The following is a 230686-nucleotide window of genomic DNA, read 5'->3' as shown; positions in this document are numbered from 1 at the left end:
GGATTTGCTAAATAAAATGGGCTCTAAATGTAAACCACCATAGGCACCAACTAAGTCTCTATTATTAACAAAAGGTCCTGGTAGGTTTACATCAGAATAAAATCCTACGCCTACAAACCCAACTTCAAATTGTTGATTTGCTACATAGGCTACTTTAAAACTTGTTGAATAGGTATCTACTTTATTAATTTTTCCATAATGAAATGCTAAACCCATATAAACACCATGTACAGTGTTTTTTCTATCGTTAAACTCAATATAATCATCATCAGATTCTTGTGCATTTAAATTGTATACAGCACATAAAAAGAGAGCAATAAAAGCAAGTTTGATTTGATTCATAGTTTTTTGTTTGATGAAGTTACTATATCATAGACAACCAAAAATTATATAGGTTGCATATTCTATTGATTTTTTTTAAATCTATTATTCTTTTAAAGTTATTATACCTTTTTTTCCTGTAAATGTAAATACTCCAAGATTCATTTTGCCATAGGTAGCATTAACTTTTCGTATTCTTTTACCTTTATCTATCATTGTTGTATTAATGTTAGAAAATGTTTTTGGCAAGCGTAATAAACCTTGTTCTAATGTGGCATCAAGTTTAAACTCTAAATCGGATATGTTTAAGTTTATATCTGAAGATTCCTGATTAATTGTTACCACTGCATCGGGTTGATTGACTTTAGATACTCTAAGTTCGGCAACCCTCATAATTAAATCAATATTACTATTTACTTTACTAATTTGTGCGTTAGAAAACATAAGCTCCCCATGTATTACACCAACTTGCTCAATTAAAATCTCATCTTTACTGGAAACTAATTCTAAATCTGCTACGTTGCCAATTTCTATAGTGCTTCCGCTAGTTTTCAGTAATAAATCTTTTGATTCTTCAATGCTAGCATTTCCATTTTTTAAACTAATTGAACCATAGGTAATAGACTTAGCTCTAAGTTTACCAAACTTAATATCAATGTTAGCATTAGTGATTGCTTCATTAATCCAAAGGTCACCATGTTGTAAATTTGCTTTTAATTTCCCTGTCCAATTTTCTAAAATTACGTCTCCAAATTTATTAGTAAGCTCTATCTCTGCATTAATAGGCATATAAATAGTATAATTTATTTCAACATTACTTTTATCCAAATCAAAAGGGTTCACTTTGTTAAAATATCTAGAAAAGAGACTTTTGTTTTTATCTGAAATTTCAGAAGCTATGCTTATAAAGTTTCCTGCCTCTTTAATATCTGTATCTATTCTATCTAAAATATCTTTTGCTTTATCTTTTTTCTTGTTAGTTACCTTTATATTTATAGTTAATTTCATACTGTTTTGTTCCCAGCCATTAACTATTATGTTGCCATATTTATTATTTAAATGTAGCTCTCCAGCATTAGTCATTTCGAATGTTTTTTCAATCTTTTTAGTTAGGGTTTCCTGCGAATACATAGAAAAACCAACCATTAAGAAAACAAGTAACACTATTTTTTTATAACATGTATACATCATCACTTTCCATTTTTTTAGAACTATTAATTTGATTTAATAAATTCTCTATTAATTCAATTCGTTTCTTATAATTAATTACAATAGCTTCCAATACACGCTCGGAGTCTAAGTCTTTTTGCAATTCTTCTTTTAATACTTCGTACTCATCATCTAATTCATCCATAAAAAGTAAAAATGCTTCTTTCTCTTCAAATGATAATTGAGTATTGTTTTTAACAAGCTTTACTTGGTACGCCACTAATGCTTTATAATGCATATCTATATCGCTTAATTCTTGAGATGCAAAGTTGTTTTGCTCACTATTATTATTGAGCCTTGTATTGATTAGTGTGAACACCCCCAAAGCAATAATAATAGTAGCGGCTACTTTAAATACGGGAGTATTCCATAATCTTATAGTTTTTACCTTTTGTTTTGGCGATTCTAATCTAGGTTCAATATTTGCCCAAAGTTTACTTTTATCAGCTTTGTGTACATCAAAAAGGGCTTTGTTATCTCTTATGTTTTTTTCGAAATTATCCATTACAATGTCTTTACAATTTCAATTAATTTTTTCTTAGCTCTGTGATATTGTGATTTAGAAGTTGATGATGAAATATTTAAAATCTCGCCAATTTCTATATGATCATAACCTTCAATTAAATAAAGATTAATAATTTGTTGGTAACCTGCTGGCAATAAACGTATACCTTTAATAACTTTTTTTATTTCCATTTGAGGCGCTTCTTCTTCATTTTCTTCTGCTTTTATACGATACATTTGATCTTCAATAGGAGTTGCTAGTATTTTTCGTTTTTTTAAGTGATTAATGCTTTTGTTTATTATGATTCTTTTTAACCAAGACCCAAATGTGCTTTCGTATTTAAAAGAATCTAGCTTATTAAAGGCTTCAACAAAACTATCTTGTACAATATCTTCGGCATCTTCTTTTATTCGAACCATTCTCAGACTTACATTGTACATAGCATCAACATATAGCTCATAAAGCTTATACTGCGAATTTCTATCTCCTAACTTGCTTTGCTCTACAAGTTCTTTGTGAGTATATAATATGTTGGTTTCCAATTGGGTTTTAGTGGCTCAAATTCGTTCTAAAAATACCTCTATTTTTTAAGCTATTATTATAGACAATACAAAAATTAAAAGGTTGCATTTATAATTAAAATATATTTACATGTTTTTTATAAAGTTTTGACAACTCTATGGTTATTTGTAGTTTTGACAACTATTAAAATAGACTTCCTCTAGAATCAAATTTATGAAAGTACCAAATAGTATAAATGTATACAGAAGAAAGATTATGCATTTTATTACCAAAAATATTGGTAGTTCTCAAACTGAACCAGAATTTGATGCGAATACAAAAATTGAAATAAATAAAGTATTGATAATAAGGCCTAATCACAGATTAGGTAATCAGCTACTATTAACACCAATAGTTCAAGAAGTTATTGATACATTCCCAAATTGTAAAGTCGATTTATTTGTAAAAGGAGGTGTAGCATATCCAGTTTTTGAAAATTTTAAAGAAATAGATAATATTTTTCAGCTGCCTAAAAAACCATTCAATCACTTATTTAAGTACGTTAAATGTTGGATCTCGATAAAAAGAAAGCATTATGATTTGGTTATAAATGGTGATAAAAACTCATCATCTGGACGATTACTTACACAAATCTCAAATGCTAACTACAAAGTTTTTGGAGATGTTAATGAATCCATTCAACTAAAATATGGAGATTATGAACATATTGCTAAATACCCTGTTTATAATCTACGCTATTATTTAACTAAAATAGGTTATAAAGAGAATGATACTGATGTTCCGGTTTTAAATATTAAGCTGAATGATTCTGAAGTTTTACAAGGAAAAAAAATATTAAAGGATATTGTTAAAAATGATAAAAAAACCATTTGCATTTATACTAATGCAACTGGAAACAAATGTTATTCTGAAGAATGGTGGAATACGTTTTATTTGAGATTAAAAAATGAATATGAGAATAAGTTTAATATCATTGAAATGTTACCTATTGAAAACATTTCAAAAATAAACTTTAAAGCAACACATTTTTATAGTAAAGATATTCGCGAAATGGGAGCAATTATAAGAAATGCGTCAGTATTTATTGCTGCCGACAATGGTGTTATGCACCTTGCCAGCGCTTCACTAACACCAACAATTGGTTTCTTTTCTGTTACTAATGAAAATATTTATGCACCTTACGGAAATAAAAGTATAGCTTTAAATACTAACGAAAGCAATATTGATGATTGGTTTGTGTCCATACAAAATATTCTTAACTAGTAAGATAAGTTTTGTAAAGTAAACGGTGTTATTTTTCTAAAAAGTATATTCTAAAATTAGCTTTTGACCAACTCTTATTGGAGTTGTTCTTTTTATATAATTGCTTTTACAAATTGAAGCTATAGATAAATTGTTTTTTGATGAAATTTCAGAAAGTGTATCACCACGCCTTACTATATATATCTGTTTGCGCTTTTCTAAGCTAGCAATGGCTTCTTCTTTTGTACTTAAAACAGTTATTTTTGTTTGCCTTTTTGAGCTGTGTAATCCAGGTTGTACCCAGTTATTAGTTACCCATATATTTTTAGAACGCACCAAGTTGTTTTTACCAAAATCAAATAAATACTCTGGATTAATGGAGACTCCTTTATAGTTTATAACTAGATGCAAATGACTTCCTCTTGCATTTCCAGACACACCGCCTTTACCAAGGAGTTGTCCCTCTGTTACAGTATCATTTGCCTTAACCGAATATTTAGATAAATGAGCATATACAGTTTCTAACCCATTATAATGTCTTACTATTACTGTTCTTCCATGCCCTGAATTGTATTTCGCAAAACGAACTATACCATCAAACATAGCTACAACACTATCACCTGTTACAAGATCAATATCAATTCCCCTATGTGCTCTTCCTCTTCTCCAACCATACCGAGATGTAATTACTTTTTTAAAAGCAATTGGTGAGGTGTAATTACTATCTGTAAATTTAATTTCTATCGGAAAATTAATTTTTACTTTCTTATACGGATTATAAACATTAGTATTCCAATATTCTTTTTTAATATCAATTATTGGCTTGACGTTTATTGAATCTTCAATACTATCAACTGTTTTACTATGTGGAAAATTTGATAGATCTAATAAGTTTGGTGAATTTGGTTTATTTTGACCAAAGCTAGAAAAGGTTAGTATTAACAGGGCTAGGGTTGTTAATAATTTCATACTTATAAAATTTCAATAATGCAAAACAGTAGATTGCATCATGAACAATGTTAGGGTTAATTTTTCGACTTACGAATTTAAATTAAAATAACGTAAAATATGTTAATGTATTGTTAGATTTTTTATTTTACTTATTTTCTATGATTTAAAAAACAATGTTCTTTCATCGATGTTTTTTACCAACTAAATCATTTCATCGTTAAATTTTGGAGTTAATAAGGTTTTTAGTTTTTTATAAAGCTAATGGTTTAATTTTAAGCAAATTATAAATTTCAGCCCCATGAAAAATCTAATTACTCTTTTTTGCTTAGTTTGTTTTATATCAACTTTTCAAACTATCAATGCTCAAGAAGCTTCAGATAAAATTCCTACAAATTATAAGAAACGTAGCCCTATTTACGATTACTCGGAAAAACAATTAAATAGTGTTGATACAATTCCAGATTTTGCATCTAGATCTAATAAACTTAAAATTACTGGAACCATTTATGAAAATGATGGTGTAACTCCTGCAAAAAATGTACTTCTATTTATAAATCAGGCAGATGAGGATGGTAATTTTGAATTGAAAAGGCATAACAAAAAACGCTATGTAAAACATAGGGGATGGGTGAGAACCGATGCTGATGGACGTTATACGTTCTATACTTTCGTTCCAGGAAAATACATATTTGGTAATGAGTTGACTCAAATTCACCCAATTATTAAAGAACCTAGCAAACCTGAATACAAAATTGAATCTTTTGTTTTTGATAACGATCCTTTATTAACCAAATCTTGTCGTACAAAGATAGAAGAAACAAATCCTAACAGAATTCTTAAACTTGATAAAAAAGAAGGTTTGTTTGTAGCAAAAAGAGATATTATTTTAGGTAAAGAATTAGAGATATATAAATAGATATCTTTTCCTTACTCTATAATTTCTCCCTTTTCATCAGCTACAGTTTTCCCCCATTGGGCAATGGCAGTTAAAACGGGTACTAAACTTTCTCCAAAAGGTGTTAAAGCATAATCTACTTTTAAAGGCGGTTTTTTGGTATAAACCTTTCTTTTTATCAACCCATCTTTTTCTAATTGTTTTAATTGTAGACTTAAGGTTCTTTCCGTAATTGTTGATATTAATTTGTAAAGCTCATTATAGCGCTTTTTACCATCAATCAGATAAATTAAAATAACACTTTTCCATTTACCACCTATAAGTTCCATAGCAATACTTGTGGTGCATGAAAACAGTTTGTCGTTATATTTTATAAGCCGTTTTTTAAGCTCTATTTCCATTTTGTTTTTTTGTATTGCAAAGCTACAACACTATAATTAATTATACAACTATACTTTTTATAGTTTATTTTTTTTATTATATATGATTGATAATCAATTATATGAAAAATATATTATAAAATAATGTAGACTATCATTTTTGACCGTTATTGTGAGAAACATAAACTATATATACTTTTGTCACTATACTTTTGATAGTATAATTGTATAATGAATAAAAACTAATATTAAAGTAAAATGAATACACCAAACATTTCAAAAGAAGAGATTCTAAACGCATTTCAATACAGACATGCTACCAAAGAATTTGATGATACTAAAAAGGTATCAGATAAAGACATTAATTTTATTATGAAAACAGCAAATTTATCACCAAGCTCTTTTGGTTTTGAACCTTGGCATTTTGTGGTAGTTCAAGATAAAGAATTGAGAGAGTTATTAAAGCCAGTTGCTTGGGGAGCTCCTTTAAAGTTAGATACAGCAAGCCATTTTATATTGGGGTTAAGCATGAAAACACCTATGACAAAATGGGATTCTGAATATATAATGCATATAATGAAAGATGTAAAACAATTGCCAAAAGATGCTATAGAAATATATTCAAAATTTTATCGAGAATTTCAAGAAAGTGATTTTAATTTAGATACTGATAAAAAACTATTCGATTGGGCATCAAAACAGACTTATATTGCATTAGCAAACATGATGACTTCTGCTGCATTGATAGGCATTGATAGCTGCCCTATTGAAGGTTTTCATGAAGAAAAAACAGAATCCTTATTAAAGGAACGGTTCGGGATTGATACAGATAAATATGGCTTATCATATATGGTAGCTTTCGGATATAGAAAAGCAGAACCGCCACATGCTAAATCTAGACGAAAATTTGATGAGATTGTTACTTGGAAATAGATATATCGTTATTTTAAAAATTATGTACAAACTACTCTTAATTATGTAATGATTATTTATCTGAGGTTTTAACTATAATAAGGATATATATTTTATATTTGTCATGTTATCTAATTACATGACAAATATAAAATGGAATCATTTTTAGACAATTCTGCTGGGTATTTAATCAACATGACGGCGTTATTATTAAAGAGGGAATTTAGTTCAGCTATAAAGAATAATAAAATAGATGTAACACCTGAACAATGGGCAATTCTTAACAGATTAAATGAAAATTCTAATTTGACACAAAAAGAAGTAGCAAAATTAACTTTTAAAGACAACGCAAATATTACAAGGATGGTTGATAAACTTGAAAAAAAGGGGCTAGTTATTAGGCAGTCAGATTCTAATGACCGTCGCAGCTGGAATCTGTCTATAACAAAAAAAGGAATTGAAATACGTGATTTAGTAGAGCCTCTTGCAATAAATATTTTAAATAATATATCTAAAGGTATTAGTAAAAAGGAAATGGATTCATACAATAAAATATCAAAAAAAATAATTAATAATCTAATTGAATAATTTTTTATTTATATGTTTGTTATGACAAATATTGTTACAACAAATTAATATAATACCTTTTGTAAAAAAGGATATATCATCATTCAAATTGTATTCAGTAGATGTGTTTTGGTTAGGAGATGATAATAAATAATTTATAGTATCATGTTTAAAGTTGAAATAAAAAATGATTTAACTCAAAAATATAGCAAGGGAAACATTGCTATACATTGGTTTACTGCAATTCTGATTTTAACTTTATTTCCTTTAGGAAAATATATGAGTGAACTTTCTGTGTCAGAAAAAATGGGATTTATAAAACTTCATGCCATATTGGGGATCATTGTTTTTTTATTAACGATAGTTCGAAGCTATATATATTTTAAATCTAAACGACCAGAAGATTTGAAAACAGGATCTAAATTCAATGATAAATTTGCTGTTTGGATTCATAATACTTTTTACTTTTTATTGATAGGGATTTCAATCGCTGGATTAACAACAATGATTTTTGGTGGTTATGTTGATGCATTAAAATCTGGAACTTCTGATCTTATATTATCAAAAGAGAACATTATGCCTCTTAAAGCTCATGGATTATTAGCCAATTTTATGATGATATTATTAGTCTTACATATTTTGGGTGTGATAAAACATTATGCATTAACAAAAGAAAATACTTTAAAAAGAATGTCTTAAAAATTTAACAATGAATACAATAAGAATTTCAAAACTAGCTTTTATAACATTTATAATAATCAATATTATTTCTTGTAATAATAAAGAAGAAAATGAAAAAAAATCAAATATGAAAACTAACAAAACAGAGCACATTACTCTTATAAATCCATTCGAAGTACCAGAAGGTAAATTAGAAGAATCAATAATTTATTGGGAAGCTTGTAGAGATTTTCTTAAAAAAGAACCTGGTTATATTTCTACCAAATTACACAAATCAATAAAGGAAGGTTCAAAATTTGAATTAATAAATGTAGCTGTTTGGGAAAGCCCAAAAGCATTTACAGAAGCAAGTCAAAAAATGTCAAAAGAACTTGGGGTTCCACCTACAGAAGGACTTAAAGCAAATCCGTCACTTTATACTGTAATTAGTGAATAAATAAATGAAAAAAATAGCTTTAATAATTCAAGTTGTAAGTATTATATGCCTTGGTACTTTTACTGGTGCTATGATTATGTTGTACACAGCTATACTTTCTTTTTGGAAAAAAGCTGAACCTTTAGATTTTCTAGATTGGTATGTTGAATATGCATCAGGAATAATGGGCGCTACTGGACCACTTGTAATGTCAAGCCTTATTTTGCCTCTTGTTTGCTTTTTCTTGGTGATTAGAATTAAACAGAGTAGGATCTATTGGGCTATATCATTTTTATTAAGTGTTATTATAATGGCTATTACTCTAAGCTATTTTGTAGATGTCAACACCTCTTTTGCCAATCAATCCATCGAGTTGAATCATGTCAAGGAAACCTTGGATACTTGGGGAGCAAATCACCTTATTAGAATATTATTAGCGTTTACTTCAGCAACTTTTGCAGGATTTGGCTTAGTAAAATATTTATCTAAAAACTGAATAAACTAACAATATAAACAGATGAAAAAACTAGGAGACCTAATTTTAGTAGGAACATGTCTAATTTTGGCAGGTATAACAATAATTATAGCAGAAAGTGTAGGCGTTAATAAAGCAAAAATATTTGTTCCTATATTATTTTTTATATCTGGAATTTATACTTTAAAGCATTCTAGATCAAATAAAGATATAGAAATTACCTCAAAGTTTGAATTTTTAAAAGGGGTAGGGTTAATAATTTTTGCTACGGTAATTTTTTTTTCAGATAGTTTAATAAACTTTTTAATGTACGTTGCATACTTTATTTTAATGTACGGTTTACTTGAAATTATATTCCCTTTTACAGTACTTAATTCAAAAAATAAGATTACTAGAAAAACCCTCGTCTTTAGAATTGTAGCAGGTTTTGCAGTGTCGATTGGCGCAATAATTTTACTGGTTACGACATACTCAAGCGAATATAAAGGTTTAATGATAGCTGGTTTTTTAACAATATTAATCGGTATCTCTAACATTATTTATGCTACAAGGCTAAAGAGTCAGACTGCCAATTAAAGAGTTCTTAAAGACTAATAAATGCATACAAGTAAATTGTTAAGATTCACACAAATTGCAATTACTCTATCCTTAATAATTGTTGGTTTAATGTATGGTAAAAGTATTCTTTTACCATTAATTTTCGCTCTTATATTTTGGGTGTTAATTCGAAAACTTAAATCTACAGTAAATAAAGTTTCTTTTTTTCGTAAGTATATGCCTAATTGGATAAAAAATCTCACAATCTCATTTGTACTTATTGGTACTCTATATTTTATAAGTTCTATTATTTCGTCAAATATTGAGACTATTGTTAGTGAATATGATACTTACGAAAAAAACTTTAAAATAATAATTGCTTCAATTAATGATTACCTAAAAATAGATATAAAAAACAGCGTTATTGGAGAAAAAGATATCAGTGCTATAATTGCTAGTTTAGTTGAAACTGTAGCTTCGTCTCTCTCCAATATGATTAGCAATATTTTTATGATTCTTTTGTATATACTATTTATATTTTTAGAGGAAAATAATTTCAATGAAAAATTAAAATTAATTTTTGCCACAGACAAGAAATACCAAAACGTTTCTTCAATGCTAATAGAATTAGAAAGCTCAGTTTCTAACTATTTGGGTATAAAAACTTTTGTGAGCCTAATTACAGCAACTCTAAGTGCAATTGCACTGATATTAATTGGTGTTGATGCACCAGTATTTTGGGCATTAATTATTTTTATATTGAATTATATACCTACTATTGGCTCTTTAATTGGCACACTATTTCCAACCATTTTTTGCTTATTTCAATTTGTTGAAATTACACCTTTTGCTTTAACACTTGTTGTTGTAGGCTGCATACAATTAATAATAGGAAATGTATTAGAGCCAAAACTAGTTGGGAGTTCTATGAATATTAGTGCTTTAGTAGCAATTATAGCCCTCTCTCTTTGGGGAATGATTTGGGGTATAACAGGGATGATTCTTAGTGTACCAATAACAGTCATAATGGTTATAGTCTTTTCAAAATTTGAGCAAACAAAATCTCTCGCAATTTTATTATCAGATAAAGGTAAAGTTTAATCAAGTAGAGCTTTTATTCAAATCCAAAACGTATTCAATTGTTCAAAACCATTATAAAATATATAATCCATTTAAATTTTGTAATAGCTACTTCAGCAGGACTACTTATTGCAGGAATCTGCAATGTCTTTCTTATAGAGAACGATTTGTACTATGGCTTTTTGGTTTTTTCTCTACATTATTCGTGTATAATAGTCAGAGATTGTTTAAAGCTAATATCGAAACAAAAACTGCTTGGTTGAAATGGGTTTATCAACATAGAAAAATAATTTTTTTTTTGAGTATTTCTAGCGGAATAATTTCTGGTTATTTATTCTTTAAGTTATTAAATAAGGTAACACCTATAGTTGTTTTGCTATTTATTTTGGCCATTATGATCTCGCTTTTTTATGTCATAAAAATAAAAGGAAGAAGCTTACGTGAATTGCCATATGTTAAAATTCATTCTATTGCTTTGACATGGACATTAGTAATAGTATCATTTCCAATACTTAATGAAAACATATATGATTTGGATATTTTACTGATTTTTATTCCTGCTAACTACATTTATTTTGTAGCTGTAGCAATCCCATTTGATATTCGAGATTTGAAGCATGATTCACTAACACAACGAACTATTCCACAAGTTGTCGGCATTAGAAACTCAAAATTAATTTCAATTTTACTGTTGATTTCAACAGCACTAGGAATTGGAATTGTCTTTCCAAATATATTGAATACACTAACATTTGTAATAGCTCTTTCAACACAAATAACCTTAATTGTGCTTACTACAGTTAATCGCCAAGAAATATATTATTCTTTACTAATAGATGGGGCAATAGCATTATTAGGAATAAGCTATTTAACTATTAATAATTAAAATTTTTATGACCCTTCATAAAAATTTGGTAACAAACAATAGATATTCATTGTTTGTTACCAAAGTCAAGAGCCTAAAGTTCAATGCGCTAATTACAGAAGTTTGTCGTACCTAAAGGGCTTTACAGGATATTTCACATAATAAGGAATTATAGCTATCAAATGGACTCCTCTTATAAAGGTACTAATGATAATATTTATGCTATAATGTTCAGCGTTATGTAACTTAAGCTTTGGTTAAAAGAGAAAGCTGCTACTAAATTCTATTTAAAAAAAATATTCTATAAAGCTTCTTCTACAATATTAATGAAATACTTTTTATGCGACGACGTAGGAGGGAAGCGCAATATGAGTGGAATGGAATGCGCTATTGTAATTTATAAAAAGAGCCTATCAAAATAATTACTTTCAATAGACCCTAATTTATATTGCTTAATGATCATGACCCGAATGATCATCACCTTTAGCTTCACCAGACTGATTCATTGCCATTTCGTGGTCGTATTGACAACAACCCGGTAAACCCTTGTAAGCCTCTTCGCTACCCGCTACTTTTTCGGTATCATAACCAGATGCCGCTATGGCCTTATGAATTGCCATTGCATCCGTTTTTGTATCATCAAAAGAAACATCAATCTTCTTTTTATCTACATCCCAATTTGCACTTGCTACACCATCAACACCATTGGCTGCTTTTTCAATGGTATTTTTACACATACCACAATTACCCCTAACGCCAAAAGACAGATCTGTCATAGCCATGTCTTTGGACATTTCAGTAGTAGTTGCTTCCATTTCTTTTTTGGTTTCGTTTTTACAACCAGTTAAACCCAATGCTGCTAGTACAGCTACACTTAAAATTACTTTCTTCATTGTTTTAAAATTTAATTAATCTATTACTTGTTTTACTTCTCCACAGGTAAGCATTGCATCACCAAAATATGGATTGATTACTTTTTCTTCTTTGCTCAACCAATACGCACCGTTGTTGTTATCTGCCATTGGGCAAAATTCTACATACACTTTTTCGTTAACACCAAACAGTTGTACCGCATTTATTAAATGAGATGAAAGGTGCTTAAAATGACCCCTTTGTACTTTTATATCAGACGTTTTAAAAATAGAGGTTGCAGAAGATTTTATGTCGCCTGTCAATGCCATCCAATGCGTATGAGCGTTCGTGTCTGATAATAATTTCATGTCTATTTCACTCAATTTGTTCAGTAAACTTGTTGCGCTAATTGAAGTGTTTTTTGAATCCTCTTTTACCAAAGCATCCTTTAAACGGATGTATTCATTAAAAACTACCCTTAATTGCTCTCGAAATTCCTCTGGCACTTCCAATCGTTCATTCCTATGCGTATGGCCGCTTTCTTCATTTGAAACATTAGTATCCATTCCTAAATGCCCTTCATGACCCGTCATGGTTTTACCACCATCCTTATTCATCATAGACTTTTTACCCTGCAATTGTGCCGCTGCATCTACCGTAAAAGTTCCGTTAGTTACTACTTCATTACCAGTAGATAGGCCTTCCAAAACTTCATATTCATTACCCATTTGGTTGCCCAAAACAACTTCACGCATTTCAAAAACGGTTTGGTTGGGGTTGGTTTTTAAATAGACTACAGAGCGTTCACCCGTCCAAAGTACAGCAGAAGCGGGGATGGTCAATACCTCTTTACTTTCATTCTTCATACCATCCATATTTGCAGTAACAAACATGCCAGGTTTAAATATATCTTCCTTGTTATTGAGTACCACACGCAAGGTTACCGTTCTTGTTTTGGTATTTAATACAGGATCAATAAAATCTACTTTCCCTTTAAATTGTTTGTTGGCATAAGCATTTGTAGTTACCAAAACCTCTTGTCCCTTTTTAAATACCTCTATTTGGTTTTCGTACACATCAAAATTGGCCCAAACCGTGTTTAGATTGGCTATTTTTAGTAGGGGTTGGCCTTGCTTTATATAATCGCCTTGTTCAACCAATTTTTCGGTAACCGTCCCAGAAACGGTTGCATACACTGGGAAGTTTTCTTTTACCTTTTGGGTTTTTTCAATCTGATTGATTTGATTATCAGAAAGTTTCCACAATTTCAATTTATTACGAACCGCTTTGTATAATGCTGGTTGCGATTCCTTTAAAGCTGCTGCTGTGATCAATTCTTGCTGTGCTGCATACAATTCTGGCGAATATATGCTTGCTAATAGCTGCCCTTTACGAACGGCTTCTCCTGTAAAGCTGACATTTAAACGTTCAATTCTTCCCGAAAAGTAACTTACCTGTACCGCATTGGCTTCTTCATTTACGGCAATTTTACCAGATAGTTTAATAGTATTGTCTTCAGCATTTCCTTTGCCTACTACGGTTGTTTGAATGTTGGCCAGTGCCATCGCGTTTTCAGTGAGTTTAAACTGATCTGCCAATAAGCCATCACTACCACTTGCAGCAGGAATTAAATCCATACCACAAATGGGGCAATCACCTGGTTCTGGCTGCATAATTTGCGGATGCATGGAGCACGTCCACATCTGATTGGTTTCTGTAACCGCATCATGATTGTGGCCAGATTCTACCTTTGATGAGCCACCAAAGAGCAACCACCCCAATAGTAGCCCTACTACTAATATGCCTGTATAAATTATATATTTTTTCATTTTAAAAGATGTTTAATAACATTAGTATTGCCATTACAATCATAATAGCGTTCTCTATAAAAGTGGCTTCTGTCATTGGTAGTTTAAGGGCTGTACCCAAACAGGCACATCGAATAGCTTTCTTATCTAAAAGTGTTTTGGTAACACCAATTGTGGTAATTCCTAAAACAACAAGTGTAATAATGAGGGCAATGTTTATTTGAAAGCGCATTAGGAACATTATGCCTAAAGCAGTTTCAATAAAAGGGTATATTTTACCGTAAATAGGAAGGCGTTTTGCTAAAGGGTCGTACATACTAAAGGATTCTGGAAAGCCTTTTAAGTCCAACATCTTAAAGAAACTAAATACAATGTAGAATAAGCCCATAAAATCTAGCATAAAGGCACTCCAAGACCAATTTTTATAGTGAAGTAAAATACTCGCTGAAGCGATATAAAAAATAATAAGCAATAGAGGTTTTAATTGCTGCAATTTGCTTTTTTCTTCTTCCATTGGCATTGCCGACATATTTGAAGAAGTAAACACATTCTTCGCTTTCTTTTCAGATAAGGTATACTTTTCTGGTAATGCTTTTTGTAATATATCAGTCGAAATGTGCTTATCCATTTTCAATTCTGCTTCACCTTTTTCAAGATTAACAGAGACCTCTGATATGTTATCTATTTCACTTAAATATTTTTCTACGGAAGCTTTACAATTATTGCAAGTCATTCCTGTAATTTTATATGTGTGTTTCATTATTGCTGTGTTAAATAATTAATAATTGTGGTCTGTACATAATAGGTTTTTACAGACTCTATTTGGTTTATTTGAAATTTGAGTTGCAGTTCCTGAATATCTAAAACGTCATTAAAATCAATCGTTCCAGTTTCGTAGCTTTTTATTAAGATGCTCTCTGCATCTTTGGCTTGCTTTAAGTTTTTAGATTGTGTGCTATAACTTATCCTGGAAGAGATACGCTCATTAATGGCCTTATCTAAAAGTGTTTTCAATGCATTAAGCCGCTCTTGTTTTTGGTAATTAATTTCTTGTTGTTGCAGCTTGTTTTGTTTGGTAACGGATTTGTGTTTTTTATTGAAAATGGGGATGGATACCGAAACCATTGGCATTACAATATCTTTACCGTTGTCAGAAAAGTTCATATTGGGCCGCTCGTCAACATTAATATAGTCCAAACCAAAGCCAATCATAGGGCTGCTTTCTTTTTGGTTCAATAATTCAGATTGTGCTATGGATTGGTATAGTTTATCATATTTCAGCAATTCTGGATGCAATGCCAAACTTTCAGTTTTTATTTCAAAGTCTTCTGAAGGCATCATTAAACGATCTACCACAGTAAGAGCAACATCATTTTCCCTGTTTAAAAGATTGTTAAGATTGGTTTGTTGGGCCAAAAACTGTTGGCTTAAAACATCTTTTAGTTGTTGCATTTCATTTTGACGCATTTGCAGGCGCAATACATCTACCGCAGATGCTTTACCCACCTCAACAGAGGTTAGTGCCAGTGTTTCATAGGTTTTAAGCAGTTCTATATTTTGGGCGAGTACTTTTTGCTTCGCTTTGTTGGCATATAAATTATAATAGGATTGCGATACCGATGCCATTAATTTTCGTTTGGCAATTACAATGTCTTCATATTTTGCATCTGCCAATGAACCTATGTAGTTTTCCCGCGAAGTAATGGTGCCAAACCACGGCAGCATTTGTTTTGCCGATACTTTAAAACGTTGTGCTCCCGTACGTGTTTCTGGTTCGCTCACAAAATAACCTACGCCAAATTCGGTATTGGGAATGGTATTGACTTCGTTTACTTTTTCGGAAGCTCTTTTGTATTGCAACTCGAATTTCTGAATTTCGGGATTGTTTGCTAAGGCTTCCTCAATAAGCGTTTCCAACTCTTGGCTTTGTGCCGAAAACACAAAGCATAAAGCACAAAGCACAAAGCCAGTTTTTATATTGATTTTCTTGTATTTCATGTTGTTGCTCTTTTAAGTTGAATTTCGGCTTTCCAGCTATACAATACCGGAACTACAAACAGGGTTATTAGGGCTATAAGCATTCCGCCAAAACTTGGTATTGCCATGGGTATCATAATATCGCTTCCACGCCCTGTAGAAGTGAGTACGGGTAATAATGCCAAAATGGTGGTTGCTGTGGTCATTAAACAGGGTCTTATTCGTTTTTCTCCTGCTTCTATAATTGAGGCTCTAATTTCTTTACTGTTTTCTGGTGTGTTTCTTTTAAAGGTTTGTGTTAAATAGGTTGCCATAACTACACCATCATCTGTTGCAATTCCGAAAAGGGCAATAAACCCAACCCAAACGGCTACACTTAAATTTATGGGGTGCATCTGGAATAGGTCTCGTACATTTTCGCCAAAGAGGTTGAAGTTTAAAAACCACCCTTGACCATACAACCAAATCATAATAAAACCGCCTGCAAAAGCTACGGCAATGCCCGTAAACACCATTAATGAGGTGGCCACAGAACGGAATTGGAAATACAGGATTAAAAAGATGATTACCAATGCTAATGGCACAACCACAGAGAGTGTTTTTTCGGCTCGTAATTGATTTTCATAGGTTCCTGTAAAGGCATAGTTTATTCCTTTAGGTACAATCAACTCACCAGAGTCTATTTTTTCTTGAATTAGTGCTTGTGCGTTTTCAACCACGCTTACTTCTGCAAATCCGTCCAGTTTATCAAACAATACATAGCCTACTAAAAAGGTGTCTTCACTTTTAATGACTTGTGGTCCTTGTTGGTAACGAATGCTTGCCAATTCGCTTAATGGTACTGGGCTTCCTGATGAAGCGGGCACATAAATTTGTTGCAAATCGGTTGGGTTTGCTCGCAGTTCTCTTGGGTAGCGTACACGTACGCCATAGCGCTCCCGACCTTCTACGGTTTGGGTTAATACCATACCGCCAACTGCCACTTTTAATACGTTTTGTACTTCTTGTACAGAAATGCCATAGCGTGCAATTTTTTCTCTATCAATATCGATCAACAAATAGGGTTTGCCTACAATGCGGTCTGCAAAAACGGCTTCTTTTTTTACACCTTCGGCTTGTTTAATGATGTTTTCCAACTCAACGCCAAAGGCTTCAATTTGTTTTAAGTCTTGTCCTTTTACTTTAATTCCCATAGGTGCACGCATGCCTGTTTGCAGCATGACCAAACGGGTTTCAATGGGTTGCAGTTTTGGTGCTGATGTAACGCCGGGTAGTTTGGTGACGTTTACAATGGCGTTCCAAATATCGTCTGGAGATTGCATTTCCGGTCGCCAGTTTCGGTAAAACTCACCATCATTGTCTTCTATTAATTGGCCGCTTTTAATTGTGCTTAGGGTGGCACTTTCAGTCATATTGGGGTTTGCTATAAAACGGCCATCCTTCAACTCAAACAAACCCTCTTCATTTACTTTGTAGCGTTGTCTTTCTCCATCAGCATTCAACATATATTCTGGTTTGTACTGAATGATGTTTTCATACATGGATAGTGGTGCTGGGTCTAAGGCAGATTCTGTACGTCCTGCTTTACCAACTACGGTTTTAATTTCCGGAATACTGGCTACGGCCATATCCAATTGCTGTAAAACCCTTTTGTTTTCTTCTACACCAGCATGTGGCATTGAGGTTGGCATCAATAGAAAAGAGCCTTCATTTAAGGATGGCATAAATTCTTTGCCTGTATGTTTCATAATGAAAAACCCTGCTATAACTATGGCTGTTGGTACTGATAAAAACAAAAGCTTATGGTCTAAACACCATCTTAAAATGCGGGTGTAATATTTTATGAATAATGAAAAAACACCCAATAAACCAAAGCAGATGAGGCTTACAAAAATGAGGTTCCAGAAAATACTTTTATCTACGCCTAACGGCCTCCAGTATTGGGCTAACAGGAATACTATGGCTGTTGCCGAAATAATGATATTGATAAGATTGGCTTGTTTGCCTGTTATCTTATTTTGTAGCTTGAGAAGCGCTGTAATTCCGAAAGCCATCACTATGAATCCTAACCAATACCCGTAAACCACAGCGGCAAGACCTACTGCTATTAAAGCGCCGTTTAAAACATATTTAAAATGGGTTTTAATGCTTTTCTTTCTGAATAAAAATGCTGCAAACGGGGGGATTAAAAATAGGGCCACAATAATGGATGCTGTTAGTGCAAAGGTTTTTGTAAAGGCTAATGGCCTAAATAGTTTTCCTTCTGCACCAATCATGGTAAAAACTGGAATGAAACTGATAATGGTGGTCATTACTGCGGTTACAATGGCGCCAGAGACTTCGGCTGTGGCGTTATAAACTACGGTGTTTATAGGGATGAGGCTTCCGCTGGAACGACTCTCGTCCAAGTGCCTTATAATGTTTTCTGAAAGTATGACACCTACGTCTACCATGGTGCCAATGGCAATGGCAATTCCAGATAGTGCGACAATGTTTGCGTCTACACCAAAGAGTTTCATGGCTATAAATACCATTAATACGGCTACTGGTAATAATCCTGAAATTAATACTGAAGCCCGTAAATTGAATACCATAATGATGATGACCAAAATGGTAATTAGTATTTCTAATGTTAATGCTTCATTGAGCGTGCCTAATGTTTCTTGTATGAGTTCTGTTCTATCATAAAACGGCACTATGGTTACTTGTGAGGTTCTTCCATCACTTAATACTTTTGAGGGTAATCCTGCACTTAATTTGTTAATTTTCTCTTTTACGTTATTAATAACTTCCATTGGGTTTGCTCCGTAGCGTGCTACTACAACGGCTCCAACAACTTCGGCGCCTTCTTTGTCCAATAGTCCTCTTCGGGTTGCCGGACCTAATGAAACTTTACCTATGTCTTTAATTCGTATGGCTGTATAGTTTTCTGAAGTAACGACTGCATTTTCTATGTCTGAAATGGATTTTACATAGCCTAAACCGCGTACTAAATATTCTGCATTGTTTATTTCAATGGTTTGCGCACCAATGTCTTTATTACTTTCCTTAACTGCTTTTACAATATGATGCAATCCAATATTGTATTGACGCATCAATTCTGGATTGACATCTACTTGGTATTCTTGAACGTAACCGCCTATGGATGCGACTTCTGATACGCCACTTGCCGAGGATAGGGCATATTTTACATAGTAGTCTTGTATGCTGCGCAATTCTTGTAAATCCCAACCTCCTGTTACGTTTCCGTTTTCATCACGCCCTTCTAGTGTGTACCAAAATATTTGCCCTAATCCTGTGGCATCTGGTCCCAAGGCAGGATTAACGCCTTCTGGTAACAATCCGCTTGGTAATGAGTTTAGCTTTTCGAGAATACGGCTTCTGCTCCAGTAAAATTCTATATCTTCTTCAAAAATGATATAGATGCTTGAAAAGCCGAACATAGATGAACTGCGTATGGTTTTTACTCCCGGAATGCCAAGTAAAGATGTGGTTAAAGGGTAGGTGATTTGGTCTTCTATGTCTTGTGGCGAACGGCCGTCCCATTTGGTAAATACAATTTGTTGGTTTTCGCCTATATCTGGAATGGCATCTACTGCTACTGGATTGCTGGGTAAAAATCCTGTATCCCAATTAAAGGGCGCATTTACCGTTCCCCATCCTACAAAAAGGACGAGTAGCAGCACGGCAACGAGTTTGTTTTCTATTAAAAATTTGATGCTTTTATTTAGCATTGGCTTTGATTATTAAACAGTTAGACATTGGTGTTTTAAAACACCGTATACAGCAAATTATCCGTATAGCATGAAGCCATAGGATAACACAGTCTAAAGTTTAAAAATCAAATTAAATAGGTCTCGTCAATCTTGTAGATACGCCTTATGACGAGTGGCGGTTTATACTCTTCGTAAGTGGATACGTTTTTATCTAATCCTTCAAAAAGGTTGATATAGGTGTAAACAAATGAGGCTATGAATACTTGTTGCTCAAACGTAATTTTGTCTACTTGTAGTTGTAATTCGTCTTGACCGGCAACAACTAATTGTTTATCGTCGCAACAATTCTTTTTTGTGATAGCGCAACCTTGGGTTGAGGGGTTGTCCATTTCCATGCCACACCCTTTGGCTTTGTGAAACAGGGAGGTTTCTACTAAAGTATCGCCACAATAATGCATATTAATAGTGAATGACATTGTAGAGAACAATACTACAAAGGCCATTATAAAAGATGCTATTTTATGAGATACTTGTTTCATAAGCTAATTGCAAAGTTAAAAAAATCTAATATACTTTAGTGAATTATTTGTTAACTAACGTAGTTTTTCTAAACCGTTTCAGTAAAACCTGAAAGCATTAAAAATAAAAACCTTTCAATAGTTATCATTCAAAATAACGTGATTGAAAGGCTTTTAATCACCAATCATCTTAAAAACAACAATAAAAAAACTATTCTAAAATTCTTGATGTAAAGTTCTTAAAGAATTGATTGTTTTCTATGAAATTATTGGCATGATGTGTTTAAATTTCGGAAATCAAAACAAAAATGAATCAAAATATATCTAAGTGTTTCTGAAACTGGCAGGTGTGCAGCCTTCAAATTTTTTAAATGCACCGTAAAAGGTGGCTTTTGAATGAAAGCCTGCTTCCATCCCTATACCTTCAACCGAAAGGTTGTTATTGCCCTCGTTTTCAAATAATTCTTTAGCCCTTTCTACCCTAAATTTATTGATGTAGGTATTAAAATTGACGCCTTTTTGATTATTTAAAGCATACGAAATACGTTTTGGGTGTATGTTGGTGGCCTCTGCAATGTCTATAATTGTAAGGTTGTCTTTTGTAAAACATTGTGAATTCTTGATATAGGTTTCAACTGTTTCAATGATTTCTGACATTACTTCAGAAGTCATAAATTCAGATTGTTTTACTTCAGCAGTAGTTGTTGTATTAGAAACCGTGTCTATGGGTTTAGTTGTTGTTGCATTTGGTAAAGGTTCTTTGTCAAATTGAGAGAAAACTGAAAAAAGGGAAGTGATATTCTCTTGTACAATACCTTTAAATGATACCCAATATATAAGTATCACATTAATAACAACAATAAAATAATACCATTGTTTGTCATCAATAAAAAAGTTTATAATTAGCAATAATTGAAAGCCTATACTGGCATATGTAAAAAAACGGGCCCAATTTAATTGCTTTTGAAAAATAACAGAAAATTGATTTTCTATTTCTTTCTTATGGATTTGTATCCACCTAATAATTAATACTCCAATCCAAATGGAATACCCCAGACCTAGAATAAAATAAACAACGGCAAACAAAGATGCTTTTAAACTTAGTTTTATATGGGTTGGGAGTAAGAATATTACAATACCAATAAGAACTTCTAAAATACCAGGTATTAATGTCCAGTAGCTAGGTGTTTTATTACCAAATACTGATATTTTTTGAATATAAATATAGAATAAGGGGTAGGCTAAAAAATGAAAATGAACGGGTAATAGTTCTAGATGCGGATATACTTGAAGGAGCCCTAAATCATTTAAGATGTTGGGAATAGGCTCTAATGAAAATAGCAGAATAAAAAGTCCTAAATATAAAGTGGGCCTGTTCTTTTTTGAGTGTAACAGCAAAAGCATGCCCCCAAAGAGTAAGCCTTGGATAACACCAAGAAGGTCTATAATGCTAATAAAATTGTAATTAATTTCCATAAAAAAAGCTGTGAATCTTGATTTTTAAAGTCAAGATTCACAGGCTTTAAAGGTACAACTTTATGATAAAAAGGTTTTTATCTAAGTTAAAAAATTAAATTTTCTCCTTTATTTTTAAATCAAGTTTTTCTAAAAAAGCATCTGCTTCTGCAAGTAATTGATTTTCGGTTTTATGGTTGTCTGTTGTTATGTAACCAAAAAATATATTCCGCATATTTTTATGATGCTTGTATAGGTGGGCTTCAAATTTTGCGCCTTCATTGGCATGGCCTTTTCCATGTGTTGCCATAATCAATACTTTAAAGGTTTTAACTCCTTTTATCACTTTTTCAAAATAATGATGCTCATCAATCTGGTTGTGTCTTATTGAATTCATCTTCTCCTTTTTTAATAAAAGCCAATTGCCCTCATGGTGGTATGCGATATCATCCTGTTTTTTAGATATAAATTGGTAGATTATAGCTTCTTTGCTATCTATTTTCAATAACCCAATTTTTAATAATCCCATTTTTACTTTTATTCTTATTTTGTTTGTTTTACTACCCGGTCGTTTAAAGGTTGCTCATTTCTATAATTATTAAGCGGCATTAATTTTTGTAGTTCTTTTACCTGTTTTAACGAGACCGTAATTGGGTTTTTAAATACAAACCAATTTACACCTTCAGTACATGGCGGGGTGGTTAAGGAGCCTATATAATTATAATAGCCTTTGTTATTTGGTAAGTTTTTATTTAAATCAAATGAAGCATCTATTGTTTTTGTTTGCCCTGTTTTTAACGGAAGGTAGCTCTCTAAGAATGTAAATGGCTCACTATTTTGGCCTTCCTTTACCATAACTGCGAGTACTACAAACTGATTGTTATCACTTACATGTACCATATGAATGACCATTGGGTAACGAATACCATCTATGGTATGTTCTGATGCTTCATGAAAGTGTATCTGCTTCAGTTCATACTTATCTCCTTTATAATTTAAGTAATCTCCTGGTTCAAAATTATATTGAATGGAATGCCCGTTATTCACTACTTCGTGAATTTTTGTATTGGTTGCGTAATGTGTATCTAGATCTTTTAACGTATTATCTACGGTTGCATCGGTACTTATTATATTAATGGGAGATTGGTGTTTTCCTCCACAATCTGAGTCTTTTTCAAATTCTGCCCAGTGTTCGGGACCCGTTTCTCCTTGATAACTCCAGTGAAGCTCATCGTTATGAGTTTTATATCCTTGATTACTTTTACAAGCGAATGCTAAGGCACATAATGCGCAAACTAATATTGTTTTTACTCTTTTACTCATTGTTTTCTTAGTTAACTTTAATTGGTATTTGTGAATCTGTGGTTTCATTTTAATTGTTTTTAATTTATAAATGGTATTTTATGGTAGTTTGTAAAATGTTGTTGTTGATGAAGTTATGGTTACTATTACCTGCAGGCGCAAAAGCATCCAAGTAGCCTATTCCTATTGAAGCTTTTTTAGACAGGGGATATGTGAGTCCAGCATAAAACCAATTTTGATTGATGCTTCTTGGAACGATACCTTTGTCTGTATTGAGCCATATTTCATCAAAAGCGGTTATCCCAATGTTTTTACCTTCTGTGATTTTAAACAAAGGCATACTCCATGTGAAGCGGTAACGAAATCGCATTTTAAAATCGGTACCATCTATATCATAGTTGCCGTTAGGCATTTGCAACACTTTTTCAATAAATCGCTGTTCCAGGCGAAAACGATGTTTGAAAGAAGATTTGCCTGATTTATGGGCAAGCTGTAATTGTTGCCAAGCATCGTTTTCATTGAAGTTGCGCGTACTTCTGTAATTTCTTGAATAGGTATATCCAACAGCAAGATCGACCGTTTCGTTATATTTATAATGAAACGAAGGCCTCACAAGTATTTGCTGCCAGTCTGAAAGAAAATTGGTTCGCCTAACATGAGCTTCATTTTTGAGGTAAAAGTTATCGTTGAGTTGAAAGTCAACAATTAGTGAATTCCAAGAACTATACTTTTCTTGGGTCTGTGCTATCGTAAATATGGGGATGGATAGAAACAGATAAATAATGATTTTTTTCATTGTCTTTATGTTTTAATTTGACAATGCAAAGTTTCAGAATAGCAAGTTATAAAGCGAAAAAAAGGCTCACTTACAGGTGTAGAAATCGGAAATCTAAACGTGTTAAACTTTTAGGAATTGATTTTAATAGTCTTTAGAAGTTGTATAAATGAAGCATGACTTCCTGAGATATTTTATATTATATCCTTGTGTTTTGTAACTTGAGCTTTGGCAATAGCGAAAGTTGCTGCTTGAGTTTCTATTTTCTTAAAAAAAAATATTTCTAAATGTTTTTTACAATGTAAATGGAACACTTTTTATACGACGACGTAAGGGGGAATTATAAAATGTGTGGAATGAGATTTCAGTTATTTGTTTTAACTTTAAAAAAAGATAATTTTTATTTTGAAGAATTTTGACTTTTGGAGAGTATTAGAACCAATATTATTGGGGGGAATAGCGAACATAATAATTAATTACATTTTTGACCCCAAAAACCCTGACTTTCTCTTAAATGAGTTTTTAGTAGCCTTCATGTTTGCTTTTGTGGTAACAGAAGTAAATCGAAAAATTAATATGGTTCTTGATAAAAAAATTAGTTGGACGCATAATTTTAGGAAGCGTTTTATTTATCATTTAATTTATTTAACTATATCTCTAGCCTTAATACTCAATGTACTTGGAAATATATATCTATGGATAATTGGCGATGGTTTTCATACGATAAATGAATTATTGATTATCAATTTGAGTGTTCTTATTCTAGCCTTTTTGTTAACAGTACTTAAATGGGCTACTCATTTCTACAATAATTGGAGTAAAGCAGAAATTCATCTTGCGGATTCTACGAAGAAATTCGATGAGTTAAAATCAGAAATTGGGAAATCAGAACAACAAATTGAGTTGTTGAAAAGTAATGACATCTATAGAATTAATGTAAATGATATACGACTTGCAAAAATAGAGTACGGTATAGTCTGGGTATATTTTGAAACAGATAATAAAGGAGTGTATCAAGGAAAATTAAACAATTTAAAAATGCTACTTCCTGATTTTTTGTTTTTTCAAGCAACGCGTAATACGGTTTTGAGAAAGGATATCATAGTTTCAATTTCTTCAGCTACTTATGGTAAAATTGATGTGAAACTTAATGAAAAACTGCTTGCAGACAATACATTAACCGTAAGCCGACCTAAAGCATCTCAATTTAGAAAATGGTACAATAGCAATTGAATTGCTTTTTGATAGCAACTCAAGTATTTTGATAGTATTTTCATTGCTTCAAAGGTGTTTCCTTTTATTTCTTTGTTTAGTAACCTTAAAAAAAGAACAATGAAATTATCAAAATCAAAGCTCGTCATTATGTGCTTAATTGCACTTTCTGGTATTTTTATCTATTCTGCAACTTCTCAAACACCACATCAAAAATTAAATAAAGTTCAGAAATATATGGATATTGCAACTGCAGAAAAATTAGCAGGAGTTGTAATTTATATTAACAGCCCAAAATATGGCAAATGGATTGGAGTATCAGGCTATTCAGATATAGAAAATAAAATTCTTATTAAAAAGGAAGATATTTTTTCGTTAGCAAGCATAGGAAAAACATATAATGCAGTTGCAGTATTAAAACTTATTGAAGATGGAAAATTAGGATTGAATGATAAAATTAAAAAATATTTACCACAAGAAATTACAGATAGTATTCCGAATGCTAAAGAAGTAACTATAAAACATCTTTTAGGTCATACTTCTGGGTTTCATAATTACAATAGACATCCAGTATTAAATGAGTTATATTTAACCGGCAAATTAAAGTTAGATACTTTATCGCATATGAATGCCTTAAGAAGATACGCCTATGGTGTCTACCCACATACAAAACCCCTTGGAACCTATCAATATAGTAGTACAAACTATTTATTACTAACAATGATAATGGATAGTATACTTCCTGAAGGACATGAAGCATATTTAAGAAAAAACATTTTAACTAACAATGGATTTTCTAACTCGTATTACAAACAAACACCACCTAATAATTTAGTGAACCATTATGGTGATATTAATAAAGATAACGTTATTGAGAACCTCTCGAATGAAACTGTAGAAACCACAAACTGGTATAGTGGTGATGATGGTATTTATGCTCCAATTGAAGAAGCTGCGAGTTTTCTTCAAAAATTAATAAAAGGAGAAATATTAAAAGAAGAGACCCTTGAAGATATGATGACATGGAATGATGCTAAAAATCCCGATTATGGATTAGGGTTAATGGCAGATAAAGGCTTTCCCTATAAATTTTTAATAGGACATTCTGGAAGAGGCATAGGAATAACTACAGATTTATATTATTTCCCCAAACAAAAAATGACAATTGCCATTTTTTGTAATACAGGATTACGTTCAGGAACCAAAGATATTTCAAATGCATATTACAAAATGAGAAAAAAAATTATGATGAAGTTATTTCTATTTTAACTAATTTGTAATTTGTCCCTCATAAAATTTTTGTAAAGCAAGAGGAGGGTGGAGGCGTCTAATTATAGCTACAAATAGCAGGATGTTTCTTATTTAGTACCAAACCCAAAGCTCAAAAGTTTAATGACCCCCAGACAATAGTTTATTGTATCTACGGGACTTCCTGGGATATTTTACATAATATGGAATTATAGCTATCAAATGGCACGATTGGGCAAAACGGCTACACATGAACATTTGTACTATAATGTTCTGCGTTATGTAACTTTGCTTTGGTAAAAGCGAAGTTCTTATCTCAAATTTTCTTTTATTTTTTTCTTCTCAAATGTTTCTTTAAAAATGTAATGGAATACTCTTTGCCCGAAGCGACGATAGGAGTGAAGTGGGAATGTGTATGGAATGAGATTATTTTATCTAATTTTCAATCAATTACGGAATTCCACAATAAGTTACTTGTTAAAATTAACTAAATTTGACTATGGATTATTTTACACTTTGCGTCACTTTTATCTCTCTTTTATTAGGTATAGCCTATCCTATTTTAATACAAATCACATCAGAAGACAAGTATTCTTCGGAAGCTATACTTGACCTTTTCGAAACTAGTAATGGAAAGAAATTTTTTACAGTAAATTTAATAATATCTCTAGTTTTAGTACTCTTAGTGTATCTAAAATTACCACCTCTTTTTACATTCAATGTTGAGTGGCTGGATTATTTATTTAGTAATTCAGCTAAGATTTTACTTCTGATTTTTTCTGTTCTTCTCATAATAAATTTCTTTAGGCTTATTAATTTAATACAGACATTTTATAGAACCACTAAGCTTATTGATTATTTAGGGAAGCAAAGGAAAAAAGTAATTGAGAAAAATGATTTTATTTCTTTTGAAGGAATGTCAGATATTTTGTTTTGGTCTATTCAAAATCAAAATTTGAAAGTTGCAAAAAAGGTTAGTTCTTATTTCTATGAAATATTTCAAGAATACAGAGAAAATTGGGATAAAGAAAAGGATAAAAAAAATGAAGGTTTAATTTACCCTGATTTATTTTATGGAATGGTTTATAATACAATAGAGCAAAGTGTAAAAGCAGACAAAAACAGTTTCAAATTTTTAGAAGCAAGAACAAGTGGTTTAACTTGGTTACTTGGCGAGTTTAGATGTCCAAAGATTAGTGAAAGAACTTATGTCTGGATGTGGAGAAATATCGTACTAGCAATTGAAAATAATCGATTAGATTTAGTTTTTATGCATTGGAGTAGTGCACATCAATATTTTCAAATGAATTTAGAGTATTTAACACCAGAGTACGACAATTCTGCTGATGAATTAATTGTAACAAACCAAAAACTATTAGATGAAAGAGCTAAAGAAAGAGAATTGTTTTTAGAATTCCATTATGCATTAGGAGGTCTACTTCTTTACAAGAATAAAGTAAAATTTATTAAAAAACTGTTTGGATATACAACAAGTCAACCAGCTGATTATTATTTATTACCAATACATATGAATCAAGTTTTTCATATGTTTTTTAAATTTTTCGACCCAAATGAAAGACATTTTCCTTGGATAACAACCAAATATTATTTTCCAGATTTAGATGGAGTAGGAGCTCAAGGAGTAATTAAAAATTGGGTATGCCAATATATTAGTATACTCTTTATAAGACAATTTAATATTCACGCGTTTTATACTTATCAAGCACCAATTGAAAACCCAATTCTACCAACAACTACATCTGAAAAAAGACATTGGCTTGATAACATTAGTTATTTTAAAGAAATAATTAAAGATAAAGTCAATGATAAAGAATTAATGGATAATTTAAATTTTAAAGTTGATTCTCCATACTTGGAAAAAATCAATGAAATAGAAATAGAAATTAAAAATGATTTTGATTATGCAGAAAGAACAGCAGTTCCTTTAGATGAGAAAGTAGAGTTGTATTATAAAACAGTAAAAGAACTTTTGACTCCTGCTTTTAAATCCTTAAAACCTTTAATTAATATTAAGAAAGAACCAGATAATACTGAAACAGATGTTTTCAATATGAATGGGCAAACTAATTTAACTGAAAAGGGTTCTTTTACAGACAATGGAATTGCTCATCTTAATTTTCATAGTTTTTTACCAGAAACTACTTCAAGGAAGTTTAAAGAGAATTTGTCTTCAATATTTTATGTGAATTCAAAAGAGCATTATTATGTAACACAAGAAGATGCTTTTAAAGCCGTTGATAATCTTAAAATAAATTCAGAAAATTACATTATTGTAATATTTGGAGTTATGAATTTTAGTTATTACATCAATAACTTGAATGTGGATGGATTAAGTGAAACTAATTATAAGGGAATTGACATTATAAGTTTCCCTGTTAGTGTTAGAAATGTTGGAACGTCATTATTTGTAATTAAGAAAAAGCATTTACCTTGGATAAACTTTAATGAAATCCCAGAAGAGTTTGTTAATTTATATGAACTAAAGCTAATAAATAAAAAGTATAAACTATACAGTTCTGTATCAGATTTAAATACTAACAATACATTACGAGAAGCCATTATTAAAGAAGGTAAGGATAAAGACACTGATTTAAAAAAGTATGTATATCAAGGAATTAACTATAGAACAACTTTAAGGTTTAGTAAAAAATCTAAGCTTGTTAGAATTCAAATTAAAGGATATTTTGATAATGATAGAAAAACGAATAGTTTGAATGATATCAAGAAGTTTTAGAAAAAATGGTAGAGTAATGAAGAGTTTCTTTAAAGCTAATCTCTATAATTTTGGAGTTGAATTAATGTCCAAACAAAACAAGAGGCAAGGAGTCCATTTTTTAATTAGCACTAATGAAATATAAACCTATAATACATAGTGAAAAAAGATAAAAAATATTACGGAGATATTTGGTTTGTAGGTAAAGAAGAGCAAAAACAATTTTGTGTTCTCATTTTTAAAGATGATGATATATTTCTTGAAACGAATCTATACTCCGAAAAAAGAGTTTATAAAGAATTACAAATTATAGGTACATTCACAGGTGTTGGTTATGTCACTTTTATTGATTGTAGAATCCAAAGTTCTACTTCTGGCATTTCAGAACTAAGAATATATAGACCTAAATATACATTCGTTAGCCCAAGTCATTTTATTAATGGAATTGATTTACAAATCAAAGAGTTCTCTGTTGAAAATAATGCTATTGTTAAATGGGTGAATTTTATGAACTGGTTCGATACCGAAACAAATAGCTTATCAAAGAAAGAGTTTAAAGATGAATTCAAAATTGAAAAAGAAGGACTAATAATTGAAATTCAACATTACATCAATTATCATTCAAAAAATCGTTCAGAACTTCATATAACAAATAAAGGAGCCATAAAATTTACTTTAGATAAGCCAGTTGCAATTCTAAAGGCTATTGAGATTTATAATCAGTTCCAAAAAGTATTACAGCTATTAAGAGGTGGCTCAGAAAAATTTAGTAAGTTTAGTTTTAAATGCCTAAGTTGTAATGAATGGAAAGAGATTTATTATAATGATAAAAATCTATCTAAAAAAACATCCACTTTTGTTCATACTAATTATGACGAGATAACAGAAGACTTAAATAAAGTCTTGGAAGTAGCTTATAATGATAATGACTTTAGGTTTTGCCTAGATAGATTGATGGAGAACTTTATTACAAACCATTCTAGTCATAGTAAAAGATTTACAAATAGCATATCGGCATTCGAGGCATTTTGTAAAATATACTCGGGTATTAATTCTCCTAACTTAAAGAAATATATAAAACACTATGAATCTGTTTTTAAATTAATAGGAAAACTAAGCGATGATGATTGGGAAACGTTTCCTAGTAAACTAATAAGATCTAGGGATTATCACGTTCATAGCAATTTAAATAATAAAAATATTTTTACTGATTTCGAACTGTTATATATTAGTTTTTTAATTGATTATGTTATTGGATATCTACTTTTAAAAAATATAGACGTTTCTAATTTATTACTTGATAAATTTATAATGCACGGTAATTCTGTATATGTAGATATGAAACGTACTAATCAAATATTGGGAACAAATCCATTAGAGAATGAATAGTGAATATTTAAAATATGAGCTAAAAGATTTAAATTTAGAATTATCTAAAAAACCAAATGGGAGGGAAGAGGTAGATTTTTTAATTGGAGACAATCAATTATACCTAGAATCTATTGATTTAGACACCATACAACGTAGTCTTAAAATATCTAAGCAAGATTTAGGAGAATTAAAAAGAAACTTGTTTATCGCCTTAATATTAGTAATAGATAAAGAACCAAAAGTTGTTTATTTAATTCCATCAGAAGATTTATCGCAAAATAATAGTAACACGTTTATTGAGAACGAAGTAAGTTTAATGCCCAGTTTATCCAATTGGGAGATTAAAGTATCTACCAATTCAATTCCAGAATTAGCAAAATACTCGCTGGAAAATATGGTAGAAAAACTAAAAGCTTAGTTTTATAATATTATGTAAAATAGAGCGTGCGTTTTTACCCAGATGAAGCGATGGCAAAACGGCCTCAGAAAACTTTGGTCAAAACAATAGGTGAATGAGCGTACATATTTTAGAGGTCTAGCAATACATATTCTTAACAATAATAAGGTTTAAAGCTAGTTCAAATCAATCTTAATTTGTTCCAATGCTTTCTAAAATATAGCGATTGAGCCGTGATTGTTTCCAAAGTTTTGTGCAGCCTTGATTTTTTTGTTTCTTTTTTTATCAAGAAAAAAAGATAATAATAAACCATTAATAGTAACGATTTCAAATTCCAGTTCTAAATGTTGTTAAACAACTTAAAACAAAAAAGGTTGAATAATAGCACAATTAGAGAAAGTGTACAGAAATTATCTCGCAGAGTAATTTTGTACTCTTGCGGAAACCTTTACGAGAATGTCGTAGAAAAAAATATTGCAGGATTATTATCGAATACGCGATTTTTAAACAAATCTAAAAGGTTAGCTTTTTTTTGGCGGTGGCTATGCGGTTGGAAATTGTGTTTAGAAATAAACGCCAGAAGCGTTTAATTTATAAAAAGCAATCGAGCGCATAGCAGCGGCAATTTTACATAGCGTCTAATTATAGTACAAACAGCAGAATGTTTCTTGTTTAGTACGAAACCAAAAAGCCAAATGTTTAATGACCCAAGTACTACAGTTTATTGTGTATACAAGACTTTATGGGATATTTTACATAATACTACATTATAGCTATCAAATGGATTTCTCTCATAAAATACCAATGATAACATTTGTACTATAATTTATATTATGTAAAATAGAATATTTTAATGTATGCCCACTAACTTGAAAAGATGTTAATTAACAACTAATTAATAAATATTGTTTTTTTTGCAAATACTCATATCGTATATTTGCTTTCCCTTTAATTTATCAAGATAAAATGAAGCCGAAAACAAAACCAAAATCGAAGTTTGGTAAATCACGTTTACAATTACTGCACCAGTATTATTCGTATACAGGGTTTTATACATTTGTATGGCAAGCTGTAAAGAAAGCTTTACCGTACATTATTGCTATAGTTATTGCTATTTATGTAATAAATCACTTTTTTGATATTAATGCGGCTTTAACTCGACTTACAGAAGTATTGCCTGCTTTTGGAGTATTAAGTTTTTTCTTTGTTTCCGAAACCCTTTTAGGCTTAGTTCCACCTGAAGTTTTTATTGCTTGGGCCGGAAAAATGTATAGCCCTTGGTTTTATCTAAGCATTTTGGCTATTTTATCATATACGGGTGGACTTTTATCGTATTGGATGGGTAGAACTATTACTAAAATACCGTCGGTTCATAATTACTTAGAAGTAAAAATGGAAAAGCAGCTTAAAAACTCAAAAAAATGGGGAGGCTTTTTAATTGTTGTTGGAGCCTTATTACCTCTGCCCTTTTCTATTTCATGTATTGCAGCTGGAATTATTAAGTTTCCTTTTAAGAATGTTGTATTATATGGTTCATTAAGATTGTTACGCTTTGCTATATACGGACTTATAATTTTTAACGCGATTTAAAAAAGTCTAAAATCATACGGTTTTTAGCCATTTCTATTCTACTTTTGCAGAAATTAAATTTTCATGTTTTCTCTTATAAATATTTTCAGACTTGTTGCCCTTTTAGAGGGTGTTTCATATATCCTTTTACTATTTATTGCTACACCTATTAAATATTTAGCTGAAGATCCTCAGTATGTTAAACTTTTAGGAATGCCTCATGGTATTTTGTTTATAGCCTATATAGCTTTTGCTTTTGTTTTCAAAAAAGATTTTTCTTGGAATAATAAACAATTTATCATCGTGCTTTTAGCATCTATTATACCGTTTGGGACATTTTATGTAGGCAGAAATTATTTAAAACCTGTAAAATAAATGAATAATTATAAACATTTGCTTTATGACTATTTAGTATCCGTTGGCACCTCAGAAATTACTGCCAAATATTTAAATATGTTGGCACTTTTAATTGTGCTATTGCTTATTGTATTTATTGTCGATTTTATTATTAGGAGATTGATTAGAGGTACTTTTACACAATTTGCAAGTAAAACAAAAACTAATTTTGACGACATTTTAATCACTAATAAAGTCCCAAGGAATATCGCCCACATCATACCTTTATTGATAGCTTTAGAATTTATTCCAATAGTTTTTTTTGATTTCCCTTCTTTTGAAAATATAGTTGAGAAAGGGTTGCAAGTTTTTGCTATTGTTTTAACACTTTGGATTGTTAGAAGTTTATTAAACACATTAAAGGATTACTTAAAAACCTTACCTCGTTTAAAAGATAAGCCTATAGATAGTTACATTCAGGTGTTCATGATTTTTGCTTGGTTAGCAGGTTTCATGTCAGCAATTGCTATAATTACCGATATACCTTTTTTAAAGTTTGTTACAGGCTTAGGAGCTATATCTGCTGTTGTGATCTTAGTTTTTAAAGATACAATTTTGGGCTTTGTTGCTAGTATTCAGGTATCTATAAATGACATGGTGCGCATTGGAGATTGGATAACTTTTGAAAAATATGGAGCAGATGGAGACGTTATTGAAATTAACTTAGCTACTGTTAAAGTTCAAAATTTTGATAAAACCATAACAACAATTCCAACATATGCTCTAATCTCTGATTCTTTTAAAAATTGGAGAGGAATGACAAGTTCTGATGGAAGGCGCATTAAAAGGGCTTTATTTATTAAGCAAGACGGAGTCAAATATTTAACTGATTCTGAAGTTGAAAAGCTTAAAGATATTCAATTAATATCATCATATTTAGAAGCACGTCAAAGCGATATTAAATCTTATAATGCAGCTAATAATACAAACAAAAAACTTTTGCTGAATGGTAGAAACTTAACGAATCTTGGCGTTTTTAGAAAGTATATTGATTCGTATTTGAATCAGCACCCAGCTATTAATAAAGATATGATGATTATGGCACGACAGTTAGCACCAACAACTCAAGGTGTTCCTTTAGAAATATATGCCTTTAGCAGCGATAAACGTTGGGAGAATTATGAATATATCATGTCCGACATTTTTGATCACCTTATCGCGGCACTGACCTATTTCAATTTAGAAATTTTTGAATTACCAAGCAATTCATCTTTCAACCCTTAAAAAGGCTACTTAATTACCAGCTTAGACGTTTCTTTATTATTTATCTGAATTAAATATAAGCCAGGGCTAATATTTTTAAAATTTAATTTAACTTCATTTACATCATTATAATCTATATCGAATATTTTCTCTCCTAGTAAAGAATACAGCTTTGTGTTATTAATTTGTTTGCCTTTTATGATTAAATCTTTATCTGACTTTATAGGGTTAGGAAAAAATTCAAATTCTTTGATTAAATCTTTGTTCACAACAGATAATGGAGAGCCCAAGTTTCCTGATAAAGCAATAACCAAAGATGTTCCTTTATCAAAGTTAAGTGTGTTTCCTGCTGCATCTACTTGATTTGCAATATTCCCTGCATCTGGATGCTGAATAGACAGAAATAGATATTTATAATCTGGAGTAAAAGTAATCCCTGTTGGTTCAGAACCTGTTGGGGTACTGCCAAATATTTCAACATCTGGACTAGCTTGTGTGTGCCCGTTTTTAACAACCCAAATATAGCCTTTACCACTATCTTGTAGTACCCATAAATTCCCGTCACCATCAAACGCGAGGTTATCATTTCCGTTGCCCCAAGCAACAGATGTAGTGCCAGATCCATCATTTACATCGTAGCTAACACCACCTCCAACAAATGTTTCCATGGTTACAGTAGATGCTGTAGCTTCTAAAACATCTGAATCAGAAAACCTATATACAGTTCCCTCTCCTTTTACAGCAAAATATACCATGCCATCTGGTCCTATCTCTACATCTTCAATACCATTAAATACTGTTGCATCATGATCTCCTGGTCCACTTTGCGTTAATGTTGAATTTTGTTCAGATTGAGTAGAATTATCTAAAAGAATCCAACTACCAACACCATTTTTTAACCCTTTGAAAACATAAAGATTCCCACTGCTTAAATCTTGAGCTGTGTTTGCTACAAATTTGTACAAATAACCTGGATTAGAATCTGCACCTTGATAAACAGTTCTATCATTTGAATGAATCGTTACATTTTCATGAGCAAAACTTCCCATGGCATAATGTTTCCCTACAACTGTTTTAGTTGCAGGATTGATTTCAACATTCCAACCTAAATCGTTATAGCCATCAGGAACAAGTATATCTCCAACAACACCTTCTTCACAAGAAATTACATTTCCCCATGACGTTACAGTTCCAGAACAATTGGCAGCTGTACCACCAACTCCAGAGAAATCTAGATCTTCTGACGCTGTGCTTTCCCATAATTCAGTCGTGGCATTAAAATTAATATCAAAAACCATAACACCTCCACCTCCATCTGTAACTGCACTTCCTTCTGAATTTATACTTAAATAACCATTGGTACTGCTATTGGCTATAGGAACATAAGCAGTAAAGTCTGGTTTAGGCTTAAAAGTACCTCCTTCACTTAAAGGGTCTCCAACTTCACCAATTTTTTGAAACGTATGGCTTGATGATATTACAAATGAAGCAGATTGAGCAACAGTAGGATCAATGGATGTAAAATCTCCAATGTTTTGAGAATTAACAATATAGGTGTTGATAAAGAAAAGGGACAGTATTGTAATTTTTAATAGTTTCATAATTTCTATTTTTAAAATTAATACTGAAAATAGTATCCATAAAAAAATGGATTTAGTATAAAATTACTAAATCCATTTTAAAAATCACTTATATAAGTTGTTGTTTTTTAAATATTAGAGGCAAGCCAATCCCCTACTTCTTTTGTTCCATAAGACTTACCACCATCTGCTAAATCTTCTGTTACAATTCCTTCTGCTAAAGCTCTGTTAACGGCATCTCTAATTGCTTTGCCTTCTTCTGGCAAATTAAAAGCCGTTTCAAACATCATTGCCGCAGATAAAATAGTTGCCATAGGGTTAGCTATATTTAATCCAGTAGCTTGAGGGTATGACCCATGTATAGGTTCAAATAATGCAATATCTGCTCCCATAGAGGCAGAAGGCATTAGTCCCATAGAACCAGAAATAACCGAAGCTTCATCAGTTAAAATATCTCCAAATAAATTTTCTGTAATCAAAACATCATATTCGTTAGGCCACTGTACCAAACGCATAGCTACAGCATCAACAAACTCGTAGCTAACTTCTACTTCTGGATAATCTTTTTCCATTGCTTGAACAGTTTCTCTCCATAAACGCGATGTTTCTAATACGTTAGCTTTATCAACACAGCATAACTTTTTTGAGCGAGTCATAGCCAATTCAAACCCCTTTTTAGCTAAACGTTGTACTTCTGCTCTTGTATAAACACAATTATCGTAAGCTGTTTCACCATCATCTCTTCTTCCTTTTTCGCCAAAATAAATACCACCAGTTAATTCACGTAAAAACACCAAATCAGTACCTTCGATACGCTCTTGCTTTAAAGGAGATTTATCTAACAAAGAAGGAAATGTAAAAGTTGGACGTACATTAGCGAATAACCCTAATTTTTTTCGCATTTTTAACAGTCCTTGTTCTGGCCTAACCTGAGCAGAAGGATCGTTATCAAATTTTGGATGTCCAATGGCTCCAAATAAAACAGCATCAGCATTTGCACACACGTCGTGGGTTTCATCTGGATAAGGCTCTCCAACTGCATCAATAGCTGCAGCACCAGTTAATGCTGGTTTCCATGTAATTTCATGTCCAAATTTATTTGCAACAGCATCACTAACCTTTACGGCTTGATCTATAACTTCTGGTCCAATTCCGTCTCCGGCTAAAAGGGCAATATTAAATTTCATCTCTATATTTTAATCTTAATTAATAATAATATTTAGCATTTTCTCAGTGGCTTTAATTGCTGATACTGTTTGATCTGAATCTAATCCACGCGTTTTAAATTCTTTTTCTGAATTTTTCCAGGTAATAATAGTTTCGCATAAAGCATCAGAATGGCTTCCAGGAGGTATTCTCACTGCATAGTCAATCAAATCTGCGAGTACCATTTTTTTCTTTTTAAATAGATTTCTAATGGCATTCATAAAAGCATCAAATTGACCGTCACCTTGTGCGTTTTCTTCAAAAGTTTCATTATTTATGGTAATAGAAACTGTTGTAGAAGGTTTTAACCCTTTTGAATGTGTTAATACATAAGAGTTTACTTTTACTTTTTCTTCATATGTGCGGTCTAAAACATCAGAAATAATATAAGGCAAATCTTCTTTGGTAACTACTTGCTTTTTATCTCCTAACTTTATAATACGTTGTGTTACTTTCTTTAAATCTTCATCATTAAGTTGAAGTCCTAACTCTTGTAAATTCTTTTGAATGTTTGCTTTACCTGAAGATTTTCCTAAAGCATATTGTCTAGTTCTGCCAAAACGTTCAGGAAGCAAGTCGCTGAAGTACAAATTCTTTTTATTATCTCCATCAGCATGTATACCTGCGGTTTGAGTAAATACATTGGCGCCTATTACGGGCTTATTTGCAGGAATCATAATTCCAGAAAAGTTCTCAACTAATTTACTTACCGTATATAAAACCTTTTCATTTACACCTACTTCAATATCTGGCATAAAATCGTTAATTACAGCAATCGTGCTGGCCATTGGTGCATTTCCGGCACGTTCTCCCATACCATTAACTGTTAAATGTAATCCATCTGCACCAGCCTTTAAGGCTTCCATAGCATTAGATACACCCAAATCATAATCATTATGCGCATGAAAATCAAAATGCAAATTTGGGTATTTAACCTTAATTTCTGAAACGAACTCATAAGACTCTCTTGGTGTTAAAACACCTAAAGTGTCTGGTAGCATAATTCTTCTGACATTTTGTGTAGACAAAAATTCTAAAAACTCAAATACATAGTCTTTAGAATTTCGCATACCATTGCTCCAATCTTCTAAATAGATATTTGTTTCAATGTCATTTTTTCTAGCAATAGAAATAACTTTTTTTATTTCCTTAAAGTGCTGATTAGAAGTTTTTTTAAGTTGATGAGTTAAATGGTTTAATGACCCTTTAGTTAGTAAATTTTGAACCTTCGCTCCAGCTTCAATCATCCAATCGATAGATACTCCATCATCAACAAAAGTTAAAACTTCAACCGTATTTAAATAATCGTTTTCAGCCGCCCATTCAGTAACATCTTTTACAGCCTGAAGTTCGCCCTCAGATACTCTAGCAGACGCAATTTCAATACGATCTACCCTTAACTCTTCTAATAAGAGTTTAGCTATGGTTAATTTCTCAGAAGCAGAAAACGACACACTCGAGGTTTGCTCACCGTCGCGTAATGTCGTGTCCATTATTTCTATTTTTCTAGCGCTCATTGTTTAAAAAGGACGAGATTCTGTAAATGTTTCTATCTCACTTTTCATGTTTTGTAAATAGTCAATATCATCAAAACCATTTAGCATATTACCTTTTTTATATCCGTTTATGTCAAACGATTCCTGTGTTCCAGATGACAATAAGGTAATTGTTTGAGCTTCTAAGTTTACTTCTAATTCAGTATTTGGATCGGCATAAATAGCTTCAAAAATCTCTGTAGAAAATTCTGGGCTAATTTGAACTGGTAAAACACCAATATTTAAACAGTTATTTTTAAAAATATCAGCAAAAAAACTAGATACTACACAACGAAAACCATAATCGTAAACCGCCCATGCAGCATGTTCTCTAGAAGACCCAGAACCAAAGTTCATCCCTCCTACTAATATTTTACCACTATAAATAGGATTGTTTAAAATAAAATCCTCTTTTGGCGTATTATCACTATTGTATCTCCAATCGCGGAATAAATTATCTCCGAAACCGTCACGGGTTGTTGCTTTTAAAAAACGTGCTGGTATAATTTGATCTGTGTCTACATTCTCAATTGGTAACGGAACTGCAGTACTAGTTAAAGTTGTAAATTTATCGTAAGCCATTTTATTTTGCTTTTGGCCTTTAGCTTTTGGCTATTGGCATGTTTTATTATTAAGTTTCTTTAGCTAATAGCTATTTTAAAGTAATTCTCTTGGATCTGTCACTACCCCAGTTACTGCAGCTGCGGCTGCGACTAGTGGACTAGCTAATAATGTTCTCGACCCAGGACCTTGTCTGCCTTCAAAGTTTCTATTTGATGTACTTACTGCATATTTTCCAGCTGGTACTTTATCATCATTCATAGCTAAACAAGCAGAACATCCTGGTTCTCTCAAAACAAAACCAGCATCTTCAAAAATATCTAGTAAACCTTCTTCTTTAATCTTTTCTTCTACAACATGCGAACCTGGAACTAACCATGCTGTTACGTTATCAGCCTTTTGTCTTCCTTTAACAATAGATGCAAAAGCGCGAAAATCTTCAATTCTACCATTAGTACAGCTACCAATAAATACATAATCGATTTTCTTTCCAATCATTTGCTCGTTTTCTGCATATCCCATATAAGCTAGAGATTTGTCATAAGTAGCCTTACCGCCTTCAACAGATTCTGCAGATGGAATATTTTTAGAAATCCCCATTCCCATTCCAGGGTTTGTACCATAGGTAATCATTGGTTCAATATTGGTAGCATTAAATGATAATTCCTTATCAAATATAGCACCTTCATCAGTTTTTAAAGTTTTCCAGTAAGCCATAGCCTTATCCCAATCTGCACCTTTTGGAGTCATTGCTCGGCCTTTAATGTATTTAAATGTTTTTTCGTCAGGAGCAATCATGCCTCCACGAGCACCCATTTCAATAGATAAGTTACAAACCGTCATACGCCCTTCCATAGTCATATTTTCAAAAACATCACCAGCATATTCAACAAAATATCCTGTTGCACCAGAAGTTGTTAATTGCGAAATAATATATAAACCAACATCTTTTGGAGTAACCCCTTTACTTAATGGCCCATTTATGTTAATACGCATTTTCTTAGGCTTAGGCTGCATAATACACTGTGTAGTTAAAACCATTTCAACCTCAGAAGTGCCAATACCAAAAGCAATAGCTCCAAAGGCGCCATGAGTAGATGTATGCGAATCACCACAAACAATGGTAGCACCTGGAAGTGTTATTCCGTTTTCTGGACCTACAACATGTACAATTCCATTATTTTGATGCCCTAAGCCCCAATGGCTTATACCATATTCATTAGCATTATCTTCTAATGTTTTTAATTGATTTGCTGATAATGGATCTTGAACTGGTAAATGTTGATTAATTGTTGGAGTGTTATGGTCAGCTACAGCAAATGTACGCTCAGGGTATAGCACACTTAAACCTCTACTTTTTAAACCCACAAAGGCTACAGGGCTTGTTACTTCGTGAATTAAGTGACGGTCTATAAAAAAGACATCTGGTCCATCTTCAATATGTCTCACAACATGCGAATCCCATACTTTGTCAAACAATGATTTGCTCATAAATATTTATAATTTAATTTCTATCTTAATATGAATAATTATTGGCCAAATACAATTCAACCAAAAAGGCTGACAAATTTAAGAAAACTGCCTTTTTATTGCAGATATTTTAATGTCTAAGATAGATTCGTAATAAATTTTTATAAAATCATTAAAGAATATACTTTTTACTGATTTTTTTGCAATAGAATATTCAAATCGCTTATAATTTTAAAATAAGAGCATTTTAAAATAATTGTTGTTGATCATTTTCGTTAGGAACAATAAGTGAATAGCCTAATTCTGAGTTAATTTTTTTAATAAAATATGCCGATAATAATGGTGATTCCTTTTCAATGTTTTGATGAATAAAAAAATCTATTTCTTTAATGCCTTGCTGTTTCCACAATTTTAACCTCGTAACCCAATCGTCAAGCCTAGAGTAATCACTAGGATAGTTTGCCCCAACATAACGGACAAACGCTGTAGCATTTGTTAATCGCATATGCATTAAATCTCGTCTGCCAGCTGTATCTACAATAACATTAGATATATTATTAACTTCCAGAAGTTGGTACAAATCTTTTGACACAGCATCATCATTATACCAATTAGTGTGTCTAAACTCAATAGCTAACGGGATTTCTTTTGGCCAATTTTCAACAAAATTTACAACTTTACTAAAATCTTTTGGAGCAAAATTACTATGCATTTGCAAAAAAATAGTTCCTAATTTTTCTTTTAGGTTAGAGGCATTATATAGATAATTTTCAACAACTTCATTAGTTTCATTTAATCTTTTCCAGTGACTAATCTCTTGATTTAATTTAGGAAAGAATTTAAAACCGCTTGGTGTTTTATCATACCATGTTGCAAATTGTTCTGCAGGAAAAATTCTGTAAAATGTTGCGTTTAGCTCAATGGAATTGAATTGAGTTGAATAATAACCTAATTCATCTTTAGTACCTCTTGGATAAAAGCCCTTAAGGTCTGCCCTATTCCATTTGGCACAACCTACATAAATTTCAGGTATATTATCATCCTTAACTTTATTCAATACACGCTTTGTGTCTGAGTGGTCTTTTGGTAATATAAAGTCGATATCTTCAGGATTGTCTACACTTCCAAATTTCATTATAAATGTTTTGAGATAAATATAGAAAAATCTTTAATGTTAATAACCTCGTTGATAATTAATACTTATCAAAACTTTGCAAGCTTTAATAATCTATATTTTTATTAAAACTCAAATTCATGAACTCAAGACAATCAAATTTAAAAAGTATTCGTCCTGAAATTGCAACTGCAACTATTAATGACGATATGAGTGCAGACGAACGTTTCCAAAATTTAGTATTGCGACCAGTTATTAAGTTACAAAACGAATTACTTATTGAAGTTTTTAAAAACTATGTAGTTAAGCATAAATCAGTTTTTTATGATTTATCGCTACAAAAGCGCATGGATTATATTGAAAATGCTATTCAAAAAGATATGAAGTTTAGAAACTCAATAAAAGGAATGATTATTGGGCTTTTTGCTGTTGACGAATATTTAATATATATTGAAAATTCTTCAGCATTAAATAAACGTATGATGAATATTGTAAAAGAGCGATTGCTTAGCAATATTCAACTTTTTGAAAAATCAGAATTATTGACTGCAGTTTAATCTATTAGAGAAACTCCATTTAAATCTGTAGTTAATACATCGCTCATATAATCAAAATATGGGCGAATGGCTTTAAATGCAGTATTTACACCATTTAAAAAGTTAGTATCTAAAACTTCTTTGTCAGTATATTTTTTAACAAAAATGTATTGTTTTTTCCTTATTAAATCGATGGCTTTATGTTCTTTACTAAAGCCTTTAGGAGCTGTTTTAACTTCATCTCCAACAAAATCTCCCCAAATACTTTTAAATTTTTTGTTATTGATAATACTACGAATATCACTGTCGTCCATTTCGAATTCTTTTCTGATACGCAATAAATCTTCTTTTGCAGGTTCCCAAAAACCCGTAGCAATAAAACTTTCATTATTGGGCTGTAGATGTAAATAATAGCCACCTCTTAACCTGGGCTTTGTTCTATGGAAAGAGCCTCCAAAGTGTGTTTTATATGGTAGTTTGTTTTTTGAAAAACGAACATCTCGATATATTCTAAACATTTTTAGCTTATCTATTTCATCATGTTCATTTAAATTTTCTAAAACTGAATTGTAGACTTTTTTTATCTCAGCCTCTATGGCTTTGAATTCTGGTTTGTTTTCGTTAAACCAATCTCTATTATTATTTTTTTCTAACTTCTTAAAGAAATCTAAGGCGCTTTTTGGTATAGCAATACTCATAAAATTTAATTTTTTTCAAGTTACAAAAGCTTATGAATTATTCAAACTCAATTTTGTTAAGAATTAAGCCAGAAGCTGGAGCTATGTAATCCATTTTTATAGCGCTATCAGCTAGCAAACTTCTTTTTATATATTCCGTAGTTAACTTCCCTTTACCCAAGTCTATCAGTGCTCCCATCATTAATCTAATTTGGTTTCGCATAAAACCTTTACCTCTTACTCGCAATATATATGTTTTCTTTGGAAAGTAATTTGCGTTGTAAATGGTGTTTTCTACCAACTCGCAAGTCAATATTTCGCGCGTATAAACACCATTATTGGTTGCTTTATAACAATACGACTTAAAGTAATGCTCCCCTTCAAATAATTTTGCTCCTTGCTTCATTTTATCAATATCTAAATCATCTAAAATGGTTGTCATTATAGGCGCACAAAAGGGATGGCATTTTTCGCCAAAAGTAAATAAATATAAATACTCTTTAATTTTTGAGTGTTTGATGATATTGAATTTTTCATCAACTTCTCTAATATCCAAAGCTCGAATATCTTGTGGTAAATTATAATTGAATAATTCTAAAAAAGCAGTCTCGTCTGTAATAGGTTCAAATAAAAAAAGCTCAAAAGCAGCACATTCTGCTGACACCATAGCATCTGTTCTACCAGAACTTAAGCTTTTAAAACGTTTTCCTTCTAAGATATAGTTTAAGGTTCTGTCTACCATTAAATGCAATGTTTTAACATCTGGTTGTTTTTGCCAACCATGAAAACGATACCCCAAATATTGAACGGTAATGACGTAAAAATATTTCTTCATTATTCTATTTTACAGAAGTGAAAATACATCCTTTTATTATTTGTGACAAAAATATAATTAAGAATATATTCTTAATTAAGTTTACAAAAAATGGTGCCCACATATTTGCAAGCACCATTAAAAAAAATCAAACTCAGTTATCTAATTAGAGACAACTTTTATAATAACCTTGGCTCTTCTGTTTAAGGCTTTTCCTAGGTTTGTATTGTTATCAGAGACGGGTTGTGTTTCTCCATAATTGTTTACACTTATGTTATTACTCGATAATTGTTTAGAAACTAAATATTGCTTTACATTATTAGCTCTATTAACCGATAACTTGTTATTAAATTGGTTACTACCATCACTGTCTGTATGAGCATCAATTTGTATTTTATATTGTCCTCCTTCTTTAGAAATTTTTGCTATTTCATTTAAAATAGATTTTGCTTCCGCACCTAATGTGCTAATATTTGAATTAAAATATACCACTTTACTAGTATTAGTGATGACTTTAGATGGTTTTGCTGTGTTTTGTACTATTTGTGTTTCTTTTTGTGGGCAACCTCTATCTCCTCCTTTAACGTTAGGACATTTATCAATACTATCTGGCACACCATCGTTATCCGTATCTGGACAACCAGCAAATGTTTTTGATCCATAAGTTTTTGGACAAAGGTCATATGCATCAATTATACCATCGCCATCTGTATCTAAATCTGCATTTTCAGAAATCTGTTCTTTTTCTTGCTTTCCAAGATTAAAAGTTACACCCAAACTATGCTGCCAATGCTTGGTTAAATAATCTTTAAAAGCATGTTTATAAGTAGTTTGAAAATTTAAACCAAACTGGTTAGTAATATCATATTTAACACCCATAGCTCCATTTACTGTTCCTGCTCCTACTAAGTTTTTTATACCATTTCTATTAGAAAATGTATTGTATAGGCCTTCTTCTATCCATGTATATCCTCCTCCAATTGAAATAAAAGGTTTTAACTTAGTATCTTTTAAAATTTTGAAGTTTACCATAGCATCTAATCCATAATATTTTAAATTATCCACTAGAATGCTTTCATCAACTTTTCCTAAATCTCCCCATTTACTAATTTCATTTACCGATCCTTTAGCTGTTAAAGAAATTCTGTCTGTTAAACTTCTAGTTATAGCTACATAAGTTCCAAAATTCCAATGATCGTTTAGATTAAAGAATTCATCAAAATAATTGCCATGTGGTGTACTCTCGCCAACTGGATATACATCGATTGCATTAGCACCAATCTCTATAGCCCAAGGATTAGCTTCATTTTGAGAGGAAAGCAATTGAATATTAATTGCAAAAAATAGAGTAATTAAAAGTTTGTAGTGATATTTCATTGTTTTACTGTTTAAAATTAATCAGCAAAGAAATGTATATACCAATACAATTCAATTTACAATGTAATAAGCGATTATATATGCTAACAACTGACCATTTTATGTAATAAGTGCATATTTTACAATTTTCAGATACTAATCTAAAAAAAGTAGTTTCCTAACCAGTTTTAATAGATTATAGGCTGTTTTTGGATAAAAACCCACGATTATTATACCACCTATCTTCTATATATCGCACTTATTACTTTTTGTTTTTTTTGAAAAAAAAAGGGCATTAGTTTAACCCGCAAAATTAAAAACATGGAAGAAATTAAATCAAAACTAGGAAAAGGCGGATTAGTACTAGCCGCTATGGGTATCTTATCTGCAGTACTCTCAATTTTCAATTATAATTTACGATTACTTGCTTGGATAGATATTTGGGGTAATGCTATAGGTTGGATTATACGAATTTTGCTAATACTTGGAGGAGGCGCTTTGTTTTTCTTTTATGGAAGTTACAATGATGAATAAACACAAATAAATAAAACAAAAAGATGAAAACATTAAAATTTACACTAGTAGCAATTACAATAACAACATTAATGGCTTGTGGTGGCGGAACAAGTAAACAACCAGCCAATGCAAAAGGATTCTCAACCATAGAGGAAAATATAAAAAGCAAGTTTGGTGATGATGCTTATTATACAAATTTAACAATTACCAATGCAGATCCTATGGGGAATATTTTAGGTATTACTGTAACTGATGCACCAGAATCTTTGAAAATGGAAGAATGGAGCCATTTTCAAGGAGCTTGGAAACAAATATCTGAAGTTACTCTTGAAATATCTGAAGGCAGTAAAGCTGCAGATTTCATGTTTCAATTAAATGAGCAAATTAATTTAAAAAGACTGGGTGAGTTAGCAGAAAAAGCTATTGAACAATTAAAAAATGAAAAAAATATTGAAAGCCCAAAGCTAAATATGGCATTTATAAGCTTTCCAGACAATGGAGATATCAATGAAGCGCAGTATGTAATAATGCTAGAGCCAAAGAATGGCGGTACTACGTTTACTTTCTCTTATAAGCTAAATGGCGAGTTGATAGAAATGGATTATTAGGTATCAAAGATATAATAAGGTTGGAAAAAAGTACAGTACAATAATAATAGTAATAGGTTAAAAGTATTGTGAGCAGTAATAAATTATAACTAGTTCTTCATAATTTGTCTTAATGCAGAGGTGAAAATCTTTGATTTTTATTATTTGTAACAAAAAATTTATACATTGTAATCAATTATTAACTAACTAAAAACAAATAATTATGACAAATTCTTCTACAAAACCACCTGTTTGGTTCTGGGTTGTGAGTGTATTAGCTCTAATTTGGAACGGTATGGGTGTTATGGCATATTTAGCAAGGGCTTATGCAACTGATGAAATGATTGCAGCATTACCCGAAGAACAGCAAGCAGAGTTTCTAGTTGAGCACCCTACATGGTATACAGCTGCTTTTGCAATTGCAGTTTTTGCTGGTGCTTTAGGATGTATTGCCTTACTTTTAAGAAAAAAAATGGCTTATATTTTATTTGTACTTTCTGGACTAAGTGCTATTATTCAACATATTTACTTATTTATGAATGTCGATATACCTAGCATGGTTATGCCAATAATGATTATTGTTGTTTGCTTATTCCTAATTTGGTTTTCTAAAAACTCAATTAGTAAAGGGTGGATTTCATAAAATATTTCAATCAACCAATTACTAGGAGGTATTATTTCTAACCAGATTAATACCTCTTTTATTTATGTCTACTTTTTAATTCTGTTTCAATATCCTTTAAAGTAAAACCTTTGGCTTGTAACAGCATGAGATAGTGAAAGAGTAAATCTGCTGACTCATATAAAAACAATTCATCATTATTATCCATAGCTTCAATAACTGTTTCTACAGCCTCCTCACCTACTTTCTGTGCAATCTTATTAATTCCTTTAGAAAATAAACTTGCGACATATGATTTATTAGTGTCTTTGTTAGCAACACGTTCTGAAATCACATTTTCTAAGGTTGAAAAGAAACTATAATTTGGCGTGTTTTCTTCTTTCCAGCAAGTATCTGTTCCTTTATGACACGTTGGCCCCTCTGGGTTTACCTGAATTAAAAGCGAGTCGTTATCACAATCATTCTTGATATTTACAAGATTTAAAAAATTACCACTTTCTTCTCCTTTTGTCCACAAACGTTGCTTACTTCTACTAAAAAAAGTGACCTGCTTTGTTTCGAGGGTTTTTTGATAAGCCTCTTGATTCATATAGCCTAACATTAACACGTTTTTAGTTGTGGCGTCTTGTATTATTGCAGGAACTAGTCCGTTTAAATCATATTGTATTTTCATAATCTAATTCATTATGTGATACTGAAACAATTTCAGTATGACGACTAAAGCCGTACTTCTATATTATTATCTTTTAATTCTTTTTTTAAATCTGGAATTGGAATTTCGCCAAAATGAAATACACTTGCTGCCAAAGCTGCATCAGATTTTCCTTCTTTAAACGTATCTATAAAATGTTGCACATTTCCTGCTCCACCTGAGGCTATGATAGGAATGTTTAATAAGTCTGATAGTTTTGCAAGTGCCTCATTTGCAAAACCATTTTTTGTCCCATCATGATTCATAGATGTAAATAAAATTTCTCCAGCACCACGTTCCTCTACATCCTTAGCCCATTCGAATAAATCTATATCTGTTGGAATACTTCCTCCTGCTAAGTGTACTTTCCACTGTCCATCAATTTGTTTTGCATCAATAGCAACTACAACACATTGGCTTCCAAATTTACTTGACAAATCGTTAACCAGTTCTGGACGCTTTAATGCTGAGGAATTGATAGATACTTTATCTGCGCCACATTGCAATAAGGCATCTACATCTTCAATAGAAGAAATACCACCACCTACAGTAAACGGAATATTTACCTGTTCGGCAACATGTAATACCATATCTAAGGTAGTTGCTCTTCCTTCTAGTGTAGCCGAAATATCTAAAAACACCAATTCGTCTGCTCCTAATTCAGCATACTGCTTAGCTAATTCTACAGGGTCGCCAGCATCACGTAAATCAACAAAATTTACGCCTTTAACGGTTCGACCGTTTTTTATATCTAGGCAGGGTATGATTCGCTTTGTTAACATTTATACAAATTTCTCTAATTGTTTTAAACTGATTCTATTTTCATAAATAGCTTTGCCAATGATGACACCTTCGCAGCCAATTTCTTTTAGAATTGGTAACTCATCAATATGAGAAATACCTCCAGAAGCTATCAATTTAATGGATTGTCCTTTACTACTGTTCGAACATTCTTCAATAATCTGTTTATACAACTCTATAGAAGGACCTTCTAACATACCGTCTTTAGAAATATCAGTACAAATTACATATTGAATACTCCTTTTTTGATAATTTTTTATAAACGGAATAACATCTTCTTTGCTTTGCTCCATCCAGCCACTAATTGATACTTTGCCATCATCACTATCTGCACCTAAAATAATTTTTGCTGAACCATACTTTGAAATCCAACCTTCAAAAGTATCACGATCTTTTACAGCGATACTTCCTCCAGTTACTTGTCTTGCTCCAGAGTTAAAGGCTATATGCAAGTCTTCATTGGCTTTTAATCCACCACCAAAATCAATCTTCAGGTTTGTTTTTGAAGCAATTTGGTCTAAAACTTTGTAGTTTACTATATGCTTAGCTTTTGCTCCATCTAAATCTACTAAATGTAAATACTCAATTCCTGAAGCTTCAAACATTTTAGCTACTTCCAAAGGGTTTTCGTTATATACTTTTTTAGTGTCATAATCTCCTTTGGTTAAGCGAACACATTTTCCGTCAATGATATCTATGGCTGGTATTATTCTCATATGTTTATAATTCTATAAAATTCTGTAATATTTTAGCTCCTGCGTGGCTGCTTTTTTCTGGGTGAAATTGTGTTCCATAAAAATTTTTATGCTGTAATGCCGAAGCATAATTAATCTCATAATCTGTTGCAGCAATGGTTTCATTGCAATGTTCAACATAGAAACTGTGTACCAAATACATGTATTCATTTTCTTTAACTCCTTTAAATAAATCAGATTTTAGGTTTTTTATTACATTCCAACCCATTTGTGGCACTTTTACACGGTTTGAAAAACGTTTTACATGAGTTTGAAATATACCTAACCCTTGAGTATCACCTTCTTCAGTATGTAAACACATTAATTGCATACCCAAACAAATACCCAAAACAGGTTGTTTTAATGTTGGTATTAGTGTATCAAGACCACTTTCTTTAAGCATTTTCATAGCAGAACTTGCTTCTCCTACACCAGGAAATATTACTTTATCAGCTGATTTTATTTCCTTAGGATCATTGGACAAAATAGCATCATATCCTAAGCGATTGAAAGCAAACTGAATGCTTTTTATATTTCCTGCACCGTAATTAATAATTATAAGTTTCATTTTTTTAATTTTGTCTCTATAGCTATTAGTAAACAGCTATAGGCTAATAGTCATTTTATAACATTCCTTTTGTTGATGGTAAAATCATCTTTTCAATATCACGCTTCACAGCCATTTTAATAGCTTTTGCAAAGGCTTTAAAAATAGCTTCAATTTTATGATGTTCGTTAGTCCCATCAGCTTTTATGTTTAAATTGCATTTAGCACCATCGGTAAATGATTTAAAAAAATGATAAAACATTTCGGTTGGCATCTTACCAATCATTTCCCGCTTAAAATCTGCTTCCCAAACCAACCAGTTTCTACCACCAAAATCAATTGCTGCTTGAGCAAAGCAATCGTCCATTGGTAAACAAAATCCATAGCGCTCAATACCTAATTTATTCCCTAGAGTTTTATTGAACAGTTCTCCTAAAGCAATGGCTGTATCTTCAATAGTATGGTGTTCATCTACTTCTAAATCGCCATCAACTTTAATATTTAAATCTAATTGACCGTGGCGAGCAATCTGGTCTAGCATATGATCGAAAAAAGGAAGCCCAGTATCAATCTTGCTTTTTCCAGTACCATCTAGGTTTAACTGAATAGCTATTTTGGTTTCATTTGTATTTCTTATAACACCACCAGAACGCTCATCTGCCTTTAAAAACTGATAGATCTTTTCCCAATCATTGCTTTCTAAAGCAATAAACGTATTTAACTCTTCTCTTTTAACAGTGATTTCGTTTGTACCTAAATGAGTTTCATCATTTATAAAAACACCCTTTGCTCCTAAGTTTTTTGCTAATTCTATATCAGTTAACCTATCTCCAATCACGAAAGAGTTTTCCAAATCATATTCATTAGAAAAAAACTTGGTAAGCAATCCTGTATTTGGTTTACGTGTTGGCGCATTATCTTTTGCATAGGTTTCATCTATATATACTTCTTTAAACTCGATACCTTCATTTTTAAAAGTATCAATTATAAAATTATGAATAGGCCAAAACTTTTCAGAAGGATTATCAGGGGTCCCCAAGCCATCTTGATTGGTCACCATGATTATTTCATAATCTAACTCCTTGCATATCTTACCTAGATATTGAAATACCTTTGGATAGAAAATTAACTTCTCAAATGCATCAACTTGTTCGTCAGCTGGTTCTTTTATTAATGTCCCATCTCTATCTATAAATAATACTTTCTTCATTATTTTAATGATTTTAGTGTCATTATTAAATTTTCATTTTCTGCAAATGTTCCAATTGTAATTCTCAAACAATTATCACAAAGTGCTTGATTGGTTCTGTTTCTAATCACAATTCCATTTTTTATAAGTTGTTGATATCTTAAATTTGCATCATCTACTTTAACAAGAAGGAAATTAGCATCAGAAGGATATATTTTTTCAATAAAATTGATAGCCGATAATTCTTGTGCCAATTGATTTCTGTCTAATACAATTCTTTTAATTTCTCCTTGAACATTTTCAATATTAGATAATCTATCAATAGCTTTTAACTGCGTTAATTCATTCACGTTATAAGGAGGTTTGATGCGGTTTAAAACAGAAATAATCTCTTCTGAAGAATAACAAATCCCTAATCTTATACCTGCCATTCCATAGGCTTTTGAAAGTGTTTGGGTAACAATTAAATTTGGAAAATCTTTCAATCGACTTGCCCAACTTTCTTCATTTGAAAAATCAATATAGGCTTCGTCTATAACTACAATGCCTTTAAATTCTTTAATCAATCTTTCAATAGATTTAGTTTTAAAACTATTACCTGTTGGATTGTTTGGTGTACATAAAAAAAGCAACTTTGAGTTTTCATTCACTGTTTTTAATATGTCATCAACTTTAGGTTGAAAATTATTGTCTAATAGGGTACTTTTAATTTCAATAGCGTTGATATTTGCTAATACACTATACATACCATACGTTGGTGGCAATGTAATTATGTTATCTTGATTGGGTTCGCAAAATGCTCTAAATATTAAATCTAAAACTTCATCACTTCCATTTCCCAAAAGTATGTTTTGCTGCGGTATATCCTTAATTTTTGAAAGCAAAGACTTTACAGTTCTTTGTTGAGGATCTGGATAACGATTAACTCCATTTTCAAAAGGGTTTTCGTTCGCATCTAAAAATACCATAGCACTACTATTACCTTGAAATTCATCTCTTGCAGACGAATACGGTTTTAATGCTTTTATTGTCGGTCTGATTAAATTTTGAATATTCATTATTTTAAATCCTTTAATCTGATTGTTACAGCGTTTTTATGTGCTTGCAAACCTTCAGCTTCTGCCATTAACTCTATCGTTTCTCCAATATTCAAAAGACCTTCTTTTGATATTTTCTGAAATGTCATGCTCTTTAAAAAACTATCTAAATTCACTCCAGAATAGGATTTTGCAAACCCATTAGTAGGTAATGTATGGTTTGTTCCAGAAGCGTAGTCACCTGCACTTTCAGGTGTGTAATCTCCAATAAACACTGACCCTGCATTATTTATACCTTCAACAAAAAAATCTTCTTTTTTAGAACAGATAATGAAATGTTCTGGCCCATATTCATCAATTAATTCTAATGCTAAATCATCATTTTCAACATAAATTAGTTTAGAATTAGCAATGGCCTTTTCTGCAATTGTTTTACGCGGAAGTATAGCTAATTGGTTTTCTACTTCTATAGAAACATTATTAATTAAGTCTTTTGATGTAGATACTAAAATTACTTGGCTATCAGTACCATGTTCTGCTTGACTCAATAAGTCAGATGCAATATACGAAGCGTTGGCAGATTCATCTGCAACCACTAATAATTCACTCGGACCAGCAGGCATATCTATAGCAACACCGTACTTTGTAGCTAATTGCTTAGCCACAGTTACAAACTGATTTCCTGGTCCGAAAATTTTATATACTTGAGGAATATTGTCAGTTCCAAATGTTAAACCAGCTATAGCTTGAATCCCACCTACTTTTATAATTTTTGTAACACCACAAAGCTTTGCAGCAAATAAAATCTCGGGGGCTAGTTTTCCTTCTTTATTAGGAGGTGAACATAATACAACCTCTTTGCAACCTGCTATTCGTGCAGGAACTGCTAACATTAAAACTGTTGAGAAAAGTGGTGCAGTACCCCCTGGAATATATAAGCCAATTTTTTGAATAGGACGTTTTTCTTGCCAGCAAGCTACACCAATAGTTGTTTCTATTTCTACCTTAGATGTTTTTTGTGCAGTGTGAAATGCTTCAATGTTTTCTTTTGCTTTTTTAATTGCATTTTGAAGGCTTATAGGAACTTGCTGAATAGCATGTTCTATTTCCTTTGACGTAACTATGTTTGATTCTAAAGAAACGCCATCAAACTTATTTGTAAATGCCTTAATAGCAACATCGCCTCTCTTAGAGACTTCGCTAAATACTTTATTTACAACATCTTCAATATCTCCAACAGTTTGTGTTGGGCGTTTTAAAACCTCAGACCAGCTTTCTCTATTTGGATTATTAATTATTTTCATGATAATTAATTAAAGTACCATTTTTTCAATAGGACATACTAAGATTCCTTCAGCTCCATTGGCTTTTAGAGCGTCTATAACATTCCAAAATTCGTTTTTACTAATTACTGAATGTACTGAGCTCCAACCCGCTTCTGCTAGCGGTAAAACTGTTGGGCTTTTCATACCAGGTAATACATTGATTATATCTTGAATTTTATCGTTTGGAGCATTAAGTAACACGTACTTAGAATTTCTGCCTTTTAAAACCGATTGAATTCTAAATTGAATCGTATTTAATATAGCTAGTTTTTCATCACTTAAAATAGGCGAGACTGCTAAAACTGCTTCCGATTTTAAAATAGTATCTACTTCTTTTAAATTATTTTTAAACAAAGTACTTCCGCTGGAAACTATATCACAAATAGCATCTGCAAGCCCTATATTTGGAGCTATTTCAACTGAACCGTTAATAATATGAAGATTGGCTTTTACCCCATTTTCATCTAAATACATTTGTACTGTATTTGGATATGAAGTTGCAATGCGTTTACCTTCTAAATCTTTAACATCTGTATATTTTGCAGATTTTGGGACTGCTATACATACGCGACAAGTAGAAAAGCCTAGTTTTTCAATAACTTTTATACCTTTTCCTTTTTCAATTAGAACATTTTCTCCAATAATAGCTGCATCAACAACGCCGTCTTTTAGATATTGTGGAATATCGCCATTTCTTAAATAAAAAACTTCTACAGGAAAATTTTTAGCTGACGCCTTCAATTGATCCTTTCCATTATCAATAGAAATACCTATGTCTTTTAAAATCCTCATGGAGTCCTCATTTAAACGCCCCGACTTTTGTACTGCAATTCTTAATTTACTCATTCTGTTGTTTTTATGAGTTTGAAACAATCTAGCTAGTATTATAATTAAAAAACCCGCTTGATTGTCTCAAACGGGTTTAAAATATATGTTGATTTTACTCAATACATTTTCACTTCGCCTGAGAGCAAATATGAAAATGATGATGTAATTGAATAAAAGTCATGTCTTTTTTTATCTGTACAAATATCTATAATTTATATGATTAAATCCAAATTATAAATATAATTCTTGTAACAATTCAACAATATTAAAAAATTGGCCACTAAAAATTAATAATTTTTAATAGAATGCTTTAAATGCTGAATTATTTGATTATTGATTACCCAAAATAATAGGCATTCCACTATCACCAGAACCAATAACAATAACTTTGCTATTTGGAGACTCTGAAAGCTTAACTGTAGCTTCTATACCTTTGTCTTGAAGAATCTTATCTGTTAATGATGCGCTTAAAATTCGATTTGCATCTGCTTTACCTTTTGCTTCAATAATTACTTTCTCAGCTTCTTTTTCAGCAGTCACTAATCTGAATTCATATTCTAAAGATTCTTGTTCTTGCTTTAATTTACGTTCTATGGCGTCTTTAATTGTTGGCGGTAAAGTTACATCCCTTACTAATACCTCATTTAATTGAACATATTGTTTATCAAGTATTTTTTTTGTTTCTTCAAAAATTTCAACTTGAATGGCGTCACGTTTAGTTGAATACAAATCGTCTGGAGTATAACGCCCAATTACACTTCTTGCTGCACTACGAATTGCAGGCTGAATAACACGCTGCAAATAGCCTTGACCAAGAGACTGGTGCAAATTACCTAATTCGCTATAAACGGGTTCATACCATGCCGAAGCATCAATTTGAATTTCTAATCCGTTTGAAGATAATACTTTCATTTTTTCAAAAAGCTCTTGTTGTCTTACTTCATAAACATACACCTTGTTCCAAGGAGCAACAATATGAAACCCTTCTCCCATTGGTGGCTCATCAGTAACAACACCATCTCCAAAGGTTTTAAACAATACGCCTGCTTCACCAGAATCTATAGTTACTGCAGATTTTGATAATAAGATAACTAATACAATCGCAACAATTATAAAGGGTAATGCAATTTTTGGTAATTTTTCCATTCTATTTTTTTATTTAAATTAATCCGTTATATTTTCTTAAAAACCACTCGCTTGCCAAGCTTAATACTATTATTCCAAGCAAATATTTCCAGTCAATCAAAGGTATGGTATTTTTGCTGCTTTTTTGTATAGTAGCATAACGATTATCGTTTACTAAGTCATTTATTAAGTTATCTACTTCATCAACAAAGTAATCTGCACCACTACTGTTAGTAGCTAGTTGACTTAGCTTTGTTACATTGGCGTTTAAAAATTGTTGCTCAGCATCATATTCTAAAATTTGAAAAACACCAGATTTTGAAATATTTTCGTTAGTAGCTCTAACTATAAAGCTATACTCTGAAGGGGGTAAATTACTTAAATCGATTTGATAATTATTATTTTTTAAAACAAAAGGAAATACCTTTTCCAGATTAGAAGCTTTGTCTTTTACTACAATATTTAGAGTTTCTCTTGTGTCAAACACATAATTTTTATCAAAAAACTGAGCTTTAATTATTACGTTAGTATTTCCATTGTAAAACGATTCATATTCAACATTTAGCCTACTTCTACGCTTGTTTGAAGCTAGATACTGAACAAGTTTCCCTATAAAATTATCAAACGCATTAAACGATTTTGTATTTATAAAACTTTGCGCACGCCATTGCCATATATTTTCTCCAAATAAAATGGCTTCCCTTCTACTATTCGCTTCATTTGTTACTAGAAGCGATTGATTTGTAGAAACGTTTCCTAACTTTTTATTTAAGATAGTTTCAAAAGGTGCTGAAAAATTAACCGTTCCGAAATTAGATTTTAGTGGTGGAAATGATTCAAAGTCTAAATCATCAATTATAAAAGGTGAATAATTTAAATTTAATTCAGCCTGATAATCTTCTGTCTGATTTGTTATTTCGTGAGTAAAACTTTGATTTATTCTATTTATAAAACTTAAATCGGTTTTAGTTCCAATAATTATAAGTCTATTCTTGTTTTCTTTATTAAGCTCATCAAACAAATTATTAAATTTATTGTCTGGCTGATTAATTATAATTAATTGAAAATCATTTACCTGACTAGTTGTATTGTTCGAATTCATGAACGTAACCGATCGTTGCTCATTGCTTTCAATACTCTTTTTTAAAGCTCCTAAATCTGGATGAGGAAAATCGCTAACAATTGCAATTTTTGTTTTTTGATCTATAACTTCAACTGCAAAATTTTTAGAATTGTTAATAATGTTTTTCTCGTTTTCGGCGGGCAGTATTGTTGCTTTCAAACTATTAACACCAACTCTATTTGCGGGCAAAGTAAAGGTTATAGTTTTAGAATTTTTATCTTTTGAAAAACTAACTGCTTCAGAAAATACTGTTGTTTTTCCGCTAGTAACTACAAAGCGAGAATTTATATTATTGTTTCCATTATAGGTAATTATTGTTTCAACAGGAAAACGATTTTTTAAATAGGCATATTTATTAACATTGAGTTGTTTAATCTTTAAATCGGTATGAGTTATTGTATCACCCAAAATTACTGGGTAAATTGGGTTTTTATATTTTGAAGTTATAAACTCGTAATCATTGCCATAGGTTTGATTTCCATCAGATATTAGAATAGTTGCTACATTTGTGTCTTTATATACCTGTGACAATTGATTAAATGCATTCGATATATTTGTTTGACTTTCAGAGAACAGAATGGTATCAGATAGTTTTAGTTGTTCTCCAAAAATATATTTTGATACAGTAAATTTATTACTTAATTCATTATTTTGTGATAGTTTATCAACAATATCTAAAGCATTCTCACTTTGATTTAGATGTCTTATAGAGCTAGAATTATCTATTGCTAGAACTAAATTTGGCTTTTCAGCAGATAAAGTTACATGATCAAACTTTGGATTGATAAGTAATAGAAAAACTGAAAACAGCGTAAGAAACCTTAAAAAAGAAAAAAGCACATTCAATTTTGACATGCTTTTCTTATTAGTAAAATACTGAAAAAGCGCTAATAAAAGCGCTATAATTCCAGCAAGTATAATATATAATATGGTTTGTGCCTCCAATTATTGTTTTACATTTATTAACTCGAAAGAATTGAAAAAATATTTTGAATTTAAATTATCATCATTCTCTTTTTTGCAAATAACTTGAGCAGAATATAAACTAGTGCCTACTAAAATAGTTTTCATTTTAATAATATACTGAATTCCTCCTGACTCAAGCCCAATTTTAGCATCTCTACCATTAAAACCATTAAAAATTATTTCAGATTTAGATACTAGTGTTCCTTTTACATTTGTTACTGCACCACTAACGGCATTATCTAAAGCTATATTTCTTTTTTCTAAAGTCTTTAGTCCGTCTGGAAAAAAAGAATCAGGATATTGGGTAAAGAATGCCATATAGATTAGATTGTCATCATTATCATCTGATTGATAAGTATATGTATGCATTTTTACATTCCCTTTTACAGTAGGAACATCTTCAATTCCTTTTTCTGGATTTGAGGGAAACTCAATAACGTATGCAGAAGCAGTGTCTTTAACTTTTACCCAATCATAATTTTGAGCTATTAAAGGCGATAAATTAAAAATAAAAAATAACAATAAAATTGACTTGTTCATAATGCTTATGTCAACATTCCTCCATCAACATTTAATGTCTGTCCAGTTACATAAGCACTCATGTCGCTAGCTAAAAACACACAAACATTAGCAATATCATCTGGAGTTCCGCCACGTTTTAAAGGGATTGCTGCTCTCCATCCTTTTACAACTTCTTCGTCTAATTTAGCAGTCATTTCTGTTTCAATAAATCCAGGAGCAACTACATTACTTCTAATGTTTCTTGAACCTAACTCTAAAGCTACAGATTTTGAAAAACCAATAATTCCAGCCTTTGATGCTGCATAGTTGGTTTGTCCTGCATTTCCTTTTACACCAACAACAGAGCTCATGTTAATGATAGAGCCTTTACGTTGTTTGAGCATGGTACGCTGTACAGCTTTAGTCATATTAAAAACAGATTTCAAGTTAACTTCAATTACCTTGTCAAAATCTTCTTCTGTAATACGCATTAGCAAGTTATCTTTGGTAATACCTGCATTATTTACTAAAATATCAATGCTACCAAACTCGGTTACAACATCTTCTGCTAATTTTTGGGCGTCATCAAAACTCGCCGCATTACTTTGGTACCCTTTAACTTTAACACCCAAAGCATTTAATTCGTTTTCTAATTCATTTGCCGCTTCAACAGAAGAACTGTACGTAAATGCCACATTTGCACCTTGTTCTGCAAATACTTTAGCAATGCCTTTTCCAATACCTCTACTTGCTCCAGTTACAATGGCTGTTTTCCCTTCTAATAATTTCATGTGTAAAATATGATTAGTTAAATTCCTGCTTTACAGGAATGACAATTTCAAAATAGCTCTTCAATTTACAAATTGAAGGCATATATTCAATTCAAATATACTAAATACTAGTTGCTTCAAATAAAAAAACCTCACAAAATTCTGTGAGGTTTTCAATAGTATATAATGTTTAAGTTTACGCTAAAACTTCAGCAATTTTCTTTCCAATTTCAGCAGGAGAATCAACAACATGAATTCCACAAGCTCTCATAATTTTCTTTTTAGCTTGGGCAGTATCATCACTACCTCCAACAATAGCTCCAGCATGTCCCATAGTACGACCAGCAGGGGCAGTTTCTCCAGCAATAAAACCAACTACTGGTTTATTACTTCCACTTGCTTTGTACCAATTAGCAGCATCGGCTTCTAACTGACCTCCTATTTCACCAATCATAACAACTGCTTCTGTTTCTGGGTCATTAATTAATAACTCAACGGCTTCTTTAGTTGTTGTACCTATAATTGGATCCCCGCCGATTCCAATAGCTGTAGTAATTCCTAAACCTTGTTTAACAACTTGATCAGCAGCTTCGTAAGTTAATGTTCCGGATTTAGAAACAATTCCAACTTTACCTTTTTTGAATACAAATCCTGGCATAATACCAACTTTTGCTTCGTCAGGAGTAATAACTCCTGGACAATTTGGACCAATTAACCTACAATCTTTATTCTTTATGTAATTTGATGCTGTTATCATATCTGCAACAGGTATACCTTCAGTAATTGTAATAATTACTTTAATTCCTGCATCGGCAGCTTCCATAATAGCGTCGGCAGCAAAAGCTGGCGGAACAAAAATAATAGTAGTATCTGCTCCTACTTTTTCTACAGCTTCTTGTACTGTATTAAAAACAGGTTTGTCTAAATGTGTCTGACCACCTTTTCCTGGAGTTACACCACCAACCACATTGGTTCCGTATTCTATCATTTGGCTAGCGTGAAATGTACCTTCGCTACCTGTAAATCCTTGAACAATTATTTTTGAATCTTTGTTTACTAAAACACTCATATGAGATTATTTGTATTTGTTTATAATGCTGAGCAAAAGTAATTTTTTGTATTAAAACTTTAAAGTAAAAACGGGTTTTTATTTTAAAACTAGTAATACACTTTTTACTTGTCTTGCTGTTTTAACCTTTCTAATATTTCTGGAATCTTTCTGATAGAAGCAATTTCCTTGTATTTTGATCGAAAATCATCTGCTGGAATTCCAAAATAGCTTTTGCCTCCTTCTAAAGATTTGCTAACTCCAGCTTTTGCAGATATTACTGCTTTTGCTCCAATGGTTATAGCACTAGTTATTCCAACTTGTCCCCAAATAGTTACTTCATCTTCAATAATAACGCAACCTGCAATACCAACTTGTGATGCTATTAAACATTTTTTACCTATAACTGTGTCGTGACCAATCTGTACTTGGTTATCAATTTTTGTTCCTTCCTTAATAGTTGTATCACCAGTCACTCCTTTGTCTATGGTACAAGCAGCACCAATATCTACATTATTTTCAATAACAACACGCCCACCAGATTTTAGTTGATCAAACCCCGAAGGTCTGTTTTTATAATAAAAAGCACTACTTCCTAAAATGCTACCTGCATGAATTTCTACATTATCGCCTATTATAGTATTATCATAGAGACTTACATTACTATGGATAATACAGTTATCTCCTATTACAACATTGTTTCCAATAAAACAATTAGGTTGTATTATAGTGCTTTTACCTATGATAGCAGAGTTTGATATAGCAGAACTAGATGCTTGAAATGGCTTAAAATGATTTGTAAGGGTATTAAAATCTCTAAATGGGTCATCACTTATCAATAGAGCTTTCCCTTCTGGACAATCTACTTCTTTATTAATTAATATTATAGTAGCATTTGATTGTAGCGCCTTGTCATAATATTTTGGGTGATCTACAAAAACAATATCTCCAGATTCCACAACATGAATTTCATTCATTCCTAAAACTGGAAAATCCTCACTTCCAACAAATTTTACATTAATTAAACTTGCTATTTGTTTTAAAGTATGTGGTTTTGAAAATTTCATTAATTAATCAATTAATTTAAAAGAAGCATTTATATACTCAAATGAGTTTTCGAATTTTGTTAATCGGTTATCAGTCGTCCAATTCATTAACATGAATATATCACTTTCACCTTCAATAAAAGCAACGATATAAGCGGCTTTTATACCATCAACTTCACCTATAATTTTAATTTGTCTAGCAGGATAGTCGTTTATATTAGCCAATCCGTATTCTTGAATTCTTGCATTATCTATGCTTTCTATAAACAATGCTTTTTGTGCGTTTTTATAGTTTTCTATTACCGGAAGCTTATTATCAAACTCTCCATATCGTTTAAAAAGACCTATATATTCTTCTTTGTTTTCTGTAATTACTACAAAGTAAGTCTCTTTGTAAATGTTTGCATATTGCAATATTGCTTCTGGATTTAACTCAGGAAGCGGTTTCATATAGATAGGAATATCAATTTCAAACAAACTATCAATTCCAACAGTTTTATAATTAGACTCAGAAGTAGTAGCTGGAGTAGAATTTAAACCTTCTCCTGCTTTTTGGAGCATCTCAATACAAGATGAAGTAGTTAAGGCTAAAACAATTAAAAAAAAAATAGTTTTTTTCATTTAGCTATTCCTTAACACGTTCTTTATAGGTGCCTTTTTCTGTTTCAACCTTAATTTTGTCTCCTTCATTTATAAACAAAGGCACATTTACAGTAGCTCCAGTTTCAACAGTCGCAGGTTTTGTAGCATTTGTAGCTGTATTTCCTTTAACGCCTGGTTCTGTTGCTGTAACTTCTAAAATAACACTTGCTGGCATTTCTACAGAAAGGGGCATGTTATCTTCAGAATTAATAATAACTGTTACAATTTCTCCTTCTTTCATTAAGCCAGGGTTATCTAAAGCAGCTTCTACCAATTGAATTTGTGTATAATCTTCAGTATTCATAAAATGGTAATAATCTCCATCATTATATAAAAATTGAAATTTGTGAGTTTCTACACGAACATCATCTAATTTATGTCCAGCAGAAAAGGTATTGTCGATAACTTTTCCGTTGGTTACACTTTTTAATTTTGTTCTCACAAAAGCTGGTCCTTTACCTGGTTTTACGTGTAAAAACTCTATAATTTTGTATATATCGTGATTGTACTTTATGCATAATCCATTTCTAATGTCTGATGTACTTGCCATATAATTTAGTTTGATTTAAAATATCCTTTCATGATTCCTCGATGCGAATTCTTGATAAATTGAAGAATTTCATCGCGTTCTGGAGTTGCTTCCATTTCAGCTTCAATGATTTCTGAAGCTTGTGTATTATTATAATTTTTTTGATAAAGAATTCTGAATATATTCTGAATCTCTCTAATTTTTTCAGTTGAATACCCACGTCGTCTCAATCCAACAGAATTGATTCCTACATATGATAATGGCTCTCTTGCTGCTTTTACATATGGAGGTACATCTTTTCTAACCAAAGAACCACCAGTAACAAAAGCATGATTTCCAACAGATACAAATTGGTGAACTGCAGTCATACCTGCTAAAACAACATAATCTCCTATAGTTATGTGCCCTGCAAGTGTGCTGTTATTTGAAAAAATACAATTATTACCAACAATACAATCGTGAGCAATGTGACAATAAGCCATAATTAAGCAGTTATCTCCAATAACAGTTTTCATTCTGTCAGAAGTACCTCTATTTATAGTAACACATTCTCGAATAGTAACGTTATTTCCTATCTCTACAGTAGTGTCTTCATCATTGTATTTTAAATCTTGTGGAACTGCAGAAATTACTGAACCAGGAAAGATGTTGCAGTTTTTACCAATGCGGGCACCTTCCATAATAGTAACATTACTACCTATCCAAGTTCCTTCACCTATCTTTACATTATTGTGTATGGTTGTAAAGGGCTCAATAACTACATTTTTAGCAATTTTTGCACCTGGGTGCACATAAGCAAGTGGTTGGTTCATAATTATTTAACTTTTGATATTTGAGCCATTAGTTCAGCTTCTGCACATAGTTTTCCGTTAGTATAAGCGTAACCTTGCATATGGCAAATACCACGGCGTATAGGTGTAATTAATTCGCATTTAAAAATTAACGTATCTCCAGGGCTTACTTTTTGTTTGAATTTAACATTATCCATTTTCATGAAAAAGGTTAAGTAATTTTCAGGGTCTGGTACCGTATTTAAAACTAAAATACCACCAGTTTGCGCCATAGCTTCAACAATTAAAACACCTGGCATTACTGGAGCTCCTGGAAAATGCCCCTTAAAGAACTCTTCATTCATGGTTACGTTTTTGGTTGCTATAACATGTTTATCTGATAGCTCAAAAACTTTATCTATAAGTAAAAAAGGTTGTCTGTGTGGAAGCATTGCCATGATTTGCGTAATATCCATTAAAGGAGGTTGATTCAAATCAATATTTGGCATATTATTACGACGCTCGTTTTTAATAATTTTAGAAAGTTTTTTTGCAAACTGGGTATTCACAAAGTGCCCTGGTTTATTTGCAATTACTTTTCCTCTAATTCTTGTGCCAATAAGCGCTAAATCACCTAAAACATCCAGTAGTTTATGCCTTGCGGCTTCATTTGGATGATGCAATGTAAGGTTGTCTAAAATTCCGTTTGGCTTTACAGCGATATTATCTTTTTTAAATGCCACCCTTAATTTTTCCATGGTTTCAGGAGATAGTTCTTTATCGACATAAACAATAGCATTATTCAAGTCGCCACCTTTTATCAATCCATGTTCCAATAGCATTTCAATTTCATGCAAAAAGCTAAATGTTCGTGAATCTGAAATATCCTTTTTAAAATTAGAAATATGGTTTAAAGTTGCATTTTGAGTTCCTAAAACTTTAGTTCCAAAATCTACCATAGTTGTAATTTGATACTCTTTTGCTGGCATTACCAAAATTTCGCTACCAGACTCTTCATCTGTATAAGAAATAACATCATTTACAACATACTCTTCTCTAAAAGCATCAAGCTCTACAATCCCAGATTTTTCAATGGCTTCAACAAAGAACTTTGAAGACCCATCCATAATTGGTGGTTCAGATTCGTTTAATTCAATAATTGCATTATCAACATCTAAGCCTACTAAAGCTGCAAGTACATGCTCAGAGGTTTGTATAGTAACTCCGTTTTTTTCTATGCATGTGCCACGCTGTGTGTTAGTAACATAATTTGCATCTGCTTCAATAACTGGTTCACCTTCTAAATCTATTCGTTTAAAAGCTAAGCCAAAATTTGCTGCAGCAGGTTTAAATGTTAATGTTACATTTTTGCCTGTATGTAAACCAACACCTGTTAAAGAAACTTCGTTCTTTAGTGTTTTTTGTTTTATTTCTGTATTAACTATTCCCATTTGTTTTTTTCTAAATCATTAATGTTTTTAACAATTTTTGGTAAGTTTTTAAAATGAACATACGATTTGTTATAGTCTCCATATGGTAAAGCAGGAGAGCCTTGTAGCACTTCATTATCTTTTACATTTCGGCCAATTCCAGATTGTGCTTGTATTTTTACATTATTACCAATAGTAATATGTCCAACAATACCTACTTGACCTCCTATTTGACAATTTTCTCCTATTTTAGTAGAGCCCGCAACGCCTGTTTGCGCTGCAATTACAGTGTTTTTACCAATCTCTACATTATGAGCTATTTGAATTTGATTATCTAGCTTAACACCTTTTCGTATAATAGTTGAGCCCAAAGTAGCTCTATCTATTGTAGTAGCGGCTCCAATATCAACATAGTCCTCAATAATTACATTTCCAATTTGAGGTACTTTACTGTACTCTCCATTTTCATTTGGTGCAAAGCCAAAACCGTCGGCGCCAATAATGGCTCCAGAATTAATTACACAATGTTTTCCTATGATACAATCTGAGTAAATTTTAGCTCCAGAAAACACAATTGTATTATCATCTATAGCTACATTATCACCTATATAAGAGTTTGGACAAATTTTAACGTTATCACCTATGCTTACATTTTCACCTATATATGAAAACGCACCTATATATATATTATCTCCGTACTTAGCAGTATCAGAAATAAAGATGGGGCTTTCTAAGCCAACTTTGTTATTTTTTACTTGATTGTAATACTCTAGTAATTTTGAGAATGATTCGTAAGCATCATCAACTTTAATAAGTGTTGTTTTAATTTCGTTCTCTGGTTGAAATGACTTATTTACTATTGTAACTGAAGCTTTTGTTGAATATATAAATGATGTGTATTTTGGGTTTGCAAGAAATGTTAACGATCCTTCAGTGCCTTCTTCAATTTTTGATAATTTTGAGACTTCAATATCTGGATTACCAACTATCTCTCCTTCTAATATGTCTGCTATTTGTTGTGCTTTAAATTTCACACTTTAGTTTTTGTTGTTTTTTGATTACCGCAAAAATAGGAAAAATGTACTAAAGTTTTCATGTGTTACTGTCTATTGTTTTTTAGTTGATATATCCTCCTTGGGGTAACATATATAATATTTAGTAACAGGTTTTGATAAGGCTTTTAGATTTAATTGATCAGATGCTTTAACGATATCTTCAATTTTACCAGACTTATGTAGAATATTTATATTTTGATGTTTTAGTTGGTAAGCTTGATTTGAAATACTACCAGCAAACACAAAATATTCTGCTTCTTCTTTAGAAATATTATATTTTTCAATTAAACTCTTTGTGTGCTTTTCAAGGCTATTTTTTTTAATCAACTTATTCTTTATTTTTATTTTTAGAAGATTTCTATTAATAATCATTTCACATAAGTTACTTAAAACAAAGTCTTTATGGTGTTGCCACTCCTTCATTGCTGAAATAATATCATAATCATCCAATTCTGAAAATATATTTAGTGCATCATGATTAAAATTGTCGATTGAAATTTCATTATTCAAAAAATATTGTAATGCTTTACTCCCATTTAGCCTTTCTCCCAAGTTGGTTAATTCTTTTGCTCGTTTTAAAACTCTAATGAGCAACTGCTCTGCAACTAAACCTGTTTTGTGCAAATACACTTGCCAATACATAAGCCGTCTGGCTACAATAAATTTTTCAACACTATAAATTCCTTTTTCCTCAACAACCAATTCATCATTTACAACATTTAACATCGTTATTAAACGTTCACTATTAATATTACCCTCTGCTACACCTGTATAAAAACTATCGCGTTTTAAATAATCAGCCCTATCCATATCTAATTGCCCAGAAATTAGCTGGCACATAAAATTTCTATGGTATTCGCCCTTAAAAATTTTAATGGCTAGAGTTAAATTTGAGTTAAATTCTTCATTTAAACGTTCCATAAAAAGCAAAGAAATTTGCTCATGAGATACATTGTTTACAATGCTGTGTTCCATAGCATGTGAGAATGGACCATGGCCAATATCATGCAATAAAATTGCCACATATAAGGCTTCTTCTTCTTCTTTTGTAATTGTAACTTCCTTAAAACGAAGCACATTAACCGCTTGCTGCATTAAATGTACACAACCAATAGCATGATGAAAACGCGTATGATGTGCACCAGGGTAAACTAAATACGACATACCCATTTGTGTAATTCTGCGCAGCCTCTGAAAGTATTTGTGCTGTATTATATCAAAAATTAGTGAATTTGGTATAGTAATAAAACCGTAAATTGGGTCGTTTAATATTTTAAGTTTGTTCAAACTTTAACTTTTAGCATTAAATATTTACAAATATAACTATAACGCTTCAAAATAATTGCGCAGTTATTTAAAGCACATTTAATAATATAATTTAAAACAATATGATTAATATTCTTTGGGTTGATGATGAAATAGATTTACTAAAACCGCATATTTTATTTTTAGAAAAGAAAAATTATAATGTTACTACTTGTAACAGTGGCACTGAAGCTATTGATGTTTTAGACGATGCAAAGTTTGATATCGTTTTTTTAGATGAAAATATGCCTGGATTAACAGGTCTTGAAACGTTACATGAAATTAAAGAGAAACAAGATAACCTTCCTGTAGTTATGATTACTAAAAGTGAAGAAGAGTATATAATGGAAGAAGCTATTGGTAATAAAATTGCAGACTATTTGATTAAACCCGTAAACCCAAACCAAATATTATTAAGCTTAAAAAAGAATTTAGATCATTCTAGACTAGTTTCAGAGAAAACAACATCAAACTATCAGCAAGAGTTCAGGAAAATTGCTATGGATTTATCTATGGTAAACTCTTATGAAGAATGGGTGAATCTTTACCAGAAACTTATTTATTGGGAAATTCAATTAGAAGATATAGAAGATGTGGGTATGTTTGAGATTTTAGAATCACAAAAAAACGAAGCCAATATACAGTTTGGTAAATTTATAGATAAAAATTATTCTGATTGGTTTGAGCCAAATACAGATGCGCCCATAATGTCGCATACATTATTTAAAGAAAAGATTGCGCCAAAATTGAGTAAAGAACAGCCAACGTTATTGGTAGTTATTGATAATCTGCGTTATGACCAATGGAAAGTTTTTGAGCCAATTATTAACAATTATTACAAGAAAGAAACTGAGGATGCTTTTTTTAGTATTCTGCCTACGGCAACCCAATATGCGAGAAATGCTATTTTTTCTGGGTTAATGCCTAGCGATATGGAAAAATTGTTTCCTCAATATTGGAAAAATGATACAGATGAAGGCGGAAAAAATCTATATGAAGCCGAATTTTTACAAAGCCAAATGAAGCGATTAGGTTTGGATAACCTAGATTATGAGTATCATAAAATAACAAATCTCAAGACAGGAAGAAAATTAGTCGAAAACTTCAACTCACTAAAAAACAACGACTTAACTGTAGTTGTGTATAATTTTGTTGATATGCTTTCGCATTCAAAAACTGAAATGGAGGTCGTTAAAGAATTGGCATCAAACGATAAAGCATACCGCTCTTTAGCGCTTAGTTGGTTTAAAAATTCTCCTTTATTAGAAATGATTCAACTTGCTCATCAACTTGGTTTTAAGTTGATGCTAACTACAGACCATGGTACAATTAATGTAAAAAACCCATCAAAGGTAGTTGGAGATAGAGATACCAGTTTAAACCTACGTTATAAAACGGGTAGAAGCTTAACATACGACTCCAAAGATGTATTTGTAGCAAAGAACCCTAAAGATGTACATTTACCTTCTATTACCATGAGTAGCTCGTATATTTTTGCAAAAAGTGATTTGTTTTTTGCTTATCCAAATAACTACAATCATTATGTAAGTTATTTTAGAAATACATATCAACATGGTGGTGTTTCTTTAGAAGAAATGATTATTCCTTTTGTGGTGTTAAACCCTAAATAAAATCCATGTAATACATAAAACATCGATGAAATGCATTTTTTCTTAGGATTTATCAAAAATTATTATTAGTATTGCATAGTAAACAGTGTGTACATTGGAAATAAGTTATGAGTTAAATGAAGTAGAGCATGTTGCAAAACAGTTAATAAACCATGCAACTAGTAAAACATTATTATTCTATGGAAACATGGGAGTTGGTAAAACAACACTTATAAAAGCTATAGTTAAAATACTAGGTAGTAATGACGAAGTGAGTAGCCCCACGTTTTCAATTGTTAATGAATATGAAACTGTGAACGATGTGATTTATCATTTTGATTTATATAGAATCAATGATATTGAAGAAGCCTATAATTTTGGAATAGAAGATTATTTATATTCTGATCATTACAAATTAATAGAATGGCCAGAAAAAATTGAACCTATTTTGTTTGATGAATTTGATGAGATTTTTATAGAATTTAACTCTGAAAACAAAAGAATATTAAAATTAAATATAAAAGCAAATAGCCCTAAACAAGCATGATTTGTGATAATAAAATGACATGAAATACTCTGATTTTTGAAGATTTACGGAAAACCCGCAGCTTAAATTTTAAAAAATATTGTTTTTAACATAATTTTAACATTTGCACCATTTCTTCAAAATACTCTTTAGTTACATTTGGAATAATTAATTAATTAAATCCCTTATAAAATGAAAACTAAAAAGTACTTAATTGCAATCGCAATTTTCGGAGGTATGTTGTTTTTAGCACAATCTGCTACACAATATAACCTAGATGCAGAGCAAACAGCAAAAATTGAAAAAAACAGAATTAAAGTTCCTGGGCAAGGACAACAATAAAAAGAACCTTGTCTTAGGTAGTGTAATTGCTACTTTAATAGCAATTACACCTTACCTGTTCAGCTTACATGAAAGTGTCCCTGATGTAAAAGTCATGGACACTTTTTTTGGTGTATATGAAAGTAAATATTACGAAAGCTTATTTGTACTAGCTTGGACTTTAACAAGTAAGGTGATTCCATTATTCTTATTATTTATTTGGATTTTCACTTGTAAGCATTGGTGGTATCATACCATATTAGTCCCTATTGCCATGTATATTTATCAAATATTAATTGTCCTTAATGATGATTTATCGTTTGCTGATGATAATCAAATACTATATTTAATACCTGTTATGGCAGTGGTTATTCCTTCAATATATTTAGTAAGAGCTAGAATATTTAATAGGATTAATGAGGCTAATAAATCTTTAGAAGAACTTGAAGAAGAGTTTAAAATATCACCTAAAAACTTTTGGGGTAGAGTAAAGGAGTATTTTTAATTAGAAGAGTTTCCCAATCTTTCTCGTTCGTTTAACTCTATATCTTTTTTGTTAGATGTAAGCCTATAGTTACCAAATTTGTAATTAAAACCAAAAGTAAATAGCCTATTCTCCATTCTAGATTTTAAAAACACATCTTGATTTAAATACTTTGTAGATTGAGTGAAATTTTGTGTGTTAAAGATATCCATTGCACCTATGCTTATTGAGGCTCTATTATTCCATAAAGTCTTTCTAAGATTAATGTCTAAACCAGATCTTGAGCTAATATTAGAAACACCATCTACTAATGGTGATATATACAAATAGGTAATATCTGCTGTTAAACTATTATCTTTAAGAAAAGTAAAGTAGTTAATAATTTGAGCATATAAAGACCATTTATCAACTGCTAACAATTCATTTGTTCCTTCAAATGTAAAAAATTGGTTTTCGTAATAAAATAGTGAAGTTAGAGCATATAAGTTCCATTTTGGTAGGATTTCTGTATATGTTGTAAAATCTAGCCCATAAGAAATATTACTATCTATATTGGTGTTAATATATTTTAAGATATTATCAACATTATCTTGAAATGTAACTTCGTAAGTTGGATCTTTTTCAAAACTGTAATAAATCTCAAAAGTATACTTGTTATTTAAAGTGTAACCAAAAGTAAAAATATCATCTATCTGTGGTCTTAAATTTGGATCTCCTGTTACATAAGCATTATCATTTAGAAAATATTTAAAAGGGTTTAATTGGCTGTATCTTGGTCTGTGTATACGTCTATTATAACTAAAGTAAATCTCGTTATTTTCATTTAATCTATTTAAAATATATAAGGATGGAAAAAATTTAATATAATCATTATTATTAATCAGGTTTGTAGACAAAGAGTTTCCTTTAATATTGGTAAACTCCGCTCTAAGGCCTCCTTGAAGACTCCATGCATCCCAATCTTTTGAATAACTAGTATACAATGCATAATTAGTTTCGTCATATAAAAACGTATCAGAATTTTGTAAGTCTTCAGTTTTAATATCATTTTCAAAAGTAAATTGATTTAAAATGCTTTCGGAATTAATATTAGAAACCTTCCCACCAGCTTCAAATTGTTCAGAATCACTTATTGGTAACTCATAATCAATCTGACCTGTGTATAATTTTATTTCTTGGCTTGAAAATGTTTGAAATTTGTTATTTCTAAAAGCAACAGAAGTATTTGGTAAAAAATAACCAGTATTTACATCTTGAAAACCAGAAAAATCATAATTGGTATGATGTAAACTTACCGATAACTTCTCTCCTATTTTTTTAAATTTATGAGTATAATCTAGTGTGAAAGCTAAGTTAAAAGTTTCGTTAACTTGATTATTTGATGTGTTAAATGTCGAATCTAAAACTTTAGTACTATTAAAAACTTCAGTCAAGGAGTTTATCCTTGTTTTGGTATCTTCTCTAGGAGCTACTAATATATTTGTTGAAAACCCTAAGCTGTTATTCTCATTAAAATCATAATCAATATTGGCATTTATATTTTGATTCTTACTTTTACGTGTTTTTTTTAAATCTGTTTCCCAACTCGTATTATCTGTAAAATTTAATGATTCACTATTATTCCTAAAATCCTTCCTAGGATTTATACTATAATTTACATAGGTATTTAACTTTTTTGTTTTAAAAAAATGACTTGTACCAAAAGAATATTTTGGAAATTCCGAACCTTGTTTATAATTACCAAAAACGCTACCATTATAACCTGCAACAATATTTTTACTAGTTACAATATTGAGTACTGCTCCCCCTTCAGCTTCGTATTTAGCAGGTGGATTTGTAATAACTTCAATAGACTTAACATTGGTTGCTGATGTGCCTTCTAAAAGCTGTTGAACTTCACTAGATGATAAATGAACTCTTCTATCATTTATATAAACAGTAGGAGTAGAATTTTTTATAGTAATGCTACCATCATGAACCAAAACTCCTGGAGTGTGCTTTAAAACATCTAAAACATTATTATTTGATAACGTGGAGTTTTCAACATTAAAAACTAAACGATCTACTAATCGCTTTACTGTAGGTCTTTTTGCAACAATGGTTACATCTTCAAGCGCTTCTAAATTTTCTTCTAAAACAACGGTATCAAACTTGGTATGCCCATCTAAATCAACCGCCTTAGTGTAAGTAGTATACCCTAAAAAGCTAATTTTTAAAGTATAATTACCCGCACTTAAGCTTTCAATTATAAAATAACCACTTTCATCAGTTGATGTTCCATTAGCAGAACCTTCAATGCCTTCGGAGTTTTTAGTAATTACCACATTAGCATAAGCAATAGGATTATTATTAACGTCTTTAACATATCCATTAACCCGATACTCTTGAGCAAAGCACGACATAGAGAAAATAAGTAAAAGGAAATGAAAAGGTTTAAAGGTCATAATCTAATTAAAACACAAACATATAATAATTATATTGGAAAAAAACTGGTTAAAACAGCATTTCATCTAAAACTAGCAGTTTGTATCAATTAAAATAATTTCGCTTACAATAAAAACAATCAGAAATTTATTCGTAATTTGATTTTTATTTAAGAAACCTAAACATGTCAAAATCTTTGTCACCTTTTACAAAGCAACAACTTTTACCACAAGAGGAAATGCTTGAAATTAACAAACGTAAAGGAGAACTTTTTATTGGAATCCCAAAAGAAACTGCATATCAAGAAAAAAGAGTTTGTTTAACTCCCGATGCGGTATCTGCTCTTGTTTATAATGGGCATAAGGTTTTATTAGAATCTGGAGCTGGTGAAGGTGCCAATTTCAGTGATAAAGATTATAGTGAAGCTGGTGCAGAAATAACAAAAGATACTGCAAAAGTTTTTGCTTGCCCAATGATTTTAAAAGTTGAACCGCCAAGCATTGATCAAATAAAATTAATAAACCCTCAGGCCATATTAATCTCTGCTTTACAACTTAAGACTCAAGAGAAAAAATATTTTGAAGCTTTAGCGTCCAAGCGTGTTACTGCCCTAGCTTTTGAGTTTATTAGAGATGCAGATGGAACATATCCCGCAGTTAGATCACTAAGTGAGATTGCAGGTACAGCATCTACATTAATTGCAGCAGAGTTGTTATCGAATAGCAAAGATGGAAATGGACTCATGTTTGGTAATATTAGTGGCGTTCCTCCTATCGAAGTTGTAATTCTTGGAGCTGGTACAGTTGGAGAATTTGCTTCTAGAAGTGCCATTGGTTTAGGTGCCAATGTGAAAATATTTGATAATTCGATTACAAAATTGAGAACCATACAAACAAATCTTGGTCGCCCACTTTTCACATCAACACTTCAGCCAAAAAATTTAACTAAAGCATTAAAACGTTGTGATGTTGCTATTGGCGCAGTACGTGGAAAAAACAGATCACCTATTGTTGTCTCTGAAGCCATGGTGCAACACATGAAAAAAGGTGCTGTAATTATAGATGTTAGTATAGATATGGGTGGCTGTTTTGAAACTAGTGAAGTTACTACACATAAAAATCCCACATTTATAAAGCATAATGTGGTGCACTATTGTGTGCCTAATATTCCTGCTAAATACTCGCGAACGGCTTCTGTTTCAATAAGTAATATATTCACCCCATACTTATTGAAAATAGCAGAAGAAGGTGGTATAGAAAATTCTCTTAGATTTGATAAAGGTTTAAAAAATGGGTTGTATTTTTACCACGGAATTTTAACTAGCAAACCAGTTGGTGAATGGTTTAATTTAGATTATAGTGATGTAAATTTGCTTATATTTTAAACAACTTTCCTTTTTTTTAATATTCATTTTTATAACACATGAAATTAATACAACGTATTGGTTATTATTTGGGAGGGTTCTCATTAGGCTTAATTATTTTAGCTTTTTTTTTAAATGGTAAAAAAGTATCATGCGATTACGGTCCAGATGCCAGAGTATTGAAAAATATCAATTCAAAAGCAATAAAATATAGTAGATCTATGCAAATCGATACTACAGCTATGTATTATATTTTAAAAGAGGGAGATATTAATTTTTCTGAAAGTGACACTCGTAAAGAACCCTGTGGAATTTATGTAATTGAAGGGGATTATAACGAGGCAAACATTATACTTACTGTTGAAAACTGTGACAGCATTGCTACCGTAACTAACTATAAAGTAGAATGACTAAACGCATTTTTGATTTTATTTTTTCGCTTATTGGATTATTACTACTCTCCCCTATTCTTATATTAATTTCAATTTTAATTAAGCTAGACTCTAGAGGCCCTGTTTTATTTATTCAAAATAGAGTTGGCAAAAACAATGTTGATTTCAATATTTATAAATTTAGAACCATGCGCATGGCGTCTGAAACTAAAGGTTTATTAACCTTAGGAAATAATGATTCTCGTATAACTAAAATTGGATATTTTTTGAGACGCTATAAGATAGACGAGTTTCCTCAACTTATAAATGTTTTAAAAGGCGATATGAGTTTTGTTGGCCCTAGACCAGAGTTACGTTATTATGTAAATTTTTATACTGATGATGATATGAAAATTTATCAAGTAAGACCTGGTATTACAGGGCTTGCATCCTTAAAGTACAGAAACGAGGTTGAGCTTTTAAAAGCAGCTAAAAACCCAGAAGAATACTTTATTAAAACAATAATACCTGATAAGTTACGATTTAATAAAATCTATATTAAAAAACGTAATTTCTTTTTTGATTTAAAACTCATTTTGATGACCATTGTAAAGGTGATTATAAAATAAAAGTAATAAGAAAGGGGTATTTGTTTGAAAAGGTTATTATTCATACTTTGCGTATGTAATTTACCCGCTAAATCTACGATTCACCGAAATTAATAATCAATGAATACACCCACCCCAAATCATATTCAACAACTCATTCGTGATTCAGGTATATTTAATTTTAAAAAGAACTCAAAAAGCAAATATCCAAATTTAGATTTTTCTGACCATACAATCTTAATTACAGGAGCTGCAGGCTCAATAGGTAGTGAGCTTGCAAAGCAACTTACACAATGTACTTATAAAAAGCTAATTTTGGTCGATATTGCTGAATCTCCATTGTACGAACTTCAACAAGAATTAGAAAATAATGCATCTATTAATTCAGAATTTATTTTATTGAATATTACCGAAAAAGAATCTCTAAGCTATCTTTTTGAAACTTATACTCCAACGCTTGTCTTTCATACAGCTGCTTACAAACATGTACCTTTGATGGAAACTAATCCCTACGAAGCTGTTAAACTTAATATAATAGGCACTAAATTATTGGCAGATTTATCAATTAAGCATCAGGTTAAAAAATTTATATTTATTTCTACTGACAAGGCTGTTAACCCTATAAGTGTTATGGGAATGAGTAAGCGAATTGCTGAGCACTATTTGTCGGGCTTAAATAATCAAAATAAAACTAAATTCATTATTACACGTTTTGGTAATATATTTGGCTCTAGTGGATCCGTTGTTCCATTATTTATAAGTCAAATCAATTCTGGAAAACCAATAACAGTTACAGATAAAAGCATATCTCGTTACTTTATTTGTAAGCACAAAGCGTGTAATTTAATACTAGAAATTGCAACTTTTAAAGATTTTGAAAACCCAGTTTTTACTTTTAATATGGGAAAACCTATTAAGATATTTGACTTAGCTAAAGTTTTAATTACGTTTTATAATGAAGATATTAATATTGAGATTACAGAAGTTCGTCCTGGTGAGAAATTGCATGAAGATATATTAGCAAGTAATGAAACATTAATACCAACAACTCATAAAGATATTATGCAGGTAAAAAGCAAAAGCGACAAATCAAAAAACATGAAAAATCTTAAAGAGTTATTAAAAATCACGCCCTTTCAGTCGGTTTCTGAAATAAAAATGACACTTAAAAAATATGTGTAAATTATTTTTTCTTTCTGCGTTTTTTCTCTTTAGATAATAAATTAAGCTCCCTACTTGTTTGCCCAGCGACAGATGTGTTTTCTTCAGCACGTCTTATCAAATATGGCATCACATCTTTTACAGGTCCAAAAGGCATGTATTTTGCCACATTATAGCCTTTACTTGCTAAATTATAACTAATATGATCACTCATACCATATAATTGACCAAACCAGATACGGGAATCATTATTGTCTAGCCCTCTTTCTTCCATTAATTGCATAAGCAAATACGAACTTTCCTCATTATGAGTACCTGCAAACAGTGACATTTTTTCCAAATTATCCAAAACATACTTTAGGCCTACATCAAAATTCTCATCTGTTGCTTTTTTATTTATACAAATTGGTGAAATATAACCGTTTTCTTCAGCACGCTCATTTTCTTTTTCCATATACGCCCCTCGTACTAACTTGTATCCCAAATAAAAGCCTTCAGTTTTAGCTATCTCATGCTGCTTTTCCAAAAATGCAAGCCTATCATGTCTATACATCTGTAGTGTATTATAAACAATAGGCTTATCAGTATTATATTTTCTCATCATTTGAGTTATCAAATCATCAGCAGCATCTTGCATCCAACTCTCTTCAGCATCAATTAATATGGCTATATCATTGTCCTTTGATTTTTTACAAACAACATCAAATCTATTAACAACTCTATCCCACTCTTCTTGTTCTTTTTCGGTTAAGGCTTCACCTTTTCCTAGTTTTTCGTATAAGTAAAAGCGTCCAAAACCTGTGGGTTTAAATACCGCTATTGGAATCGAATCAATGGCTTTAGCAAAATCTATAATCTTAAGAATCATATGCATTGCTGCGTCAAATTCAGCTTCATTTTCTTTACCTTCTACGGAGTAATCTAAAACTGAACTTACTCCTTTTTCATACATTTTATCAATAACTGGCAAGCAATCTTCTTCATTTACACCACCACAAAAGTGATCAAAGACGGTAGATCGAATAAGTCCTTCAATAGGTAAATGTGCCTTTATTGCAAAGTTAGTTGCTGCAGTACCTATTTTTACCAAAGGTTCAATAGAAATCATTTTAAACAAAAAATACGCACGTTCTAATTCTGAGTCGCTTTTAAGAGCAAATGCTATTTCGGTATTTTCAAAAATGGAGTCAGTTTTTTGCATTATCTGTAAAATTTTGTACAAATATAATTAAGACTTAGTTATCATTTTATATAAAAACTCCTTAATTTCACCCTTTATAATAATAGATATATTTTTCATGAAATCGATTACTGCAAATGATTCTATAATTCATTTTAATGATTTGTGTTATCCATCACTAAATGAGCATCTTAAACTAAATAATTTTTCTAAAATATTTGTTTTAGTAGATGAGAATACGCATAAATATTGTTTACCAAATTTTTTAGCAAAACTAGAAACGAAAGCTGATGTTGAAATTATTGAGATTGAAGCTGGCGAAGAGCATAAAACAATAGATACTTGCTCTGGTGTTTGGAATACTTTATCAGAATTAGATGCAGATAGAAAAAGTTTACTTATAAATGTTGGAGGTGGTGTTATTACAGATTTAGGTGGTTTTGTAGCATCTACTTTTAAAAGAGGAATTGCTTACATAAATGTTCCTACATCACTACTTTCAATGGTTGATGCTTCAGTTGGTGGAAAAACGGGTGTCGACCTTGGTCATTTAAAAAACCAAATAGGGGTTATTAGTACGCCTAATTTAGTGCTTATTGATACTAATTTTTTAGAAACATTGCCGCAAAATCAATTACGCTCTGGTTTAGCTGAAATGTTAAAGCATGGTTTAATAAACAGTAAAAACTATTGGAATAAATTTAAAGATTTTTCAAAATTAACACTAGATGACTTGGATGAATTAATTTATGAATCCGTTATCATTAAAAAAAATGTAGTTGAGGAAGACCCCTTTGAAAATGGGCTAAGAAAAACATTAAATTTTGGGCATACGCTTGGACATGCCATTGAATCTTATTTTTTAAGTAACCCTAGTAAAAAAGATTTGTTACATGGTGAAGCCATTGTGGTTGGAATGATCTTGGCAAGCTATATATCTACAGAGTTAGTTGGCTTTCCTAGTAAAACAACAGACGAAATTAAAGCCTTATTTTTAAGTTATTATGAAAAGGTAGATATTGAAGAAAAAGAGTATCAAAGTATTATTGAGCTATTGAAGTACGATAAGAAAAATAATCATGGAAATATAAACTTTGTTCTCCTTAAAGACATTGGTATCCCAAAAATTGATTGTTTAGTTAAGGATGAGATTATAATTGATGCTTTTAAATTTTATGAGAGTTAATTATATTTTTTTTGTAATTTTATAAATATTGCTGCTAAATTTATTTATCAACCAAAATTTTTAAGATGAAAAGAATTATTGTTGATTATAAAAAACTAACTCCAGAGTTATTAAATCTTTTAACAGAGAAATTTCCTGATGGTTATGGAGATGATGACATAATTACTTTTGATAACCATAGAAACGAGACTATAGAGGCTATAGAAATAAAGACATTAGACGCTATATACTTAGTTAAAGTAAGTAGCAAATTGCATTACACAATGAATAATTTTGATAGTGATAATATAGAAGTTAATGAATTAGGAAATGTTGTGGTTGATAGTGATAGTACTATTAAACCTGCTACTTTTGGAGATGAAGAGGAATAAACTCTTTTTTCTTGTAACTAACCTACGTAAATAATGTTCCACTTTTTTTCTAAAAAAGCATTTCTAAAAGATTTATTAGAAGACTTTGTAGATATGCATTCTCATATTTTACCTGGAATAGATGATGGCGCAAAAAACACTTTCGAATCAATAGATTTAATTAAAGGATTGCAAGAATTGGGTGTTAAACAGTTTATGCCAACACCTCATGTTATGCAAGATTTCTATCCGAATACTGATGAAACTATTGGTGATTCATATCAAAAACTATTGGAAGCTTTAGGTTCTAAAATGCTTTCCGAAATTACTATAAACCCAGCAGCTGAATACATGCTGGATGATAATTTCCAAAAACAATTAGATTCTCAGGAACTATTTACACTAAAAGGAAACTATTTGTTAATAGAGATGTCTTATTTTCAGCCGCCTATTAATTTGGAAGAAATAATATTTAAAATTAAAATGAAAGGCTACTTACCAATTTTAGCACACCCAGAGCGATATTCATTTTATCATAATACAAAAGATTATTATAGAAAGCTTAAACAGCTTGGATGTTTTTTTCAACTTAACTTATTGTCTTTAAGTGATCACTACGGGAAAAATGCAGAAAAAACAGCTAATTATTTATTGGAAGAGCAACTTATAGACTTTGTTGCAACGGATACTCATAATGATAATCATATAAAAAAGCTCTCTAACCTTGTCCTTAGTAAGGATATGACTAAAGAGCTTCCTAAAATTATAGAAAAAACTTGTAATACTTTTTCTGTTATTTAAGCACGTTTATTGAAAAAGCCTTTCTTTTTTTTGGCGCCATAATATCCATATTTTGCGCCATATCCAAAATTAGCTTGTTTAACATCATTAACGACAAGCATCATTCCATTAAGTTTGTTTTCAGCATGTAATTCTTTTGCAAAATTCAAAATACGTTTTTCTGTATAATCAGCACGTGTCATATAAATAGTATGTCCAGCGTATTGACTAAACAATAATGTGTCCGTTACTAACATTGATGGAGCAGTATCAACAATTACATAATCGTATTGCTCAGACACTTTATCAAAAAGAGGTTTCATTCTATCGCTCATTAATAATTCTGCAGGGTTTGGTGGTACTTTACCAGATAATAAAATATCTATTTTATTACCATTGACCTCATATGTATTTATAGCCTCACCAACAATTACAGATTTATCAACTAAATATTCAGTTAAACCAACTTTCCCTTCGTTATTTTTCTTTTGATTATTTATACCCATAAGTAATTTTGGGTTCCTTATATCTGCACCAATCAGCAATACTCTTTTATCAGTATTAGCCAATGTTAATGCCATATTCATACTAAAAAAAGATTTTCCTTCACCATTAATAGTTGAAGTGACAAAAATCACATTGTCATAATTCTCTACCTTTCTTGTTCGTTTTATATAATCAAAATTGGTTCGTATAATTCTAAACGATTCTGATAAAATTGAGCGATCGTTTCTTTTTACTAAAATATTATTGCCTTTTATTTTTGGTATTTCGCCTAATACAGTAATTCTTTTAATTTCTTTTTCTAAATCTTCTTTATTATGAATTTTGGTGTCAAATAAATTCTTTACATAAAAGAACATAAAAGGGATTAATAATCCAATAAATAGTGCTCCAGCATAAGCAATTTGTTTATTAGGAGAGATAGGACCGCCAGCTTTATTATATGCTTCATCAATTATTTTTGCACTTGGTGAGGTTGCAGTTAAAGATATCGCAGCTTCTTCTCTTTTTTCTAATAAGTACAAATATAATGACTCCTTAATACCTCTTGTACGCTCAATCGATCTCAATTTGCGTTCTTGACCAGGAACAGAGAATATTTTAGAATTAATGCGTCTTGATTGGCTCTCTAGGCTTCCTATTTGAATTCTCAAGGATTTAGTAGAGTTATTAATACTTTGCTGAAGATTTTGTCTAATATCTGCCAATGTTTGATCTAATTCTAATACAATGGGATTTTGTTCTCCTGCGCTTTTTAAGAGCGCTTTTCTCCTTTCAAGCAATTGATTATACCTAGTTGATAATGCACTAATAGCAGGATCTCCGGAACCTAAATTTGACGGAATTGAACTATACATTGAAGTCTCATCATCTAAAGTTGACTCCATGAAATTTAATTGACCTAATTGCATTTTTGCAGCATCTAACTGTTGTTCGTTAACAGCACTTGAATTTAAGAATTGTCCAGCTTCAGAAGCAACATCTGTAACTTTATTACCAGTTTTAAAGTTAACAATGCTACTATCTGCACTAACTAAATCTTTAGCTACTAACCGTATACGATTATCAATAAACTTAGCTGTGTTTTCAGATATATTATTTTTCTTTTGAATAGTAGACTTATTGTATTCATCTATTAAAGTATTAACTATGTCTTTTGCTTTTTCTATAACAGGATCTACGAAGCTTACTGTGACTACTTTTGATGATTTTCCAGAAGGTGATATAGAGACTCTATTTTTAAGAGATTCTGCTAAATATTCTATTTTTGCAATATTTACCCTTATAGAGTTTCCAACATTATTTTCAATACTCTTATTTTTTGGTGTAACGATAATGCCTCCAAAAGATGTTGGAATTGTTTCTCCAAATGCATATTTTTTCGGAGCAGTCTCTTCATTAATCCGATAATTAAAACTTGAAGAAGAAAGAATTTCAATATAAAAATTAGAGCTTGTGCTATTTATTATTGAATCAGATTCTATAAAATTTATAACAATTGGAGAGTCTTTATATAATTCAGATTCATAAACTCTTCCTTTAGTATAATATCTAATATTTAAATTTAACCTTTTTACAATATTTCTAAGGAAGCTTCTAGATTTTATTACTTGTATTTCATCTTCAACCATTGCATCTTCACCTTCGGAGAATAACGACAAATCTTTTAAAGCAGCAGCTGAGGAATTCTCTTTATCATCTAAAAGGATTATTTTAGCCTGAGCTAAATATTCTGGTGTAGTATATCTTAAGTTTATATATGTTAGTCCTAAACATATTATTAAACTTAAAGCAAACCATTTCCATTGCTTTAAATAAATAGATACTGTTTTCTTAAGATTAAAATTAAAATCTTCAGAATTATTCGATAAATTATTATTCTGTTTCAAAGCCATTTTTTAATTCTAATTTCTAGTTACAAATATTAGTGCAGCTGTTAAAAGAAAAGAAGTAATACTAATAATGGTGCCTATTCTTGCATCTCCAGATGCAATGCTTATTGCTGAATTATTCGGTTCAACATAAACATAATCATTTTGCGTTAAGTAATAAACAGGAGAATTAAAAACTTCTTTTGTTGTTAAATCTATTCTAGAAATTGTTTTTGTCCCATTAAAATCTCTAATTATCATAACATTATCTCGTCTACCTTTTATAGTTAAACCTCCAGCCATACCAATTGCTTCAAGTACTGATACTCTTTCGCCAGAAACAGGATAAACACCTGGGCTAGCCACCTCTCCTTCAACGGTAATTCTAAAATTTAAAACGCGGATAATAACCACTGGGTCTTTTAGTAAATTCCCGTCAGAGAATTTTTTCTTAATTAACGCTTTAGCTTCTTCTACTGTTAACCCCAGTAGTTTTATTTTTCCTAAAACAGGAAAATCAATATTGCCCTCTACATCTATAAGATAATCAACAAAGTTTGTTCCTCCGCCTCCACCTTGTCTCACAATGTTATATGGTCTTGCCGGATCAATTATAGTCCCATCTGAAGTTGTTGTTGAAATAACAGATATATATACGCTTAATATATCTCCAACTTTTAATTTTGCAGTGAAGGTATCGGTATCAACAATTGTTTCAAAATCTTTGGCATTTTGAAAATAAATAATATCCTTCTTTGTAACACAGGAAGTTAAAAATAAGGTAAATATAGCACTAAAAACAAACAGTTTGTGTCTTGGAAAAGGTGTAATCATCTTTTTTTCGTTTGGGGAAATTAATAAATTTCTACTTAATTTATTAAAGATTAATATAGCTTTTATCTGATCTCTCTTCAGATAGGCCTCGTACTTTTTTATAAATTTGTACTCTTTTATCGAATTTTTCGTAATCAGAATTGTTTGATTTATACTCAGGAATTAAGCTTTTCATTTTCATAACAATGTTGTTGTTTTGAAAACGATTAGTAATACATAGCTCTTCAATTTCAGATTTTATTTTATTATATTCTAATTCTCTAGTCTTACTTATCATTATTTTTTTATGATAAGTTGATAACGTATTTTCACCATTTGCCAATAATTCTTCATAAAGTTTTTCTCCTGGTCGTAAACCTGAAATTTGAATATCTATATCTTCTGGAAATCTTAATCCAGATAATTTAATCATATTTTTGGCGAGATCGAAGATCTTAACAGATTCTCCCATATCAAAAATAAATATCTCTCCTCCTTTACCCATTGTACCAGCTTCTAAAACTAATTGTGATGCTTCAGGAATTGTCATGAAATAACGAGTTATTTCTTTGTGAGTTAAAGTTAATGGCCCACCCATTTCTATTTGTTTTTTAAACAATGGAATTACTGATCCATTAGATCCTAAAACATTACCAAATCTTGTTGTGATGAATTTTGTTTTACTTTCTTTTTGAAGACAGCTAATATACATTTCTGCCATACGCTTGGTCGCTCCCATTACACTTGTTGGGTTAACAGCTTTATCAGTAGAAACAAAAACAAACTTTTTAACATCGTATCGAGATGCTGTGTCTGCTAGGATTTTAGTTCCATTTACATTAATTTTTATTGCTTCATATGGAGACTTCTCCATTAGCGGTACATGTTTATATGCAGCAGCATGAAAAACCATTGTTGGTTTATTTTCTTGAAAAATACTATCTATTCTTAGACCATCTCTAATATCTGCAACAATAGCAGTAATAATACTTTCTTTTCCGTTTTGTTTTAAATCTTGTTGCAAATCATATAATGCAGATTCAGCTTGATCAACTAGTATCAATTTTTTTACACTAAAGTTTGCTAATTGCTTTACTAACTCACTACCTATGGAGCCAGCTGCTCCTGTAACTAAAATAGTTTCGCCATTAAATTCATTCAATAAATTTGGGTTATCAATTTCTATAGGAGCTCTCCCAAGAAGGTCTTCAATTTGAACTTGTTTTATTTGTTTTGCGCTTAACTCTCCATTAATCCACTTTTCAATTGGTGGAACTTTAGTTATTTTAACATCCAAATCAATTAAACTATCAATTAGACTTAACAAACTGTTTGGATCTATAGTTTGTGACGCTACTACAATTTCATCTATTGCATTAGATTCTATGTATGCCGTTGTGACTTTATTTTTTGAAAAAATTGGAACACCGTTTATAGATTTTCCATTCTTCTTTAAATCATCATCAATAAATCCAACTACACTAAATCTTGAACTTAAGTTATTAACTAATGCGTTATATGTTATAATACCTGACTCTCCTGCTCCATAAATAAGAACTCTTTTTGAAGAAACTAACTTACATTTTAAATACTTATAAGTCATTTTGAATAGCAATCTACTAGCGCTGAGTGTTACAAAACTAAGTAGTGCATGCATTACAATTATAGATAACGGGATAGTAAACTCTGGAATTATATTTGTTATTCTATTAAATAATACAAAAACAATAGATAAAAGCGACATTAGCGCCACTGACTTAAACAAGTTAACAACATCTGTAAACCCAGTATGACGTATTACACTCTTAAATGACCCTATCACTAAAAAACTAAACGTTGCGATAATAAATAAGAAAGGTAACTGAAATAAAAACTGATTTATATCAAAATTTAAAGTGAAATTAAATCTTACAAGGTAAGTTGCAAAAAATGTTAACAAAACTATTGCTAGGTCAATACCTAAAACTAGCCATTTTGATGCATACTTTTGCGAATAAAATAAAAAGTAATTTTTTATCATAAGTTTGGGGTTTTTGTAATTATACTAAGAACTCTATCTAAATCATCTTGAGATAGATTAGATCCACTTGGTAAACAAAGTCCAACATTAAATAGTTTTTCAGAAGTTCCGTCTGTATACGACAGATAGTCTTTAAAAACTGGTTGCATGTGCATTGGCTTCCATAAAGGTCTAGATTCAATATCGTCTTTTTGTAACGCTAGTCTAATGCTTTCACGGAGCTCATAAGAGTTCGTTTTTATACAAGTAATCCATCTATTAGAGAAGAATCCTTCTGGTTCGTCTAAAAATTCGATAGTATTGAATTTTGACAAATTATTTTTATAGTATTTATGGTTTTTCCTTCTTGCTTCAACTCTATCATTAATCACTTCCATTTGCCCTCTGCCTATTCCTGCTAAAACATTACTCATTCTATAATTATACCCTATAGAAGAGTGTTGATAATGCGGCGCATTATCTCTGGCTTGTGTTGATAAAAAGATTGCTTTATTTTTTAATTCAGAACTTTTTGTTATTAATGCACCTCCTCCAGAGGTAGTTATAATTTTATTTCCGTTAAAAGATAAAATTCCAACATCTGATAATGTTCCACATGCCTGATTAAAATAAGTGCTTCCTAAAGCTTCAGCACTATCTTCAACTACTGGAATATCATATTTTTTTGCGATACTATTTATTTCTTCAGCTTTATATGGCATACCATATAAATGAACTGCTATTATAGCTTTTGGTTTTTTATGTTTTTCTATCCTATCTTTAATTGCTATTTCTAGTAATTCAGGAGACATATTCCAAGTGTCTGATTCGCTATCAATAAAAATTGGTGATGCACCTTGATAAATTATAGGATTAGCAGAAGCTGAAAATGTAAAACTTTGACATAAAACTTCATCGCCTTTTGAGACACCTAGCAATTGCAATGCTAAATGTATGGCAGCCGTACCAGAACTAAGCACCGCAACTTCATTATTACCACCTAAGTAACTTTTTATATCATTTTCAAAGCCATCAACATTTGGCCCCAACGGAGCTATCCAATTTGTATCAAAAGCTTGATTAACAAATTTTTGCTCTGAACCTCCCATATGAGGTGATGATAAATATATTTTAGTTTTGGTCAACATTACTTGTTAAATATTCAATTAACTTTTTTGCATAGAAAATTTAGAGTGGGTTTTTACACCACTTTAGTAAAAGTTTAAAATGTCCTTTTGTGAATCCCTCACATGCAAAAAACAGAATCAGTTTCATAATTTATAGCTCTAAAATTGTAACTTAATAAAAATATAACTTTTAAAATTGTATTAATCTTTAAATTTTAGAATAATACTGAGAGGGTTTTTCGGTTATTCAACTTATATTTTTATCAAATCAATAATGCTATTAATCAATTCAATTTTTTATTTACGATGTAAATTTAGTAATTGTTTTAATTCTAAAGCTATGATAAGAGGTTAATTCGCTAAAAGAGTAATAAAAATCGGTTAAATACATTACCGGTTTTCATTGGTAGTAAATCTATGCAGATTATCGATTTTTAAGATTAACTTTTTCATAAAAAAGAATTGGTTTACTTTACATTTATCAAGTTTTTATTATTGAAATAATTACTTGATTTCATCTTTAAAATAAGTTAAATATTATGTATTTTTAAATTAAAAAAAAATGATTTAGTCGATGTTTTTAGCAAAAAACTGAATTTCGTCGATAAAAAGAAGGCCTTGATATAAATAGTTAACTAAAATACATTTATTTTCTTCATATTTGCGATGCTATTAATAATTCAAGATTCACCCCAAATTTATAATGAATACACAACAATTAAAAACATTCAAAGGAAAGAAAGTACTCGTAACTGGAGGAGCAGGTTTTATTGGCTCAAACCTATGCGAAACTTTATTAAGCAATAACATAGACGTAGTATGCTTAGATAATTTTTCTACTGGAAAGAGAATTAATATTAAGCCTTTTTTAGGTAACAACAATTTTTACTTAGTAGAAGGAGATATAAGGAATCTAGAAGATTGTCATAAAGCATGTAAAGGAGTGCATTATGTGTTGCATCAAGCAGCTTTAGGTTCAGTACCAAGGTCTATTAACGATCCAATTACTACTAATGATGTAAATGTTTCTGGTTTTTTAAACATGCTAGTTGCTTCAAGAGACGCTGGCGTTGAGCGGTTTGTATATGCGGCAAGTTCATCAACATATGGTGACCATGAAGCATTGCCAAAAGTTGAAGATACAATAGGAAAACCTTTATCTCCTTATGCTATCACCAAATATGTAAATGAATTATATGCAGATATTTTTCATAGCACTTATAATATGGATACTATTGGCTTGCGCTACTTTAATGTATTTGGAAAAAGGCAAGATCCAAATGGTGCATATGCCGCAGTAATCCCAAAGTTTGTTCAACAATTTATAAGTCACGAATCTCCTATTATTAACGGAGATGGGAGTTACTCTAGAGATTTTACTTATATTGATAATGTTGTACAAATGAATATTAATGCACTTACTATAAATAATAAGGAAGCATTAAATAATGTATATAATGTTGCATATGGTGAAAGAACAACTTTACTAGAATTAGCTACATTACTAAAAACATATTTATCAGAATTTGACAATTCTATAAAAAATATTGAAATAAAACATAGAGAAAATAGAATTGGAGATATCCCTCACTCTTTGGCTTCTATTGATAAAGCAAAACAATTATTAAATTACAACCCTAAATACAATATTAGTAGTGGATTAAAAGAAGCTGTTAATTGGTATTGGGAACATTTAAAATAATTTACATTATCAAAATAAAAAGATGAAGGATATTAAAATTGCTATTATCGGATTAGGCTATGTAGGGCTTCCGTTGGCAAGACTTTTTGCAACAAGGTACACTGTTGTTGGTTTTGACATTAATCAAGTTAGAATTAATGAATTAATGCAAGGGAATGATTCAACTCTTGAAGTTGAAGAAGATGCGTTAAAATCTGTATTAAAGAAAAATTCGAATAATGAAATTGGTTTGTTTTGTTCATCAACTATCGGTGATATTCAAGACTGTAATTATTATATAATAACGGTACCTACTCCAATTGACAAAAATAACAGACCAGACTTAACACCTCTTTATAAATCTAGCGAAACAGTAGCAAAGGTTTTAAAAAAAGGTGATATAGTAATTTATGAGTCTACTGTATATCCTGGTGTTACTGAAGATGAGTGTGTCCCTGTATTAGAAAAAATTAGCGGATTAAAATTCAATGAAGACTTTTTTGCTGGATATTCGCCAGAACGTATTAACCCTGGAGATAAACTACATACTGTCGATAAAATTTTGAAAGTTACAGCTGGATCTACGCCAGAAATTGGAAGAAAAGTAGATGATTTGTATGCAAGTATTATAACTGCTGGCACCCATTTAGCGCCAACGATAAAGGTTGCTGAAGCTGCAAAAGTTATTGAAAACTCTCAGCGCGATATAAATATTGCTTTCGTAAATGAGTTAGCAAAAATATTTAATCTGATGGATATAGACACACATGATGTATTGAAAGCAGCTGGAACTAAATGGAATTTTTTACCATTTAAACCAGGTTTAGTAGGTGGGCATTGTATTGGTGTGGACCCTTATTATTTAGCTCAAAAAGCACAAGAAGTTGGGTATCATCCAGAAATTATATTAGCTGGACGTCGTGTAAATGATAGCATGGGGCAATATGTAGCATCAGAAGTTATTAAGCTAATGGTACAAAACGATATACATATAAAAGAGGCAAATATATTAGCTTTAGGAATTACTTTTAAAGAGAACTGTCCAGATGTTAGAAATACCAAAGCTGTTGATGTTATTAATCAACTTAAAAGTTATGGTACACAAGTAACTATTTATGATCCATGGGCAAATCCGGAAGAAGTTAAGCATGAATATGGTTTAAAAACTTTTCAAAAATTGCCTAACAAAACTTTTGATGCTGTTGTTTTAACCGTGGCACATAAGGAGTTTCTACAAGAAAATTTACAATCATTATTAAACCCGAATGGCGTTTTATATGATGTTAAAGGAATTTTGAAAGGACGCGTTAGTGGTAGATTGTAAACCTTCCTATCATTAAATTTCGTAACTAATATCAATAATTTTGAGTCAACTAAAAAAAGGAGCTTTTTTAAATTATACAACCATCGTTGTTATAAATGTTGTTGGGTTGTTAATGACTCCTTTCATACTTAACCATTTAGGGAAAGATGAGTATGGTATATATTTAACTATAGGAGCATTAGTAGGAACTATCTCCTTATTGGATTTTGGGCTAAATAATACCGTAGTTCGCTTTGTAGCTAAGTATAAAGCAGAAAAAGACAAAATTGGGCAAGAAAATTTTCTTGCTACAACCATGCTTATATATATAGGAATTTCATCATTAGTTCTTATTACTGGTTTTATTTTCTATGGCTACATAGATACTTATTTTACCAAAATGACTTCGGAAGAAATTCAAATAGCTAAAGTTATTTTTGGAATACTAATTTTTAATGTGGCGATTGGCTTACCTGGTGGTGCATTAACAGGTATATGTTACGGTTATGAAAAATTTGTTTTTCCAAAAACACTCGGTCTTATAAAATACATAATAAGATCTCTTGTAGTGGTTGGAGTCCTAGTCTATGGCGGTAAAGCCATTGCTCTTGTAGTTGTAGATACTATATTTAACATTCTTATAATTATTATTACTAGTTATTTTGTATTTAATAAACTAAGTATTAAAATTAAACTTCATTCACTTTCCGTTAAATTTATTAAAGAAATTTTTAGTTATTCTGTATGGATCTTTGTATTTGCATTGGTAGGAATATTTCAATGGAAAGCAGGCCATTGGGTTCTAGGAAGAATAAGCCCTCCAGCAGTTTTAAGTATATATGGTATAGGAATTGTTTTGGGGACTTATTATGGAGCGTTTTCGACAGCTATATCCAGTGTTTTTCTACCTAGAGCAACAAAAATGTCTGTGGATAATGCTTCAGGTGAAGAATTAACTGATATGATGATTAAAATTGGTAGATTATCATTTATAGTCTTAATGTTTATTTTAACTTCATTTATTCTTTTTGGTAAACAATTTGTTACCCTATGGGTTGGCGGTGAGCTAGGAGAAGAAGGAAGTTTTCAGTCATGGATAATCGCATTAATGATAATGGTGGCCTATACTTTACCCCTTGTTCAAGGTTTTGGTAATTCAATTTTAGAAGCAAAGAATAAATTGAAATTTAAAGCTATTTTATATCTTACATTTATGGTGCTGGGAACTGGTTTAGGAGCAATTCTAGCAGAAAAGCATGAAGCTATTGGAATGATGACAGGTTCTGTTATCGCATGGGTAATTGTTCAAAACGTAATGAATTTTTATTACCATAAGAATATTGGGTTAAATATTCCTAGGTTTTTTAAAGAATTACTGAACAAAACCTTTTTAACGGTTATAGTAGCGTTTGTATTAGGGTATTTAATCAACTTTCTGCCTTTTTTTGGTAATGGATGGTTGAATTTTATCGTAAAAGCTATTCCTTATACAATAGTCTTTTGCGTTATAATGTATTATACAGGTTTAATAGAGTTTGAGAAAGAGTTGTTTAAAAACACTTTTTCTAAAATATTAAAACGATAAAAATATGAACAACGTATTAAAACTTAATAATATTTCTTTTTCAAATAATGGGAAGAGAGTTATTTATGACTACTCAATTGGGAATAAAATCAAAAAATTTTTCAATGAAGATCAGCCTTTATATGTAGAATATGAAGTAGATGTTAGCCATATTCCAAAAAGTATTCTAGCCATTCCCTTCTTGTCAAATATCTTAACCATAGCTTGGTATGGATGTTTTAATGTTGAGGTAGATGAATTGGATGAGGATTTTTATAATTCTATGAAACTTGTAAAAAACCAGTTTGAGCTAAGAGATGCTTCTTATACTCTTGCTAGTAGCTTAACAGTTAATAATTTAGTAAAGAACAAAATAAAAGGTAAAAAACACGCATTGCTATTTAGTGGAGGTGTTGATGCGTTTGCTACTTATATTCGAGAAATAGATAATTTACCAGATTTAGTAACTATACATGGACCAGACATTGCTATAAAAGATACTGAGCAATGGGATGACTTAAAAACGTTTATTGAAGGTCAGACTTTATTACAGAGAAACAATAAGAATTTTATAGAGTCTAATGTTCGTGATTTTTATACTTATGAAGTTAACCTGTTAATAGAAGGCTTAGGCTGGTGGGGGAAAGTCCAGCATGGTTTGTCATTATTAGGAGTTGTATCTCCTCTATCATTTATTAATGGCTACGCACATCTTACAATTTCATCAACGTACTCAGATCAAATGGATGTAGTATGGGGTTCAAAACCCGAAATAGATGAAAAAATAACTTGGGCAGGTATTCAAATACACCATGATGCATTTGAGTTAAGAAGACAAGATAAAGTAGATTTAATTGCAAATTTTTCATCAAAATTAGATGAATCATTCCGCCTTAGAGTATGTTATTCTGAAGTAAGGGACCAGTTTAATTGTAGTAATTGTGAAAAATGCTACAGAACTATATTAGGCTTAGTACTCGCTGGTGAAAACCCAAATAATTATGGATTTGATGTAGATGAAAACTATTATGATGAAATGTTTAAAACATTAAAGATTGGCAACTCTAATAAGGGAATGCAATACTTCTGGTGGGAACTTATGGAGAAAGCAAAAACTACAACAAACCCATATGTTTTTAAAAATAAAGAAAAGGAATTATCTCAAATTAAAGATATCGCAAATGGAAAAATTGATAATCTTCTAGATGAGATATATTTAAAGACTAATAGTGGTAATCAAAAAATTAAATTTATTTTAAGAAATAAGTTTTCTAAAGTTTACAATTTAATTAAAAAAGTAAAACCTTCTTAATTAAACAAGTACAACTATAACTAATATAAAAATAACCAACCAGATACAATAAAATGAAATACGGATTACTTAAATACGACGAGAATAAACGCTTTTTTAATGTTGGTGATAATATACAAAGTTTAGCAGCTAAGCAATTTTTACCAAAAGTTGATATGCTTTTAAATAGAGAAAAATTGGCAGAATATAAAGGAGAAAAGACAAGACTGATTATGAATGGTTGGTTTACACATAACATACATAATTGGATACCATCTGAAGATATTTCGCCGGTATTTGTGTCTTTTCATATGAATAATACTGCAGCTCCTGCAATGTTGAGTGACAAAGGAATTGCATACTTAAAAAAGCATGAGCCTATTGGATGTAGAGATCAGTTTACAGCAGACACTTTAAAAGCTAAGGGAATTGATGCTTATTTTACAGGGTGCTTAACACTAACTTTAGATTCCTATAAAGTTGATGATTCTGAAAGAGATGAAAATATTTATATTGTTGACCCCTTATATAGTTATCCTAGATCAGAAAAGATATTCTATAATGCAAAAATCACAATACGCAACATATTAAATGGAACTGCTTTTCAACTTTCTAAAAAGAACAAACATCTAAAGAATTTTATTAGTACAGACTTATTAAATTCATCAGAGTTTATTAATCAAGAGCCACCATCAAATAGATATACAGATGAAGAAAAATTTGAAATGGCTGAAACCCTATTAAAAAAATATGCAAAAGCAAAGTTAGTCATTACTTCAAGAATTCATTGTGCACTACCTTGTTTAGCACTTGGAACTCCTGTTATTTTTATTAATGGTTTTGATAGCTTTGTAGATTCTTGCAGATTTGATGGCATTTTAGAGTTGTTCAATCGCATAGATATTAACAGTAAAACTGGCGAATTTTCATCAAATTTTGGTTTACAAGGTAAAATTAACAGAAATACTAATGTAAAAAACCTTGAAAAGCACCATGATTTGGCTAATGCATTAAAAGAAAAGGTGAAATCGCAAATTTAACCAACCCGAAAACTTATAGATATGAAAACATTGATGAAATCAATTACTAAAAAACTTTTTTATACTGCACCAAAGTCAATGCAGAAAAACCATTTAGAATTTAGTGATGAGCAAATTAACAATCTAAGAAATTCGCTTGAAAAAAATTACCTAGATAGAGGTGACACTAAAAGTAAATTATCAAAAGAGGAATATAATAGTGCCATAAATGGACAGTTATTTGAAAGGTTATATTATAATAGAAACCGAATTGCACCTTGGTTAAATAGTATAAAAGACCTTAACGGAGCTAGGGTTTTAGAAATTGGCTGTGGTACTGGAATATCAACACTTGCATTAAGCGAACAAGGAGCTAAAGTAACTGGAATAGATGTTGATGAAGGTGCTTTAAATGTTGCAAAAGACAGAATGAAAATGGCAGGTTTTGATACCGAATTGCATTTAATGAATGCAGATGAAATTAAAGAAAATTTCGATGATAAAAAGTTTGATTTCATTATCTATTATGCTGTACTTGAGCATATGACTATTGAAGAAAGACTATCTTCTCTTAAACAAGCATGGGACATGTTACCAGAAGGTGGATTTTTATCAGTTATTGAAACACCAAATAGATTGTGGTATTTTGATTCGCATACAGCTGCAATGCCGTTTTATGATTGGTTACCAGATGATCTTGCATTTCATTATTCAAAATTTTCACAACGAAAGAATTTCCAAGATTCGTATAAAAAAGAATTGAACGACGAAAACAGGGTTAATTTTGCGCGTTGGGGTCGCGGTGCAAGTTATCACGAATTTGAAATTGCTATAGCACCACTAAAAGATTTAAATGTTGTTGGTTCTTTAATGCAGTTTGAAAAAACCACCTTACTAAAAGCTGGATTTAAAGGCATGCGCTACATTAAGTTTTTAAAATCTTTAAAAAGAAACCTTCACACTGGTTTTTGTAATCCTTATTTAGATATTGTTCTAAAAAAGTAAATATAATAATGGCGCATAAAATTCTATACATTACCAATGGTATATCTGGACCTGGGGGTTTAGAACGCGTGTTATCAATAAAGGCAAGTTACTTGGTAGATAACTTTGGTTATGAAGTACATATAATCTCATTGAATGAGCAGAATAGCTCCCATTTTTATAAGTTTAGTGATAAAATTATTTATCACAATATCGAAACTAGAGGAAAATATATCACTTATTTATCTTCATATCTAATAGGAATTAGGCGAATTTTGAAAAAAATAAACCCTGACGTTATTTCTGTATGTGATGATGGACTTAAAGGGCTTTTTGCGCCATTACTTATAGGTAAACCATGCCCAATGATTTATGAAAGGCATGTATCTAGAAATATTGAAATAAAAAAAGATAAGGCATCATATATTAATAATTTTTTTACTTTTTTAAAGTTTAAAGCGATGAACTTTGGAGGAAAATTATTTAATAATTTCGTGGTACTTACAAATGGCAATAAAAATGAATGGGAATTAAGTAATTTATTAGTTATTCCAAACCCGTTGTCTTTTTATCCAGAAAAAAAACATTTGAGTAGTTCAGAAAATAAAAAAGTTTTAGCAGTTGGAAAACATAGCTTTCAAAAAGGGTTTGATAGATTAATAAAGAGTTGGAAACATGTTTCAAAAAAGCATCCAGACTGGAAGTTAGAAATTTATGGAACTATTAATGAAAATATGGGTTTAAAAAGCCTTGTAAATTCATTAAATCTTGATAATTCTATTAATCTTTTCCCGCCAGAAAAAAACATTGGGGAAAAATATAGAGAAGCATCATTATATATAATGTCGTCAAGATATGAAGGTTTTGGTATGGTTTTAACAGAAGCAATGGCATACGGCGTTCCATGTATATCATTTGATTGTCCATTTGGTCCATCAGATATTATATCTCATAATAAAAATGGACTTCTAGTCGAGAATGGTAATATTGAAAAACTTTCTACTAGTATTATTCAATTAATAGATAATTCAGAATTAAGGAAATCTATGGGTAAAAATGCTAGAAAAGATGTAGAAAGGTATTTACCAGAAAAGGTGGTTTCTCAATGGGATAAATTATTTCAAGACTTAATTTTTAACACCTAGAGAATGAATATAGTATTTATTATTGATCAGGTTTACATGCATGGGGGTATTGAAAGAGTACTTTCTATAAAGGCTAACTATTTAGCCAAAAATCTGGATAATAAAATTTCTATATTAACTACTGAACAACAGAAAAAAAAACCATGCTATAGTTTCAATGAAAATATTTTTTTTCAAGATTTAAGTATAAATTATTTCAGAAATAAATCTTATTTCCACCCATTGAACCTTTTAAAATCTATAAAGCATTTATTTAGACTAAAACAAGTTGTAAATAAATTAAGTCCTGATATTGTTGTTGTTTGTAGTCATAGCACAGACACACATTTTGTCCCTTTTATAAATAGAACGGTGCCTAAAATAAAGGAATTTCATTATTCAAAATTCATTGAAGAAAAAAAACGCAACAAAAAAGGAATAACTTTTAAGAAAATATTTTTTAAAATTACAGATTATGTCGAATCAAAATATAATCGTTTAGTAATATTAAATCCTGATGAATCGAAGTATTACAAAAGTAATAATACAATTGTAATCCCTAACCCCCTAACCTTTTTTCCGAAAGAAGTTTCGAAACTTTCTAATAAAATAATTATTTCAGCTGGAAGAATAGCCCCAGTTAAAGGCTATGATTTATTAATTGATATATGGAAAATAGCTAGTAAAAACATTCCAGACTGGGAATTACACATTTATGGTGATGGCAATATTGATTATATTGCACAATTACAAAGAAAAATTGATGAGGCAAACCTAAAAGAAACTATAATTTTGAAAGGTTCTACAAGCGATATAAAAAGTAAAATGTTAAATGCATCTATTTTTGCGATGACGTCGCATAACGAATGCTTTCCATTAGTATTACTAGAGGCTCAAGCATGTGGTTTACCAATTGTTTCGTTTGACTGCCCAAATGGACCAAGAAATATTATAAATCATAATGACGGAATATTAATTCCGATAGGTGATAATGAATCATTTTCAGACAAATTAGTCATACTAGCAAATGATAAAGAACAACTTATTAACATGGGTTTAAATGCCCGTAAAAATGCTAATAATTACAGTGTTGAAAAAGTAATGACTATGTGGAACGATATGTTTAAAGCCATACATAACGAAAGAAACTATAAATAATGAAGTTAGTAATGTTTATTTTTAAAATCTTTTTGATGCCTCATGTCATTCTTTATAAAATGAGTAAAAATAAGATTGACATTGAAAAAGATATTGGTCGTTGGGCTAAGGCTCAAAATAAAAGTGGAAGTAAAGTTTCTTTGTTATTACATTTATTAGCTTATTCTTCAGATTTTAGAACCATCTTTTATTTTAGAAACCGAGGTATCGTATCTAGTGTATTAAATTTGTATTGTAAGAAAGAAAAATATTTTCGAATAGATATGAGTACAAAATTAGGCGGAGGTATTTTAACTGGTCATCCATACAGTACCATTTTAAATGCTGAAAGTATTGGGGAAAACTTATATGTCAATCACTTAGTAACCGTGGGAGAAGTAAATGGTAAAAGACCAACTATTGGTAACAATGTATCCATTTATACAGGAGCAATTATAATTGGAGATATTACTATTGGTAATAATGTAAATATTGGTGCGGGAACAGTTGTTGTAAAGGATGTTCCTGATAATTGCACAGTTGTAGGAAATCCAGCAAAAATTATCAATCGCAAATAATGCCTATCAATAACTTAATAATCCAATTTATATCTTCAATATATTAGGAACCCTTATTACAACGAAATTATTGTTAATTCACAGATTAAACATTGCACAATCTTGTAAATACTGTATGTTAGCAGTGTTATTGTTTCATCCCTCGGAAATAAATTTTAAATTATTAGAGTATTAAAAATAGTGCTTAAGATAATGTACCGTTAAAACCTAGTTTTATAAATTTAGGAGATAAAATAATAATCAAATGAACTTACTTTCTAACCTACAAAATTCTATTCAAAGCAATTATGATAATAATGCACTTTGTTTAAATGAAGTGTTTTATAGTTATAAAGATTTTGCACAAGAAATATCAAATATTAGAGTTTCTTTAAAAGAGAGTACTAAAAAGAATGAATTAAATATCGGCCTCGTAACTAATAATGATGTCCAAACATACGCTTCAATAATTGCGCTATGGCTAGAAGGAAAAGCTTATGTTCCATTAAATCCCGATTTTCCAATAGAAAGGAATACATCTATCATACAACAGGCAGATATTCTAACTATTCTTGATTCATCAGATAATATAACATTTTGTGGTCATCAAACAATACTTACTAAAAAGTTACTCCAAACAAAGATTAACTTAACGCCCGAAAATGTTTCCGGAGACAATCTAGGTTATATATTATTTACTTCTGGAACTACGGGAACTCCAAAAGGTGTACCTATAACTCTAAATAACCTAAATGCATTGGCTGAAGCGTTTTGGAAATTAAATTACACTTACAGCAATACAGATAAATGCTTGCAAATGTTTGAATTAACATTTGATTTTTCAGTTATGGCTTATTTGTTTCCATTACTGAAAGGAGCATGCATATATACTATTCCAAAGGATGAGATTAAGTACAGCTATATTTTTGAACTAATGGAAGACCACGGACTTACTATATTACCTATGGTTCCGTCGATATTGCACTATTTAAGACCGTATTTTGATGAGATAGACTGCCCTAAAGTACGATTTAGTCTATTTTGTGGTGAAGCCCTACCATTAGATGTAACTAATGAGTGGAGTAAGTGTATTCCAAACGCAATAATCGCTAATGTATATGGACCAACAGAGTGTACTGTATTTTGTACGGACTATACTTTTAAACGTAATGCACAAAATAAAACACATAATGGTGTTATTTCTGTTGGTAAAGACATGGATAATACCATAACAATTATTGCTGATGAAAACAATAATGAAGTTCCCATTGGAGAAAAAGGAGAACTTTGTTTAAGCAGCTTACAACTTACACCTGGATATTGGAAAAATGAAGCTAAAAACAAAGAAGCATTCTTTCTTAAAAACCATAAAGGAGAAGAAAGAAGGTTTTATAGAACTGGAGATTTATGTGCTGTTGATAAAGATGGTGACATATTATATCATGGAAGGGTTGACTTCCAAGCGAAAATTCAAGGGTTTAGAGTAGAATTATCAGAAATTGAATTTCATGCCAAAGCCTCATTAAATAAATTGAATGCAGTAGCTCTTGCTATCTCTAATAATACTAATAATACTGAAATAGGATTAGTAATAGAATCAAAGCAGTTTAAAACTAAACAATTATTGGAAGACTTAAAAACAAAACTTCCGCAGTATATGATACCAACAAAGATTAAGTTTATTGATAATTTTCCGCTTAACACAAACGGAAAAACAGATAGAAAGAATTTAGAAGATTTATTTAACTAATTAACAATATGGAAGGCACAGTAATAAAAGAAAAAATAAAGGATGTTCTTGTTTCTATTTTAGGGCATGATAACTTTGAAATGTATGATGAATTAACAGCGGCAGATGTTGATGGTTGGGATTCGCTATCTCACATGATGATTCTTACCAAAATTGAAGAAAGCTTCAATATTAAATTTAAACTAAGAGACTTAAATAAGCTTAAAAATATGGGTACACTGGTAGCAGTAATACAATCAAAAATTTAATTTATAAGCATGGTATTTAATTCTTTCAATTTTATTGTTTTTATCATACCTGTACTCCTATTGTATTGGGCTGTTTTTAAGAAATCTAACCTGTTACAAAATATTTTTTTACTGCTTACAAGTTTGTTTTTCTACGCATTTGCAGATTGGAGATTTTTAATTTTACTGATAACAAGTATTTTGCTAAATTTTTATTTAGGATTAAAAATACACAATACTGAAAAAGAAAGTAAACAGAAAATGTTTTTAAATATAGGATTGATCTTTAATATTGGACTATTACTATATTTTAAATATTTTAATTTTTTCTATGAAGGCTTTTTTAAAGTTTTAAATCTCTTTGGATTAGAATCTGATTATAATACCTTAAAAATATTATTGCCTCTTGGTATCAGCTTTTTTACATTTCAAACATTAGGATACTTAATTGATGTATATAATGAAGAAGTTAAACCTACTTCTAACCTACTTCAATTTTCAGTTTTTATAGCTTTTTTTCCAAAAATACTTTCTGGACCAATTGAAAGAGCTAAAAGCCTTATTCCTCAAGTAGAAAAGAAAAGAATATTTTCTTATGAAGTTTTTACTGATGGATTAAGGCAAATACTATGGGGTTTATTTGCAAAAATGGTTATAGCAGAGAAATGTGCAGAAATTGTAAACCCTATTTTTGAAAACTATGAAAACCAATCTGGAAGCTTATTACTCATTGGAGCATTCTTCTATGCTATTCAATTATATGCTGATTTTTCTGGATACTCAAATATGGCTATAGGTGTTTCGAAACTATTCGGACTTCAATTAATGCGTAATTTTGCAACACCTTTTTTCTCTACAAATATTAGTGATTATTGGCGTAAATGGCATATATCATTAACAACATGGATGATGGATTATGTATTTACTCCGCTTTCATTTACACTAAGGAGTTATCAGAAAAAAGGGCTTGTCATTTCGATTATAGTGACCTTTATTCTTGTAGGCTTTTGGCATGGTGCAAATTGGACATTTATTTTTTATGGCCTACTGCACGGACTATATTTTATTCCATTAGTTTATTCTGGAAAAATGAATAAATCACAAATAGTAGCTAAAGGTAAATTAATTCCTTCATTTATAGAGCTATTTAAAATGCTGACTTTATTTGTATTAATTATGTTAACTGATGTATTTTTTAGAGCAAATACTATTACTGAAGCATTTAATTATATTGCTTCTATTTTTTCTTATAGCCTATTTAAATTTCCAAATGAATTGCTAAGTTCAAGTTATCTAATTGGTTTAGTGTTATTAGCTTTCTTTATTTTAGTAGAATGGAAGCATAGAGAAAGACATCATGATTTTGAGATAAGTAATTATAACATCATTATCAGATGGAGTTCGTATATTATTATATTTTTGCTGATCTTATTTTTTGGTAAAAGTTCTGAAACATTTATATATTTTCAATTTTAATAAGGATGAAATTAGTTTTAAAAATTATTCTAGCATCATTTATAGGTTTATCTATAGTTACATTTATTCTACTTAAGTTTGGTGGACAAGTGGATAGTTTTTATAATAAATTTACAACACCCAAGGCTAGTTCTATGATAATTGGTGACTCAAGAGCTTTAACTGGAATTAGACCAAATGTGGTTAATAAAAAACTAGCCGGAAAAGGTTTTGATTTGCCAATGCTTAATTATAGTTTTACAATTGCTCAGGCTCCAATTGGCCCACTTTATAGAGAAAGTATTTTAAAAAAACTTAAACCTAACACAAAAAACGGGTTGTTTATAATATCACTTTCTCCATTAATGCTGCTTTCTGAAAATTCACATGATAATTATAAAAATGAATTTGTTGAGGATAATTTATCACCACATAATATGGATTTTGTAGATATTAACCCAAATTATGAATACCTTATTGATAACTATAATAGTTTTCATTTTAAAGCTGTTTTTAGAGAAAATTTAATTTTGCAAAAAAATGGATGGTTACAAGATAACAACTTACCAAACACAAGGGAAGAGTATGAAAAAAGGCGAGATTGGTGGATTAATAGTTATAATAATTTCAATAAAAGGTATTCGTTTTCAAAATATCGTCTTGCAAGCTTAGATACTTTGATAAAAACATTAAAAAGTTATGGTAAAGTACATATTGCTAGATTACCTGTCGATCCAATATTTCTTCCATTAGAAGAGGAAATGTGTCCAGGGTTCGATAAATTAGTTGATTCTTTGTCTAATATAAATAACGTAAAGTATTATAATTATAAAAACACAAGTGATACATATAAAACATTAGATGGTGCACATTTAAGCAAACTTTATAGTGATAAGTTCACTGAAAGTTTATGTGATTCTATTTTAAAAAATTAATATAAAACTATTTCATTAACTAAGTGTTTAATGAAAATATAGAATATGAATAGTTTAGTTCCTTTAGATTTTTACTTTGATGTCTGGATAAATGCATTTCTATTTCTAGTCTTGTTTACATTATTACATACAAGAATATTAAAAATAGATGATCCAAAAAATATAAATTTCATAAAGGTTGCTGGGTACATTCTACTGATATTTATAATTCTATACCTTGGACAAAGACCTGTAAGCGGGAGGTATTTTGGAGACATGAGAACCTATGCCACATACTACTCCGATTACCAACTGGGGGCCCCTATAAAAGGTTCTAAAGATATTTTCTTTCATGTATACATGAAAACATGTTCTTATTTCTTTTCAGTACACATGTTCTTCACAATCTGTGTCATGATCTACACGTTGCCATTAGTAAGAATTTCTAAAGTACTTTTTAAAGAGTATTGGTATTACGCATTTTTTATGTTTGTAATATCTTTCTCTTTTTATACTTATGGAGTAAATGGCATTAGAAATGGCGCAGCAGGATCTTTATTTTTATTGGGTTTAAGCTTTAAAAACAGAAAACTCCTTATGGGTTTATGCTTTTTAGCTGCTGTCTCGTTCCACAAAACCATGTTTTTACCAATAATAGCATACTTAATCACTTACTTTTATAACAATCCACGAGTGTTTTTGAAAGGCTGGTTAGCATGCATACCCTTATCGCTAGCTTTCGGTAGTGTGTGGATTTCGTTATTTGCTAACTTAGGTTTTGGTGATGATGATAGACTTGCTGGGTATTTAACAACACAAGCCGAGGAAGGAACATTTGCATATACAGGATTTCGTTGGGATTTTTTATTTCATAGTTCTTTTGCTGTTTTTGCGGGCTGGTATTTTGTATATAAAAAGAAATATCAAGATAAACTTTATTTTCAAATTTTAAATACTTACTTAATTTGTAATGGGTTTTGGATATTAGTTATTAATGCTAATTACTCAAATAGATTTGCTTATTTAAGCTGGTTTATGATGGCATTAGTAATTATTTATCCTTTTCTTAAAGAAAGGCTTTTTAAAAGCCAGCATTTTATGATTGGTAAAGTAATATTTGTCTACTTTATGTTTACATTTTGTATGTATTATTTATTTTATTGGTAATAACTAGTTATTAGAATTTCATGAAAACAATTACTGTATTTACTCCAACATATAATCGAGCATATTGTCTACATAAATGCTATGAAAGTTTAATCCATCAATCTAATCAGGACTTTGTTTGGTTAATTATTGATGATGGCTCTACAGATGATACAAAAGAGTTGATTGAATCATGGATTAAAGAAAACAAAATTGATATTCGGTATCATTTCCAAGAAAATTTGGGAATGCATGGTGGCCATAATGCAGCGTATAGATTGATTCAAACACCATTAAATGTTTGTATAGATAGCGATGATTTTATGGCTGAAGGTGCCATAGACAAAATTATTAGTTATTGGGAAGGAATCAAAGACAAGCCAAAATTTGCAGGTTTAGTTGGCTTAGATGCGGATGAAAGTGGTGTAATTATAGGAACAAAAATTCCAAAAAACATTAAAGCAACAACTTTGTATGAATTATACAATACACATAAAGTTTTAGGAGACAAAAAGCTAGTGTTACGAACGGATGTAGTAAAAAAATATCCACCCTATCCTATTTATGAAGGGGAGCGTTTTGTACCTCTGGGTTATTTATACCAACTCATTGATCAAGACTATAAATTATTTCCAGTAAATGATGTTTTTTGTATAGTAGAATATATGGAAGATGGTTCGAGTATGAATATGCTTAAACAATATAGACGCCATCCTAGAGGCTTTGCTTTTTCTAGAAAGAGTAGAATGAAATTAGCAAAAAGTTTTAAAGACAAGTTTAAAAATGCTATTCATTATGTCTCAAGTTCATTGTTTATTAAAAATATAAGTTTCCTTAATGAATCTCCAAAGAAACTTACTACTCTTTTAGCAATTCCTTTTGGAATAGCATTAAACTTATATATAAGATACAAAACTAAAAACGACTTCTAATGGCAACAATTAGAGTTTTACAAGTTTTTACGATTATGAATCGTGGAGGCGCAGAATCTATGATTATGAACTATTATCGTAAACTAGATAGAAATCAGGTACAGTTTGATTTTTTAGTGCATAGAAAAGAAAAAGCTGCTTTTGACGATGAGATAGAAAGCTTAGGAGGCAAAATATACAGGTTTGACCCCATAAGCCCTTTTTTTCCAAAAAAGTACTATAATGAGTTAAGAACATTTTTTAAAGAACATACTGAATACTCTATAATTCATTCTCATTTAAATACCTTTAGTTCTTTTCCATTAAAAATAGCAAGAAAATTTAATATTCCTTGTAGAATAGCTCATGCTCATATAGCTATTGATAAAGTTAACCTTGCATCGTTTTTAAACCTAAAAGAAAGCCCTAAAGAAACTTTAAAAAAACTAATAAAGCTACAGTTAAAAAAAAGAGTAAAAAAAGATGCTACACATTTATTTTCTTGTGGAGAAAAAGCTGGAAATTGGTTATTTGGAGATACACCATTCACAACAATGAATAATGCGATTGATACTGAAAAATTTAAGTATGATAAATTAACATCTACAGCTTATAAGAAGAAGTTCAATTTCCAAAATGAAATAGTTATTGGACATATTGGTCGTTTTGTTAGCCAAAAAAATCATTCATTTTTATTACAAATATTTGCAGCTCTATTAAAAAGGCAATCAAATTACACTTTGGCACTAATTGGAGATGGTCCACTCAGAGAATCTTTGGAAAAAGAAGCTGAAAAGTTAAAGATTACTGATAAGGTACATTTTTTAGGGGTTCGAACAGATATTCCACAATTATGCCAAATGATGGATATATTCGTGTTCCCTTCTTTTTATGAAGGTTTGCCTGTTACCTTAATTGAAGCACAAGCATCGGGTTTAAAAATATTTGCGTCAAATTCTATTACGAATGAGGTACATTTAACAGATAATATTCAATTTCTTTCAATTAATAAAACTGCTGATGAATGGGCAAAAAAGATAATTGAATTAGAGTCTATTGAAAAAAAGGATCAGACTGAAAAAATCATCAAAGCAAATTATGATATTGTTTCAAATACTGTACAAATTCAAGAATTTTATATGCAACAAGTAAACATGTAATTATGGGTAAATTTCAAGAAAACGTATATAACAAACTCCCCTATCCTTTTAAATATATATTATTAAATATAAAGGCTTTTCAAAATACGAAACAACGATATACTCAAGAGTTTGACACTTACTTAAAAGAATATATTAATTTATGGAATGCAGATGAAGAAGTTATAAAAGAATATCAAAAAGAAAGATTAATTCTTTTACTTTCTGAGGTTTATCAATACTCAAAATGGTATGCAGGTAAGATGAAAGACTTGAGAATAACTCTAAAAAGCATAAAAGAAGCACCTTACGATGTTCTTAAAAAAATGCCTGTTCTTAATAAAGCTGAAAGAAAGACAAATGCTGATTTACTTGTAAATATTAATCGTAAAACAGATGGTGTTGGCTATACCAGCGGAACATCTGGTTCTCCAACGATTAATTATTTAGATTCGGAATCTATAAATCGTTCATTTGCATTATGGAGAAGGTTTCATCATACTATAGGGCTTAATACAAAAAAAGTAAGGCAAGTACGTTTTTCAGGAAGATTAATGGTACGACCAGATGCTAAAAAACCTCCGTTTTGGGTATATAATTATTTTGAAAGACAATTATTAATGTCTACATATCACCTCACAGAAGAAAATTTAATCCATTACGTTAAAAAATTGAACCGTTTTAAGCCTATATTATTAGATGGTTACCCTTCTGCAATTTATATCCTTAGTAGGTTTATAAATGAGAATAGCATTGTTTTAAATTTTACACCAAAAGCTATAGCTGTTACTGCTGAAACTCTATATGACTACCAACGATTAGAAATTGAAAAAGCTTTCAATTGTCATGTTTTTAACCAATATGCTTCTAGTGAAGGAAGTCCTTTTATAACCGAGTGTACACAAGGTAATTTGCATTTAAATTTGGATTCGGGTGTTTTTGAATTTATTAATACTAATGGAGAGAAGGCAAAACCTGGTGATGTTGCTCAGTTAGTAGTAACTAGCTTTACAAATTTAAAGACTCCTCTAGTACGATACAATATTGAAGATACTGTATTACTTTGTGAAGAAGATAAAAAATGTACTTGTGGGTGTACAATGCCAATTATAGAAAAACTTACAGGGAGAGAAGATGATATTTTATGGACGGAAGAAAAAGGATATGTAGGCAGAATGGATACCGCATATAAAGGCTTAGAAGGCATTGTTAAAAGCCAAATTATTCAAGAAAACCCTCAAGAGATTACTGTTAATTTAATAGCAGATAAAAAATTTGATAACAAAATGAAATCAAATTTTGTACACAACTTAAAAACCAGATTAGGAGAAAATATAAGTTATACTATAAATATCGTTGAAGATATTCCTTTAGGGCCTAATGGTAAGTTTGATGCTGTAAAAAGAAATTTTAAAATAAAATTATAAAGTTTTATGCAAATAAAAAGGCTCTACTAAGTAGAGCCTTTTTATTGTTATATTAATTACATGTATTTCCAATATCCGAAATTTCATTTGGGTTTGTTGAACTATTATTTATACACTCAAATCTATCCGCTCCTGTAGGCTCATATATCGTATTGTTTAAAAGAGAGATATTTGTGTGTCCTTCGAAAAGACGAATTCCATCAAAATCGGAAGGTTTAATAATATTCTCATTGATATTCAGGTTTGTAGAATTTCCAATTTGAATACCAGCAACTTCATTTTTACTAAAAGTAATTCCGTTTACATGCGAAAAACTAACTTTTTTAGATGTTTTTAAAATATTCTCGGTTACTGTAAAAGTATAACTAGCATGTTCTGGCTTATTGTTGCTATGTGAAAAAGACATATTTAAATTTCCTGCAGATATCTCATTTCCTTTTATTTCTACATTATTAATCCATGTGTTACTTACACTAATTCCAGCATAAGATGCAGCTATGTTGTTGTTATAAACCCTTGAGTTTATAGTTTTAGATAATTGAATACCTATTGTACCTCCAGAAATAACATTACTATGCACATCAATATCATTAGAATTTAAAATGATTCCAGATGTATAATTTTTAATTATGTTACCTCCAATTTCATTATTATAAACTGTATCTCCATCACCAGTTGCAAAAATAGCGTAGTTAGATGTTGATTGCGATCCTTCAAATCTATTGTTTATAATTTTAGTACCATTAGTATAAGTATAAGCTACTTGAGTTTCCAAGTCGTTATCCTCAATAGTTACGTTTTGTCCAATATGCACAGATATGGATCCTCCTCTACTTCCTGTCTCTTTACATCCCCTAATGATAATATCTGTAGCTTTTTCTCGCTCAACTAAAACTCCATTAGCATCACGTATTCTTCCTGCTTCTATATTAATTGCGTATCCTACTTCTCCACCATCAGCATTTGCGTCTGGTTGGGCAGTATCCGTAAAAGTACATCCTTCAATTAAAATATCACGACCATCAGTTAATGCAATACTCATTCTTCTAGTATTGGTAAACTCACAGTTTAATACTTTGAGGTTTCTAGTAGGGTTATATCCAGGCGTAATAGTAAAACCAATAGAACTAATACTTAAAGCTCCTTTTGAGCCATCAAAAAACTTAATTCCGTCAAGTGTAACATTTCTTCCAGATTGTATATAGAATAAATGGCTACCTTCCAAACCATTATCGTCTGGAGAAAAATATCTTACTTTTCTATCTCCGTGCAAATTTCCACCAGTAACAGTTACATTATCTTCATCTCTAATTGAAAGAATAGCTCCGTTATCTAATTTTTCTGTATTAATTGTAGCAGGCTGCACTCTCAAATGCGTATTGTCTGTCATTATTAAATTAAAATCCGACGGGATATTTACAGCTTCTCTATGTGGATAAAAGTTTGTCTCAGGAGGAGTTGGTCTAGATCCTTCAAAATAAGCATCAAGCTTATCTATTTTAAAGGTTGTTACTCCAAAATCTTTAACTCTAAACATTAAAGATTCAAGAATTTTATTGTTTTCCCAAGCTATATCAGAAGTTGTAATACCTTCTACAATACCCCACCTTTTAGGATCAAAGTTAAACACTGGGTCTTTAAGTTGAGGGGAAGAACCTCCCATTATTAAAGTTGAATTTAAAAGCTCACCGCTAATAACATTTCCTCCGGAAAAGTTAATTGTACCGTTAATTATATCTCCACCTTCATAAACAATAGTAACATTTTCTGGAAGGGTTACAGTTGCCCCTCCTAAATCTAAAACACAATTTATTATAACCGTTGAGTTAGGCTGTACATCATCTAATGTAAAGTCACAAGGTGCACTAGTATCTACTTCTTCTGTCGGGGTTTCTGTCTCATCAGTATCTTCGGTATCATCTGTTTCTTCTTCAACAACTTCTACTTCAGGTTCTACAAATAATTCTTCTTTATTGCATGACGTCATTACAGTCATAAATAATAAAGTAAGTAAAAAGGTTTTCATAATCGTTTTCATAGTTCTCATAATTTGGGGCATTAAACTTTGTCAATAATAAAATATTTTTTTAAAAAATCGTTCAAGTGACATTTTTTTTCGACGAAATGCATTTATTTAATATTTTTATTTCGATGAAATACATTTTTAAACGATGAAAAGAAATTTACTATCTCTGATTTAGTTTTTATATACGCACTAAAAACAATTTTGGATTACCCCTTGCAATTTTTAATCGGACAAAAATATAATTTTATCGATAAAGAGCTTAGAATTGTTAATAAGTTAAGCTTACTTGTTAACAACTAAACATTTAATAAACAAACAAATACAAACAAAAAAGAAAATTAATACACTAAAGAAAAATATAAGAGATGTTTTTAGTGTATAATTTATCAATTGAACTTTTATATTTACATTTTATCTTATTAATAATCAATTTTAAGCATATTTAAGTAAGTTCGTATAACCGAAAATATTAACCTACTAATTTGTTAGTGAAATGCTATTCAACTCTTTTGAGTTTCTTCTTTTTTTTCCAATAATTATTATTGGATTTTATACTATTCCACATAAGTATAGATGGTTATGGCTCTTATTGGGGAGTTATTATTTTTATATGGCACAAGAGTTTGAGTTAGTTATTTTACTATTCATCTCAACTGCTGTCGATTATTTTTGCGGACTTAAAATGCCTACCGCAAGCAAAAAAGCAAAAAAAGCATATTTACTTTTAAGCATATTTGTAAATCTTGGTATTTTATTTTCTTTTAAATATTTATCCTTTTTCACATCTTCTATACAAGGTTTGCTTGGTTTTTTTGGTATCATTATTTCTAATACCGAAAATTTGGGGTCATATAACTTTAACCAAATATTAATTCCAGTAGGAATAAGCTTTTATACATTTCAAACTTTAAGCTATACTATAGATATTTACAGAGGTAAAATTGAACCTGAAAAGCATTTTGGTGTTTTTGCTCTTTATGTATCATTTTTTCCTCAACTGGTAGCGGGCCCTATTGAAAGAGCATCTAGATTAATTCCTCAATTAAAAAAGAAAGTAGATATTAATCTTTCAAATATTAAAGAAGGGCTAATAATGATGGCTTGGGGTTTTTTTTTAAAAGTTGTTGTCGCCGATAGATTAGGAATATATGCTGATGCTGCTTTTGAGAATCCAGAATCAACTCATGCCCTTTCATTAATACTCGGTTTTATTTTTTTTAGTTTTCAGATATATTATGATTTTTCCGCCTATGTTTCCATAGCTATTGGAGCAGCAAAAACATTGGGCGTTAACTTAATGGCAAATTTTAATAGACCTGTGTTTTCTACATCTGCGGCTCAATTTTGGCAACGGTGGCATATTTCACTTGCAAATTGGTTAAGGGATTATTTATATAGTCCATTAACTCGAAAACTAAAAATTAGCAGGTTAGCTGCTGTTTTCATAGTCTTTTTCGTAAACGGTTTATGGCATGGAGCAAATTGGACATTTATAATTTGGAGCTTGTTAAATGTAATAATTCTAATTGCAGAAATAGGAACCAATAAGGTAAGAGGTAAGATAATTAAAAAATTAAACATCCCTAAAAAGATAGTTTCTTTTCTAGGGTGTTTTATAGTAATTGGTTATTTATTCCATACATTAATATTTTTTAGATCACCTTCAGTTACTCATGCACTCACATATATTGAACACATGTACAAATTTGGAAGTTTGCACATAAATATTATTGGCAATTATTTTGAAGTTTTTCTAAGTATTTTACTCATTTTTATTGTACAAACAATCCATTACTATAAAGGTAATGCTAAAGTATACGAGCTAGTGGTTAACAGACCAAAATATTTGAGATATAGTATGTATCTTGTGTACATTTTAATTATTGTACTATTTGCTGTTAATAGACAAAATTCTTTTATATATTTCCAATTCTGAAGCATATGAAATTAAATAAATTTTTAATAAAATTAGTTGTTTTATGTATTGCTTTTATAGGGGTTTATGTTTTATTCATTAATAAGCTTTCGAAAGGAACTGTAGATATATATTACAATAAGCTTAATCAAGAAGCTGGTAGTTTAATTTTAGGCTTATCAAGGGCAGATCAGGGCATTAGCCCTTATATAATTGAGAATGACCTTTCTTTTTTTAATTTTAGTGAACCAGTCATCAATTTTGCTATGAATGCTCATCAATCAGCTTTCGGAGAAGTTTATTTGAAAGGTATTATAAAGAAAATAGAAAACAATAACAATAATGGTATCTTTATTATTTCTCTTAACCCTGGGAATTTTACAGTTCCTATTACAACTAGTGAAGAAAATATTTTTAGTTTAGATAAAGCATCAATTATTGGAAGTATTAATAATTTAACCAAAAAACCGAACTATGATTACTTAATCTCTAAATATGAAAGCCCACTATATAGCACTTTTTTTGATAAAAAAAACTGGGGACATCTTGTTTCACACAACAACGGTTGGAATGAAGTAATCTTAATATCCAAAAATGATACTATAACTGAAGCTGATATTAATAACTGGAAAAGCCAAACTATAGATTATTATAAACGGGAGGTTGAAAAAATTAGAATTTCTAATTATCGAATGTCATATTTTATTAAAACCATTGAGTTTCTAAAAACTAAAGGAAGCGTTTTTTTAATAAGGATGCCATCAGATATAAGTGTGCTAAAATTTGCTAAAAATAATTGGAGTGATTTTGATCATGATATGGACAGCGTTTCAGCCCTTTATAATGTTCCTTATTTTAATTATTCCAGTCAATCCAATGAATATAAAACATATGATGGCTCGCACTTAGAATCTGAAAGCGCAAAAAAGTTTACAAAACAGCTGTGTTTGGATATAAAAAACTATCTAAAAACAAAAAATTAAAGTGAATCCATATTTGCAGAATACATTCAAATCAATTTGGTTAAATCATTTTAATAATGAAAACCCTGCTTTGGAGTTTAGCTTTGTTGATAGATTGACTTTTGTAAAGCACAAGAGATTACCTGTATATTACAATACAGGTGGAACAAATACAAAAGGAATAAATTATAAATTATCAAATCGCTTTTTAAATGATTATAAGGGTAAAGTTTTTATAATTTTTGATGTACATGGGGTTAATAATGAGAATTACACTAAAAGCAGCAAAATGGGTTGTTATAAAATTGAACAATATCCAGGCTACATTTGCGATTTAAGTAACTATCAAAGCTTAAAACATTACATGGCAAATGTTATTAGTAGAAAAAGTCGTTATAAGTTTAATAGTTATAAAAGAAATCTGGAATCTAAGTACAAAATTCATTACAAAATGTATTTGAACGATATTACTCCAGAGTTATATGAAAGTATCTTTTCTGATTTTCAACGCCTTTTAAAAAAACGCTTTTTAGATAAAAAAACAGTAAACAACAACTTAAACCCTGATGAATGGACATTCTACAAAGAAGTTACTTTACCAATGATGCTTAACAAAGAGGCAGGACTATTTGTGGTTTATGACAAGGACAAACCCATAGCAATAACTTTACTTAACTTTTCAACAAGTACCATGTTTGATGTTATTAGAACTTTTGATATTGATTATGCAAAATACAGGTTAGGCTCTGTTAGTATTATGGGGCAAATAGATTGGTGCTTAAAAAATAATATCAAAATTTTAGATTTTTCAAAAGGTTATTTTGAGTATAAAAAAAGATGGGGGAATAAACCATATTGGTTTGAATATCACATATATTATGATAAAGAATCAATTAAAGCAAAAGCACTAGCGTTTCTTTATAAAAACTTTTTTGCCTTAAAACTATATTTAAGAAAAAAGCACCTTACTAATTTTATACATGAAATAAATTTTATTCTAAACAAGAAAAAATATGCTGAATAATTATTAAGTAACTTCAACCTTAAACAAAACACCCAAGTTTAGAGATGTTTCATAAATTTTTTTATTTTAAAAATAGCCGTTTCACTTTTGATTTATTTTTGGAAAATAAAATAAATGCGTTTTACGCATCTCACCTTCTAAATAAACTAACAAACGTAAGTTTTGCAGCAACTTTAATTTCATCAAATACATTCAAAACTATATATATAGTTAAAGACATTCCAGACTATTTAAGCATTGAGTTTCAAACACCAAATGATACGTATCATTTTAAAACAGTTAAACAATACAAAGGTTATCTAATAAATTTAAAGGGATACGATAACAAAGAGGCTTTCATTACCGATAATTTAAATAAGCGCAACAGAAAAAATTTATATTCAAAAGAAAGGAGTCTCAACAAAAACCATAAAATTTCAACACAGTTTTTTTTTGGAAGCATCAGTAAAGAAAAACATGACAATATATTTGAAACATTTTACATATTATTAAAGAAAAGATTTAATGAAAAGCACATACATAATCGCTATCTGTCAAATTGGAAAGATATACAAACATCTACATTTCAAAAAATTTTAGATAAGAAAGCATCACTACATATTATTTATGACGAAATGAAACCTATAGCAATTACTTTAAACTTTCATAAAGGTGACATTGTTTTTAGCCATATCCAAGCCTATAATACAAACTATTCAAAGTACAATATGGGCGATATTTGTGTAATTAATCAAATAGAATGGCTTATAAATAACAGCATTAATGTATTTGACCTCTCAATGGGGAAAACATATTATAAAGAGAAATGGAGCAATTACACTTATACGTTTATATATCACATTTTTTATAAACAAAAATCATTGTTTTCAAAAATTTATGCTAAGATTATTACTAATGAATTAAAACTTATTCAATTTTTAAGAGATAAAAATATTATTGGAAAGTTAATGAATTTTGATAAGCTTCTTTATTATTACAGAAACATTGGTACAAAATAACAGAGGAATGTTAAAAAAAATAAAACCAAAAACTCTAGATGTTTTAAGTACTTTTCTTGAAAGAAAAGAAGCATTGCCTGTTTATAATAAAATTGTAAATACAATTTCTGACAAACCAATATATGAAGCTGAAAACAACATTAACAAAGGCGATAATTATTTATATTGCATTTATGATTTTCCAGGCTATTTAAAAGGCTATGTTACCAAAAATGGATGGAAGCTAAAATTCGTAAATACTTATAAAGGCTCATTAATACTTTTAAAAAACTATAAGAACACTGAAGATTATCTAAAGCAAAAATTTAGTGCGGGTAGACGATCCAAATTTAGAACTTACAAAAAAAGATTAGAAACCTGTTTTAATATTGAATACAAAACATATTTTGGTAATATTACTAAGAATGAGTATGAAATGATTTTTAAAGCATTTCATGATATGACTAAAAAAAGGTTTTTAGAAAAGAAAATACAAAATTATGATTTATCTCGTTGGCACATTTACCATGAAATAGCTTACCCATTAATTAATAGTAAAGAAGCGGTGTTATTTGTTATTTTTAGTGACAAAAAACCTATAAGTATTTGCTTGAATTTTGTTAGAAACAATACCACCTATGGTTACCTAAGAACATACGACACTGATTATTCAAAATTTTATTTAGGCTTTACCGATTTTATTAAGCAACTTTATTGGTGTTTTGAAAACAATATTGAAATTTTTGATCTATTAAAAGGAAGTTACCCTTATAAAATGCGATTAATTGATACTCAATATCCTTTTCAAAAACATATTTTATATAATTCAAACTCTTTTCTAACAGCAGTTTCGGCAAATATTAATATTGTTAAAACTCAAGCTTTTTATGCTTTAGTAAAAATTTTGAAAAAATTAAATATAAACAAAATGTACTATGCATTTATAAATTATAAATATCGAAATAGAGAATTACAAGAATCAAAAAACGATTTTCAAGAAATTAATATTTTGAATAATTTTGAAATCGAGCAGAATGAATCACTAACAGAAATAGATATTAACGCCGATTCTTCAAGTTTTTTAAAGAGGTTTGTTTTTGATTTTTTGTACAGTAATCAAGAATTTATTCATAACATTAAGCTATTCAAACATAAAAATGAAGTAAACTCGTATGTAATTAAAGGAACGAAAAACAATCGAAAAATAACACTTCACTAGGTTAAGTTTCCATGTTAAACAATATGAAACCAGAAAATATAAACTTTTTAAATACCTTTCTTGAAAAAAGAAAAGCATTACCAGTTTATAATAGTCTTACAAATACTATTTCTGGTAATATTACAAGTAAAAGTAATGATGCATGTGCTATTACTAAAAGAAATATATACTGCATAAACGATTTTCCATCATATATAAATGGAAGTATTACTGATAATATCTGGAAATCAAAAAAAGTGAACACTTATAAAGGTTCATTAATTCTTTTAAAAGAATATAACAACACCAAGGATTATTTAAAAAAGAAGTTTAAAACCCCAAAGAGGTTTAGAATATATCAAAGCAAACTAGAAAATAGCTTTAATATTGAATATAAAAGTTATTACGGAGATATCTCAAAAAAAGAATACGATTTTCTTTTTGAAGAATTTCATAAAATGCTAAAAACTAGATTTTTAGAAAAACAAATTAAAAACCATGATTTGTCTCGCTGGGAGGCATATCATGAGGTCGCCTTTCCTTTAATTAAAAACAAGGAAGCTGTTTTTTTTGTTATTTATTCTGATAGAAAGCCAATAAGTTTTTACTTAAACTTATTGCATAATAAAACCGTATATGGCTATGTAAAAACTTATGATATTGATTATTCTAAGTTTTCAATAGGTTTTATCAATTTTATTCAGCAATTAAAATGGTGTTTTGAAAATAACATTGAAGTTTATGATTTATTAAAAGGAAATTATGCTTATAAGAATAAGTTAATAGACCAAGAGTTTTATTATCAAAAGCATATTATTTACAACTCAAAATCTTTATTGTCTATAATATATGCCAATTTTATTTTTGCCAAAACTCGTTTGTTTTATGGTGCAATAAATGTTTTAAAAATGATAAATGTTGATTTATTATATCATAAACTTACAAATAATTTATATAAGAATAAAATTGGTAACGATGCTCCAAAAATTATAATTGCTAACCTTTCTAAAAAGCCTAACGAACAGCTAGATCGAATAGATTTAAACGATGAGACTTTTAGTTTTTTAAAAAGAATCACCTATAAATTCTTATATCATAATGATGAATCAATGGAAACTGTTGAGTTATTTAAGTTTAATAAAGAAGTAAACACTTATCTTATCTCTGGAAAGAAACAACTACAAAAAATAACATTTCAATAGTTTTGGATAAAGTAAAAAAAATAACATTTTTAAAGGCTTTTACTGAAAATAGCTTACCCCCTATTTGCAGTAAAATTATTTATGGGGAAAAGATTTATGATAATACTAATTCCGTATTAGATGTAGATTTAAAAAAGCAAGTAATAATGTTTAAAGATGTTTCTGATTATTTAGATATTGAATTGTTAGAACAGTCAGAAAATGTAGTTGTTAATAAAATAAAAACCATCAAAGGACATTTAATAGAACTCCATTTATTTAGTAATATAAAAGAATATTTGGAATCTAATTTCAAATCCAAAAGTCGATCAAATTTTAGACGTTATGAAAGTAGACTAAAAACATGCTTTAATATTAGATGTGTTTCTTATTATGGCCATATAGAAAAGCAGGAGTACGATAGGCTTTTTGTTGTTCTAAAAGAGATATTAGTCAAGAGGTTTACCGAGAAACAGGAATACAATTATGAATTGCAGCACCTTGAAGGTTATCACGATGTTTTATTTGATATGATACTTGAAAAAAGAGCAAATTTGTTTGTGATATATGATAGAGATAAGCCTATTAGTATCAGAATAAATATGTGCAAAAAAAAATTAGTTTATTATATTTTAAGCGGATATGATATAGATTATTCTAAATTTCATTTAGGTTTTATTGATATGCTTAAAAATATAGAATGGTGCATTAATAACAACTTTGAGATTTACGATCTTTTAAAAGGCTATGATTATTATAAATCTAAATGGACAACCAAAACGCATAATTATTACAATCATATAATTTATAATTCAAGCTCAATTACAAATTCATTAATTGGACAATGTCTTGCTGCCAAAGATATTATTAAGTATAAAAGCTATAGATTCTTAAAAACATATAATTTACATACAAAATATAAAAATATAAAAAGACTTGCTTTTGGTATAAGTACTCCAGCCTACAAAAAAAAGCTACCAATTGTACAAATAGAAAACGATGCAAAAAATACTACCCAAACAATTGAAATAAACATTGATAATGATAACAAATATGCATTTTTAAGAAAACCTGTATATAACTTACTTTTTTTAAATAACGAATCTATCAACAATGTTACTATTAGTAAGTTAGTTGACTCAGAAAGTACATTCAAAATTCAGTTTAAAAATAAAAACAAACTCTTAAAAATCAACAATCAAATCAAACACATAAGTAGTTATTAATTAATGCAAAGAAATAAGAAACATATTAAGGCAAGTTTTTTTTTAGATCTTTTTTTAAAAGAAAAGAGCTTTCCTCCTTTTTACAAAAAAATAACGAATATTTTTTTAAATACTGATGCTTACAATTCAAATGCAAGCGAAAATTTTAGCATTGATTATTTAACATATACAATACATGATATACCAAATTACTTAAAACCAGAGTTTAGCAAATCTACCCCTTTAAAACTATTAGAAGCACCCCTCTATTCGGGTTATATAATAGATTTAGCATGTTTCAAAAACCTTGAAGATTATTTAAACAATCATTTGGGTAGGGCTAGAAAATCGCAATTAAAAAGGTATCGAAAACGTTTGGATTTATGCATAGCTCCAAATTATAAAATATATTATGGCGATATTTCAAAAAATGAGTATAACATACTTTTCAATAGGCTTATATTAATTACAAAGCGCAGGTTTGCTCAAAAAGAAGAATTAAATTTTGAACTACCCTTTTTAGAATTGTATCGAGATATAATGTATCCAATGATACTAAATAAAAAAGCAAGCCTATTTGTTATTTATCATGATAAAAAACCAATAAACATAACGCTTAATTTTGTAGACGAGGAGTGCATTTTCCATTGGAATAGTAGTTATGATATAGATTATCAAATGTTCAATTTGGGGCATATAAATATGGTAAATCACTTAGAATGGGCTTTCAATAATGGATTTAAGTTATTTGATATGAGTCGAGGTGACTTTATGCATAAAAGAAAATATGTAAACAAAAGCTATGTTTATAATGAACATATAATTTACAACTCTAAATCCTTGCCTGCTTCTATTATAGCACATTTAAAGCATTTAAAATTAAAATTGAGATATAGCTTAATTAAGTTCCTTAAAAAGGCAAATATTCATTTATTATATGGCAGGTATGCAAAGTATAAATATAGAATTACAAAATCTAAATTAAAAAAAAATATACCATGCATTATTACATCTAATAGTACTCCAGAAATTCCAAGCTCTGAAAAGTTAAAGCGAATAGATGTAAATAATATTGAACATAATTTTTTAATAAAACCACTAAACTATTTTATACATAAAAATCAAGATAATATTAAGAATGTAAATGTTTTTGCGGATTTAAATGACACGCAAATCTTTTATTTTGAAGGCACAAAAAAAAGTCAAAATTTAATCATCAAAAATTAAAACCAAATATTTAGAAAACTTGAAATGAGTAATAAAACTAAAATAGTTGTATTTCCTAAATTATTTAAAACTAGTTCTATTCATTACTTGTATGAAAGTATTGAGTATTTTAATTTAAAGGTAAAAAACAAGCCTACTAATAATCATTTCAAAACAGCTGAAAACTCTGTTTATTCACACCGTTTAGTACCAGAGTACTTTAAATTAAACCTAAGACATCATACATTAAAAACTAAGATAATATCAGAATTTAATTGGGGATATTCTATTTTATTAAACCCTGCTGATTCAATTGACAGCTTTATGAATCGTCAATTCAATTCGAAAAAAAGGAACGTTTTAACAAGATATGTGAAGCGGTTAGAAATTTGCTTTGACATTGAATATAAAATGTTTTATGGTGATATTGATAAATCAGATTATAATTTTGTTATGCAGTCTTTATATGAAATGATAGTAGCAAGGTTTAATCAACGAAACGAATTACATAAGAATTTACATGAATGGGATTATTTATTAGAAAATACATACTCAGAAATTATTAATAAAAATGCTTCTTTATTTGTAATTTATAACAAAGATGAGCCTATTGAGGTGTCTTTAAATTATCATTTTGATAAAGTATTATTTAGTTATTTATCGTCGTATAACGTCGATTATTCAAAGTTTGGTTTAGGTCATGTTGAAATTTATAAACAAATCGAATGGTGTGCTAACAATAAGTATATTCTTTTTGAAATGGGCGTAGGTGGTATGGATTATAAGCGTAGGTGGAGTAATAATATTTACAGATACAATCACCATATTGTATATAAAAATCCATCCTTTAAACTCAATTTTTTAATTGTCAAAATTCAACTAAAGGAGTATTTGAAATCCAAAAAGATAAATGAAATATATCCAGATATAAGAGCTTTTTTTACTAAAAAACAAAAGAATAAGGTTGATGCAGTTGTTTCAGAAATTGAATCAATTAATCATTTAACATCCGATAATTATATAAAAATGAATCAAGTAGCCACTTTAGATAATCGCTTAAAAAGATATATTAATGATTTTTTATACACGTCAAAAAATCATGCAGATGACATAAGTATTTATAAAGCAAAAAACTCGTATATAATTAAAGGAAAAGATGAGTTTCAAAAAGTTTCTTTTATTAAATAGTACGGTTAATCGCATAACCAAGTAAAATAAAGATGAAACCTTACGAGAACTAATTACTTTTATATATTTGTCGTGTACCAATTATGAAGACTATTATAACCGCTTTTTTATGAAAAAGAAACTTATTAGAATTACTACTGTACCATTGTCACTAAGCGGTTTATTGCAAGGTCAGTTAAAGTTTATGTCAAATTATTTTGACATAATAGCTGTATCATCGCGAGGAGAAGATAATGCGCTTAACATGGTTTCTGAATATGAAAGCGTTCCTACTCTCCCTATTGAAATGACAAGGAAGATTACGCCTTTTAAAGATCTTTATGCAGTTTGGCAATTGTATAAATTGTTTAAAAAGGAAAAACCCTTTATTGTGCATTCTCATACACCAAAGGCTGGAACGCTATCTATGCTTGCCGCAAAACTAGCAAGAGTTCCTCACAGATTGCATACTATTGCAGGTTTGCCATTGGTTGAAGCAAAAGGGGCTAAAAGGCACTTATTAAACTTTGTAGAAAAAATAACTTATAAATGTGCAACTAAAATATATCCAAATTCTTTTGGATTGGTTGATATTATATTAGAAAACAACTTTACAAACAAAGGTAAATTAAAAGTCATTGCCAATGGGAGTTCTAATGGTATAGACACCTCATACTTTGACCCCAAACTATTTACCGACCATGACAAATTATTAAAAATGAAAAGCACATTTGGATTGCAAAATGATGATTTTGTTTTTGTTTATGTTGGTAGGTTGGTATCTGACAAAGGTATTAATGAACTATTGCTTGCTTTTAACAAAATAAATAATGAAAATAACAAAGTAAAACTTTTACTTGTTGGGACTTACGAAAATGAATTAGACCCACTTTTGCCGCAGTCAATGGAGATTATAAAAAATAATAAAAACATTGTTTCTGTAGGTTGGGTTGATGATGTTAGGCCTTATTTTATGATTTCAAATGTTTTGGTGTTCCCTAGCTATCGAGAAGGCTTTCCTAATGTTGTTATGCAATCTGGTGCCATGGAATTACCTAGTATAGTGACTAACATAAATGGTTGCAATGAAATTATAGATGATAAAAAGCATGGCATTATTATTCCAACAAAAAGCCATGAAGCTATATACAAAGCAATGGATTATGTTTTAAATAATAAAAAAGAAGCTATAGAAATGGGAATGCAATCTAGAGCTAACATAGTTTTAAAATTTGAACGAAGAAGGGTTTGGGAAGCATTACTAGCTGAATATAATGACTTAGATTAGCATCAATTGTAAATAATAAAGATAATGAGTTTGCTATTTGCTTTTTTTGAATATATGAGACGTTCTATCTTTTGGAAAATCGATTTAATTAAAGGGGCACCAATTAAAAATCATATAAAAGATATTTCAAGTATTTTAAATGATTACTCCTCAAATGAATCAATAAAAAAAAGAAAGGAATACTTATCAAGTTTATTGAAACATGCAACTTCTACTACTACTTTTTATCAAAGTACCACCTACAATTCTTTGGATGATTTTCCTTTAATAAATAAAAACATAATCCAAAGCAAACCAGAAGAGTTTGAATCTAAACTTTATAGCAACAAAAAGAACAAATTAATTTGTACAAGCGGTTCAACTGGCGCCGTATTGAAAATAAGGCATGATAAGAATAAAGTACAAAGAACCACAGCAGATACACTTTATTTTTCTAAAAAAGTTGGGTTCAAAACTGGTGCAAAACTGTTTTATTTTAGACATTGGAATGAGTATTACAAAAAGAGCAAGCTATTGCGTATAATACAAAACATTAAACCTATTGAAGTTTTAAAAATTACTAAAAATTCAACAGAAGAATTAATCAATGAAGTAAAGAATGACTCCTCAAACATTTTTTGGTTAGGCTATGCATCTGCTTTTGAGCAAACATGTAACTATATTGAATCAATTAAAGCTCCACCATTAAACAATAAGGTAAAAGGAGTGATTGCAATATCAGAAGGATTAAATAAAAGTACTAAAACACGCCTAAAAAAATATTTTAAGGCCCACGTAGTGTCTAGGTATTCTAATATGGAAAATGGGATTATTGCACAACAAGAAATAAATACAGATAGTTTCACCATAAACTGGGCTAGCTTCTATGTAGAAGTATTTAAATTAAATGAAGACACACCTGCAGAACCAGGTGAATTAGGAAGAATTGTAATTACAGATTTATTTAACTACTGTACCCCAATGATTAGATACGATACTGGCGATATAGGAATAATTAATTATAATTTCTCTCCTCCTGTTTTTAAAGCCATTGAAGGTAGAAAAACGGATACTATTTTTAATACTAAAGGAGAAGTAGTTTCATCCTTTATTATGATTAACAATTATACTTACGTTGGATTAAAGCAAAGTCAACTTATACAAGAAGGAGAAAAAATATATACTTTAAAATTGAATACTTCAAACTTATTTAATCAAGAAGAAAAAGTTTTAAAAGATTTTAAAGATTATTTAGGAAAGGACGCTGAAATCAAAATAGAATATGTTCTTGAAATTCCACTATTAGCGTCTGGTAAAAGAAAGACTACTATAAACAATTATTCTAAAAATAATTCTAAGAGATAACAAAACAAGTAACTCAACGGTAAAATAATAAAAGAGAACGTTTTTACTTAATATAAAAGCTTATTTTTTACAGATAATTATATATTTGAGTATTAATAGCAGCAAAATAAAGTTAAAGTAAACCACAGAGTTTGTATAAAAATATAATAAAGCGACTATTAGATTTTATTTTTGCCTTGTTAGGAATAATTATATTATCTCCGTTAACGTTAACTATCATAATCATTATGATAATTGCAAATAGAGGGACTCCCTTTTTTTTACAAAGAAGACCTGGCAAAAATGAAAAAATATTCAAAATTGTTAAGTTTAAAACAATGAATTCCTTAAGAGATAAAAATGGAGAATTACTTCCAGACAAAGATCGTTTAACTTCTATAGGAAAATTTGTTAGAAAATATTCACTAGACGAAATCCCTCAACTTTTTAATGTATTAATTGGCGATATGTCATTAATTGGTCCACGACCACTTATTATAGAATATTTACCTATTTATAATGAGATACAAAAAAAACGTCATAATGTTAAGCCAGGAATCACTGGTTGGGCTCAAATAAATGGTAGAAATTCAATAACATGGCAAAAAAAGTTTGAACTAGATGTTTGGTATGTTGATAATATTAGTTTGGCTTTAGATATTAAAATATTAGCAAAAACTTTTATAAACGTTTTGCAGAAAAAAGATGTCAATCTAAATAGTGAATTAGCTTCTGAATATTTTAATGGAAAGAATTAATCTAAATGAGTAGAAATTTAAACATTAAAAAACTAACAAAAAAGCAGTTAGAAGAAGCCCTGGAACAGAATTTGTATTGGGGTGATGATATCAGTTTAGTTCCTTTCTCTAAATCTAAAGCAAGATGGCTTTTAAAAAACGAGCGTATCAAAAATGATGATGTTTGTGCCATATTAAGCATAGAAAATAAAAACTTAGTATCGTTTATATTTTTAATTCCTGACTGGATTCATACTAACAATGGTATGACGAAAATTTTTTGGAGTAACCGCTGGTGGGTTCATGAAAAATATAAAAACTCAATTCTTTCTACATATACTCAGAATTTTTCTTTAGAAAGCACAAAAAATCAAGTTATAATAAAGTTTATCGGCGATGATACAATAGAATATTACAAAAAACAGCCTTTTACTAAGTTTTCTAAAAAAACAAGATACATTTTTGTGTTTGGTTTAGAAGAACAGCAAATATTATCGCGATTAAGTTTTCTTAAATTCTTAACTCCCCTACTAAAACTAATATCCAAGTCATCAAATTTTTTAATTACAAAAATTAATGCAAACAAAACTGCTACAAAAGAACTTCAATATAAGTCAGTGAATGTTATAAATGATGATGAGTGGCATTTTATTGAAAAACATACTTTAAACGATTTAATACCCAAGTCTAAAAACTATATAAACTGGCAAATAGATAACAGCCAATATACCAACACCAAATCTACCCCCTATCGGTGTCTTGTAACTAGTATTTCAAGAAGAATTTATAATGTCAATTTTTTTGTAATTCGTAATAATGAAATAATAGGGTTTATTTCTTCTCTTGTTAGGGATAACGAATATATTACTAGATATTTCCTTTGTGATATAGAGAACTACAACTTTTGCTTAGATGCACTAATGGAAAATTTTATAAAAACCCAATGTATATACTTGTTAGTTGAAGACGAAGGTTTAGGAAAAAAAATAAATAATAAGTTCATTAAAATATATAAAAACCTAAAAGAGCAAATATCATTAGCTCATAATGATATTGATATCGACTTTAAAAATAAAAAGGTGTGTCAACAAGATGGGCATTTTGCCTAATTAAAAGGTAGTTTCATGGAAGTAATTGATAAAATTAGTAGTAATCTTAAAAAATATGGTGATAATACCTCTTTTCATATTAATAATACCAATTACTCCTATAAAGAATTTTCACAGGTTATTTCTAATATTCGCTATTCATTAGCAAGTATAGAGCAGTCAAATATTGGTCTAATTACCTATGATGATATTGAAACTTATGCTTCTATATTTGCATTATGGTTTGAGGGAAAGTCTTACATACCTATTAGCCCTACTGCTCCAAAAGAAAGAAATAAATTTATTCTAAATGAAGTAAAAAGCAAGACTATACTAAGCTCTAAAAAATTATATGAGTATGAATCAGATTTTCATTTAATAACAACAAGCGGACTAGCAAATCAAAAAATAAATATTCAACCTAAGCAATACTCTAAAGAAAATTTAGCATATATATTATTTACCTCTGGTTCTACTGGCACTCCTAAAGGGGTTCCTATCTCTTTCAAAAACCTAAATAGCCTTGTAAAGAATATAAATTTAGATGCCAATCATAATATTTTCCCTACGGATAAATGCCTGCAAATGTTTGATTTAACGTTTGATTTTTCTGTTGTCACCTACTTGATGCCTTTATTAAATGGGGCTTCAGTTTATACAATTCCCAAGAATCAAATCAAGTATTTATATATATATAAGTTAATAATCAAACAACGTTTAACATACTTAATTATGGTTCCTTCAATTATTCATTATTTGAAACCATTTTTTAAGGAAATCGACGCAAAATATGTGAGGTATTGTTGTTTTGGTGCAGCTCCTTTATACATTGATGTTTTTGAGCAATGGAAAAAATGTATTCCAGAAGCAAAACTATATAATTCTTATGGTCCAACTGAGTTTACTGTTACCACGTCATATTATTCGTTTCAAGATAATGCAATTAACAGGACAAGGAATGGCGTAGTTTCGTTAGGAAAACCTATGAAAAACATTATTGCCATTGTTATTGACGATGACTTTAATATTTTACCTCCTAATACTGAAGGAGAATTATGTCTTGCAGGCCTACAATTGACCTCTGGTTATTTAAATAATGATAGCAAAAATAAATCATCTTTTTTTGAAATTAATCACCTAAATGAAAAAAATCGATTTTATAGAACTGGTGATTTATGTAGTATAGATGATGATGGTTATCTAATTTTTATAGGAAGAAAAGATTTTCAAGTAAAAATTGGAGGATATAGAGTTGAACTTGCAGAAGTTGAATTCCATGCCAAATTAAAGGAAAAAAGAGCTACTAATATTACTGCCATTGACATAACCAATAATCTAGGTAATACAGAGTTGGCCTTAGCTATTGAATCCCATTCTTTTGATACTCAGCCTATGCTTAATTACATGAAAACAAAAATGCCAGACTATATGATTCCTATGAAAATAAAGTTTATTAAGGAATTTCCCCATAATGCAAATGGGAAAATTGATAGAAAAAAATTAAAACAATATTTCGAAAATATTTAATTATGAGCAGAGAAGAAATTTTAGTAAAAGCTACACAAGCTTTTAGTACCATATTAGAACACTCAAATTTTAACCTTACAGATACTACTACAGCGGAAGATGTAGACGGTTGGGAATCAATAACACATATGATGATTATTTCAGAAGTTGAAAAAAAGTTTAGTATTAAATTTAAGCTGATGGATTTAATGGAAATGGCTAATGTTGGCGACTTATTAGATGCCATAGAATCTGAATTAGCATCCTCTGAAAATTAAGGTAAGATCTTTTTAACCAAAATTGAGAGGACAATAACCAATAGTCACCCCGAAGACAGATACAATTTTCAGCAAGCATGAATAGCAATTTAAAAACAACAGGGCTTACCAAAAGAATGTTAAGAGAAAGCATTCAAAAAAATACATATTGGAATCGTGGTATTGCTCCTTTTCATAAAAATAAAGCTATATGGCTTTTATCTAACAAAAGAATAGAAGAAGATGAGTATTGTTTCGTTATCACAACTGAGGACGAAAAAATAGTATCATTTGTCCACATGATACCTGACCTCTTAAACTTAAAAAATCAAGACCCTCAAAAAATTTATTGGATAGTTTATTGGTGGGTCGCCCCAAAATTTCAAAATTCAGTTGTAGCCACTTATACTTTTTACGAAGCATTAAAACTTTCCAATAATAAAATTATAATTAAATGGTATGCAGAGCATATTGCTGAATTTTATAATAAATTGCCCTTAACTGTTATAGCATCAAGATTACGTTACACAATTTTTCTAAGTTTAGATCCGTCAATGCTTGTTGGTAAATTTAAATTTCTTAAACCATTTCGTAGTATATTAGATAGCTTTGATTATATAATAGCTTCAATTATTAATAGAATAAACTACAATAAACTAAAGAAAACCACAAAAAATCTTTTTTACGATTATATAAATGAAATAGATTATGAAGCTTGGAAATTTATAGAGCCTTTGTGTAAAAATGACTTAATTATAAAATCTAAAGGCTATATCAATTGGTCAATAGATAATAAGCAATATACTCAAATCTCTGTACCGTCTAAGCAACGTTATAAAGTTTTAAAAACAGGTTCTAGTAATAATATACATATTCATAACCTTAAAATTATCCAGGATGGAAATATGATAGGCTTTTTGTCTTACATAGTAAACTACAATGAATTTAATGTTAAATACTTTTTAGTTGAAAAAGAAGAGCATTACAATTTATGTATTGATGTATTGATAGAAAATTTTATTAATAAAAAATCAAAATTTATTTTTACTGATGACACTAAACTAGCTAAAAATATAAAAAAACGTTTTTTAACTACTTTTACTCACAAATCTTTAAAAAAGGGATTGGCCCACAATAGCTTGGGGTTAAATATAGAAAACGCAAATCTATTAGACAGAGATGGTCATTTTTATTAATTATAATGTAGAGTAGTATATTTAATGAAATTTTTAAAAAACATACAAAAATCAATAGAAAATAATACTGAGTACAATGTGCTTTGTGTTAGTAATGTATACTATACTTATAACGATTTTGAGAGTGAAATAAAAAAAATCAGGTATGCAATAGTAAATTCTATTGACTCATCAGAAAAGTTAGTAGGCTTAGTAACAAATGATGACATACAAACATATGCCAGTATAATTGCTCTATGGTTAGAAGGAAAGGCTTATGTTCCGGTAAACCCAGACACTCCTTTAGATAGAAATCACCATATTTTCGAATCTACGAAAACCAAATATGTAATTGATTCTTCCAAAGAATCCGTTTATTCTAATTATGAGGTTATTAACTCAAGTGAGTTACAAAAACAGCATTCAAATTTGAGCCCAAAAAATTTTTCTGGATCTGAAAATGATATTGCATATATTTTATTTACTTCTGGTACTACAGGTACTCCAAAAGGGGTTCCAATTACATTTAATAATGTTCAAGCATTGGTAAACGCAATTGATGCAGAGCCTGGATTTAATCTTAATAATAAAGACAGATGTCTTCAAATGTTTGAACTAACTTTTGATTTCTCTGTAGTAACTTATTTGTTTCCATTATTAGCTGGTTCCTGTATGTATACTATACCAAAAGGAACAATTAAGTATTTTTATATATTTAAACTCATTAAAGAAAAAGCATTAACTGTTCTAACAATGGTGCCTTCTATAATAAACTATCTACGCCCCTACTTTCCAGAAATTAACGAAACATCTGTTAGATATTGCAGCTTTGGTGGAGGGGCCTTACACAGTGATATCGCAAAAGAATGGAGTGACTGCTTACCAAATTGTAAAATATTTAATTATTATGGACCTACAGAATTTACCGTTTACAGCGGTTTTTACCCATATAATAAAGATACTCATACTAAAGCCCATAATGGCATAATAGCTATAGGGACGCCTCAAAAGGACACTTTATACCTAGTAGTAAATGAAAATAATGAAGAAGTAGCAATTGGCGAAACTGGGGAGCTCTGTTTAGGCGGACCTCAAATAACACCTGGTTATTGGAAGAATGAAGAAAGAAATAAATTAAGTTTTTTCGTTAGAGCTGAAAATGGCAAAAATATAAGATACTATAAAACGGGAGATTTATGCCTTAAAGATGAGGAAGGAGATTTTCTTTATGTTGGGAGAAGTGATTTTCAAGTAAAAATAAGAGGGTATAGAGTTGAATTATCAGAGATTGAATTCCATGCCAAAACCAAATCTAAAGAAAAGGTTAATATGGTAGCTTTAGATATTTATAACAACCTTGGAAATGCCGAATTAGGATTAGCAATTGAATCTGAAACTTTTGATACCAAAGAAATATTTGAGTATATGAAATCAAAGATGCCTAGCTATATGGTTCCTATGCATGTACGGTTTATTAAAGAATTTCCGCATAGTATAAATGGTAAAATTGACAGAAAAGAATTAAAAAAATATTTTAATATAAATTAAATTTATGAATAGAAAAGAAATTTTAGAGAAAGTTTCAGCTGCTTTTTCAAGTATACTAGAACACAATAACTTTCAACTAAAAGACGAAACAACAGCTGATGATGTTGATGGCTGGGAATCAATAACGCACATGATGATTATTTCTGAAATCGAAAAAACTTTTAGTATCAAGTTTAAGTTGATGGATTTAATGAATATGAATAGTGTTGGAGACTTATTAAACACTATAGAATCTGAATTATTAATAAATTAGTAACTTCATTTCATATTTAAGCAAAAATCCCAAATAAAAAAAGTGAAAAAGATTGTAATAATTGGAGCTTCTGGTCACGCAAAGGTCATCATTGATATTATTGAAAAACGTAATGAATATCAAATAATCGGGCTAATAGATTCGTACAAAGAAGCTAATCAAAAAATAATGGGCTACCCCATTTTAGGAAAGGAAAATTTAATTCCTGAATTAATGATAAAAGACGGAGTAGTAGGTGGAGTAATTGCCATTGGTGATAATTGGTCCAGAAGTAAACTTAGAGATACAATAAAATCTTTAGCTCCTAAGTTTAAGTTTTTACCAGCTATACACCCAAATTCAACTTTATATAATAACTTAAAGATAAAACAAGGAGTTGTAATAATGGCAGGAGCTATTGTAAATTCTGATTCTTTAATAGAAGAATTTTGCATTTTAAATACAAAATCTTCTTTAGGACATGACAGCATAATGAAAAAGTTCTCCAGTTTAGCGCCAAATGCCACTACAGGAGGACATGTAAATATTGGTGAATTTTCAGCGATATCAATAGGAGCTACTATTATTCAAAGTATTAAAATTGGAAAACATTCAGTTATTGGAGCTGGCGCATTAGTATTAGAAGATATTGGTAATAATTTAATTGCATTTGGCTCACCAGCTAAGGATATAAAAGGAAGACAAAAAGGAGAATCATATTTAGCTAAATAATAAAACGATTTTATGTATACATTATTTTTTAAAAACATATTAGATTTTTTTATTTCTCTAATTGGTTTAATAATACTATCACCAATAATTGCAATAATCATAGTAGTATTAATTTTTACCAATAATGGTAAACCTTTTTTTTTACAATTAAGACCAGGAAAGTATGGTAAACTTTTTAAAATTATAAAGTTTAAAACAATGACAGATTTAAAGCCAAGTTTAAAAAAAGAAGAGCACAGTTTAAATCGTGTCACTAAAACAGGAGCTTTTATTAGAAAATATTCGTTAGATGAAATTTTACAACTAGTTAACGTTTTAAAAGGCGATATGAGTTTAATTGGTCCTAGACCTTTATTAGTTGAGTATTTACCATTATATAACAATGTTCAAAAAACAAGGCACAATGTAAGACCAGGTATTACAGGGTGGGCACAAATTAAGGGTAGGAATGCAATAAGTTGGGACCAAAAGTTTGAATATGATGTATGGTATGTTAAAAATTTAAGCTTTGGGTTAGATGTGAAAATTTTATTTCTTACGATGCTAAAAGTTATTAAAAAAGATGGTGTTAACACAAACGAAAATATGACTATGCCGGCATGGAAAGGTAATAATCCGTAAATAATTAATAAAAAAGTAGAATATATATAATGAAAGAGCCTATTAATAAAAAGAAGGTGAGAATTTATGGAGCTGGAGGTCATTCTCAAGTTATAAAAGAGGTTTTGGAAAAAAACAATTATTTAGTAACTGAAACCTTTGATGATAAACCTGAAGGCGTGCATCATGCTTCTAAAAATGTTTCTATCGGTGCCAGAAAAAGTCTAGCTAACTTTCCTCACTCTGGAGATCCTGTTATAATAGCTGTTGGAATAAATTCTGAAAGAGCAGAAATAGCTGAATTCTTAAAATGTGATTATGAGAAAGCCGTTCATCATTCAGCAATAATATCTGACACCTCTAAAATTGGGGAAGGAACTGTTGTATTTGCAGGTGCAATTATTCAACCTAACTCCACTATAGGGAAGCATGTTATTATAAATACAGGAGCTAGTGTTGATCATGATAATGTAATTGGAGATTTCGCACATATCTCTCCTAAAGCAGCTTTATGTGGGCATGTAGAAGTTGGAGAAGGATCTCATGTAGGTGTAGGGGCTGTAGTTATCCCAAAAGTAAAGATTGGCAAATGGTGCACCATTGGAGCTGGAACAATTGTTTTAAAAGATGTTCCAGATTATTCAACACTTGTAGGAAACCCTGGCGTAATAATTAAAACAAAAAAACCAAATTAAAAGTGAATACATACGATACAACATCAGATATTACATTTATTGGTTCTGGAATTTCAACCTCTTTCAGTATTATAAATTTTTTAGATCTTATCAATACTAGAGCCAGTATAAATGATAAAATATCTATAAGCATAATCGAAAAATATTCTGAGTTTAACATAGGCATCCCATATGGCTCAAGGTCTGGATTTTCAACCCTTCTAATAACATCTTTAAGAAACTTTTTAATTGAACCAGAACTTAGCTTATTTATTAAATGGCTTAACAAAAACAAAACATGGCTTTTAGAAGAGTTTGAAAAAGAAGGAGGCATTTTGTCAAAAAAATGGATTCAAGATAATAAAGATGATATTCAAAATAACAGATGGAAGGAACTTTTTATTCCAAGACGCTTTTTTGGTTGTTATATTAATTTAAGAGTTAATAATAAAATTAAAGAACTATCTGAAAAAGGGTACATCAATGTTAATTTTATTTCAGGAGAAGTAACCGATATTGAAAAAAATGAAAACACATATAAAATATCGCTACAGAATAACTATGAGATTGTTTCTAAAAAAGTAGTTTTATCTGTAGGCTCTTTACCCATAAACTATTTATGGAAAAACAAAGACATAATCCAAGAGAAAAACCTAATGTTTGTTAATAATCCCTATAAGCCAGAATTAGGGATTGTTTTAAACAAAATTAATAATTTTATAAAAAGTAGGGATACCAAAAAGGCCACAAATATTCTTATAGTTGGAGCTAATGCTAGTGCGCTAGAGTTAATTTACAAAATTAATGACTTCTCAAATGAGGAATACAAAAATACCAATTTCACATTTCTCTCTACACAAGGAACTATTCCTGATGCAATAATTGATGAAGAAAGGCAAAAAAAGTTTATTCCAAACTATTTAAATGAGCTAAAGAAAGAAAAAAATGTAACAGCAAAATCAATTGCTCATGCTACTTTTAAAGACCTTGATAGGGCTGATGAAATTAATTTAGGAGCAGCATCGACTGTAGATATAGTCTCTAAATATTTTGGCGTTTTACTAGAAGATCTTAATCCTAAGGAGCTTGAAATATTTGCTTGCCAATATGGAAATCAAATTGGAAAAAGACAGCGCTGCGCTGGTTTACATTACTCTAATGTTATAACTGATTTAGAAAAACAAAATAGATTTGTGCACATTGCGGGTCGTTTTAGCACCTTGAGTCTTGCAAGCAATGGCGATTACAATTTAGAATACATAGATACAGGTACAAAAAACGAAACTACGCATACAGAGCCTTTTCATGTTATTATTAATTGTGTTGGTAGCAAGAATTTAAATAGTGAAGATTTACCAATACTCTATCAAAATTTAATTAAAAAAAATTATTGCACCCCTAATCAGTCAAATATTGGATTTCATGTAAATAAATCTTTAGAAGCCCATGAAAACCTCCATATAATGGGGCCTATGCTGGCTGGTAATGTAATAGGTAATAGAGCTGTATGGCATGTTGAACACTGTGGAAGAATTATTTGGCTTTCTAAAATATTATCAAAGATTCTGTTTGATGATCTTTATCGTAACGATAATTACACTCCAAAAAGCTATGAATTGGAAATTCATAGCTTGAATAGCGATGCTTACATTAAAAGATATAGAAAATTATTAATAGAAAACTGGAACAATAATATCTACTATGCCTACGATCATTTAAAATATTTTGAAAATGAGACAAATGTCCTAAAATACTTTTTATTTAAAGTTAATGGTTCAAGTAAGATATTAATGCCAATCATTTTAAGACAGGTTGAGGTTAATGGTGAAAAAACTAAGCATTTTGACGCGATCACCCCATATGGATATAGCGGACCTCTGTATAACGGTGATGTTAATGAAGAATGTTTAAAAGAATTTTGGAAAGCGGTTGATAATTGGTATAAAGAAAATAATGTTATTACAGAATTTATAAGATTTAGCCTTAATGGAAACTATTCTGGGTATAATGGATTGTTAATAAATACCCTTAATAACGTAAAAGGAACGCTAGTATCAGATTTTGATTTACATTGGCTATCATTCTTACCTAAAGTACGGAATAATTACCGCAAAGCCGTTTCATATAATTTAGAGGTTAAAATTTTTGACACTCATGACATTAATGAAAATACTATTCAAATTTTCTTTGACATTTATACGGAAACAATGAAAAGGCTTAATGCCAAAGCTATATATTTCTTTTCACTGAATTATTTTAAAAGTTTAATATTAAATAATTTAAATGAGTTTTCAATTGCATTTGCTTACTTAGATAATATTCCTATTTCAACTGAGCTAATAATAAAGAATGACAAAACAATATTTGCTTTTCTTGGAGGAACCGATGCAAATTATTACAGTTATAGACCCAATGATTTTTTAAGGGTTGAAATTATAAAATGGGCTGTTAAAAGTAATTTAAAATATTATGTTTTGGGGGGAGGATTGAAAGATAAGGATGGTTTATATAAAAGTAAGAAAGCTCTTTTTCCAAAAAATGAAGACGTTGTGTTTTATACTGGCAGAAAAATAATTAATTATGAAGTATATGAAAGGTTATGTGGAGAACATATTGATGATTATGCTCAAATACATAAAGAAGAGCTGAAAAATTATTTTTTTCCTTTATATAGATTTAACAACAGGTAAGACAAATTCTGATAAATTACTATCTCCAAATGAATAAAAAGCATAGTGACTTTTTTTTTGAATATTATGAAAAATGTAGAATTCCCGATTCTTTTTCAGAGGTATTTTATACTCAGGAAGAAAAGATTTGGAGAAACTCAAATTATCAAGAAGTTAAAAACTTAAGTCTTGTTAATTCGGTTATGTTTGTTCCTCAATATATCAACCCAAGAGTAAACAATGACCTATTTAATGTAAAAAAAATAACTCAATTTTTTAAAGGTTATGCTATTCTTTTAGATGAATTTAAATCAATTGATGAATACTTAAAGTATCGTTTTAAAAAGAATGCAAAATCTATACGAAAACGAATTAAAAGATTAGAACTAAGTTTCCCTATAAGTTATCATTTCTATTTTGGCGAGATTTCTGAAAAAGACTATCACTTTTTTATGGATACTTTAAAAAAAATGATAATTAATAGATTTAAAGAAAGAAATGATATTAGCCAAAACTTATTAAACTGGGAACACTATCAAAAAATATTCTTTGATTTAATCAATGATAAAAAAGCATCTCTCTTTGTAATAAAAAATGAGGAAGAGCCTATTTGTGTATCAATAAGTAATCATTTTAATGGAAAGATGTTTAGCTCTGTATCGTCTTATGATATTGATTTTGCAAAATTCAGCATGGGTAGCATTGAAATTTACAAAAAATTAGAGTGGTGTATAGAGAATAGCCATAACACATATGAATTTGGTATGGGTGATTTGAGTTATAAGCGAGAATGGTCTAACAATATTTATAATTTTGAATATCAAATTATTTATCCAAAAAAATCAATTATTGCGAAAATAAAGGCTACCGTTGAATATATAAAAGTGAATTTAAAGGAAAGTGTTTACAAACTAGCATATGTGCGTTATAAAAAATGGAAAACTAAACGAAAAAAAAGTATCCCATTCCACCCAAGCTATAATGTGCATTCTATTGAAGAAATAGCAGATTATAAAAGTTTAAGTAAAATTGATTACAACTTAAAGAGTCATTCATTTTTAAGAAAGCCAGTTTTTGATTTTTTATATTCTAACATGGAAAATGTCATAAATGTAGAGGTATTTGAATTATCAAAACAAGAAAAATCATATTTAATCATAGGGCAATCTAATAAACAAAAAATCATTTTTGATTAGCAAAGAGATAATTTTATAGAATAGTGAATAATAACAAATTAATAGCAAATCTTAAAGTCATAGATAAAAAAAATGAATGGCAAAATACGCTTGAAGGTATTGGTCATTATGATTTTTATCACACTTATGATTATCATCATTTATCAAAGTCTAAGAATGAAAAAGCTATACTATTAAAATATGAAGAAGAAAATAAAGTAATTTGTTTTCCTTTAATAATAAGAAAAATAAGTGATTCAGGTTTTTATGATGCAACATCTGTTTATGGCTATTCTGGACCATTACAAAAAAATATAGATAAAAATTTTAAAAATGATGCTTTTTCTGAAGCATTAAATAATTACTTCATCAAAGAAAAAATAATATCGGTTTTTTCAAGATTAAATCCATATATAGCAAATCAAGATATTGTGCTCAATCATATTGGTGAAATAAAAAGATTGTGGAAAGTTGTTAATATAGACCTCACTATTGATTTAAAAAAGCAACGTGAGCTTTACTCCAGAACCACAAAACGGTATATAAACAAATGTCGAAAATTATGTGATATAATAATAAGTAATTCAGCTTCAAGTATAGATGATTTTGTTGACTTATATTATGAAAACATGAATCGTGTAAATGCTAAGGAAAATTATTATTTTTCCAAAGAATATTTTTTGAAGTTCATTAATGGAGAAGATTATAAAACAGATATAGTGCTAGCTGTTTTTAAAGAAACTGGGGAAATTATATCCGCTGCATTAATGGTAAAAACCAATGACATTGTACAATATCATCTGTCTGGTACAAAAGCTGAATACTTATACTTATCCCCTATTCGATTATTGATAGACGAAATGAGAATTAAAGCCACATTAAAAAACAAAACTTATTTTAATCTTGGAGGAGGTTTAGGAAATACTGACGATGGTCTATTTAAATTTAAATCATCATTCTCAAAAGATTATAAACCATTTAAAATATGGAAGCACATAGTAAATAATGATGCTTATGATAGCTTAGTAGAACAATATGCAACTTCAGATTGTGACTCAAGCTTTTTCCCTTTGTACAGATGTAATGGCTTATAACGTTTCTAATTCTTTAGCTATATGATTAGCAATTAAGCTTCTACCATGATTATTCCAATGCCTATCATAAATTAAAGTAGTTGGTGTTTGAGATTTATTTAGAACTTCATAAAAATCTATATATCTATAATTATTTTTATTTAAATACTCCAAAAATATTTGGGGTGTAATATTTGAGTCTAAAAGAAGGGTAAATCGCTTTTTATCATAGTCGTATTTTTCTATTAAAGATTTAAAATTTTCTATATATTCCAAATGTACTTTTTTAATATCCTTCTCAGTTTTTTCTTTAGCGATTTTCTTTGATTGTTTTTTAAAAAGAGAAGCCAATTTACCAATAATATCAAACACAGGGTCAAAAAGCCCATTATTCTGAGCATACACTATTAGTTTTACTTTACGAATGCCATTGTACAAAGGTGTTTCCAAATGCATCCTATCTTGAACTACATTATACTCACCTCTTGTTAAATCATTTTCAAATTTTAATCCTAAAATTACATAGTCTATTTTATCAAATACATCTTTATAGGCGTGAATTAAGTGCAATTGATCTGCAAAATCATAGCCAGCATATCCAAATTCATAAACTTCTACATTGTTTAATCTATTCTCAATTTTTTTTCCAATAGAATTATAATAATGCTGATGAAACCCTTCAATAAAAGAGTCACCTACTAAAGCTAGCTCTACTTTACTATAAGATGGTGTAAACTCTCTGTAGGAATTATATCCTGAGTTATTAATTTTATATTCAGAAAAGTTTTGTCTCCTTATTCCTGTTACTGATTTCCCTGCCTGATTAGGCACCCATTTTTCTACATTAAATTCATCGACATAACGTGAAGGATAGTCTTTAGTTAAATGAAAAACACGTATTACAACTTCTAACACTAACAGTATTAAAAAGGCGTATAGAATGATTTTTAATATTAATTTTTTCATTTTATTTTTACTTAAAATTGAAAATAAATAAACGATCTATCAATACTGTCATCGTAAAACAATAACATAAAAAGAATTATAATGACATACATAATGAATCTCACAACTTTTGATTTGAATTTAAAAGGAGAGCGTTCGTCTTTTCTAATTCTATATTCATATAAAACAAATAGTATTATAAGAACATAGTAGTCAATCATTCTGTAACCATTTGGGTGATGGTAAACTTCGTAAGTAAAGTTAGATATTATTACTTTTATAAATGCAAAGGCATCAGAAATAGATTCCGATCTAAAAAAGATTCTAGAAAATGTTACTATTCCAAAAGTTAAAACTACTTGACCAATTTCTTTTAATGATGGAAAAATTGTGTACTCACCTACTACACTATTTTTATAAATAGTATTTCTTCCCAATAAAAATACAGGAATAAATGCAAGTGCGTGAAATGCTCCCCAAAAAATAAATGTCCAATTTGCTCCATGCCAGAAGCCGCTAACTAAAAAAATGATAACAATATTTCTTACAGATTTAAGCTTACTAACACGCGACCCGCCTAACGGTATATACACATAATGTCTGAACCATGTTGAAAGCGATACATGCCATCGCTGCCAATATTCTGCAACGTTTCTTGAGAAATTTGGAAATTTAAAGTTAGACATTAATTCTATACCAAATAATTTTGCAGTACCTATAGCAATATCAGAATATCCACTAAAATCGCCATAGACTTGAAAACTAAATAAAGTCACTCCTAGAATAAGTGTAGATGCAGGGTAGTTTGCATAGTTTGCAAAAATATCATCAACTATTGGCCCTAAAGAATCAGCAATAACTACCTTTTTAAAAAGCCCCCATAGTATTAACTTTAAACCACTTACAGTTCGATCATAACTAAACTTTCTTTTACTCGTAATTTGTACTAATAAATTAGATGCGCGCTCAATTGGCCCTGCTACTAATTGTGGAAAAAAACTAACAAATGCAGCAAACGATAGAAAATCTCGAGTGGGCTTTAGTTTTCTATAATAAATATCGAACGAATAGGACATGGTTTGAAAGGTGTAAAACGATATTCCTACTGGTAGGATCACGCGTAATGTCCAAGTGCTTTTCATATTATAACCAAACATTGAAAACATATCTACCCAAGAATCAACAAAAAAATTGTAATACTTAAAAAAGCCTAAAAGGCCAACATTAAAAAGAACACTTACCCATAGCCACGATTTTCTTATAGATTTTTTTTCACTTGAATCTATGTTAATTCCAACTATGTAATCAACTATGGTACTAAGTAATATAAGTGAAAGAAACCTCCAATCCCACCAGCCATAAAATAGATAACTAGCAAAAAGTAGTAGGAAATTTTGTGCCTTTAGATTTTTTTTTAAAACTAACCAGTATAGTGAGAAAACTATAACTAAAAATATAAAAAAGTCTAAAGAATTAAATACCATGCATTATAAATTAAAAATGTATGAACAGTCGAAATATAATTAAATGTCTTACAATGCTTTAACTAAATCAAAATTATTCTTTGAATTACAAAATTATTATACAATCGGTATTGAAATAATGCTAATAAAATGTTTTTAAATAATTCTAATATAATTTATAACCATGAGAGACTATGTCGAAATAATTGGCTATTAATCTAATAATAAATCATATCGCATTTAAAATTGATATTTTGTTACATCAAATGGTTATATTATTGACTGATAGCTTATCAGCTAAAATAAAATTAATATCAAATGAATATCGTATCAGAAATTGTAAAACAAAGCCAGCCAATTGAAGAAGTAACCTCTATTGATTCTACAACGTTTAAAAAAAACTACTTCAATAAAAAAAGACCAGTTATAATTAAAGGTCATGCTAAAGATTGGGGAGCAACTAAAAAATGGGGTTTAGATTTTTTCTTAAAACTCAAAGATGACAAAGATATTCTCTTATTATCTGACAACTTTATCCAAGACGATAATAGATACAAAAGCGACTCATTCAAAGCATATATTCAACGGCTAAAGGACACAGAAAAGAATAATACCCCAGTAAAAGATTATTTAACAACTCTAGATGTTTTTAAATATTATCCACATTTAAAAAATGATGTTGATTTTTCTCTGTTTGAAAAACACACAAAAACCAATGATGTTTCGGCTTGGATAGGTCCTGCCAATACTATTTCTGGTTTTCATGCAGATACAGCCAACAATTTGTATGCACAAATCAAAGGTGAAAAAATGTTTATCATAGCCTCTACTAAGTATAATAAATACATGTATCCTAGTAAAAAGCATATATATGGAGCTGTCGCAAGCGAAGTAGATATAAATAAATTTAGCTATGAGGAACATCCCAAAATCAAAGAAGTTGAGTTTCATAGTGTTATTCTTCAACCTGGCGATGTTTTATTTGTTCCTCAAAACTGGTGGCATTATGTACAGGCCTTGACACCATCTATTAGTATAAGTAATTTTGGCTATACAAAGTTTGAGATTTACAGTTTAAAGCTTAAAGAAAGAATAATACAATCATTGCACAAACGAGGTTATTATAAAGCTAATAATTGTTTTTGCTGCGAAAAAAAATAATTCAATAACAAAAAAAAAGCCCTCTTAGAGGGCTTTTTAGTTATATAAAATTCAATTATAACTCGTTAAAAATAGAATGCATTAAACGCTTTTTATCATTTAAGCTTTCTTCTAGAGAAATCATGGTTTCTGTCCTATAAACACCTTCAATATCATCTAGCATAAAAATAACTTCTTTTGCGTGCTCTGTACTTTTAGCTCTAATTTTACAAAAAATATTAAATTTACCAGTAGTTATGTGAGCAACAGTTACGAATGGAATGTTATTAATGCGTTCTAAAACAAATTTTGTTTGAGAAGTGTTATTCAAAAATACTCCAACATATGCTATAAATGAATATCCAAGTTTTTTGTAATCCAATGTTAATGATGAACCTCTGATTATACCAGATTCTTCCATTTTTTTAACTCTAACATGCACCGTACCTGCAGATATTAATAATTTTTTGGCTATGTCAGTAAAAGGAATTCTTGTATTATCAATTAACATGTCAAGAATTTGATGATCGATTTCGTCTAATTTAATTTTCCCCATAATTAACTATTCTTAAATAAAAAGCAAAATTAATACATTTTTACTAATAATTATATATTATTTTTGCCTTTTATTGTTCAAATAATGCAATTTTCTCATTATTCATCATAACGAAATCGTTTTCGTAACCTAACTGTAGCTCATTACCTTTTACATCATATACATTAAATCCATTGGCGTTTAATGTTTTATGAGCAAAAAAGGCATCTAGTTTTTCTATTTTTTCAACCTTAGGGACAAATTCTATTTTATTGTTTTTTAAAGTTTCATGATACATAACACCTATATCTTGCAATTCTCCTTCATACTTCCCTCCTAGTTTAGCATTTCTAATTACAACATCAAAAAAGCATTTTTCATTTTCAGGAATATCAAAATACGCCTTATATAAACTCCCATCAACAATATTATTAGAAATATAATTTAATGACTCAAGCATAGAAATATAAATATACTCTCGCGTTTTATCTCGTGCATAATCGTTGTAAAAATGGCCAGCTTCAAACAAAATTGTAGGCACATTTGCACTTTGAAATGTATCACCTACACAATTCAAATTAAAAGCGTCATCATAAACACCAACTTGATTGGGTATTACATTTTGAAGCATAGTATTCATAATTCCTATTACCTCCATGGCTATTTTACGATTTGAAGTAATTGTACAATCCTTATCTTGCGCTGGAGCTAAAAACGATACCGTAGCAGGTTTATTTGTCTTTCCTGCACTAAAAATTGTACGTTGCCCATGAAGATTGTAACAAAAATGTGGTTTAAACTCATCAAAAACCGATTTTATAACTTTACTTTCTGGTTGTGATAAATGTTGTGCGTCTCTATTTAAATCTACATTTTTTGCGTTAACTCTTGTGTAAGCAATAGCCCCATCTGGATTTAGAATAGGAATAATACATAAAGTACATGCTTGTAAAATAAAATCTAAATTAGAATCTTTACTTAAAAGCGTATTTAAAATATCAAATATTGCTTTAGTAGTAGTCGATTCGTTTCCATGCATTTGCGACCACATCAATATTTTTTTATTTCCGCTACCAACATTTATCGAATAGATGGGATTACCTAAAACAGATTTTCCAATTGTATTTACACTTAAAGATTTGTCTAATTTTTTTAATAAAGGTTCAATATTGTTGTTAGTAATATATCTATGGTTTAGACTACTTTCTTTGTGTTTTAAAAACAATGATTTAATATCTTCTACGTTCATTTATTTTTTTTAATATACAAATGTAAACATTTACTAATTTACAATTGTAAACAAAGTTTTCAAGTATCTTGTTTACATTATTATACAGATAGAGTGTTTTAATTGCCCAATAATCGTAATATTCTAACAAAAATTACATAGATATATTTAAAATATTTATTTTCAGATGTTTAAATTAGTTTATATAAATTATAAGTTTAATATTTACAATAATATAATGTGTTACGGATACTATTATTTCAAATATATCGTTACATTTGTAACGTATTTAGGTTTTAATACAAGTTTACAATGATAAACAATGAAGATTTTGTAAAACGACTCCAAAAAGTAATAGATTACTACGGAGAATCTGCCTCCTCTTTCGCTGAAAAAATTGGAGCACAGCGTTCTAGTATTTCTCATATATTATCTGGCAGAAACAAGCCTAGTCTAGACTTTATTTTAAAGATTCTTTCCTCCTTTCCAGAGGTTGAATTATATTGGTTGTTAAATGGCAAAGGTGAATTTCCAACTAACAATAATCCAGTCGATGAAAAAACTAAAACTCCAAAATTAAAGATTGAAGATGCATTGCAATCTGATATTGGTAACAAAAAAGAGATTGAACGCATAATTATTTTTTATTCTGACGGAAGTTTTAAAAATTTTCAAAATTAACAGCATTCTTTACTAGCTTTGCATAAACTATTTTTTATGCGCTTTTTATGTCTCCTCTTATTGCTTACCCTTTTTAGTTGTTACGAAACCACTAGAGACTGTAAAGATTATAAAACTGGTAAGTTTTATAGTGAAGTTTATATAAATGATGAATTATTTAAGTCAACATTTAATAGAACAAAGAAATTGCAAATAGAAACTTATAATAATAAAATAGATTCATCTAAATTAAGATGGATAAATGACTGTGAGGTGATTTTCAAAACTATGAACCCTAAAAACAGAGCTGAAAGAAAAGATATTCACTTAAAAATTTTAACCACTACAGATTCCTCATATACTTTTGAGTATTCTTATGTTGGCGAAACAAAAAAACAAAGAGGAATAGCCTATAGGACTAAATAGCAACTAATCAAATGGGTACAAAAATGATTCTACTAAATTAAATTTCAATTCTTTATTAGCAGTTATTTCGTAAGTTAAAAATATTTCACCCCAATATTCACCATCAGAAAAATCAGCTATAATCCACTTATGGTTTAGCATTTTAACTGTGTTAATTAATATTTTTCTGCCTTCACTTGCGGCATATGGCACAATAGGGTGATCGCCTTTGACTTCATTTAATTTATAAAGTTCGTCTTTTATAAAAGGAATCAATTCGTCAACATTGTAACCATCATTCTCAAAATAGCTAATTGCATCCTCATTTCTGCTTAGATTGAAATGTGAAAGACTTAAAACTTCATCTTGGAGCACTGCTAAAGAGTCTTTATACTTTACGGATTTAGCTTTATAGTTTTCTAGTTTAGTATTCATGTCTTCGAATATACGCTTAGAGTTAACATACTGAAACAATACTAATAATACCGAAAACACAAACAGATACATAAAAATTCTTTGTTTCATCTTTTATAATTTTACACGGTTATTTTTAAGCCATCATAAGCTAAAAAAACATTTTTTGGTAAACTTTGCTGTACTTCATCATGAAAGCCTAGCAAATGACTTATGTGCGTTAAATATGTTCTTTCTGGCCTTACTTCTTTAATAAACCGTAGAGCTTCTTCTAAATTGAAATGAGAAATATGAGGTTGAATACGTAACGCGTTAACAACTAAAACCTTAAGGTTTTTAAGCTTTTCAATTTCAACTTCATCTACTTCCTTTATATCCGTTAAATACGCAAAGTCATTAAATCGATAGCCAAAAACTTGAACAAAATAATGATTTGCATCAATAGGTACAACTTTAGTTCCCGATAAATTAAATGGCTTATTCTCAATAACATTTGTTATTATTGTTGGCGCTCCTGGATATTTGTTTTCAGTTTCAAAAATATAATTAAACCTATTTTTTATCGATTTAATTACGCGCTCATGCGCATATATATTCATATCTCCATTCATGTAGCACAATGGTCTAATATCATCAATACCAGCTACATGATCAGAATGTTCGTGTGTAAATATAATACCATCAATTTTTTCGCACCCGCATTTCAACATTTGCTGTCTAAAATCTGGACCGCAGTCAATTACATATGCAAAATTATCCCATTCAATCAAAACCGAAACTCTTAACCGTTTATCTTTAGGGTTTTCACTTAAACACACAGGGTGCTTACTTCCAATAACCGGAATACCTTGAGATGTACCTGTGCCAAGAAATGTGATTTTCAAAAAAAAAGCTATTATTTAACTACAAAAATAAGCTTATTTTTTTGTTTGCTATAGTTATTTAATACCTTTGTATTATTAAAAACAACTCAAAAAAATATTATGGAAATTACCATAAAGGGGGATAAAGAATTTGATGATATTCCATCATTAAAGTCTAAAGCACTACGCATAAATTTAAACGAAAATATTTACGGAACATTTGCTGAGATTGGTGCAGGTCAAGAAACTTGTCGCCATTTTTTTAGAGCTGGTGGTGCATCAGGAACTATTGCCAAAGCAATGTCTGCTTATGATAAAGATTTTAGTGACGCCATTTATGGAATAGAAGATGATAGACGCTATGTAACAGAAGCGCGCCTACGCAAGATGCTTTCTCATGAAATGAGTCTTATGGAAAAGCGTATTACTCGTGACAAGCATCCTAATAAAATATTTTTTACATATGCTAATACTGTAGCAACAATAGATTTTGCTAAAAAATTTAAAGGCCATGGCTGGGTAGGAATTAAATACCAAGTTGAAGCTGATGGCGATTATAACGAAATAATATTGCATGTTCGCTTTAAAGAAACCGATCCACGTTTGCAACAAGAAACCTTGGGTGTTTTAGGTACAAACCTTATTTATGGAGCTTTTTACAAGTACAACGAACCGAAAAAATTGTTACGTTATTTATATGATCACCTAGATAAAGATCAATTAGAAATTGATACAATCAACTTTTCTGGACCTGTTTTTAAAGATGTTGATAATAGACTTATGAGTTTACAGCTGGTCAAAAACGGTATGACTGATGCAGTTATGTTTGGTCCAGACGGTAACAATGTACTTCCAGCAAAAGTTTTATATAAAAAGAATATTTTAGCTTTACGTGGTAGTTTCAGACCTGTTACCAAAGTAAATATGGCTATGTATGAGAAATCATATGACATGTTTATTAAGGAAAACAAAGTGGATGCTGATAAAACCGAAGTTGTTTTCGAAATAACCTTATCTAATTTGCGTGCTGAAGGAGAAATAGATGAGCAAGATTTTATGGATAGAGCAGATTTATTATGCTCGCTTGGGCAATCAGTAATGATTTCTAATTTTCAAGAATACTACAAAGTAGTTGAATACTTCTCAACTTATACTAAAGCAAGAATGGGACTTGCCATGGGAGTTAATAATTTGATTGATATTTTTGATGAAAAATACTATCGTCATTTAAGCGGTGGGATACTAGAAGCATTTGGAAAATTATTCTTCAAAGATTTAAAAGTCTATTTATACCCAATGCTTGATCCAAAAACTGGAGAATTAATTAATAGTAAAAACTTAAAGGTTTATCCTCGTATGAAAGAGCTATATAAGTTCTTTAAATACAACGGAAAAGTAATTGATATTGAAGATTATGATACTAGTATTATGAGTATCTTTTCCAGAGAAGTCCTTCAAAAAATTGAAGATGGAGAACGTGGTTGGGAAAATATGCTACCAGAAGGCACAGCAGATTTAATTAAAGACTACCGATTATTTGGATACACTCGCAAACCTTTAAAACCAATAACTATAAAGAAAAGAGTAGTAAAAAAATAAGAATAGATTTTATAATAAAAAAGGCTTTGGTAAACCAAAGCCTTTTTTTGTCCTTACTCTAGAATTTGAGTTGCATGTATTTTGGCTTTTACTTTATCAATGATCTTCTCAATAATGCCATTTTCATCTATTACAAATGTTAGGCGGTGAATACCATCAAAAATACGCCCCATAAATTTTTTCTCTCCCCAAACACCAAAAGCATTTATAACTATCTTATCAACATCAGCTAATAAAGGATAAGGAAAATTAAATTTCTTTTTAAAATTTGATTGCTTTTTTTGAGTATCTGCACTTACTCCTAAAATCTCATAGCCTTGTTCTTGTAAAACCGTATATTCATCTCTTAAATTACAAGCTTCAACTGTGCAAGTTGGTGTATTTGCCTTTGGGTAAAAGAAAACAACTAATTTTTTTCCTTTATAATCAGATAGTTTTACGATGTTCCCTTGCTCATCATAAGCTTCAAAATTTGGTGCTTTATCACCTACTTTTAATGTTGTCATATTGTTTAACTTTGTTGTTGCTAAAATACAACTCAATGACCAAACAAGAAAGTGTAAACTTTATTATTAATACGCTATATAAACTATATCCAGAAATACCAATTCCTCTGGATCACAAAGACCCATACACACTACTTATAGCTGTACTAATGTCAGCTCAAAGCACCGATGTTCGCGTAAACAAAATAACGCCTTTGTTGTTTGAAAAAGCTGATAACCCTTATGATATGGTAAAGCTTACTATTGAAGAAATTAGAGAAATTATAAAGCCTGTGGGCTTATCTCCTATGAAAAGTAAAGGAATTCATGGATTATCAAAAATTCTAATTGAAAAACATAATGGTAAAGTACCTCAAAGTTTTGAGGCATTAGAAGAGCTCCCAGCTGTTGGTCATAAAACTGCTAGTGTGGTTATGTCACAAGCCTTTGGTGTTCCTGCTTTCCCTGTAGACACTCATATCCACAGGTTAATGTATAGATGGAATTTAAGTAATGGTAAAAACGTAGTTCAAACTGAAAAAGATGCAAAGCGTTTATTTCCAGAAGAGCTTTGGAATGATTTACATTTACAAATTATATGGTATGGCCGTGAATATTCCCCAGCTAGAGGTTGGAATCTAGAAAAGGATATTATCACAAAAACTATAGGCAGAAAGAGTGTTTTAAATGAATATTATAAAAAAAAGAAGTCCTGACGACTAACAATCAGGACTTTTCAAAATTTAGTTTAGAAGCGCTTCAAACTTCAATTTATTACAATTTATAACACTTAAAGCCTTAGAATAATTTAGAAGAAATTTAACCGTTTCTTCTCTCGGTTCGAGTTCGTTTAAACTTTTAATAGAATTTTCAGAGTAAAGTTTTGCCATTTTAATAAATTATGGGTTATTTATTAAGGTAACGTAACAAAACTATATTTATTGTGTTAGTTTGTTAAAACTATATTATGCTTGTCTATAATTTTTCTTAAATTAATTAATGCATAACGCATTCTTCCCAGGGCTGTATTGATACTAACCCCTGTTCTATCTGAAATTTCTTTAAAACTCATATCGCTGTAAATACGCATCATTAATACTTCTTTTTGATCATCAGGCAATTCATCAACCAAACGTCTTACATCATTTTCCACCTGTTCTTTTATTATAGTTTTCTCAGCATTCAAACTACTATCGCTAAGTACAGAAAAAATACTAAAATCACCACTATTATCAAATTTTGGCATTCGATTACTTTTTCTAAAAAAGTCGATAACCAAATTGTGAGAAATACGCATTACCCAAGGCAAAAACTTACCCTCTTCATTATAAGCGCCACGTTTAAGAGTACGAATTACTTTAATAAATGTATCCTGAAAAATATCTTCAGCTACATCTCTATCATAAACTTTTGAATAAATAAAACTGTAAATTTTTTGCTTGTGCCTTGTTATAAGAATTTCTAAAGCACTTTCATCTCCTTTAATATAGTTGCTAACTAAAGTAGCATCTGAAATAAGTTTGTATTGCATAATCATTACTTTTAGTGCATTGAAGCAAGCTTCTTTGCTTGGGGTTAAGTTTTTAAAAAGTAATGTTCTGCTATAGGCGAGAGTTGTTTTTGTAGTTAATACGAAATCAAATATAACAACAATCATTCCTAAAAAACAAAAAAAATCTATTTTTTTTAACTATTTATTAAACAAAAATCCATTTTTTAAGCTGATTTACTTATAGTATCTTTGCAAAATTATTCCTTTTTATAGCCTATGATTACTAATATTTCTGAAGTAAACCCGAAACAAAATATCGTTATTAAAGGTGCAAAATTGCATAACTTAAAGAATATAGATGTAGTTATACCTAGAAATAAATTAGTAGTAATTACCGGACTATCGGGTTCTGGCAAATCTAGTTTAGCGTTTGACACCCTTTACGCTGAAGGACAACGGCGTTATGTTGAAAGCCTCTCCAGCTACGCCAGACAATTTTTAGGCCGACTAAATAAGCCTAAAGTAGATTTTATAAAAGGAATAGCTCCAGCTATTGCTATAGAACAAAAGGTAAATTCAACCAACCCACGATCAACTGTAGGTACAACTACAGAGATTTATGATTATTTAAAGCTACTATTTGCTAGAATTGGTAAAACTTATTCTCCGGTTTCTGGAGATGAAGTAAAAAAAGATTCGGTCACTGATGTTTTAAAGTACTTAAAAACATTTTCTGAGGGTGAAAAATTATTGCTTTTAGCTCCTATTCATTTAGAAGAAGGACGCTCTATGACCGATAAACTTAAAGCCCTTAACCAACAAGGCTATGCAAGAATTAAAGTTAAGGATACAGTAATAAGAATTGATGAAGCCAATGATATAGGAAAAAAGAACATATTTTTAGTTGTAGACAGAATTATCATTAGAGATGAAGATGATTTTTTCAATCGCTTAGCTGATGCTGTGCAAACCGCTTTTTTTGAAGGTAAAGGAGAATGTATAGTAGAAACGCTTTCTGATAAGAAGAAACGCATTTTTAGTAATAAATTTGAAATGGATGGCATTACTTTTCTAGAACCTAATGTACATTTATTCAGTTTTAACAACCCTTACGGTGCTTGCCCTAAATGTGAGGGTTACGGCGATATTATTGGAATAGATGATGATTTAGTAATTCCAAATACAGGATTGTCTGTTTACGAAAATGCTATTTTTCCATGGCGCGGTGAAAGCATGAGCTGGTATAGAGATCAGCTAGTTAATAATTCTCATAAATTTGATTTCCCAATTCACAAACCATTTTTTGAGTTAAACGAAGCACAAAAACAACTTATTTGGACTGGCAACAAGCATTTTGAAGGTTTAAACTCTTTTTTCTCTGAATTAGAATCTAAAGCATATAAAATACAAAACCGCGTAATGCTATCGCGTTACCGGGGAAAAACGAAATGCAAAACTTGTAATGGTAAACGATTGCGTATTGAAGCTAATTACGTAAAAATAGCTGGAGCAACAATTACAGATTTAGTAGAAATGCCTTTAAATAAATTGGCAATTTTTTTTAAACAACTAGAATTAAACGATTATGACATACAAATAGCCAATAGACTTTTAAAAGAAATTAACAACAGATTATTATTTCTATCAAACGTCGGTTTGGATTATTTGACTTTAAATAGAAAATCTAACACTCTATCTGGTGGCGAAAGTCAACGGATTAATCTAGCCACATCATTAGGTAGCAGTTTAGTGGGCTCCATGTATATTTTAGATGAACCAAGTATTGGTTTACACCCAAAAGACACAGAGCGTTTAATTTCTGTTTTAAAATCGTTAAAAGATTTAGGAAATACTGTTATTGTTGTAGAACACGACGAAGATATTATGAAAGCGGCCGATAGTATTATTGACATTGGTCCAGAAGCGGGAACATTTGGCGGTCATGTGGTAGCAAATGGCTCTTTTGCCGATATTTTGGCTTCAAACTCTTTAACAGCTCAATATTTAAACGAAACTTTAAAGATTATAGTTCCAGAAACAAGAAGGGAATCAAAATATTATGTTGATATTATTGGAGCTCGCGAAAACAATTTAAAAAATATTGATGTTCGGTTTCCATTAAATATGCTTACAGTTGTTACTGGTGTTTCTGGTAGCGGAAAAAGCACCTTAATAAAAAAGATTTTGTATCCTGCTTTACAAAAGAAATTAACCGATTTTGGAGATAAACCTGGTCAATTTACAGCTTTAAAGGGAAATTTTAGTAATATTAAACATATAGAGTTTGTTGACCAAAACCCTATCGGACGATCATCTCGTTCAAACCCTGTAACATATATAAAAGCTTATGATGATATTCGTGCTTTGTTTTCAAATCAGAAACTAAGCAAAATAAGAAATTATCAAGCAAAGCATTTTTCGTTTAATGTAGATGGCGGACGCTGTGAGACTTGTAAAGGGGAAGGTGAAGTAACCATTGAAATGCAGTTTATGGCAGATGTGCATTTAGAATGTGAAACATGCAAAGGGAAACGCTTCAAAAAAGAAGTGTTAGAAGTAACTTTTACTGGCAAAAATATTGACGATATCCTAAACTTAACTATTGATGATGCTGTTGCTTTTTTTGAATCTAGTGATCAACAAAAAATTAAAACAAAACTTAAACCGTTACAAGATGTTGGCTTGGGTTACGTTACTTTAGGACAAAGCTCTTCTACCCTTTCTGGCGGTGAAGCACAACGCATAAAACTTGCTACATTTTTGGGTAAAGGAAACAATAAAGATAAAACGCTTTTTATTTTTGATGAACCTACAACTGGATTACATTTTCATGATATTCAAAAGCTCTTAAAATCTTTTAATGCTTTAATTGAGAAAGGACATTCCATCATTGTAGTAGAACACAATCTAGAACTTATTAAATGTGCTGATTACATAATTGATTTAGGTCCAGCAGGGGGTGAAACTGGCGGAAACCTTGTAGCAACAGGAACACCAGAAGATATAGTAAAAATCAAAACTTCAGAAACCGGAAAATTCTTAAAAGAAAAATTATAATTTTTATTTCAATAAGACAAAAATCCAACAAAACTAATAATAGCCACTGCTATTGGAATTACAATAATTAAATAAACAAATGAAGCCAAGCCTGATTTAAAAAAGCTTAAAAACCAACCATGTTTATAAAAACGCTTTATTGCTATAAATAAATAGAAATATGTAGAGACAACAAGTAAAAAGTCTATCCAATCAGGCACATCCCAAAAATAATTCACAATAAGTATTAAACTAAAAACCGTGAATAAATATGAAAAGAAGTAAAAACTAAATACCAAATGATGAGAATATGCACCTCTTCTATAAAATAATAATTTTAAAATTAACGCAAAAATTGGCAATAGAATAAATAAAGAGATTGGAATGGCATCATAAGCAGCTTGTAATATTTGTCCACCATTTCGTTGCTTATAAAACTTTAAGCTTTGTTCAAAAAACTTTCTTTTAATCGACCCTGCATCATCATTCATTCCCATAGCTTTAAAAATAGCTTCATTAGACGCATTTATAGCAATTAAAGAATCTACTTTTTTTGTGTCAAAATCGAATGTAGGCTTTATATTTTTACCATTCTTTGCATTAGTTTTTATTAAAGAATCTAATGCTTTTACTTGTTCCTCATTTATTCCTACAATACCTTCTTCTTTTAAAGGTAATAATATACTATCTAATTTTACTGAATCTAAAGCTTGTTGAGTTTTAATCTTTAAATTCTCAGAAACTAAAGGTTTGTCTAATGTTTTCTTTAACGCCGTATCTATTTCTTGAACTTGATCTCTGACAACAGTCGTAGTTAGCAAAAAGAAGAATACAACCGATATAAATAGGTATAGTTGTGCAGGATGCAGGTATAATAACCGTTTACCTTCAATAAAACGACTTGCTAAATACCCAGGTTTAAACAACAACGGAAAAAAGCTTTTAAAAAATCGCGCATCAAACGAAAAATAGTTACTTATTGTGTTATAAAATAAAACACCAATAGTAAGTTCGTCTTTAGCTTTTTGTCCACAATGTGGGCAAAACTCAAACCCTTCTTCAAAATTTTCTTCGCAATTTTTACAAGTTTCGTATTGTTTTTCCATTAAAATGATGATTTCTATAAAAGTAAAAAAAAGTATTAACAATTGCTGAATATTAAAAACCTGGCTATTAACGACTTACATTTTTGGCACATTAATTGAAAACTACAAAACAAATAGCGTAAGCCGAAAAGCTCAAGAGTAGGCAAAATTAAATCCTATATGATTATGAAAAGATTATTACTATTATTTACAGGCTTGTTAATAGGATTAACAACAGTATCAGCAACAGAGCTAAATTACAAAAACCAAAAAACCAAGTTGGACAAAACGAAACGCTATCGTTATGCGCAACCTATTATGTTTGTAGAACGAGGTGTTGAATTTTTAGTATTTCCAGATGGAAGCTTCGATTTTAATACAAATTATGAAGATACGTTTTATAACGATTCTTATTATAGAACACGAAACACTAAAAGGGGTCGTGTGAACACAACATACGGCGCTCCAGGTAGTCGTGTAAAGTATACTTCTTATAGACACAGAAATAGAGGTGTTTCAATTTCTCACGATAGAGATGGTAAAGTAAGGCGTATTGGTAGTATTTTTTTAAATTATGATAGATATGGGAAACTTAAACGTGTTGGCTCTATATACATGAGCTATAAGCACCGAAATGGCACATTAACTCAAGTTGGTGGCTTAAGAGTTAAGTATAACCATTGGGGAGAAATTGTATATACTCGTGGACAGGTAAATCGTTTTAGCAATAGTTGTAATATTTGTGGAGTTAGTTCTTGTGAAACAAACCATAATCATAGAGATAGACATGACAATGATTACGACAACGATTGGTATGACGAAGATGATGATTTTTACTATTACAAACAAAATGGCAAAACAAAGAAACATAAAAAAAGAAAACATTAATCCTTTATTCTAAAAAAGTGAATATCCCCTTGATGATTAATCATCAAGGGGATATTTTTATTAAAATTTTAAATATTCTATTTCAATATAGCTAATGGTTCAGTGCTTTTCCACTTGCCTCTTGTAAAGTCTGGAAATGCTTGAGGTGCTCCACCATAGGCTACAGACTTTTCACTTAATGGCGCAACAGCACTCCAATGACAACCTTCGTAAACATTTTGATCTAGTGGATCTCCATTACGTAAACATTCAACTATTCTGTAAAGCATCATAAAATCCATTCCGCCGTGACCTCCCATTGTTTTGGATAATTCACCTAAGCGCAGATATAACGGATGTTCATACTTTTCATATATTTTTTCTAGCTGTTCGCCTTGAGCCCAACTATGATGATCATCTGTTACTCCTTCTACACCTCCTTCTAATGCTATTCGTGTAGGAAAACCAGCTAACGCACCCTTTGTGCCTTGCACTAAATTAAGGCGAGAATATGGTCTAGGGCTAGTTTCATCCCATTGAATCATAATTGTTCTCCCTAAAGTAGTTTTAATAATTGATGTGTTAAAATCTCCTCCTTTATAGTCTAGTTTGTTCCACTTATGATCTTTAGCATAGTTTTTCTCTGCATAAGATTTTCTTCCTAAAGCCGGTGTAGAAAAAGAAACCAGGCTATTAAAGTTGTCTTCCCCTCTAGCTAAATTCATATATTGAGCTACTGGACCCAGACCGTGGGTTGGGTAAAGATTTCCATTTCTATCAGCATAATGATGTGTTCTCCATGATCCTGTACCTCTTTCTTGTTGATTCATTTGCCCCCTTAACTCGTGTATGTAAGCAGCTTCACCATGCAAAAGATCTCCAATAACACCTTGCCTGCACATATTTAAATATAGAAGTTCTTCTCTTCCATAATTAACATTCTCCATCATCATACAATGCTTTTGGGTTTGCTCAGAAGTAATCACGATATCCCACATTTCTTCTAAAGTAACCGCCAAAGGCACCTCAACAAAAGCATGGGCTCCCTTTTTCATAGCCTCAATAGCCATTGGAGCATGATTGCTCCAGTTTGTAGAAATAAAAACAGCATCTGGTTTTACTTCTTCCAACATTAACTTCCATTTATCCTCTCCACCATGATAAACAGCTATGTCTTTATGACGTGAACCCTTCCCTATTTTTTTGCATCGCTCAGCAGACAAATTAGCTAAATCTTCGTATAAATCACTTATAGCTACTATTTCAGTGCCTTCAATTGATGCTAATTGGGTTGCATGACCGCTACCACGAGCACCAACACCAATCATTGCAATACGTACTTTACTTAATTTTGGGGCTGCAAATCCTCCCATATATTTACCATCATGCTCAAAAATCGGATTGTTAGTTGAATAAGCTGGTAACATACTACCTAAGCTTAATGCAACACCAGAGAGTGATGTTTTTTTAATAAAGTTTCTTCTATTTAAATTTTTCATTGATATGGTTTTAAGCGTTTATATCATTAATAGCATTGAATTTTTGAAAGTTACTTATTTTTAGTTTCTAAGTACAAATACTTTTTTGACATTTGATAATATATATTTGCTATGGACTCCAACTAATCCCTCTTGGTATTAAAACAAAGACTTGAAAAATGCCTTTGCTTTCAAGGTAGGTTTATTTAATATTCCCGCCAACCTCAAGTCCACTTGGAACTTTTTCTGGAATTGTTTTATCAAAACTTTCATCATTCAAAGTGTTTAAAAATGATATAATTAATGACATGTCCTTGACTTTAATCGTTAAGTTTTTCGCTAATGTATCTATGGTATTTTCAGCTACTTTGTTGTTTCTTGACTTGTTAAATGATAAATCCTCATAAAATTCTAACACTCTTTGCAGGCTTGGTAATGTGCCATTATGCATATAAGGTGCAGTAAATCTTAAATTACGCAGTGTAGGCGTACGGAAACTAAATTTATGTTCGAAGCCATCGTCAGCCTTTGAAAGTTTATCATTTTCTGGCACACTTAAAGTATGAACTTTATAATCTGAAAACATGGGTCCGTTATGACAGTTAGCACATCCCACTTTTTTAAAAACTTCAAAACCTTCTCTTTCACCTAGAGAAATACTATTAGTATCACCACGCATATATTTATCAAAACGTGAGTTATTGGTAACCAAAGTTCTTTCATATGTAGCAATAGCTTTCCCTATGTTTTCAATACTAATAGAATTATTCCCTCTAAATGCTTTTTTAAAGAGTTTCTGATATTCAGAAATTTCTTTTATTCTTAAAACTACTTCGTTTAAAATTTCTTCTTCTGTGTAATTTATACCACGCATTTCCTCAAGTGCTTTAATAGGCTCTATAGCCTGTGCCTCCAAACTGTTAACCCTAGAATCCCAAAACATGGGTGCATCTTCTGGATTATAATGTTTTGAAGGAGTTATACCATTAAATGCGGTATTTAAAACGGTGTGTGCATTTCGTTTGACAAAAGGAATATTATTAGGTGTATTAAACTTACGGTTAATACCGAAGCCTTTTCCGTTTGCACCAATGGAAAGATCTCTAAATTCTGCATAGCCATTATTTGGGTGATGACATGTAGCACAAGCTACATCTTTATCGCCTGATAGAATAGGATCGAAAAAAAGTAGTCTTCCTAAGTTAATTTTTTCTTCAGATTGTGGATTATTTACAGGATGTTTTATTTTTAAAGGTAGAGCATTTATACGCGTATCAATTTTTACAACTTCGGTATATACCTCAGTCTTTTTTTTATTTTCAGAATTGCAACTAGTTATAACAAAGGCTAACATTAACAAAAAAGCTTTAAATATTTTTTTATAAATGTGTAACATTTGGTTAAAGGTTTTTTGATAAAGATTCTTTGGCTTCTATAATTTATTCACAACGCTAAACGAAGCTAGCTAATTTTTCCCACAAAAACAATCTTGTTCATCTCTACTTAAAAAAAGTTATTAACTATTGTTTACTGATTTACAAAGGGTTAAGTCACACTCTTTTTTTTGGCACGCTGTTTGTAAATACATAATCGTAACCCTTAAAATTTACAATTATGAAAAAATTAATATTCTTATTAGCTGGTTTAGTCCTTACAGGATTTACTGCTAATGCAACGACAACAAATACAACAGTAAATACTATGTCAACCTTTTATGGTGGCTATAGTAATTCTTTCATTTTTGTAGAAGACGGTATTGAATTTTCAGTATTTCGCGATGGGCAATTCGATTTTAATATCCTAAGAGGGAATTCTCGTTTTAGTGTTTCGGTTGGGTCTCCAAATGCAAATATTAGTTTTAATTCGGGTTACGATTATAACGCTTATGTGCAATATGATGAGTTTGGAGCGATTATTCAAATAGAGAATACTCCTATTTTTTACGATTATTATGGTCGTGTAAACCAAGTAGGTAATGTAAATATTTTTTATAACACTTTTGGTAACATCTCACGAATTGGAAGTTTATATGTACACTATAACCGTTTTAACCGTTACTCACATTTCACAGGATTTATAAACATTTATAATAGAAGTTATATTTACAGACCTTGGCACAGATACTACAGCATTCCATCGTACGATTATTGTGTAGTTTACAACAGACCATACAGACAGTATTATAACCCAATTCGTTATACTTATAACAGACCGTTTTATAATAACTACAGGCCAAGAACTGCTATTGCGACTAGACGCGGGCATAAAGTTTATAGAAATAGAAACTACGCTACTGTAAATAGAAGCGCAAGAAACAAAACACAAATAAACAGACGTGCTAATTCTAGAAGAGATATAGCTCAAGCAAACTCTACAAGAAGAAATAGTTCTGCTGTAAGAAGAAATAGTTCAACTGTAAACAGAAACTCTAGAGCAAATTCTCAGAGAATTAATAGAGAGCCTGCTAGACGTGAAAACACTAGAACAAGTACACCATCTAGAAATAACACACGTGCAAATAATACTAAAAGAACTAGAGAAAGCGTTACTAGAACTAATAGACCAAGTGTAAATAGTACTAGAACAGTAACTAGAAATAGAAATACTTCGGTTACTAGAAAACCAAATAACGCAAACACACGTACATATAATAAAAGACAGAATACAACTAGAAATACTCAACGTGTAGCTACAAGGACTTCTCAAAATAAGCCTAGAGCCACTCAAAGAACTGTCACTAGAACTAGCAAACCTAGATCGACTCAAAGAACAGTTACAAGGTCTACGCAAAGTAAACCTAGAGCAACACAAAGCAGAAGAAGTAATTCTAGTAATAACAATACAAGATCGACTTCAAGAAGAAGATCATAACAATTTTGGTTGGTTAGTTGGAAATCCCCGCGATAAGTTTGCCTCAAAGCAAATTCGTGGGGGTTTCTTTTTTTAGTAAAACTCAATATTTAAAAACTGGAAAACAATGCATTAAATATTGATTATTGAACTAATTCTGAATTTGTTTCAGGTTTTTTTCACAAATAGCAGTTACATAAAATATTTATCGCTTCAACACCTTATCTATAAGTTCTGTTATATTTTCTGAAAATTTGAACAAATAAATAACCACCCCATATAAAATTGCAATAAGTCCCGATTTTAAAATGATATTGACTATAGGGTGAAAAGAAAAATCCCAGAAATAAAACAAAACAATAACCAATGTGATACATAATCCTATTTTAAATGTATTAGCACTAAATGGCAACATATTGAATTTCTTATAAACAAAAACTAGTTTAATTGTATTGTATAAAAAGATAGCTAAAAAAGTTGCTAAAGCAGCTCCGTTAATACCGTAAAGCGGAATGAAAAATATATTTAAAAAAATCATAACTATTACTAGAATTACACCAAAAAACAACACCATTCTGTAATAATCGCTATTAAATAAAATAGCATTATTACTACCTAAAATAGCATCATATAATTTTGCTACACTAATTATAAAAACTACAAAAATCCCGCCATTAAACTCTTCTGGAATTATATTATATAGTTGATTAATATTAAGTACAATCAATAAAAAAATAAAACCACTAACAATAAACAAGTTAAGCGAACTACGCTTGTATAAATCCTTTAAAGAATCAAAATCTTTTTCATTTAAGCATTTAGCAGATAATGGCAATAATATTTGATGCATTGAGCGTTGTGGAACAGCAATAACAGCAGCAATAAAAATTGCAACATTATAGTACGCAATTTGCTCTATTGGAATATAATAACCTAACATCACTTTATCTATATCTAAGAGAATGGTTGCTATTGAACCTGCAATTATTATTAAAAAAGAGTATTTTACTATAGCGCTTAAACCGTTTACTTTTTTAAATGTAATAATTGGAAGTTTCATACTAAAAGCATATAGCAACATGACTATCATCCTTAAAACATAAACAGCAACTAACCCAATCATAAATTGCTCAACATCTACAACTTTAAAATAAAGACAAAACAATAAAACCATGGTTCCTACTCTATGAAAAACTTCTTTCATAAAATTACCAAATACGGTTTGCATTTGCACTTTAGTCCACGCAAAAAATATTTCAAAATAAGCTAAAGCAATTGCTATAAAAATAGTGTGCCATATGTACTTAGTTATAATAGAGTTTTTAATTGATAAGAATTCTCCAATCATTTCATAACAAAAATGGGTTATTACAGTTAGCGGAAAAATGATTGCCAGAGGTAAAAACAGCATAAGTGTTAAAAAGCTATTCAGCGACACACGCGTTTTAAAAGATGAATAAAATTTTACCAACGTGTTATGCACACCAAAAGCCATTAATGGCATTATTACATATGCTAAAGAGAGCATATAACCAACCATACCATAGTATTCGTCGCTTAAAAACTCTGTATACAGAAATAAAGTATTAATTGCACCAATTAAAAACCCTAGATAGGTAGATATTATGTTTTTAAATGATTGTGATGCAACAATTCCCATTATATTAATTTAGATAAGGATTCGGTTAACGATTTTCTACTATACTTTTGTAATCCAATAGCATGAGATTGTAATGTTTTATTCTGAAATGCTTTATAGTGATTTAATATAGTCGATTTTAACAATTCGTAATCATTATAATAAAAGTAATTCCCTGTATTAGTTTCTTTTATAATTTTTTCAATATCTGAGCCTTTCGGGCCTAAAGCAATAATTGGCCTATTAGAAACCATATACTCAAATAGTTTTCCAGGAATAATGCATTTTGTTTCCTCAGAATCGATTTCAATCAATAATAGTATTTGTGATTTTTTTTGATATTTTATTGATTCATTATGAGAAATATATCCTACATTATTTATATAATTACTTAAATTATTATTATCTATTGAATTAAGCACATCTTGACTTACTGCACCAACGAAATTCAACTGAAAACCCTTAGCAAAACCTTCGTTAGCTTCAATTAAATCACTTAAAACTTTCCATAAAATTTCTGGATTCCTTTTAGATAATAAAGACCCTATATGAGCTATTGAAAACTTAGAGTCTAATTCTATCTTTTCAACAGGTTCATAATCATATCCATTAGTTATAACTTCAATAGGTTTCTTTGTTAAACTTTCAAACTCTTTTTTAGTTACAGAACTCGTTACGATAATTTGATCAGCAGTATTTAAAACTTGCTTTTCGAGCCTTTTATGTTTTTGTTGAGCCTTTTTTGTTAGTTTTAATTGTTTATGATACCCAATAGTTGTCCAAGGGTCTCTAAAATCTGCTAACCATCTAACCTCTAATCTCTCTTTTAACTGCAAGCCAATAAGATGCAAGCTATGTGGCGGGCCAGTAGTAATAATAGTATCTATATCGTTTTCAGAAATATAGTTTGATAGGTAAGACACAGAAGGTTTTACCCAACCTTTACGAGCATCTGGTATAAAATAATTACCGCGAATGTAAAGCATTGCTTTCTCAATAAAACTCTGTTTATTTTTTTCTGAAATAATACCCTTACTTATTGTCTTAGATGATTTTTTCGAAAATAACCCCGCTAGTTTATAAGGCTCTTTTATGGGATGTTTTATAATTTTCAAACTATCTGAAACTTCAGATACTAAACTCTCATCAACCAAAGGATAATTAGGGTTTTCTGGAATATAAACTATAGGTTCAACATTAAATTGAGGCAAATATTTAACAAACTTCAACCAACGTTGAACTCCTGGACCCCCAGCTGGCGGCCAATAATATGTTATAATGAGTGCTTTTTTACGCACTTTCTCGTCGTTTTTTCTTAAACTCGTAAAATAATCCTCCTAAAAGCAATAATCCAAAAAAGATAGAGCTCGCTAGAGCAATACTACTTCCTGTTTTTACAACATCTGGATCAAACTTAAATTCAATAACATGCTTTCCAGCCGGAACCTCCATACCTCGAAGCGTATAATTAACACGCATATGCATCGTTTCTTTTCCATCTACCATTGTTTTCCAGCCATTACCGTAATACACCTCTGAAAACACTGCAAACCCGTCATTTGAATTGTTTGATTCGTATTTTAAATAATTAGGAGTTACTTTTTTCAAAGCTATTGATGCTAAAGAATCCAATTTAAAGCTATCATTAAAATTTGAAACTGGAATTCTAATATCAATTAAAGCTTGTTTCTTATTGTTCAAGCTATCTAAAAGCTTAATTTCTTCATCAGCCGATGACACTCCAATTAGTTTTTCTACAAACCAAGCATTTCCATTAGCTTCTTCGTTTGTGTAAGGCACAATGTTACCGTTATCATCTTGAATAATGATATACTTAGTATTTAGCATATTAAGCACATTAATGTTGTTTTTAGCAATATAAAAATCAAACAACTCTCGGTATCGTTTTAATTCAGCAGCATTATAGCCATTTAGCGAATTGTGGTAATACGATGGTTTTGACGGCCCTGAAACCAAATCAAACACTCTAAAATACGTTGTATCTTTTAATATTTCCTTATCAGCTTCATTCATCTGAAAAGGCTTATTAACTTGCATCGCAGAAACAAAATCATCATTATTTACATAACGTTTATCTACACCAATTAAATCAAAAAGAATAAGAGCTGCAAAAGCGAGCATAACCCATTTTTCTTTTAGTTTTTCTTTTAAAAACATAAAAATTAAGCCCGCTGAAAGCAATACTAGTATAAGCGTTCTAATGGTATCATTAGTAAACAACACTTTTCTATCCTCCTTGATAGCATCAATAAAAGCTTGCCCATAATTCTGACGATAAAATCCATCATTAACACCAGCAAAATCAAAAGATGATTTAAAAAATAAAAACAGAATAGCTACCCCTCCAGTTATTATTGCAGTAAATTTTAAAGCCTTTAGTTTCTCTTCTTTCTTTTCAAAATCATTAAACAACCTTACAAGCCCAAAAATTGCAAGAGCAGGAATACACAGTTCTAAAATAACTTGTATAGAGCTTACTGCTCTAAACTTATTGTAAAACGGGACATAATCAATAAAAAAGTCCGTTAAAAATGCAAATGGCTGATTCTTCCCATAAGACAGTAGTAATGATAGAATTGTTCCGCCAATTAACCACCATTTTATGCGTCCTTTAACCAAAAACAAAGCAAAAACAAACAAAAACAAGACAACTGCTCCAATATAAGCAGGAGCTTCTACAATAGGCTGAGCTCCCCAGTACATTGGTGCTCGCTTTGATTCTTGCAAAGCTTGACTTGGAGATGCGCCTAACTTCCTAAAAGCTTCGTATGTTGCAGAATCCTTACCTACATCTTCTCCATTACCTCCCCCCATTAATCGTGGGATGTATAGATTAAACGTTTCTAAAATACCGTAACTAAATTGAGTAATATAATCCTTATCTAAACCAGATGTCACCTCCTTTGCTGATCCATCAGCATTTATAGTCAACTCACTTTTTCCTCGTGTACTTTCTTTAACATATTCTTTTGTAGCTAAAATCCCTGTAGCATTTAAGGCTAATGAAAGAAATACCGCAGCAAACAAAATTCCAACTGATTTAAAGTAATGAGCCAGTATTTTCTTTTTATAAGCATCAATTAAGTACGCGATTCCTAAAACAATAACTAATAATAGCAAATAATAGGTCATCTGAAAATGATTTGACACAATTTCTAAGCCCATCGCTACTACCGTTAGCAAAAACCCAAAAATATATTTTTTTCTAAAGGTTAAAATAACACCACTTAAAACTAAGGGCATATAAGCTATTGCATGAGCTTTACTATTATGTCCAACACCAAGAATGATTATTAAATAGGTAGAAAACCCAAAAGCAATTGCCCCAATGGCTGCAAGTTTAAAATCAACTTTTAAAACTAGGAGAAGCACATAAAAGCTTAGCAAATACAAGAAAAGATAGTCGGCTGGTCGTGGTAAAAAACGTAATGCTAAATCTAACTTTTTAATATAATTATGAGAGTATTTAGCGCCTAATTGATAGGTAGGCATTCCACCAAAAGCACTATTTGTCCAATAAGTTTCCTCTCCAGTTTTGGCGCTAAAGTCTTTTTGTTGCTTACTCATGCCAATATATTGCACGATGTCGCTTTGCAAAATCTGTTTTCCTTTTAAAACTGGGCTAAAATATGCTAAAGACAATATTACAAACCCTACTAAAACTAATAAGTGTGGAAGTACTTTTTTTAATGAAAACTGCATGAATATGTATTAAAAACAATAGTTGTGAAAATAAACATAATTTTTGAAACCCAACTTATATTTATTTTAGATTCCTATTTTCATTTAAATAGGAGAATTGTAACATATAAAATAATTAGGCTTTGAGTTTTTTGTAAAGAATATTAAGAAAAAGAGCTTCTAAAATATTAGTCTATTTCCTCATAATCTACATAATCACCAACATCTTTATTCGAGGTTTTAGTGTTTGGCATTTTATCAATACTTACTTCCCCTTCTTTTTTTGGTTTTTCTTGTTGCCGCCCTTGAAATTGTCCAAATTGATCTCCAAACCGTTGCTCAGCTTTTTTTGCAACATATTTAACTAAAAATGGTGCAAATAATCGTGCTAATATTTTAATTCCAAAATAAATTAGCATAATGATTAGTATCATTTTTACTAATCCTACAACAGATGCATACTGTAACATAAAAAAATATTTTATACAAAAATACAATTCTAAACACTTAAAAAACGTTCAAAAATGATAAAAAAAGTATAAAATATCTATATTTGAGCATCCTATTAAAGATTTATTATAAAAGTAATGAGCATCCTTAAACTATAGATACGTAAAAAAATATTCATTATGAGCCCAATCAAATCTACTTTAATTTTATTGCTAAGCTTAATTAGTACACATGCGTTTAGTCAATATACAGATGTTATTAATTCGAATAGACCAGGTACTTCTCGCAGTGCATTTTCAGTAGGCACAAACGTTGCACAATTTGAAGTTGGTCCTTATATCCTAAAAGAAAAAAGAACACCAGCTACTGCTTTTGAAGTTTCTGGCTTTGGAATAGACTTTGCTGCTAGATACGGTTTGCTTTGGGAAGAATTAGAGTTAAATCTTGAAGGCTCTTATCAAAACGATACCAAAACATATACCTCGAATTTAGCTGCTGAAGATTCGCGTTCAAATTTTAAATTTTTAAGTGTTGGCGCAAAATATTTGGTTTACGACCCCTATAAAAATTCTGAAGAAGATAAGCCAAATTTATATAGTTGGAAGGCAAATCATCGCTTTAAGTGGAAATCATTAATTCCAGCAGTATCAGTTTATTTAGGTGCAAATTATGACACCAAACAAAACCCTTATACAGCTCCAGGAATTGAAGGTTTTAGCCCTAAAGTAATGGTCGCTACACAAAACAATTTTGCTGGTGGGTGGGTAATGGTTTTAAATTTAATTAAAGATAGAATTGGTACCGACCAATCAGATTTTCAATATATTTTCACTTTAACACACTCTTTTAACCCTAAATGGGTAATTTTTGGTGAAGCACAAGGTATAAAAAGTGATTTTTACGCAGATAATCTTTTTAGATTTGGTGGCGCATATTTATGGGGAAAAGACTTTCAGTTAGACACAGCACTTACGTTTAACACTAAAGATACACCCTCAGTTTTTAGTGTAAACTTTGGAGCATCTTATAGATTAGATTTTCACAAAGACAAAGAAATAGACAACGGAAACTCGGCAGAAGAAGAATCAAAAAGAAAATCGAGAGGTAAGAAAAGTAGAAAAAACAAAGATGAAGAAGACGATGAACCAAAGAAAAAGCAAAAAAGAAAAGACAACGATTTTGATAACTAAAACTAATCAAAATCCATCATAATTATATGATTAAACTTAAAGAAGTAACCACCAAAAAAGACTTAAAAACATTTGTAAAGTTTCCTTTTAAACTTTACAAGGGCTCAAAATATTGGGTCCCTCCTATTATCTCTGAAGAAATAAGATCATTAGACAAAAAAGTAAACCCAGCTTTCAAAGATGCAGATGCGCGCTTTTTTTTAGCGTATAGAAACAATGAAGTTATAGGCAGAATTGCTTGCGTTATCAATTGGATTGAAGTTAATAAACAAAACCAAAAGAAAATGCGTTTTGGATGGTTTGATGTTATAGATGATATTAAAGTTACCCAAACATTATTAGAAAAAGTTAATGAAATTGGACAAGCTAATAATTTAGAATTTATTGAAGGCCCTGTTGGTTTCTCTAATTTAGATAAAGTTGGAGTGTTAACTCATGGTTTCGATCAAATAGGCAGTATGATTACATGGCATAATCACCCGTATTATGCAACTCATTTTGAAAAACTGGGATATACTGTTGCTAAAACATACTCAGAAAACAAAATGGAGTTTAAAAATATTCTTCCTATATATTTTTCTAAAATACAAGATTTAATAAAGAGGCGTTACCACTTAAAAGCTTTAAACTTTACTAAGAATAAGGATATTATGCCATATACTGATGAAATGTTTGAGGTTTTCTCAAAATCACACGCTACTCTTTCTTCTTTCGTAGAAATAAACCAAGAGCAAAAGGCATACTTTAAGAAGAAATTTATTGGATTTCTAAATCCTGAATATGTAAAGTTTGTATTAGACAAAAATGATAAACTCATTGGTTTTGGAATAGTAACCCCATCATATGCTGAAGCGTTACAAAAAATGAATGGCAAATTGTTTCCTTTTGGAATAAGACATTTGCTACATGCCAAAAAACATGCTAAAACTGTGACTTTTTATTTGATTGGAGTTTTGCCTGAATATCAAAACAAAGGGATTACAGCCATAATTTTCAATGAATTTCATAAAACATTTTCTGAAAAAGGTATAGAATTATGTATTAGAGGTCCAGAGTTAGATGACAATGAAGCTATCCATAAATTATGGAAGAATTTCAAACCAGTGACTCATAAAAGGCGCTGCACCTTTAGAAAAGATATTGCATAAAAAAAATCCGATTCTTATAAAATCGGATTTTTTTATATTACTATATATTTTTAACTACTCACCCATTGCAGCCATTACTGCAGCAGATAAACGTTTATATGTTCCGTTTTCTAATCGGTCTCTTATAGCATCAAAAGCATCTAAAGTTTCTTCTACATCTTTTAATGTATGAGTAGCTGTAGGTATCATCCTTAGCAAAATTAATCCTTTAGGTATAACAGGGTAAACTACTATAGAACAGAATATTCCGTAATTTTCACGTAAATCTCTAACTAAGGCCATAGCCTCAGGAATACTACCTTTTAAATACACAGGTGTTACACAGCTTTGTGTTGTTCCTATATTGAAACCACGCTCTTTTAAACCAGACTGCAATGCATCAACAATAGTCCATAGATTCTGCTTTAATTCTGGCATTGTACGTAACATGTCCAAACGCTTCAATGCACCTACAACTAGTTGCATTTGTAAAGATTTAGCAAACATTTGCGAACGCAAATTATACTTTAAATAATCTATAATTTCTTGGTCTGCAGCAATAAAAGCACCAGTACTAGCCATAGATTTTGCGAATGTCGCAAAATACACATCAATATCATCTTGAACACCTTGTTCTTCTCCTGCTCCCGCTCCTGTAGCTCCTAAAGTTCCAAAGCCATGAGCATCATCAACAAATAATCTGAAATTAAATTTCTTTTTAAGTTCAACTATTTCTTTTAAACGCCCCTGTTCTCCACGCATTCCAAACACACCTTCAGAGATAACTAAAATACCCCCTCCTGTTTGCTCAGCCATTTTGGTGGCACGTTCTAAGTTTTTTTCTAAACTCTCAACATCATTGTGCTTATATGTAAATCGTTTACCCATATGCAAACGAACACCGTCAATAATACAAGCATGTGCATCAACATCATAAACTATAATATCATCTTTAGAAACTAAAGCATCAATTGTAGAGACCATACCCTGATAGCCAAAATTTAAAAGATATGCTGCTTCTTTTTTTACGAAAGACGCTAATTCGTCTTGAAGCTTTTCATGCAAATCTGTATGTCCAGACATCATTCTAGCTCCCATTGGATATGCCGACCCATAATCTGCCGCTGCTTGGGCATCTACTTTACGAACTTCTGGATGATTTGCTAAACCTAAGTAATCATTAATACTCCAAGTGATAACATCTTTTCCTTGAAATTTCATACGATTAGAAATCTCTCCTTCTAATTTCGGAAACACGAAATATCCTTCAGCCTGAGAAGCCCATTTACCTAATGGCCCTTTATCTTTATAAATCTTTTCGAATAAATCTTTCATTTATTATAAATCTTTTGCTATCAAAAACGAACTTGCATATCACACAAAAGTGTATACAATTACTGTTTTTAGTTCTTTAGTTAGTAGCTGCAAAATTAAATATTTAAATTGTTTGTACATAATTTTTAGGCTTCAATTATTTATAAAACAAAAAAAGAGCCTTATTTTTAAAAATAAAGCTCTTTTTATATCTTTTAATATTCTACTTTATATACTGTATAGTTTCGGCTGCTTCTTCATTAATGCTATCAAAAAAGCCTTGTTCTTTCATCCATTTATCACTGTAAACCTTGCTCATATAGCGAGATCCATGATCTGGGAATATAATTACAATATTATCTCCCTCCTTAAATTCATTATTTTCTCCTAATTGAGCAACCGCTTGCATTGCTGCACCTGAAGTGTAACCTACAAATAACCCTTCGGTTTTAGCTATTAACCTTGCTGTATGCGCACTTTCTTCATCTGTGACTTTAACAAACTCATCAATAACATCAAAATTTGTTGCTGTAGGAATTAAATTTTTCCCTAAACCTTCAATTCTGTAAGGATAAATTTCTTTTTCGTCAAATTCTCTAGTTTCGTGATATTTTTTAATAACTGAACCAAAAGCATCAACACCAATAACTTTAATGCTAGAGTTTTGTTCTTTTAGATATTTTGCAGTTCCAGAAATAGTTCCTCCAGTACCACTACAAGCTATTAAATGTGTGATTTTACCTTCGGTTTGATTCCAAATTTCTGGACCAGTAGAATTATAATGCGCATCAATGTTTAACTCATTGAAGTACTGATTAATATATACTGAACCATTTATTTCTTCATGTAAACGCTTTGCAACTTGATAGTATGATCTAGGATCATCTGCACTAACATGTGCTGGACAAACATAAACCTTTGCCCCCATAGTTTTTAGCATGTCAATTTTATCAGCAGAAGATTTTGAGCTAACTGCCAAAACACATTCATAGCCTTTTATAATACTAACCATAGCTATACTAAAACCTGTATTACCAGAGGTGGTTTCTATAATAGTATCGCCTGGAGAAAGAATCCCCTTCCTCTCTGCCTCTTCTATAATGTGTAATGCTATTCTATCCTTTGAAGAATTACCGGGATTAAAGGCTTCAACTTTAGCAAAGAAGTTTCCTTTAAATTTTGAAGTTATTTTATTAAGTCTAATAAGCGGTGTATTGCCTACTAAGTCTAATACATTATCAAAAACTTGATTGTTGTGTTTCATAAATGCTTTTTATAAGCTACCATCAATATTACTAAAAATATTTGTAACTCAAAACTTGGCAAAAATAAGTAAATTTTTTATCATGCACTAATTCCTTCTAAATCTAATATAAAGGCATATTCTAAAGCTACTTCTTTTAGGCTTTCAAAGCGCCCTGATGCTCCTCCATGGCCAGAGTCCATATCAGTATGTAATAATAGTTTGTTATTGTCTTTTTTTAACTCTCTTAGTTTCGCTACCCATTTTGCTGGTTCCCAGTATTGCACTTGGGAATCGTGTAAACCTGTTGTTACTAACATGTTTGGATATGTTTTGGCTTCCACATTATCATATGGAGAATACGATTTCATATAACTATAATATTCCTTTTCATTAGGATTTCCCCATTCATCATATTCACCTGTAGTTAGTGGAATTGTATCATCTAGCATTGTAGTTACTACATCTACAAATGGAACTGCAGCTAGAATACCATGATATAATTCTGGATTCATGTTAATTACAACTCCCATAAGCAACCCCCCTGCAGATCCGCCGTAAGCGTATAAATGCTTATTTGAAGTGTAATTTTGCTCAATTAAATATTTTGAACAGTCGATAAAATCTGTAAACGTATTTTTTTTCGCTAAAAGCTTTCCGTTTTCGTACCAGTCTCTACCTAAATACTCTCCGCCTCTAATATGTGCGATAGCATAAATAAAACCTCTATCTAACAAGCTTAATCTAATTGTAGAAAAAGAAGGATCGACAGTAGAGCCATAAGAACCATAAGCATATTGAAGCAGCGGGTTACTCCCATTCAGCTTCATTCCTTTTTTATAAACTAATGATATAGGCACTTTTACACCATCTCTAGCTGTAGCCCAAATTCGTTTACATTCATAATTTTCTTTATTAAAGTTTTCATCTAAAACTTCTTGTTCTTTCTTTATTTCGCTTTGTTGATCTTTTAAGTTATAATCAATAATAGAATTAGGATTAGTCAGCGAACTAAACCCATAACGTAGTACATCACTATTAAAATCTGGATTATTGCCAATATAAGTGGTATAGGTATCCGAATTAAATGGTAAATAGTAGTCTTCGCTTCCATCCCATTTAATTATGCGAAGTCTATTTAGCCCGTTTTCACGTTCATTAACAACCAAATAATCTTTAAAAATCTCAATATCTTCAATTAAAACATCTTTTCTATGAGGTATGACATCAACCCAATTTTCTTTTTCAGTTGTTGTTTCATTCGTTTTTAAAAGTTTAAAATTAGTAGCCTTATCACAATTTGAAATAATATAGAAAACACCATTGTAATGCGCTATTGAATATTCTAAATCACGCTCCCTAGGTTGAAATACTTTAAAATCTGCATCTGGAGTATCAGCATTTAAAATTCTATATTCTGAACTTAAAGTACTTGAGGATCCAATAACTATGTACTTTCTAGATTTTGATTTATAAACAAAGGTGTTGAAAGTCTCATCAACTTCATGAAAAACTTCAATATCTTCCTTTGTTTCCGTATGCAATTTATGTCTAAAAATTTTGTGTGACCGCAAAGTCACTTCATCTTTCATAGCATAAAACAAGGTTTTATTATCGTTTGCCCATGTAACACTTCCTGTGGTGTTTAAAATTTTATCGGTATAAATTTCTCCTGTTTCTAAATTTTTAATTTGAATGGTATATTGTCTTCTACTTACTGTATCTGTTGAAAAAGCTGCTAGTTTATTATCAGGACTTATCGCAATACTACCTAAATTAAAATAAGCAACATTTTTAGCCATCTCATTACAATCAAACAAAATTTCTTCTGTATCCTCTAAAGTTCCTTTTTTTCTTGAATATATAGGGTAATCATTACCTTTTTCAAAACGTGTTAAATACCAATAGCCATCAAGCTTGTAAGGTACACTAGTATCATCCTCTTTAATACGCCCCTTCATTTCTTTGAATAGTTTTTTTTGAAAACTTTCTGTGTGTTGCATAACATCTTTAGTGTATGCATTTTCGGTATTCAAATAATCAATTACTTCTGGATTTTCTTTATTGTTCAGCCAATAATAATTATCTATTCTTGTATCATTATGAATAGTTAATGCCTTTGATATTTTTTTAGCTATTGGAGTTTGAATTGCTTGTTTCAAATGAAGATATATTTATTCTTGAATTTAAGGCTTCAAAAATAGAAAAATTAAATAGCTTTGTATTGAATTAAAAATTATAAAATTATGTTTGGAGATATGATGGGTATGATGGGTAAACTTAAAGAGACCCAGAAAAAAGTGGAAGACACTAAAAAACGTTTAGACACAGTTTTAGTTGATGAATCTAGTAACGATAATAAACTTAAAGTAACACTTACTGCCAATAGAACAATTAAATCTATAGAAGTTGCAGATGAATTGCTTGAAGATAAAGAACAACTTGAAGACTACCTTATTTTAACATTAAATAAAGCTATTGAAAAGGCCACCAGTATTAATGAAGCTGAATTAGCTGCCGTTGCTAAAGAGGGCATGCCTAATATTCCTGGAATGGATATGTTTAAGTAGTTAAAAATAAATCCATAAAACTATTAATTTTTGAAGCACTTATAAATACATATTCAATTAGTCCATAAGGTTATCTAAAGCTGTTTTCATCCCTTTATTTATTATGGCTTCTAGATTTACAGTAGTGGTTTCCAAAAAACCATCAAACTGTGTTAAATCCACTTCCCAAAAACCTATGTTTTGAAGAGTAGCTTTTATAATAAGTGATAGATCATTTGTTTTCCATTGTCTATTAAAAAACTCTAGTACTTCTTGATTATCATTTAATAGAATTTTTTCACCGTCTCTATCTCCTTTATAAAACGCAATTAAAGCTGCTAATGAAAACAATAATCGCTTTGGTAATCTATTGTTTCGTTTAATATATTCTAAAATTGAAGGTAATACTCGAGTTTTAAATTTTGATATTGAATTTAACGATATACTCATCAGCTCATGCTCTAAATATGGGTTTTTGAAACGATTTAAGACATCGTTGGCGAATTGATTTAATTCTTCTTCAGGTAAATCTAAAGTAGGAGAAATTTCATCAAAAATGGTTTCTGTTAAATATTTACCTATAGTTTTATCCTCTATAGATTCTCTTACTTTATTAATACCATATAAATAACCAATAGGAACAAGTACTGTATGAGCTCCATTTAAAATACGGACTTTCCTTATCCTATAGGGTTCTAAATTATTGGTAAATACGACATTTAACCCACAAATTTCAGCTGGAAGTTCTTCTTTAACGCATTCTGGTCCTTCAATTACCCACAAATAGAATTGTTCTCCTTCTACAACCAATTCATCTCTATAACCCAACGTTTTTGTAATACTATCTATTTTTTCTTTTGGATAACCAGATACAATTCTATCTACTAATGTATTACAGAAAATATTATCTTTACTAATCCACTCAGCAAATGCATTGTCTAAATTCCAATCTTTAGCATATTGAAGAATTATTTCTTTTAGATTATCACCGTTTTTTTCAATTAATTCACATGGAATTATTATTAAACCTTGCTCTGGCGCTCCTTCGAAAAACTGAAATCTTTTATATAAAAGTGCTGTTAATTTACCTGGAAAGCTCCTTTGCGGCGTATCATTTAATTTATCCTTAACATTATAAATAATTCCAGCTTCTGTTGTATTAGAAATTACAAAGCGTAAGTTCGAGTTTTTGGCAATAGCTAAATAGTCTTCATGGTTTTTATATGGATTTATAGCACGTTGAATACAATCAATAACAGTATGTTCGCTAGTTGCTTTTCCATTTTTAATTCCGTTTAAGTATAAAGTATACAATCCATCTTGATTGTTTAATGTTTCTATTGACCCTTTCTCTCTAGGCTTTATTACCACTACACCAGAATCAAAATTTGCTTTATGATTCATTTCGTGAATCATCCAATTTGCGAAGGCTCTTAAAAAATTTCCTTGTCCAAACTGCAAAATTCTTTCAGGATATAATTTAGTAGATATTTCACTTCTATTTAGCAATTTCATTATTTATGTTTTAATCAGATTTAATCATTACTAAATAGTTATTTACTTCTTAAAAATTAATTATAGCTTTTATAACGCCGGTTTCTGGGTTAAGCCAACTATCAAAATTTTCTATCATTTTAGTGAATGAAACATTATGAGTAATATACGACGCCGTTGGAAATTGATTTAACACACTTATTACATATTCAAAATCTTCTTTGGTAGCATTACGGCTGCACATCAAAGTCATTTCCTTTGCGTGTATTTTTGGATGATTATAAACTAACTCTCCTTTGGACAAACCAACTAATATAAAACGCCCTCCATGAGACATATAGTCAGGGCAAGTTTCTAACGCAAATTTATTACCAGAGGCGTCAAATACTACTGAGCACAATTCTCCTCCCGTAATTTCTGAAATTTCTTTTACCGTATTATCTCCAGCTTTCACCTTATAATCTACTCCTATTTTTTCTTTGGCATACTCTAAACGCTGTTCATTTATATCGACAGCAATCACTTTTGCTCCTGCTATTTGAGCTAGTTTCATAATACCAATACCTATTGGACCGCAACCAACAACAGTAACTATTTCTCCTTGCTTAACACCTGCTCTTCTTAAAGCATGAGCTCCAATAGCCAAAGGTTCTACAATGCTTATTTCATCATATGTTAATTGATTTGCAGGTAACAAAATATCTATTGGTACCGCAATTTGCTCTTGCATACCCCCATCTCCATGCACGCCTAAAACATTAATATTTATGCAACAGTTTGTTTTATCATTTCTACAAGCAATACAGTTACCACAACTTATATAAGGCATAACCACAACTTTATCTCCAATTTTAATTCCTTGACTATTTTCACCAATGTCCAGTACTTTTGATGCTAGCTCATGCCCCAAAACTCTTGGATAAGTAAAAAATGCTTGATTTCCAGAATATGCGTGTAAATCTGTACCACAAATACCTACCTTTTTAATTTTTAGTAACGCTTCATTTGCTTTTTTAATAGGAACTTCTCTTTCTTTTAAAATAAACTCCCCTGGTTTTTCGCAAACAATATATTTCATATTATTATTACTCTTTATCATATAATAATTAATTACCAATATTATGTTGGCTTCTACAAAATTAAACCAAAGTCAATTAGTTACCACTGAATTATTTGCCACCACTAATACTTTATTTGCGATACTAGACTAATAAAACTATTTAATGATAATTTTTATTAAATTTAGAGCTTCGTACACTTACTTTTCATGAAATTACATTTATTAAATAGAGACAGTTTACTTAATTCTTCTTTTAAGGTAGAAAAGCATTCTTATACTAGCTTTTTAAAAGTATGGCATTATCATCCAGAATTAGAATTGGTATTATCACAAAAAGGAAGCGGAACCAGGTTTGTTGGAGATAATATAGAGCAATTTAACGAAGGGGATATAGTTTTAATTGGAAAAAACTTACCACACATGTGGTTAAGTGAAAAAAATCATTCTAAAGTGTCTCCAAAATTAGTTTCTGAATCTATAGTATTTCATTTTAAAGAAGACTTTTTAGGTTCTAATTTTTTTGACAGCCCAGAAATGATTCCAATAGCAAAACTTCTTGAAAGATCTAAACATGGAATTAAATTTATAAATACAGACAAAAAAATTACTCAACTAATTAAAAAAGCATTAGAAAAAAAAGGTTTTAATAAAACAATAAAGTTTCTTAAAATTTTAAACTTATTAGCTAAGCATTCTGACTATAAACTATTAGCCAGTAAAGGATATATTAGCTCTGATACTATACAAGAGTATAATTCTTTAACAAAAGTATATGAATATATATTTGAAAACTTTAAGTCAAAAATTGACTTAGATAGTATTGCACAAATAGCCCATATGAACCCTTCTTCGTTTAGTCGATGTTTTAAACGTTTAAATAATAAAACTTTTTCTAAATACCTTAATGAAATTAGAATTGGTTATGCTTGTAAGTTATTAATGGAAGAAAAATATAATATTACATATATCTGCTTTGAATCTGGGTATAATAATCTTTCTAATTTCAACAGGCAATTTAAATTAATAACTGGCACTACTCCTAGTGGCTACATAGCTTTAAGAAAAGGTAACAGCAATAATATGAATTAACAAATCTAAAGATTATATTTTTACTTAGCCTTGAAAATATTAAGAACCGTTTTATGCATTTCATTACTGTAATCTAAATGTGTAACCATACGCAGTTTGCCTCCGCCCATACCTATAATATGTACATTTTTATCAGCTAATTGTTTCACAAAAGCAGTTTCATCAATACCTTCATTCAATTCAAAAATAACAATATTGGTTTCAATAGACTCAACTGTTTTAACTACTGGTAATTTTTTTAGCTCCTCACCTATTTCTTTGGCCTTTTTATGATCTTCTTTCAGTCTTTCCATATTATTATCCAAAGCATATAAACCCGCCGCAGCTAAATAGCCCACTTGCCTCATTCCACCACCAAAAATCTTTCTAATCCTTATAGCGTTACTCATAATAGCCTCATCTCCAATTAAAACTGATCCTATTGGGCAACCTAAACCTTTGCTTAAGCATACCGAAATAGTATCAAACACTTCACCGTATTGTTTTGGAGTTTCATTTTTTGCGACCAAAGCATTCCATATGCGAGCTCCATCTAAATGAAAACCAAGTTTTTGTTCATCACAAACTCCTTTAATTTTTAAAATTTCATTAAAATCCCAACAAGCACCACCTCCTTTGTTAGTCGTATTTTCTATTGCTACCAAGCTCGTTAGTGGGCTATGATAAAAATCTGGAGGATTAATAGCGTCTAAAACTTGATTTACTGAAAACATACCACGATTACCATCTATTAATTTACAAGACACACCACTGTTAAATGATGCGCCACCACCTTCATAATTATAAATATGCGCGTATTTATCACAAATAACTTGGTCTCCAGGGTTGGTATGTAGTTTTATTGCTGCTTGATTTGCCATACTTCCTGTTGGAAAAAATAATGCTTTTTCTTTTCCAAACATATCAGCAATACGCTCTTCTAAGGCATTAACTGTTGGGTCTTCTTTATATACATCGTCACCAACTTGGGCTTGCATCATAGTGTTTAACATGCCTTTTGTTGGTTTGGTAACGGTATCGCTTCTTAGATCTATTGTCATTTTTTGCATTTCATCTTTAATAATATGAATTTAAACTATTTAGCGAATAAAAAAACACACTTAACTAGTTTTTTTTAAAAGCCTATAAATTACAAGTATTTTCGTGTTAAATAGCTATTAATCTAAAATATACAAATTATGAAAAAAAACATTTCAATTTTATTGGGGGTGTGTCTTCTTTTTGTGTCTTGCCAGACCGAAAAATTGGATACAACAGAAAATGCTGTATTAGAAAGCACAAGTGTTAGCTCAAATAAAAATGGAGCTAAAAAGCTAAAAGAGCCTAAAGTTATAAAAGAATGTAAAGTAATAGATTTAGATCGTTGTGATTTAAATCTAACTTCAAATTTTTGGTGGCCTAACCAGCCAACTGCTTGGACGAATGGACTATTCACTTCATCTGATGCTCATCAAATGTCTTTCTTAGAGTATGACAATGGCACAGCTAACATAAAAGGTTCTGCAGTTATGGGGACTTGTGTCATTGAAGTTGATGTTTGGTTAACAGATAAAAAGGATTGGACTACTTTCAGTGCTGATGGAGGTGATTTTAAGGATGAAGAAAATGATTGTACCAATGTGGTAAAAGAAGATTTACATTATTATGTAATTGACTCATCAAAAAGTACTATTACTGCAACTGGAGGCGATTGTTTAGAAGAAGGCACGTTTGGGGTAGAACAAAGACCAGATCCAAATGATGATACAACGCCGCATCTAGGAGTTATTGTTGGTCCTGGAGCAGGTTTATTTGATGATTCAGATCCGCTTGCTTATGGCCTAAGCACATGGGGTTGGTTACTTAATGATGCTGGTGAACGTTCATGGATATTCGATTTTAATTTCAATCTTGAGTGTGAAGATGAATGTGATACTGCTTTTGCTAAAGGAAATACAGATGCTGGCGAAGGTGATGATTCTACATGCTTTTTAGAAGATGGATTTAATAGATGGGGCTGGACAATAGGTCCTCTTTCTGAAGGCGAATACACCTATGATGTATACGCTGGCGCAGGCCAATGCGATACTGACAAAGGGGAATTGGTAGGTACAGCCACTGTTAAATATGATAGTGGAGATGTTACGGTAACTTATGATATAGATGAAGATTATACTGTAAGTGAAACACATACATATGCTGGAAACGATCCTTATCCGACTAAAAATGGATCAGATACAGTAGCTCCTGGTCAATATACTATAACGCCAAATTTATCAGGTGATATATATGTAATTGCTCACGCAGTAGTATGTGAAAAATAATAACTTAGTAAATTACTATTAAAAAAGCCAGAGAAGTTTTCTCTGGCTTTTTATTTTATAATAAATTATTTTACCTACAATTTATACTTTTTTGTACAGCTGCTTTTAAAATATCTGATGTTGGTTTTTCAAATTTTCTTGCAAACAATTTATCGGAGGTTGAAATTTTTTCAAAATCGCTGAGATTCAGTATGGCGGGAGAAGGATTGTGTTTACCAACACGATCAGGGTTCCAATCTATATACCTTAAATTATTGTTAATGATTTGTTTCGAAAATGCAGAATTCATTATAACTGTTTGAAAATATATTTCTTCAGGGCAAAAAGTATATTTAAGCCTGTTAAATAAGTACGATTTTTTACTGGTATAATCTACAACGTATTGTAATACCCCTCTAGATAGACTCCACCAAGTAGATCCTCCATACAACTTGGGGGTTTTATTTGTAATTGATCTCTTTACATGTAACTTCTTTTGGAGATTAACAAACTTCCACATCCATTTTATATGCTTTTTTGCATTTAAGACATCATACAAATGATAATAAGTTACCCTGTCTAATCCTCCGTTTTCATTTCCCCAACCTTTTGTAGGAATTTCAAAATATTCTAAAAACCCTTTTGCTTTAGAGTCGTCTATCATTTTTTTAAATTGTATGATATTTTTTATTGGAAAATCTTGCCCGCTAATCAAATGAAAATATTGTATGTCCTTATTTTTTAATGCAGCTCCTCCTAAAAATAAAATACTCTTTAAATGATTCAAACCACCCCAGTTTACAACAAATTTTTGTGACACCATCTTAACATACACATTGGTTTGTAATTCTTTATAAATCTTTTGAGGTATTTTGCTTTTCTTGTCAATATGTATGTATATATAAAAGCTATCATCAAAAAAATCAATTATATCAACCAAATGTGCAAAGTTTTTATAAGCTGTAATTAATATCGCTTGCTTCATACTATTAATGAGTTATTTGGTAAAAAAATTTCTATCTTTCCTAAGATTATACGCTAAGGTATTTAGCCTAGTTTAGCATAAATTTTGTGCAATTTCGCTAAAATAAATAATAACGTTTTATGATTTAAAGCATAGGTTAACAGCTTGTATTTAAAACTTTTATATTCTTCCCTTACAAATGAATCTATAGGGTAAGCTCCAATCTTTTCTAACTCAAATAGTTTTTCTTCAATTGTTTTTATACTAAAATCTGCTTTAATCATTTTGATTATAGTGAAAAAAGTAAAAGCATCTCTTCTAAATTTAAAATTATCAGCTATCTCTTTCTTATGCTTAATAGAAAATCCATCTAATGCCTTTATTAAGTTATTTAAGTCATTAATTAAAGCCATAAAGTATAGTACAATTTTTCTTTTATATACTTTGTTCTCGCTACGCATAGTAGATTCTGGAGATTGAAAATATCTATAAATGACAACAGGGGAATAAGCAACCTTTTTGGCATATAAAAATAATCGTAATGTAAAAACTACGTCACCATCATAGTCTCCTTCACTAAAAGCTAGCTTATGTTTATGTAAGAAATCTTTACGCACTAAATACCACCAAATCTCTATTCGAAGATTTATATTTTCCTTAAGAAACTGATCTCCAGAAATTATTTTTGGTAGCTCCATTTCCTGAAAAGTTTCATTTAAATTAAATAAAGCTGCTTTTTTAGTTACTAAAGTATTAAACCCCATAATGTCTATCTCGTTTTGTGTTGCAAATTTAAGCACATCACTCAAAGAATTATAAGCAATATAGTCATCAGCATCCATAAAATAAATGTAAGTCCCTTTTGCTAGCTTTAATAACTTATTCCTAGTCGATATGACGCCTTCATTTTTATGAGAATACAAAAAGACATTATCATGTGTTTTTATAAATTCTTCAACTTTATTTTTACTAGTATCGTTTGACCCATCATTGAATACTAACACTTCATAATCTTGCTTCGAAATATTTTGATTCATCAAACTCTCTAAGCATCTTTCAATAAAAGATTCTGCATTGTACATAGGGATTAAAATACTTAATCTCATCATTCATTTATATTTAATCAAACAAGCTTTATTATATTGAGTCTATACAGATATCTTAGTGGATATAATAAAATAAAAAAAAGGAATTTACTATTAAAAACATTAGAGGTAATCACAAATTTTCGTTTAGAATACTCCTCTCCTATAAAATCAGTTAATGGGTAAGCTTCAATTTTTTTGAAATTATTTAAAATATTATTGATTGCATAAATTGAAACATTTGACTTTATTAATTTATAAAACATGAAATACACATTAACTTGACTTCTATATTTTACATTATTAATAACCTTCAATAATTTTGGGTCCTTCTTTTTTGATAGTTCAACAATGATTGAATTGAATTTATGAATTAAATAAACATAATCCTCAATCATCTTTTTTAAATGTTCTAGACTATCATTATTCATAATTGAGTTAGATACTTTAACATATCTATGAACATCTAATGGTAAACTAATAACTGTTTTTGCTTGTAAAAACAAAGAAAATGTAAATGGTCCATCTTCCATATAGCGTCCTTCAACAAATTTAAGCTTCGTTTTAATTAAAAAATCTCGCTTTATAATATACCACCAAACAGTAATTCTATGAAACTTAGTTTTAGATAAAAAATCTATTCCATTATAAATTTTAACATCTTTTATTTCTTCTGTTGTTTTAGTGTTAAATAAATTCAGCTTTTCGGTTAGAGAAGATTCAAAACATATTAATTCCAAATCATATATATCTAAATAGTTTAAAACAATATTTAATGTACTGTAAGCCAGATAATCATCTGCATCTATAAAATATATATAATCTCCTTTTGCTAAACTAATTCCTACATTACGTGTAGCGCCAAGTCCAATATTGTGTTGACTATATATAGTAATATTAGTATGTTTTTTTTTAAAAGTTTCAGCAATCATTACCCCTGTATCATTAGAACCATCGTCAATCAAAATAATTTCATAATCTCTCTCTTTTATATTTTGGTTAACTAAGCTATTTATACACCTTTCAATATGATTTTCAGCATTATAAAATGGAACAATTATACTTAACTTCATATTTTTAATTAAAACGTTAAAACTACCTGAAAAGGGTTTGAAAAATTAATGCCAATTAATTAGTAAATACAATAATGATTTTATTCTAAATTTAAAGAAGCTTAATTAATTTAAATCTATACAGTATACGGAAAGGGTATAAAAGAAAATAAAAAAGGTATTTTTGGTTAAAAATAAAAGACATAATTGCTATTTTTTTATGCGTATAGACTTCTCTTATTGAACTTGTTAAAGGGTACATATCTATCGCTTTAAGGTTGATTAGAATTCTATCAATTTTCTTTATTGATATTTTCGATTTTATAATTTTAAAAAACATAAGAAATATGCTTTCCTCACTTTTAAACTTTATTTTTTTTATAATTCTGTCTGTACCTGTAGCGTTTTTTTTTGATATTTCTTCAATAAGTAAATCAAATCTGAATATTAAGCTAATATAATCTTCAATAAGCTTTAGTAAATGTTCTTGAGTTTCATTATTCATTATAGAATCAGGTGTTTTAACATATCTATGTACATCCATTGGATAAAACAGTGCCCTTTTAGCTTCCATAAAAATTTTAAAACTAAAAATAGCATCTTCCATAAACCTACCCTCTTCAAATTTAAGGTTGGTTTTTAGCAAAAAATCTCGCTTAATAATATACCACCAAGCTTCTAACCTGTGATTATTACATTTAAATAAATAATCTGAGCCACTCAAAACTAAATAATCAATTAATGTATTTTGGGTTTTTGAACTAAATAAATTTAACTCACCTGTAACCTGTGTATTAAAACCCAAAATTTCGATATCATTTTCTATTGCACAATTTAATATATTTCCAAAAGTATTGTAGGCTATATAATCATCAACATCAATAAAATAAATATAATCTCCTTTAGCCAATTGCATTCCTCTATTTCTTGTAGCTCCCAAACCAATATTAGGTTGACTATAAAGCTTTATATTAGCATGCTTATTAATAAACGATTCAACAATATCTTTACCATTATCTATAGAGCCATCATCTATCATTAATATTTCATAATCATTACTATTTATGTCCTGATTTATTAAACTATACAGGCATCTCTCTATATACAGTTCTGCATTATAAAACGGGACAACTATACTTAATTTCATAATATAAAATATAATCACTAAAATAATAAGAACAACCAATTAGAGAAACAATTAATAGATTAAAAGCTTATTTATGCTTCAAAATATTAATTAAACACAAAATTATGTTTATTTTAATGGCAGTATTTATTTCAGGTAAATTAAACAACAAACCATTCGTTTAATATATAATACTAATAAAAAACACAATCTTATTTTTCAAATACAATTCAAAGAATATATGCAAAGTTTATTTACTTATCAATACAGAGTTTCTAAACAAATAACACTGATTATTTTTATTACTCCTTTTTTCTTAACGCTTATAATGAGTTCTTTTTTTATTTTTAGATCGACAGAAAATTTTGGTTTTTGGCTTCTTGAAGAAAACTCTCCAATTGAATTACTTACATTTATTATTTTCTTGTTTAGTGGTATATTTGGAATATATACTATTAGAAATCTCAATTTCCCTTTAGAAAAATATGTCAAACTTTTTTATATAATCTTTTCTCTTTTTTTGATTTTAATTGCTATGGAAGAAATTTCATGGGGTCAATGGTTTTTTCATTTTGAAACTCCACCTGAATGGGCAAAAATTAATGGACAACAGGAAACTACCCTCCATAACCTTAATGGGATGCAAGGGCGTTCTGAAATTCTTCGTATGTTTTATGGTGCAGGAGGTATCTTTGGAGTTTTGCTAGGTTTTTTAAACAAGTTTAAAAAGATAAGTGCTCCTATTGTACTTATATCTTGGTTTTTAATCATTTTTTGTCATGCAGCAGTTGATTATATTCAAGATGGAGTATCCATTAGTATGAGGTATGATTTTGCTATTGTAAAAACCTCAGAGTTCATTGAATTATTAATAGCCGGGAGTTCTTTTTTATATTTATGGTTAAATTTTAGAATGTTAAAGCACGATAAAAATATTATAAAATCATGATACTTTTTCAGAATAATAAAAACTAAAAACATACACAAAAATAAAACTCATAGCTACCATTTCTCCTCCGTCTTCTATAAGAGCTACATGATTTTTACCATAAGGTATAGTTATATGCAATAGATCGATACAGGTTCCAAAAAATGCTAGTATTAAGAACAATGAAAAAAGTTTTTTGGTCATTAGTCTTCCCTTTATATCTGCCTTTAAGAATGCAAATACAATCGATATAAAAAAAATAAAACCAAAAAAAACAAAAATTAATAACTCTCCAAAATCTTCTGGACGTAAATTAAATTTTGGTTGAATATTAAAATAATCTGCTAAATAAAAACCATAATTTTCATGAATGCTTAAAGAATCATCCAATAATAAACATAAAAATATTATAGCCCATACTAAATATATAAGTTGTTTTTGTTTATAAAACAAGTAAAGAAGCAGTGAGAGAATTCCAAATTCTTTTAAGTACTGATAAAACTCTGCATATCCTAAATCTTTTTCAATCGAAAAGTTAAGATTATAATCTATAATATTCCACAAAAGGAAACAATGCATTAGGATAAAAACAAAATCTACAAGTACCAATAAGGTAATTAATATTTTATTTTCCTTAAAAAAAATAGAAATATTACTTAATAATTGATTTAATTTCATTTTATACATTTAATAATACTAACTAACAATATTTAACACTTCTGGTAATTTGAGTATAGTATATTTCGCTAAATATTTTTCATCAATGAAATGCATGTCTTGCTTATGAATATTTACACCATTATCTTGTAAACATATGGTTGTCCAATTAATTGAATTTGGCGTAATAAAGTCTTTTTTAATATTGTCCCCTATATAGTAATATTTTCCTTTCCCAAATATTTTTTCGAAATATTTATAATTTTCAACATGAGGTTTTTCACTACCAAATTCTTCAGAGATTACAACTTCAGAAAACCAATCATCAAGTCCCAAAGCTTCTATTTTATTTCGTTGCTGAATACTTCTTCCATCTGTTAATAAACCTAAACTTATATTCATAGATTTTAACATGTTAAGTAGGTTTATTTTATCCTGTGACAACTTTATTTTAGGCTTATGATTTCTATAAATATGCAATAATTCTTCGATACTAAATGGTGCATTATATTTTTTTATTGTTTCTTTAAATACATTTGTATTATCGTAATAAAAAGATTGTATTTGGCAGAAAATTTCAATATAATCTATGTTTATTTCATTAGCTATTTTTAAAGCTATTTCGCTAAAAGCAGATTTTAAAAAATCTATTTCATTATAAAGTGTGTCGTCTAAATCAAAAACTAAAACGGTATTAGTCTTCATGATTTTTTATTAAAATTTCACTATCATATCGTAGCATTAATAAATTCTCTTCCCAATCATCAAAATAACTTATTTCTTTATTAAAAAGATATTCTTGAATAATCCATTTAGGATAATTTCCTCCAGCCAAATACGATAGTGGAAAACCTCCACCAAATCTTGGGTTAATTTCTATGCCTTTAATTTCTTTAGACTCTTTGTGCAAAAATAATTGAAGCGTTATACACCCTCTCGCTCCTTCAAGACTAGCTAGTTTTTCATTTATCAAAGATTTAACTTCGTTTTTTATAGTTACTCCTTTACTAACCTCACCAGCTCTAATTTCAATTCGTTTTCTAGGGATAACACATTTTAGAGTTCCCAATTTACTATAATACAAGTCACACGTATATTCATCATAAACATCATGGTCTAAATATTCAAAAAACGTCAAACTTTTATCATCTAGCAGAAATTTGGAAATCTCATTTTTACTTTTAATTATGTGATTATTATTACTACTACTACCATTAATGGGCTTAATAAACATAGGCAATTCAAAATTATTCTTTGAATACACTTTTGCTGTAACAATTCCTAATTCTTCAAATAATTCGTGGGTTTTTAATTTGTTTAAACTTCTTTTTATCAATTTTTCACTTGATATAACAATTTGAATATTAACTGCTAAAAATCTTTCTTTACTTTCAGCTAATTTTAGTAGCTCAGTATCTAGAGTAGGAACAATTAACTTTACATCATTTTTTACACAAAGGTTATACAAAGAATCGATATAGCAATCGTCTTCAATTTTACATATTTTAAAGGCATTATCTGCAACCTGAGCTGCTGCAGAAAGGTTTGGGGAATAGTCTGCTACAAAAACACTTGATTCACGCTCTATTAGCTTCAATTCATTAATAAAAGCTTTAACTAGTGATACCCTTCTACCTCCTGATGTTATTAAAATATTATTCATAAAAAATTAGTAATCAATTTTAACTACTTTTTTAATTTTAATAATGGGTTACTTACTAAAAACAAAAAATAATAAACACTTTTAATATTAAATAGCTTAACCAATAAAGTGTAAATAAAACCATTGTAATCATTTCCTAAAAATGAATTTAATGGATATGCGTTAATTTTATTCATATTCTTTATTATTTTTTTTACTTCTTTTAATTTTATGGTTGATTTTAATATTCTAATCATTAAAAAAAATACAAATGATTGTTGTCGTGCCTTTAACCGTTCAAGGCAAGCCTCGTTTTCTTCATTTCTTTTAATACTCTCTATAAGAGGCTTGTACATTAACGCAGCATTTGCATTATCATAAATAACTTTTAAATAATGACTAGGTTCTTTACTTGTCATTGCAGAGCCTTTAACTTTAACATGCCTGTGTGCATCAATTGGTAGATGCGCAGCCTTACTTGTATTTATAAGTAAATTAGCTGTAAAAATTGCGTCTTCCATCCATCGTCCTTCAATAAACCTTAAACCAATCTTATTTAAATGCTCTTTTTTAATAATGTACCACCATACTTCATTCTTATAGCCGTTATTTCCAATATAATTAGTTCCACTTATTTTTGAAATACTTAAATTCTCACTAATATTTGTAGTAGAATCATATAAGTTTGTATTCTCAGTGCCTTTTGATAAAAACGTTAATACCTCTAAATCATTAATTTCTATACAATCTAAAATTAATTTTAAAGTATTATTAGCTAAATAATCGTCTGGATCAATAAAATAAATATAGGTTCCTTTAGCTACGTCAAGCCCAAAGTTTCTAGCACTCCCCACGCCACTATTTTCTTTGTTAAAAACAAATACATTAGAGTGTTTTGATTGAAATCCTTTGGCAATTTCTACACTATTATCTTTCGAGCCATCATTAACTATAATAATTTCATATTCAATAGCATTTAAACCTTGACTTAAAAGACTTTGAATACATCTAGCAATGTGCTTTTCTACATTATATACTGGAATTATAATGCTTAGTTTCAATAGATTTTGTTTATATTAAAACCTACCATTAAATGCCTTAATTATAATAAAAGATTCAATTTTTGCTTTTTAGAGTTAACGAACAAAATGAATATTTTTAAAGAAAATGGTTGGTTTAATAGTTAATAGCAAACCAAATATAATTTATAAATAACAACATAGTTAAATATATCCGTCAAAACGTAGAATTTTCCTATTAACTAAGATTTGTGTTTTAATATAGGTTTATTAATTCTATTTTTGTTCAAAATAAAACATTCTATGATTACATCTGATCAAATTAAAGATCTTAATACTCGCCTTGATAAACTAAGGCACTACCTTTGACGTAGATGCAAAATTAATTGAAATACAAAACGAAGAAGAACAAACCTTCGACCCAAATTTTTGGAACGACGCAAAAGCAGCTGAAGTGATAATGAAGTCACTTCGTGTAAAGAAAAAATGGGTACAAGATTACAATACTGTCAAAACTCTTATTGAAGATTTAGAAGTTCTTTATGAATTTTATAAAGAAGGAGAGTCAACAGCCGAAGAAGTAGAAACTCGATTTAATAAAGCTGCAACTTTACTAGAAGGCATAGAGTTTAAAAACATGCTTTCTGAAGAAGGAGACAACCTAAGTGCTGTATTGCAAGTTACTGCTGGTGCAGGAGGAACCGAAAGTTGCGATTGGGCAAGTATGCTAATGCGTATGTACTTAATGTACGCTGAAAAAAGTGGGTTTAAAGTTAAAGAACTAAACTTCCAAGAGGGTGATGTTGCAGGTATTAAAACGGTTACTTTAGAAATTGAAGGTGATTTTGCTTTTGGGTGGCTAAAGGGTGAAAACGGTGTTCATCGTTTGGTGCGTATTTCTCCTTTTGACAGTAATGCAAAGCGACACACAAGTTTTGCCTCTGTTTATGTGTATCCACTTGTTGATGATACTATTGAAATAGACATTAATCCTGCAGATATAGAAATAACAACAGCTCGCTCTAGTGGTGCTGGTGGGCAAAACGTAAACAAGGTTGAAACTAAAGTGCAATTAACCCATAAACCTACAGGTATACAAATATCTTGCTCTGAGACGCGTTCTCAACACGACAATCGCTCTCGCGCTATGCAAATGCTTAAATCTCAACTATACGAAATTGAATTACAAAAACAATTAGCACAACGCGATGATATTGAGGCTGGCAAAATGAAAATTGAATGGGGAAGTCAAATTCGTAATTACGTTATGCATCCATATAAACTTGTTAAAGACGTTCGAACTGCACATGAAACCGGAAATGTAGATGCAATAATGGATGGAAATATTGAGCAATTTTTAAAAGCTTATTTAATGATGATGGGACAAAAAGAAGAAGATAATCAACTATGAATACAATAGATACTATAATTTTTGATCTTGGTGGTGTATTAATCGATTGGAATCCAGAATACGTTTATTTAGATGTATTTAATGGAGATCGAGAAAAAATGCAATGGTTTTTCGATAATATTTGCACTAGTAATTGGAATGAAAATCAAGATGCAGGTTACCCAATGGCAAAAGCTACTGAAGAGCGTATAGCTCTCTTTCCAGAATGGAAAAAAGAAATTGAAATGTTTTATGGGCGCTGGGTAGATATGCTAGGAGATGCTATTTCTGAAACTGTTGAAATCCTTGAAAAACTTATAAAAACTAACTCATACAAAATTGTTGCACTTACAAACTGGAGTGCTGAGACTTTTCCTATTGCCCTAGAGCGTTTTGAGTTTTTACAGTGGTTTGAAGGTATTTTAGTTTCTGGAGAAGAAAAAACCAGAAAGCCTTTTGATGAAATTTATAATCTTACCCTAGAGCGCTTTAACATTAATGCTAAAAATGCCATTTTCATTGATGACAATTTAGGCAATATCGAGGCAGCCAACAGATTAAGTATTAATGGTATACATTTTAAATCTCCAGAACAACTTATTCAACAATTAAAAACATATAACATTAATTTATAATGATTAAAATATACCATAATAATCGCTGTAGTAAATCGCGTTGCGGGTTAGAAATACTTGAAAAATCAGGTAAATCTTTTGAAATTATTAAATATTTAGAGGATACGCTTTCCGCGAAAACGCTAAAAGATATCATAACACTTTTAAAAATAAAGCCAATTGATTTAGTTAGGAAAAATGAAGCCATTTGGAAAGAAAATTATAAAAATAAGACCCTAACTGATACAGAAATTATTAATGCAATGGTAGAAAACCCTAAGCTTATTGAACGCCCAATTATAATAAATGGTAATAAAGCTGTAATTGGCAGACCTCCTGAACTTATTTTAGATATTCTTTAGAAGATAATCTTTTAACAAACATTTAACCACTTCGCCTTAAACCATAGGTTATTTTTACTGTCTAAAACGGTAAACCTAACCATGAACAAATTTTTTATTTTTGCCCTCTCTTTTACTTTTTGCATTGCAAATGGTAATTCACAGCCTAAAAAGCCAGAAGCTTCTACAATTAATAATTCAATAATTAAAGAAGTAATAATAACAGGAAAAGTTATTGACAAAGAAACTCAAGAGCCTTTAGAATATGCAACTATTGCTTTTTTTAGTAAAAAAGAAAACAAAATTGTTACTGGAGGTATAACCGATATAAATGGTGTTTTTAATATTCCTGTAAAAACTGGAGTTTATGATATATCTATTGAATATATTGCTTTTAAAACTCAAAGAATACTAAACAAAAAACTAACTGCTAACGAAAATATAGGCTTATTCTCCTTAGAAATTGATGCTGAGTCTTTAGCAGAAGTTGAAGTTATTGCAGAACGTACTACCGTTGAAATTAAACTAGATAAAAAAATATATAATGTAGGTAAAGATTTAACCGTCAGCGGTGGTACTGTAAGTGATGTTTTAGATAATGTTCCTTCAGTTTCAGTCGATGCTGAAGGTAATGTAGCGCTAAGAGGTAATGATAATGTTCGCATACTCATTAATGGTAAACCATCAGGATTAGTTGGTTTAAACTCTACTGATGCCCTAAAGCAATTACCTGCTGATGCTATTGAAAAGGTTGAAGTTATAACCTCTCCATCTGCTAGATATGAAGCAGAAGGTACTGCAGGAATTTTAAATATTATTTTAAGGAGAAGCAAGTTACAAGGGCTTAATGGTTCTATAACAACAAATGCTGGTCACCCAACTGCGGCCGGTATTTCAGGAAATATAAATTATAGAACTGGTGATATTAATATTTTTAATACTACGGCATACAATTATTCGGAAAGACTTGGAAGATGGTATAATGATGTGCAATATTTTGATATTAATACACCCGATTTAAATGAAAGACGTAATTGGACTGATACCAGTAAAGGTTTTACAACAAATACTGGTGTTGAGTGGTATATTAACGACTCTGCATCTCTAACATCATCTATTGTTTATAGAGATAATGGTAATGAAAATAACTCTGTTAATAAGCTTATACAGTTTAACAAAATCAACAATTCAACAAGTGAAAGCACAAGATTGGATCCAGAAACTCAAGATTCTAGAACCATACAATATGCACTTAACTTTACTAAAAACTTTGAAAAAACTGATCACAAATTAACTTTTGATTTTCAGTATGAAGATACAGATCAAGATGAAAACTCTATAATTAATGTAAACGGTGTTGACTCTGAAATTGTTTCAACTATAGAAGATCAACAAAGCATACTATTACAAACCGATTATGTAGTGCCTATTGGAGAAAACAGCCAAATAGAAATGGGGTTTAGAGGCGATTTTAATACAAGAGCTACAGATTTTGAAGTATTGCTGCTGGATCCAAATTCTGGAGATTTTAATATCAATCAAGACCTTACTAATCTCCTTAATTTTAAACAATATATAACAGCATTGTATTCACAATTTGGGAGTAAAATAGGTAAGTTTTCGTATTTATTGGGGTTACGAATGGAAAATACTAAAACCACTCTAGACCAACCTACTAGTGGAGACTTTAGTAGACAAAAATTAAACGGGTTATTTCCAACAATTAATTTGAATTATGAGCTAAGTGAATCTCAAAGTTTCACCTTAGGATATAACAGACGAATAAGAAGACCAAGAGGTTTTATGCTTAATCCCTTCCCCTCTCGTTCTAGCGTTACTAACGTGTTTCAAGGTAACCCAGGGTTAAACCCAACTTTTTCGAATACATTTGAAATAGGGTATTTAAATAGAATTAATAAGCTCACTATATCCTCATCTATCTATTTCGCACATTCGTCAAACATTATGGCTTTTGTAAGTAGAGAAACTGGTGTTGTTGTACTTGTTGATGGTGAAGAATTTCCTGTAATTGAGCGTGGTCCAGTAAATTTAGGGACAGACAACCGCTATGGCTTTGAATTAAACGTAAATTATAGTCCAACAAGAAAATGGCGTATAAATACCGATTTCAATATTTTTAAATTTGAAAGAGATGGTGATTTTAATGGAGTAGATTTGAGTGCTAGCAATCTAACTTGGAGAGCAAGGTTATCAAACAAGCTAACACTACCATACAAAATTGATTGGCAAACTAATTTAAATTATAGAGGACCTAGCCTAGATGCACAAAATGATAGGAATGGAATTTTTTCGGCAAACCTTGCCTTTAGTAAAGATTTATTCAAAGAGAAGGCCTCTATCGCTTTTAATATAAGAGATGTATTTAACAGTGCGTTTTTTAGTAATAATATTACTGCAGAAACATTTACAGCATATCAAGAAATTCAATTTAGAGGCGGTCGTATATACAACGTTTCTGTTACCTACAGATTTAATCAAAAGAAAAAACGAGAACGTTCAGGAGATTTTAATGGCGGTGGAGGAATGGATATGTAGTATCTTTAAATAAAGTTCATAAAAAAAGGAAGCCAAATAGCTTCCTTTTTTTATAATATATAAACTTATGTTTTAAGCCGCATTTCGCTTAGCCTTTTTCTCTTCTCTAATTTCTTTTAATCTTTCAATTAAAGAACCTCCAATCCAATAAGGAATTACAAATGTTAATAAAAATATCATTAACCAAAAACCGATTGTTAAAATGGTTAAAAAAGCTAAAAATCCTAAATATTGATCAAAATCAAACATAATTGTCAGTGTCTTTTAAAAATCTTATGCAAAGATATAATAAAGAGTCGTGTTTTACAATATCAAATTAAAATTTATTAAAGAGTTTTTAACTAATCTATATTTGGTTGTGGTGTTAGCCTCAAATAAGGCTTCACCTCTTTAAACCCTTTTGGAAATATACTTGGAATATCTTCAGTTGCTACAGCAGGAACTACCACAACATCATCACCATGATTCCAATTGGCAGGCGTAGCTACTTTGTGATAAGCTGTTAATTGTAAAGAATCTATAACACGTAATAACTCATCAAAGTTCCTACCTGTTGAAGCAGGATAAGTAATAATTAACTTAACTTTTTTATTATCATCAATAACAAAAACCGATCGTACAGTAAGTTTACTATCTGCATTAGGGTGAATCATATCATAAAGTTCAGAAACTTTCCGGTCCTCATCTGCAATAATTGGGAAATTTACTGTTGTATTTTGAGTTTCATTTATATCATTTATCCATCCATGATGAGACTCAACTCCATCAACACTTAATGCTACAACTTTAACATTACGTTTATCAAATTCATCTTTATACTTTGCTACAGTTCCTAACTCAGTAGTACAAACTGGAGTATAATCGGCTGGGTGAGAAAATAAAATACCCCAGCTATTCCCTAACCATTCATGAAAATTAATATTTCCTTCTGAAGATTCAGCAGTAAAATTCGGTGCCTCGTCCCCTAATCTAATTGTTGCCATAATATTATTTTTATAATTATTTTTTAATCCTACTAAATTAGTAGATTTTAATCAAACAGCATGAAAAGATACGTTATATAAATGTTAAAAAGTAGTAATAAAAAACTAACAAATATCATAATAGAAAACACCTTAAAACAATTAACTTTGCATTATACAATTAAACCATTATTACTATGAGTTACAGAATAGAAAAAGATACTATGGGTGAGGTAAAAGTACCTGCCGATAAACTTTGGGGAGCACAAACAGAACGCTCAAGAAATAACTTTAAAATTGGAGCTCCAGCTTCTATGCCATTAGAAATAGTTTATGGCTTTGCTTATCTTAAAAAAGCTGCTGCATATACGAATTGTGAACTTGGAGTATTACCAATTGAAAAGCGTGATTTAATTGCTCAGGTTTGCGATGAAATTCTAGAAGGGAAACACGACAACCAATTTCCATTAGTTATATGGCAAACTGGCTCTGGAACGCAAAGTAATATGAATGTAAATGAAGTTGTTGCAAATAGAACGCATCAATTAGCTGGTAAAGTTATTGGTGAAGGAGAAAAAACAATACAGCCAAATGACGATGTAAATAAATCGCAATCTTCAAACGATACATTTCCAACGGGAATGCACATTGCAGCTTATAAAAAAGTTGTAGAAACAACAATTCCTGGTGTAAAACAACTACGAGATACTTTGAATAAAAAGGCAGAAGAGTTTAAAAACGTAGTAAAAATTGGCCGTACGCATTTAATGGATGCTACACCACTTACACTTGGACAAGAACTTTCTGGTTATGTAGCCCAATTAAATCATGGTATTAAAGCTTTAGAGAACACTCTACCTCATTTAAGCGAATTAGCCTTAGGTGGCACAGCAGTTGGCACTGGGCTGAACACACCAAAAGGTTACAGTAAGCGTGTTGCTGAATATATTGCAGAATTTACAAAGCTGCCTTTTATAACAGCTCCAAATAAATTTGAAGCGTTGGCAGCACATGATGCTATTGTAGAAACTCATGGCGCATTAAAGCAACTAGCAGTATCATTAAATAAAATAGCAAATGATATTAGGATGATGGCATCTGGACCGCGTTCTGGCATAGGAGAAATTATAATTCCAGCTAACGAACCAGGTAGTTCTATTATGCCTGGAAAAGTAAACCCAACCCAATGTGAAGCTTTAACAATGGTTTGCGCACAAGTTTTAGGTAACGATGTTGCCATTAGTGTTGGTGGCTTACAAGGGCATTATGAACTAAACGTTTTCAAGCCTGTAATGGCGGCAAATCTGTTGCAATCTGCACAATTAATTGGAGATGCATGCATAAGCTTTGATTTAAATTGTGCTATTGGTATAGAACCAAATCATGAAGTAATAACTAAACTATTAAATAACTCTTTAATGCTAGTAACGGCTTTAAATACGAAAATTGGATATTATAAAGCTGCAGAAATTGCAAATACTGCACATAAAAACGGTACTACATTAAAAGAAGAAGCTATTAATTTAGGTTATGTAACAGCTGAAGATTATGATGCTTGGGTTAAACCTGAAGATATGGTAGGAAGTTTAAAGTAAAACAATTTACAAAACTCAATATATAAAAAAACAGGTATAATTTATACCTGTTTTTTTGGTTGGTTAGCTATCAATCCTTAAATAATAGTTTACAATTAACAAGGAAATCGAGTCAAATATATAATTTAACATATTCTTAAAAATTAACATATGTTAATTAACGGTCTAATTTTTTTCTAATTCTGCTTAACTGTACTGATGTTATTCCTAAATATGATGCAATGTGGTATTGAGAAATCAGCTCATCAACATTTGGTATTTGCTTTTGTAATTCTAAATAACGACCTGTAGCATTTAGCGACATAGACTCTACCAAACGTTTTTCATACTTTACATATAAAAACTCTAATGTTTTGGTATATAATGATTTAAGATTATCGTTTGTTTCGCATAGTCGCATTAATTTATAATAGTCTATCTCATAAATTTTACAATCTGTCAATGCTTCAAAAACAAATGATGATGGCTTTCTCTTCATTAAAGCGGTTAAAGAAGCTGCAAAACTTACAGGTAAATAAAAACTTTTGTTAAACTCTTTACCAGATTCTGTTATTAAATAACAACGAATAATACCAGAAACTATCATATATGCCTTAGAAGGGACATCACCTAATTTTACTATTTGTGCTCCTGCCTCTATTCTTTTAAAAGCGGTTATTTTTTTAATTTCAGAAAAGGTCTCTTCTGATATGTCAGAAATAGAATTTAAGAAAGTAAAGTTTCTATTCATTTATTATAAGATTGCAATTTACTTACCATAAAGTTATAGCTTCTGCCTTATTCTTAATTAGTTTGTCTGCAATTTGCAAAAAAACTTGTTTATATGCTTATTGCAATTCAATAAAAAACAGAAAAATGCTTAGTATAACTCAGTAAATGAAATAAAATCAAGTAAAAGCCTTTTCATTTTCTTATACAAAATATTTTTGAAATACCAGTAAGGTTTTAGCTTACTTTGAGTAAGCTAAATTCACTTTAAACCTTACTATTAGTGAGGTTTTAGCTTACCAATACTAAGGTTTTAGCTTACTCCAAATCCAAAATTCCTTTCTAATTTTATAAGCACATTACAAACTTTAAATAATGTACTTATGAATTCACGTTTTATAATCCTTGCATGTCTTTTACTAATCTCAAAAAACGCTTTGTCACAAGATTTGCCAGAAATTGTCCCTCCAAGTCCAGAAGCGGCTTCGTTGATTAAACATTCTCAAATGGATGTGTCACTATATACAGGTACCCCAAATATTTCGGTACCCTTTCATACTATTTCATATAAAGGGGTAAATGTTTCAGTAGGAATAAGCTATAATTCTGGAGGTATTAAAGTAGGCGATATTGCCTCATGGGCAGGATTAGGCTGGAACTTAAATGCTGGAGGTTTAGTAAGTAGGTCCATTCGAGGTATACCTGATGACGCCATAACCAATGGTTATATGAGTACAACATATACCGTAGAAGATTTATTTCAAAGGGATCCAAATTCGACAGGACCAGGAAGCCAACATTGGCAGTTTCTCGATATAAATGCAGAATCAAGAGATTATGAGCCAGATGTTTTTAATTTTAGTTTTCCAGGAGGTTCAGGGCAATTCTTTTACGATCAAACCCTGAATAAGTTTGTACAAACCCCGTACTCTAATTTAAAAATAGAAACAAAAACTAATAGTAATGGTATTATTACCGGTTTTATTATTACAGATACTTCAGGAATAAAGTTTCATTTTGGAACCTCTTCAAACAATTTACGAACAGGCCTAGAGCAAGTTACAGGAGCAAAAAGTGTCAATTTAACTTTAAACGGCGTTTTTAATAGTAATCCTTCTGTTTACGGAATCCCAAATCTATATTATCAAAGCTGGATGCTTATGGATATTGAATTTCCAACCTCAAATGAAACCATAGCCTTTGATTATACTACAGAAACCAATGTAGAAACTACCCAATTACAAAACGAAGAGCGCATTCATCCTACTTATTTTGCTTGTTCACCAGAGTATAACATTATCTATCTGAATAGAAAATTCACTCAGCCCAAAATTGCAAGCATTACATTTCCTGATGGAGAAATCACTTTTGAAAAAAGCACAACAGTACGTACTGATTTGCGAAACTCATATCCTTTAAAAAAAATCAGACTTTATGATAATGACAATAAACTGATTAAAGGCGTAGAATTACATACCTCGTATTTTACTAGTGCTATAAATACGAATTCGTATTTTGATTATTATAATGAAGGTATTTACAGACTTAAACTAGATTCCATATCTCAGTTTGGTAAAAATTTAAATACGCTACCACCATACAAATTTGAATATGATTCTAAAATACTGCCAGATAGATATGCTAGGTCACAGGATTATTTTGGATATTATAATGGTAAAAACAATACCACACTTATACCAAAAGCAAAATACGGGCTTACAACAGGGTATATTGGAGATGCGGATAGATCGGTAGATCCTGCTTTTACAGATGCCTGTACTTTAGAAAAAATTATTTATCCTTCAGGTGGTTATGACCAGTTCACTTGGGAAAATAATATGATTACAGCCTTTACAGGAAATGCTGCAGACTATGTAGACCACTTAACTCAAAATTCTACTTACTTTTTTAATGATCCCTCAATATTTTCAGACTCAGACCCTAATATAGATTATTCATCAACCTTTACAATTTCCCCCGATAGTGATGGCATCGTAGAATTTAATGTTATGATGACGGGATGCCCTATACCAACTAATTTTAATAGTGTTAATTGCGATTTTTCAATGAAAGTCGTTGGAGTAACCAATCCGAGTTATTTACTTAACATCTTTAATTCTAGTTTTTATCACACGTTTCCTGCTGGGACCTATAAAATTATTGCTAACTCAAATAATTCTGGAGGTTGTAACCCTTATACAGATCCTAGTTGTACTAATCCTGAAACATTTAGTGCAAACTTAAAATGGACCACAGATCCTACGCCTGGAGAACTGATATATGGAGGATTACGTATTGCTGAGATAAAAACCTATGACACGCCTAGTAATTTAGCACTTTCTAGAAGTTTTGATTATACAAATTTTGTTATTAATACAACCCTAAATAGCGGTGTTGCATTAAACTTTGTTGATTTAAGTATGAATAATTATAGAGATGCAAATTGCGGACCCTCTGGTGGTGCACCAACTGGAATAAAAGTGACTTCCAATAGTCAGGCGCAACTCACTGCAACAAAAGGGAGTTTAGTAGGCTATAAAAATGTTACTGAAACTTATAATGGATCTATTGGGCAAGGTAGAAAAGAATATACCTTTTCTCCACCAGCAGAACGCACCGATAATCCTTATATGGGTAACGGATACTATCAAAGCCCATTTCCATCAAACTTTGAAACTCCAGTGTATAATGATTGGGTTTCTGGTAACTTAGAAAAATTAGAAGTCTATGACGCCTCTAATAACTTAATTCAAAAAACCACTAATGAATATGAAGCCGCTGGTACCAATCATGCAGAGCATTTTGGGATACAGTTATTAAGGATGACAGGAGATGCGTCTCCAATTGTAAATGCCTACATCACCACTTACACCTATACCACCGAATGGCATCGATTAAAAAACAGTGTTACCACTGAGTATTTAGGTGGTACTCCTGTTGTAAGCACTCAAAATAATTATTACAATAATAATCCGCTACTGGCTTCAGAAACTAAAAGCACTACTAGCGATGGCGAATCTATCATCACAAAAACATTTTATCCAGATGATGTTACTGCAACCAACTCTTTAGGAGCAGATAATTTAACAAGCTCAGAAAAAGCAGCCATTGACAAGTTAAAAAGTGGCGTACAGCATCGCATAGCTGAAGCTATACAAACCGAAACTTATAAAGATGAAAATAAAAATAGTATTGCAGAAGCAGGCGAATTATTAAGCAGGCAACGGACTAATTATAGGGAATGGATAACCAACTTAATATTACCCGAATATGTACAAACCGCATTAGAATCTAATACTCTAGATAATAGGATACAGTTTCAAAGTTACTATAGTAATGGTAATGTCAAAGAAGTTAAAAAAACCGATGGCACCACCATAGTTTACATTTGGGGCTATCAGGAGCAATATCCTATAGCAAAAATAGAGAATGCGACTTATGGTCAAGTCTCTAGCCAAGTTTCAAACTTACAATCTAAATCCAACTTAGATGATGATACTTGCTTAGATTCTGGAAGTTGCGACGAGAAAAACCTACGTACCGCTTTAACAACCTTAAGAAATTCTGTCCCCAATGCCATGGTAACCACCTATACCTACGACCCTTTAGTGGGTGTAACCAGTGTTACTGACCCTAAGGGGTATACCATGTATTATGAGTATGATGAATTTAACCGTTTAAAACAGGTTAAAGATGATACAGGCTATGTATTAAGCGAGAACGAGTACTACTATAAAAATCAATAATAACTTAACTTTTTAGAAATCATGACATACAAACTTTCAAGTATACTGAGTATCATATTAATGTTAAGTTTTTTATACTCAACCGCGCAAACTACTAATGTAGATTTTACCTTAACCAGTAATCAGGCACATATATCTGGTCAAGATATTTCAATTACCTCCACAATTGAAAAAAATGGGCATACTATAACATGGACACAAACAAATAATGGTAAAACTGACACTGCTACGTTTACTATTGTTGGGATTCCTCAAAACAATTGGGAGGCCTCTAGCTCTTCAGGAACAATTACTTATGAAATGAATACAGATGGATACCGTTGCGATTTATTTCTAAAAGGTACCACATTAAATCGTTACGCCACCTTAACGTTTCATTTAAATGAAACCGAGCGAGAAATCTATACATTTTACATTAACAATATCTCTTACCAATAAATACACCTTACAATTATGATACGATTATTTAACACGTTTTTACAACACAAAATAATGTTAAGTGTATTTATGCTTTTCTTTTTTTGTTCATTTACACAAGCACAAGTTACAGGACCAACAGCTGTAGATACACATAGTACCCATAGGTATTATTATGATGATGGCATTTCTTATGCGTTTAACAATTGGGTGGTTTCAGGACCATATACAAGCGCTGTTAAAGGCAATACAGGCACCAACTATTATGTAGATGTAGCCTGGGCTGGCGTGGGCACAGGCTCGGTAACCTTCAGAAAAAAAACAATTGTTTTATCAACCCTAGCCAATATTGTTATATCGGTGCCAGCACCAACTTCAGGACCTTCACCAGATCAAAACTATGTGCATACAACGACACCAAAAATAGCAACTACCAATGTTTCTAGTTTGTCTAATACTGACAAAATAGAATCCATAGCCTATTTTGATGGCTTAGGTAGAGCCATGCAAAGTGTAGGGATCAGAGCTGGAGGAAATGGCGAAGATATTATAACCCATGTGGGTTATGATGAATACGGCAGACAAGCTAAAGACTATTTACCATATACTGCCAGCTCTACAGATGGAAGCTTTAGAACCGATGGATTAAGCGCTACAAACACCTATTATGATGCTACAAAATATGAAGCCGATTTCCCGAGTGTAACCGTTAGTAATATTAATGCATATTCGGAAAAAGAGTTTGAAGCTTCACCACTTAATAGAGTATTAAAACAAGCAGCCCCAGGAAAAGACTGGAAACTAGGTAATGGCCACGAAATAGAGTTTAATTACCAAACCAATCATAGTACCGAAGTGCGATTTTACGATGTTAGCTTAGCATTTGCAAATAATACCTACACCCCTACTTTACAGGGCGGAACTACATATTTTAGTGCAGGCACATTGTACAAAACAGTAACCAAAGACGAAAACCATGACGGTACAAGCACTAAAAACCATACTACCGAAGAGTTTAAAGACAAACAAGGGCGGGTTATACTAAAGCGTACCTACAACAATAGCGTAGCACACGATACGTATTATGTATATGATAAATTTGGTAATTTAAGTTACGTATTACCCCCAAAAGCTGAACCACAAACAACAAAGCCTGATGCTACAGAATTATCAGAATTATGCTATCAGTATAAATACGACCATAAAAGCCGTTTGGTAGAAAAGAAAATACCAGGAAAAGGTTGGGAGTATATTGTATATAATAAATTAGATCAGCCAATATATACTCAGGACGCTAATTTAGATGCTCAAAACAAATGGCTCTTTACTAAATATGATGCTTTTGGAAGAATAGCTTTTACGGGTACATTCAACAATAGTGGATCTAGAATTACATTACAAAATTCAGTAGATAATGCGAGTTCTGCTTATACTCAGTTTGAACAAAAATTATCCAGTCCTCAAACTATTGCTGGTGTTCTAATATATTATACAAATACAGCATTCCCACATGGCGTTCATGAAATTTACACCATCAATTACTACGACAATTACACCTTTGATAAAATCTCAGGTAACTCTGAATCTTCTTATGGCGTTACCCCAGAAACCAATGCCAAAGGCTTAGCTACAGGCAGTAAAGTAAGAGTTTTAGGTACTAGTGACTGGATAACAACAGTAAGTTATTACGACGATAAATCCAGACCTATTTATGTATACAGCTTTAACGATTATTTAAACACTACCGATAAAGTTAAAAGCAAGCTAGATTTTACAGGAACTGTAGACGAAACCACAACTACTCATGCAAAAACGGGACAAAGTACCATAACAACCATTGATTATTTTACTTATGATGATGCAGGACGTTTAATAACTCAAAAACAAAAAATAAACAGTTTAGCCGAAGAAACTATTGTACAAAATAATTATGACGATTTAGGGCAACTTATTAGTAAAGGCGTTGGTGGTAAAACCACACAAGGCAGATTGCAAAATGTAGATTATACCTATAACATACGCGGTTGGCTTAAACAAATAAATAACCCTATTAGTTTAGGAAGTGACTTGTTTGGGTTTAAGATAAATTATAATGAATCAACTGAAGGTTACCAATCTGTGGATAAACTTTATAATGGTAATATTTCTCAAACCATATGGAAAACAGCTAATGATAATGTAAAAAGAGGATATGCTTACGCATATGACGATTTGAATAGAATTACAAATGGGCATAGCTCAAAAGGTTCAACTTTAATGACTGGAGATTCATTTAGCATTTGGGGTATAGCTTATGATAAAAATGGTAATATTTCAAGAATCTCACGTGCAGGAAAATATTTAAGCGCTACACAACATATAGATGAGTTATATTATACTTATTCAAATAATAAATTATTGAAAGTTATAGATGCTAGATCAGGTAGTGTTGCAAACGAAGGTTTTAAAGATGGAACAAATACGGGGAATGATTACACCTACGATGCTAATGGTAATATGCGAACCGATTTAAATAAAGGTATTTCATCGAATATTACATACAATCATCTAAATTTACCTACATTAGTGACACTAAGTGGTGGAAATATTTCTTACATTTACGATGCGACTGGAGTAAAACTTAAAAAAATAGTAAGCACAGGAGCAACAACGGAGTATGCAGGTAATTATGTGTACGAAGGAGGTTCTTTGAAATTCTTTAACCACCCAGAAGGCTATGTAGATGTTAATGGTAGCAGTTATAGCTACGTATACCAATACAAAGACCATTTAGGAAATGTGAGGTTGAGTTATAAAAGCGATAGTAGCGTAACACCTGTTAATGTTGATGATGACTTTAATAGTGGCACTGATGGTTGGTCACATACAGGAAGCGGTTCTGTTAGTAGTTCTAATCAAAAATTAAATATTTCAACAATTAATAAATACCATAAAGCCAGTAAATATTTAACTATAACACCTAATGTTCCTATTCATATTGAGTTTGATTTTGAAAAAGGAAGTATGAACCTTCCATATTTTTTTGTGCAAGAACGTATTAACGGTGTTTGGGAATCAAACTCAAACCGTGACGCTATTGCCAATATGTCAGATGGACATTACACTTTAGATTTAACATTAACTGGCGATTATATACGTATATATTTTGAAAAAGGAAATAGTTCGGATGATGGTACATTAACCACTTGTTATGTAGATAACTTTAAACTCACTCAAAATGGACTAGAAATACTAGAAGAAAACAACTACTATCCCTTTGGACTTAAACATAAAGGGTATAATAATGTTGGAACTTCACATTTAGCACTTAATTGGAAGTATAATGGTACAGAATATGAAGAAGCGTTAGATTTAAATTTGTATGAGATGCCACTAAGGCAATATGACCCAGCTATAGCTAGATGGACTAGTATTGACCCTGTAGTGCATCATTCTATGAGTACTTATACTGCTTTTGATAATAACCCAGTTTATTGGGCTGACCCTAGTGGTGCTGATTCTGTAGATGATTGGGCAGCAGAAAAACAAGGAGAATGGGCTGCTTATGATGCTGGTGCTAGTGCAAGAGATGTTTGGGGGTCTGGAAGAATGATGAGTAGTAATTCAAATTCTAGAGATACTAGTTCCGATTCAGAATCAAGTTTTTGTGACGCCGAATGCCAACTAAGAAACACAAAAAGAGAGTTTAAAGCGCATAGCATAGCGTTTGACATGGTTGGTTTAGATAAGGACTCAAAAGAATATAAGAGGCTAAGTAGAAGAAGAGCTAGTTATTTAGCGATGATTTCTGATGCCAAGGTTCAAGAACTTGCTGCTCCTACTGACCCTCTTGGTATTATTTTACATTTTGGAACACTTGGTATCGCATCAAGATTTGGAATTGGTATAAGTGGCTTAAGGCATTTAGGTAAAACTAGGATATTTTATGTAGGTGAAGGAGCTGAGGCAGCAGCAAGAGCTTTGGCGCAAAATGATAGTGGAATGATGACCATATACAACACTTGGTATGGTAGGTTGGGAGAAACAATATCTCCTTATCTATCTAAGACTAATAGCAGAGCAATGTGGGATAAATTCTCTTATCTTTACGCCAGAGGAGCTAATTCTGCTCATACTATCTTTGGACCGCAACGAATTGGTGGAAAATTAATGAATTCAATGAGTATAAATTCGCAGTCAGCATGGAGAAGAGTTGAATATAGAACTCTTTTTAGAAGAGGAATAGAATGGTCTGAAACTATTTTAAAAGGTAAATAATTTATATAAATGCATTTAATAACATTAGAAAAATTAGGAGTTTATATTAAGTTTCATGGAGAATATGATTTGTTATTTGAAAAAGGTGTGAAAGAAAGTGAACGAAAAGGGATTACAGGAGAAGAGTTTGGATTTATTCATCAATTAGTTTCAAATATTACTATGATTAATACAAATAAGTATTCGAAAGAAATGGTAGCATTAATGGAAAAAGAGAATGAACAATGTAGAAAGTTCATGACCGATGATGTATACAATAAAATTTTAGAATATGACTGGAGTAATATTTAGTAATGTTATTAAATGCATTTAAATAATAATTAATTTGAACTATTTAATTTTATTATCACTATTAATACTGATTTTGTTTTTTCTTTTTAGAAAAAATAAACAGAAAAAACTAATAAAAATAGTAGAACCTAATATTGCATTAGTCTCAATGTCTACAGATGAAGGTGTTTTAGAGTTGGTAAGGCAAGATTCTTTCTTATATTCGAATATATATAAAAATGTATATCAAAGAAATGTAAGGAGTATTTCAGAATTATTAAATCTGATTGAGGATAATTATGATTTATTACATTTTTTGATAGATATTAATGAAGAAGGAGAAATAATGGATAACGATGGAAATATGATTAAACTTTCTGTTTTAATTTCAAAAATCCAAAAAATGAAAACTAAACATCTATTTTTTGCAAAGGATAATAACTATGATAATTATCAAAATGATATAAAAGGATTAAAAGTTTCAATTAATCTCGTAATGATAATTAATAGAAAAGGGCAATCTTTTAATAAATTCTTTAAAAAGTTATTTACAAAAATGAGTTTAGGAAGAACTATGGCTATGTCATGGAGTGAATCAGCTAAGGATAATGAAACGCCAGATGCATTATATATATCAGGAATTGACGATGATGTTATTTTGCTTTCTGATAATTGATTATAATCCACCAAAAACCCAAACGCATAAATTATCCATTCCATATCACACACCCACCAAATCATGATATGGTAATCAAATGAATATGAATCAAATAATATTCATGTAAGCTAAAAAAGAAAGAACGAGTGTACAATATGTGCGCTCGTTTTTTTTATGCAGTATTTTTAAGGTTAGACCAAATGGTCAAGAGTTAATTTTATTTACCTACCATCACTAACCTAAAGTAAGTTCTTACTTAAACTTTAATAAGTTCATCTAACGATACCTCAAATACCTTCGCAAACTTAACAATGGTTGATAATTTGGGTTCTTGAAGCCCTTTCTCATATTTACGGATACTTTCCCTATCAATACCCATTTCAACTCCAACTGAAAATTGGGTCATTTTTCTTTCTAATCGTAATTGTTTGATACGTTTACCAAATTTTATAACAACTTCTGGTACTGGTTTTTTTCTGATTCGAGACATATACAAATTTGAGCAATTGAAGTCGTATTTAAGGGAATGTATACAAAGGGTTGTTTAATATGCTTTTGTTTTATATATTTGACTTCGCAAATCAAAATTTTAACCATGAAAGAATATCTTATAGACCTTTATAAAAAAGGTGGTGGGTTACCAAGGTAATATAGACCTCAACAAAGGAAAAATCCACATCCCTGGGACTAAACGCAGTAATGCAAGGAAACTGGATTTAAAACGAGTTCAAACTAATCTTTTAAGACAGTATCTGGAACATGACAGAGCAATACTCCAAAAGAAAATAAACTGTTATACAGAGGCTTTATTTTCGCTTAATTCCACACGTTACAATAGCATGACCCATGACATCTGTAATAAACTAAAAATGATTAACCTTAGAGTTACCAACTTCAGACAAATCAGGTCTTCCGTAATTACCTTATGGACTGAAAAACATGACCTTAGAAGAGTCCAAATCATGGCTGGACATCGATACATTTCTTCCACCGAAAAGTATCAGAAAACAGACCTCAAATCGTTATACGAGGCTATCACGCAGTATCACCCATTGCAATAATATTTTGTAAATTACTTCCTACTAATAAATGTAAGTCGTATATTTACGCTTCTCCTATTTTAAATTATTAGCATTACCCTATTTAATAATTTTTATGCTATAAGTTTTTTCATTTTTATGGAAGGACTCAATTTATTTTGTTAGTTAAATGGATTTAAAGAATGACAATTTTAGAGTAACATCATTAAAAGTCAATGAGAACCCCTTTTTTGGTGATAATACATTCAACTTTGTAGATGACAAAGACAATCAAGATTCAATTTACACCACAGTTATTATTGGCCCTAATGGTACTGGAAAAAGTAATTTGTTTCGGTTTATTATCGAGCTATTTAGGGAACTATGGACTCTAAAGGTTGCTGATAAAAGAACCTATAATGTCAAAGGTAAATTTAGATTGGAATATTATTATTTCGGTGATAAGTATATTTATTCCAATTATAGATTTGATGATGGAAGTAATAAGTATATACAAGAAGATTTAAAAAAGACTTCTATCTATTTGCTTAAAAATGATGAGCTTGTAAGCTTTTCTGAAGCAGGTTTTCCCGCATCAATTATTGCTAATTCAATAATGCTAACTGATAAATATCTTGTTACAAGGAATAAACTTGAACAAGGAGCATTTAGTCCTTATAAATATTTAGGAGTAAGAAACAGACCTCAACAAGCTAGTACCCGCTCTTATATACGAAAGACAGTAGAATTCATTGTGCAAAACATTGATGGTATGTTATTTTTAGATGGACTGAAAAAAACCACAGATTTCCTTAACCTTGGAAGCTCAGTTCAGGTGATATACCAAACTAGGTACACGAAATCTTATTACACGGGAAATATTAAGCCAAAGGATTTAGAAAACTATTTTGATGAAATTGATGAAAAATATAAGGACTCTAATAAAATTCCCCCATTTAAGCTAAACTACTTCAAAAGATTGAAAAAAGATTTTGGTTTGAATGGAGTTTGTAATTTCATGAACGAATTAGTTAAACAAAATAGTCTTGAACATATCTATAGAAGTTCCAACAAAAAAATCATTTATGATATAATTCAGAATGACACTAACAAAAAAGAGATAGCTTCTGATTTCTCTAATTTAGAACATTTGAGAAATTTAGGATTTCTTACACCCCCGGAAATAAAACTTGATAATGGCAATTTTCACTTACAAGAAAGTAGCTCTGGAGAATATCATTTCTTTTCATCAATGGTCGGTTTACTAGCTACTGTCAAACCTTATAGTTTAATTTTTATTGATGAACCTGAAATAAGTTTACATCCTAATTGGCAAATAAAATACTTAGAATTCCTTAGAGAGGTTTTTTCCCATTCGGCATATGCTTCATGCCATTTTATGATTGCAACTCATTCACATTTTCTCATTTCAGATTTAAAAGGAAAAAGCTCTAAAATCCTAGGACTTAGTAAGCAACAAAGAAAATTAAATATTTTTGAGTTTTCTGAAAACCTGAATACTTATGGATGGTCAGCTGAAGATGTTCTATTCAGAATATTCAACTTAAAAACTTCTCGAAATCACTATTTTGAAATGGCTGTAGCTGATTTAATAGACTTGCTTTACTCAAAAAGCAGAGACACAAAAAAAATAAATAATATTTTAAAAAACCTAAAAAGGTTAGATACTTCTGACAGTGACCCTCTAAATGAATTAATTGTTGAAGCTGAAGAATACTTAAATGATAACACAAATTCCTAATGCAGTTACTTTAACTGTTAATCAAGAAAATCATATACAAGGAATCCCTACAGCTGATAAAGTTGCTGAATGGAATAGAAATACACAAATGGTAAATTCTATTAAGAATTCCATTAAGTCTCAACTAGATATCTTACAAAGCAAAAAATGTTGTTATTGTGGATTAGATTTATATGAAACATCAAGAGCTGAAATTGAACATATAGCTCCAAAGGCTTCCAGAATCAATGATTATCCAGAATTCACATTTGAAAAAGAAAATTTAGCACTGGTGTGTGGGTTTTGTAATGGCTCTAGTAAAAAAGGTGAAAAAGATATTGTTTTAAATAGAAACAATATTTATTCTAACTGCACATTTAAAATTGTTCATCCATATTTTGATAATCCAAATCATCATTATGAATGGATTAACAACAGTACCCAAATATTAATTAGGCATAGAACTAGAAAAGGACAATTCTCTATTTTACTTTTTGGATTGAATACAGAAACTCATTCCAATGCAAGAGGTAAACAAAGAATCTATGAAAAAAAAGTAAAAAGGAGATTAGCAAGACATAATGCTATAGACAAATTTAAAAGAATTATTGGATTCTCTAGAAAGATTTAATCACAGCCGGACATTGTATTTCTATTACAGAAAAGCACCTTAAAAAGAGACCTCAATATATTTCATCAGGCTATAGCTATATATTACACAATACTGTGAAATTTTGTAGGACACTTCTCCTCTTTACTTGCAAAATTGATGTATATTTACTGCTCTCTCAAGAAATAATTTTTAGCACTGCGGATTTCCGCAAAAACTTTATGAGTCCTTTCAATATATTGGCTCACTTATTAATTTAAAACTTTAAGATGCATCCATTTTTATTAATTGCTGTAGCAATAGGTGTTGGTAAATTATTTGCAAAAATATTTAAAAACAACCCTGAATTAGGTGAAATCACTCATAAGGATATTTATAAAGATTTTCTTATCGATATTGATAAAAATGATTTAACTGAAAGGATTCTTAAACAAAAAACAACACGCTCAATAAACCTAATTATAGAAAAGCATAAAAGTTTTAAAATTGGAAAAACTGGTAATCCAAAAAGTAGGACAGCCAATCATAAAATTTATGACAGAATGTTTCTGCTTTGTTCATCTTCTGATAAAGAAATGATTAATGTTTTGGAAGGACATTATAACGATAAATATTTAACTCATAAAAAAAATGACAATAAGAAAGGTGGCAGTGCTGGAGATGCAAAAGCAATGAATGGTAGATACTATTTGTATATAGTTACAATAAATAAAGGATGACAGAAAATTTAAATATAGAATATGATGCTTTTTTAAGGTCAATAAAAAGGAATAAAGATATCCCTCATTCCTTATTAATAGGTGCGGGTGCATCGATAAGTTCTGGAATACAATCAGCTTACGATTGTATTTGGGAATGGAAAAAAGATATTTATATTTCAAAAAACCCTAATGCATCAAAGTATTATAATAATACCAAAAATGATTCTGTAAAAAATAGTATTCAATTATGGCTAGATACCGAGGGAATATATCCTAAATTAAATTCAGAAGAAGAATATTCCTTTTATGCTGAAAAAGCATATCCTATTGAAGGTGACAGAAGGAAATATTTTCAATCGCTAATAGAAGGTAAAGAACCATATATAGGATATAAGTTATTGTCGCTATTAAGTGAAAAAGAAATTGTCAAAGCTGTTTGGACTACTAATTTTGATGGTTTAGTGATAAAGGCTGGGCATCAAGGAAAAATAACACCTATAGAAATCACTCTTGATAGTGTTGATAGAATATATAGAAATCAAAGTAGAAATGAAATTCTTTCTATAGCCTTACATGGTGACTATAAATATAGTTCTTTAAAAAACACTTCTGAAGAACTAGATAGTCAAAATGAGGTGTTTATAGAAGCTTTAGAAAGGTATCACCATGACAAAAATTTAATCGTTATTGGTTATAGTGGAAGAGATAAGTCATTGATGGCAGCACTAGCAAAAGCATTTTCAAAAAAAGGAGAAGGTAGAATTTATTGGTGCGGATATGGTCATAAGATTAATCCAGAAGTTGAAGAACTTTTAGTTAATGCCCGAAAGTCAGGTAGAGAGGCTTTTTTTGTTCCTACAGATGGTTTTGATAAAACAATATTACATATAGCAAAGTCTTGCTTTGAAAATGACAATTTGGCTTTAGAAGAAATAGCAGAAATTCTAGCTTCATCTGGTGCTGAAAATACAGAGGTTTCTAAATTCACCCAACAAATACCAAAAACAGATAAGTATATTAAGAGTAATTTACATCCGATTACATTTCCTAAAGAAGTTTTTCAGTTTAAATATGAATTTGGTGAAAGAAAAAGGTGGGCTACATTAAAAGAACTTACTAAAGATAAAGACACATGTGCAGTTCCTTTTAAAAATAAAGTATTTGCCCTTTCCACATTATCTGAGATAAACAAGGTTTTTGGGGATGGGATTAAAGGTGATATTTCCCGAGTACCAATATCAAAGAATGACATTAAGAATGTTACTAATTTTAAAACTTTGATGTTACAAGCTGTAGTGAAAAGTTTATCAAAAAATGATATTATTGAGTCTAATAATAAAGATAAATTGTGGATTAAAAAACCAGTAAAGAATGTTGTTGAAAATGGTCAGCAGATAAGTATTCATAATTCTTTACTACTTTCTTTCTTTTTTGACTATCATAAAAAGTATGCTTTTTTAACTTTTAGACCATCTGTACATTTAAAAAGCCAAGCAGAAATCTCCAAAGAAGTTAAGCAAAATCTAAGTAAAACTTCTTTAGAAAAATTATTCAACAAACAGTATGATGAAATTTTAGAAGGTTGGAAAAACACACTATTTAAGGGCTCAAATCTCAAATTTGAATTTCCAAACCAATCAGGTACAGGGTTTGAATTTTCACTTTCAAAAAGCACTTCATTTGCCGAAATAATGGTAGCAGATAAAAACTTTAGAGCCTACCAACCAAATAGATATGATAAAAGATTAACACAACATAAAGGAGTTCAGTTTTTAGAACCACAATTAATTTTTACAAATATTAATTCTAACAAGTTATTTAAGGATTTCCACCCAATGAGAGCTTTAAAGAATCACAAGCCATATGACTCTCAATTAAATGGCGTAATATATTCTAATGAAATTAATTTAGGTGTAATTTGTGGTAAGAATTATTCAAAGATTTTTTTCGAGTTTTTAAATGGATTAAATCAAAGACATAAATCAAATGTTAATTTAGATTATTTAATTGATTTTCCGGGATTTTCAACAGCTTATAATATTCCCATAAATATTCCGCTCCCAGAAGATGAAGATAAATGGCTAGATATTGAAATAAGCCATTCCAATGGAGAGGTAAAAGATATTGCGCTAAATTTAGCTAGATTAATTACCTCTAAAATAGAACAATTAGCTAATAAAGAAAGTCAATCAACAATAGTAATATTTATTCCTATAGAATGGGAACCATATTATAGATATGAAGAAAATGGTGAGGAATTTGATTTACATGATTATATTAAAGCATATGCTGCTTCAAAAGGTGTTTCCACTCAACTTATACAAGAAGATACACTTCATGATAATTTAAAATGCCAGATATTTTGGTGGCTATCATTATCTTTTTATGTAAAATCTTTGAGAACACCATGGGTTTTGAATAATACAGAAAAAGATACGGCATATGCTGGAATAGGTTATAGCCTAAAAAGTACAGGAAACAAAACTGATATAGTCGTAGGATGTAGTCATATATATAACTCTGAAGGACAAGGTTTAAAATACAAACTATCCAAAGTAGATGATTTTTATTTGGACGGTCAAGCCAATCCTTTCCTCTCTTATAATGATGCTTTTCAATTTGGAGTATCAATAAGGGAATTATTTTATAACTCTATGAATAAATTGCCATCTAGGGTAGTAATTCATAAAAGAACTCGATTTACCAAAGACGAGATTAAAGGAATTACAGAGAGTCTACAAATGGCAGGAATTCATAAAATTGATTTAATAGAAATAAACTACGAAGCGGATGCAAGGTTTGTAGCTACAAGTGTTTATAATGGAGAAATGCAAATAGACAGGTTCCCATTATCAAGAGGTACATGCATTATTACAGGGGCAACGACAGCCTTATTATGGACACATGGAATTGTACCGTCAGTAAAGAACCCAAGCTATCGATATTATTTAGGTGGTAGAAGCATTCCAGCTCCTTTAAAAATAATTAAACATCACGGTGATTCAAATATAAATACAATAGCAACGGAAATACTTGGATTAACAAAAATGAATTGGAACTCTTTTGATTTATATACCAAGTTACCTGCCACAATTAATTCCTCAAACCAAATAGCTAGAATAGGTAAGCTATTGTCACGCTTTGAAGGAAAAACATACGATTACAGATTATTCATATAACTAATAAAAATAATTTATTATGACTTTTTATGATAATGATGGAAACCCTCTCTTTTACACAGATGATAATGAACATTTGTTTGATTTTGATGGAGAACCTCTAGCATATCTTTCAGACGATTCAATTTACGATTATGATGGAAATCATCTAGGTTGGTTAGATAATGGTTGGATTATAGATTCAGATGGAGATTGTCTTTTTTTTAGTGATAAGGCAAGTGGTGGACCGTTTAAACCCTTTAAATCTTTTAAGCCTATAAAAGGAGTGAAATCCATAAAACCTATAAAGGGAATTAAAGAGATTAGACCAATAAAGCCTATTAAATCTTTTAGTTGGTCTGATATAAGTTTTGATGATTTTTTTAAGCTATAATACAAATAGTCTTATTTTTTTAATGTGATTTGATTACTTAATTTTGATTGTATAAAACGTTCTTTAAAATAATTACCACTAATTGAAAGTTAGGTGAAAATAGAAAACTAAGGTAAAGCTCTTTTTTGTAAGCAGGGTATTACTCTTTTGGTCTTAAACATAAAGGGTATAATACGGTAGTAAATTCTAGTAATCCTGCGCTTAAGAAAAAATATAACCAGAAAGAACTCCAAGACGAACTTGGGTTAAATTTATATGATTATAGTGCTAGAAATTATGATGCAACTCTAGGAAGGTTCATGAGTATAGATCCGCATGCGTTTAGATACTATAATAATTCTCCTTATAATTATGTTGCAAACAATCCAATGTCTAACATTGATCCTGATGGAAAAGATATTATTGTTAAAAGGAGAAAAAAGAATTTCTTTAGAAAAAAAGACAAAGTTGTAATCAAATTTAGAGGCAAATTATTTAATAATTCATCGACAAAATTATCTAAAAAACAATTGAGAGTAGTTAAAAACAATATAAAAAATCAAATCAAGCAGACGTATAAAGGGAAAGGGCAAAATATTAAATTTGTTGCAAGAACTAACATAAAACTGGGTAATTCTAAAAACCTAAAAGCGACGGATCATGCTATAAGGATACAAGACCCGATGAATGTTATGCCAGGAATGACTCCAGCATTTGCAAAATTACTAGGAACTATACCTATTGGTTTTGCAGAACCAGGAGACAATTCAGTAAACCTTTCTAGTAAATTACTCGGTAGAACTGTTGCTAAAAAAGGAAAATATAAAGGTACTGGACTTACAATTACAGGACTTGGTACTATAGGAAGAAGTGCAGCTCATGAGTTTGGGCATTCTGGAACTTTAGAAGGAGGTCCTGACAACCCAGCTGGTCATCCTCAGGTTGGCACTATGGATGGTAATATAATGCATCAAGCATATCAGCCAAATGCTGGGGTTAAAGCTACAGAAGAACAGATATTAAAAATAGAAAAAGCATTTAATAATGGACAACTTAATAGTGGAAAACAAACGGCAACAGAAGATTAAATTATTAATATTTATTATGTTCTGTGCAACTAATTTATTTGCACAGAAACATATTGTTAGTATTGATTTTCAGGAATATTTTAAAAATGATACCATTAGTTTATTAGTTAATGACACTAAGATTATTGAAAACTTGAATTTAACTAGTAATAAAATAGTTGGTCTTTCTACGTCATCAAGGATAATAGAATCAAAGGAAAAACAGTTAAAATTCGAATATGCAGATTTCTCTAAACCTGAATCTGAATCAATTGATTTAAAAGAACTAAAAATAGATCAGCAGTTGAAAATAAGTATTAAGTATAATGATCATATTTTTAGCAAAGAATTCTATATTAAAGATGGAAAATATATTGGAGTCTATAAAGATAAATGTAATTCAATTAAGTTCCTACAATCGGAAAAAGGGTTTGAATATCAATAGGGTCATCGTCCAAATTAGTTGATAGTGAAAATTAAACATTTAACTATTTGGTAATCAGTTAAAATAAAAATTTTAAATATTAAAACAGGTGTGCTTATGGTATGCCTGTTTTGGTTTGTAGTCTAAATTTTTGATGTGATTTTGGTTATTTGTGTTATTGTTGAGTAATAGAAATAATGGAAATGGAGTTGAAAAATGATAGTGTTGTGTTGTGTTTAAAAAACTATACTTGATTTCTTGTATTTTCCTTGTATTTACTGGGTTTATAATAGATATGCTACTGTTCATTAAACTCTAATTTTACTTTTAGTTTTTTGAACTAGTTTAATGTATTTTGTACATGCTATGTATAACGAAACATGTAGATAATAGAACTTTTAGAGAACTATCCGAACTTATAGAACATATTTATAGAACTTTAGTTCGTTTTTGTTCGCTTTCTTCAACGGTACCTAAAATTTAGATTTTTTTTATATGTACTGATATTACTTGTACAAAAGTGTCTTTTGTTAAAACAAAATCCATAAAAACCCTCAAGTAGTTTTGTGTATTTTGAATGAGTTTTTTGAACACATTAGGATTTTTTAAAAAAGGGAATAAAATAACAAGGAGTGTTCCTAACAAATAAGAAAGTCCGTCAGAAAGCAAGTTTATTAAGATGTTATTTAACACTTCCATTAGTTCAAATATACTAAATATGCTATAATTGACTTCTTATTTAATAAAAGTCAATCCTGTTTCAGCTTTAATATATAAATCTCCTTGCTCACTATATTTGATATTAGTTATTTGATGATTTGTTGTTTTATTTAGTTCTTCCAAATAGCTCAAAGCTCTTTCGACATCATTATCAGAAAGATTATTATCAATAAAATTTTCTAATACAAATTTATTATTAAGCTCTTGCTTCAGATAACTTTTTAGTAATATTTTTCGTGGCACAATCGAATTTTTTAATCAAATATTTTCCCAGTAAGATTCAGACATTCCTTTTTTCTTCCAAATGGTTTCATCTTTACTTAAAAATTTAAAAAGAGTTTTTTTAAACAGAACATGATGTTCTTTTCCCCCGCTACCGCTAGTTTGCAACTAGTGGCGTTAAGAGTAAGAATATTATATATAAAAAGCTTTTACAGCTTAATGTAAAGGCTTTTTTACTAAAATATTTATAATTAATTTCTTGCCACTAAGTAAAACTTAGCGGTAGCAGCCGCTAAGCTTAGCTTAGTGACGATAATGAATAAACAAAACAAGCTGCACAAAAGCTTTTATACTAAAAAATGCAAAGTTTTTTGTGTTATAGTTAGTGTTCGCGTCCACTAGCTAAAAGCTAGCGGTAGCAATTTAAAATACCTATTGTTTTTGCTATATTAGTATTATGAGTAGAAACTATAAATTTTATAATGAATCAGGTTTATATTTTGTATCGTTTGCTACTGTAAATTGGATAGATGTTTTTACAAGGCAAGCTTACTTTAATATATTGGCAGATAGCATCAATTTTTGCAGAACAGAAAAAGGTATGGAATTGTATACATATTGTTTTATGCCAAGTCATGTGCATTTTATTTTTCGTTCAACAAATAAAGATCCATCAGGATTATTAAGAGATTTTAAAAGACATACATCAAAAAAGATAATAGAAGCCATAGTAAACAATCCACAAGAAAGCAGAAAAGAATGGTTATTATGGATGTTTGAAAGAGCAGGAAAAAAGAGTGCAACTACAGGTAAGTATCAATTTTGGCAACATCATAATAAGCCTATAGAGTTATGGAGCGAAAAAGTAATCAAACAAAAAATAGATTATATTCATAATAACCCTGTAGAAAGTGGTTTTGTAACAAATACTATAGACCGGAAATATTCGAGCGCTAGAAATTATCAAGATGATAACACTGTTTTAGAAATAGACTCTATTGGCTTTTTTGAATAGAATTAATTTAATAATGAATTTATTAGTACAGTATTCGTTGTAAGCAAATGCCAGCCAGAACAAACGGTATACTATATAATTCCTCGGTTTCGTGCCTCTTCAAGTAATAAACGATCATTATCTACTTTAAAAACACTTTTTAAGTTGCGTTTTCTTTTTTCTATACTACTTAATGATAAAAAAACCAGATCTGGCAGATCTTTACTCTTTATTCCTCTTGATAAATGATAAAGAATTAATCGGTCTGTTTTATCTATAGAAATATGAGAAGAAAACTGACTACGCAATAAGCGAAGAATAGATGCACTATAAAAAGGGTTGTTTTCAATTACAGAACTAACTGCCTGTATCAAATCATTTGAGTTAATATCGCTTTTAAGTATTACACTATCTGGGTTAAAAGTTTTAATCATTTCCAATATCAAGTAATTATTAAAGTATGATGTTAGTAAAAATAATTTAGCATTAGTAAAATCATATCTAATGGTAGCTATTAAATCTTCTATAATAGTATAGCGTTGAGTATGATTAGGAAAAAGGTCAACATTAAAAAATACAAAGTCTAGTTGTTCTACTTTTTGGATTACTAGATAAGCCGCTTTATAGTCTTTAGTTTTATAAATAGAAAAATTAATATCTGATATTGTTTTTAAAGTCGATTCTATAGAGTGAGAAAATAATGCTTCATTTTCTATTATAAGAATACTCTTTGATTTGTTCATGAATATCGATTTTTTATAAAGTTATATTTTGAATAACTTATATACAGATGAAAATGAATAAACGGTGCTTTTAACTGAGTAAATGAACCAATAAGAGTGGGGAATTAAAAAATTCTCAAAATTTATGCCAAAACCCCGATAAAGGTAATTTATAATAAGGGAATGAAAAAAGGGTAATAAAAAAGGCTATAATTTAAAAATTATAGCCTTTTTTATTTTTAGGGATATAGATGAAAATAGATGCTTATATAGCGCACATAAAACGGTTATAAGCAATGTTGTTGCTATTAAAATAAAGTAAGTTGGGAATCAAATTCCCTTAAAATTCTGAAACAAGTTATATTTACTTGCCTAGTATTCTAAACATTCCTGTACCGCATGTAGGGCATTTTCCCTTCATAGCTTTTCTACCATTTTTCATAGTAACTTCGGCACCATCTTTAATTTCTTTTTTGTCTTTACATTTTACACAATATCCTTCCATAATGTTTTAGTTTTTTGGTTTCGTTAAAATTTGTCCTCTTAAAGATAGTTATATCTTGAATGACAACAAATAAAAAAGGCAACAAATTATTTTATTATTCCCCTTCCCCACTCTGCATGGTATCAATTGCAAATTAATGAAACAAAAAAAACCTCAAGTTAAAAACTTGAGGTTTTGCTCTTAAGTGTTATATAATGGTGTTTACTTCAAGGTAAACTCTGAGCTAGAAACTAAATCTTTTTCGTTAAAAACGTTTACTGTATAACGTCCTTTTTCAAACTTTTCTGCCCCTTTTGATGCAACAAACTCACAAATATTAAGGCTTCCATTTTCATAATTAAACTTGCTTATTATACTATAGTTTAATGTTTTTTCTCCAAACTGTACTTGCTCGTTTGATCCTAATGTATTGTTTTTAGGGTCGATAACTTGTACGTATAATTCTTGGTCTCCAGCTTGTACCAATGCATTTTTTGCAACAGTAAAACAAACTCTAATTTTATCAACTCTAGAAGCTCTTTCAGTTGGAATTAATTTACCAGAAGTTCTTTCAATAACTCCAAAACCTTTTAAACCTACAGTGTTTAAAACTGCTGCATTTTCAACAACTTCAGCTAAAGCTGTATTTTGTACTAATAAAGAATCTGTAAACATAGTACGCTCTTCTAAACGCACTCTTGTGCTATCTAACGATGTTGCTAAATAAGAATTCTCTACTCTTAACGAATCGTTTTGTGCTAATAACACATCCATTTCTTTTTGTAAAGACTGATATTTCTTTTTGTATCTCCATAAACTCTTTACGTTTGTTTCAGATATTTTTAAAGAATCAATTAAACCTTGAATTCTGCTTCTAGCTTCAATTAAATTGTTATTTGCTACTTCGTTTTCTCCAATAGCTTCATCATATTGCTTAGCCATGGCATTTAAGTCATTCATTACTAACTGCTTTTGCTCAGTTAATTCTTTTTTATCCTCATTACTTTTTTGATAAAGGTTCATGGTATAAAAACCTGTTCCTAAAAATAAAACTAAAGCGATTCCTAAAGCCACTTTTAATCCCATATTACTTTTGCTATTTTCCATAATTTTACTTGTTTTAATGTTTGTGAGTCTAACTGTTAATTTAAATTTTTAATACTTTAACTTTCCTAATGTTTTTAATAAATATTGATTAATTTTAATCTTCAAAATAAATTATAATTACTAGATGGATAAACTTGTTTTATTTAACAACATTACGCTTAATAAACTATTAAACAAACGTACTGGTGAATCCAAATTTGGCGAACATGTTAAAATGTTAACCGATATTTCCAATATATACGAACAACTTAAAAGTTTGGATGTTACACATGTAATAATTGGGTTGCCTGAAGATGTTGGTGTTTTTGCAAACTACGGAAAAACAGGAGCTTCACTAGCTTGGGAAGCCACAATAAAAGTTTTATTAAACATACAAAGTAATACATTTACTAAATCAAATTCTGTTTTAATTTTAGGGCATCTAGATTTTTCTGATGAATTATTAGAAGTTTCAAAACTCAATCAAAGTAAAAAAAGAGATATTCAAAAAGCTAGAAAAATTGTTGAACGTATTGATAATTATGTAGCACATATAATGCAATTAATTATTTCGTCTGGAAAAAAAGCTATAGCTATAGGTGGCGGGCATAATAACGCGTACGGTAATATTAAAGGCGCATCATTAGCGTTAAATAAGCCCATTAATGTTGTTAATTTTGATGCGCATAGCGATTTCAGGTCAGAAGAAGGCAGACATAGCGGAAATGGTTTTAGTTACGCTTACGCGGAAGGGTTTTTAGAGCGTTATTTTATTTTTGGATTGCATGAAAACTATACTTCTGATACCATTTTTAAGACATTAGATAAAACCAAAACGATTAAATACAATACGTTTGAAGCCTTAGAAGTTAGAAATGAATTAAAATTTAATAAAGAATTAGAGCAAGTTTCCGAATTTATTTCAGAAAACAAGTTTGGTATTGAAATAGATTGTGATGCCATTGAAAATATTCCAAGCAGCGCAATGACTCCATCTGGGTTTAGCACAAAAAAAACGAGACAGTTTGTTAGTTTTTTTGCAAAACATAAAAATGCTACATATTTGCATATTTGTGAGGCTGCACCTAAAAAGAAAACGGCAAATCAAGTTGGTAAGCTTATCACCTATTTAATTACAGATTACATTAAAGCTTAAAAAAATATAGGTAATTAAAATAAATTTTATAAATTTACATAAGCACTTATATAAATAGCAATATTATGGATGCATTAAGAGGATTAGGTGAGCTAGCTTTAGGGTCAAGATTAAAAAGAGTAAGCGAATATATGATGAAGGAAACTCAAATTGTATACGATTATTTTAATATAGATTTTGATCCTTACCTATTTCCAATATTTAAAATAATAGTGAATAAAGATGGGGTTACAAATACAGAAATACAAAACGCTTTGCAGTTTTCACAACCAGCAATAACTCAAGCAATTAACAAATTGAACAACAAAGGCTTTATAATATTTAAGCATGATGAAGTAGATAAAAGAAAAAAAATAATTCATCTATCTAAAAAGGGAAAAGATTCAATAATAAAACTAAAACCTATTTGGAAAAGTATAGATGTAGTTATTAAAGACTATACTTTAGAAACATCTAGTTCTTTAATTGAACATTTAAATTCTCTTGAAAACAAACTTAATACTAAAAGCTTTAGTGACACAATAATTAAACATATTAAAATGAATACTACAAAAACACGGGATATAGAAATCATTTCGTTTGAAAGTCAATATTCAAAAGACTTTTACGAACTAAACAGAGAATGGCTACAAACTTATTTTTATGTTGAGCCTTATGATGAAGAGGTACTAGGTAAGCCTGAAACTTATATAATAAATAAAGGCGGACACATATTTTTTGCAAAAAAAGACAACCAAATTGTTGGTACTGTAGCATTAATGCCAATTGGTAACGACGGCTTATTTGAGTTAACTAAAATGGCAGTTTCGCCAGAAAGTAGAGGTTTAAAAATTGGACAGCATCTGATGCAATACTGTATTGATTTTGCAAAATCAATGGGGTTGCCAAAACTTATACTCTACTCTAATAGAAAGCTTGAAAATGCTATTTACATTTACAGAAAGTATGGGTTTATTGAAATTCCAATAGAGTCTGATAGTCCATATAACCGCAGCGATATAAAAATGGAATTGGTTTTTTAATCTGATACTTTAACAAATAAAAAAACGCAACCATAAAGGTTGCGTTTTTACTTTTAACTTAAGTCTTCCGACTTCAAAGTTTTTATTTTACTTCTTCAAAGTCTACGTCTTCCACATCACTTCCTTCTGGATCAGTTTGCTCACCTGCACCAGCATCTGGTCCTGGTTGAGCACCACCTTGAGCTTCAGCTTGTGCTTTGTACATTTCTTCAGAAGCTACTTTCCAAGCTTCATTTATTTTATCTAAAGCAGGTGTAATAACCTCTAAATCTTTAGTTTCATAAGCTTTTTTCAATTCTTCTAAAGCATCAACAATTGGTTGTTTTTTATCATCAGATAATTTATCACCAAACTCCTCTAATTGTTTTTCCGTTTGGAAAATCATAGAATCTGCTTCATTTAATTTTTGAGCTTGCTCAGCTGCAGCTTTATCAGATTCAGCATTTGCTTCAGCATCTGCTTTCATTTTCTCGATTTCCTCTTCAGTTAATCCTGAAGATGCTTCAATACGAATATCTTGAGTTTTATTTGTTGCTTTATCAGTAGCCGATACTTTAATAATACCATTGGCATCAATATCAAAAGTTACTTCAATTTGAGGTGTTCCTCGTCTTGCTGGTGGAATACCATCTAGGTGAAAACGTCCAATCGTTTTATTATCAGCTGCCATTGCTCTTTCTCCTTGTAATACATGAATTTCTACAGAAGGCTGATTATCTGCTGCTGTTGAAAATACTTGCGATTTCTTGGTAGGAATCGTTGTATTTGCTTCAATAAGCTTAGTAAATACATTACCCATAGTTTCAATACCTAAAGATAAAGGTGTTACATCTAAAAGTAATACATCTTTAACATCTCCTGTTAATACACCACCTTGGATACCAGCACCTAAAGACACAACTTCATCAGGGTTAACCCCTTTACTTGGAGCTTTTCCAAAGAATTTCTCAACCGCTGCTTGTACTGCAGGAATACGTGTAGAACCTCCTACTAAAATCACTTCGTCAATATCACTTTTACTTAAACCAGCTGCTTTTAATGCAGACTGACATGGCTCAATAGTACGTTTTACTAAATCATCAATTAATTGCTCAAATTTAGAACGTGTTAATGTACGTACTAAGTGTTTTGGTCCACTAGCAGTAGCCGTAATATATGGTAAGTTAATTTCTGTTTGTGCAGAAGATGATAACTCAATCTTCGCTTTTTCAGCAGCTTCTTTTAAACGTTGAAGAGACATAGGGTCTTGACGCAAGTCCATATTTTCTTCAGCTTTAAATTCATCAGCTAACCAGTTAATGATTTTCTCATCTACATCATCACCACCTAAGTGTGTGTCTCCATCAGTAGATAATACTTCAAATACACCATCACCCAATTCAAGAATAGATACATCATGTGTTCCTCCACCAAAGTCAAAAACCACTATTTTTTGGTCTGTGCCTTTTTTGTCCATACCATAAGCTAAAGCAGCTGCAGTAGGCTCGTTAATAATACGCTCTACTTTTAAACCAGCAATTTCTCCTGCTTCTTTAGTAGCTTGACGTTGAGAATCATTAAAGTAAGCCGGCACTGTAATTACAGCTCTAGTTACATCAGCACCTAAATAATCCTCAGCTGTTTTCTTCATTTTTTGAAGAATCATAGCCGACAATTCTTGTGGTGTATATAAACGCCCTTCAATGTCAACTCTAGGTGTGTCATTATCACCTTTTACTACTTTATATGGTACGCGTTCTGCTTCTTTTTTAGATTCAGAATATTTATTTCCCATAAAACGTTTAATAGAATAAACGGTTTTTGTTGGGTTTGTAACTGCTTGCCTTTTTGCTGGATCACCAACTTTAATTTCGCCTCCTTCAACAAAAGCGATAACCGATGGTGTAGTACGTTTACCTTCTGCGTTTGGGATAACAACAGGTTCGTTACCTTCCATTACAGAAACGCAAGAGTTTGTTGTTCCTAAATCGATTCCAATAATTTTACTCATAATATTTTTACTTTATAAATTGTGTTGAATTTTCTTTTTAAATTTCGAATTGTTAAAGTCAATGATTATGCCATTTGAATAATACTGACACGTTGTCATTTTTTTATACTATTAAAAAGAATTTAGTTATAATAAAACAATTTATATTTGCCAACTAAAACGATATAGTTAATGGAATGTATTTCTGTTTTTGACATGTTAAAGATTGGCGTTGGTCCGTCTAGTTCACATACCCTTGGGCCTTGGCGCGCTGCCGAACGCTGGATTAAAGAATTAAAAGATGAGAAAGAGTTTGATGCTGTTGAAAAAATATCTGTTGACCTATTTGGCTCTTTATCTTTAACAGGAAAGGGGCATGCCACAGATTATGCAGTTATGCTTGGATTAAGTGGAGCAAACCCAGAAACCATTCCTACTGCTGACATAGATAGGCTAATTACTTCCATAAAAAGCAACAAAGAAATAAGCTTTAATGGCGAAAAATCTTTAGTGTTTCATCCAAAAACTGACATCGTTTTTAATAAAAAATTTTTACCATTTCATTCTAACGGAATGACATTCACTGCACATGTTAATGGTATTAAGTTAAAATCTACCTTCTACTCTATTGGTGGCGGATTTGTTGTAAAAGAAGAATTAAAAAACTCAAAGAAAAATTTCGAGATTAAATGCTCGTTTCCTTATCCAATTGACAAAGGTACAGACCTGCTTAAATTTTGTAATGTATTAAATAAACCCATTTCTGAAGTAGTTTTTGATAATGAAGCATCTATTCGCCCAAAGGAAGCAATTGATAGCGAATTACAACGCATTTGGGATACTATGCTAGAATGCATGTATATAGGTTGTCACACCGAAGGAAATCTTCCAGGTGGACTAAATGTAAGACGTCGAGCTTACGATATGCACCAGAGTTTAAAAGGAGAATCTCCATACTCAAATCCTGTGGAATGGATTTATGCTATAAGAGATACCGAAGTTAAATTCAGGCAAATATTAAAATGGGTGAGCTGTTTTGCATTGGCTGTAAATGAAGTTAATGCTTCTTTAGGTCGAGTAGTTACTGCTCCAACTAATGGTAGTGCTGGTGTAATTCCTGCCGTTTTAATGTATTACCTTGTTATTGAAAACCATGACGGCAACTTTGAAGATATAAAGCGGTTTTTATTAGTAGCTGGAGAAATAGGAAGCATCTTTAAAAAAGGCGCCACTATTAGTGCTGCTATGGGTGGTTGTCAAGCCGAAATAGGTGTATCTTCTGCTATGGCAGCAGGAGCACTTACTGAATTGCTTGGTGGTACACCTGAACAAGTTTTAGTTGCTTCAGAAATTGCTATGGAACATCACTTAGGTTTAACCTGTGACCCTATTGGTGGACTTGTTCAAATACCATGCATAGAACGCAATGCTATGGGCGCAATTAAGGCTATTAATGCTGCAGAATTAGCCTTAGATACTAACCCTGAAAATGTAAAAGTACCGCTTGATAAAGTAATAAATACCATGTGGGAAACCGCAAAGGATATGAATACCAAATACAAAGAAACAAGCGAAGGTGGTTTAGCGGTTAGTGTAAATATGGCGGATTGTTAGCCTCTACTTTAGACTTGATTTTGTTAGAAAAAAGCGATAGATTCGTTTAACTGATTTATATTTATAAAAAACATTGCTTAAAGCAGAACTAACGTAAATGGAAGAAAAAGAGAAACCGAGGCTTTCAAGATTAACTGCTATTCTTACTCAACTGCAATCCAAAAGAATTATTACTGCAAAACTGCTTGCTGAAAAGCACAATGTCAGTATAAGAACCATTTATCGAGATATTCGCACACTTGAAAAATCAGGAATACCTATTGTAACCGAAGAAGGAAAAGGCTATTCGATTATGGAAGGATATCACCTCCCTCCTGTTCTTTTTACAGAAGAAGAAGCAAATGCTTTAATTACCATAGAACAATTAGCAATTAAAAACAAAGACATATCACTTGTTAAAAACACCACTAGTGCCATAGAAAAAATAAAAGCCATTTTGAGATATTCTCAAAAGGGGAATGCAGATTTGTTAGCAGATAGAATTTATTTTAGTGGGAATAATAATGAAGAGAAAACAAGTAATAACCTAATGCAAATACAATCGGCTATAACCAAACATAACGTCTTAACTATGGATTACTTATCTTCAAAAAATAAAGTAACTAAACGTAGCATTGAGCCTTTTGCAATTTACAGTATTCATGGAGATTTTCTACTAATAGCATTTTGTCAATTACGAAACGATTTTAGACATTTTAGAATCGATTTTATTGAAAATCTTATTACTGAAAACATAACTTTTAGCTCTTATAATATGACTATAAAAGAGTATTTTGAAAAATATGTAAAGACTAAAAAGTACCCTTGACACACCTTTGTCACACACCTAATTTACATTTGTAGAAATATTAATTAAAAAACTAAAAATGGAAATTATCAGAATCGTAATCTTGTCATTATCAGCTTTAATGTTAGTCTTTGTAGGTATAATGAGATTAACTAATCCAATAAAAACGTATTTAAAAAATTCAGGAATCAAGCTAGAGAATGATGCTAGCCTATTAAACGAAATGAGAGGTGTTAGCGCTGTAATGCTTTCAGGAGGAATCATTATTGCACTCGGTATATTTATTGAAAAGTTAACCTTTACTTCACATTGTATTGCATCTCTAATTTTTGTTGGTTTTGCAATCGGTAGATTAATCAGTTTAAAAGTTGATGGTAAGCCTAGTAAACAAATTGCTCAAGGGATTTTATTCGAAATTATATTAGGCTTAGCTAATATTTTTTGTTTAATAAATGTTTGAGGTTAAATTTCAAATAATACCAATGATTAAGAATGGATATAAGTGTTTGGCAGTATTTAACCTTATCGGGTCAAACTGCCGAATATCCCATTCAGTTAATCATCACACTTTAAACTACCCTTCTTGACACCCTTTCTTTCTTCGTGTATCAATAAGGTAAATAATTTTCCATTTATCACCGTCTTTAAATAATTGAAACGAATTAACGCCACAATGTAAAAACTCATCATTAAGCCAAAACTCATAAGGTGTCCAAGCATTAGCCATATTGCCATCTACTTGAATACTATACCCTAATAAACGTTCATCCCATTTTTGATCTTTAGATCTTGTGGCAATAGCATTTATTAACTTAGAAACATCTCCATCGTTTCTTAAAATGTCTTTTCCGTCTTTATTTTTAAATGCTGTTTGCAGCACGACTTTGTCTGCTAAAACTGATCGCATTAAAGTTGTATCTCCTTTATGGAATCCTTCAAAAAAGGTATCAACAGTAGCTTTAACCTGCGTTTTTTCATTCCTTTGACCAAAAACTGTCGAGGTTATTAAAATTGCTAAATAAAATATTATTCGTGCCATAAATTAAAGTTTTAATCTAAATTAGTTTAAAATCATTATTCTCAATACCTCTTAAAGAAAAGTTTAACAGTATATACTTATTTCACTATTTTTACAAACTATCAAAATAAAGAACTTTAAAATGTCTACAGCAAAAAAAGAATACAAACGCATTACTGTAAAAACATTGGTTGATATGAAAGCCAATGGAGAAAAAATATCAATGCTTACTGCTTACGATTATACCATGGCAAAAATTGTTGATGGTGCTGGAATTGATGTTATTCTTGTTGGGGATTCTGCAAGTAATGTTATGGCAGGACATGAAACCACACTGCCTATTACTTTAGATCAGATGATATATCACGCATCTTCTGTAATTAGAGCTATAGATAGGTGTTTAGTGGTTGTAGATTTACCATTTGGAAGCTACCAAAGTGACCCAAAAGAAGCGCTTCGCTCTGCCATTAGAATTATGAAGGAATGTGGTGCTCATTCTGTTAAATTAGAAGGTGGTAAAGAAATAAAAGAATCTATAAAACGTATTCTGAATGCTGGTATTCCAGTAATGGGGCATTTGGGGTTAACACCACAATCTATATATAAATTTGGAACTTATACTGTTCGTGCTAAAGAAGAAAAAGAAGCTGCCGATTTAATTGAAGATGCTAAAATGCTAGAAAAAATTGGGTGTTTTGCAATTGTGCTAGAAAAAATTCCAGCTAAGCTTGCTAAACAAGTGGCCGAAAGTGTAAGTATCCCAATTATTGGCATTGGTGCTGGAAATGGTGTTGATGGCCAAGTTTTAGTGCTACACGATATGCTAGGCATGACTCATGAGTTTAATCCACGTTTTTTACGTAGATATATGAGCCTATATGAAGACATGACTACTGCTATTTCCCAATATGTTGATGATGTGAAATCGGTTGATTTTCCAAATGAAAATGAACAATATTAATTGTGGTAAGCAAAAATATTAGTGACTAAAAAAATCCTTTCTAACAAATCTAACTTACAAGTTCTTTACGAAGACAATCATATTATTGTTGTAAATAAACGTGTTGGAGATATTGTTCAAGGTGATAAAACTGGAGATAAGCCATTAAACGATGTGGTTAAGGCTTATATAAAAATCAAATATAATAAGCCTGGAAATGTATATTTGGGTACAGTACACCGATTAGATCGCCCCACTTCGGGCTTAGTTATTTTTGCCAAAACAAGCAAGGTTTTACCAAGACTTAATAAATTATTTGTTTCAAAAGATATTAGTAAAACCTATTGGGCTGTTGTTAAGAATAAGCCTCAAAAAAAAGAAGACACACTTATTAATTGGTTAAAAAAGAATCCAAAAAACAATAAGTCTTTTGCGTATTCTAAAGAAGTAAATGATAGTAAAAAAGCCATTCTTCATTATAAAACAATAAAGAAGCTTGATAATTACTTTTTATTAGAAATTCAATTGGAAACGGGAAGGCATCATCAAATACGAAGTCAATTATCAACTATTGGAAGTCCTATTAAAGGAGATTTAAAATACGGATTTGATAGAAGCAATAAAGATGCTGGTATTCATTTACATGCTAGAGCAATTGAGTTTATCCATCCCGTATCAAAAAAACCAATCCATATTGTTGCGCCTTTACCAAATGATGCTATTTGGAATGCTTGCCTATAAAATGTTATATTTATATAAAAAAAATTGAATACAATTCCCGAATTACTATCTGAACAAAGAGCATTCTTTAAATCTCAAAAGACAAAAGATGTCGCTTATAGAATTAACCTTCTTAAGCAATTAAAATCTGAAATCGAAGCAAATGAACAAGCCGTTTATAATGCTTTAAAAGCAGATTTTAATAAATCTGAATTTGAAACTTTTATAAGTGAATTCGGGTTAGTAATTTCTGAAATTAATTTAGTTCTAAAAAACTTAAAACGCTGGACAAAACCTAAGCGAATTAAGTCGTCAATGCTAACCTTTCCTTCTAAAAGCTATATTTATAAAGAACCTTTTGGAAATGTATTGGTTATAGCACCTTGGAATTACCCCTTTCTCTTGGCAATAGAACCTGTTATAATGGCCATTGCTGCTGGAAATACAGTAGTTTTAAAACCTAGTGAACTTACTAGTAATACATCACAATTAATTACTAATATTATAGAAAAGGTATTTCCTAAATCTTATGTAGCTAGTGTGCAAGGAGGTGTTGATGTTGCTACTGAATTATTAGATCAAAAGTGGGATTATATCTTTTTTACAGGAAGTGTTCCTGTTGGAAAAATAATAGCTAAAGCTGCCGCAAAGCACTTAACTCCTGTTACTTTGGAATTAGGAGGAAAATCACCTTGTATTATTGATGATTCTGTTGATGTTTCGCTTGTGGCAAGACGATTAACTTGGGGGAAATTTTTAAACGCAGGTCAAACCTGTATTGCTCCTGATTATCTTATTGTAAAATCTAATATCAAGCAAAAATTAATTGAAGCTCTAAAAGCTGAAATAACAAAAAGATATGGGGAAAACCCAGAGAAATCAGTAGACTTACCAAGAATAATTAACGAAAAAAACACATTGCGTTTAGCCAATATGCTAAAAGGAGTTAATGTTATTTTTGGTGGTACAATTAATGAAAATTCTAGATACTGTGCTCCTACTCTAGTTGATGAGCCAGATTTAACTAGTGACATGATGCAGGATGAAATATTTGGTCCTATTTTACCCATACTGTCCTATAATACCGAAAAAGATATAGAAACCATTATTTGGAATTTTGAAAAGCCATTAGCACTTTATGTTTTTTCCAACACGAAATCGTTTATTAAACAAATACTAAATAAATATAGTTTTGGTGGCGGTGCAATTAACGACCCTTTAATTCAATTTGGCAACCACAAACTTCCTTTTGGAGGTGTTGGAGCAAGTGGTATGGGTGCTTACCATGGAAAACTAGGTTTTGATGCCTTTTCTCATAATAAATCCATTATAAAACGCGGAAATTGGACTGATCCTCCTATTAGATATGCACCCTATAAAGGAAAGCTCAAGCTTATTAAAAAAATGTTTAAGTGGTTTTCTTAATCAAGAAATGGGATAATTCAATGTAAGCTTAACACCTTCGTTTGGTTTTGAAACCAAATTCAATGTGGCATTAATTAAAGCTGCTCTACTCTGCATATTTATTAATCCTGATCCTTTTTCTACTGTAGTCATATCAAATCCTTTTCCGTCATCAGTTGCAGTAATTATTAATGCTTTGGGTTGATAATCAAGAACAACTTTTAGGTTTTTAGCATCAGAATATTTAACCGAGTTTGATAAAAACTCTTGTAATATTCTAAAAATAATGATTTCATGTTTTCTGTTTTTAAAATCTACTGTCTCGCCTTTAATAACTTGTTCGGCACTCGTAAATTTCATCTTCTTTAAACGATTCAATTCATTACTAATAGATTTTTCGAAACCTATGTTAAGCACAACTTCATTATTTAATGTTTTTGAAAGCGAGCGTACTTCTTTTAAACTCTCTTTAAGTGCATCAGAGGTATCTTTAAATTTATCTTTTACATCATCTGCAACCTGAGTTTTTAAAATACTTAATTGCATACTCGCAAAAGCCAATAACTGCCCTACATTATCGTGTAATTCCCAACCAATATTTTTTAATGTTTGTTCTTGGCTTTCAGTTTGAGCCAATGCAATTTCTTCTTCAAAAGCTTGTTGTTGCTTAATCTTATCCATAAGCAACTTATTTTTTCGCCTTTGAAAGACCACAAAAAACACAACAACTAAAGCCGTAATAATGATTAATACCATAATCATATATATTAGCAAATAGCGTTCAGAAGCTGTAGAAACAGGCTTAGTTTGAGCCAAAAATATATTTAAATAGTTATTCATTTTTAGAATCTGGTTTACAATAAATTAAGGCAAATGTAAAAGTTGAGTACATAAAAATATTTGCAAATAGATAGATTTGCCATTTTAAGAAAATAAAATTCCAATCATCATTTGAATGGTATAAATCATAAAATACTAAAGGCGTAATAATTAACCACCAAATAAATATTGCAAAACTTATATAGAAATTTATAGATTTATAAAAGGTTAATATTTTATCACTTTGTAAGACTTCAATAAAATAAAACACCGAGCATAAAAATACTATAATAGCGCCTAGAATACTTATGATTGGGAAAAATGTGTTAAAAAACTTATCCCAATTAAAAGCAATATAAATTACAGAAAAAAAGAAAAAAACATATCCGCTTATCTTAATTATATTTTTAAACTGAACTGTTTTTAATATTTTTGAGTAATAAAATGTAAAAAAAAGTATAGCTCCAACTTTCCAATAAGATGTTGACCACCAATGGTTTGTTGCAAAAACAGTGTTCTGTAAAAAGCTTAGAAACCTTCCATCACCCACATAGTCTTTATAGCCTCCAATAAAATCACAAATCGTTAGATAGACTAAAAAGTAAATAAAATATTTGACTTCAGAATTTCTGTATAATTTAAATAAAAACACACCTGTTAAAGCAGCCATAGCCTCAACACAGTGTGTTATTATTCCATAGTTATTTAATAGAAATTCTTCCACAAACTATTTAGGATAACCTGAGCCTCCTCCTTGTCCATCATTTAAAGGAGGGCATTCAGGACAATCTCCATTATTTTGAAAACTAAAGTTAAACGGATTCATACTAGCGTTTGCTTTACCTTTCTTAACAGTTGGCACTAAAAACATGGTTGTTAAATTCTTTTTAGTTCTTCCAGCATTATTGCCATAAACACCTAAATATACACGAATACCCGTCATGTCATATTTTAAACTATCAGTCACATGCTTTGAGTAAGCTATGTAATTTTCAATATCATCTAAAGACCACCAAGTAGAACGATCGTCTTTATTTCTTCCTTGTTTTTTAGCCGCAGAATCTACTGCTGCTTCTCTAAATTTTGTCCAATTGTCATTTAATACTTTTGCATTTCCTGGTTCAATAGCGCCTTTTGGCTTAATAATTTTAACATCTTCAATGTTATCTACTTGCCTTGGGCAAAAAAAATAGGTAGCTAAAGCTCCTAAAAGAAATCCTAAAATAATGAAACTAAGCTTTTTCATGTTTTAATTCGGTTTTATGGTTAATAATAGCAGGTCTAAAATAGTAAAAACTTTTAATTCTCGTAAGATTATATATATTAAAATATAAATTCATCGATATTTTATGCAGGAAAACCAAGCATGCTTCCCATGCCTACCGTAAATAGCCAACACCCATATATAGCATGTTCTATAGATACCATAAGCGTAGACTTTGTTTTATAAAAAGTAAAAGCAAACAATAGCCCTCCTAAAAAAGTTAGTGCTAAAACCAATGAGTTTTTAAAAAAGATATGCCCTAAAGAAAATACAATAGCGTTTATAAAAATAAACAAGTATTTGTTTTTAAAAATATCGTGATAGCGTTTAAAGTAAAAGGTCCTGTAAATTAATTCTTGTGGATATACCGAAAAAAAGCTATAAAAAAACAATATGAAAAGCCATAGTTTAGGCTTATTTAATAGTACGCCAAAAAGCGCTTCTTTAGCTGTAAACCAAACAAATATGGTAGTTAAACATGCTATAATTAAAAGTTTAATTAGTGCTTGCCTAAAAAACAACTTCCAATTTAAATTTTTAGCTATTTTAAATTTTTCATTTTCAACTTTTAACAATACATAAATTATATAAGCAAAGCCAACAACGCCTATAGCTAGTTTTACCCATGGCGAATAGCTTATAGCAAAGCTTACCGGTATTAAAATGAAAATGATAAAAAACTCAGTGGCTTTATATAAAACAGATTTCACACATTAAAATTTTAGTAGTTATAAATCAAAACTGGTTAATTAAGCTGCATCGCTTATATATTAATAGCTGTGGTATGTTTTACCTCATTAATAACAAACATACTATGCGTACTCCCAATATGGTTTATAGTTGTTAGTTTTTTTACCATAAACTCTCTAAAGGCTGCCATATCCTTAACCAATACTTTTAATAAATAGTCGTAATCACCACTAATATGGAAACATTCTAAAACCTCGTTTAAATTAGTAACTTCCTTTTCAAACTTAACCACAAATTCCTGGCTGTGTTGTATTAGCTTGATATGACAAAACGCTACAAATGATTTTTCAACTTTTTCTTTATTAACTAAAACTACATAATTTTCTATTACCCCACTCTTTTCTAGCTTTTTTATGCGTTCGTAAACTGCAGTAACCGATAAGTTTAATTTGTTTGATAGTTCTTTATTGGTTTGCTTACTATCTTCTTGCAAATAAAATAGAAGTCTTTTATCTATATCATCAAATACCATAATTGAAAAATTTTCATAAAGATATTAAATATATAAGAAATACAATTTTTAATTCTATAAAAACTCATTTAAATAGATTTATTTTCTAAAATTATAAACTTATATTGTTTTATAATCTAAGTATTCTGAATTTTGTATAAACAATCAAAATAAACCATTATGGCTTTTAAACCCGCAAATAAAATTCAAGATTTACAATACTTTGGTGAATTTGGAGGTGTTAACCCTTCAATTTCAGATTCTTCAACCTATACTTTTTTATCAGCAAAAACCATGTTTGATACGTTTGAAGGAAATGCAGATGGATGCTATTTATATTCTCGACATTCTTCTCCATCAAATCTATACTTAGGAGAAGCATTAGCTGCCATGGAAGGCACAGAAACCGCAAATGTTTCTGCCTCAGGAATGGGTGCAATTACCCCTGTTTTATTACAGCTTTGTGGAGCTGGAGACCATATAGTTTCTAGTAGAACCATTTATGGTGGAACATATGCTTTTCTTAAAAATTTTACACCTCGTTTTAATATTGAAACATCGTTTGTAGATATTACAAAACTAGATATTGTAGAAGCTTCAATTACTAAAAACACTAAAGTTTTATATTGTGAATCCGTAAGCAATCCACTTTTAGAAGTCGCTGATATTAAAGGATTAGCAGACATAGCTAGAAGGCATAATTTAAAATTAGTAGTCGATAATACATTCTCACCACTATCAATATCTCCAGTAGTATTAGGAGCAGATGTAGTAATCCATAGTTTAACTAAATTCATTAATGGATCTAGTGATACGGTTGGTGGCGTAGTTTGTGGTACTCAAGAATTTATAAACGATTTACGTAATGTAAACGATGGTGCTTCTATGCTTTTAGGCTCTACTATGGATAGCTTAAGAGCTGCTTCAGTTTTAAAAAATCTGAGAACGCTACATATTCGTATGCAACAACATAGCTTTAATGCTTCCTTTTTAGCTAAAAGGTTTGAGTCAGATGGCTTAAAAACAGTATACCCAGGTCTTAAGTCCCATCCTTCGCATGAGTTATTTAAATCGATGATGAATGAAAAATATGGCTTTGGTGGTATGCTAACTATTGATGTAGGGTCGTTAGAAAAAGCTAACGAACTTATGGAGCTAATGCAAAACAAAAACTTAGGGTATCTAGCTGTAAGCCTTGGGTTTTATAAAACCTTATTCTCTGCTCCAGGGAGTTCTACATCTTCAGAAATTCCTGAAGAAGAACAAATAGAAATGGGTCTAAGCGATGGTTTAATTCGCTTTTCTATTGGACTAGATGCAGATATAGAGCGTACTTACCAAATGATGCGTGAGTGTATGCAAGAGCTTAACATTTTAGACACTAAAGCAGAAATAGAACTTGCATAATTTCTAATTAATAATAATATTAAAAACCTTTTAGTTAATCACTAAAAGGTTTTTATTTTCCTTTTAAACGCTCCCAGAGTGCTTTTAAAGCATTAGATATATTATCTTCATTACGCTCAAAAGGTTTCATGTTTATTTCGCCATTTTCTTCATAAAGGCGGAACCTAAAAACTGATGACGTTGAATTCTCTTTATCTGTAACAGGGTAACGTAAATCGTTATATTGATAGTCATTATCCCCTATTTTATAAATACTATAATAATCATTACTAAACCAAGCCAAACTTTTTACACGCTTGTATTTTTCTGGATTCAAAGCGCGCACTTTTGGTAATGCTTTAAAATCTGAAAACACACTTTCTTTATCTAACAAAGAATAATATCCTACATGATAAGTAGTATCTGTTTCTGCAACACCATACCATAAAACATTATTAAATATTGTGGGTTGTGCATAATATCTTTTATAGTTTACACCTTTATCTTTTAAAGTTTCTTTAAAAACCGAATCCATATAGAATTTGTTTCCAAAAGTAAAAAACATATAGACTGAACTTATTCCTAAACCCAGCTTTAACCATAATTGTCTTCCTTTAGATTTTCTATTGAAAAACATCAAAACTATGATGCAAATTAAAAAGGGTAATGTATAAATAGGGTCTACTACAGCAATATTATTAAAGGCAACTCTATAATTACTAATAGGTGTAAACAATTGTGTTCCATAAGGTGTAAAACAATCTAAAATAGGATGTGTAAAAAGTGCCCAGAAAAATAAACTTATCCAATTTCTTTGAGTAGTTGTGCCTTTTCGCCTTCCAGAATTGTGTAATTTAAACACTAGCCACCCAAAAACAAAAGCAGCCAAAACAGAAAATAGAATGGAATGCATAAACCCACGATGAAAAAGCATCGCATCTATCTCATTGCCATAAAGCCAGCTACCAACAAAAACATCTAAATCTGGTATTGTTCCACCAATGGCACCAAACAATAGGGCTTTATTACCTATTTTTTTTCCTAAAACAGCTTCTCCGCAGGCAGCTCCTAATACAATTTGAGTTAGTGAATCCATTTATTTTTTAAAATAATGAATCGCAAAAGTACTGAACAATTTCTATTTGCATAGATTCAACTAAAATCGTAACATTACGTGACTAAAAAAAAACTATATGCAAGACGGTGACAATATTTCTGAATTTAAAGCAGACAAACAAAACATTATTGAAAATAAAGAGTTAAACTTTATTGAAGCAATGATTCCTGTTGTAATATTAATGGCTATGCTAGCTTATAATATCTTTTTTGTTGAAGATCAGGAATGGTTTGGAACTTATACTAATCAAATTATTTTATTACTTGGTGGTCTAGTTTCTTCAATAGTTGGTATTTACAACAAAGTATCATTTGGGAGAATGCTAACAGAAATATGGGAAAACCTAAGAAGTGTTTTTGTACCAATTATGATACTTCTTTTAGTAGGAGCTTTAGCTGGAACTTGGTTAATTAGCGGTGTCATCCCTGCTATGGTGTATTATGGATTACAAGTTTTAAGTCCAGAAATATTTTTACCTGCATCAATTATTATTTCTGCAATTATATCGATTGCTACTGGAAGCTCATGGACAACATCTGCAACTGTTGGTATTGCTCTAGTTGGGATTGGGTCAGCTTTAGGTATTAATCCAGGAATGATAGCTGGAGCTGTAATATCTGGCGCCTATTTTGGAGATAAAATGTCTCCTTTAAGCGATACAACAAATTTAGCTCCTGCAATGGCAGGTACAGATTTATTTACCCATATAAAGTACATGACAATAACAACTGTCCCTACTATAATAATAACACTTATTGTTTTTGGAATTATAAGTATGAATATTGAAACATCTGGAAGTGCAGATATTAGCAATTTACTAGCAACAATAAATACTACGTTCAACATTACTCCGTGGTTATTTTTAGTGCCTGCTGCTGTAATTGCTTTGATTCTTTTAAAAACAAAACCTTTAATTGCGCTAGGAGCTGGAGTAACAATGGCTGTAATATTTGCTTTAATATTTCAGCCAGAAATATTGAACAGTTTAAGTGATTCTAAACTAAGTGCTATAGTTAATTCAATTTTAACAGACACGCAAATAACTACAGAAAACGAAAAGTTAAACGAGCTTTTCTCTTCAGGTGGCATGAATGGTATGATTTGGACTATCCTTTTAATAGCTTGTGCTATGGTATTTGGTGGTATTATGGATGCCATTGGAGCATTAGCTAGAATTACTAAAGCGCTACTCTCTATTGCAAGTTCGGTTTTCGGGTTGTTTGCGAGTACCGTTGTTAGTTGTTTAGGTTTAAATGCAGTAGCTTCAGATCAATACTTATCTATTGTCATTCCAGGAAAAATGTTTAAAAAAGCTTTTGACGATAAAGGTTTAGCTCCAGAGAATTTAAGTAGAACACTTGAAGATTCTGGAACAGTTACATCTGTATTAATTCCTTGGAATACTTGTGGAGCTTACCAAAGTGGTGTTTTAGGTGTTGGTGTAGCCGAATATTTTGTATATGCTATTTTTAATTGGTTGAGCCCATTTACTACATTATTTTTTGCTGCTTTAAATATTAAAATTAGACAAGTAGTATCAAAATAAACTTAACCACCTCATTTTCAATTAGTATAAATAAATACTATTAATCAATAAATATTTAAAATTTTGTTATTGTTTCTTTTTCTCGCATTATAAAGTATTTTTGCACACTTAAAAACGAAATAATAATTATTTTAAATAAAAAAAGATGGCAGTATTAGTAGGTAAAAAAGCACCTCAGTTTAACGCACAAGCAGTAATTAATGGTGGAGAATTTGCTAACGATTTTTCATTAGATCAATTCATTGGTAAAAAACACGTTGTATTATTCTTTTATCCTAAAGATTTTACTTTTGTTTGTCCAACTGAGCTTCATGCATTTCAAGAAAAATTAGCAGAATTTGAAACAAGAAACACAGCAGT

The 230686-nt window shown here is 30.4% G+C and carries 214 protein-coding genes and 1 pseudogene (2 of these 215 cut by a window edge); 118 read left to right on the top strand and 97 right to left on the bottom strand.

Features of this window, described 5'->3' with window-relative positions:
* The 4 genes from M3P09_RS08825 to M3P09_RS08810 form a co-directional block, all read right to left on the bottom strand.
* A protein-coding gene (locus M3P09_RS08825; protein WP_099565947.1) for a hypothetical protein crosses the window boundary here: on the bottom strand, window positions 1–342 show its 5' portion. It extends 318 nt beyond the left edge of the window; only the first 342 of its 660 coding nucleotides appear in the window; it begins with the start codon at window positions 340–342; the stop codon falls past the left edge of the window.
* 84 nt (window positions 343–426) lie between these two features.
* Entirely contained in the window at window positions 427–1512 is a 1086-nt protein-coding gene (locus M3P09_RS08820) for a hypothetical protein (protein ID WP_249972844.1), read from the bottom strand.
* On the bottom strand, window positions 1493–2035 hold the full coding sequence (locus M3P09_RS08815; RefSeq protein ID WP_099565945.1) for a hypothetical protein: 543 nt from the start codon (window positions 2033–2035) through the stop codon (window positions 1493–1495). The genes M3P09_RS08820 and M3P09_RS08815 overlap by 20 nt, the downstream gene beginning before the upstream one ends.
* On the bottom strand, window positions 2035–2577 hold the full coding sequence (locus M3P09_RS08810) for an RNA polymerase sigma factor (protein ID WP_233192498.1): 543 nt from the start codon (window positions 2575–2577) through the stop codon (window positions 2035–2037). Before M3P09_RS08810 ends, M3P09_RS08815 begins: the two co-directional genes overlap by 1 nt.
* A 193-nt stretch (window positions 2578–2770) precedes the next feature.
* Here M3P09_RS08810 and M3P09_RS08805 point away from each other — a divergent pair, with 193 nt between their 5' ends.
* Window positions 2771–3820 carry a glycosyltransferase family 9 protein gene (locus tag M3P09_RS08805; RefSeq protein ID WP_249972843.1) on the top strand — a complete coding sequence of 350 codons (1050 nt, stop codon included), beginning with the start codon at window positions 2771–2773 and terminating at the stop codon, window positions 3818–3820.
* Between the two features lie 36 nt (window positions 3821–3856).
* Here the strand turns inward: M3P09_RS08805 and M3P09_RS08800 are convergent, their stop codons facing one another.
* Entirely contained in the window at window positions 3857–4768 is a 912-nt protein-coding gene (locus M3P09_RS08800) for a M23 family metallopeptidase (RefSeq protein ID WP_249972842.1), read from the bottom strand.
* 280 nt (window positions 4769–5048) lie between these two features.
* Between M3P09_RS08800 and M3P09_RS08795 the strand changes: the two genes are divergently transcribed.
* On the top strand, window positions 5049–5666 hold the full coding sequence (locus M3P09_RS08795) for a peptidase associated/transthyretin-like domain-containing protein (protein ID WP_249972841.1): 618 nt from the start codon (window positions 5049–5051) through the stop codon (window positions 5664–5666).
* An 11-nt stretch (window positions 5667–5677) separates the two neighbouring features.
* On the opposite strand, the gene M3P09_RS08790 is transcribed toward M3P09_RS08795, so the two are convergent.
* Window positions 5678–6046, bottom strand: a complete 369-nt coding sequence (locus M3P09_RS08790; protein WP_249972840.1) for a winged helix-turn-helix transcriptional regulator — start codon at window positions 6044–6046, stop codon at window positions 5678–5680.
* Window positions 6047–6283: 237 nt separating this feature from the next.
* Here M3P09_RS08790 and M3P09_RS08785 point away from each other — a divergent pair, with 237 nt between their 5' ends.
* From M3P09_RS08785 to M3P09_RS08750, 8 genes are all read left to right on the top strand, one after another.
* On the top strand, window positions 6284–6958 hold the full coding sequence (locus M3P09_RS08785) for an NAD(P)H-dependent oxidoreductase (RefSeq protein WP_249972839.1): 675 nt from the start codon (window positions 6284–6286) through the stop codon (window positions 6956–6958).
* Window positions 6959–7090: 132 nt separating this feature from the next.
* On the top strand, window positions 7091–7525 hold the full coding sequence (locus M3P09_RS08780; protein WP_099565939.1) for a MarR family winged helix-turn-helix transcriptional regulator: 435 nt from the start codon (window positions 7091–7093) through the stop codon (window positions 7523–7525).
* Between the two features lie 144 nt (window positions 7526–7669).
* Window positions 7670–8203 carry a cytochrome b gene (locus tag M3P09_RS08775; protein ID WP_249972838.1) on the top strand — a complete coding sequence of 178 codons (534 nt, stop codon included), beginning with the start codon at window positions 7670–7672 and terminating at the stop codon, window positions 8201–8203.
* 10 nt (window positions 8204–8213) lie between these two features.
* A complete protein-coding gene (locus tag M3P09_RS08770; RefSeq protein ID WP_199099760.1) occupies window positions 8214–8621 on the top strand; it encodes an antibiotic biosynthesis monooxygenase family protein in 408 nt (135 codons plus the stop codon).
* 4 nt (window positions 8622–8625) lie between these two features.
* A complete protein-coding gene (locus M3P09_RS08765; RefSeq protein ID WP_249972837.1) occupies window positions 8626–9096 on the top strand; it encodes an anthrone oxygenase family protein in 471 nt (156 codons plus the stop codon).
* A 21-nt stretch (window positions 9097–9117) separates the two neighbouring features.
* Window positions 9118–9651, top strand: a complete 534-nt coding sequence (locus M3P09_RS08760; RefSeq protein ID WP_249972836.1) for a hypothetical protein — start codon at window positions 9118–9120, stop codon at window positions 9649–9651.
* A gap of 21 nt (window positions 9652–9672) precedes the next feature.
* Complete coding sequence (locus tag M3P09_RS08755; protein ID WP_249972835.1) at window positions 9673–10713, top strand: AI-2E family transporter; 1041 nt, start codon at window positions 9673–9675, stop codon at window positions 10711–10713.
* A gap of 202 nt (window positions 10714–10915) precedes the next feature.
* Entirely contained in the window at window positions 10916–11578 is a 663-nt protein-coding gene (locus tag M3P09_RS08750; protein ID WP_249972834.1) for a UbiA prenyltransferase family protein, read from the top strand.
* A 431-nt stretch (window positions 11579–12009) separates the two neighbouring features.
* On the opposite strand, the gene M3P09_RS08745 is transcribed toward M3P09_RS08750, so the two are convergent.
* From M3P09_RS08745 to M3P09_RS08700, 10 genes are all read right to left on the bottom strand, one after another.
* Window positions 12010–12450, bottom strand: coding sequence for a heavy-metal-associated domain-containing protein (locus M3P09_RS08745; protein WP_249972833.1), 441 nt, complete (start codon window positions 12448–12450; stop codon window positions 12010–12012).
* Window positions 12451–12465: 15 nt separating this feature from the next.
* Window positions 12466–14238, bottom strand: a complete 1773-nt coding sequence (locus tag M3P09_RS08740; protein WP_249972832.1) for an efflux RND transporter periplasmic adaptor subunit — start codon at window positions 14236–14238, stop codon at window positions 12466–12468.
* A 1-nt stretch (window position 14239) separates the two neighbouring features.
* A complete protein-coding gene (locus M3P09_RS08735; protein ID WP_249972831.1) occupies window positions 14240–14977 on the bottom strand; it encodes a heavy-metal-associated domain-containing protein in 738 nt (245 codons plus the stop codon).
* Window positions 14977–16215, bottom strand: a complete 1239-nt coding sequence (locus M3P09_RS08730; RefSeq protein ID WP_249972830.1) for a TolC family protein — start codon at window positions 16213–16215, stop codon at window positions 14977–14979. The genes M3P09_RS08735 and M3P09_RS08730 overlap by 1 nt, the downstream gene beginning before the upstream one ends.
* Window positions 16212–19928: an efflux RND transporter permease subunit gene (locus M3P09_RS08725; protein WP_249972829.1), complete on the bottom strand. Its 3717-nt coding sequence runs from the start codon at window positions 19926–19928 to the stop codon at window positions 16212–16214. Before M3P09_RS08725 ends, M3P09_RS08730 begins: the two co-directional genes overlap by 4 nt.
* Before the next feature lie 107 nt (window positions 19929–20035).
* The gene (locus tag M3P09_RS08720; RefSeq protein ID WP_249972828.1) at window positions 20036–20449 is read right to left on the bottom strand and encodes an HYC_CC_PP family protein; all 414 of its coding nucleotides are present in this window, start codon (window positions 20447–20449) and stop codon (window positions 20036–20038) included.
* 303 nt (window positions 20450–20752) lie between these two features.
* Complete coding sequence (locus tag M3P09_RS08715; protein WP_249972827.1) at window positions 20753–21904, bottom strand: helix-turn-helix domain-containing protein; 1152 nt, start codon at window positions 21902–21904, stop codon at window positions 20753–20755.
* A 94-nt stretch (window positions 21905–21998) separates the two neighbouring features.
* A complete protein-coding gene (locus M3P09_RS08710; RefSeq protein ID WP_249972826.1) occupies window positions 21999–22412 on the bottom strand; it encodes a hypothetical protein in 414 nt (137 codons plus the stop codon).
* A 14-nt stretch (window positions 22413–22426) separates the two neighbouring features.
* A complete protein-coding gene (locus M3P09_RS08705; protein ID WP_249972825.1) occupies window positions 22427–23254 on the bottom strand; it encodes a carbonic anhydrase in 828 nt (275 codons plus the stop codon).
* A 16-nt stretch (window positions 23255–23270) separates the two neighbouring features.
* Window positions 23271–23981, bottom strand: coding sequence for a DUF2490 domain-containing protein (locus M3P09_RS08700; protein ID WP_249972824.1), 711 nt, complete (start codon window positions 23979–23981; stop codon window positions 23271–23273).
* A gap of 384 nt (window positions 23982–24365) precedes the next feature.
* Here M3P09_RS08700 and M3P09_RS08695 point away from each other — a divergent pair, with 384 nt between their 5' ends.
* From M3P09_RS08695 to M3P09_RS08660, 8 genes are all read left to right on the top strand, one after another.
* Window positions 24366–25193, top strand: coding sequence for a LytTR family transcriptional regulator DNA-binding domain-containing protein (locus tag M3P09_RS08695; RefSeq protein WP_249972823.1), 828 nt, complete (start codon window positions 24366–24368; stop codon window positions 25191–25193).
* A gap of 99 nt (window positions 25194–25292) precedes the next feature.
* Window positions 25293–26441 (top strand): serine hydrolase domain-containing protein, encoded by a 1149-nt coding sequence (locus M3P09_RS08690; RefSeq protein ID WP_249972822.1) that lies wholly within the window; start codon window positions 25293–25295, stop codon window positions 26439–26441.
* Window positions 26442–26919: 478 nt separating this feature from the next.
* Window positions 26920–29175 (top strand): hypothetical protein, encoded by a 2256-nt coding sequence (locus M3P09_RS08685; protein WP_249972821.1) that lies wholly within the window; start codon window positions 26920–26922, stop codon window positions 29173–29175.
* Between the two features lie 138 nt (window positions 29176–29313).
* Window positions 29314–30543 (top strand): ApeA N-terminal domain 1-containing protein, encoded by a 1230-nt coding sequence (locus M3P09_RS08680; RefSeq protein WP_249972820.1) that lies wholly within the window; start codon window positions 29314–29316, stop codon window positions 30541–30543.
* Window positions 30536–30943, top strand: coding sequence for a hypothetical protein (locus tag M3P09_RS08675; protein WP_249972819.1), 408 nt, complete (start codon window positions 30536–30538; stop codon window positions 30941–30943). The genes M3P09_RS08680 and M3P09_RS08675 overlap by 8 nt, the downstream gene beginning before the upstream one ends.
* A gap of 945 nt (window positions 30944–31888) precedes the next feature.
* Entirely contained in the window at window positions 31889–32512 is a 624-nt protein-coding gene (locus M3P09_RS08670) for a YqaA family protein (protein WP_249972818.1), read from the top strand.
* Window positions 32513–32575: 63 nt separating this feature from the next.
* The gene (locus M3P09_RS08665; RefSeq protein ID WP_249972817.1) at window positions 32576–32866 is read left to right on the top strand and encodes a DUF3817 domain-containing protein; all 291 of its coding nucleotides are present in this window, start codon (window positions 32576–32578) and stop codon (window positions 32864–32866) included.
* On the top strand, window positions 32867–34111 hold the full coding sequence (locus M3P09_RS08660) for a mechanosensitive ion channel family protein (RefSeq protein WP_249972816.1): 1245 nt from the start codon (window positions 32867–32869) through the stop codon (window positions 34109–34111).
* A 5-nt stretch (window positions 34112–34116) separates the two neighbouring features.
* On the opposite strand, the gene M3P09_RS08655 is transcribed toward M3P09_RS08660, so the two are convergent.
* From M3P09_RS08655 to M3P09_RS08630, 6 genes are all read right to left on the bottom strand, one after another.
* Window positions 34117–35691 (bottom strand): alkaline phosphatase PhoX, encoded by a 1575-nt coding sequence (locus M3P09_RS08655; protein ID WP_249972815.1) that lies wholly within the window; start codon window positions 35689–35691, stop codon window positions 34117–34119.
* A 107-nt stretch (window positions 35692–35798) separates the two neighbouring features.
* Complete coding sequence (gene leuB / locus M3P09_RS08650) at window positions 35799–36857, bottom strand: 3-isopropylmalate dehydrogenase (protein WP_249972814.1); 1059 nt, start codon at window positions 36855–36857, stop codon at window positions 35799–35801.
* A 15-nt stretch (window positions 36858–36872) separates the two neighbouring features.
* Window positions 36873–38393, bottom strand: a complete 1521-nt coding sequence (locus M3P09_RS08645) for an alpha-isopropylmalate synthase regulatory domain-containing protein (protein WP_099565899.1) — start codon at window positions 38391–38393, stop codon at window positions 36873–36875.
* A gap of 3 nt (window positions 38394–38396) precedes the next feature.
* Window positions 38397–38993, bottom strand: a complete 597-nt coding sequence (leuD, locus tag M3P09_RS08640; RefSeq protein WP_099565898.1) for a 3-isopropylmalate dehydratase small subunit — start codon at window positions 38991–38993, stop codon at window positions 38397–38399.
* 75 nt (window positions 38994–39068) lie between these two features.
* Entirely contained in the window at window positions 39069–40463 is a 1395-nt protein-coding gene (gene leuC, locus M3P09_RS08635) for a 3-isopropylmalate dehydratase large subunit (protein ID WP_249972813.1), read from the bottom strand.
* A 226-nt stretch (window positions 40464–40689) separates the two neighbouring features.
* Window positions 40690–41577: a DUF72 domain-containing protein gene (locus tag M3P09_RS08630; protein WP_249972812.1), complete on the bottom strand. Its 888-nt coding sequence runs from the start codon at window positions 41575–41577 to the stop codon at window positions 40690–40692.
* Window positions 41578–41696: 119 nt separating this feature from the next.
* On the opposite strand from M3P09_RS08630, the gene M3P09_RS08625 reads away from it, so the two are divergent.
* Complete coding sequence (locus M3P09_RS08625; RefSeq protein ID WP_099565895.1) at window positions 41697–42113, top strand: glyoxalase; 417 nt, start codon at window positions 41697–41699, stop codon at window positions 42111–42113.
* On the opposite strand, the gene M3P09_RS08620 is transcribed toward M3P09_RS08625, so the two are convergent.
* The 3 genes from M3P09_RS08620 to M3P09_RS08610 all read right to left on the bottom strand — a co-directional run bounded on the left by M3P09_RS08620 (window position 42110) and on the right by M3P09_RS08610 (window position 44960).
* A complete protein-coding gene (locus M3P09_RS08620) occupies window positions 42110–42790 on the bottom strand; it encodes a DUF2461 domain-containing protein (protein ID WP_249972811.1) in 681 nt (226 codons plus the stop codon). The genes M3P09_RS08625 and M3P09_RS08620 overlap by 4 nt on opposite strands.
* Window positions 42791–42827: 37 nt before the next feature.
* Window positions 42828–43604 (bottom strand): tRNA pseudouridine synthase A, encoded by a 777-nt coding sequence (locus M3P09_RS08615; protein WP_249972810.1) that lies wholly within the window; start codon window positions 43602–43604, stop codon window positions 42828–42830.
* A gap of 141 nt (window positions 43605–43745) precedes the next feature.
* Entirely contained in the window at window positions 43746–44960 is a 1215-nt protein-coding gene (locus tag M3P09_RS08610; protein WP_249972809.1) for an OmpA family protein, read from the bottom strand.
* 300 nt (window positions 44961–45260) lie between these two features.
* Here M3P09_RS08610 and M3P09_RS08605 point away from each other — a divergent pair, with 300 nt between their 5' ends.
* The 3 genes from M3P09_RS08605 (at window position 45261) to M3P09_RS08595 (ending at window position 46685) form a co-directional block, all read left to right on the top strand.
* On the top strand, window positions 45261–45473 hold the full coding sequence (locus M3P09_RS08605) for a hypothetical protein (RefSeq protein ID WP_249972808.1): 213 nt from the start codon (window positions 45261–45263) through the stop codon (window positions 45471–45473).
* Between the two features lie 23 nt (window positions 45474–45496).
* Window positions 45497–46063, top strand: coding sequence for a hypothetical protein (locus M3P09_RS08600; RefSeq protein ID WP_249972807.1), 567 nt, complete (start codon window positions 45497–45499; stop codon window positions 46061–46063).
* Window positions 46064–46265: 202 nt separating this feature from the next.
* Window positions 46266–46685 carry a hypothetical protein gene (locus M3P09_RS08595; RefSeq protein ID WP_099565890.1) on the top strand — a complete coding sequence of 140 codons (420 nt, stop codon included), beginning with the start codon at window positions 46266–46268 and terminating at the stop codon, window positions 46683–46685.
* A gap of 58 nt (window positions 46686–46743) precedes the next feature.
* Here M3P09_RS08595 and hisIE read toward each other — a convergent pair whose 3' ends face one another.
* The 20 genes from hisIE to M3P09_RS08495 form a co-directional block, all read right to left on the bottom strand.
* Entirely contained in the window at window positions 46744–47337 is a 594-nt protein-coding gene (gene hisIE, locus M3P09_RS08590; protein ID WP_249972806.1) for a bifunctional phosphoribosyl-AMP cyclohydrolase/phosphoribosyl-ATP diphosphatase HisIE, read from the bottom strand.
* Between the two features lie 44 nt (window positions 47338–47381).
* Complete coding sequence (gene hisF / locus M3P09_RS08585) at window positions 47382–48137, bottom strand: imidazole glycerol phosphate synthase subunit HisF (protein WP_249972805.1); 756 nt, start codon at window positions 48135–48137, stop codon at window positions 47382–47384.
* Window positions 48138–48872: a 1-(5-phosphoribosyl)-5-[(5-phosphoribosylamino)methylideneamino]imidazole-4-carboxamide isomerase gene (hisA, locus tag M3P09_RS08580; RefSeq protein ID WP_249972804.1), complete on the bottom strand. Its 735-nt coding sequence runs from the start codon at window positions 48870–48872 to the stop codon at window positions 48138–48140.
* A 4-nt stretch (window positions 48873–48876) separates the two neighbouring features.
* The gene (hisH, locus tag M3P09_RS08575) at window positions 48877–49458 is read right to left on the bottom strand and encodes an imidazole glycerol phosphate synthase subunit HisH (protein WP_249972803.1); all 582 of its coding nucleotides are present in this window, start codon (window positions 49456–49458) and stop codon (window positions 48877–48879) included.
* Between the two features lie 55 nt (window positions 49459–49513).
* The gene (gene hisB, locus M3P09_RS08570; protein ID WP_249972802.1) at window positions 49514–50647 is read right to left on the bottom strand and encodes a bifunctional histidinol-phosphatase/imidazoleglycerol-phosphate dehydratase HisB; all 1134 of its coding nucleotides are present in this window, start codon (window positions 50645–50647) and stop codon (window positions 49514–49516) included.
* Complete coding sequence (gene hisC / locus M3P09_RS08565; RefSeq protein ID WP_249972801.1) at window positions 50647–51684, bottom strand: histidinol-phosphate transaminase; 1038 nt, start codon at window positions 51682–51684, stop codon at window positions 50647–50649. The genes hisB and hisC overlap by 1 nt, the downstream gene beginning before the upstream one ends.
* A complete protein-coding gene (gene hisD, locus M3P09_RS08560; RefSeq protein WP_249972800.1) occupies window positions 51684–52967 on the bottom strand; it encodes a histidinol dehydrogenase in 1284 nt (427 codons plus the stop codon). Before hisD ends, hisC begins: the two co-directional genes overlap by 1 nt.
* 9 nt (window positions 52968–52976) lie before the next feature.
* Window positions 52977–53834, bottom strand: coding sequence for an ATP phosphoribosyltransferase (gene hisG / locus M3P09_RS08555; RefSeq protein WP_249972799.1), 858 nt, complete (start codon window positions 53832–53834; stop codon window positions 52977–52979).
* A 312-nt stretch (window positions 53835–54146) separates the two neighbouring features.
* A complete protein-coding gene (locus M3P09_RS08550; protein WP_249972798.1) occupies window positions 54147–54962 on the bottom strand; it encodes a prohibitin family protein in 816 nt (271 codons plus the stop codon).
* 13 nt (window positions 54963–54975) lie between these two features.
* Window positions 54976–56919: a VWA domain-containing protein gene (locus M3P09_RS08545; RefSeq protein ID WP_249972797.1), complete on the bottom strand. Its 1944-nt coding sequence runs from the start codon at window positions 56917–56919 to the stop codon at window positions 54976–54978.
* A gap of 90 nt (window positions 56920–57009) precedes the next feature.
* Window positions 57010–57570, bottom strand: a complete 561-nt coding sequence (locus tag M3P09_RS08540) for a hypothetical protein (protein ID WP_249972796.1) — start codon at window positions 57568–57570, stop codon at window positions 57010–57012.
* A 5-nt stretch (window positions 57571–57575) separates the two neighbouring features.
* Window positions 57576–58322 (bottom strand): 3-oxoacyl-[acyl-carrier-protein] reductase, encoded by a 747-nt coding sequence (fabG, locus tag M3P09_RS08535; RefSeq protein WP_099565878.1) that lies wholly within the window; start codon window positions 58320–58322, stop codon window positions 57576–57578.
* Window positions 58323–58497: 175 nt separating this feature from the next.
* On the bottom strand, window positions 58498–59370 hold the full coding sequence (gene sucD / locus M3P09_RS08530; RefSeq protein ID WP_099565877.1) for a succinate--CoA ligase subunit alpha: 873 nt from the start codon (window positions 59368–59370) through the stop codon (window positions 58498–58500).
* A gap of 104 nt (window positions 59371–59474) precedes the next feature.
* Window positions 59475–60416: a UDP-3-O-(3-hydroxymyristoyl)glucosamine N-acyltransferase gene (locus M3P09_RS08525; protein WP_099565876.1), complete on the bottom strand. Its 942-nt coding sequence runs from the start codon at window positions 60414–60416 to the stop codon at window positions 59475–59477.
* Window positions 60417–60419: 3 nt separating this feature from the next.
* Complete coding sequence (locus M3P09_RS08520) at window positions 60420–61016, bottom strand: hypothetical protein (RefSeq protein ID WP_249972795.1); 597 nt, start codon at window positions 61014–61016, stop codon at window positions 60420–60422.
* A 4-nt stretch (window positions 61017–61020) separates the two neighbouring features.
* Complete coding sequence (gene efp / locus M3P09_RS08515; RefSeq protein WP_249972794.1) at window positions 61021–61587, bottom strand: elongation factor P; 567 nt, start codon at window positions 61585–61587, stop codon at window positions 61021–61023.
* Window positions 61588–61592: 5 nt separating this feature from the next.
* Complete coding sequence (gene lpxA, locus M3P09_RS08510; RefSeq protein ID WP_099565873.1) at window positions 61593–62378, bottom strand: acyl-ACP--UDP-N-acetylglucosamine O-acyltransferase; 786 nt, start codon at window positions 62376–62378, stop codon at window positions 61593–61595.
* 2 nt (window positions 62379–62380) lie between these two features.
* Window positions 62381–63787, bottom strand: a complete 1407-nt coding sequence (locus tag M3P09_RS08505; RefSeq protein ID WP_249972793.1) for a bifunctional UDP-3-O-[3-hydroxymyristoyl] N-acetylglucosamine deacetylase/3-hydroxyacyl-ACP dehydratase — start codon at window positions 63785–63787, stop codon at window positions 62381–62383.
* Entirely contained in the window at window positions 63778–64800 is a 1023-nt protein-coding gene (gene lpxD, locus M3P09_RS08500) for a UDP-3-O-(3-hydroxymyristoyl)glucosamine N-acyltransferase (protein WP_099565871.1), read from the bottom strand. The genes M3P09_RS08505 and lpxD overlap by 10 nt, the downstream gene beginning before the upstream one ends.
* A 72-nt stretch (window positions 64801–64872) precedes the next feature.
* Window positions 64873–66108 carry an HD domain-containing protein gene (locus M3P09_RS08495; RefSeq protein WP_249972792.1) on the bottom strand — a complete coding sequence of 412 codons (1236 nt, stop codon included), beginning with the start codon at window positions 66106–66108 and terminating at the stop codon, window positions 64873–64875.
* Between the two features lie 101 nt (window positions 66109–66209).
* Here M3P09_RS08495 and porX point away from each other — a divergent pair, with 101 nt between their 5' ends.
* From porX to M3P09_RS08475, 4 genes are all read left to right on the top strand, one after another.
* A complete protein-coding gene (porX, locus tag M3P09_RS08490; protein ID WP_099565869.1) occupies window positions 66210–67757 on the top strand; it encodes a T9SS response regulator signal transducer PorX in 1548 nt (515 codons plus the stop codon).
* Window positions 67758–67842: 85 nt separating this feature from the next.
* Complete coding sequence (gene tsaE, locus M3P09_RS08485; RefSeq protein ID WP_347709808.1) at window positions 67843–68283, top strand: tRNA (adenosine(37)-N6)-threonylcarbamoyltransferase complex ATPase subunit type 1 TsaE; 441 nt, start codon at window positions 67843–67845, stop codon at window positions 68281–68283.
* Between the two features lie 171 nt (window positions 68284–68454).
* A complete protein-coding gene (locus M3P09_RS08480; protein ID WP_249972790.1) occupies window positions 68455–68604 on the top strand; it encodes a hypothetical protein in 150 nt (49 codons plus the stop codon).
* 94 nt (window positions 68605–68698) lie between these two features.
* Window positions 68699–69088 (top strand): hypothetical protein, encoded by a 390-nt coding sequence (locus M3P09_RS08475; protein ID WP_249972789.1) that lies wholly within the window; start codon window positions 68699–68701, stop codon window positions 69086–69088.
* Here M3P09_RS08475 and M3P09_RS08470 read toward each other — a convergent pair.
* Complete coding sequence (locus M3P09_RS08470; protein ID WP_249972788.1) at window positions 69085–71469, bottom strand: outer membrane beta-barrel protein; 2385 nt, start codon at window positions 71467–71469, stop codon at window positions 69085–69087. The two genes, M3P09_RS08475 and M3P09_RS08470, sit on opposite strands and share 4 nt — an antisense overlap.
* 206 nt (window positions 71470–71675) lie before the next feature.
* On the opposite strand from M3P09_RS08470, the gene M3P09_RS08465 reads away from it, so the two are divergent.
* The 4 genes from M3P09_RS08465 (at window position 71676) to M3P09_RS08450 (ending at window position 75015) form a co-directional block, all read left to right on the top strand.
* Window positions 71676–72875 (top strand): alanine dehydrogenase, encoded by a 1200-nt coding sequence (locus M3P09_RS08465; protein WP_099565865.1) that lies wholly within the window; start codon window positions 71676–71678, stop codon window positions 72873–72875.
* A gap of 38 nt (window positions 72876–72913) precedes the next feature.
* Window positions 72914–73264 (top strand): hypothetical protein, encoded by a 351-nt coding sequence (locus tag M3P09_RS08460; RefSeq protein WP_099565864.1) that lies wholly within the window; start codon window positions 72914–72916, stop codon window positions 73262–73264.
* The gene (locus M3P09_RS08455) at window positions 73261–73854 is read left to right on the top strand and encodes a sugar transferase (RefSeq protein ID WP_099565863.1); all 594 of its coding nucleotides are present in this window, start codon (window positions 73261–73263) and stop codon (window positions 73852–73854) included. Before M3P09_RS08460 ends, M3P09_RS08455 begins: the two co-directional genes overlap by 4 nt.
* 99 nt (window positions 73855–73953) lie before the next feature.
* Complete coding sequence (locus M3P09_RS08450; protein WP_249972787.1) at window positions 73954–75015, top strand: SDR family NAD(P)-dependent oxidoreductase; 1062 nt, start codon at window positions 73954–73956, stop codon at window positions 75013–75015.
* Window position 75016: 1 nt separating this feature from the next.
* Here M3P09_RS08450 and M3P09_RS08445 read toward each other — a convergent pair whose 3' ends face one another.
* Window positions 75017–76195, bottom strand: coding sequence for a proline dehydrogenase family protein (locus M3P09_RS08445; RefSeq protein WP_249972786.1), 1179 nt, complete (start codon window positions 76193–76195; stop codon window positions 75017–75019).
* 97 nt (window positions 76196–76292) lie between these two features.
* Between M3P09_RS08445 and aroB the strand changes: the two genes are divergently transcribed.
* The 3 genes from aroB (at window position 76293) to M3P09_RS08430 (ending at window position 78511) form a co-directional block, all read left to right on the top strand.
* A complete protein-coding gene (gene aroB, locus M3P09_RS08440) occupies window positions 76293–77360 on the top strand; it encodes a 3-dehydroquinate synthase (RefSeq protein WP_249972785.1) in 1068 nt (355 codons plus the stop codon).
* Window positions 77361–77425: 65 nt separating this feature from the next.
* Window positions 77426–77731: a hypothetical protein gene (locus M3P09_RS08435; protein WP_249972784.1), complete on the top strand. Its 306-nt coding sequence runs from the start codon at window positions 77426–77428 to the stop codon at window positions 77729–77731.
* A gap of 33 nt (window positions 77732–77764) precedes the next feature.
* Window positions 77765–78511, top strand: coding sequence for a tyrosine-protein phosphatase (locus tag M3P09_RS08430; protein ID WP_099565858.1), 747 nt, complete (start codon window positions 77765–77767; stop codon window positions 78509–78511).
* Here M3P09_RS08430 and M3P09_RS08425 read toward each other — a convergent pair.
* Genes M3P09_RS08425 through M3P09_RS08410 form a run of 4 tightly spaced genes read right to left on the bottom strand, consistent with a single transcriptional unit; the run spans window position 78508 to window position 84825 of the window.
* Window positions 78508–80889, bottom strand: coding sequence for a GumC family protein (locus M3P09_RS08425; RefSeq protein ID WP_249972783.1), 2382 nt, complete (start codon window positions 80887–80889; stop codon window positions 78508–78510). The two genes, M3P09_RS08430 and M3P09_RS08425, sit on opposite strands and share 4 nt — an antisense overlap.
* Window positions 80890–80898: 9 nt before the next feature.
* On the bottom strand, window positions 80899–81699 hold the full coding sequence (locus M3P09_RS08420) for a polysaccharide biosynthesis/export family protein (RefSeq protein ID WP_249972782.1): 801 nt from the start codon (window positions 81697–81699) through the stop codon (window positions 80899–80901).
* Window positions 81700–81742: 43 nt separating this feature from the next.
* Window positions 81743–83698 carry a polysaccharide biosynthesis protein gene (locus M3P09_RS08415; protein WP_249972781.1) on the bottom strand — a complete coding sequence of 652 codons (1956 nt, stop codon included), beginning with the start codon at window positions 83696–83698 and terminating at the stop codon, window positions 81743–81745.
* A complete protein-coding gene (locus M3P09_RS08410; RefSeq protein ID WP_249972780.1) occupies window positions 83695–84825 on the bottom strand; it encodes an aminotransferase class I/II-fold pyridoxal phosphate-dependent enzyme in 1131 nt (376 codons plus the stop codon). The genes M3P09_RS08415 and M3P09_RS08410 overlap by 4 nt, the downstream gene beginning before the upstream one ends.
* A gap of 682 nt (window positions 84826–85507) precedes the next feature.
* Between M3P09_RS08410 and M3P09_RS08405 the strand changes: the two genes are divergently transcribed.
* From M3P09_RS08405 to M3P09_RS08325, 17 genes are all read left to right on the top strand, one after another.
* The gene (locus M3P09_RS08405; protein ID WP_249972779.1) at window positions 85508–86506 is read left to right on the top strand and encodes an SDR family oxidoreductase; all 999 of its coding nucleotides are present in this window, start codon (window positions 85508–85510) and stop codon (window positions 86504–86506) included.
* Between the two features lie 22 nt (window positions 86507–86528).
* The gene (locus M3P09_RS08400) at window positions 86529–87809 is read left to right on the top strand and encodes a nucleotide sugar dehydrogenase (RefSeq protein ID WP_249972778.1); all 1281 of its coding nucleotides are present in this window, start codon (window positions 86529–86531) and stop codon (window positions 87807–87809) included.
* 40 nt (window positions 87810–87849) lie between these two features.
* Entirely contained in the window at window positions 87850–89373 is a 1524-nt protein-coding gene (locus tag M3P09_RS08395) for a lipopolysaccharide biosynthesis protein (protein WP_249972777.1), read from the top strand.
* A 4-nt stretch (window positions 89374–89377) separates the two neighbouring features.
* Entirely contained in the window at window positions 89378–90664 is a 1287-nt protein-coding gene (locus M3P09_RS08390; protein WP_249972776.1) for a hypothetical protein, read from the top strand.
* 53 nt (window positions 90665–90717) lie between these two features.
* The gene (locus M3P09_RS08385) at window positions 90718–91683 is read left to right on the top strand and encodes a polysaccharide pyruvyl transferase family protein (protein ID WP_249972775.1); all 966 of its coding nucleotides are present in this window, start codon (window positions 90718–90720) and stop codon (window positions 91681–91683) included.
* Window positions 91684–91704: 21 nt separating this feature from the next.
* The gene (locus M3P09_RS08380) at window positions 91705–92667 is read left to right on the top strand and encodes a class I SAM-dependent methyltransferase (protein WP_249972774.1); all 963 of its coding nucleotides are present in this window, start codon (window positions 91705–91707) and stop codon (window positions 92665–92667) included.
* A gap of 8 nt (window positions 92668–92675) precedes the next feature.
* Entirely contained in the window at window positions 92676–93791 is a 1116-nt protein-coding gene (locus M3P09_RS08375; protein WP_249972773.1) for a glycosyltransferase family 4 protein, read from the top strand.
* A gap of 3 nt (window positions 93792–93794) precedes the next feature.
* Window positions 93795–94928, top strand: a complete 1134-nt coding sequence (locus M3P09_RS08370; RefSeq protein ID WP_249972772.1) for a glycosyltransferase family 4 protein — start codon at window positions 93795–93797, stop codon at window positions 94926–94928.
* A gap of 59 nt (window positions 94929–94987) precedes the next feature.
* Window positions 94988–95485 carry a serine O-acetyltransferase gene (locus tag M3P09_RS08365; RefSeq protein WP_249972771.1) on the top strand — a complete coding sequence of 166 codons (498 nt, stop codon included), beginning with the start codon at window positions 94988–94990 and terminating at the stop codon, window positions 95483–95485.
* A gap of 244 nt (window positions 95486–95729) precedes the next feature.
* Window positions 95730–97214, top strand: coding sequence for an AMP-binding protein (locus M3P09_RS08360; protein ID WP_249972770.1), 1485 nt, complete (start codon window positions 95730–95732; stop codon window positions 97212–97214).
* Window positions 97215–97222: 8 nt separating this feature from the next.
* Window positions 97223–97462, top strand: coding sequence for an acyl carrier protein (locus tag M3P09_RS08355; RefSeq protein WP_249972769.1), 240 nt, complete (start codon window positions 97223–97225; stop codon window positions 97460–97462).
* A 240-nt stretch (window positions 97463–97702) separates the two neighbouring features.
* Window positions 97703–98917 carry an MBOAT family O-acyltransferase gene (locus M3P09_RS08350; RefSeq protein WP_249972768.1) on the top strand — a complete coding sequence of 405 codons (1215 nt, stop codon included), beginning with the start codon at window positions 97703–97705 and terminating at the stop codon, window positions 98915–98917.
* Between the two features lie 5 nt (window positions 98918–98922).
* Window positions 98923–99831: a hypothetical protein gene (locus M3P09_RS08345; RefSeq protein WP_249972767.1), complete on the top strand. Its 909-nt coding sequence runs from the start codon at window positions 98923–98925 to the stop codon at window positions 99829–99831.
* Window positions 99832–99876: 45 nt separating this feature from the next.
* Entirely contained in the window at window positions 99877–100977 is a 1101-nt protein-coding gene (locus M3P09_RS08340) for an EpsG family protein (protein WP_249972766.1), read from the top strand.
* Window positions 100978–100997: 20 nt separating this feature from the next.
* Entirely contained in the window at window positions 100998–101888 is an 891-nt protein-coding gene (locus tag M3P09_RS08335) for a glycosyltransferase family 2 protein (protein WP_249972765.1), read from the top strand.
* Entirely contained in the window at window positions 101888–103027 is a 1140-nt protein-coding gene (locus M3P09_RS08330; RefSeq protein WP_249972764.1) for a glycosyltransferase family 1 protein, read from the top strand. The genes M3P09_RS08335 and M3P09_RS08330 overlap by 1 nt, the downstream gene beginning before the upstream one ends.
* A gap of 2 nt (window positions 103028–103029) precedes the next feature.
* On the top strand, window positions 103030–104433 hold the full coding sequence (locus M3P09_RS08325; protein WP_249972763.1) for a phenylacetate--CoA ligase family protein: 1404 nt from the start codon (window positions 103030–103032) through the stop codon (window positions 104431–104433).
* Window positions 104434–104485: 52 nt separating this feature from the next.
* On the opposite strand, the gene M3P09_RS08320 is transcribed toward M3P09_RS08325, so the two are convergent.
* On the bottom strand, window positions 104486–106471 hold the full coding sequence (locus M3P09_RS08320; RefSeq protein WP_249972762.1) for a right-handed parallel beta-helix repeat-containing protein: 1986 nt from the start codon (window positions 106469–106471) through the stop codon (window positions 104486–104488).
* 481 nt (window positions 106472–106952) lie between these two features.
* Here M3P09_RS08320 and M3P09_RS08315 point away from each other — a divergent pair, with 481 nt between their 5' ends.
* From M3P09_RS08315 to M3P09_RS17435, 24 genes are all read left to right on the top strand, one after another.
* Entirely contained in the window at window positions 106953–108395 is a 1443-nt protein-coding gene (locus M3P09_RS08315; protein WP_249972761.1) for an MBOAT family O-acyltransferase, read from the top strand.
* Between the two features lie 5 nt (window positions 108396–108400).
* Window positions 108401–109357, top strand: coding sequence for a hypothetical protein (locus tag M3P09_RS08310; RefSeq protein ID WP_249972760.1), 957 nt, complete (start codon window positions 108401–108403; stop codon window positions 109355–109357).
* Window position 109358: 1 nt separating this feature from the next.
* Window positions 109359–110360 carry a GNAT family N-acetyltransferase gene (locus M3P09_RS08305; RefSeq protein WP_249972759.1) on the top strand — a complete coding sequence of 334 codons (1002 nt, stop codon included), beginning with the start codon at window positions 109359–109361 and terminating at the stop codon, window positions 110358–110360.
* Window positions 110361–110458: 98 nt separating this feature from the next.
* Complete coding sequence (locus M3P09_RS08300; RefSeq protein ID WP_249972758.1) at window positions 110459–111358, top strand: GNAT family N-acetyltransferase; 900 nt, start codon at window positions 110459–110461, stop codon at window positions 111356–111358.
* 7 nt (window positions 111359–111365) lie between these two features.
* Window positions 111366–112556, top strand: coding sequence for a GNAT family N-acetyltransferase (locus tag M3P09_RS08295; RefSeq protein ID WP_249972757.1), 1191 nt, complete (start codon window positions 111366–111368; stop codon window positions 112554–112556).
* A 23-nt stretch (window positions 112557–112579) separates the two neighbouring features.
* On the top strand, window positions 112580–113737 hold the full coding sequence (locus M3P09_RS08290; RefSeq protein ID WP_249972756.1) for a GNAT family N-acetyltransferase: 1158 nt from the start codon (window positions 112580–112582) through the stop codon (window positions 113735–113737).
* Window positions 113738–113739: 2 nt separating this feature from the next.
* Window positions 113740–114942 carry a GNAT family N-acetyltransferase gene (locus tag M3P09_RS08285; RefSeq protein WP_099565825.1) on the top strand — a complete coding sequence of 401 codons (1203 nt, stop codon included), beginning with the start codon at window positions 113740–113742 and terminating at the stop codon, window positions 114940–114942.
* A 3-nt stretch (window positions 114943–114945) separates the two neighbouring features.
* Window positions 114946–116148 carry a GNAT family N-acetyltransferase gene (locus M3P09_RS08280; protein WP_099565824.1) on the top strand — a complete coding sequence of 401 codons (1203 nt, stop codon included), beginning with the start codon at window positions 114946–114948 and terminating at the stop codon, window positions 116146–116148.
* A 24-nt stretch (window positions 116149–116172) separates the two neighbouring features.
* The gene (locus M3P09_RS08275; RefSeq protein ID WP_099565823.1) at window positions 116173–117315 is read left to right on the top strand and encodes a GNAT family N-acetyltransferase; all 1143 of its coding nucleotides are present in this window, start codon (window positions 116173–116175) and stop codon (window positions 117313–117315) included.
* Between the two features lie 109 nt (window positions 117316–117424).
* Window positions 117425–118582, top strand: a complete 1158-nt coding sequence (locus M3P09_RS08270) for a glycosyltransferase family 4 protein (RefSeq protein ID WP_099565822.1) — start codon at window positions 117425–117427, stop codon at window positions 118580–118582.
* A 24-nt stretch (window positions 118583–118606) separates the two neighbouring features.
* Window positions 118607–119926, top strand: a complete 1320-nt coding sequence (locus M3P09_RS08265; RefSeq protein WP_249972755.1) for a phenylacetate--CoA ligase family protein — start codon at window positions 118607–118609, stop codon at window positions 119924–119926.
* 131 nt (window positions 119927–120057) lie between these two features.
* Complete coding sequence (locus M3P09_RS08260; RefSeq protein ID WP_249972754.1) at window positions 120058–120663, top strand: sugar transferase; 606 nt, start codon at window positions 120058–120060, stop codon at window positions 120661–120663.
* Between the two features lie 5 nt (window positions 120664–120668).
* Window positions 120669–121751 (top strand): hypothetical protein, encoded by a 1083-nt coding sequence (locus M3P09_RS08255; RefSeq protein WP_249972753.1) that lies wholly within the window; start codon window positions 120669–120671, stop codon window positions 121749–121751.
* A 15-nt stretch (window positions 121752–121766) separates the two neighbouring features.
* The gene (locus M3P09_RS08250) at window positions 121767–123257 is read left to right on the top strand and encodes an AMP-binding protein (RefSeq protein ID WP_249972752.1); all 1491 of its coding nucleotides are present in this window, start codon (window positions 121767–121769) and stop codon (window positions 123255–123257) included.
* Between the two features lie 2 nt (window positions 123258–123259).
* Window positions 123260–123514, top strand: coding sequence for an acyl carrier protein (locus M3P09_RS08245; RefSeq protein WP_249972751.1), 255 nt, complete (start codon window positions 123260–123262; stop codon window positions 123512–123514).
* 77 nt (window positions 123515–123591) lie between these two features.
* Window positions 123592–124689 (top strand): hypothetical protein, encoded by a 1098-nt coding sequence (locus M3P09_RS08240; RefSeq protein ID WP_249972750.1) that lies wholly within the window; start codon window positions 123592–123594, stop codon window positions 124687–124689.
* 24 nt (window positions 124690–124713) lie between these two features.
* The gene (locus M3P09_RS08235; RefSeq protein ID WP_249972749.1) at window positions 124714–126216 is read left to right on the top strand and encodes an AMP-binding protein; all 1503 of its coding nucleotides are present in this window, start codon (window positions 124714–124716) and stop codon (window positions 126214–126216) included.
* Between the two features lie 4 nt (window positions 126217–126220).
* A complete protein-coding gene (locus tag M3P09_RS08230; protein WP_249972748.1) occupies window positions 126221–126469 on the top strand; it encodes an acyl carrier protein in 249 nt (82 codons plus the stop codon).
* A 42-nt stretch (window positions 126470–126511) separates the two neighbouring features.
* Window positions 126512–127180, top strand: coding sequence for an acetyltransferase (locus M3P09_RS08225; protein ID WP_249972747.1), 669 nt, complete (start codon window positions 126512–126514; stop codon window positions 127178–127180).
* A 12-nt stretch (window positions 127181–127192) separates the two neighbouring features.
* Window positions 127193–127801, top strand: a complete 609-nt coding sequence (locus M3P09_RS08220) for a sugar transferase (protein WP_249972746.1) — start codon at window positions 127193–127195, stop codon at window positions 127799–127801.
* 29 nt (window positions 127802–127830) lie between these two features.
* A complete protein-coding gene (locus M3P09_RS08215; protein WP_249972745.1) occupies window positions 127831–128475 on the top strand; it encodes an acetyltransferase in 645 nt (214 codons plus the stop codon).
* A gap of 2 nt (window positions 128476–128477) precedes the next feature.
* Window positions 128478–131144 carry a GNAT family N-acetyltransferase gene (locus tag M3P09_RS17440; protein WP_249972744.1) on the top strand — a complete coding sequence of 889 codons (2667 nt, stop codon included), beginning with the start codon at window positions 128478–128480 and terminating at the stop codon, window positions 131142–131144.
* Window positions 131145–131173: 29 nt separating this feature from the next.
* Window positions 131174–132319 carry a GNAT family N-acetyltransferase gene (locus tag M3P09_RS08205; RefSeq protein ID WP_249972743.1) on the top strand — a complete coding sequence of 382 codons (1146 nt, stop codon included), beginning with the start codon at window positions 131174–131176 and terminating at the stop codon, window positions 132317–132319.
* Between the two features lie 23 nt (window positions 132320–132342).
* Entirely contained in the window at window positions 132343–133392 is a 1050-nt protein-coding gene (locus M3P09_RS17435; protein ID WP_249972742.1) for a peptidoglycan bridge formation glycyltransferase FemA/FemB family protein, read from the top strand.
* Here M3P09_RS17435 and M3P09_RS08195 read toward each other — a convergent pair.
* Together M3P09_RS08195 and M3P09_RS08190 are read right to left on the bottom strand one after the other, a co-directional pair.
* Window positions 133387–134337, bottom strand: coding sequence for a hypothetical protein (locus M3P09_RS08195; RefSeq protein ID WP_249972741.1), 951 nt, complete (start codon window positions 134335–134337; stop codon window positions 133387–133389). The two genes, M3P09_RS17435 and M3P09_RS08195, sit on opposite strands and share 6 nt — an antisense overlap.
* 11 nt (window positions 134338–134348) lie before the next feature.
* Entirely contained in the window at window positions 134349–135800 is a 1452-nt protein-coding gene (locus M3P09_RS08190; RefSeq protein WP_249972740.1) for an MBOAT family O-acyltransferase, read from the bottom strand.
* A 297-nt stretch (window positions 135801–136097) separates the two neighbouring features.
* Between M3P09_RS08190 and M3P09_RS08185 the strand changes: the two genes are divergently transcribed.
* Complete coding sequence (locus M3P09_RS08185; RefSeq protein WP_249972739.1) at window positions 136098–136940, top strand: cupin-like domain-containing protein; 843 nt, start codon at window positions 136098–136100, stop codon at window positions 136938–136940.
* 55 nt (window positions 136941–136995) lie between these two features.
* On the opposite strand, the gene M3P09_RS08180 is transcribed toward M3P09_RS08185, so the two are convergent.
* Both M3P09_RS08180 and M3P09_RS08175 read right to left on the bottom strand, forming a co-directional pair.
* Window positions 136996–137475, bottom strand: coding sequence for an Lrp/AsnC family transcriptional regulator (locus M3P09_RS08180; RefSeq protein WP_099565807.1), 480 nt, complete (start codon window positions 137473–137475; stop codon window positions 136996–136998).
* 70 nt (window positions 137476–137545) lie between these two features.
* Window positions 137546–138703, bottom strand: a complete 1158-nt coding sequence (locus tag M3P09_RS08175; protein WP_249972738.1) for a M14 family zinc carboxypeptidase — start codon at window positions 138701–138703, stop codon at window positions 137546–137548.
* A gap of 291 nt (window positions 138704–138994) precedes the next feature.
* On the opposite strand from M3P09_RS08175, the gene M3P09_RS08170 reads away from it, so the two are divergent.
* Window positions 138995–139363, top strand: coding sequence for a helix-turn-helix domain-containing protein (locus M3P09_RS08170; RefSeq protein ID WP_099565805.1), 369 nt, complete (start codon window positions 138995–138997; stop codon window positions 139361–139363).
* Window positions 139364–139399: 36 nt separating this feature from the next.
* Entirely contained in the window at window positions 139400–139768 is a 369-nt protein-coding gene (locus M3P09_RS08165; RefSeq protein ID WP_249972737.1) for a DNA topoisomerase IV, read from the top strand.
* A gap of 3 nt (window positions 139769–139771) precedes the next feature.
* Here the strand turns inward: M3P09_RS08165 and M3P09_RS08160 are convergent, their stop codons facing one another.
* Both M3P09_RS08160 and M3P09_RS08155 read right to left on the bottom strand, forming a co-directional pair.
* The gene (locus M3P09_RS08160) at window positions 139772–140272 is read right to left on the bottom strand and encodes a hydrolase (RefSeq protein ID WP_249972736.1); all 501 of its coding nucleotides are present in this window, start codon (window positions 140270–140272) and stop codon (window positions 139772–139774) included.
* Window positions 140273–140283: 11 nt separating this feature from the next.
* The gene (locus M3P09_RS08155) at window positions 140284–141045 is read right to left on the bottom strand and encodes an MBL fold metallo-hydrolase (protein ID WP_249972735.1); all 762 of its coding nucleotides are present in this window, start codon (window positions 141043–141045) and stop codon (window positions 140284–140286) included.
* Window positions 141046–141144: 99 nt separating this feature from the next.
* Between M3P09_RS08155 and M3P09_RS08150 the strand changes: the two genes are divergently transcribed.
* Window positions 141145–142623, top strand: coding sequence for a nicotinate-nucleotide adenylyltransferase (locus M3P09_RS08150; protein WP_099565801.1), 1479 nt, complete (start codon window positions 141145–141147; stop codon window positions 142621–142623).
* 53 nt (window positions 142624–142676) lie between these two features.
* Here M3P09_RS08150 and bcp read toward each other — a convergent pair whose 3' ends face one another.
* Window positions 142677–143129, bottom strand: coding sequence for a thioredoxin-dependent thiol peroxidase (gene bcp / locus M3P09_RS08145; RefSeq protein ID WP_249972734.1), 453 nt, complete (start codon window positions 143127–143129; stop codon window positions 142677–142679).
* Between the two features lie 35 nt (window positions 143130–143164).
* On the opposite strand from bcp, the gene M3P09_RS08140 reads away from it, so the two are divergent.
* A complete protein-coding gene (locus tag M3P09_RS08140) occupies window positions 143165–143824 on the top strand; it encodes an endonuclease III domain-containing protein (protein ID WP_249972733.1) in 660 nt (219 codons plus the stop codon).
* A 230-nt stretch (window positions 143825–144054) separates the two neighbouring features.
* On the opposite strand, the gene M3P09_RS08135 is transcribed toward M3P09_RS08140, so the two are convergent.
* The gene (locus tag M3P09_RS08135; RefSeq protein WP_099566164.1) at window positions 144055–144639 is read right to left on the bottom strand and encodes an RNA polymerase sigma factor; all 585 of its coding nucleotides are present in this window, start codon (window positions 144637–144639) and stop codon (window positions 144055–144057) included.
* Between the two features lie 237 nt (window positions 144640–144876).
* Here M3P09_RS08135 and uvrA point away from each other — a divergent pair, with 237 nt between their 5' ends.
* Window positions 144877–147657, top strand: coding sequence for an excinuclease ABC subunit UvrA (uvrA, locus tag M3P09_RS08130; RefSeq protein WP_249972732.1), 2781 nt, complete (start codon window positions 144877–144879; stop codon window positions 147655–147657).
* An 8-nt stretch (window positions 147658–147665) separates the two neighbouring features.
* Here uvrA and M3P09_RS08125 read toward each other — a convergent pair whose 3' ends face one another.
* Window positions 147666–148742 (bottom strand): DUF3667 domain-containing protein, encoded by a 1077-nt coding sequence (locus tag M3P09_RS08125; protein WP_249972731.1) that lies wholly within the window; start codon window positions 148740–148742, stop codon window positions 147666–147668.
* A gap of 165 nt (window positions 148743–148907) precedes the next feature.
* Between M3P09_RS08125 and M3P09_RS08120 the strand changes: the two genes are divergently transcribed.
* Window positions 148908–149609: a hypothetical protein gene (locus tag M3P09_RS08120; RefSeq protein WP_249972730.1), complete on the top strand. Its 702-nt coding sequence runs from the start codon at window positions 148908–148910 to the stop codon at window positions 149607–149609.
* Between the two features lie 77 nt (window positions 149610–149686).
* Here M3P09_RS08120 and M3P09_RS08115 read toward each other — a convergent pair whose 3' ends face one another.
* Window positions 149687–151087 (bottom strand): Gfo/Idh/MocA family protein, encoded by a 1401-nt coding sequence (locus M3P09_RS08115; protein WP_249972729.1) that lies wholly within the window; start codon window positions 151085–151087, stop codon window positions 149687–149689.
* 181 nt (window positions 151088–151268) lie between these two features.
* Window positions 151269–152420, bottom strand: coding sequence for a cytochrome-c peroxidase (locus M3P09_RS08110; protein ID WP_249972728.1), 1152 nt, complete (start codon window positions 152418–152420; stop codon window positions 151269–151271).
* Between the two features lie 260 nt (window positions 152421–152680).
* Here M3P09_RS08110 and M3P09_RS08105 point away from each other — a divergent pair, with 260 nt between their 5' ends.
* Window positions 152681–153937 (top strand): hypothetical protein, encoded by a 1257-nt coding sequence (locus M3P09_RS08105; RefSeq protein WP_249972727.1) that lies wholly within the window; start codon window positions 152681–152683, stop codon window positions 153935–153937.
* A gap of 184 nt (window positions 153938–154121) precedes the next feature.
* Here the strand turns inward: M3P09_RS08105 and M3P09_RS08100 are convergent, their stop codons facing one another.
* The 4 genes from M3P09_RS08100 to M3P09_RS08085 all read right to left on the bottom strand — a co-directional run bounded on the left by M3P09_RS08100 (window position 154122) and on the right by M3P09_RS08085 (window position 159727).
* Window positions 154122–155576 carry an oligosaccharide flippase family protein gene (locus M3P09_RS08100; RefSeq protein WP_249972726.1) on the bottom strand — a complete coding sequence of 485 codons (1455 nt, stop codon included), beginning with the start codon at window positions 155574–155576 and terminating at the stop codon, window positions 154122–154124.
* Window positions 155576–156853 carry a glycosyltransferase family 4 protein gene (locus M3P09_RS08095; protein WP_249972725.1) on the bottom strand — a complete coding sequence of 426 codons (1278 nt, stop codon included), beginning with the start codon at window positions 156851–156853 and terminating at the stop codon, window positions 155576–155578. Before M3P09_RS08095 ends, M3P09_RS08100 begins: the two co-directional genes overlap by 1 nt.
* Complete coding sequence (locus M3P09_RS08090; protein WP_249972724.1) at window positions 156846–159278, bottom strand: YfhO family protein; 2433 nt, start codon at window positions 159276–159278, stop codon at window positions 156846–156848. Before M3P09_RS08090 ends, M3P09_RS08095 begins: the two co-directional genes overlap by 8 nt.
* 167 nt (window positions 159279–159445) lie before the next feature.
* Window positions 159446–159727: a DUF4834 family protein gene (locus tag M3P09_RS08085; RefSeq protein ID WP_099565789.1), complete on the bottom strand. Its 282-nt coding sequence runs from the start codon at window positions 159725–159727 to the stop codon at window positions 159446–159448.
* A gap of 159 nt (window positions 159728–159886) precedes the next feature.
* Between M3P09_RS08085 and M3P09_RS08080 the strand changes: the two genes are divergently transcribed.
* Both M3P09_RS08080 and M3P09_RS08075 read left to right on the top strand, forming a co-directional pair.
* Window positions 159887–160897 carry a transporter gene (locus M3P09_RS08080; RefSeq protein ID WP_249972723.1) on the top strand — a complete coding sequence of 337 codons (1011 nt, stop codon included), beginning with the start codon at window positions 159887–159889 and terminating at the stop codon, window positions 160895–160897.
* Between the two features lie 26 nt (window positions 160898–160923).
* A complete protein-coding gene (locus M3P09_RS08075; RefSeq protein WP_249972722.1) occupies window positions 160924–162045 on the top strand; it encodes a GNAT family N-acetyltransferase in 1122 nt (373 codons plus the stop codon).
* 54 nt (window positions 162046–162099) lie between these two features.
* On the opposite strand, the gene capB is transcribed toward M3P09_RS08075, so the two are convergent.
* The 3 genes from capB to M3P09_RS08060 form a co-directional block, all read right to left on the bottom strand.
* On the bottom strand, window positions 162100–163359 hold the full coding sequence (gene capB, locus M3P09_RS08070; protein ID WP_099565786.1) for a cysteate-C-fatty acyltransferase: 1260 nt from the start codon (window positions 163357–163359) through the stop codon (window positions 162100–162102).
* Between the two features lie 202 nt (window positions 163360–163561).
* Complete coding sequence (capA, locus tag M3P09_RS08065; protein ID WP_249972721.1) at window positions 163562–164602, bottom strand: cysteate synthase; 1041 nt, start codon at window positions 164600–164602, stop codon at window positions 163562–163564.
* 80 nt (window positions 164603–164682) lie between these two features.
* The gene (locus M3P09_RS08060) at window positions 164683–166743 is read right to left on the bottom strand and encodes a S9 family peptidase (RefSeq protein WP_249972720.1); all 2061 of its coding nucleotides are present in this window, start codon (window positions 166741–166743) and stop codon (window positions 164683–164685) included.
* Between the two features lie 84 nt (window positions 166744–166827).
* On the opposite strand from M3P09_RS08060, the gene M3P09_RS08055 reads away from it, so the two are divergent.
* Window positions 166828–167151 (top strand): YbaB/EbfC family nucleoid-associated protein, encoded by a 324-nt coding sequence (locus M3P09_RS08055; RefSeq protein WP_099565784.1) that lies wholly within the window; start codon window positions 166828–166830, stop codon window positions 167149–167151.
* Window positions 167152–167208: 57 nt separating this feature from the next.
* On the opposite strand, the gene M3P09_RS08050 is transcribed toward M3P09_RS08055, so the two are convergent.
* Both M3P09_RS08050 and M3P09_RS08045 read right to left on the bottom strand, forming a co-directional pair.
* Window positions 167209–168645, bottom strand: a complete 1437-nt coding sequence (locus M3P09_RS08050) for a tagaturonate reductase (RefSeq protein ID WP_249972719.1) — start codon at window positions 168643–168645, stop codon at window positions 167209–167211.
* A gap of 49 nt (window positions 168646–168694) precedes the next feature.
* Window positions 168695–169702: a zinc-binding alcohol dehydrogenase family protein gene (locus tag M3P09_RS08045; RefSeq protein ID WP_249972718.1), complete on the bottom strand. Its 1008-nt coding sequence runs from the start codon at window positions 169700–169702 to the stop codon at window positions 168695–168697.
* 189 nt (window positions 169703–169891) lie between these two features.
* Between M3P09_RS08045 and M3P09_RS08040 the strand changes: the two genes are divergently transcribed.
* Window positions 169892–170773 carry an AraC family transcriptional regulator gene (locus M3P09_RS08040; RefSeq protein WP_099565782.1) on the top strand — a complete coding sequence of 294 codons (882 nt, stop codon included), beginning with the start codon at window positions 169892–169894 and terminating at the stop codon, window positions 170771–170773.
* A 20-nt stretch (window positions 170774–170793) separates the two neighbouring features.
* Here the strand turns inward: M3P09_RS08040 and M3P09_RS08035 are convergent, their stop codons facing one another.
* Window positions 170794–171813 (bottom strand): threonine aldolase family protein, encoded by a 1020-nt coding sequence (locus tag M3P09_RS08035; RefSeq protein WP_249972717.1) that lies wholly within the window; start codon window positions 171811–171813, stop codon window positions 170794–170796.
* A gap of 138 nt (window positions 171814–171951) precedes the next feature.
* Here M3P09_RS08035 and M3P09_RS08030 point away from each other — a divergent pair, with 138 nt between their 5' ends.
* Complete coding sequence (locus tag M3P09_RS08030) at window positions 171952–173076, top strand: hypothetical protein (RefSeq protein ID WP_249972716.1); 1125 nt, start codon at window positions 171952–171954, stop codon at window positions 173074–173076.
* 70 nt (window positions 173077–173146) lie between these two features.
* Here the strand turns inward: M3P09_RS08030 and M3P09_RS08025 are convergent, their stop codons facing one another.
* From M3P09_RS08025 to M3P09_RS08010, 4 genes are all read right to left on the bottom strand, one after another.
* Window positions 173147–174040: a beta-1,6-N-acetylglucosaminyltransferase gene (locus tag M3P09_RS08025; RefSeq protein WP_249972715.1), complete on the bottom strand. Its 894-nt coding sequence runs from the start codon at window positions 174038–174040 to the stop codon at window positions 173147–173149.
* Window positions 174041–174102: 62 nt separating this feature from the next.
* Entirely contained in the window at window positions 174103–175128 is a 1026-nt protein-coding gene (locus tag M3P09_RS08020; protein WP_249972714.1) for a glycosyltransferase, read from the bottom strand.
* Window positions 175129–175142: 14 nt separating this feature from the next.
* On the bottom strand, window positions 175143–176177 hold the full coding sequence (locus M3P09_RS08015; RefSeq protein WP_249972713.1) for a glycosyltransferase: 1035 nt from the start codon (window positions 176175–176177) through the stop codon (window positions 175143–175145).
* Window positions 176178–176268: 91 nt separating this feature from the next.
* Window positions 176269–177303, bottom strand: a complete 1035-nt coding sequence (locus M3P09_RS08010) for a glycosyltransferase (protein WP_249972712.1) — start codon at window positions 177301–177303, stop codon at window positions 176269–176271.
* A gap of 307 nt (window positions 177304–177610) precedes the next feature.
* Here M3P09_RS08010 and M3P09_RS08005 point away from each other — a divergent pair, with 307 nt between their 5' ends.
* Window positions 177611–178231 (top strand): hypothetical protein, encoded by a 621-nt coding sequence (locus tag M3P09_RS08005; protein WP_249972711.1) that lies wholly within the window; start codon window positions 177611–177613, stop codon window positions 178229–178231.
* Here the strand turns inward: M3P09_RS08005 and M3P09_RS08000 are convergent.
* From M3P09_RS08000 to M3P09_RS07985, 4 genes are read right to left on the bottom strand one after another with little or no spacing between them, the layout of a single operon-like run.
* The gene (locus M3P09_RS08000) at window positions 178226–178888 is read right to left on the bottom strand and encodes a hypothetical protein (protein ID WP_249972710.1); all 663 of its coding nucleotides are present in this window, start codon (window positions 178886–178888) and stop codon (window positions 178226–178228) included. The two genes, M3P09_RS08005 and M3P09_RS08000, sit on opposite strands and share 6 nt — an antisense overlap.
* 18 nt (window positions 178889–178906) lie before the next feature.
* Window positions 178907–179572 (bottom strand): HAD family hydrolase, encoded by a 666-nt coding sequence (locus tag M3P09_RS07995; RefSeq protein WP_249972709.1) that lies wholly within the window; start codon window positions 179570–179572, stop codon window positions 178907–178909.
* Window positions 179562–180530: an ATP-grasp domain-containing protein gene (locus tag M3P09_RS07990; protein WP_249972708.1), complete on the bottom strand. Its 969-nt coding sequence runs from the start codon at window positions 180528–180530 to the stop codon at window positions 179562–179564. The genes M3P09_RS07995 and M3P09_RS07990 overlap by 11 nt, the downstream gene beginning before the upstream one ends.
* Before the next feature lie 23 nt (window positions 180531–180553).
* Complete coding sequence (locus tag M3P09_RS07985) at window positions 180554–181570, bottom strand: glycosyltransferase family 2 protein (RefSeq protein ID WP_249972707.1); 1017 nt, start codon at window positions 181568–181570, stop codon at window positions 180554–180556.
* A 261-nt stretch (window positions 181571–181831) separates the two neighbouring features.
* Between M3P09_RS07985 and prfB the strand changes: the two genes are divergently transcribed.
* From prfB to M3P09_RS07965, 4 genes are all read left to right on the top strand, one after another.
* Window positions 181832–182939 (top strand): peptide chain release factor 2 gene (prfB, locus tag M3P09_RS07980; RefSeq protein ID WP_249972706.1). Its coding sequence is split into 2 segments (ribosomal slippage): window positions 181832–181894 and window positions 181896–182939, totalling 1107 coding nucleotides; the frame shifts between segments, so codons are not numbered across the junction.
* Entirely contained in the window at window positions 182936–183553 is a 618-nt protein-coding gene (locus M3P09_RS07975) for an HAD family hydrolase (RefSeq protein ID WP_249972705.1), read from the top strand. The genes prfB and M3P09_RS07975 overlap by 4 nt, the downstream gene beginning before the upstream one ends.
* Window positions 183553–183894 carry an arsenate reductase (glutaredoxin) gene (gene arsC / locus M3P09_RS07970; RefSeq protein ID WP_249972704.1) on the top strand — a complete coding sequence of 114 codons (342 nt, stop codon included), beginning with the start codon at window positions 183553–183555 and terminating at the stop codon, window positions 183892–183894. Before M3P09_RS07975 ends, arsC begins: the two co-directional genes overlap by 1 nt.
* Window positions 183895–183975: 81 nt before the next feature.
* Entirely contained in the window at window positions 183976–186429 is a 2454-nt protein-coding gene (locus M3P09_RS07965) for a TonB-dependent receptor (protein ID WP_249972703.1), read from the top strand.
* Between the two features lie 72 nt (window positions 186430–186501).
* Here M3P09_RS07965 and M3P09_RS07960 read toward each other — a convergent pair whose 3' ends face one another.
* Complete coding sequence (locus M3P09_RS07960) at window positions 186502–186678, bottom strand: hypothetical protein (protein ID WP_199099752.1); 177 nt, start codon at window positions 186676–186678, stop codon at window positions 186502–186504.
* Between the two features lie 92 nt (window positions 186679–186770).
* Window positions 186771–187412 carry a peroxiredoxin gene (locus tag M3P09_RS07955; RefSeq protein WP_099565766.1) on the bottom strand — a complete coding sequence of 214 codons (642 nt, stop codon included), beginning with the start codon at window positions 187410–187412 and terminating at the stop codon, window positions 186771–186773.
* A gap of 176 nt (window positions 187413–187588) precedes the next feature.
* Between M3P09_RS07955 and fumC the strand changes: the two genes are divergently transcribed.
* Window positions 187589–188986, top strand: coding sequence for a class II fumarate hydratase (gene fumC / locus M3P09_RS07950; protein WP_249972702.1), 1398 nt, complete (start codon window positions 187589–187591; stop codon window positions 188984–188986).
* 157 nt (window positions 188987–189143) lie between these two features.
* Here fumC and M3P09_RS07945 read toward each other — a convergent pair whose 3' ends face one another.
* On the bottom strand, window positions 189144–189716 hold the full coding sequence (locus tag M3P09_RS07945) for a Crp/Fnr family transcriptional regulator (RefSeq protein ID WP_249972701.1): 573 nt from the start codon (window positions 189714–189716) through the stop codon (window positions 189144–189146).
* Between the two features lie 361 nt (window positions 189717–190077).
* On the opposite strand from M3P09_RS07945, the gene M3P09_RS07940 reads away from it, so the two are divergent.
* From M3P09_RS07940 to M3P09_RS07920, 5 genes are read left to right on the top strand one after another with little or no spacing between them, the layout of a single operon-like run.
* A complete protein-coding gene (locus M3P09_RS07940) occupies window positions 190078–193440 on the top strand; it encodes an RHS repeat domain-containing protein (RefSeq protein WP_249972700.1) in 3363 nt (1120 codons plus the stop codon).
* Between the two features lie 21 nt (window positions 193441–193461).
* Window positions 193462–193878, top strand: a complete 417-nt coding sequence (locus M3P09_RS07935; RefSeq protein WP_249972699.1) for a lipocalin/fatty acid-binding family protein — start codon at window positions 193462–193464, stop codon at window positions 193876–193878.
* A 15-nt stretch (window positions 193879–193893) separates the two neighbouring features.
* Entirely contained in the window at window positions 193894–198114 is a 4221-nt protein-coding gene (locus M3P09_RS07930; RefSeq protein WP_249972698.1) for a DUF6443 domain-containing protein, read from the top strand.
* 9 nt (window positions 198115–198123) lie between these two features.
* On the top strand, window positions 198124–198405 hold the full coding sequence (locus M3P09_RS07925) for a hypothetical protein (protein ID WP_249972697.1): 282 nt from the start codon (window positions 198124–198126) through the stop codon (window positions 198403–198405).
* A gap of 34 nt (window positions 198406–198439) precedes the next feature.
* Window positions 198440–199060, top strand: coding sequence for a hypothetical protein (locus M3P09_RS07920; RefSeq protein WP_249972696.1), 621 nt, complete (start codon window positions 198440–198442; stop codon window positions 199058–199060).
* 238 nt (window positions 199061–199298) lie between these two features.
* On the opposite strand, the gene M3P09_RS07915 is transcribed toward M3P09_RS07920, so the two are convergent.
* Window positions 199299–199532, bottom strand: coding sequence for a helix-turn-helix domain-containing protein (locus M3P09_RS07915; RefSeq protein ID WP_249972695.1), 234 nt, complete (start codon window positions 199530–199532; stop codon window positions 199299–199301).
* Between the two features lie 139 nt (window positions 199533–199671).
* On the opposite strand from M3P09_RS07915, the gene M3P09_RS17470 reads away from it, so the two are divergent.
* The 8 genes and pseudogenes from M3P09_RS17470 to M3P09_RS07880 all read left to right on the top strand — a co-directional run bounded on the left by M3P09_RS17470 (window position 199672) and on the right by M3P09_RS07880 (window position 208156).
* Window positions 199672–200103, top strand: a complete 432-nt coding sequence (locus M3P09_RS17470) for a tyrosine-type recombinase/integrase (RefSeq protein ID WP_430886764.1) — start codon at window positions 199672–199674, stop codon at window positions 200101–200103.
* Window positions 200104–200251: 148 nt separating this feature from the next.
* On the top strand, window positions 200252–201823 hold the full coding sequence (locus M3P09_RS07910; RefSeq protein WP_249972694.1) for an AAA family ATPase: 1572 nt from the start codon (window positions 200252–200254) through the stop codon (window positions 201821–201823).
* Window positions 201804–202433 (top strand): HNH endonuclease family protein, encoded by a 630-nt coding sequence (locus tag M3P09_RS07905; RefSeq protein WP_249972693.1) that lies wholly within the window; start codon window positions 201804–201806, stop codon window positions 202431–202433. Before M3P09_RS07910 ends, M3P09_RS07905 begins: the two co-directional genes overlap by 20 nt.
* Window positions 202434–202681: 248 nt before the next feature.
* Window positions 202682–203131, top strand: a complete 450-nt coding sequence (locus tag M3P09_RS07900; RefSeq protein WP_249972692.1) for a hypothetical protein — start codon at window positions 202682–202684, stop codon at window positions 203129–203131.
* Window positions 203128–206292 carry an SIR2 family protein gene (locus M3P09_RS07895; protein ID WP_249972691.1) on the top strand — a complete coding sequence of 1055 codons (3165 nt, stop codon included), beginning with the start codon at window positions 203128–203130 and terminating at the stop codon, window positions 206290–206292. Before M3P09_RS07900 ends, M3P09_RS07895 begins: the two co-directional genes overlap by 4 nt.
* A 19-nt stretch (window positions 206293–206311) precedes the next feature.
* Window positions 206312–206665 (top strand): 4-fold beta flower protein, encoded by a 354-nt coding sequence (locus M3P09_RS07890; protein ID WP_249972690.1) that lies wholly within the window; start codon window positions 206312–206314, stop codon window positions 206663–206665.
* 149 nt (window positions 206666–206814) lie between these two features.
* Window positions 206815–207732 (top strand): annotated as a pseudogene (locus M3P09_RS07885) (RHS repeat domain-containing protein); the annotation flags it as partial.
* A 16-nt stretch (window positions 207733–207748) separates the two neighbouring features.
* Window positions 207749–208156, top strand: a complete 408-nt coding sequence (locus M3P09_RS07880) for a hypothetical protein (RefSeq protein ID WP_249972689.1) — start codon at window positions 207749–207751, stop codon at window positions 208154–208156.
* Window positions 208157–208870: 714 nt separating this feature from the next.
* Here M3P09_RS07880 and M3P09_RS07875 read toward each other — a convergent pair.
* Window positions 208871–209098, bottom strand: a complete 228-nt coding sequence (locus M3P09_RS07875) for a hypothetical protein (protein WP_249972688.1) — start codon at window positions 209096–209098, stop codon at window positions 208871–208873.
* Window positions 209099–209534: 436 nt separating this feature from the next.
* Here M3P09_RS07875 and M3P09_RS07870 point away from each other — a divergent pair, with 436 nt between their 5' ends.
* The gene (locus M3P09_RS07870) at window positions 209535–210092 is read left to right on the top strand and encodes an REP-associated tyrosine transposase (RefSeq protein ID WP_249972687.1); all 558 of its coding nucleotides are present in this window, start codon (window positions 209535–209537) and stop codon (window positions 210090–210092) included.
* Between the two features lie 71 nt (window positions 210093–210163).
* Here the strand turns inward: M3P09_RS07870 and M3P09_RS07865 are convergent, their stop codons facing one another.
* The 3 genes from M3P09_RS07865 to M3P09_RS07855 all read right to left on the bottom strand — a co-directional run bounded on the left by M3P09_RS07865 (window position 210164) and on the right by M3P09_RS07855 (window position 212384).
* Window positions 210164–210814 carry a hypothetical protein gene (locus M3P09_RS07865; protein WP_249972686.1) on the bottom strand — a complete coding sequence of 217 codons (651 nt, stop codon included), beginning with the start codon at window positions 210812–210814 and terminating at the stop codon, window positions 210164–210166.
* A 343-nt stretch (window positions 210815–211157) separates the two neighbouring features.
* The gene (locus tag M3P09_RS07860) at window positions 211158–211298 is read right to left on the bottom strand and encodes a DUF5679 domain-containing protein (protein WP_158231475.1); all 141 of its coding nucleotides are present in this window, start codon (window positions 211296–211298) and stop codon (window positions 211158–211160) included.
* 201 nt (window positions 211299–211499) lie between these two features.
* Window positions 211500–212384, bottom strand: coding sequence for a chromosome partitioning protein ParA (locus tag M3P09_RS07855; RefSeq protein ID WP_099565763.1), 885 nt, complete (start codon window positions 212382–212384; stop codon window positions 211500–211502).
* A gap of 124 nt (window positions 212385–212508) precedes the next feature.
* Between M3P09_RS07855 and M3P09_RS07850 the strand changes: the two genes are divergently transcribed.
* On the top strand, window positions 212509–213519 hold the full coding sequence (locus M3P09_RS07850) for a formimidoylglutamase (RefSeq protein WP_249972685.1): 1011 nt from the start codon (window positions 212509–212511) through the stop codon (window positions 213517–213519).
* 65 nt (window positions 213520–213584) lie between these two features.
* Window positions 213585–214541: a GNAT family N-acetyltransferase gene (locus M3P09_RS17430; RefSeq protein WP_347709807.1), complete on the top strand. Its 957-nt coding sequence runs from the start codon at window positions 213585–213587 to the stop codon at window positions 214539–214541.
* A gap of 82 nt (window positions 214542–214623) precedes the next feature.
* Here M3P09_RS17430 and dnaK read toward each other — a convergent pair whose 3' ends face one another.
* Window positions 214624–216531 (bottom strand): molecular chaperone DnaK, encoded by a 1908-nt coding sequence (gene dnaK / locus M3P09_RS07835; protein WP_249972684.1) that lies wholly within the window; start codon window positions 216529–216531, stop codon window positions 214624–214626.
* A 171-nt stretch (window positions 216532–216702) separates the two neighbouring features.
* On the opposite strand from dnaK, the gene M3P09_RS07830 reads away from it, so the two are divergent.
* The 3 genes from M3P09_RS07830 (at window position 216703) to M3P09_RS07820 (ending at window position 219371) form a co-directional block, all read left to right on the top strand.
* Entirely contained in the window at window positions 216703–218124 is a 1422-nt protein-coding gene (locus M3P09_RS07830; RefSeq protein WP_249972683.1) for an L-serine ammonia-lyase, read from the top strand.
* Window positions 218125–218221: 97 nt separating this feature from the next.
* Complete coding sequence (locus tag M3P09_RS07825) at window positions 218222–218932, top strand: helix-turn-helix transcriptional regulator (RefSeq protein ID WP_249972682.1); 711 nt, start codon at window positions 218222–218224, stop codon at window positions 218930–218932.
* 58 nt (window positions 218933–218990) lie between these two features.
* The gene (locus tag M3P09_RS07820) at window positions 218991–219371 is read left to right on the top strand and encodes a DUF4345 domain-containing protein (RefSeq protein WP_099565757.1); all 381 of its coding nucleotides are present in this window, start codon (window positions 218991–218993) and stop codon (window positions 219369–219371) included.
* 114 nt (window positions 219372–219485) lie between these two features.
* On the opposite strand, the gene M3P09_RS07815 is transcribed toward M3P09_RS07820, so the two are convergent.
* Window positions 219486–219950 (bottom strand): nuclear transport factor 2 family protein, encoded by a 465-nt coding sequence (locus tag M3P09_RS07815; protein WP_099565756.1) that lies wholly within the window; start codon window positions 219948–219950, stop codon window positions 219486–219488.
* Window positions 219951–220071: 121 nt separating this feature from the next.
* On the opposite strand from M3P09_RS07815, the gene panB reads away from it, so the two are divergent.
* Genes panB through M3P09_RS07800 form a run of 3 tightly spaced genes read left to right on the top strand, consistent with a single transcriptional unit; the run spans window position 220072 to window position 223014 of the window.
* Window positions 220072–220890 carry a 3-methyl-2-oxobutanoate hydroxymethyltransferase gene (gene panB / locus M3P09_RS07810; protein ID WP_099565755.1) on the top strand — a complete coding sequence of 273 codons (819 nt, stop codon included), beginning with the start codon at window positions 220072–220074 and terminating at the stop codon, window positions 220888–220890.
* Window positions 220891–220911: 21 nt separating this feature from the next.
* Entirely contained in the window at window positions 220912–221610 is a 699-nt protein-coding gene (locus tag M3P09_RS07805; protein WP_249972681.1) for an RluA family pseudouridine synthase, read from the top strand.
* Window positions 221611–221634: 24 nt separating this feature from the next.
* Complete coding sequence (locus M3P09_RS07800; protein ID WP_249972680.1) at window positions 221635–223014, top strand: aldehyde dehydrogenase; 1380 nt, start codon at window positions 221635–221637, stop codon at window positions 223012–223014.
* Here the strand turns inward: M3P09_RS07800 and M3P09_RS07795 are convergent, their stop codons facing one another.
* From M3P09_RS07795 to M3P09_RS07775, 5 genes are all read right to left on the bottom strand, one after another.
* On the bottom strand, window positions 223015–223833 hold the full coding sequence (locus tag M3P09_RS07795; RefSeq protein WP_233192493.1) for a sensor histidine kinase: 819 nt from the start codon (window positions 223831–223833) through the stop codon (window positions 223015–223017).
* The gene (locus M3P09_RS07790; RefSeq protein ID WP_199099750.1) at window positions 223826–224536 is read right to left on the bottom strand and encodes a hypothetical protein; all 711 of its coding nucleotides are present in this window, start codon (window positions 224534–224536) and stop codon (window positions 223826–223828) included. The genes M3P09_RS07795 and M3P09_RS07790 overlap by 8 nt, the downstream gene beginning before the upstream one ends.
* A 3-nt stretch (window positions 224537–224539) precedes the next feature.
* A complete protein-coding gene (locus M3P09_RS07785) occupies window positions 224540–225058 on the bottom strand; it encodes a hypothetical protein (RefSeq protein ID WP_249972679.1) in 519 nt (172 codons plus the stop codon).
* A 101-nt stretch (window positions 225059–225159) separates the two neighbouring features.
* Window positions 225160–225786, bottom strand: a complete 627-nt coding sequence (locus tag M3P09_RS17425; RefSeq protein ID WP_249972678.1) for a CPBP family intramembrane glutamic endopeptidase — start codon at window positions 225784–225786, stop codon at window positions 225160–225162.
* Window positions 225787–225839: 53 nt separating this feature from the next.
* Complete coding sequence (locus M3P09_RS07775; protein ID WP_099565749.1) at window positions 225840–226298, bottom strand: Lrp/AsnC family transcriptional regulator; 459 nt, start codon at window positions 226296–226298, stop codon at window positions 225840–225842.
* Window positions 226299–226457: 159 nt separating this feature from the next.
* On the opposite strand from M3P09_RS07775, the gene M3P09_RS07770 reads away from it, so the two are divergent.
* Window positions 226458–227684: an aminotransferase class I/II-fold pyridoxal phosphate-dependent enzyme gene (locus M3P09_RS07770; protein ID WP_099565748.1), complete on the top strand. Its 1227-nt coding sequence runs from the start codon at window positions 226458–226460 to the stop codon at window positions 227682–227684.
* Window positions 227685–227736: 52 nt separating this feature from the next.
* On the opposite strand, the gene M3P09_RS07765 is transcribed toward M3P09_RS07770, so the two are convergent.
* Window positions 227737–228759: a metal-dependent hydrolase gene (locus M3P09_RS07765; protein WP_249972677.1), complete on the bottom strand. Its 1023-nt coding sequence runs from the start codon at window positions 228757–228759 to the stop codon at window positions 227737–227739.
* A 97-nt stretch (window positions 228760–228856) separates the two neighbouring features.
* Here M3P09_RS07765 and nhaC point away from each other — a divergent pair, with 97 nt between their 5' ends.
* Window positions 228857–230326 carry a Na+/H+ antiporter NhaC gene (nhaC, locus tag M3P09_RS07760; RefSeq protein WP_249972676.1) on the top strand — a complete coding sequence of 490 codons (1470 nt, stop codon included), beginning with the start codon at window positions 228857–228859 and terminating at the stop codon, window positions 230324–230326.
* Window positions 230327–230471: 145 nt separating this feature from the next.
* On the top strand, window positions 230472–230686 hold the beginning of the coding sequence (locus tag M3P09_RS07755; protein ID WP_099565745.1) for a peroxiredoxin. 424 nt of this gene lie beyond the right edge of the window; 215 of the gene's 639 nt are visible here — the first part of the coding sequence; the start codon lies at window positions 230472–230474; its stop codon lies off the right edge, out of view.

The organism is Jejuia spongiicola, assembly GCF_023502325.1.
GTDB lineage: Bacteria > Bacteroidota > Bacteroidia > Flavobacteriales > Flavobacteriaceae > Wocania_A > Wocania_A spongiicola.
The sequence above is the reverse complement of the archived record's forward strand: the minus strand, read 5'-3'. Positions and strand labels throughout refer to the sequence as shown.

Bases quoted from the DNA above. Each gene is read 5' to 3' on its own strand.
- M3P09_RS08540 (WP_249972796.1), bottom strand. From the start codon at position 57,570: ATGAACAAGTCAATTTTATTGTTATTTTTTATTTTTAATTTATCGCCT.
- M3P09_RS08115 (WP_249972729.1), bottom strand. From the start codon at position 151,087: ATGAAAAATTTAAATAGAAGAAACTTTATTAAAAAAACATCACTCTCT.
- M3P09_RS07890 (WP_249972690.1), top strand. From the start codon at position 206,312: ATGACTTTTTATGATAATGATGGAAACCCTCTCTTTTACACAGATGAT.
- panB (WP_099565755.1), top strand. From the start codon at position 220,072: ATGTCTACAGCAAAAAAAGAATACAAACGCATTACTGTAAAAACATTG.
- M3P09_RS08505 (WP_249972793.1), bottom strand. From the start codon at position 63,787: ATGGGAATAGTTAATACAGAAATAAAACAAAAAACACTAAAGAACGAA.
- M3P09_RS08740 (WP_249972832.1), bottom strand. From the start codon at position 14,238: ATGAAAAAATATATAATTTATACAGGCATATTAGTAGTAGGGCTACTA.
- M3P09_RS08035 (WP_249972717.1), bottom strand. From the start codon at position 171,813: ATGACAATAGATCTAAGAAGCGATACCGTTACCAAACCAACAAAAGGC.
- M3P09_RS08520 (WP_249972795.1), bottom strand. From the start codon at position 61,016: ATGAAAAAAACTATTTTTTTTTTAATTGTTTTAGCCTTAACTACTTCA.
- M3P09_RS08205 (WP_249972743.1), top strand. From the start codon at position 131,174: ATGAATAAAAAGCATAGTGACTTTTTTTTTGAATATTATGAAAAATGT.
- M3P09_RS07770 (WP_099565748.1), top strand. From the start codon at position 226,458: ATGGCTTTTAAACCCGCAAATAAAATTCAAGATTTACAATACTTTGGT.
- M3P09_RS07910 (WP_249972694.1), top strand. From the start codon at position 200,252: ATGGATTTAAAGAATGACAATTTTAGAGTAACATCATTAAAAGTCAAT.
- M3P09_RS08420 (WP_249972782.1), bottom strand. From the start codon at position 81,699: ATGATTACACCTTTTCCAAGACACAAACTGTTTGTTTTTAGTGCTATA.
- M3P09_RS08335 (WP_249972765.1), top strand. From the start codon at position 100,998: ATGAAAACAATTACTGTATTTACTCCAACATATAATCGAGCATATTGT.
- M3P09_RS08795 (WP_249972841.1), top strand. From the start codon at position 5,049: ATGAAAAATCTAATTACTCTTTTTTGCTTAGTTTGTTTTATATCAACT.
- M3P09_RS08050 (WP_249972719.1), bottom strand. From the start codon at position 168,645: ATGAAATTGCTAAATAGAAGTGAAATATCTACTAAATTATATCCTGAA.
- M3P09_RS08460 (WP_099565864.1), top strand. From the start codon at position 72,914: ATGAAATTAATACAACGTATTGGTTATTATTTGGGAGGGTTCTCATTA.
- M3P09_RS08325 (WP_249972763.1), top strand. From the start codon at position 103,030: ATGGGTAAATTTCAAGAAAACGTATATAACAAACTCCCCTATCCTTTT.
- M3P09_RS08425 (WP_249972783.1), bottom strand. From the start codon at position 80,889: ATGGCTTTGAAACAGAATAATAATTTATCGAATAATTCTGAAGATTTT.
- hisD (WP_249972800.1), bottom strand. From the start codon at position 52,967: ATGAAAATAATTAATAATCCAAATAGAGAAAGCTGGTCTGAGGTTTTA.
- M3P09_RS08240 (WP_249972750.1), top strand. From the start codon at position 123,592: ATGAATAGCAATTTAAAAACAACAGGGCTTACCAAAAGAATGTTAAGA.
- M3P09_RS08435 (WP_249972784.1), top strand. From the start codon at position 77,426: ATGAAAAGAATTATTGTTGATTATAAAAAACTAACTCCAGAGTTATTA.
- M3P09_RS07960 (WP_199099752.1), bottom strand. From the start codon at position 186,678: ATGTTTGATTTTGATCAATATTTAGGATTTTTAGCTTTTTTAACCATT.
- M3P09_RS08215 (WP_249972745.1), top strand. From the start codon at position 127,831: ATGAAAGAGCCTATTAATAAAAAGAAGGTGAGAATTTATGGAGCTGGA.
- M3P09_RS07775 (WP_099565749.1), bottom strand. From the start codon at position 226,298: ATGGTATTTGATGATATAGATAAAAGACTTCTATTTTATTTGCAAGAA.
- M3P09_RS08620 (WP_249972811.1), bottom strand. From the start codon at position 42,790: ATGAGTATTGCTATACCAAAAAGCGCCTTAGATTTCTTTAAGAAGTTA.
- M3P09_RS07930 (WP_249972698.1), top strand. From the start codon at position 193,894: ATGATACGATTATTTAACACGTTTTTACAACACAAAATAATGTTAAGT.
- M3P09_RS08090 (WP_249972724.1), bottom strand. From the start codon at position 159,278: ATGCAGTTTTCATTAAAAAAAGTACTTCCACACTTATTAGTTTTAGTA.
- M3P09_RS08015 (WP_249972713.1), bottom strand. From the start codon at position 176,177: ATGAAGTTAAGTATAATTGTTCCATTTTATAATGCTGAAAATCATATT.
- M3P09_RS08085 (WP_099565789.1), bottom strand. From the start codon at position 159,727: ATGTTACAGTATGCATCTGTTGTAGGATTAGTAAAAATGATACTAATC.
- M3P09_RS08675 (WP_249972819.1), top strand. From the start codon at position 30,536: ATGAATAGTGAATATTTAAAATATGAGCTAAAAGATTTAAATTTAGAA.
- M3P09_RS08360 (WP_249972770.1), top strand. From the start codon at position 95,730: ATGAACTTACTTTCTAACCTACAAAATTCTATTCAAAGCAATTATGAT.
- M3P09_RS08745 (WP_249972833.1), bottom strand. From the start codon at position 12,450: ATGAAGAAAGTAATTTTAAGTGTAGCTGTACTAGCAGCATTGGGTTTA.
- M3P09_RS08755 (WP_249972835.1), top strand. From the start codon at position 9,673: ATGCATACAAGTAAATTGTTAAGATTCACACAAATTGCAATTACTCTA.
- M3P09_RS08175 (WP_249972738.1), bottom strand. From the start codon at position 138,703: ATGAACGTAGAAGATATTAAATCATTGTTTTTAAAACACAAAGAAAGT.
- M3P09_RS08405 (WP_249972779.1), top strand. From the start codon at position 85,508: ATGAATACACAACAATTAAAAACATTCAAAGGAAAGAAAGTACTCGTA.
- capA (WP_249972721.1), bottom strand. From the start codon at position 164,602: ATGAAACACAACAATCAAGTTTTTGATAATGTATTAGACTTAGTAGGC.
- M3P09_RS08040 (WP_099565782.1), top strand. From the start codon at position 169,892: ATGAAATTACATTTATTAAATAGAGACAGTTTACTTAATTCTTCTTTT.
- M3P09_RS07785 (WP_249972679.1), bottom strand. From the start codon at position 225,058: ATGAAAAAGCTTAGTTTCATTATTTTAGGATTTCTTTTAGGAGCTTTA.
- M3P09_RS08080 (WP_249972723.1), top strand. From the start codon at position 159,887: ATGAGCCCAATCAAATCTACTTTAATTTTATTGCTAAGCTTAATTAGT.
- M3P09_RS07935 (WP_249972699.1), top strand. From the start codon at position 193,462: ATGACATACAAACTTTCAAGTATACTGAGTATCATATTAATGTTAAGT.
- M3P09_RS08045 (WP_249972718.1), bottom strand. From the start codon at position 169,702: ATGAAATATATTGTTTGCGAAAAACCAGGGGAGTTTATTTTAAAAGAA.
- M3P09_RS08150 (WP_099565801.1), top strand. From the start codon at position 141,145: ATGGAAATTACCATAAAGGGGGATAAAGAATTTGATGATATTCCATCA.
- M3P09_RS08025 (WP_249972715.1), bottom strand. From the start codon at position 174,040: ATGAAGCAAGCGATATTAATTACAGCTTATAAAAACTTTGCACATTTG.
- M3P09_RS07975 (WP_249972705.1), top strand. From the start codon at position 182,936: ATGAATACAATAGATACTATAATTTTTGATCTTGGTGGTGTATTAATC.
- M3P09_RS08765 (WP_249972837.1), top strand. From the start codon at position 8,626: ATGAAAAAAATAGCTTTAATAATTCAAGTTGTAAGTATTATATGCCTT.
- leuD (WP_099565898.1), bottom strand. From the start codon at position 38,993: ATGGCTTACGATAAATTTACAACTTTAACTAGTACTGCAGTTCCGTTA.
- M3P09_RS08120 (WP_249972730.1), top strand. From the start codon at position 148,908: ATGAAAAGATTATTACTATTATTTACAGGCTTGTTAATAGGATTAACA.
- M3P09_RS08160 (WP_249972736.1), bottom strand. From the start codon at position 140,272: ATGAAACAAAGAATTTTTATGTATCTGTTTGTGTTTTCGGTATTATTA.
- M3P09_RS08805 (WP_249972843.1), top strand. From the start codon at position 2,771: ATGAAAGTACCAAATAGTATAAATGTATACAGAAGAAAGATTATGCAT.
- M3P09_RS08820 (WP_249972844.1), bottom strand. From the start codon at position 1,512: ATGATGTATACATGTTATAAAAAAATAGTGTTACTTGTTTTCTTAATG.
- M3P09_RS08470 (WP_249972788.1), bottom strand. From the start codon at position 71,469: ATGTCGTGCTTTGCTCAAGAGTATCGGGTTAATGGATATGTTAAAGAC.
- M3P09_RS08545 (WP_249972797.1), bottom strand. From the start codon at position 56,919: ATGTCAAAATTGAATGTGCTTTTTTCTTTTTTAAGGTTTCTTACGCTG.
- M3P09_RS08410 (WP_249972780.1), bottom strand. From the start codon at position 84,825: ATGTTGACCAAAACTAAAATATATTTATCATCACCTCATATGGGAGGT.
- hisF (WP_249972805.1), bottom strand. From the start codon at position 48,137: ATGTTAACAAAGCGAATCATACCCTGCCTAGATATAAAAAACGGTCGA.
- M3P09_RS08375 (WP_249972773.1), top strand. From the start codon at position 92,676: ATGGCGCATAAAATTCTATACATTACCAATGGTATATCTGGACCTGGG.
- M3P09_RS08135 (WP_099566164.1), bottom strand. From the start codon at position 144,639: ATGCAATACAAACTTATTTCAGATGCTACTTTAGTTAGCAACTATATT.
- bcp (WP_249972734.1), bottom strand. From the start codon at position 143,129: ATGACAACATTAAAAGTAGGTGATAAAGCACCAAATTTTGAAGCTTAT.
- M3P09_RS08280 (WP_099565824.1), top strand. From the start codon at position 114,946: ATGCAAAGAAATAAGAAACATATTAAGGCAAGTTTTTTTTTAGATCTT.
- M3P09_RS07865 (WP_249972686.1), bottom strand. From the start codon at position 210,814: ATGAACAAATCAAAGAGTATTCTTATAATAGAAAATGAAGCATTATTT.
- M3P09_RS08190 (WP_249972740.1), bottom strand. From the start codon at position 135,800: ATGGTATTTAATTCTTTAGACTTTTTTATATTTTTAGTTATAGTTTTC.
- M3P09_RS08615 (WP_249972810.1), bottom strand. From the start codon at position 43,604: ATGAAGAAATATTTTTACGTCATTACCGTTCAATATTTGGGGTATCGT.
- M3P09_RS08170 (WP_099565805.1), top strand. From the start codon at position 138,995: ATGATAAACAATGAAGATTTTGTAAAACGACTCCAAAAAGTAATAGAT.
- M3P09_RS08770 (WP_199099760.1), top strand. From the start codon at position 8,214: ATGAATACAATAAGAATTTCAAAACTAGCTTTTATAACATTTATAATA.
- M3P09_RS08645 (WP_099565899.1), bottom strand. From the start codon at position 38,393: ATGAGCGCTAGAAAAATAGAAATAATGGACACGACATTACGCGACGGT.
- M3P09_RS07850 (WP_249972685.1), top strand. From the start codon at position 212,509: ATGGATAAACTTGTTTTATTTAACAACATTACGCTTAATAAACTATTA.
- M3P09_RS08275 (WP_099565823.1), top strand. From the start codon at position 116,173: ATGAGTAATAAAACTAAAATAGTTGTATTTCCTAAATTATTTAAAACT.
- M3P09_RS08075 (WP_249972722.1), top strand. From the start codon at position 160,924: ATGATTAAACTTAAAGAAGTAACCACCAAAAAAGACTTAAAAACATTT.
- lpxA (WP_099565873.1), bottom strand. From the start codon at position 62,378: ATGAACCAACCACTTGCTTATGTGCACCCAGGTGCAAAAATTGCTAAA.
- M3P09_RS08310 (WP_249972760.1), top strand. From the start codon at position 108,401: ATGAAATTAAATAAATTTTTAATAAAATTAGTTGTTTTATGTATTGCT.
- M3P09_RS08455 (WP_099565863.1), top strand. From the start codon at position 73,261: ATGACTAAACGCATTTTTGATTTTATTTTTTCGCTTATTGGATTATTA.
- hisIE (WP_249972806.1), bottom strand. From the start codon at position 47,337: ATGAAAATACAATATGATTTAAACGGACTAGTTCCTGCAATAATACAA.
- M3P09_RS08660 (WP_249972816.1), top strand. From the start codon at position 32,867: ATGAATAATTATAAACATTTGCTTTATGACTATTTAGTATCCGTTGGC.
- M3P09_RS07815 (WP_099565756.1), bottom strand. From the start codon at position 219,950: ATGGCACGAATAATATTTTATTTAGCAATTTTAATAACCTCGACAGTT.
- M3P09_RS08055 (WP_099565784.1), top strand. From the start codon at position 166,828: ATGTTTGGAGATATGATGGGTATGATGGGTAAACTTAAAGAGACCCAG.
- M3P09_RS08785 (WP_249972839.1), top strand. From the start codon at position 6,284: ATGAATACACCAAACATTTCAAAAGAAGAGATTCTAAACGCATTTCAA.
- M3P09_RS08315 (WP_249972761.1), top strand. From the start codon at position 106,953: ATGCTATTCAACTCTTTTGAGTTTCTTCTTTTTTTTCCAATAATTATT.
- M3P09_RS08665 (WP_249972817.1), top strand. From the start codon at position 32,576: ATGTTTTCTCTTATAAATATTTTCAGACTTGTTGCCCTTTTAGAGGGT.
- M3P09_RS08450 (WP_249972787.1), top strand. From the start codon at position 73,954: ATGAATACACCCACCCCAAATCATATTCAACAACTCATTCGTGATTCA.
- M3P09_RS08165 (WP_249972737.1), top strand. From the start codon at position 139,400: ATGCGCTTTTTATGTCTCCTCTTATTGCTTACCCTTTTTAGTTGTTAC.
- M3P09_RS08685 (WP_249972821.1), top strand. From the start codon at position 26,920: ATGGATTATTTTACACTTTGCGTCACTTTTATCTCTCTTTTATTAGGT.
- M3P09_RS08800 (WP_249972842.1), bottom strand. From the start codon at position 4,768: ATGAAATTATTAACAACCCTAGCCCTGTTAATACTAACCTTTTCTAGC.
- M3P09_RS08710 (WP_249972826.1), bottom strand. From the start codon at position 22,412: ATGGGATTATTAAAAATTGGGTTATTGAAAATAGATAGCAAAGAAGCT.
- M3P09_RS08010 (WP_249972712.1), bottom strand. From the start codon at position 177,303: ATGAAATTAAGTATAGTTGTCCCGTTTTATAATGCAGAACTGTATATA.
- M3P09_RS08775 (WP_249972838.1), top strand. From the start codon at position 7,670: ATGTTTAAAGTTGAAATAAAAAATGATTTAACTCAAAAATATAGCAAG.
- M3P09_RS07955 (WP_099565766.1), bottom strand. From the start codon at position 187,412: ATGGCAACAATTAGATTAGGGGACGAGGCACCGAATTTTACTGCTGAA.
- M3P09_RS08355 (WP_249972769.1), top strand. From the start codon at position 97,223: ATGGAAGGCACAGTAATAAAAGAAAAAATAAAGGATGTTCTTGTTTCT.
- M3P09_RS08625 (WP_099565895.1), top strand. From the start codon at position 41,697: ATGAACTCAAGACAATCAAATTTAAAAAGTATTCGTCCTGAAATTGCA.
- M3P09_RS08365 (WP_249972771.1), top strand. From the start codon at position 94,988: ATGAGTAAAAATAAGATTGACATTGAAAAAGATATTGGTCGTTGGGCT.
- hisB (WP_249972802.1), bottom strand. From the start codon at position 50,647: ATGAAGAAAGTATTATTTATAGATAGAGATGGGACATTAATAAAAGAA.
- M3P09_RS08390 (WP_249972776.1), top strand. From the start codon at position 89,378: ATGAACAACGTATTAAAACTTAATAATATTTCTTTTTCAAATAATGGG.
- M3P09_RS08185 (WP_249972739.1), top strand. From the start codon at position 136,098: ATGAATATCGTATCAGAAATTGTAAAACAAAGCCAGCCAATTGAAGAA.
- M3P09_RS08600 (WP_249972807.1), top strand. From the start codon at position 45,497: ATGAAAACATTAAAATTTACACTAGTAGCAATTACAATAACAACATTA.
- M3P09_RS08005 (WP_249972711.1), top strand. From the start codon at position 177,611: ATGAGTTCTTTTTTTATTTTTAGATCGACAGAAAATTTTGGTTTTTGG.
- M3P09_RS08630 (WP_249972812.1), bottom strand. From the start codon at position 41,577: ATGAAATTTGGAAGTGTAGACAATCCTGAAGATATCGACTTTATATTA.
- M3P09_RS07915 (WP_249972695.1), bottom strand. From the start codon at position 199,532: ATGTCTCGAATCAGAAAAAAACCAGTACCAGAAGTTGTTATAAAATTT.
- efp (WP_249972794.1), bottom strand. From the start codon at position 61,587: ATGGCAAGTACATCAGACATTAGAAATGGATTATGCATAAAGTACAAT.
- M3P09_RS07870 (WP_249972687.1), top strand. From the start codon at position 209,535: ATGAGTAGAAACTATAAATTTTATAATGAATCAGGTTTATATTTTGTA.
- M3P09_RS07940 (WP_249972700.1), top strand. From the start codon at position 190,078: ATGAATTCACGTTTTATAATCCTTGCATGTCTTTTACTAATCTCAAAA.
- fabG (WP_099565878.1), bottom strand. From the start codon at position 58,322: ATGAAATTATTAGAAGGGAAAACAGCCATTGTAACTGGAGCAAGTAGA.
- M3P09_RS08720 (WP_249972828.1), bottom strand. From the start codon at position 20,449: ATGAAACAAGTATCTCATAAAATAGCATCTTTTATAATGGCCTTTGTA.
- M3P09_RS07945 (WP_249972701.1), bottom strand. From the start codon at position 189,716: ATGAATAGAAACTTTACTTTCTTAAATTCTATTTCTGACATATCAGAA.
- M3P09_RS08230 (WP_249972748.1), top strand. From the start codon at position 126,221: ATGAATAGAAAAGAAATTTTAGAGAAAGTTTCAGCTGCTTTTTCAAGT.
- M3P09_RS08670 (WP_249972818.1), top strand. From the start codon at position 31,889: ATGAAGCCGAAAACAAAACCAAAATCGAAGTTTGGTAAATCACGTTTA.
- M3P09_RS08140 (WP_249972733.1), top strand. From the start codon at position 143,165: ATGACCAAACAAGAAAGTGTAAACTTTATTATTAATACGCTATATAAA.
- M3P09_RS08195 (WP_249972741.1), bottom strand. From the start codon at position 134,337: ATGAAAAAATTAATATTAAAAATCATTCTATACGCCTTTTTAATACTG.
- M3P09_RS08605 (WP_249972808.1), top strand. From the start codon at position 45,261: ATGGAAGAAATTAAATCAAAACTAGGAAAAGGCGGATTAGTACTAGCC.
- M3P09_RS07925 (WP_249972697.1), top strand. From the start codon at position 198,124: ATGCATTTAATAACATTAGAAAAATTAGGAGTTTATATTAAGTTTCAT.
- M3P09_RS08350 (WP_249972768.1), top strand. From the start codon at position 97,703: ATGTTTTTAAATATAGGATTGATCTTTAATATTGGACTATTACTATAT.
- M3P09_RS08815 (WP_099565945.1), bottom strand. From the start codon at position 2,035: ATGGATAATTTCGAAAAAAACATAAGAGATAACAAAGCCCTTTTTGAT.
- M3P09_RS08735 (WP_249972831.1), bottom strand. From the start codon at position 14,977: ATGAAACACACATATAAAATTACAGGAATGACTTGCAATAATTGTAAA.
- M3P09_RS08595 (WP_099565890.1), top strand. From the start codon at position 46,266: ATGACAAATTCTTCTACAAAACCACCTGTTTGGTTCTGGGTTGTGAGT.
- M3P09_RS08180 (WP_099565807.1), bottom strand. From the start codon at position 137,475: ATGGGGAAAATTAAATTAGACGAAATCGATCATCAAATTCTTGACATG.
- M3P09_RS07830 (WP_249972683.1), top strand. From the start codon at position 216,703: ATGGAATGTATTTCTGTTTTTGACATGTTAAAGATTGGCGTTGGTCCG.
- M3P09_RS08100 (WP_249972726.1), bottom strand. From the start codon at position 155,576: ATGGGAATTGTTGCATCACAATCATTTAAAAACATAATATCTACCTAT.
- M3P09_RS08340 (WP_249972766.1), top strand. From the start codon at position 99,877: ATGAATAGTTTAGTTCCTTTAGATTTTTACTTTGATGTCTGGATAAAT.
- M3P09_RS08345 (WP_249972767.1), top strand. From the start codon at position 98,923: ATGAAATTAGTTTTAAAAATTATTCTAGCATCATTTATAGGTTTATCT.
- M3P09_RS08030 (WP_249972716.1), top strand. From the start codon at position 171,952: ATGAAAAAAAACATTTCAATTTTATTGGGGGTGTGTCTTCTTTTTGTG.
- M3P09_RS08400 (WP_249972778.1), top strand. From the start codon at position 86,529: ATGAAGGATATTAAAATTGCTATTATCGGATTAGGCTATGTAGGGCTT.
- M3P09_RS08245 (WP_249972751.1), top strand. From the start codon at position 123,260: ATGAGCAGAGAAGAAATTTTAGTAAAAGCTACACAAGCTTTTAGTACC.
- M3P09_RS08760 (WP_249972836.1), top strand. From the start codon at position 9,118: ATGAAAAAACTAGGAGACCTAATTTTAGTAGGAACATGTCTAATTTTG.
- M3P09_RS07990 (WP_249972708.1), bottom strand. From the start codon at position 180,530: ATGAATAATATTTTAATAACATCAGGAGGTAGAAGGGTATCACTAGTT.
- M3P09_RS07795 (WP_233192493.1), bottom strand. From the start codon at position 223,833: ATGAATAACTATTTAAATATATTTTTGGCTCAAACTAAGCCTGTTTCT.
- fumC (WP_249972702.1), top strand. From the start codon at position 187,589: ATGAGTTACAGAATAGAAAAAGATACTATGGGTGAGGTAAAAGTACCT.
- M3P09_RS07900 (WP_249972692.1), top strand. From the start codon at position 202,682: ATGCATCCATTTTTATTAATTGCTGTAGCAATAGGTGTTGGTAAATTA.
- M3P09_RS08465 (WP_099565865.1), top strand. From the start codon at position 71,676: ATGTCAAAATCTTTGTCACCTTTTACAAAGCAACAACTTTTACCACAA.
- M3P09_RS08725 (WP_249972829.1), bottom strand. From the start codon at position 19,928: ATGCTAAATAAAAGCATCAAATTTTTAATAGAAAACAAACTCGTTGCC.
- M3P09_RS07895 (WP_249972691.1), top strand. From the start codon at position 203,128: ATGACAGAAAATTTAAATATAGAATATGATGCTTTTTTAAGGTCAATA.
- M3P09_RS08370 (WP_249972772.1), top strand. From the start codon at position 93,795: ATGAATATAGTATTTATTATTGATCAGGTTTACATGCATGGGGGTATT.
- M3P09_RS08730 (WP_249972830.1), bottom strand. From the start codon at position 16,215: ATGAAATACAAGAAAATCAATATAAAAACTGGCTTTGTGCTTTGTGCT.
- M3P09_RS08690 (WP_249972822.1), top strand. From the start codon at position 25,293: ATGAAATTATCAAAATCAAAGCTCGTCATTATGTGCTTAATTGCACTT.
- M3P09_RS07855 (WP_099565763.1), bottom strand. From the start codon at position 212,384: ATGGAAAATAGCAAAAGTAATATGGGATTAAAAGTGGCTTTAGGAATC.
- capB (WP_099565786.1), bottom strand. From the start codon at position 163,359: ATGAAAGATTTATTCGAAAAGATTTATAAAGATAAAGGGCCATTAGGT.
- M3P09_RS08250 (WP_249972752.1), top strand. From the start codon at position 121,767: ATGGAAGTAATTGATAAAATTAGTAGTAATCTTAAAAAATATGGTGAT.
- hisA (WP_249972804.1), bottom strand. From the start codon at position 48,872: ATGAGAATAATACCAGCCATAGATATCATTGACGGAAAATGTGTTCGC.
- M3P09_RS08110 (WP_249972728.1), bottom strand. From the start codon at position 152,420: ATGTTAGCCTTTGTTATAACTAGTTGCAATTCTGAAAATAAAAAAAAG.
- M3P09_RS08700 (WP_249972824.1), bottom strand. From the start codon at position 23,981: ATGAAAAAAATCATTATTTATCTGTTTCTATCCATCCCCATATTTACG.
- M3P09_RS08265 (WP_249972755.1), top strand. From the start codon at position 118,607: ATGAGTTTGCTATTTGCTTTTTTTGAATATATGAGACGTTCTATCTTT.
- M3P09_RS08000 (WP_249972710.1), bottom strand. From the start codon at position 178,888: ATGAAATTAAATCAATTATTAAGTAATATTTCTATTTTTTTTAAGGAA.
- M3P09_RS08220 (WP_249972746.1), top strand. From the start codon at position 127,193: ATGTATACATTATTTTTTAAAAACATATTAGATTTTTTTATTTCTCTA.
- M3P09_RS08715 (WP_249972827.1), bottom strand. From the start codon at position 21,904: ATGGAAATTAATTACAATTTTATTAGCATTATAGACCTTCTTGGTGTT.
- M3P09_RS08655 (WP_249972815.1), bottom strand. From the start codon at position 35,691: ATGAAACTATTAAAAATTACAATACTGTCCCTTTTCTTTATCAACACC.
- M3P09_RS08790 (WP_249972840.1), bottom strand. From the start codon at position 6,046: ATGGAAATAGAGCTTAAAAAACGGCTTATAAAATATAACGACAAACTG.
- M3P09_RS08105 (WP_249972727.1), top strand. From the start codon at position 152,681: ATGAAAAAATTAATATTCTTATTAGCTGGTTTAGTCCTTACAGGATTT.
- M3P09_RS08430 (WP_099565858.1), top strand. From the start codon at position 77,765: ATGTTCCACTTTTTTTCTAAAAAAGCATTTCTAAAAGATTTATTAGAA.
- aroB (WP_249972785.1), top strand. From the start codon at position 76,293: ATGAAATCGATTACTGCAAATGATTCTATAATTCATTTTAATGATTTG.
- M3P09_RS08330 (WP_249972764.1), top strand. From the start codon at position 101,888: ATGGCAACAATTAGAGTTTTACAAGTTTTTACGATTATGAATCGTGGA.
- hisG (WP_249972799.1), bottom strand. From the start codon at position 53,834: ATGAGTAAATTAAGAATTGCAGTACAAAAGTCGGGGCGTTTAAATGAG.
- M3P09_RS08780 (WP_099565939.1), top strand. From the start codon at position 7,091: ATGGAATCATTTTTAGACAATTCTGCTGGGTATTTAATCAACATGACG.
- M3P09_RS08445 (WP_249972786.1), bottom strand. From the start codon at position 76,195: ATGCAAAAAACTGACTCCATTTTTGAAAATACCGAAATAGCATTTGCT.
- dnaK (WP_249972684.1), bottom strand. From the start codon at position 216,531: ATGAGTAAAATTATTGGAATCGATTTAGGAACAACAAACTCTTGCGTT.
- M3P09_RS08705 (WP_249972825.1), bottom strand. From the start codon at position 23,254: ATGAAACCACAGATTCACAAATACCAATTAAAGTTAACTAAGAAAACA.
- M3P09_RS08255 (WP_249972753.1), top strand. From the start codon at position 120,669: ATGAGTAGAAATTTAAACATTAAAAAACTAACAAAAAAGCAGTTAGAA.
- M3P09_RS07825 (WP_249972682.1), top strand. From the start codon at position 218,222: ATGGAAGAAAAAGAGAAACCGAGGCTTTCAAGATTAACTGCTATTCTT.
- M3P09_RS07765 (WP_249972677.1), bottom strand. From the start codon at position 228,759: ATGGATTCACTAACTCAAATTGTATTAGGAGCTGCCTGCGGAGAAGCT.
- M3P09_RS08480 (WP_249972790.1), top strand. From the start codon at position 68,455: ATGAAAACTAAAAAGTACTTAATTGCAATCGCAATTTTCGGAGGTATG.
- M3P09_RS17430 (WP_347709807.1), top strand. From the start codon at position 213,585: ATGGATGCATTAAGAGGATTAGGTGAGCTAGCTTTAGGGTCAAGATTA.
- hisC (WP_249972801.1), bottom strand. From the start codon at position 51,684: ATGAATATTCAAAATTTAATCAGACCGACAATAAAAGCATTAAAACCG.
- M3P09_RS08320 (WP_249972762.1), bottom strand. From the start codon at position 106,471: ATGAAAACGATTATGAAAACCTTTTTACTTACTTTATTATTTATGACT.
- M3P09_RS08550 (WP_249972798.1), bottom strand. From the start codon at position 54,962: ATGGAAAAATTACCAAAAATTGCATTACCCTTTATAATTGTTGCGATT.
- M3P09_RS08235 (WP_249972749.1), top strand. From the start codon at position 124,714: ATGAAATTTTTAAAAAACATACAAAAATCAATAGAAAATAATACTGAG.
- leuB (WP_249972814.1), bottom strand. From the start codon at position 36,857: ATGAAATTTAATATTGCCCTTTTAGCCGGAGACGGAATTGGACCAGAA.
- M3P09_RS07995 (WP_249972709.1), bottom strand. From the start codon at position 179,572: ATGAAGACTAATACCGTTTTAGTTTTTGATTTAGACGACACACTTTAT.
- M3P09_RS08475 (WP_249972789.1), top strand. From the start codon at position 68,699: ATGGACACTTTTTTTGGTGTATATGAAAGTAAATATTACGAAAGCTTA.
- M3P09_RS08295 (WP_249972757.1), top strand. From the start codon at position 111,366: ATGTTAAAAAAAATAAAACCAAAAACTCTAGATGTTTTAAGTACTTTT.
- M3P09_RS08610 (WP_249972809.1), bottom strand. From the start codon at position 44,960: ATGAAATATCACTACAAACTTTTAATTACTCTATTTTTTGCAATTAAT.
- arsC (WP_249972704.1), top strand. From the start codon at position 183,553: ATGATTAAAATATACCATAATAATCGCTGTAGTAAATCGCGTTGCGGG.
- M3P09_RS08415 (WP_249972781.1), bottom strand. From the start codon at position 83,698: ATGATAAAAAATTACTTTTTATTTTATTCGCAAAAGTATGCATCAAAA.
- M3P09_RS07965 (WP_249972703.1), top strand. From the start codon at position 183,976: ATGAACAAATTTTTTATTTTTGCCCTCTCTTTTACTTTTTGCATTGCA.
- M3P09_RS07905 (WP_249972693.1), top strand. From the start codon at position 201,804: ATGATAACACAAATTCCTAATGCAGTTACTTTAACTGTTAATCAAGAA.
- M3P09_RS08020 (WP_249972714.1), bottom strand. From the start codon at position 175,128: ATGATGAGATTAAGTATTTTAATCCCTATGTACAATGCAGAATCTTTT.
- M3P09_RS08290 (WP_249972756.1), top strand. From the start codon at position 112,580: ATGAAACCAGAAAATATAAACTTTTTAAATACCTTTCTTGAAAAAAGA.
- uvrA (WP_249972732.1), top strand. From the start codon at position 144,877: ATGATTACTAATATTTCTGAAGTAAACCCGAAACAAAATATCGTTATT.
- sucD (WP_099565877.1), bottom strand. From the start codon at position 59,370: ATGAGTGTTTTAGTAAACAAAGATTCAAAAATAATTGTTCAAGGATTT.
- M3P09_RS08385 (WP_249972775.1), top strand. From the start codon at position 90,718: ATGAAATACGGATTACTTAAATACGACGAGAATAAACGCTTTTTTAAT.
- M3P09_RS08525 (WP_099565876.1), bottom strand. From the start codon at position 60,416: ATGAAATTTTCAAAACCACATACTTTAAAACAAATAGCAAGTTTAATT.
- nhaC (WP_249972676.1), top strand. From the start codon at position 228,857: ATGCAAGACGGTGACAATATTTCTGAATTTAAAGCAGACAAACAAAAC.
- M3P09_RS08380 (WP_249972774.1), top strand. From the start codon at position 91,705: ATGAAAACATTGATGAAATCAATTACTAAAAAACTTTTTTATACTGCA.
- hisH (WP_249972803.1), bottom strand. From the start codon at position 49,458: ATGAAACTTATAATTATTAATTACGGTGCAGGAAATATAAAAAGCATT.
- M3P09_RS07820 (WP_099565757.1), top strand. From the start codon at position 218,991: ATGGAAATTATCAGAATCGTAATCTTGTCATTATCAGCTTTAATGTTA.
- porX (WP_099565869.1), top strand. From the start codon at position 66,210: ATGATTAATATTCTTTGGGTTGATGATGAAATAGATTTACTAAAACCG.
- leuC (WP_249972813.1), bottom strand. From the start codon at position 40,463: ATGAGCAAATCATTGTTTGACAAAGTATGGGATTCGCATGTTGTGAGA.
- M3P09_RS08125 (WP_249972731.1), bottom strand. From the start codon at position 148,742: ATGGAAAAACAATACGAAACTTGTAAAAATTGCGAAGAAAATTTTGAA.
- M3P09_RS08270 (WP_099565822.1), top strand. From the start codon at position 117,425: ATGAAAAAGAAACTTATTAGAATTACTACTGTACCATTGTCACTAAGC.
- M3P09_RS07860 (WP_158231475.1), bottom strand. From the start codon at position 211,298: ATGGAAGGATATTGTGTAAAATGTAAAGACAAAAAAGAAATTAAAGAT.
- M3P09_RS07880 (WP_249972689.1), top strand. From the start codon at position 207,749: ATGTTCTGTGCAACTAATTTATTTGCACAGAAACATATTGTTAGTATT.